At 35.2% G+C, this 230,686-nt stretch carries 199 protein-coding genes and 1 tRNA gene (2 of these 200 cut by a window edge); 116 read left to right on the top strand and 84 right to left on the bottom strand.

Translation table 11 applies throughout. The annotated features are described in order from the left end of the window. A protein-coding gene (locus tag JMA43_RS02535) for a C40 family peptidase (RefSeq protein WP_342154624.1) crosses the window boundary here: on the bottom strand, positions 1-1,082 show its 5' portion. It extends 112 nt beyond the left edge of the window; only the first 1,082 of its 1,194 coding nucleotides appear in the window; its start codon is at positions 1,080-1,082; the stop codon falls past the left edge of the window. A gap of 89 nt (positions 1,083-1,171) precedes the next feature. Further along, positions 1,172-3,586: an outer membrane beta-barrel family protein gene (locus JMA43_RS02530; RefSeq protein WP_342154622.1), complete on the bottom strand. Its 2,415-nt coding sequence runs from the start codon at positions 3,584-3,586 to the stop codon at positions 1,172-1,174. Between the two features lie 209 nt (positions 3,587-3,795). Between JMA43_RS02530 and lepA the strand changes: the two genes are divergently transcribed. After that, on the top strand, positions 3,796-5,592 hold the full coding sequence (gene lepA, locus JMA43_RS02525; RefSeq protein WP_342154620.1) for a translation elongation factor 4: 1,797 nt from the start codon (positions 3,796-3,798) through the stop codon (positions 5,590-5,592). 42 nt (positions 5,593-5,634) lie between these two features. Here lepA and JMA43_RS02520 read toward each other — a convergent pair whose 3' ends face one another. Both JMA43_RS02520 and JMA43_RS02515 read right to left on the bottom strand, forming a co-directional pair. Next, positions 5,635-6,180: a hypothetical protein gene (locus JMA43_RS02520; protein ID WP_342154618.1), complete on the bottom strand. Its 546-nt coding sequence runs from the start codon at positions 6,178-6,180 to the stop codon at positions 5,635-5,637. A 1-nt stretch (position 6,181) separates the two neighbouring features. Next, positions 6,182-8,062 carry a cation:proton antiporter gene (locus JMA43_RS02515; protein WP_342154617.1) on the bottom strand — a complete coding sequence of 627 codons (1,881 nt, stop codon included), beginning with the start codon at positions 8,060-8,062 and terminating at the stop codon, positions 6,182-6,184. Between the two features lie 136 nt (positions 8,063-8,198). Here JMA43_RS02515 and JMA43_RS02510 point away from each other — a divergent pair, with 136 nt between their 5' ends. The 3 genes from JMA43_RS02510 to JMA43_RS02500 all read left to right on the top strand — a co-directional run bounded on the left by JMA43_RS02510 (position 8,199) and on the right by JMA43_RS02500 (position 12,898). Beyond that, on the top strand, positions 8,199-9,059 hold the full coding sequence (locus tag JMA43_RS02510; protein WP_342154615.1) for an MBL fold metallo-hydrolase: 861 nt from the start codon (positions 8,199-8,201) through the stop codon (positions 9,057-9,059). A 10-nt stretch (positions 9,060-9,069) separates the two neighbouring features. Beyond that, on the top strand, positions 9,070-10,701 hold the full coding sequence (locus JMA43_RS02505; protein WP_342154613.1) for a S8 family serine peptidase: 1,632 nt from the start codon (positions 9,070-9,072) through the stop codon (positions 10,699-10,701). 313 nt (positions 10,702-11,014) lie between these two features. Continuing rightward, positions 11,015-12,898, top strand: coding sequence for a M1 family metallopeptidase (locus JMA43_RS02500; RefSeq protein ID WP_342154611.1), 1,884 nt, complete (start codon positions 11,015-11,017; stop codon positions 12,896-12,898). Between the two features lie 167 nt (positions 12,899-13,065). On the opposite strand, the gene JMA43_RS02495 is transcribed toward JMA43_RS02500, so the two are convergent. After that, positions 13,066-13,716, bottom strand: a complete 651-nt coding sequence (locus tag JMA43_RS02495) for an ATP-binding cassette domain-containing protein (protein WP_342154609.1) — start codon at positions 13,714-13,716, stop codon at positions 13,066-13,068. Between the two features lie 407 nt (positions 13,717-14,123). Between JMA43_RS02495 and prfA the strand changes: the two genes are divergently transcribed. The 3 genes from prfA (at position 14,124) to JMA43_RS02480 (ending at position 16,987) form a co-directional block, all read left to right on the top strand. Then, on the top strand, positions 14,124-15,200 hold the full coding sequence (gene prfA / locus JMA43_RS02490; protein WP_342155097.1) for a peptide chain release factor 1: 1,077 nt from the start codon (positions 14,124-14,126) through the stop codon (positions 15,198-15,200). Positions 15,201-15,382: 182 nt separating this feature from the next. Further along, complete coding sequence (pyrF, locus tag JMA43_RS02485; protein WP_342154607.1) at positions 15,383-16,192, top strand: orotidine-5'-phosphate decarboxylase; 810 nt, start codon at positions 15,383-15,385, stop codon at positions 16,190-16,192. 3 nt (positions 16,193-16,195) lie between these two features. Further along, a complete protein-coding gene (locus tag JMA43_RS02480; RefSeq protein ID WP_342154605.1) occupies positions 16,196-16,987 on the top strand; it encodes an ABC transporter substrate-binding protein in 792 nt (263 codons plus the stop codon). Between the two features lie 189 nt (positions 16,988-17,176). Here the strand turns inward: JMA43_RS02480 and purU are convergent, their stop codons facing one another. After that, positions 17,177-18,031, bottom strand: a complete 855-nt coding sequence (purU, locus tag JMA43_RS02475) for a formyltetrahydrofolate deformylase (protein WP_342155096.1) — start codon at positions 18,029-18,031, stop codon at positions 17,177-17,179. A gap of 256 nt (positions 18,032-18,287) precedes the next feature. On the opposite strand from purU, the gene JMA43_RS02470 reads away from it, so the two are divergent. The 5 genes from JMA43_RS02470 to tyrS all read left to right on the top strand — a co-directional run bounded on the left by JMA43_RS02470 (position 18,288) and on the right by tyrS (position 24,933). Beyond that, a complete protein-coding gene (locus JMA43_RS02470) occupies positions 18,288-21,752 on the top strand; it encodes a methylmalonyl-CoA mutase family protein (protein ID WP_342154603.1) in 3,465 nt (1,154 codons plus the stop codon). 221 nt (positions 21,753-21,973) lie between these two features. Then, the gene (locus JMA43_RS02465) at positions 21,974-22,453 is read left to right on the top strand and encodes a MarR family winged helix-turn-helix transcriptional regulator (protein ID WP_342154601.1); all 480 of its coding nucleotides are present in this window, start codon (positions 21,974-21,976) and stop codon (positions 22,451-22,453) included. 38 nt (positions 22,454-22,491) lie between these two features. Then, positions 22,492-22,734, top strand: coding sequence for a YgjV family protein (locus JMA43_RS02460; RefSeq protein ID WP_342154599.1), 243 nt, complete (start codon positions 22,492-22,494; stop codon positions 22,732-22,734). Continuing rightward, positions 22,731-23,531 carry a 4-hydroxy-tetrahydrodipicolinate reductase gene (gene dapB / locus JMA43_RS02455; protein ID WP_342154597.1) on the top strand — a complete coding sequence of 267 codons (801 nt, stop codon included), beginning with the start codon at positions 22,731-22,733 and terminating at the stop codon, positions 23,529-23,531. Before JMA43_RS02460 ends, dapB begins: the two co-directional genes overlap by 4 nt. 88 nt (positions 23,532-23,619) lie before the next feature. Next, a complete protein-coding gene (gene tyrS, locus JMA43_RS02450) occupies positions 23,620-24,933 on the top strand; it encodes a tyrosine--tRNA ligase (protein WP_342154595.1) in 1,314 nt (437 codons plus the stop codon). Positions 24,934-25,170: 237 nt separating this feature from the next. Here the strand turns inward: tyrS and JMA43_RS02445 are convergent, their stop codons facing one another. Then, entirely contained in the window at positions 25,171-26,271 is a 1,101-nt protein-coding gene (locus tag JMA43_RS02445) for an esterase-like activity of phytase family protein (RefSeq protein WP_342154593.1), read from the bottom strand. Between the two features lie 97 nt (positions 26,272-26,368). After that, complete coding sequence (locus JMA43_RS02440; RefSeq protein WP_342154591.1) at positions 26,369-27,739, bottom strand: saccharopine dehydrogenase family protein; 1,371 nt, start codon at positions 27,737-27,739, stop codon at positions 26,369-26,371. A gap of 72 nt (positions 27,740-27,811) precedes the next feature. Between JMA43_RS02440 and JMA43_RS02435 the strand changes: the two genes are divergently transcribed. Next, the gene (locus JMA43_RS02435; protein WP_342154589.1) at positions 27,812-28,201 is read left to right on the top strand and encodes a DUF423 domain-containing protein; all 390 of its coding nucleotides are present in this window, start codon (positions 27,812-27,814) and stop codon (positions 28,199-28,201) included. A gap of 124 nt (positions 28,202-28,325) precedes the next feature. Further along, the gene (pckA, locus tag JMA43_RS02430; RefSeq protein WP_342154587.1) at positions 28,326-29,939 is read left to right on the top strand and encodes a phosphoenolpyruvate carboxykinase (ATP); all 1,614 of its coding nucleotides are present in this window, start codon (positions 28,326-28,328) and stop codon (positions 29,937-29,939) included. Between the two features lie 131 nt (positions 29,940-30,070). Here pckA and JMA43_RS02425 read toward each other — a convergent pair whose 3' ends face one another. Genes JMA43_RS02425 through JMA43_RS02415 form a run of 3 tightly spaced genes read right to left on the bottom strand, consistent with a single transcriptional unit; the run spans position 30,071 to position 33,120 of the window. After that, on the bottom strand, positions 30,071-30,817 hold the full coding sequence (locus JMA43_RS02425; RefSeq protein WP_342154585.1) for a uroporphyrinogen-III synthase: 747 nt from the start codon (positions 30,815-30,817) through the stop codon (positions 30,071-30,073). A gap of 9 nt (positions 30,818-30,826) precedes the next feature. After that, positions 30,827-31,489, bottom strand: a complete 663-nt coding sequence (locus tag JMA43_RS02420; protein ID WP_342154581.1) for a DUF4271 domain-containing protein — start codon at positions 31,487-31,489, stop codon at positions 30,827-30,829. Further along, positions 31,489-33,120: an ArnT family glycosyltransferase gene (locus JMA43_RS02415; RefSeq protein ID WP_342154579.1), complete on the bottom strand. Its 1,632-nt coding sequence runs from the start codon at positions 33,118-33,120 to the stop codon at positions 31,489-31,491. Before JMA43_RS02415 ends, JMA43_RS02420 begins: the two co-directional genes overlap by 1 nt. Before the next feature lie 187 nt (positions 33,121-33,307). On the opposite strand from JMA43_RS02415, the gene JMA43_RS02410 reads away from it, so the two are divergent. Genes JMA43_RS02410 through JMA43_RS02400 form a run of 3 tightly spaced genes read left to right on the top strand, consistent with a single transcriptional unit; the run spans position 33,308 to position 35,837 of the window. After that, positions 33,308-34,039: a polyprenol monophosphomannose synthase gene (locus JMA43_RS02410; RefSeq protein WP_342154577.1), complete on the top strand. Its 732-nt coding sequence runs from the start codon at positions 33,308-33,310 to the stop codon at positions 34,037-34,039. A gap of 28 nt (positions 34,040-34,067) precedes the next feature. Further along, a complete protein-coding gene (locus JMA43_RS02405; RefSeq protein ID WP_342154574.1) occupies positions 34,068-35,405 on the top strand; it encodes a dihydroorotase in 1,338 nt (445 codons plus the stop codon). Positions 35,406-35,414: 9 nt separating this feature from the next. Beyond that, entirely contained in the window at positions 35,415-35,837 is a 423-nt protein-coding gene (locus JMA43_RS02400) for a DUF4296 domain-containing protein (protein WP_342154573.1), read from the top strand. Between the two features lie 5 nt (positions 35,838-35,842). Here the strand turns inward: JMA43_RS02400 and JMA43_RS02395 are convergent, their stop codons facing one another. The 6 genes from JMA43_RS02395 to JMA43_RS02370 all read right to left on the bottom strand — a co-directional run bounded on the left by JMA43_RS02395 (position 35,843) and on the right by JMA43_RS02370 (position 41,044). Then, a complete protein-coding gene (locus JMA43_RS02395) occupies positions 35,843-36,844 on the bottom strand; it encodes an NAD-dependent epimerase/dehydratase family protein (protein ID WP_342154571.1) in 1,002 nt (333 codons plus the stop codon). A 237-nt stretch (positions 36,845-37,081) separates the two neighbouring features. After that, positions 37,082-37,585: a DinB family protein gene (locus tag JMA43_RS02390; RefSeq protein WP_342154569.1), complete on the bottom strand. Its 504-nt coding sequence runs from the start codon at positions 37,583-37,585 to the stop codon at positions 37,082-37,084. Positions 37,586-37,748: 163 nt separating this feature from the next. Beyond that, positions 37,749-38,114, bottom strand: coding sequence for a DUF6567 family protein (locus tag JMA43_RS02385; RefSeq protein WP_342154567.1), 366 nt, complete (start codon positions 38,112-38,114; stop codon positions 37,749-37,751). 102 nt (positions 38,115-38,216) lie between these two features. Beyond that, positions 38,217-38,882 carry a response regulator gene (locus tag JMA43_RS02380; protein ID WP_342154565.1) on the bottom strand — a complete coding sequence of 222 codons (666 nt, stop codon included), beginning with the start codon at positions 38,880-38,882 and terminating at the stop codon, positions 38,217-38,219. Between the two features lie 3 nt (positions 38,883-38,885). Next, the gene (locus JMA43_RS02375; protein ID WP_342154563.1) at positions 38,886-40,838 is read right to left on the bottom strand and encodes a tetratricopeptide repeat-containing sensor histidine kinase; all 1,953 of its coding nucleotides are present in this window, start codon (positions 40,836-40,838) and stop codon (positions 38,886-38,888) included. Between the two features lie 26 nt (positions 40,839-40,864). After that, positions 40,865-41,044 carry a hypothetical protein gene (locus tag JMA43_RS02370; protein ID WP_342154562.1) on the bottom strand — a complete coding sequence of 60 codons (180 nt, stop codon included), beginning with the start codon at positions 41,042-41,044 and terminating at the stop codon, positions 40,865-40,867. 349 nt (positions 41,045-41,393) lie between these two features. On the opposite strand from JMA43_RS02370, the gene JMA43_RS02365 reads away from it, so the two are divergent. From JMA43_RS02365 to JMA43_RS02355, 3 genes are all read left to right on the top strand, one after another. Further along, complete coding sequence (locus tag JMA43_RS02365) at positions 41,394-42,083, top strand: hypothetical protein (RefSeq protein WP_342154560.1); 690 nt, start codon at positions 41,394-41,396, stop codon at positions 42,081-42,083. Positions 42,084-42,536: 453 nt separating this feature from the next. Further along, entirely contained in the window at positions 42,537-43,745 is a 1,209-nt protein-coding gene (locus JMA43_RS02360) for a site-specific integrase (protein ID WP_342154557.1), read from the top strand. Positions 43,746-43,805: 60 nt separating this feature from the next. Beyond that, entirely contained in the window at positions 43,806-43,988 is a 183-nt protein-coding gene (locus JMA43_RS02355; protein WP_342154556.1) for a DNA repair protein, read from the top strand. A 318-nt stretch (positions 43,989-44,306) separates the two neighbouring features. Here the strand turns inward: JMA43_RS02355 and JMA43_RS02350 are convergent, their stop codons facing one another. The 9 genes from JMA43_RS02350 to JMA43_RS02310 form a co-directional block, all read right to left on the bottom strand. Further along, the gene (locus JMA43_RS02350; protein ID WP_342154554.1) at positions 44,307-47,447 is read right to left on the bottom strand and encodes a type I restriction endonuclease subunit R; all 3,141 of its coding nucleotides are present in this window, start codon (positions 47,445-47,447) and stop codon (positions 44,307-44,309) included. Further along, positions 47,444-48,793, bottom strand: a complete 1,350-nt coding sequence (locus JMA43_RS02345) for an RNA-binding domain-containing protein (RefSeq protein WP_342154552.1) — start codon at positions 48,791-48,793, stop codon at positions 47,444-47,446. The genes JMA43_RS02350 and JMA43_RS02345 overlap by 4 nt, the downstream gene beginning before the upstream one ends. Before the next feature lie 6 nt (positions 48,794-48,799). Beyond that, positions 48,800-49,324: a toll/interleukin-1 receptor domain-containing protein gene (locus JMA43_RS02340; RefSeq protein ID WP_342154550.1), complete on the bottom strand. Its 525-nt coding sequence runs from the start codon at positions 49,322-49,324 to the stop codon at positions 48,800-48,802. Between the two features lie 63 nt (positions 49,325-49,387). Continuing rightward, positions 49,388-50,074 carry a TIR domain-containing protein gene (locus JMA43_RS02335; protein WP_342154547.1) on the bottom strand — a complete coding sequence of 229 codons (687 nt, stop codon included), beginning with the start codon at positions 50,072-50,074 and terminating at the stop codon, positions 49,388-49,390. Between the two features lie 4 nt (positions 50,075-50,078). Then, the gene (locus JMA43_RS02330; protein ID WP_342154545.1) at positions 50,079-50,678 is read right to left on the bottom strand and encodes an SLOG domain-containing protein; all 600 of its coding nucleotides are present in this window, start codon (positions 50,676-50,678) and stop codon (positions 50,079-50,081) included. Further along, positions 50,660-51,835: a toll/interleukin-1 receptor domain-containing protein gene (locus tag JMA43_RS02325; protein ID WP_342154543.1), complete on the bottom strand. Its 1,176-nt coding sequence runs from the start codon at positions 51,833-51,835 to the stop codon at positions 50,660-50,662. The genes JMA43_RS02330 and JMA43_RS02325 overlap by 19 nt, the downstream gene beginning before the upstream one ends. Further along, the gene (locus tag JMA43_RS02320; RefSeq protein ID WP_342154540.1) at positions 51,825-53,096 is read right to left on the bottom strand and encodes a restriction endonuclease subunit S; all 1,272 of its coding nucleotides are present in this window, start codon (positions 53,094-53,096) and stop codon (positions 51,825-51,827) included. The genes JMA43_RS02325 and JMA43_RS02320 overlap by 11 nt, the downstream gene beginning before the upstream one ends. Beyond that, on the bottom strand, positions 53,080-54,645 hold the full coding sequence (locus tag JMA43_RS02315) for a type I restriction-modification system subunit M (RefSeq protein WP_342154538.1): 1,566 nt from the start codon (positions 54,643-54,645) through the stop codon (positions 53,080-53,082). Before JMA43_RS02315 ends, JMA43_RS02320 begins: the two co-directional genes overlap by 17 nt. 189 nt (positions 54,646-54,834) lie before the next feature. Then, complete coding sequence (locus tag JMA43_RS02310; protein ID WP_342154536.1) at positions 54,835-55,587, bottom strand: metallophosphoesterase; 753 nt, start codon at positions 55,585-55,587, stop codon at positions 54,835-54,837. 271 nt (positions 55,588-55,858) lie between these two features. Here JMA43_RS02310 and JMA43_RS02305 point away from each other — a divergent pair, with 271 nt between their 5' ends. From JMA43_RS02305 to JMA43_RS02295, 3 genes are read left to right on the top strand one after another with little or no spacing between them, the layout of a single operon-like run. Then, entirely contained in the window at positions 55,859-57,112 is a 1,254-nt protein-coding gene (locus JMA43_RS02305; RefSeq protein WP_342154535.1) for a Y-family DNA polymerase, read from the top strand. Further along, the gene (locus JMA43_RS02300) at positions 57,109-57,558 is read left to right on the top strand and encodes a LexA family protein (protein WP_342154533.1); all 450 of its coding nucleotides are present in this window, start codon (positions 57,109-57,111) and stop codon (positions 57,556-57,558) included. The genes JMA43_RS02305 and JMA43_RS02300 overlap by 4 nt, the downstream gene beginning before the upstream one ends. Beyond that, the gene (locus JMA43_RS02295; protein ID WP_342154531.1) at positions 57,558-58,157 is read left to right on the top strand and encodes an SOS response-associated peptidase; all 600 of its coding nucleotides are present in this window, start codon (positions 57,558-57,560) and stop codon (positions 58,155-58,157) included. Before JMA43_RS02300 ends, JMA43_RS02295 begins: the two co-directional genes overlap by 1 nt. 19 nt (positions 58,158-58,176) lie before the next feature. Here the strand turns inward: JMA43_RS02295 and JMA43_RS02290 are convergent, their stop codons facing one another. The 10 genes from JMA43_RS02290 to mce form a co-directional block, all read right to left on the bottom strand. Further along, the gene (locus tag JMA43_RS02290; RefSeq protein ID WP_342154529.1) at positions 58,177-59,154 is read right to left on the bottom strand and encodes a hypothetical protein; all 978 of its coding nucleotides are present in this window, start codon (positions 59,152-59,154) and stop codon (positions 58,177-58,179) included. Beyond that, positions 59,126-59,575: a DUF6730 family protein gene (locus JMA43_RS02285; RefSeq protein WP_342154527.1), complete on the bottom strand. Its 450-nt coding sequence runs from the start codon at positions 59,573-59,575 to the stop codon at positions 59,126-59,128. The genes JMA43_RS02290 and JMA43_RS02285 overlap by 29 nt, the downstream gene beginning before the upstream one ends. Before the next feature lie 2 nt (positions 59,576-59,577). Beyond that, on the bottom strand, positions 59,578-60,438 hold the full coding sequence (locus JMA43_RS02280) for a relaxase/mobilization nuclease domain-containing protein (RefSeq protein ID WP_342154524.1): 861 nt from the start codon (positions 60,436-60,438) through the stop codon (positions 59,578-59,580). Then, positions 60,435-60,731, bottom strand: coding sequence for a mobilization protein MbpA (gene mbpA / locus JMA43_RS02275; RefSeq protein WP_342154522.1), 297 nt, complete (start codon positions 60,729-60,731; stop codon positions 60,435-60,437). Before mbpA ends, JMA43_RS02280 begins: the two co-directional genes overlap by 4 nt. An 82-nt stretch (positions 60,732-60,813) precedes the next feature. Beyond that, positions 60,814-61,671: a toprim domain-containing protein gene (locus JMA43_RS02270; RefSeq protein ID WP_342154520.1), complete on the bottom strand. Its 858-nt coding sequence runs from the start codon at positions 61,669-61,671 to the stop codon at positions 60,814-60,816. Positions 61,672-61,877: 206 nt separating this feature from the next. Then, a complete protein-coding gene (locus tag JMA43_RS02265; protein WP_342154518.1) occupies positions 61,878-63,080 on the bottom strand; it encodes a VapE domain-containing protein in 1,203 nt (400 codons plus the stop codon). A gap of 94 nt (positions 63,081-63,174) precedes the next feature. After that, positions 63,175-63,471 carry a helix-turn-helix transcriptional regulator gene (locus JMA43_RS02260; protein ID WP_342154516.1) on the bottom strand — a complete coding sequence of 99 codons (297 nt, stop codon included), beginning with the start codon at positions 63,469-63,471 and terminating at the stop codon, positions 63,175-63,177. A 122-nt stretch (positions 63,472-63,593) separates the two neighbouring features. Further along, on the bottom strand, positions 63,594-64,289 hold the full coding sequence (locus tag JMA43_RS02255) for a hypothetical protein (protein ID WP_342154514.1): 696 nt from the start codon (positions 64,287-64,289) through the stop codon (positions 63,594-63,596). A gap of 133 nt (positions 64,290-64,422) precedes the next feature. Then, positions 64,423-64,496 (bottom strand) — tRNA-Ile (locus JMA43_RS02250). Between the two features lie 91 nt (positions 64,497-64,587). Further along, positions 64,588-64,998, bottom strand: coding sequence for a methylmalonyl-CoA epimerase (gene mce, locus JMA43_RS02245; protein WP_342154512.1), 411 nt, complete (start codon positions 64,996-64,998; stop codon positions 64,588-64,590). A gap of 89 nt (positions 64,999-65,087) precedes the next feature. Here mce and rbfA point away from each other — a divergent pair, with 89 nt between their 5' ends. The 6 genes from rbfA (at position 65,088) to sufD (ending at position 71,271) form a co-directional block, all read left to right on the top strand. Next, positions 65,088-65,480: a 30S ribosome-binding factor RbfA gene (rbfA, locus tag JMA43_RS02240; protein WP_342154510.1), complete on the top strand. Its 393-nt coding sequence runs from the start codon at positions 65,088-65,090 to the stop codon at positions 65,478-65,480. A gap of 4 nt (positions 65,481-65,484) precedes the next feature. Then, positions 65,485-66,702 carry an ABC transporter permease gene (locus JMA43_RS02235; RefSeq protein ID WP_342154508.1) on the top strand — a complete coding sequence of 406 codons (1,218 nt, stop codon included), beginning with the start codon at positions 65,485-65,487 and terminating at the stop codon, positions 66,700-66,702. 155 nt (positions 66,703-66,857) lie between these two features. Then, positions 66,858-67,187, top strand: a complete 330-nt coding sequence (locus tag JMA43_RS02230) for a HesB/IscA family protein (protein WP_342154506.1) — start codon at positions 66,858-66,860, stop codon at positions 67,185-67,187. A gap of 121 nt (positions 67,188-67,308) precedes the next feature. Continuing rightward, positions 67,309-68,754 (top strand): Fe-S cluster assembly protein SufB, encoded by a 1,446-nt coding sequence (gene sufB / locus JMA43_RS02225; RefSeq protein ID WP_342154504.1) that lies wholly within the window; start codon positions 67,309-67,311, stop codon positions 68,752-68,754. A gap of 222 nt (positions 68,755-68,976) precedes the next feature. Then, positions 68,977-69,729: a Fe-S cluster assembly ATPase SufC gene (sufC, locus tag JMA43_RS02220; protein WP_342154502.1), complete on the top strand. Its 753-nt coding sequence runs from the start codon at positions 68,977-68,979 to the stop codon at positions 69,727-69,729. Between the two features lie 225 nt (positions 69,730-69,954). Beyond that, positions 69,955-71,271, top strand: coding sequence for a Fe-S cluster assembly protein SufD (sufD, locus tag JMA43_RS02215; RefSeq protein WP_342154500.1), 1,317 nt, complete (start codon positions 69,955-69,957; stop codon positions 71,269-71,271). A 60-nt stretch (positions 71,272-71,331) separates the two neighbouring features. Here sufD and JMA43_RS02210 read toward each other — a convergent pair whose 3' ends face one another. Beyond that, entirely contained in the window at positions 71,332-72,186 is an 855-nt protein-coding gene (locus JMA43_RS02210) for an RluA family pseudouridine synthase (RefSeq protein WP_342154498.1), read from the bottom strand. A 9-nt stretch (positions 72,187-72,195) separates the two neighbouring features. Further along, positions 72,196-73,548, bottom strand: a complete 1,353-nt coding sequence (locus tag JMA43_RS02205; RefSeq protein ID WP_342154496.1) for a serine hydrolase domain-containing protein — start codon at positions 73,546-73,548, stop codon at positions 72,196-72,198. A 264-nt stretch (positions 73,549-73,812) separates the two neighbouring features. On the opposite strand from JMA43_RS02205, the gene JMA43_RS02200 reads away from it, so the two are divergent. From JMA43_RS02200 to JMA43_RS02180, 5 genes are all read left to right on the top strand, one after another. Beyond that, positions 73,813-75,027 (top strand): aminotransferase class V-fold PLP-dependent enzyme, encoded by a 1,215-nt coding sequence (locus JMA43_RS02200; RefSeq protein WP_342154493.1) that lies wholly within the window; start codon positions 73,813-73,815, stop codon positions 75,025-75,027. A gap of 370 nt (positions 75,028-75,397) precedes the next feature. Next, positions 75,398-75,820: a SufE family protein gene (locus JMA43_RS02195; protein ID WP_342154491.1), complete on the top strand. Its 423-nt coding sequence runs from the start codon at positions 75,398-75,400 to the stop codon at positions 75,818-75,820. Positions 75,821-75,826: 6 nt separating this feature from the next. Next, a complete protein-coding gene (locus JMA43_RS02190; protein ID WP_342154489.1) occupies positions 75,827-76,150 on the top strand; it encodes an SUF system Fe-S cluster assembly protein in 324 nt (107 codons plus the stop codon). A 48-nt stretch (positions 76,151-76,198) separates the two neighbouring features. After that, the gene (locus tag JMA43_RS02185) at positions 76,199-76,702 is read left to right on the top strand and encodes a DUF2480 family protein (protein WP_342154487.1); all 504 of its coding nucleotides are present in this window, start codon (positions 76,199-76,201) and stop codon (positions 76,700-76,702) included. A gap of 82 nt (positions 76,703-76,784) precedes the next feature. Continuing rightward, on the top strand, positions 76,785-77,699 hold the full coding sequence (locus JMA43_RS02180) for a DUF3078 domain-containing protein (RefSeq protein ID WP_342154485.1): 915 nt from the start codon (positions 76,785-76,787) through the stop codon (positions 77,697-77,699). Between the two features lie 322 nt (positions 77,700-78,021). On the opposite strand, the gene hflX is transcribed toward JMA43_RS02180, so the two are convergent. Further along, positions 78,022-79,236 carry a GTPase HflX gene (gene hflX / locus JMA43_RS02175; RefSeq protein WP_342154482.1) on the bottom strand — a complete coding sequence of 405 codons (1,215 nt, stop codon included), beginning with the start codon at positions 79,234-79,236 and terminating at the stop codon, positions 78,022-78,024. Between the two features lie 53 nt (positions 79,237-79,289). Between hflX and JMA43_RS02170 the strand changes: the two genes are divergently transcribed. The 3 genes from JMA43_RS02170 to thiL all read left to right on the top strand — a co-directional run bounded on the left by JMA43_RS02170 (position 79,290) and on the right by thiL (position 84,693). Next, complete coding sequence (locus JMA43_RS02170; RefSeq protein ID WP_342154481.1) at positions 79,290-80,240, top strand: endonuclease/exonuclease/phosphatase family protein; 951 nt, start codon at positions 79,290-79,292, stop codon at positions 80,238-80,240. A 264-nt stretch (positions 80,241-80,504) separates the two neighbouring features. Further along, positions 80,505-83,492, top strand: a complete 2,988-nt coding sequence (locus JMA43_RS02165) for a S8 family serine peptidase (protein ID WP_342154479.1) — start codon at positions 80,505-80,507, stop codon at positions 83,490-83,492. A 142-nt stretch (positions 83,493-83,634) separates the two neighbouring features. Next, positions 83,635-84,693 carry a thiamine-phosphate kinase gene (thiL, locus tag JMA43_RS02160; protein ID WP_342154477.1) on the top strand — a complete coding sequence of 353 codons (1,059 nt, stop codon included), beginning with the start codon at positions 83,635-83,637 and terminating at the stop codon, positions 84,691-84,693. Here thiL and JMA43_RS02155 read toward each other — a convergent pair whose 3' ends face one another. The 3 genes from JMA43_RS02155 to JMA43_RS02145 all read right to left on the bottom strand — a co-directional run bounded on the left by JMA43_RS02155 (position 84,694) and on the right by JMA43_RS02145 (position 87,125). Further along, positions 84,694-84,930: a hypothetical protein gene (locus JMA43_RS02155; RefSeq protein WP_342154475.1), complete on the bottom strand. Its 237-nt coding sequence runs from the start codon at positions 84,928-84,930 to the stop codon at positions 84,694-84,696. A gap of 51 nt (positions 84,931-84,981) precedes the next feature. Continuing rightward, positions 84,982-85,761: an alpha/beta fold hydrolase gene (locus JMA43_RS02150; protein WP_342154473.1), complete on the bottom strand. Its 780-nt coding sequence runs from the start codon at positions 85,759-85,761 to the stop codon at positions 84,982-84,984. Between the two features lie 71 nt (positions 85,762-85,832). Further along, positions 85,833-87,125, bottom strand: coding sequence for an aminopeptidase P family protein (locus tag JMA43_RS02145; RefSeq protein WP_342154470.1), 1,293 nt, complete (start codon positions 87,123-87,125; stop codon positions 85,833-85,835). Positions 87,126-87,270: 145 nt separating this feature from the next. Here JMA43_RS02145 and JMA43_RS02140 point away from each other — a divergent pair, with 145 nt between their 5' ends. The 4 genes from JMA43_RS02140 (at position 87,271) to JMA43_RS02125 (ending at position 91,793) form a co-directional block, all read left to right on the top strand. Next, a complete protein-coding gene (locus tag JMA43_RS02140) occupies positions 87,271-88,137 on the top strand; it encodes a hypothetical protein (RefSeq protein ID WP_342154469.1) in 867 nt (288 codons plus the stop codon). A 160-nt stretch (positions 88,138-88,297) separates the two neighbouring features. After that, the gene (locus JMA43_RS02135) at positions 88,298-88,957 is read left to right on the top strand and encodes a succinate dehydrogenase cytochrome b subunit (RefSeq protein ID WP_342154467.1); all 660 of its coding nucleotides are present in this window, start codon (positions 88,298-88,300) and stop codon (positions 88,955-88,957) included. Positions 88,958-88,969: 12 nt separating this feature from the next. Next, entirely contained in the window at positions 88,970-90,973 is a 2,004-nt protein-coding gene (locus tag JMA43_RS02130) for a fumarate reductase/succinate dehydrogenase flavoprotein subunit (protein WP_342154465.1), read from the top strand. Positions 90,974-91,046: 73 nt separating this feature from the next. Further along, positions 91,047-91,793: a succinate dehydrogenase/fumarate reductase iron-sulfur subunit gene (locus JMA43_RS02125; protein ID WP_342154463.1), complete on the top strand. Its 747-nt coding sequence runs from the start codon at positions 91,047-91,049 to the stop codon at positions 91,791-91,793. A 171-nt stretch (positions 91,794-91,964) separates the two neighbouring features. Here JMA43_RS02125 and JMA43_RS02120 read toward each other — a convergent pair whose 3' ends face one another. The 8 genes from JMA43_RS02120 to trhO form a co-directional block, all read right to left on the bottom strand. Beyond that, positions 91,965-92,102 carry a hypothetical protein gene (locus tag JMA43_RS02120; RefSeq protein ID WP_342154460.1) on the bottom strand — a complete coding sequence of 46 codons (138 nt, stop codon included), beginning with the start codon at positions 92,100-92,102 and terminating at the stop codon, positions 91,965-91,967. Between the two features lie 347 nt (positions 92,103-92,449). Then, positions 92,450-93,106, bottom strand: coding sequence for a CoA transferase subunit B (locus tag JMA43_RS02115; RefSeq protein ID WP_342154458.1), 657 nt, complete (start codon positions 93,104-93,106; stop codon positions 92,450-92,452). A gap of 54 nt (positions 93,107-93,160) precedes the next feature. Beyond that, the gene (locus tag JMA43_RS02110; RefSeq protein WP_342154456.1) at positions 93,161-93,862 is read right to left on the bottom strand and encodes a CoA transferase subunit A; all 702 of its coding nucleotides are present in this window, start codon (positions 93,860-93,862) and stop codon (positions 93,161-93,163) included. A gap of 142 nt (positions 93,863-94,004) precedes the next feature. After that, positions 94,005-94,544, bottom strand: coding sequence for a nicotinamidase (locus JMA43_RS02105; RefSeq protein ID WP_342154454.1), 540 nt, complete (start codon positions 94,542-94,544; stop codon positions 94,005-94,007). A 200-nt stretch (positions 94,545-94,744) separates the two neighbouring features. Beyond that, positions 94,745-97,090, bottom strand: coding sequence for a penicillin-binding protein 1A (locus JMA43_RS02100; protein WP_342154452.1), 2,346 nt, complete (start codon positions 97,088-97,090; stop codon positions 94,745-94,747). Between the two features lies 1 nt (position 97,091). Further along, positions 97,092-97,583: a gliding motility lipoprotein GldH gene (locus JMA43_RS02095; RefSeq protein WP_342154450.1), complete on the bottom strand. Its 492-nt coding sequence runs from the start codon at positions 97,581-97,583 to the stop codon at positions 97,092-97,094. Continuing rightward, complete coding sequence (locus tag JMA43_RS02090; RefSeq protein WP_342154448.1) at positions 97,576-98,745, bottom strand: PSP1 domain-containing protein; 1,170 nt, start codon at positions 98,743-98,745, stop codon at positions 97,576-97,578. The genes JMA43_RS02095 and JMA43_RS02090 overlap by 8 nt, the downstream gene beginning before the upstream one ends. 470 nt (positions 98,746-99,215) lie before the next feature. Next, a complete protein-coding gene (gene trhO / locus JMA43_RS02085) occupies positions 99,216-100,247 on the bottom strand; it encodes an oxygen-dependent tRNA uridine(34) hydroxylase TrhO (RefSeq protein WP_342154446.1) in 1,032 nt (343 codons plus the stop codon). A gap of 276 nt (positions 100,248-100,523) precedes the next feature. Between trhO and JMA43_RS02080 the strand changes: the two genes are divergently transcribed. From JMA43_RS02080 to JMA43_RS02040, 9 genes are all read left to right on the top strand, one after another. After that, complete coding sequence (locus tag JMA43_RS02080) at positions 100,524-100,886, top strand: MmcQ/YjbR family DNA-binding protein (RefSeq protein ID WP_342154445.1); 363 nt, start codon at positions 100,524-100,526, stop codon at positions 100,884-100,886. 140 nt (positions 100,887-101,026) lie between these two features. Continuing rightward, positions 101,027-101,956: a dihydrodipicolinate synthase family protein gene (locus JMA43_RS02075; RefSeq protein ID WP_342154443.1), complete on the top strand. Its 930-nt coding sequence runs from the start codon at positions 101,027-101,029 to the stop codon at positions 101,954-101,956. Between the two features lie 174 nt (positions 101,957-102,130). After that, the gene (locus JMA43_RS02070; RefSeq protein ID WP_342154441.1) at positions 102,131-103,714 is read left to right on the top strand and encodes an aldehyde dehydrogenase (NADP(+)); all 1,584 of its coding nucleotides are present in this window, start codon (positions 102,131-102,133) and stop codon (positions 103,712-103,714) included. Positions 103,715-103,717: 3 nt separating this feature from the next. Then, entirely contained in the window at positions 103,718-105,460 is a 1,743-nt protein-coding gene (locus JMA43_RS02065; protein WP_342154439.1) for a DUF885 domain-containing protein, read from the top strand. A gap of 385 nt (positions 105,461-105,845) precedes the next feature. Then, the gene (locus JMA43_RS02060; RefSeq protein ID WP_342154437.1) at positions 105,846-106,853 is read left to right on the top strand and encodes a 4-hydroxyproline epimerase; all 1,008 of its coding nucleotides are present in this window, start codon (positions 105,846-105,848) and stop codon (positions 106,851-106,853) included. A gap of 30 nt (positions 106,854-106,883) precedes the next feature. Further along, positions 106,884-108,134 (top strand): NAD(P)/FAD-dependent oxidoreductase, encoded by a 1,251-nt coding sequence (locus tag JMA43_RS02055; protein WP_342154435.1) that lies wholly within the window; start codon positions 106,884-106,886, stop codon positions 108,132-108,134. Between the two features lie 170 nt (positions 108,135-108,304). Continuing rightward, positions 108,305-108,499 (top strand): 30S ribosomal protein S21, encoded by a 195-nt coding sequence (gene rpsU / locus JMA43_RS02050; protein ID WP_342154433.1) that lies wholly within the window; start codon positions 108,305-108,307, stop codon positions 108,497-108,499. A gap of 77 nt (positions 108,500-108,576) precedes the next feature. Further along, entirely contained in the window at positions 108,577-110,346 is a 1,770-nt protein-coding gene (locus tag JMA43_RS02045; RefSeq protein ID WP_342154431.1) for a MutS-related protein, read from the top strand. A 283-nt stretch (positions 110,347-110,629) separates the two neighbouring features. Further along, on the top strand, positions 110,630-111,079 hold the full coding sequence (locus JMA43_RS02040) for a YybH family protein (protein ID WP_342154428.1): 450 nt from the start codon (positions 110,630-110,632) through the stop codon (positions 111,077-111,079). A 2-nt stretch (positions 111,080-111,081) separates the two neighbouring features. On the opposite strand, the gene JMA43_RS02035 is transcribed toward JMA43_RS02040, so the two are convergent. Continuing rightward, positions 111,082-111,906 carry a ZIP family metal transporter gene (locus JMA43_RS02035; protein WP_342154426.1) on the bottom strand — a complete coding sequence of 275 codons (825 nt, stop codon included), beginning with the start codon at positions 111,904-111,906 and terminating at the stop codon, positions 111,082-111,084. Positions 111,907-111,908: 2 nt separating this feature from the next. After that, the gene (locus JMA43_RS02030) at positions 111,909-112,562 is read right to left on the bottom strand and encodes a metal-dependent transcriptional regulator (RefSeq protein ID WP_342154424.1); all 654 of its coding nucleotides are present in this window, start codon (positions 112,560-112,562) and stop codon (positions 111,909-111,911) included. 84 nt (positions 112,563-112,646) lie between these two features. On the opposite strand from JMA43_RS02030, the gene JMA43_RS02025 reads away from it, so the two are divergent. After that, positions 112,647-114,914: a TonB-dependent receptor gene (locus tag JMA43_RS02025; RefSeq protein WP_342154421.1), complete on the top strand. Its 2,268-nt coding sequence runs from the start codon at positions 112,647-112,649 to the stop codon at positions 114,912-114,914. Here the strand turns inward: JMA43_RS02025 and JMA43_RS02020 are convergent. Next, positions 114,911-115,885, bottom strand: coding sequence for a polyprenyl synthetase family protein (locus JMA43_RS02020; protein WP_342154419.1), 975 nt, complete (start codon positions 115,883-115,885; stop codon positions 114,911-114,913). The two genes, JMA43_RS02025 and JMA43_RS02020, sit on opposite strands and share 4 nt — an antisense overlap. Before the next feature lie 128 nt (positions 115,886-116,013). Here JMA43_RS02020 and JMA43_RS02015 point away from each other — a divergent pair, with 128 nt between their 5' ends. The 4 genes from JMA43_RS02015 to JMA43_RS02000 are packed head-to-tail and all read left to right on the top strand — an operon-like array spanning position 116,014 to position 122,701. Next, positions 116,014-116,619: a TetR/AcrR family transcriptional regulator gene (locus tag JMA43_RS02015; RefSeq protein WP_342154417.1), complete on the top strand. Its 606-nt coding sequence runs from the start codon at positions 116,014-116,016 to the stop codon at positions 116,617-116,619. Between the two features lie 3 nt (positions 116,620-116,622). Then, positions 116,623-117,990 carry a TolC family protein gene (locus tag JMA43_RS02010; RefSeq protein WP_342154414.1) on the top strand — a complete coding sequence of 456 codons (1,368 nt, stop codon included), beginning with the start codon at positions 116,623-116,625 and terminating at the stop codon, positions 117,988-117,990. 43 nt (positions 117,991-118,033) lie between these two features. Continuing rightward, positions 118,034-119,194 (top strand): efflux RND transporter periplasmic adaptor subunit, encoded by a 1,161-nt coding sequence (locus JMA43_RS02005; protein ID WP_342154412.1) that lies wholly within the window; start codon positions 118,034-118,036, stop codon positions 119,192-119,194. A 6-nt stretch (positions 119,195-119,200) separates the two neighbouring features. Beyond that, positions 119,201-122,701, top strand: coding sequence for an efflux RND transporter permease subunit (locus JMA43_RS02000; RefSeq protein ID WP_342154410.1), 3,501 nt, complete (start codon positions 119,201-119,203; stop codon positions 122,699-122,701). A gap of 89 nt (positions 122,702-122,790) precedes the next feature. Here the strand turns inward: JMA43_RS02000 and JMA43_RS01995 are convergent, their stop codons facing one another. The 4 genes from JMA43_RS01995 to JMA43_RS01980 all read right to left on the bottom strand — a co-directional run bounded on the left by JMA43_RS01995 (position 122,791) and on the right by JMA43_RS01980 (position 129,358). After that, positions 122,791-124,002 carry a Ca2+-dependent phosphoinositide-specific phospholipase C gene (locus tag JMA43_RS01995; RefSeq protein ID WP_342154408.1) on the bottom strand — a complete coding sequence of 404 codons (1,212 nt, stop codon included), beginning with the start codon at positions 124,000-124,002 and terminating at the stop codon, positions 122,791-122,793. A gap of 79 nt (positions 124,003-124,081) precedes the next feature. Next, positions 124,082-126,889, bottom strand: a complete 2,808-nt coding sequence (locus tag JMA43_RS01990) for a TonB-dependent receptor (protein ID WP_342154406.1) — start codon at positions 126,887-126,889, stop codon at positions 124,082-124,084. A gap of 217 nt (positions 126,890-127,106) precedes the next feature. Further along, positions 127,107-127,535 carry a helix-turn-helix domain-containing protein gene (locus JMA43_RS01985; RefSeq protein WP_342154405.1) on the bottom strand — a complete coding sequence of 143 codons (429 nt, stop codon included), beginning with the start codon at positions 127,533-127,535 and terminating at the stop codon, positions 127,107-127,109. 725 nt (positions 127,536-128,260) lie between these two features. Further along, the gene (locus JMA43_RS01980; protein ID WP_342154403.1) at positions 128,261-129,358 is read right to left on the bottom strand and encodes a PA0069 family radical SAM protein; all 1,098 of its coding nucleotides are present in this window, start codon (positions 129,356-129,358) and stop codon (positions 128,261-128,263) included. Between the two features lie 113 nt (positions 129,359-129,471). Between JMA43_RS01980 and JMA43_RS01975 the strand changes: the two genes are divergently transcribed. Continuing rightward, the gene (locus JMA43_RS01975; protein WP_342154401.1) at positions 129,472-130,899 is read left to right on the top strand and encodes a Gfo/Idh/MocA family protein; all 1,428 of its coding nucleotides are present in this window, start codon (positions 129,472-129,474) and stop codon (positions 130,897-130,899) included. Between the two features lie 549 nt (positions 130,900-131,448). On the opposite strand, the gene JMA43_RS01970 is transcribed toward JMA43_RS01975, so the two are convergent. Genes JMA43_RS01970 through purN form a run of 5 tightly spaced genes read right to left on the bottom strand, consistent with a single transcriptional unit; the run spans position 131,449 to position 135,993 of the window. Further along, positions 131,449-133,347 carry an amidophosphoribosyltransferase gene (locus JMA43_RS01970; protein WP_342154400.1) on the bottom strand — a complete coding sequence of 633 codons (1,899 nt, stop codon included), beginning with the start codon at positions 133,345-133,347 and terminating at the stop codon, positions 131,449-131,451. Positions 133,348-133,394: 47 nt separating this feature from the next. Then, positions 133,395-134,321, bottom strand: a complete 927-nt coding sequence (locus JMA43_RS01965) for a PfkB family carbohydrate kinase (protein ID WP_342154398.1) — start codon at positions 134,319-134,321, stop codon at positions 133,395-133,397. 27 nt (positions 134,322-134,348) lie between these two features. Beyond that, complete coding sequence (locus JMA43_RS01960; RefSeq protein WP_342154397.1) at positions 134,349-134,945, bottom strand: START domain-containing protein; 597 nt, start codon at positions 134,943-134,945, stop codon at positions 134,349-134,351. Positions 134,946-134,963: 18 nt separating this feature from the next. Then, positions 134,964-135,437 (bottom strand): ribonuclease HI, encoded by a 474-nt coding sequence (gene rnhA / locus JMA43_RS01955; RefSeq protein ID WP_342154395.1) that lies wholly within the window; start codon positions 135,435-135,437, stop codon positions 134,964-134,966. Continuing rightward, complete coding sequence (gene purN / locus JMA43_RS01950) at positions 135,430-135,993, bottom strand: phosphoribosylglycinamide formyltransferase (protein WP_342154393.1); 564 nt, start codon at positions 135,991-135,993, stop codon at positions 135,430-135,432. Before purN ends, rnhA begins: the two co-directional genes overlap by 8 nt. 179 nt (positions 135,994-136,172) lie before the next feature. Here purN and JMA43_RS01945 point away from each other — a divergent pair, with 179 nt between their 5' ends. The 5 genes from JMA43_RS01945 (at position 136,173) to pyk (ending at position 140,503) form a co-directional block, all read left to right on the top strand. Next, positions 136,173-136,406, top strand: coding sequence for an acyl carrier protein (locus JMA43_RS01945; protein ID WP_008611177.1), 234 nt, complete (start codon positions 136,173-136,175; stop codon positions 136,404-136,406). Between the two features lie 101 nt (positions 136,407-136,507). Continuing rightward, positions 136,508-137,758: a beta-ketoacyl-ACP synthase II gene (gene fabF, locus JMA43_RS01940; RefSeq protein ID WP_342154388.1), complete on the top strand. Its 1,251-nt coding sequence runs from the start codon at positions 136,508-136,510 to the stop codon at positions 137,756-137,758. A gap of 13 nt (positions 137,759-137,771) precedes the next feature. Further along, entirely contained in the window at positions 137,772-138,506 is a 735-nt protein-coding gene (gene rnc / locus JMA43_RS01935) for a ribonuclease III (RefSeq protein WP_342154386.1), read from the top strand. 109 nt (positions 138,507-138,615) lie between these two features. Further along, a complete protein-coding gene (locus JMA43_RS01930; RefSeq protein ID WP_342154384.1) occupies positions 138,616-139,083 on the top strand; it encodes an IPExxxVDY family protein in 468 nt (155 codons plus the stop codon). Further along, the gene (pyk, locus tag JMA43_RS01925) at positions 139,076-140,503 is read left to right on the top strand and encodes a pyruvate kinase (RefSeq protein WP_342154382.1); all 1,428 of its coding nucleotides are present in this window, start codon (positions 139,076-139,078) and stop codon (positions 140,501-140,503) included. Before JMA43_RS01930 ends, pyk begins: the two co-directional genes overlap by 8 nt. Before the next feature lie 52 nt (positions 140,504-140,555). On the opposite strand, the gene JMA43_RS01920 is transcribed toward pyk, so the two are convergent. From JMA43_RS01920 to JMA43_RS01910, 3 genes are all read right to left on the bottom strand, one after another. Next, positions 140,556-141,287 (bottom strand): metallophosphoesterase family protein, encoded by a 732-nt coding sequence (locus JMA43_RS01920; protein WP_342154380.1) that lies wholly within the window; start codon positions 141,285-141,287, stop codon positions 140,556-140,558. 77 nt (positions 141,288-141,364) lie between these two features. Then, the gene (locus JMA43_RS01915; RefSeq protein ID WP_342154379.1) at positions 141,365-142,501 is read right to left on the bottom strand and encodes an ATP-binding protein; all 1,137 of its coding nucleotides are present in this window, start codon (positions 142,499-142,501) and stop codon (positions 141,365-141,367) included. A 131-nt stretch (positions 142,502-142,632) separates the two neighbouring features. Beyond that, complete coding sequence (locus JMA43_RS01910) at positions 142,633-143,391, bottom strand: SDR family NAD(P)-dependent oxidoreductase (RefSeq protein ID WP_342154377.1); 759 nt, start codon at positions 143,389-143,391, stop codon at positions 142,633-142,635. A 270-nt stretch (positions 143,392-143,661) separates the two neighbouring features. Here JMA43_RS01910 and JMA43_RS01905 point away from each other — a divergent pair, with 270 nt between their 5' ends. The 11 genes from JMA43_RS01905 to JMA43_RS01855 all read left to right on the top strand — a co-directional run bounded on the left by JMA43_RS01905 (position 143,662) and on the right by JMA43_RS01855 (position 155,732). After that, positions 143,662-144,663, top strand: a complete 1,002-nt coding sequence (locus JMA43_RS01905; RefSeq protein ID WP_342154375.1) for an AAA family ATPase — start codon at positions 143,662-143,664, stop codon at positions 144,661-144,663. Positions 144,664-144,776: 113 nt separating this feature from the next. After that, entirely contained in the window at positions 144,777-145,643 is an 867-nt protein-coding gene (locus tag JMA43_RS01900) for a DUF58 domain-containing protein (protein WP_342155095.1), read from the top strand. A 45-nt stretch (positions 145,644-145,688) separates the two neighbouring features. Beyond that, positions 145,689-147,350, top strand: a complete 1,662-nt coding sequence (locus JMA43_RS01895) for a BatD family protein (protein ID WP_446719393.1) — start codon at positions 145,689-145,691, stop codon at positions 147,348-147,350. Between the two features lie 2 nt (positions 147,351-147,352). Further along, positions 147,353-148,354, top strand: a complete 1,002-nt coding sequence (locus JMA43_RS01890) for a vWA domain-containing protein (protein ID WP_342154371.1) — start codon at positions 147,353-147,355, stop codon at positions 148,352-148,354. A 6-nt stretch (positions 148,355-148,360) separates the two neighbouring features. Beyond that, positions 148,361-149,407 carry a VWA domain-containing protein gene (locus tag JMA43_RS01885; protein ID WP_342154369.1) on the top strand — a complete coding sequence of 349 codons (1,047 nt, stop codon included), beginning with the start codon at positions 148,361-148,363 and terminating at the stop codon, positions 149,405-149,407. Then, on the top strand, positions 149,397-150,341 hold the full coding sequence (locus tag JMA43_RS01880) for a tetratricopeptide repeat protein (RefSeq protein WP_342155094.1): 945 nt from the start codon (positions 149,397-149,399) through the stop codon (positions 150,339-150,341). Before JMA43_RS01885 ends, JMA43_RS01880 begins: the two co-directional genes overlap by 11 nt. Before the next feature lie 3 nt (positions 150,342-150,344). After that, positions 150,345-152,132 (top strand): BatD family protein, encoded by a 1,788-nt coding sequence (locus tag JMA43_RS01875; RefSeq protein ID WP_342154367.1) that lies wholly within the window; start codon positions 150,345-150,347, stop codon positions 152,130-152,132. Beyond that, on the top strand, positions 152,129-152,908 hold the full coding sequence (locus JMA43_RS01870) for an SH3 domain-containing protein (RefSeq protein ID WP_342154366.1): 780 nt from the start codon (positions 152,129-152,131) through the stop codon (positions 152,906-152,908). The genes JMA43_RS01875 and JMA43_RS01870 overlap by 4 nt, the downstream gene beginning before the upstream one ends. Before the next feature lie 215 nt (positions 152,909-153,123). Beyond that, positions 153,124-153,372, top strand: a complete 249-nt coding sequence (locus JMA43_RS01865; protein WP_342154364.1) for a hypothetical protein — start codon at positions 153,124-153,126, stop codon at positions 153,370-153,372. Between the two features lie 119 nt (positions 153,373-153,491). Next, positions 153,492-155,072, top strand: coding sequence for a SulP family inorganic anion transporter (locus tag JMA43_RS01860; protein ID WP_342154362.1), 1,581 nt, complete (start codon positions 153,492-153,494; stop codon positions 155,070-155,072). A gap of 33 nt (positions 155,073-155,105) precedes the next feature. After that, on the top strand, positions 155,106-155,732 hold the full coding sequence (locus JMA43_RS01855) for a carbonic anhydrase (protein WP_342154360.1): 627 nt from the start codon (positions 155,106-155,108) through the stop codon (positions 155,730-155,732). 88 nt (positions 155,733-155,820) lie between these two features. Here JMA43_RS01855 and JMA43_RS01850 read toward each other — a convergent pair whose 3' ends face one another. Beyond that, positions 155,821-156,315 (bottom strand): CvpA family protein, encoded by a 495-nt coding sequence (locus tag JMA43_RS01850; protein WP_342154358.1) that lies wholly within the window; start codon positions 156,313-156,315, stop codon positions 155,821-155,823. A gap of 632 nt (positions 156,316-156,947) precedes the next feature. Between JMA43_RS01850 and JMA43_RS01845 the strand changes: the two genes are divergently transcribed. The 3 genes from JMA43_RS01845 (at position 156,948) to JMA43_RS01835 (ending at position 158,934) form a co-directional block, all read left to right on the top strand. After that, complete coding sequence (locus JMA43_RS01845) at positions 156,948-157,304, top strand: hypothetical protein (protein ID WP_342154356.1); 357 nt, start codon at positions 156,948-156,950, stop codon at positions 157,302-157,304. 207 nt (positions 157,305-157,511) lie between these two features. Continuing rightward, on the top strand, positions 157,512-158,531 hold the full coding sequence (gene pheS, locus JMA43_RS01840; RefSeq protein WP_342154354.1) for a phenylalanine--tRNA ligase subunit alpha: 1,020 nt from the start codon (positions 157,512-157,514) through the stop codon (positions 158,529-158,531). Between the two features lie 7 nt (positions 158,532-158,538). Then, positions 158,539-158,934: a hypothetical protein gene (locus JMA43_RS01835; protein ID WP_342154352.1), complete on the top strand. Its 396-nt coding sequence runs from the start codon at positions 158,539-158,541 to the stop codon at positions 158,932-158,934. Between the two features lie 5 nt (positions 158,935-158,939). On the opposite strand, the gene JMA43_RS01830 is transcribed toward JMA43_RS01835, so the two are convergent. After that, a complete protein-coding gene (locus JMA43_RS01830; protein ID WP_342154351.1) occupies positions 158,940-159,749 on the bottom strand; it encodes a helix-turn-helix domain-containing protein in 810 nt (269 codons plus the stop codon). A gap of 133 nt (positions 159,750-159,882) precedes the next feature. Here JMA43_RS01830 and JMA43_RS01825 point away from each other — a divergent pair, with 133 nt between their 5' ends. From JMA43_RS01825 to JMA43_RS01785, 9 genes are all read left to right on the top strand, one after another. Then, entirely contained in the window at positions 159,883-161,094 is a 1,212-nt protein-coding gene (locus JMA43_RS01825) for an aldo/keto reductase (RefSeq protein ID WP_342154348.1), read from the top strand. A gap of 4 nt (positions 161,095-161,098) precedes the next feature. Continuing rightward, positions 161,099-162,148 (top strand): hypothetical protein, encoded by a 1,050-nt coding sequence (locus JMA43_RS01820; RefSeq protein WP_342154347.1) that lies wholly within the window; start codon positions 161,099-161,101, stop codon positions 162,146-162,148. Positions 162,149-162,154: 6 nt separating this feature from the next. Further along, positions 162,155-163,276: an aldo/keto reductase gene (locus tag JMA43_RS01815; protein WP_342154345.1), complete on the top strand. Its 1,122-nt coding sequence runs from the start codon at positions 162,155-162,157 to the stop codon at positions 163,274-163,276. A gap of 89 nt (positions 163,277-163,365) precedes the next feature. Beyond that, positions 163,366-163,830 (top strand): nuclear transport factor 2 family protein, encoded by a 465-nt coding sequence (locus JMA43_RS01810; RefSeq protein ID WP_342154343.1) that lies wholly within the window; start codon positions 163,366-163,368, stop codon positions 163,828-163,830. A 353-nt stretch (positions 163,831-164,183) separates the two neighbouring features. Next, entirely contained in the window at positions 164,184-164,696 is a 513-nt protein-coding gene (locus JMA43_RS01805) for a GbsR/MarR family transcriptional regulator (protein ID WP_342154341.1), read from the top strand. Next, a complete protein-coding gene (locus JMA43_RS01800) occupies positions 164,696-165,820 on the top strand; it encodes an efflux RND transporter periplasmic adaptor subunit (protein WP_342154339.1) in 1,125 nt (374 codons plus the stop codon). Before JMA43_RS01805 ends, JMA43_RS01800 begins: the two co-directional genes overlap by 1 nt. Positions 165,821-165,840: 20 nt before the next feature. After that, positions 165,841-168,990, top strand: a complete 3,150-nt coding sequence (locus tag JMA43_RS01795) for an efflux RND transporter permease subunit (RefSeq protein WP_342154337.1) — start codon at positions 165,841-165,843, stop codon at positions 168,988-168,990. 1 nt (position 168,991) lies between these two features. Continuing rightward, positions 168,992-170,392 carry a TolC family protein gene (locus tag JMA43_RS01790; RefSeq protein ID WP_342154335.1) on the top strand — a complete coding sequence of 467 codons (1,401 nt, stop codon included), beginning with the start codon at positions 168,992-168,994 and terminating at the stop codon, positions 170,390-170,392. A 212-nt stretch (positions 170,393-170,604) separates the two neighbouring features. After that, the gene (locus tag JMA43_RS01785; RefSeq protein ID WP_342154333.1) at positions 170,605-171,300 is read left to right on the top strand and encodes a Bax inhibitor-1/YccA family protein; all 696 of its coding nucleotides are present in this window, start codon (positions 170,605-170,607) and stop codon (positions 171,298-171,300) included. Between the two features lies 1 nt (position 171,301). On the opposite strand, the gene JMA43_RS01780 is transcribed toward JMA43_RS01785, so the two are convergent. From JMA43_RS01780 to JMA43_RS01770, 3 genes are all read right to left on the bottom strand, one after another. Further along, entirely contained in the window at positions 171,302-172,198 is an 897-nt protein-coding gene (locus JMA43_RS01780; RefSeq protein WP_342154331.1) for a 3-keto-disaccharide hydrolase, read from the bottom strand. Between the two features lie 12 nt (positions 172,199-172,210). Then, positions 172,211-172,726, bottom strand: a complete 516-nt coding sequence (gene azu / locus JMA43_RS01775; protein WP_342154329.1) for an azurin — start codon at positions 172,724-172,726, stop codon at positions 172,211-172,213. A gap of 88 nt (positions 172,727-172,814) precedes the next feature. Continuing rightward, entirely contained in the window at positions 172,815-173,777 is a 963-nt protein-coding gene (locus tag JMA43_RS01770; RefSeq protein WP_342154327.1) for a YheT family hydrolase, read from the bottom strand. Between the two features lie 120 nt (positions 173,778-173,897). On the opposite strand from JMA43_RS01770, the gene JMA43_RS01765 reads away from it, so the two are divergent. After that, positions 173,898-174,380 (top strand): acyl-CoA thioesterase, encoded by a 483-nt coding sequence (locus JMA43_RS01765; protein WP_342154325.1) that lies wholly within the window; start codon positions 173,898-173,900, stop codon positions 174,378-174,380. 117 nt (positions 174,381-174,497) lie between these two features. On the opposite strand, the gene JMA43_RS01760 is transcribed toward JMA43_RS01765, so the two are convergent. Together JMA43_RS01760 and JMA43_RS01755 are read right to left on the bottom strand one after the other, a co-directional pair. Next, positions 174,498-175,406 (bottom strand): DMT family transporter, encoded by a 909-nt coding sequence (locus JMA43_RS01760; RefSeq protein WP_342154323.1) that lies wholly within the window; start codon positions 175,404-175,406, stop codon positions 174,498-174,500. Then, the gene (locus JMA43_RS01755; protein ID WP_342154321.1) at positions 175,399-175,752 is read right to left on the bottom strand and encodes an arsenate reductase family protein; all 354 of its coding nucleotides are present in this window, start codon (positions 175,750-175,752) and stop codon (positions 175,399-175,401) included. Before JMA43_RS01755 ends, JMA43_RS01760 begins: the two co-directional genes overlap by 8 nt. 145 nt (positions 175,753-175,897) lie before the next feature. Between JMA43_RS01755 and JMA43_RS01750 the strand changes: the two genes are divergently transcribed. After that, positions 175,898-176,365, top strand: a complete 468-nt coding sequence (locus JMA43_RS01750; RefSeq protein ID WP_342154319.1) for a DinB family protein — start codon at positions 175,898-175,900, stop codon at positions 176,363-176,365. On the opposite strand, the gene JMA43_RS01745 is transcribed toward JMA43_RS01750, so the two are convergent. Beyond that, the gene (locus tag JMA43_RS01745) at positions 176,331-177,089 is read right to left on the bottom strand and encodes a DUF3298 and DUF4163 domain-containing protein (RefSeq protein WP_342154317.1); all 759 of its coding nucleotides are present in this window, start codon (positions 177,087-177,089) and stop codon (positions 176,331-176,333) included. The genes JMA43_RS01750 and JMA43_RS01745 overlap by 35 nt on opposite strands. Positions 177,090-177,178: 89 nt before the next feature. Between JMA43_RS01745 and JMA43_RS01740 the strand changes: the two genes are divergently transcribed. The 7 genes from JMA43_RS01740 to JMA43_RS01710 all read left to right on the top strand — a co-directional run bounded on the left by JMA43_RS01740 (position 177,179) and on the right by JMA43_RS01710 (position 187,352). Beyond that, entirely contained in the window at positions 177,179-178,333 is a 1,155-nt protein-coding gene (locus JMA43_RS01740) for a cystathionine gamma-synthase (protein WP_342154316.1), read from the top strand. 114 nt (positions 178,334-178,447) lie between these two features. Next, on the top strand, positions 178,448-179,791 hold the full coding sequence (gene gdhA, locus JMA43_RS01735) for an NADP-specific glutamate dehydrogenase (RefSeq protein ID WP_342154314.1): 1,344 nt from the start codon (positions 178,448-178,450) through the stop codon (positions 179,789-179,791). Between the two features lie 409 nt (positions 179,792-180,200). Next, positions 180,201-180,917 carry a DNA repair protein RecO gene (recO, locus tag JMA43_RS01730; RefSeq protein WP_342154312.1) on the top strand — a complete coding sequence of 239 codons (717 nt, stop codon included), beginning with the start codon at positions 180,201-180,203 and terminating at the stop codon, positions 180,915-180,917. Between the two features lie 852 nt (positions 180,918-181,769). Next, complete coding sequence (gene ileS, locus JMA43_RS01725; protein WP_342154310.1) at positions 181,770-185,168, top strand: isoleucine--tRNA ligase; 3,399 nt, start codon at positions 181,770-181,772, stop codon at positions 185,166-185,168. Positions 185,169-185,172: 4 nt separating this feature from the next. Continuing rightward, complete coding sequence (locus JMA43_RS01720) at positions 185,173-185,556, top strand: TraR/DksA family transcriptional regulator (protein ID WP_342154308.1); 384 nt, start codon at positions 185,173-185,175, stop codon at positions 185,554-185,556. 439 nt (positions 185,557-185,995) lie between these two features. Further along, positions 185,996-186,634: a hypothetical protein gene (locus JMA43_RS01715; RefSeq protein ID WP_342154306.1), complete on the top strand. Its 639-nt coding sequence runs from the start codon at positions 185,996-185,998 to the stop codon at positions 186,632-186,634. 88 nt (positions 186,635-186,722) lie between these two features. Continuing rightward, entirely contained in the window at positions 186,723-187,352 is a 630-nt protein-coding gene (locus JMA43_RS01710) for a lipoprotein signal peptidase (protein WP_342154304.1), read from the top strand. 2 nt (positions 187,353-187,354) lie between these two features. Here the strand turns inward: JMA43_RS01710 and JMA43_RS01705 are convergent, their stop codons facing one another. Beyond that, positions 187,355-187,918: a 5-formyltetrahydrofolate cyclo-ligase gene (locus JMA43_RS01705; RefSeq protein ID WP_342154302.1), complete on the bottom strand. Its 564-nt coding sequence runs from the start codon at positions 187,916-187,918 to the stop codon at positions 187,355-187,357. 2 nt (positions 187,919-187,920) lie between these two features. Continuing rightward, a complete protein-coding gene (locus JMA43_RS01700) occupies positions 187,921-188,328 on the bottom strand; it encodes a response regulator (protein WP_342154300.1) in 408 nt (135 codons plus the stop codon). A gap of 220 nt (positions 188,329-188,548) precedes the next feature. On the opposite strand from JMA43_RS01700, the gene uvrC reads away from it, so the two are divergent. The 10 genes from uvrC (at position 188,549) to JMA43_RS01650 (ending at position 203,696) form a co-directional block, all read left to right on the top strand. After that, positions 188,549-190,345 (top strand): excinuclease ABC subunit UvrC, encoded by a 1,797-nt coding sequence (uvrC, locus tag JMA43_RS01695; RefSeq protein ID WP_342154298.1) that lies wholly within the window; start codon positions 188,549-188,551, stop codon positions 190,343-190,345. A 3-nt stretch (positions 190,346-190,348) separates the two neighbouring features. Next, positions 190,349-192,577 carry a patatin-like phospholipase family protein gene (locus tag JMA43_RS01690; protein ID WP_342154296.1) on the top strand — a complete coding sequence of 743 codons (2,229 nt, stop codon included), beginning with the start codon at positions 190,349-190,351 and terminating at the stop codon, positions 192,575-192,577. A gap of 63 nt (positions 192,578-192,640) precedes the next feature. Then, positions 192,641-193,801, top strand: a complete 1,161-nt coding sequence (locus tag JMA43_RS01685) for a homogentisate 1,2-dioxygenase (protein ID WP_342154294.1) — start codon at positions 192,641-192,643, stop codon at positions 193,799-193,801. 365 nt (positions 193,802-194,166) lie between these two features. Next, a complete protein-coding gene (gene hppD / locus JMA43_RS01680; RefSeq protein ID WP_342154292.1) occupies positions 194,167-195,306 on the top strand; it encodes a 4-hydroxyphenylpyruvate dioxygenase in 1,140 nt (379 codons plus the stop codon). A 332-nt stretch (positions 195,307-195,638) separates the two neighbouring features. Further along, entirely contained in the window at positions 195,639-196,427 is a 789-nt protein-coding gene (locus JMA43_RS01675; protein ID WP_342154290.1) for a DUF3108 domain-containing protein, read from the top strand. After that, a complete protein-coding gene (locus tag JMA43_RS01670) occupies positions 196,427-197,395 on the top strand; it encodes a tryptophan 2,3-dioxygenase family protein (RefSeq protein WP_342154288.1) in 969 nt (322 codons plus the stop codon). The genes JMA43_RS01675 and JMA43_RS01670 overlap by 1 nt, the downstream gene beginning before the upstream one ends. Before the next feature lie 4 nt (positions 197,396-197,399). Beyond that, positions 197,400-198,722 (top strand): peptidoglycan DD-metalloendopeptidase family protein, encoded by a 1,323-nt coding sequence (locus tag JMA43_RS01665; RefSeq protein ID WP_342154286.1) that lies wholly within the window; start codon positions 197,400-197,402, stop codon positions 198,720-198,722. Then, on the top strand, positions 198,694-200,334 hold the full coding sequence (gene pgi, locus JMA43_RS01660; protein WP_342154284.1) for a glucose-6-phosphate isomerase: 1,641 nt from the start codon (positions 198,694-198,696) through the stop codon (positions 200,332-200,334). Before JMA43_RS01665 ends, pgi begins: the two co-directional genes overlap by 29 nt. Positions 200,335-200,499: 165 nt before the next feature. Beyond that, positions 200,500-203,145 carry a TonB-dependent receptor gene (locus JMA43_RS01655; RefSeq protein WP_342154282.1) on the top strand — a complete coding sequence of 882 codons (2,646 nt, stop codon included), beginning with the start codon at positions 200,500-200,502 and terminating at the stop codon, positions 203,143-203,145. Between the two features lie 116 nt (positions 203,146-203,261). Further along, positions 203,262-203,696, top strand: coding sequence for a hypothetical protein (locus JMA43_RS01650; RefSeq protein WP_342154280.1), 435 nt, complete (start codon positions 203,262-203,264; stop codon positions 203,694-203,696). A gap of 426 nt (positions 203,697-204,122) precedes the next feature. Here JMA43_RS01650 and JMA43_RS01645 read toward each other — a convergent pair whose 3' ends face one another. Continuing rightward, positions 204,123-205,151 carry an endonuclease/exonuclease/phosphatase family protein gene (locus tag JMA43_RS01645; protein WP_342154278.1) on the bottom strand — a complete coding sequence of 343 codons (1,029 nt, stop codon included), beginning with the start codon at positions 205,149-205,151 and terminating at the stop codon, positions 204,123-204,125. 138 nt (positions 205,152-205,289) lie between these two features. Here JMA43_RS01645 and JMA43_RS01640 point away from each other — a divergent pair, with 138 nt between their 5' ends. The 4 genes from JMA43_RS01640 to JMA43_RS01625 are packed head-to-tail and all read left to right on the top strand — an operon-like array spanning position 205,290 to position 211,977. After that, on the top strand, positions 205,290-208,016 hold the full coding sequence (locus JMA43_RS01640) for a carboxypeptidase-like regulatory domain-containing protein (RefSeq protein WP_342154277.1): 2,727 nt from the start codon (positions 205,290-205,292) through the stop codon (positions 208,014-208,016). Then, positions 208,017-210,698 (top strand): DUF5689 domain-containing protein, encoded by a 2,682-nt coding sequence (locus JMA43_RS01635; RefSeq protein ID WP_342154275.1) that lies wholly within the window; start codon positions 208,017-208,019, stop codon positions 210,696-210,698. A 38-nt stretch (positions 210,699-210,736) separates the two neighbouring features. After that, complete coding sequence (locus JMA43_RS01630; RefSeq protein WP_342154273.1) at positions 210,737-211,192, top strand: hypothetical protein; 456 nt, start codon at positions 210,737-210,739, stop codon at positions 211,190-211,192. A gap of 11 nt (positions 211,193-211,203) precedes the next feature. Next, positions 211,204-211,977 (top strand): amidohydrolase, encoded by a 774-nt coding sequence (locus JMA43_RS01625; RefSeq protein WP_342154271.1) that lies wholly within the window; start codon positions 211,204-211,206, stop codon positions 211,975-211,977. On the opposite strand, the gene JMA43_RS01620 is transcribed toward JMA43_RS01625, so the two are convergent. Both JMA43_RS01620 and JMA43_RS01615 read right to left on the bottom strand, forming a co-directional pair. Further along, positions 211,964-213,571: an Ig-like domain-containing protein gene (locus JMA43_RS01620; protein ID WP_342154269.1), complete on the bottom strand. Its 1,608-nt coding sequence runs from the start codon at positions 213,569-213,571 to the stop codon at positions 211,964-211,966. The genes JMA43_RS01625 and JMA43_RS01620 overlap by 14 nt on opposite strands. Positions 213,572-213,621: 50 nt before the next feature. Then, entirely contained in the window at positions 213,622-214,320 is a 699-nt protein-coding gene (locus JMA43_RS01615) for a ComF family protein (protein WP_342154268.1), read from the bottom strand. A gap of 40 nt (positions 214,321-214,360) precedes the next feature. Between JMA43_RS01615 and JMA43_RS01610 the strand changes: the two genes are divergently transcribed. The 5 genes from JMA43_RS01610 (at position 214,361) to JMA43_RS01590 (ending at position 220,324) form a co-directional block, all read left to right on the top strand. Further along, positions 214,361-215,281, top strand: a complete 921-nt coding sequence (locus JMA43_RS01610; RefSeq protein WP_342154267.1) for a hypothetical protein — start codon at positions 214,361-214,363, stop codon at positions 215,279-215,281. A 35-nt stretch (positions 215,282-215,316) separates the two neighbouring features. Next, positions 215,317-216,861 carry a glycine--tRNA ligase gene (locus JMA43_RS01605; protein WP_342154265.1) on the top strand — a complete coding sequence of 515 codons (1,545 nt, stop codon included), beginning with the start codon at positions 215,317-215,319 and terminating at the stop codon, positions 216,859-216,861. A gap of 409 nt (positions 216,862-217,270) precedes the next feature. Then, complete coding sequence (locus tag JMA43_RS01600) at positions 217,271-218,035, top strand: exodeoxyribonuclease III (protein ID WP_342154263.1); 765 nt, start codon at positions 217,271-217,273, stop codon at positions 218,033-218,035. Between the two features lie 24 nt (positions 218,036-218,059). Further along, positions 218,060-219,019: an OmpA/MotB family protein gene (locus JMA43_RS01595; RefSeq protein WP_342154261.1), complete on the top strand. Its 960-nt coding sequence runs from the start codon at positions 218,060-218,062 to the stop codon at positions 219,017-219,019. Positions 219,020-219,283: 264 nt separating this feature from the next. Continuing rightward, positions 219,284-220,324 (top strand): NADP(H)-dependent aldo-keto reductase, encoded by a 1,041-nt coding sequence (locus tag JMA43_RS01590; RefSeq protein ID WP_342154259.1) that lies wholly within the window; start codon positions 219,284-219,286, stop codon positions 220,322-220,324. Between the two features lie 75 nt (positions 220,325-220,399). On the opposite strand, the gene JMA43_RS01585 is transcribed toward JMA43_RS01590, so the two are convergent. Further along, complete coding sequence (locus JMA43_RS01585; RefSeq protein WP_342154257.1) at positions 220,400-221,089, bottom strand: META domain-containing protein; 690 nt, start codon at positions 221,087-221,089, stop codon at positions 220,400-220,402. Between the two features lie 111 nt (positions 221,090-221,200). Then, a complete protein-coding gene (gene radA / locus JMA43_RS01580) occupies positions 221,201-222,562 on the bottom strand; it encodes a DNA repair protein RadA (RefSeq protein ID WP_342154255.1) in 1,362 nt (453 codons plus the stop codon). 217 nt (positions 222,563-222,779) lie between these two features. On the opposite strand from radA, the gene JMA43_RS01575 reads away from it, so the two are divergent. Then, positions 222,780-224,213, top strand: coding sequence for a glycosyltransferase (locus tag JMA43_RS01575; RefSeq protein WP_342154253.1), 1,434 nt, complete (start codon positions 222,780-222,782; stop codon positions 224,211-224,213). An 88-nt stretch (positions 224,214-224,301) separates the two neighbouring features. Here the strand turns inward: JMA43_RS01575 and JMA43_RS01570 are convergent, their stop codons facing one another. From JMA43_RS01570 to panC, 4 genes are read right to left on the bottom strand one after another with little or no spacing between them, the layout of a single operon-like run. Next, complete coding sequence (locus JMA43_RS01570; RefSeq protein ID WP_342154251.1) at positions 224,302-225,447, bottom strand: alpha/beta hydrolase; 1,146 nt, start codon at positions 225,445-225,447, stop codon at positions 224,302-224,304. A 33-nt stretch (positions 225,448-225,480) separates the two neighbouring features. Then, positions 225,481-226,446 carry a lysylphosphatidylglycerol synthase transmembrane domain-containing protein gene (locus JMA43_RS01565; RefSeq protein WP_342154248.1) on the bottom strand — a complete coding sequence of 322 codons (966 nt, stop codon included), beginning with the start codon at positions 226,444-226,446 and terminating at the stop codon, positions 225,481-225,483. Between the two features lie 3 nt (positions 226,447-226,449). Next, positions 226,450-226,800 carry an aspartate 1-decarboxylase gene (gene panD, locus JMA43_RS01560; RefSeq protein WP_342154246.1) on the bottom strand — a complete coding sequence of 117 codons (351 nt, stop codon included), beginning with the start codon at positions 226,798-226,800 and terminating at the stop codon, positions 226,450-226,452. A 12-nt stretch (positions 226,801-226,812) separates the two neighbouring features. Further along, the gene (panC, locus tag JMA43_RS01555; RefSeq protein WP_342154245.1) at positions 226,813-227,661 is read right to left on the bottom strand and encodes a pantoate--beta-alanine ligase; all 849 of its coding nucleotides are present in this window, start codon (positions 227,659-227,661) and stop codon (positions 226,813-226,815) included. A 108-nt stretch (positions 227,662-227,769) separates the two neighbouring features. Here panC and JMA43_RS01550 point away from each other — a divergent pair, with 108 nt between their 5' ends. The 3 genes in view from JMA43_RS01550 to glmS are tightly spaced (at most 18 nt apart) and all read left to right on the top strand, a layout consistent with a single transcriptional unit that may run on beyond the window. After that, a complete protein-coding gene (locus JMA43_RS01550; protein ID WP_342154243.1) occupies positions 227,770-228,579 on the top strand; it encodes a glycogen/starch synthase in 810 nt (269 codons plus the stop codon). Between the two features lie 16 nt (positions 228,580-228,595). Beyond that, positions 228,596-230,233, top strand: a complete 1,638-nt coding sequence (locus JMA43_RS01545; protein WP_342154241.1) for a DUF4270 domain-containing protein — start codon at positions 228,596-228,598, stop codon at positions 230,231-230,233. An 18-nt stretch (positions 230,234-230,251) separates the two neighbouring features. After that, positions 230,252-230,686, top strand: the 5' end (the start) of a protein-coding gene (glmS, locus tag JMA43_RS01540) for a glutamine--fructose-6-phosphate transaminase (isomerizing) (protein WP_342154239.1). Its footprint extends 1,413 nt past the window's final position; 435 of the gene's 1,848 nt are visible here — the first part of the coding sequence; its start codon is at positions 230,252-230,254; its stop codon lies beyond the right edge, outside the window.

The raw sequence follows: 230,686 nt of genomic DNA, 5'->3' as shown, positions 1-230,686 counted from the left end.
TTATCCATACTACTGATGTGCACACTTCCTGCGGAATGAATAAACTCGTTGTTGCCAATCCACATACCCACATGAATAACACGTTCTTTGCTAGTATCGGTTGCTTTTTTTCCGAAGAAAAGTAAATCTCCAGGAATAAGTTTGCTAAAGTCTTTGGTATCGTCTACCAAAATACCTTCATGAATTTGTTGTGAGGCATCACGCGGAATAACCATTCCGTTTAAAAAGTAAATAGTTTTGGTAAAACCACTACAATCTACTCCTTTTGGCGATGTTCCTCCCCACAAATACGGCAATCCCATAAGTGTTTTAGACGTTTGCACAAGCTCTTCTTTTGATAGAGATAAAGTTTCGAGCCAGCTTTTATAAGGTTTAGCTTCTTCTTTTTTAAGATATGCAATGCGTCCGTCGGGATACTTTACTTGGTAAAAATCACCTTCTTCAGCAGTTAAGATTAAAATATTCCCTGCAACTACATCCGAAACCACTTGGCTATCGGAGTTGGCATTGCTATACGAACTTCCTGCTGTTGCGGTATAAATTACTTTTTCTGAAGTTTTCCACGCCTCAAAATCTTTATTTTCCATAGGAATTACACCGCCACCGTCAACCCAAGAAATGTATTTGTCGGGTGTTTGAATAAGGTACCAACCGTTTTCTTCTTTAAAAATATTTACAGGCATCCCAAGTGTTCCTTGCGTTACCAATTCGGCTGAATGTTTTGGGGCGCCACGCAAATTTGCTGCAGAAATGGCAATAATTCCGTGTGTTTTTCCTTCTAATTCTTCAGACGGTAGCAGTTCGATACTATCGATAAACTTGATGTTTTGCGCTGTTAGTTTTTCCTGAAAACTAGTTACCGCATCTGGTAAGTTTGAGCTTCCTTTGAGCACATATCCGTTGGGTGTTTCTGTCGCTTCAACATCAAAAAGAGCAACACGTTTGTCGGGTGCAAAATGCTGTTTAACTTCAGTGATAATAGGTGTAACTTTATTATTTTCAGCAGAAGTAGATTTTTCACACGAAGTGAAAATAGTAGCAATTCCAAAAAGAAAAATAAAGTAAGCGCGTATATGAGTCATAAAAAAGTGGTTCTAGAATGTTTGTTCAGGTTTCCTTCAGCAAAAAACCTTTAACACTACAAAGTAACAAAGTTTTTAAAACTGAACTGTTAAAATTCGGCTTCTTCTTTTAATCGTTCTTCCTCTTTTAGGTCGATACTTCGTTTGTTGTCTGCCAATCTAAAGTTTCCAAATTTATAGATAAAACCAACTGTAAACGTACGTTTTTCGGGTTTTGCCGTGTATCCGTTATCTTGGTTTAAATAGCGGGAAGTAAAGGGCACATTAAAGGTATTGAACACATCGTTTAGTGTAACGTTTAGACTTGCTCTACCGTCCCAAAGTTTTTTTCGGAGTCCGATGTTGGTTTTAAAACGGTCTTTTAACACGTAATTTCCATTTAAAAATCGCGATACATATTCGAGATACACATCGGCCGCCAACGATTTTTCTTTTGAAATGGTGAAAGAATTGTACAGCTGACCAAAATATCCAAAGGTGTTTTGTGTTTGTAAAACATCGTTGCTTTCGTAGGCAGTGAAGGAAAGTTCGTAAAAATAAGCCGACATATACGTGCTTAAAAACCACCATTTTGTAACGGGTCTGTAATGCACAAAATCTAAGCTGTACTGAAACGATTCTTCGATGTTGAAAATAGCATTGTACATAAATTGCTCTTCATTTTGCTGAAAAGTTAAATTGCTTAAATCGTTGTTTTCATGCTGATAATACAACTCAAAAATATAGTTTCCGTTGTAGGTATAATCTAAAGAAATTTTGTTTTCAATTGAAGGTTGCAAATATGGATTTCCTGCTACAAAATTGTTTTCATTTAAATAATAACGAAACGGATTTAAACTTTGGTAACGCGGGCGTTCTATGGCACGTTTGTAACTCACGCCAACTTCGTGTTTTTCTGCAAGTTGATGATGCAAACTAAAGGTTGGAAAAAGCTCAAAATAGCTTTGTTTGTTGATGTCGCCAAGCGTTACAGAATTTCCTAAAGCATCTGTGTACTCACCGCGGAGACCAGCTTCCAACGACCACTTTTCCCATTCTCTCGATAAGTTTCCGTAGAAAGCCCAGATAGATTCGTCGTAATCAAAAACATCGTTTTGCGAATAGTCTGGCGTGTAATCGCCAGTAAACACAACTTTACTATTGCTTTGAATACCCGAATATTTTGCGCCAAACTCAAGCAAGCTTTCTTGCCAAGGAGTTTCGAAATCTATTTGCCCAGTAAAAATGTTGTTTTTTTGATGAGCGTCGGTGTCAAAAGCATTGGTGTATTGGTAGTTGTTATTTTCATCAAAATAATCGGTGTCGAGCATTTGCAATTGCGAATCCTTATAATACACATAATTAGTTTGAATGCTTAAATTACTTCCGTTTTCGCCAATACTTCTGTCGTAAGTAGCATTTAAAATAAGGTTGGTGTTGTCGTTATCGATGTGGCTGTTCGAATCAAAACTTCCCAAGTCTGTATTTTCAGCAGAAAAAATATCGGTATCAACTGTATTGTCTATTGTTTTATCTGGATTAAAAGTAAGGTTTGAAGTAAAACTCAGGGTGCTTTTTTCGTCCAGCGTAAAATCTAAAATAGCATTGATGTTGTGCGCCTTAGAACGCGTTGTTTTGTACAATGCAGTTTCCCATTGGTCGCTCGGCAAATCGTTGTCGAAAAAATTAATATAACTGTCGCTTCGTTTATAATCTTTACGCGGACTAAAAGAATATCCAGCATACAAATCGAGGAAATTGTTTTTGTAATAATGACTCGTTCCTATGTTGTATTTCGGAAAAATAGCTTCTTCCCATTTTCCGTTGATATCTCCTTTGTAGCCTATCGAAATATTTTTTGAAGTAACAATGTTTAAAACTGCACCGCCTTCGGCATCGTATTTTGCTGAAGGATTTGTAATCACTTCAATAGAGCCGATATTATTTCCGGAGAAATTTTCTAGTAAATCTTTTAATTCGGCATCGTCAAGGTACACTCGTTTGTCGTTAATATAAACCGTTGTGTTTAAATTTTTTACTGAAATTTTATCGTTCATCGAAATAACTCCAGGCGTACGCTGAAGAATCTCGTAAGTAGTTAAAGATGAAAGCGTAGAATTTTCTACTTTGAAAACAAGACGACCGCCGTGTTTTTCCAATCGAGGTTGTTGGTGCGTAAGGGTTATTTCCTCTAAATTTTGTACATTTTGTTGTAATGTAATATTGTTTAGTGAAATATTAGAATTTACTTCAACATTTTGATAATGATATTGATGCCCAATATAGGATGTTTTAAGGATGTAATTTCCTGGCTGAATTTTTTTAAAATGAAAAGTTCCATCGTCTTCCGTAGCAGTCCCAGCAACCGATGTAGAGTCGGAAGCTTCGAGCAACATTATATTTACAAATGATAAAACTTGTTGATTAGCATCGGTAACTTTTCCAGTTATTTCATACGCTTGGGCGAGCGCAAAATTGCTGGATGCAAGTAAGAAAATTAATGACAATAATCGGTGGTTAGGCATAAAATAGGTTAATTTAGGGCTATAAATATAGAGTTTTTTTTAAAAATTGCTATTTTTATTTTAACACTTTCGATTTGCTCGATAATCGAGATTGAAATCCTCCAAGGTAGTTTGCTAAAATATATTCTTTCCAATTATATATAATAACTTATCCGAACGTGTTAAAATAGTGTATATTTGCTGATTGAAAATTTGCATTGACAACGGCTATGAAGCACATTAGAAATTTTTGTATTATCGCGCATATCGACCACGGGAAAAGTACTTTGGCAGATAGATTGTTAGACTTTACAGGGTCGGTTACAGAGCGTGAAAAACAAGATCAACTTTTAGATAATATGGATTTGGAGCGTGAGCGTGGTATCACCATTAAAAGTCACGCTATCCAAATGGAATATACATACAAAGGCGAACAATATATTTTAAACCTAATTGATACTCCTGGACACGTAGATTTTTCATACGAAGTTTCCCGTTCCATTGCTGCTTGTGAAGGTGCTTTGTTGGTTGTAGATGCCGCGCAGAGTATTCAAGCACAAACAATTTCTAACCTTTATTTAGCGTTGGAAAACGATTTGGAAATTATCCCTGTACTTAATAAGGTAGATTTACCAAGTGCAAATCCAGAAGAAGTTACTGATGATATTGTAGATTTATTAGGTTGCGATGCTGAAGATGTAATTCCTGCAAGTGCAAAAACAGGTATCGGGATTGAAGAAATATTGGAAGCTATTATTGAGCGTGTACCTGCGCCAAAAGGAGATCCAGACGACTCGCTGCAAGCATTAATTTTTGACTCTGTTTACAACCCATTTAGAGGGGTAGAAACTTATTTTAGAGTTATTAATGGAGAGATTAAAAAAGGACAAAAAATAAAGTTCTTAGCAACAGGAAAAACCTATGATGCCGACGAAGTTGGTACGCTTAAATTGGTGCAACATCCAAAAAGTGTAATTAAAACTGGAGATGTAGGATATTTAATTACAGGAATAAAAGATGCACGTGAGGTAAAAGTTGGAGATACCATTACAGATGCTGCCAATCCAACAAAAAACATGATTGAAGGTTTTGAAAATGTAAAACCGATGGTTTTTGCTGGGATTTACCCTGTAGATACCGAAGATTATGAAGAATTACGCGGTGCTATGGAAAAGCTTCAATTGAATGATGCTTCTTTGGTATTTGCGCCAGAAAGTTCGGCAGCCTTAGGATTTGGTTTCCGTTGTGGATTTTTAGGGATGCTTCACCTCGAAATTATTCAGGAGCGTTTAGAGCGTGAGTTTGATATGACGGTAATTACTACGGTTCCAAACGTAAGTTACCATGCCTATACCAAGAAAAATCCAGACGAACAGATTATTGTAAATAACCCTTCCGACCTTCCAGATCCGTCAAGTATGGACCGTGTTGAGGAACCATTTATAAAAGCATCGATTATTACAAAAGCCGATTTTGTTGGACCAGTAATGTCGCTTTGTATTGAAAAAAGAGGTGTTATTACCAATCAAACATACTTAACGCCAGAACGTGTAGAGTTGTCGTTTGATATGCCTTTGGCAGAAATTGTATTCGATTTTTACGACAGGTTAAAAACAGTTTCAAAAGGGTATGCGTCTTTTGACTATTCGCCTATCGGAATGCGAGCTTCAAAATTGGTAAGAGTAGATGTTTTGATCAACGCCAATTCTGTAGATGCACTTTCTGCATTAATTCATGCAGATAATGCGTATACCATTGGTAAAAAAATGGTAGAAAAGTTAAAAGAATTAATCCCGAGACAGCAATTTGATATTCCAATTCAGGCGGCTATCGGAGCAAAAATTATCGCTAGAGAAACTGTAAAAGCACTTCGAAAAGATGTAACTGCAAAATGTTACGGAGGAGATATTTCTCGTAAGCGAAAACTACTTGAAAAGCAGAAAAAAGGTAAAAAACGTATGCGCCAAGTTGGTAACGTAGAAATACCACAACAAGCGTTTATGGCTGTTTTAAAGCTGAACGATTAAATATAGAAAAGTCTGAAAAGTGTAAATTTTTCAGACTTTTTTTTATACTTTCTTAATATAATAATCTCCAATTTTATCAACGATAAATTCGTAATCCAAATATTTTTCTTCGGAAGGATTATGGAAACTTACCGAAAAAACAATTTGATTTTCAGTGGAAGCTACTTCGTTTAATTGAAACGCTTGCATATAAGATGCGGCTAATGCAGTATTGTCTTCCGTAGGGAAAGAATCTTTTTCAATTCGTTGTTTAAAAATAAGTTTGTCCTCAAAATACACAAACACATCGGAGTGGAAATCTTTGTAAACCGTTTTATGAATAGCTCCCGCATTTGGTTTTTCGACTTTTAAAATTGTTTCATCAACTGAATGAAACTTGGTGCTCACCATAAATTTATTGCTAAGCGTAGAATCGGTTTTAATCTCTGCATAACCTTCAGGAATTACTTCCGTAGAAAACTCCGTTGACACACTGTATTTGTTGATATTGAACTGCTTTTTGTTTTTGTTAAACAGTGTAAAACCAGTATCGGTTACTCCAATAACAAAGGCAATTGCTATGCATAATTTTACTAAGAGTTTTTTCATCTTAATTTGTTTCTGCTGAGGTAGCTTTTTCTTCCTCTTTATCTGTTTTAACATCCATTACATCCATTGGTTTTCCGAGGTAAACAAGTTTGTCGTCCTCTTTAATTTCCATGTTATTGGTGTACGATGCGATGATGTGAAGCTCTCCGTTGCCATCTTTGATGAAAATCGGAATAGCATCTTTTTCGTTATTGAGTTTTTGAATTTCTTCTAAAAAGTGTTGTTTCGATTGTAATTTAATCTCGTTGATTTTCGGATAATCACGCGCTACTTCACTTAAATTAATATAATCGTCTTTTTTAGAAAAGAGCAGTTCTACCATTTCTAAATTAGGACTTTTCATTTCTTCAGGAGTAATTAATCTAAAGGCACCGTTTTCTCCCAATTGGTCTTTAAAACGTTCGATGGCGTGTTTGTTAACTTCTTCACTTGCCGTTAAAGCCATTAAATATCCAATGTCGTTTAACTCGATATTGTTGGTTAAATCGTCTGAGAAAATATTAGCTTCTTCAGCATCCAAATCCATACCGCGCGCTCTTTCAACATTTTCTTTGTTACTATCGATAAGCACTACATGGCGCCCATTTTTCTGTAAATATTTGGCAATAATTCTAGAAACTTGCGACGCACCAACTATTAAAATTCCTGTAGATTCTTTCAAGAAAACTCCCGAAATTTTTGCAAACATTCTTGCGGTTGTTGCGTTTAAAAGTACTGTTCCTAACACAATCATAAACACCAGTGGCGTAATGTATTCGGCTCCTGGTTCTCCTTCTAAAACAAGGCGCCCACCAAAAAGCGAAGCAATACCTGCGGCTACAATACCACGAGGGCCAACCCAACTAATAAAGGCTTTTTCGTTGGTTTGCAATCCAGAATTTATCGTACTCAACATAACGCCAAGTGGCCTTATCAAGAAAACAACACATCCAAAAAGTATAAGCGTATTCCAGTTGTATAATAAATACAAGTCTTGCATATTGATGTTTGCCGAAAGTAAAATAAAGAGGATGGAGATGAGTAACACACTCAACGACTCTTTAAAGTAGAGCAATTCTTTTAAGTTTGGTAGGTCGATATTTCCTAAAACCATCCCCATAACTACTACAGAAAGTAAGCCCGACTCGTGTGCAAACTGTTCTGAAAGTACATAAACTCCGATAACAAAAGATAGCGAAACCACATTCATTAAAAAGTGAGGAATGGCGTTTTTCTTGATGGCAAAATACAATGCGTAGGCAAACGAAAATCCGATTGAAAACCCAACCACAACTGTTTTTCCAAACTCGATTAATGCCTGCTGTGTATACTCGGTTCCTTTTCCGATAGAAATAAATTCAAAAACTAATACTGCTGCTACTGCACCGATAGGGTCGATTAAAATTCCTTCCCATTTTAAAACGGCAGAAATATCTTTTTTAAGTGGAATATTCCTCAAAATAGGAGTAATTACCGTAGGTCCCGTAACAATAATTAATGCTGAAAATAAAAACGAAATTGGCCAGCTTAAATTGAATAAAAAATGTGCTGCCAAACCTGCTCCCATAAAGGTAACTACGGTTCCAATGGTTATCAGTTTAAAGATAACAGGCCCCACATTTAAAACCTCGTTTCTTTTTAAAGTTAATCCACCTTCAAAAAGAATAACACTAATTGCCAACGACACAAAATGGAAGAGTCCTTCTCCTGGAAAAAGACCTTTTTCTAGTTCTGGGTTCCATATTGGTTCTATGAGTTTTGTACCGTCTTCGGTAAACATAGTCGATATAGGCCCTACAAACATTCCTATCAAGATAAGGGGTAAAATAGCAGGAATTTTAAACCTCCATGCTACCCATTGTGCAATAATCCCCAATATTACAATTCCAGCAAGCTCTATCATATATTTTTGATTGTTCAGCGAATATAACTTCAATAATAGTAAAAAAATGTTAAAAAACATTTAATAAAACAGTGGTTTATCTCGAATGTTATTCCCTTTTCTTAATTTGCGGCTTGTTATTCTTATAACATATTTCATGAAGTTGTATACCGTTGAAACAGGGAATTTTAAGTTAGATGGAGGAGCTATGTTTGGTGTAGTGCCAAAATCTTTGTGGAACAAAACAAACCCTGCCGATAAAAATAATATGATTGATATTGCTGCGCGCTCTTTGTTGATAGAAGATGGCGATCGGCTGATATTAATAGATACTGGTTTAGGCAACAAACAGTCGGATAAATTTTTTGGGTATTATTATTTATGGGGAAACGACAACCTAGACAATTCGTTGCAACAACACGGTTTCCATAGAGACGATATCACCGATGTTTTTTTAACACATCTTCATTTTGATCACTGCGGAGGCTGCATTCAATGGAATAATAACAAAACGGGCTATGAACCTGCTTTTAAAAACGCTCGATTTTGGACCAACAAAAACCATTGGGAATGGGCAACCAAACCTAACGCTCGCGAAAAAGCTTCTTTTTTATCCGAAAATATTCTTCCGATTCAGGAAAGCGGACAATTAAACTTTCTGCCTGTTCCTGAAAACGATTTTTTAGCAAATGCCGAACTTGGTTTTGATGTGCTTTTTGTAAACGGACATACAGATAAACAAATGATTCCGCATATAAAATACCAAGATAAAACATTGGTTTTTATGGCCGATTTACTTCCAACCGTGGGGCATATTCCGCTTCCATACGTAATGGGGTACGATACAAGGCCTTTGCTAACTTTAACCGAAAAAGAAAAATTTTTAAATATTGCTGCTGAAAATAATTATCACTTATTGCTGCAGCACGATGCACACAACCAAGTGTGTACCCTACAAAAAACAGAAAAAGGTGTTCGACTCAAAGAAACCTTTTTATTTAACGAATTATTTATTTAAATACTTAACAATGACTATTAAAAAATCCGTTGCATATTGTGCCATCGCAACATCATTACTTGTAGGATGTGGATCTCCTGCTATTGTTTTAACTCCAGAAGAAAATATCGATTCGGTAGTTCTAAAAGTGGACCCACTTACCGATACGCAGTTAAAAGATTGGGGACATAAAGATTTGCTTACCGATACAATCCCTGGGATGAGTGTAGACAAAGCATACGCCGATATTTTTAATAAAGTGAAAGATTTAAATCCGACTACTGTTATTGTTGGAGTGTTAGATTCTGGTGTTGATATCGAGCACCCAGACCTTAAAAATGTAATTTGGACGAATGAAGATGAAATAGCTGGAAATGGTATCGACGACGATAATAATGGTTTTGTAGATGATATTCACGGATGGAATTTCTTAGGAGAAGCAAACAACGAGCAATTGGAGTTTGTGCGTATTCTAGCCAAAGGAGACGACGGTTCTGAGCTTTATAAAAAAGCAGCAGCAGAATACGATAAAAAATACAACGAAGCACTTCAGAATAAAACACGTTACGAGCAAATTCTTACTTCTGTAAATGAAGCCGATGCGTTTATTCAGAAAGAAATAGGAAAAGAAGTTTACACAAAAGAAGATTTAGAAGCTTACAAAGCAGCAACGCCACAAGCACAAGCTGGAAAAGCAATGATGTTACAAATGTTTGAATTTGAAGATTCTGTAGCAGATGTAAAAAAAGAGTTAGGTGAAGGGATTGAGTACTTTACAGACCAATTAAATTACAACCTAAACAAAGATTTCGACGGAAGAAGTATCGTTGGAGATAATCCAGAAGATATTACCGATGTTGACTACGGAAACAACGATGTTATTGGTGATAAAGAGCATGCAAAACACGGTACACACGTTGCGGGAATTATTGCTGCAGAACGCAACAATAAAGTTGGAATGAACGGGGTTGCAGACCACGTAAAAATTATGGCAGTTCGTACTGTTCCAAACGGAGATGAGTACGATAAAGACGTTGCTTTGGCAATTCGTTATGCTGTAGATAATGGAGCAAAAGTTATCAACGGTAGTTTTGGTAAATACTACTCTCCACACAAAGAGTGGGTTTGGGATGCTATTAAATATGCAGCTTCAAAAGATGTTTTAATTATCAAAGCAGCAGGAAACGAGTCGTTAGATTTGGATGAAAACAACGTATATCCAAACGATAATGAAAACAATACTGCAGAAATTGCAGACAACTTTTTAACTGTTGGAGCTTTAAATTACAAATACGGACCAGAAATGGTGGCTACTTTTTCTAACTTCGGAAAAGACAATGTGGATGTATTTGCACCTGGAACAAAAATTTGGGCAACTACGCCAAACAATGGTTACGAATATTTACAAGGAACTTCAATGGCAGCACCAGCAGTAGCAGGAGTTGCAGCTTTAATTAGAGCTTATTACCCTTCATTAAAAGCAGCAGAAGTAAAACAAATTATAATGCAATCTGGACTTACTTCAACAGCAAATGTAATTTTAGGAGGAAATCCTAACTACAAAAAGCCTTTTAAAGAAGCTTCAAAATCTGGAAAAATGGTGAATTTATACAACGCTATGATTCTTGCAGATAAAGTTTCAAAAGGGCAGGTAAAGTTGTAATTCAGCATAAAAAATAGCTTTTTTAAAACTGATGTAAAACTTCAGTATAAAACTTAAAAAGGCCAAAAACATAAAGTCGAAAGGTATAATTCCTCAAAAAGTTATATTTTTCGACTTTGTTTTAAACAAACTAAAACTCAAAATACTAACAGATGAAACCGACTTGAAACTGTATAAAAAGTATTTAAAACCGTCATTTTATTTCAGAAATTATGAGAAACTGAGTCAAGCTCAGTTTGACGTAAAACAACTCTTTTTAGACAGCTTCAACAAAGGTTCCATGTGACCAATGTAAAACATTAAAAACGAACACATGAAACGAACATTTATTACAGCAATAGGTTTAAGTGTTGCAATGCTCACACAAACTTTTGCAACCCCTACACCAACAAAAAACAATTCGCAAGCTGTAGAACAACCAAATTCTACTACGTATTGGCAACAACATGTTGATTACACCATGGATGTAAATATGGATGTAAAAACATATCAATATACAGGAACTCAAAAATTAAAATACACTAATAATTCGCCAGACACGTTACAAACGGTTTTTTACCATTTGTTTTTTAATGCTTTTCAGCCAGGAAGCGAAATGGACGTGAGAAGTCGTACCATTCAAGACCCAGACAAAAGAGTTGGCGATAGAATTAGCAAATTGTCTCCTTCAGAAATAGGGTATTTAAGAGTTAGTAGTTTAAAACAAGACGGAACAAATATTGAGTACAACGAAGAAGGAACTATTCTTGAAGTTACACTGAACAAGCCTATTTTACCTGGGCAGACTGTTACTTTCGATATGGATTTTAATGGGCAAGTGCCACAGCAAATCCGAAGAAGTGGAAGAAATAATGCTGAAGGTGTTGCGCTTTCTATGACGCAGTGGTATCCTAAATTGGCAGAATACGATTTTGAAGGATGGCATCCAGACCCATACATTGGACGCGAGTTTCAAGGTGTTTGGGGTGATTTTGATGTGAAATTAACACTAGACAAAGACTATGTTGTTGGTGGAACAGGATATTTGCAAAACCCAGAGGAAGTAGGTCACGGATATCTTAAAGAAGGACAAACTCAGAAAAAAGTAAAAGGAAAAACTCTTACTTGGCATTTTGTAGCGCCAATGGTTCACGATTTTGCTTGGGGTGCCGATCCAGAATTTATTCACGATACTTTAGAAACTCCTAGCGGAACTACACTTCATTTTTTCTACAAAGACAATGAAGCTATCAAAGAAAACTGGAAAAACTTACAGCCTAAAACTGCTGAGATGCTTGCGTTTTACAACAAAAATGTAGGTAAATATCCATACAAACAATACTCAGTTATTCAAGGTGGTGACGGCGGAATGGAGTATGCAATGTGTACTTTAATTACAGGTGAGCGTAAATTTGGAAGCCTTGTAGGTGTTACGGCGCACGAGTTCGCACATTCTTGGTTTCAGCATTTATTAGCTTCAAATGAATCGAAGCACGAGTGGATGGACGAAGGTTTTACTTCATTTATTTCTGATTTATGTATGAATGAAATCATGGATGAAAACAAAGCGAATCCGTTTGAAGGAGCTTACAAAGGGTATCTTTATTTAGCAAATTCTGGACAAGAGCAACCGCAAACAACTCATGCGGATAGATATCACTACAACAGATCTTACAGTATTTCGGCATATAGCAAAGGAGAAGTTTTCTTAGCGCAATTAGGATATGTTATTGGTCAAGAAAATGTAATGAAAACACTTCAGAAGTATTACAACGACTTTAAATTTAAGCATCCAACGCCAAACGATATTAAGCGTAGTGCAGAGAAAGTTTCTGGAATGCAGTTAGATTGGTATTTAACCGACTGGACAAAAACTACAAATAAAATTGACTACGCTATTAAAAATGTTTCAGAAGAAAAAGGAAAAACAACCGTAGAGATGGAGCGCAAAGGAATGATGCCAATGCCGATAGATGTAATGGTACTTTTTAATGACGGTTCGTCTAAATATTACTACGCGCCTTTACAAATGATGCACGGAGAAAAAGAAAACCCATATCAAGGTGTAGAAAGAGTTTTATTACCAGATTGGGCTTGGGCATATCCAACGTATACGTTTACAATTGATGCGCCACAAAGTAGCATTAAGGGAATTGTTATCGATCCTTCTGGGCTTATGGCCGATGTTGATCGTTCGAACAACACTTACCAAAAGTAAACAACTCGTAACTCGAGAAGCATATTCGTTAAACAAAAGTTTGCTAAAGTAGTTTTAACCAACTATCAATATAGCTTTGGCAAACTTAGTTTAACATTTTCTTGTTGAAGCTTAACGAGAATAAATCAAAAGCCAAGGTGTTAAAGCCTTGGCTTTTGATTTTATTTCTAACTCACCAAATAATGTTCATTTACCAAGTCTTGACGTGTGGTGACAATCTTTGTATGTCCGTTTTTTAACAAATACAAATCGTCGCATAAATTAATGACATGTTCGTAAAGATGATCGGTAATTATGATTCCTTTTCGCGACTTTTCGAAGTTTATAATGTCCATTATTTTTTCAATATACAAAGGAGCGATATGCGAAAAAGGTTCGTCTAGCAAAACAAACTTAGCTTCTGTTTTTAAGGTAAGATAGGTTTCTATAACACGTAACTCACCGCCAGAAACTTCTTTAGGTTTTGACTTTTTATAGTTTTCAAATTTTGGAAAAATCTTTATAAAATCGCTCCAACTTACAGTCGATAAGAAAAAGGCATCTTCAATTTTTAAATTATCAGGTAAGAGCTGGTGTTGTGGTAAATAACTAACCAATCCGGTTTTGTAAAATGCTTTGAGAACGGGTTTTTCATCCAAACGAAGAAGCTTGTATTTTGGTTGTAAGCTTCCGAAGATAATTTTCAGCAAACTACTTTTTCCACATCCATTTCGTCCTAAAACCCCTGTGATTTTTCCTATTTCATTTTTAAAATAAATTCCTGCTAATATTTTTTTATCAGCATAAGAAAGCTCAATATTATCGATTTCTAATTTCAAAAGAAGGGAATTAAAGTGGTGTATAAAACATAGCTGATAATGAAATCGAAAACTAAAACGCCAACAAAAAGTTGGGTTACAGAAACCGATAAATTTTGATAGTAAACAAACTTGTTATGATTGCCAATTTTAAGCGAACTGAAAAATACACCTCCAAACAGCAACACTTTTGTAAGTAAAATACCCAAGAGCGGAAAGTTGATAAATAGTAAAACTAACTCGATGCAAACCGAAATTAGCAGGTAGCTTTTGTAAAAATTGAAAATTAAAAACAAGCGTCTCATCTTTATAAATGTATTGTTTTTTATGGTGGTTTGATAAAATCCTATCAAATTTTAACTCAATATTATCAAACTATAAAATCATGAAAAATAATCGTAAATTTGCAATTCGAATTAGAGAAGATTATGTTAGATAAACTGAATATTGTAAAACAACGTTTTGATGAGGTTTCGGATTTGATTATTCAGCCCGATGTAATTGCCGATCAGAAACGTTATGTGCAATTAAATAAAGAGTATAAAGACCTTAACGAGCTTGTAAAAAAGCGCGAAGAATATGTTGAGGTAACTGGAAATATAGAAGAGGCTGAAGAAATTATTGCCGACGGAAGCGATGCTGAAATGGTGGAAATGGCAAAAATGCAATTGGAAGAAGCCAAAGAAAAATTAGGTCCTCTTGAAGAAGAAATTAAATTTTTACTGATTCCAAAAGATCCTGAAGACGCTAAAAACGTAATGATGGAAATTAGAGCTGGTACTGGTGGAGATGAAGCGAGTATTTTTGCGGGCGATTTACAACGTATGTACACCAAATATTGTGAAAGCAAAGGATGGAAAGTAAACGTAGTAGATTTTAACGAAGGAACTTCTGGGGGATACAAAGAGATTATCTTTGAGGTAAACGGTGAAAATGTTTACGGTACGCTTAAATTCGAATCTGGGGTGCACCGTGTGCAACGTGTGCCGCAAACCGAAACGCAAGGGCGTGTACACACATCGGCGGCAACAGTTATGGTACTTCCAGAAGCTGAAGAGTTTGATGTAGAATTGGATATGAGTGATGTAAAAATCATCAGAACCACCTCAACAGGTCCTGGTGGACAGTCGGTAAACACCACGTATTCGGCAATTCAATTACAACATATTCCTACAGGAATTGAGGTGCGTTGTCAAGATGAAAAGTCGCAACATAAAAACTTAGAGAAAGCTATTAAGGTACTTCGTTCTCGTTTGTATGAACGTGAATTAGCCAAAAAGCAAGAAGAAGATTCTGCAAGGCGTAAAAGTATGGTTTCTAGTGGTGATAGAAGTGCAAAAATTAGAACTTACAACTACCCGCAAGGGCGTGTTACCGACCATAGAATTGGACTCACTTTATACGATTTGTCGAATATTGTAAATGGAGATATTGACAAAATAATTGAAGAACTTAAGTTAGCTGAAAATACCGAAAAACTTAAAGAAGCTAGCGAAACAATGTAGTTTACGGTTGTAAATAGGTATTGGGTGTTGGGTTTTGGATGTTGTCCTGAACGTCACTTCGAGCATAGTCGAGAAGTCGTTAAGAGAAAAATTATACTTTGAACAAATGCTTGAATTTCAAAACCTAACACCCAAAAACCCATCACCATTTACCCAATACCCAACACCCATATTCAAAACAAATGCAAACAGAACAACTCATATCCCAAATCAGAAGTAAAAAATCATTTTTATGTATTGGTTTGGATGTCGATATAGATAAAATTCCGAGTCATTTACTCGAAACAACCGATCCTATTTTTGAATTTAATAAAGCAATTATCGATGCGACACACCTATTGGCAGTGGCATATAAACCAAATATTGCTTTTTATGAAGCCTATGGAATTAAAGGTTGGGAATCGTTGAAAAAAACTATAACGTACATTAATGATAATTACCCAGAGTTGTTCACCATTGCCGATGCTAAACGTGGTGATATCGGGAATACATCCACGATGTACGCAAAAGCATTTTTCGAAGATATGGCATTCGACTCGGTTACGATAGCGCCTTATATGGGGAAAGATTCTGTGGAGCCATTTTTGGCGTTTAAAGACAAACACACCATATTGTTGGCATTAACTTCAAACGAAGGAGCTTTTGATTTTCAAACGCTAAATGTTGGTGAAAAGCCACTCTATCAGCAAGTGTTAGAAACATCTAAAACGTATAAAAATGCTGAAAACTTAATGTATGTAGTGGGTGCAACCAAGGCTGAATATTTAAAAGTAATTAGACAAATTGTTCCTGAAAGCTTTTTATTGGTGCCTGGTGTTGGAGCGCAAGGCGGAAGTTTAGAAGACGTTTGTAAATACGGAATGACCGACAACATTGGTTTGTTGATTAATTCTTCTAGAGGAATTATTTATGCCTCCAACGGAAAAGACTTTGCCGAGAAAGCAAAAGAAAAAGCAATGCAACTTCAACAACAAATGGCAACATTTTTATAGTTTTTGAAAGATCAGTTAGGGAGACATATAAACCTTAAAAACACACCACAAAGAATAATTTCGTTAGTGCCATCGCAAACCGAGTTGCTATTCGATTTAGGTTTAGAAAAGAGCATTGTTGGTGTTACGAAGTTTTGTGTACACCCATCAGAAGCTCTTAAAACAAAAACAATTGTTGGCGGTACAAAAGATGTAAAATACGACCGAATTAAAGCATTACAACCCGATATAATTTTGTGTAATAAAGAAGAAAACACAAAAGAAATTGTCGAAACATTATCTGAAATAGCACCTGTACATGTTTCTGATATTTTCGATTTACAAGATGCTTTGGAACTGATACAACAGTACGGAAGTATCTTTTCAGTGGAAGAAAAAGCAACTGTTTTAGTAAATGAAATTCTAGTAGCTCGAGACAATTTTCAAGCTTCAGTAAAAAATAAAACAGGTAAAAAAGTAGCTTATTTTATTTGGCGTAAACCTTGGATGGTGGCAGGAAAAAATACATTTATAGATTTTTTGCTGAAAGAAAATAAGTTTGAAAACGTAATTGAAAATAAGCGTTATCCTGTTATAACACTTTCAGATTTACAGAAAATTCCCGATTTAGATTTTATCTTTTTGTCGTCAGAACCTTATCCTTTTCAGCAAAAACATATCGAAGAAATTCAATCGGAATTACCTTCAGTAAAAATTATTTTGGTAGATGGCGAATACTTTTCTTGGTATGGCTCGCGACTAAAATATGCCTATACGTACTTCACAGAGTTACAGTTAGAAAATGGTTTAAAATAAAAAAACCGATTCGGTAAAATCGGCTTTTCTAAACTAACTAACTGCTAACTCAAACTATTCAGTATGAAACTTATCTGGTGCAAATCTCTTAATACTATTTGTAAGTTGTGTTAACTCTAAATTACCAAAGTATTAAGTTGACGGAAACTTGTTTTTGTTTGAGCGTTTTTTAAAATATTAATTTAGAAATCAGCTAAAAATGATAGTTTTATTATTAAAAACCATTGTTTTTCTATCAATATGAAGCTTTATACCTCTCGCTAAAACAATCTTTTCTAAATCACGACCTTTCATTACCATATCGTCTATCGAGTGCGCATGTGTTACGCGAGCTACATCTTGTTCGATAATCGGACCCGCATCCAATTCTTCAGTAACATAATGACTGGTGGCTCCAATAATTTTCACACCGCGTTTGTAGGCAGAATGGTAAGGTTTTGCTCCAACAAAAGCAGGTAAAAACGAATGATGAATATTGATGATTTTATTTTGATATTTCGCAATGAGCTTGTCTGATATAATTTGCATATATCGCGCCAACACAATAAAATCGACACCGTGTTCTTCTAGTAATTTTAATTGTTGTTGCTCGGCGGTTTCCTTAGTTGTTTTGGAAACTGGAATATGGTAAAACGGAATTTTAAAACTATCGGCAATGTGTTTTAAATCGGCGTGATTACTAATGATAAATGGAATTTTCACGTTGAGTTCTCCAGCGTTATACCGACCTAAAATATCGTACAAGCAGTGGTCGTATTTCGATACAAAAATTGCCATCTTTGGTTGGTAATCATCCGTGTAAGCTTGCCACTCCATTTCATATTTTTCAGCAATAAGATCATCAAAAGCCGACTTGAAATTTTCGTAATGAAATGTTCTTGGGTTGAATTCACTTTCGCATCGCATAAAAAAAGTAGTGTTTTGCCTATCAACATGCTGGTCGATATACACTATATTCCCATGGTTTTTATGGATGAAATTGGTCACTGAAGCTATAATTCCAGAAGTGTCTTTACAGTGAATGAGGAGTGTTATTTTTGCCATATTAAACAGCTGTTTTGGTTGTAAGGTGTTGATTATCTTCATTCAAAAATAATAGCTTTTGTTGTAATTATCGAGGTGTTCGGTAAGTTTTATGCTTTCAAATTCTTTAAAAATGTTATAAAAGTTTGCTCATACTTTTATGATATTTTTTATAAACTGATTTCAGAACAAAAACCCATTAACTTATTCTTAAAATATCTCCCTTTTTTATGCAAATTCTGTAAATTGCACACGTATAAAATACATCTTATTAAAAATGAAGCAATCAAACTCATATACACCAAAAAATAAAATACGAATTGTTACTGCTGCCTCACTTTTTGACGGTCACGATGCTACCATCAATATTATGCGAAGAATTATTCAAGCTACAGGCGTTGAGGTAATCCATTTGGGGCACGACAGAAGTGTTGAAGAAGTTGTAAATACGGCAATTCAAGAAGATGCCAATGCCATTGCACTAACTTCTTACCAAGGCGGACACACAGAGTATTTTAAGTATATGTACGATTTGCTTCAAGAACGTGGCGCTACCAATATTAAAATTTTTGGTGGCGGTGGCGGTGTAATTCTTCCAGAAGAAATAGAAGAATTGATGGCCTACGGAATTACAAAAATATACTCGCCAGACGATGGAAGAGCTTTCGGACTACAAGGAATGATAGATCATTTGGTTGAAAATTCTGATTATGCAATCCCATCTTTAACACTTCCAGAAGGTCAAAATATTACGGAAGCTTTACAAGAAAAAAATGTAAATGTAATAGCGCGTTTAATTTCTTTAGCTGAAAATAATCACGACGTTTTTGTAAAAGAATTTGAAAAGGTGGATAATTCCTCCCCTTCGGGGAGGTCAGGAGGGGCTGTACCCGTTTTAGGGATTACAGGTACAGGCGGTGCTGGAAAAAGTAGTTTGGTAGATGAAGTTGTACGTCGTTTTTTAAACGATTTTGAAGATAAAACAATCGGAATTATTTCTGTGGATCCATCCAAAAGAAAAACAGGAGGCGCTTTATTGGGCGACCGTATTCGGATGAATGCCATTAACAATCCGCGTGTGTATATGCGTAGTTTGGCAACGCGTCAGTCTAACTTGGCTTTGTCAAAACACGTAGCCGAAGCAGTTGAGGTTTTAAAAGCTGCGCAATACGATTTGATTATTTTAGAAACTTCAGGAATTGGGCAAAGCGATACCGAAATTTTAGAACATTCAGATGTTTCTTTATACGTAATGACGCCCGAATTTGGTGCAGCAACACAGCTGGAAAAAATCGATATGCTTGATTTTGCCGATTTGGTAGCCATCAATAAATTTGATAAAAGAGGTGCTCTTGATGCGCTTCGGGATGTAAAAAAACAATATCAACGTAATCACGGAATGTGGGAAGCAAAAGCAGAAGATATTCCTGTTTTCGGAACCATCGCTGCGCAGTTTAACGACCCAGGGATGAATACGTTGTACAAAGAAATTATGCATAAAATTGAAGAAAAAACGAAATCCGATTTAAAATCGAGTTTTGAAATTTCTTCTGAAATGAGTGAGAAAGTTTTTGTAATTCCACCAAATAGAACTCGTTATTTAGCTGAAATTGCAGAAAATAACAGAGCTTACGATAAAAAGGTAAATGAACAGGTTGAAGTTGCTCAAAAACTTTATGGAATATACCAAACGCTTTGTAGTGTTACCAATTCAAAACTAGATGTATCAAAACACGGAGTCGAAGTTTCTTTGGAAAATAATGAGTTTGTAAAACTTTTGGTTGCTGAATTTGACCGTGTGAAATTAAATTTAGATCCGCATCATTGGGAAACTATTTTGCAATGGGATGAAAAAGTAGCAAAATACAAAGCACCATTATACACTTTTAAAGTACGAAATAAAGAAATTAGTATGCAAACGCATACAGAGTCGCTTTCGCATACGCAAATTCCGAAAGTTGCTCTGCCAAAATACCAAGCATGGGGCGATGTTTTACGATGGATTTTACAAGAAAATGTACCAGGCGAGTTTCCTTACACTTCAGGTTTGTACCCGTTTAAACGCACAGGAGAAGATCCAACCAGAATGTTTGCTGGCGAAGGTGGTCCCGAACGTACCAACAGACGTTTTCATTATGTGAGTTTAGGGATGCCTGCCAAACGTTTGTCTACTGCATTCGATTCGGTTACCCTCTACGGAAACGACCCAGATTACCGTCCAGATATTTACGGAAAAATTGGAAATGCAGGGGTTTCTATTTGCTGTTTAGACGACGCCAAAAAATTGTACTCTGGTTTCAATTTGGCCGATCCTATGACATCGGTTAGTATGACAATTAATGGCCCTGCACCAATGTTACTTGGGTTTTTCATGAATGCAGCCATCGATCAGCAGTGTGAAATTTACATCAAAGAAAACGGTTTAGAGGACGAGGTAAAAGCAAAAATCAAAGCTATTTATCAGCAAAAAAATAGTGAACCACCAACATATCAAAGTTTCTCTAGAGATGAAAGCGAGGCCAATGAAACTTTGCCAGAAGGCAACGACGGACTAGGGTTGATGCTGCTTGGAGTTACTGGAGATATGGTACTTCCAAATGAAGTGTATCAAGAAATAAAAGCCAAAACAATTGCGCAAGTTCGTGGAACTGTACAGGCAGATATTTTAAAAGAAGACCAAGCACAGAATACGTGTATTTTTTCAACTGAATTCGCATTGCGTTTAATGGGCGATGTACAAGAGTATTTTATTGAAAATACTGTGCGAAACTTCTACTCGGTTTCTATTTCTGGATACCATATTGCAGAAGCTGGCGCCAACCCAATTACGCAATTGGCATTTACATTGGCAAACGGATTTACCTATGTGGAGTATTACTTGAGTCGCGGAATGGACATTAATAAATTCGGGCCTAATTTATCTTTCTTTTTCTCTAACGGAGTTGATCCAGAATACGCTGTTATTGGTCGTGTTGCTCGTAAAATATGGGCGAAAGCTTTAAAAGAAAAATACGGCGCCGATGCACGTTCGCAAATGTTGAAGTATCACATTCAGACTTCAGGAAGGTCGTTGCATGCACAAGAAATCGATTTTAACGATATCCGTACAACGCTTCAAGCTTTATACGCCATCTACGACAATTGTAATTCGTTGCACACCAATGCGTACGACGAGGCAATTACTACGCCTACCGAAGATTCGGTGCGTCGTGCAATGGCAATTCAGCTAATAATCAATAAAGAGTTAGGCTTAGCTAAAAATGAAAATCCTATTCAAGGAAGTTTTATTATTGAAGAATTAACCGACTTGGTGGAAGAAGCTGTTTTACAAGAATTCGACCGAATTACAGAGCGCGGAGGAGTATTGGGAGCTATGGAAACGATGTATCAGCGTTCTAAAATTCAAGAAGAAAGTTTGTATTACGAAACTTTAAAACACACAGGAGAATATCCAATTATTGGGGTGAATACTTTTTTAAGCAGTAAAGGTTCACCTACGGTTATTCCTTCGGAAGTAATTCGTGCTACGGAAACTGAAAAGCAACTGCAAATTGCAACTTTAGAAAAACTTCATAGTGTTTATAAAGAAGAATCAGCTGAAGCTATTACAAAAGTTCAAGAAGCGGCAATTCAGAATAAAAACATTTTCGAAACTCTAATGGAGGCCACCAAGGTTTGTTCGTTAGGGCAAATTACACAAGCCCTTTTTGAAGTTGGCGGACAGTACCGTAGAAATATGTAGTTTAAAGTTGAATTTGGAATTACGAAGTATAAATATAAAGCCAAGGTGTTAAAGCCTTGGCTTTATATTTTATGCCCAAAGTCGGGACTTTGCCTTAAGATTAGGTTTATTTTCAGCTTAAAATTACACGCCATTTCAAAAAAATCATATAAAAAATAAATTTACGTAACCAGTTACGGTAATATTTTATACATTTGCGTAACTAGTTACGAATAATAAGTATGGATTTTTTATCAGAAATAGGACTTGCGGGTTTAAACAGTAGAATAAAAAGATTAAGTGATGAGCTGCTATACAGCACCAGAGAATATTATAAAACTGTGGGGCTAGATATAGAACCAAATTGGCATTTAATCTTTTTACTACTCGAAAAACATCAATCAATGACAATTACCGATATCTCTCAAGAGCTTCGAATGTCGCATCCTGCATGTGTGAAAATCGTCAATAAAATGAAAAAAAAGGGGTATATCGATAGTACAACAGATCCAGAGGATTCAAGAAAGCAACTGTTGGAATTGTCAGAAAAATCAAAAGAAAAACTCCCCGACTTTCATAAACATTGGGATGCATGTATTAAAACCACGCAAAATTTTCTAGACAAGAGTCCGAGGTTTATTGAAGAATTAAATACACTTGAGACATTAGTAGCCGAAAAAAGCTATATGGAACGAACACTTGAACATTTTACTAACAACTAATAATTAAAAAATCTACATGAGAGATTGAACACTTAAAAATGAATTGGATTGCTGAAATTTTAGGGTATTTGGCAATTGCAACAGGCTTTTTTGCAATTACCAAAAAAGAAATGGGAGCCTTTAGGTTATGGCACTTAATTTCTAGTTTTTTCTACATTATCTACGGGCTATTTTTAAAATCAAGTCCGTTAATTATTGCAGGAATTATCTTCTGTATAATTCATATTTATCATTTAAGAAAACTTAAAAAGAATCAAAACAACAAAACACAATTGTCATGATTAAAGTATTTATAACAGGCGGTACAGGTTGGGCAGGTTCAGCATTAGGAAAAGGAGTTTTTAACCATCCAAACATGCAGCTTGTTGGAGCGTTATCGCGTACACATAAAGGCAAAGATTTAGCCACTTTTCTTGATATTGAAGCTGAAGAAATCCCGATTTTTCAAACTATCGAAACAGCTTTAGATACAGTCGATTTTGATGTTTTAGTTGAATATACAAAGCCAAACATTGCGAAAAAGAATGTTATTTCGGCACTTAAAAAAGGAAAGAAAGTTGTTAACGGAACCTCAGGATTAACAAATGATGATTATTCAGAAATAGAAAAAATCGCTACTGAAAATAACACATCTGTGCTGGCGGTTGGAAATTTTGCAATTACGGTGGTATTACTTCAAAAATTTTCTGAAATGGCAGCAAAGTACATTCCAAACTTTGAAATAATCGATTATACTCATGAAGATAAAATAGATGCTCCAAGCGGAACAGCAAGGGAGTTGGCATATCGATTATCGAAAATTCAGAAACCAAATAAATTTGTAACTGAAGATGAATTGCTTGGAGAAAAGTCAAGTAGAGGAGCAAGTTTAAACGATGTTCAAGTGCATTCTGTAAGACTTCCAGGACACGTGATTTCTATAGAATCTATCTTCGGATTAAAAGACGAAAAACTATCCATTCGTCACGACTCTGGTGCGAGTGCAGCGCCGTATGTGCAAGGCGGACTCTTAGCAATCGAAAAGGTGTCGACTTTTAAAGGATTGCGACGAGGATTAGACAGTGTTATGGATTTTTAAGGCTTATCGTTTTACATCTTAATATTTTATTTGACTCGATAAATAAATCTATTATCTTATCTTTGCACCTGTCTAAAAAACAAGAAAAATGACTACAAATTTAGTAGAAGAATTACGATGGAGAGGCATGGTGCACGACATGATGCCAGGAACTGAAGAACAACTCAATAAAGAAATGACAACGGCATATATTGGTTTCGACCCAACGTCCGATTCGCTTCATATCGGGAGTTTGGTACCTATTATCTTGTTGGTTCATTTGTATAAAGCGGGGCATAGACCTATCGCTTTAGTAGGTGGTGCAACCGGAATGATTGGTGATCCTTCAGGAAAATCAGACGAGCGTAACCTACTAGACGAAGCTACACTTGCAAAAAATGTGGCGGGAATTAAAGGAGTGCTTTCTAGATTTTTAGATTTCGATGCTACAACCGAAAACGCACCAAAACTAGTTAACAATTACGATTGGATGAAAGATTTTTCATTCATCGAGTTTGCTAGAGATGTAGGAAAACGCATCACTGTAAATTATATGATGTCGAAAGATTCTGTAAAGAAACGTTTGAGCGCCGATTCTGGTGTTGGAATGTCTTTTACTGAATTTACATACCAACTTATTCAAGGCTACGATTTTTACCATTTACACAAAGCAGAAGGCTGTATGTTGCAAATGGGTGGAAGCGACCAGTGGGGTAATATTACTACCGGAACCGAATTGGTGCGCCGTATGAATGTTGATGCTGAAGGAAACGAACCTGCAAAAGCATTTGCACTTACTTGTCCGCTTATCACCAAAGCCGATGGTTCTAAATTCGGAAAATCTGAAGGAGGAAACGTTTGGCTTGATGCCGAAAAAACATCACCTTATAAATTTTACCAATTTTGGTTGAATACTTCGGATGAAGATGCCGAAAAATATATCAAAATCTTTACTTTTTTAGATAAAGCTACTATTGATAATTTAATTGCTGAACATCAAGAAGCGCCACATATGCGTTTATTACAAAAGCGTTTAGCTGAAGAAGTAACCACATTTGTGCACTCAAAAGAAGAATATGAAAATGCTGTAAAGGCTTCAAATATTTTATTTGGTGGTGGGGCTGAAGATTTAAAGCAACTCAACGAGAAAACGTTTTTAGATGTTTTTGAAGGTGTTCCGCAAGCTGAGGTAAACAGTAGTGATATCGAAGCTGGATTGGATATTATTGCTGCTCTAGCTGCAAATACAGGATTTTTAAAATCGAATGGAGAGGCTAGACGTGCACTTAAAGAAAATTCTATTTCGGTAAACAAAGAAAAGGTAAAAGAAGATTACCAAATCACCTCTACCGATTTGATAAATAACAAATTTGTACTCTTACAACGCGGAAAGAAAAACTACTTTTTAATTCGTGTAGTTTAAGACTTTAGAGTTTATTTTGAACGAAGTTGAGGAATTTTTTATAGAATTTCTCAACTTCGTTTTAATTTATACAGTTTTAGAGGGACAAAGGTTCAAAGTAAAAACATTGACCCATAACTAGTTCACTTATTAACTCTGAATTCAACAATTACTCGATTTAAATGTTGAATTGAAGTTAAAAAGATAAAAACGTTCAAATCCAAGGTTTTGAAAACCTTGGATTTGATTCTTAAACAACTAAAAATCTACAATTTCAAAAAGTAAAAACTGATTGATTTGCGGACTCATTACATTAAAATTATTATCAGAAATTAAAATCAATGTTTTATTTCCGTTTGGCAATGTTGGTCCGTAGCAAATTCCTTCGATATTATCAATGGTTTGTAGTTGCAGTTTTTTACGGATAGTTTCTAAATCGAATGCTAGTTTTTTACTAACAGGTTTTAATTTTTTTTCAGCTAAATTATGTGTGTCCAAAGTATTTTCAGTAGCTGTAGCTTCCACTTCATAAATCTTTAATCCGTTGGCTTCTTTTCCCCAACCAGACGAATAGGAGCGCTCTAACACTAAGAATTTCTTTTCGCCTACGGCAAATAAATCAGAAAGTCCATTTACAGCAAAATCTTCTTTCGGAGCTTTTTCAATTTTATCAAGCGGATAAATAAACTGATCACTTGGAGTTTCGTTTTCCCAATTGTAATACGTTATTCTCACTGGCGAGTAACTTTCTGTAGTTGTTGGTTCTTCGCCATCTGTTACTAGCGGAAGCTCTGTTCCAACCCAAAAACCACTGTCGTTATAACTACGTGTAAGTCCTTCAAAAAGTCCGTTATGACGTGGTTTGTATTCACTTTCAGCATAAAAATAAGAAGGGATTTCGTAGCTATTTACAAAATCTCCCGAAGGGGAAATATTAAAAATTGAAGGATCTCTTTTGTTGTTGATGCTTCCTTCACTCGAAACTAAAATTTGTTGTTTTGTTGGTCGGTACAAAATAGATTCTAGATCGAGAAAAGTGTTTTCTAAAAACGGATCTTCTAAAGAAAAGAAAATTACATCTTTAAAAATAACGGTGTCTATCTTGCTGTTTTCAACATTGATTTCCGCTGTGTAAATTCGCGGATTTTTAGAATCGTCGCAAACAATAATATAGCCGTCATTATAATTGTCTATCCCCGATAAACCTCCAATTTCGGTGTCTTGTAATTTCCATTGAGAAGGAAAAATATATTCGTCTAAAAATTTAAGTTTTGTGTCGGCCGTAGGTTTGTTTTTCACAGCAGAACAACTACTTAAAACCACTGCGAAACTAACGAGGATTAAGTTTTTAATTTTCATCTTTTTCTAAATTGCTTTTGCGATGCAAGTTAATAGAATTTCGTTAGATGGCGGTTAACTTTTTGTTTTCTAACGTACTTCCAAAATAAAACCTAGCCTATCCAGCTACATTATTTGGGTTGTAACCGTTGTAGGGCACTTCTTTTTCAGTAAAAATAATTCCATAATTTTCTAAAGCCGACAAAACAGGTTCGTAAATTTCTTTTAAAATAGGAATTACAACCCCCGAAACTTTAAATTCGTTATTTAAAATTTTTAATGCTGAAATTCCTAACGGAAGCCCAACTGTTTTAGACATTGCCGTATACGTTTTGTCTTGTCCAAGCGTAACCATACTCGCGTCTATTTGATAGTTTTTACCCTGAAGCGTATACCCAAATTTATGATACATCACAATCATATCTTTATCGGTTTCATCAAGTAGCCAATGATCTTCCAAAATAGTCTGAAGCGCTTGCGCAGGTGTAGCATTTTTAATGCCTATTTTTTTTGAATTATCGAACAAATCGAGCTCTACGAGTTTGTCCCACATAATATCATCTTGATCGATTTTTAAGTAATGGCGCAGTTTTAGCTCTACAGAATCGGTTGGCGAATACGGTAAAAAAGCATTTACAAATTCGCGATACGTCATGTTTTCAGAATCTTCTAAAGTAAAAGTATCGTCGGTCATTCCAAGTTGTACAAACATATTCCAAGCCTTCGAAAAACCAACCCTCCGCATTGTACCACGATATAACGTAAGCACATCGTCGAGCCCGTAAGCACTGCGGTACTTTAAAGAATCTCGGTTGGCGTAGGCTTCAAACTTTCCGTAACCATCTATTTCTAAAAATTCGGTTCTTCTAAAAAGTTTATGATACGGAATGTATTTGTAATTTCCTTCCTGAATAAATTTGGCAACCCCGCCTTGCCCAGCTACAACCACATTTCTAGGATTCCACGTAAATTTATAGTTCCACAAATTTGTATCGCTTTCGGGAGCTACAAGTCCGCCAGTAAACGACTCAAACAAAATCATTTTTCCGCCTTTGTTTCTAATCGCATCAATCACTTTCATGGCGCTCATGTGGTCTATACCTGGATCTACTCCTATTTCATTTAAAAAAATAAGTCCTTTTGCTTTTACCTCAGCATCTAGCGCTTCCATTTCTGGACTTACGTAGGAGGCAGTGACTAAGTTTTTTCCGAAGAAAAGACAATCTTTTGCCACTTCAATATGAAAACGAGCAGGTAACATCGAAATTACTAAATCTGCTTTTTTAATAGCATTTTTACGTGCTTCTTCCTCAAAAATATCTAATTTTATAGCGGTGCAATTTGGTCGTTGCTGAAGTAATTTTTGAGCATTTTCAAGCTGAATATCTCCAACAATCACATGAAGTTGTTCGCTTTCTGCCTTGTCTAACAAAAACTTGAGTAAGTGCGAAGTAGATTTTCCAGCACCAATTAATAAAATAGTACGCATTAGAGTTGTGTTTGGTTATGTAACACTAATGTATTAAAATGTTATAAATACAACAATTAAATTGAAGAAATTATGCATAAAGGAATATTAATTACAGGCGCTGTTTTAGGTTGTTTAGCAGTTATTTTTGGTGCTTTTGGAGCACATGCGCTAAAAAACGCATTGGATGCAGAAGCAATAAAAACTTTTGAAACAGGTGTAAAATACCAAATGTACCATGCGCTCTTATTACTTTTTGTAGGAAGTTCTTCCGTACTAACTACCGGAACAAAAAATACAATTATGTATTTGGTAATTGCTGGTGTGATTTTATTTTCGGGTTCTATTTACGGACTTTCAACCAATGCACTTACCGCATTCGACTTCAAAAAAATAGGATTTGTAACTCCAATTGGCGGAACACTTCTTATCGTTTCATGGGGAATTTTGATTTTTAAATTCATCAGTATCAAATCAAATTAAACATTTGTAAAAGTTCATTTTAACACATAAAACTCACTTTTTGTGTAAAAAAATCGAAGCGCAAACGTTGTAGTTCGATATTTTTCATACATTTGCTTCGCTACTAACAACAACAATATTAAAAATGACGGTGGACAAAACACTAGTTACGCAAACGATTTCGTTAAAAAAATACGGAATTGTAAATGCAACGGTTAATTATCAATTAAGTCCTGAAGAATTACACCAAATTACTTTAGAAAAAGGAATGGGAAAAGAAGCTTCATCTGGAGCTTTAGCCGTAAACACAGGTACATTTACAGGACGCTCTCCAAAAGATAGATTTATTGTAAAAGATGAAATTACTGCCAACAAAGTTTGGTGGGGAGACATTAACTTACCTTTTGATACAGCAAAATTTGATGCGCTCGAGAAAAAGGTTTTAAATTATTTAGATGAAAAAGAACTGTACGTACGCGATTGCTTTGCGTGTGCAGACAAAGATTATCGTTTAAACATACGTGTAATAAACGAATATCCGTGGAGCAACTTATTTGCTTACAATATGTTTATCAATCCAACTGAAGAAGAATTAGAAAATTTTGAAGAAGAGTGGGTTGTAATTAACGCGCCAGGTTTTAAGGCAAACCCAGAAACCGACGGAACGCGCCAAGAAAATTTTGCAATACTAAACTTTACTAAAAAAACAGTTCTAATTGGAGGAACTGGATACACCGGAGAAATTAAAAAAAGTATTTTCTCAGCATTAAATTTCTTATTACCAGTATACCAAAACACTTTACCAATGCACTGTAGTGCAAATGTTGGAGAAAAGGGGGACACTTCTATTTTCTTCGGCTTATCGGGAACAGGAAAAACAACACTTTCTGCCGATCCTAGTCGTAAACTTATTGGAGACGACGAACATGGGTGGACCAACCAAAACAGTGTTTTTAACTTTGAAGGTGGATGTTACGCCAAGGTTATTAACCTTTCCGAAGAAAACGAACCCGATATTTTTGGTGCTATTAAAAAAGGAGCACTATTAGAAAATGTTATTATGGATACCAATGGTGTGGTAGATTTTACCGACACCTCAATTACACAAAACACCCGTGTAAGTTATCCTATAGAACACATTAAAAACATCCAAAAACCTTCTATTGGGAAAAACCCAAAGAATATATTTTTCTTAACTGCCGATGCTTTTGGAGTGTTGCCTCCAATTTCAAAATTAACACCAGGACAGGCTGCTTATCACTTTATTTCGGGATATACAGCTAAAGTTGCAGGAACCGAAGCAGGAGTTGACGAACCAGTACCTTCGTTCTCTGCGTGCTTTGGAGCGCCTTTTATGCCTTTACACCCTACGGAATATGCAGAAATGCTTAGCAAGAAAATGAAGGAAGCTAACGTAAATGTATGGCTTGTAAACACAGGATGGACAGGTGGTCCTTACGGTGTTGGTAAACGTATGGCTTTAAAATACACAAGAGCTATGATTACCGCAGCCACGAACGACGAGTTAGGAAAAGAGATTACAAAAGAAGATTATCATATCCATTCTGTATTCGGACTGGCACAACCAAGAAAATGCCCGAACGTACCAGATGATATTTTAAGTTCTAGAAAAACATGGAATAACGATGAGGGGTATTACAAAAAAGCTCATCAACTAGCAGAAGCATTTAAAAATAACTTCGAGAAGTTTGCTTCGTATGCTAATAACGAAACAAAGGACGGCGGTCCTTTGGTCTGATTTTAATTTTTAGGGAGAGGCACTACTCTTCCAAGCTTGCCAAATAGTTAGTAGAAAAGCCTCTGGAAATCCAGAGGCTTTTTGTTATTTGTAAGTTGATTAATCACAAGGAATATCAACAAATAGTATGCTTACTTTTTATTTACCTGAGCAATATACTTCTCAAGTGCCATTGTCATAGAAGGTGTTTCTGGTGTTGGTGCTTCGATATCGATGCGCAACCCTGCCTCTGTAGCAGCTTTCACAGTAGTGTTTCCGAAAACGGCAATTCTAGTATCGTTTTGTTGAAAGTCTGGGAAATTCTTCAATAACGACTCAATTCCAGAAGGACTAAAGAATACCAAAATATCGTAATAAACATCTCTTAAATCTGAAAGGTCGCTAATAACGGTTTTGTATAAAATAGCTCGTTTCCAATCGATTTTTAATTCGTTTAGCGTTTCAGGAATTAAAGGCTTTAATACATCCGAAGAAGGTAATAAAAACTTCTCGTCTTTGTATTTTTTAATAAGCGGTGCTAATTCTGGGAAGGTACGTTTACCAACATAAATTTTACGCTTTCTGTACACAACATACTTTTGCAAATAGTAAGCTACAGCTTCTGATTGACAAAAATACTTCATGCTGTCTGGAACTTTAAATCGCATTTCTTCGGCGATTCTGAAGAAGTGATCTACAGCGTTTCTACTTGTTAAAATAATTGCTGTAAACTGGGTTAAGTCAATTTTTTGCTGTCTTACATCTCTCGCATTAACTCCTTCTACATGTATAAAGGGTCTAAAATCTACCTTTATTTTTTGCTTTTCCACCAACCTTAAATATGGAGAATTTTCCACTTTTGGCTCAGGTTGTGAAACTAAGATTGTCTTAACTTTCATAAATATCCATTAGTTTGAAGCCTTATCAATAAAATAAAATTTTATTAGTATCAAATAAGGGGCTATTTCTAGCGCGCAAAGATACAAAATAAAATAAAATAAATATTTTCCTATTAATTTTTGATGATTTCTTAATGTAAGTACCATTGAAATAACATTAAAAGAAATAAACACTAGTAATATTACATAAAACACAATGTTACTTTGTAAATTACTGTAAATGAATAAACTAATTAACGGCAACAAAAGTAATGCAGTGAGGTTTCGATAGGTAACTTTATGAAAATGGAAGCTTTCTACGAACGGAATTATATCAAAAATTGTAGCTATTATTTTCTCTAAATAGAACTTAAAAAGGATAAATAAGAACAAAAATGGGAGAATTAAGTAAGGATTTAAACTTACAGAAAGACTCATATTTTCTGTAAGAAGCCAGACAATTAGTGAAAAACAAACTAACTGAGGAACAAATAAAAAGAAGTTAAACAAACTCGTAGTTTGGTTAGGCTCTTTACTGTAAATTTTTAAATATTTATAATTTACAAACAAAGCAATAAAAGCATGAAACTTTTGCTCGTTTACATACTTTGCAAGCGCCAAACTGAGTAAGGCAACAAACAACAAAATTGTTTCTGTTGTATGGTAATTGGTATGTCTTAAAATTTCATTCACTAGTTGGAAAGCTTAATCATTTCTCCTTGAAAACCTGGATAAACCCCGTTATTTACAATTCCCATTCTAAAATAAGACACTTCTGGAATCTGTACTGTATCTGGAATTTTTACTTGTAATTGTATGGTTTCACTATTTTTAATAGTACGCGATGCTGTTTCAACAATCAACGGAAATACTTTTATATCCCTTTTATGCTGATTGAAAAACATCCCCGCATAATGCAAAGAATCGGTTTGAATAGTTTCTGGGTAAGGGTTGTAAAGAGAAGCTTCAAATGTTAATGGAATGCTGTTGCTAGAAAAATCTTCCGCAGCAACATCTAACTTCATCTTCTTATATGTTTTAAATTTATTGATAAATGTTCCTCTAATTTTATGATTCTTAAACTCCCTAATTACAGAAATTGTAGAATCTATCAAATAGTTGTGATTTCCTGTGAGGTAAGCAACTTTTTGATTTCTCACTTTAAATTCAGAATCATCCAAATCAAATTGGTTTTCTCTGGCATCCAAGTCGTTTGAAGAAAAAACCAAATCAGTATCAGCATAAAAACCATACATACCAGCATCTCTATACGAGTTATGAAAAACAACAGGAGCACCGTTTACTTTTTCTTTAAGTTCTGTAACCCATTTTTTATTTCCGTAGGCTTCATAACTTATAGGTGAAATAGGTTGATATATAAGCGCCACTCTTAAATATAAAATTAATACCACCGAAAAAACACTTATTCTGAATAACCATGTTCTGTATTTTTCAAACTGATAGGCGTATCGTACACTGAAAATAATTAAAGGTATAACCATCAATATTACCCATTGCGCTTGTGTTTTCCTTGAAAAACTTGAAAATAAGAAGAATATAAAAACACCGTAGCCCAAAAATTTCAACGCCTTATCAAATTTATTTTCAGCAGAAAATTTATAAAACGCCCAATACGTTAAAGGAAAACAAAGTCCGATAATAGCGATGCAGTTTACCAAATAATCTAAGGTGAATTTAATTCTGTATGCGCTGTTAGCACGATCGAACAAATGGTACTTTAAAGGAGCATAATCTACCGTTTGCAACCAAACTAAATGCGGAGCATAAAGCAATAAAGAAACCACAACTGCTACCCAAAATTTCCCTTTTCGTAAAAGCTGTAAATTAGAGAGTAATACAAAAACAATAAGTAAAACCCCATGGTATTTACTGTACATTACCAACGCCATGCTTATACCTAAAAGCACTACCGAGAAACTGTTATTTTGGGTAATAAAGCGTTTGTAAGCCCACATAAAAAGCAAGCTACTCGTTAAAAGAGCTGTGTCGGGTAAAATCATAAATCCGTAGGCAACCATTAACCCAATGCTACTTATAAACGCAACAAACAACCAAGTATATTGGTGTTTATTTTTATCGTCTATTAAAGCCCATAAGAGTAAAATATTGGCAGCGTATAAAAATGGCGACAACAAGCGTACGCCCAATTCGCCATCAAATAAATGGTTTCCTATATACACCAAAAGTGCAACCATTGGCGGATGATCGAAATATCCCCAGCTTAAATTTTGAGCAAAATACCAATAGTACGCTTCGTCAAAAATAAGTCCTGTAAAAGCACTTTGTATTAGATTTATAACCACCGTTATACAAACAAATAGCAGAATTATTTTAGTAGACTTTTTAGCGTCGATCATAATTATTTTCTAAATCGTTAGTTAATTCTCTTCTCTATAGCGGTGCAAAATTCCTTAAAATCAACTTAAAAAACTAAAAGATAGTAAAATTACTTTTTATAAATGCTATTTTTGTGGCTTCAAGAAAGATCACATGCAATCAGATAGTCTCGTTATTATCCCTACATACAACGAAATAGAAAATGTAGAGGCCATAATTAATGCTGTTTTTGAGCTGAAAAAATCTTTTCACGTGCTAATTGTGGACGACAATTCTCCAGATGGCACTGCCCAAAAAGTAACTGCTTTACAAGAAAAGTTTCCGCAAAGATTACATTTGGAAGTTCGAAAAGAAAAATCAGGTTTAGGAACTGCCTATATTCACGGTTTTAAATGGGCCTTGCAACACCATTACGAATATATTTTTGAAATGGATGCCGATTTTTCGCATAATCCTCGAGACCTCATCCGTATTTACAACGCATGTGTACAAGAAAACGCAAGTGTAGCCGTAGGTTCGCGCTATGTAAACGGTGTAAATGTAGTAAACTGGCCCTTGCGCCGTATTTTACTTTCCTACGGAGCTTCCGTGTATGTAAAACTTATTACAGGCATGAAAATTCACGATCCAACAGCTGGATTTATGTGCTATAAAAGAGAAGTTATAGAGCGTATCGACCTTGATAATATTAAATTTATAGGCTATGCTTTTCAGATAGAAATGAAATTTAAAGCACATCTCCATCAGTTTAAAATTATAGAAGTGCCTATTATTTTTAAAGATCGAGAACTTGGAAAATCTAAAATGAGCGGAAAAATTATCAACGAAGCCGTATTTGGAGTACTTTCTTTAAAATGGAACAGTTTGTTTAAAAAATCAGCTTAAATAACCCTTTGAAATAGAATCAGAAGCAATGAAAAAAACACTTATAAAAAACGCAACTATTGTAAACGAATTCAAAACTTTTGAAGGCGATGTGCTTATCGAAGGAGAATTTATTAAAAAAATAGGAACCGACATTTCTGATGATACTGCAACAGTTATTGATGCAAAAGGGAAACTTTTAATGCCTGGAGTTATAGACGACCAAGTGCATTTTAGAGAGCCTGGACTTACACATAAAGGAAATATTGCTTCGGAAAGTAGAGCCGCCATTGCAGGGGGAGTTACTACTTTTGTTGAGCAACCCAACACCAATCCGCAAACGGTTACCATCGAAAAGCTAGAAGAAAAAATGGAAATTGGTAAGCAAACTTCTTTTGCCAATTACTCGTTTATGTTTGGCGGTACCAACGATAATTTAGAAGAATTAAAACGCCTCGACAAAAACGCTTGTGCGGGAGTTAAACTCTTTTTAGGGTCTTCAACAGGAAATATGTTGGTAGACAATGAAGAAGTTATCGAAAAGATTTTTTCGAATACCGAAATGGTTATTTCGGCGCATTGCGAAGATGAAACCACTATTAAAAACAATCTCGAAAAGTACAAAGCTGAGTTTGGCGATGATATTCCGATTAAGTATCACCCAATTATCAGAAGTGAAGAAGCTTGTTATTTATCTTCTTCAAGAGCTATCGAACTCGCTAAAAAAACCAATGCACGACTGCACGTTTTCCATGTTTCAACAGCCAAGGAAACAAATCTTTTCAGAAATGATATTCCGTTAGAAGAAAAAAGAATTACTGCGGAAGTTTGTACACATCATCTTTGGTTTTCGGATGCCGATTATGCACAAAAAGGAACTTTTATAAAATGGAATCCTGCTGTAAAAACTGCTGAAGATAGAGCTGGACTTTGGGAAGCCTTACTCGATGATCGAATTGATGTTTTGGCAACAGACCACGCACCACACACGCTCGAAGAAAAACAAAATATTTACACCAGTGCACCATCGGGTGGACCGTTGGTACAACACACCTTGGCTGCGCTTTTGGCTAAGGTAAAAGAAGGGAAAATTTCTTTGGAAAAACTTATCCAAAAAATGTGTCACAACCCAGCAATTTTATTTAATATCGAAAAAAGAGGCTTTATAAGAGAAGGTTATTTTGCTGATTTGGTTTTGGTAGACACACAACAAAATTGGACAGTCGATAAAAGTAATATTTTGTACAAATGTGGTTGGTCTCCTTTTGAAGGAACCACGTTTAACTCCAAAGTAACTCACACATTTGTAAACGGAAATTTAGCCTTTGAAAACGGAAACTTTTCTAAAGAAAGAAACGTAAAAAGACTTACTTTTAACAGAGATTAATTTGATAAAATGAAGCAAGTAGTATTTCTTTTTTTTGTTTTTATACTGATTGTAGGATGTAAAGAAACAATAGTTGATAAGCCAGAAAACATTTTGGACAAAGACGTTATGACCAATATTTATTATGATATTGCTGTTTTAAATGCTGCAAAATCGACTGCTGCGAAAAATTTAGAAACGTACAATTTCGACCCTGAAGAATACATCTACAGAAAATACAATATCGATAGTGCACAATTATCTCAAAACAGTATTTACTACACTTCAAACCCAAATTTACAGTCGGAAATGTTTACCGAAGTTGAAAAAAGATTGCAAAAATTAAAAGATACGGTAGACAGTAAACTTGAAAAACAACAAACTGAAAAAGTTAAGAAAGCTCCTGCTAAAAAGGCGCCAGCCAAAAAAGCACCAGTGAAAAAGACAAAGTAATACTTTTACACTTCTCTACGGTATGAAGCCGAAATTCGATGAATTGTTTTTTGAATTGGCGTGAAGTCAATTTCTAATTTATCTTTAATTTTTTGATTGCTGTAACGCGTTGTCGTAATTAAAGAATGTGCAGTGTTTTTGGTAAGTTTTCTGCTTCTCCACGGGAACAAAGCCAAAAACCAATCAAGGCGCCATAACATATTTAAATGCCATGGCTTTAAAGCTTTTTTTGGAGCAGGCATATCCAATGTTTCAGCAATTGTATTTAAAACTTCTCGATAACTTGCATTGGTTCCTACGGCAATAAATCGTTCGTTTTGAATAGTTGTTTTCATTCCTTTTATCAATGCTGAAACAACATCTTTTACATCAACAAAAGCAGTTCCTCCAGGAGGATAATATGAAAGTCCGTTTTGAATCAGTTTAAAAAATTTATTACTCGGAGCATCTTTAAAACCTTCACCTAAAACAACTCCAGGATTTAGAATTACCACAGGAAGCCCTTCTTGCGTAGCGCGCCAAACTTCCATTTCTGCACCATATTTTGTAATTGCATACACATTGTTTGCAGCCTCTGGATTCCAATACGTGGTTTCGTCAATTGGCGTTTCTGTAATTTTAGTTCCCAACGTTGCTATGGAGCTTATGTAGCACAACTTTTGAACCGCATTTGCAATACATAAATTTACGATGTTGGCCGTGCCTTCGATATTTGTTTTACGGAGTTGTTGATATTCAGAAGGGTTAAACGAAATTAAACCTGCGCAGTGGTACACTTGAGTTACATCTCTAAACGCTGCTTCTAATGCTGGAACATCTGTAATATCCGCCTGAATCCATTCTATTTTTAAAAAGAAATCTTTAGCTCCTTCCGAAGTAAAAAAAGCTTCCACAGCGCTTATTTTAGCTTTGGTTCGATAAATCGCACGGATATGCGCTTCCTGTTTTGAAAGCTCTAAAAGCAAATGTGCTCCAATAAGTCCAGTTCCTCCAGTAACTAATACCATACCGCTAAAATACAATTCTTGTTTGAGAAGTAATGTTTTTACATCTATCTTATTCTTTTATCTTTCGTCCAACACTGCTTCCTTGATTTTTAATACTTTCTAAATAGGTCAATTTTATCAAATATTCATCATTCTTGTGTCGAACTCACGTTATATAATGTGCCAAATTAAGATTAAAAAGTCAGTTCGAGCCTGCCTTTGTCGGCAGACAGGCGTATTGGAGATCCTATTTAAAACTTACCAACCTACATATTTAGGTGGTTTAATAGCGTTGAGGTTTAGGTATACAATTAATTGTCCGCGGTGGTGGGTAACATGGTCTTGAAGAAGGTTGAGTATTTGCAACTTTGTTTTTTCACCAGCAAAGAAATCTACTTTGTTTTTTAAGTTTTCTTCTGAAGTATTTTGGACAGCAGTGTTAACTGCATCGAAAGAATTTGAAATCGACGCTAATAATTCTTCTTTGCTGAGAGGTTTTGTTGTTTCAGTATTGATTTCAGCATTAAAATATGTTTTTCCGAGCCAGTTTATATTCTGTTGGATATGTAATAATTGTTCTTTAAAACTCATTTCGCGTTCGGTAGGACGAAAGTCGTAATTTTCTTCGGGCATCAATTGGGCAATGTTTAGCAAATAAGTCTTTGAGTTTTCCCATTTTTCAGTAAAAGCTGTAATAGGGGTTTCTTGTGCTTTTATACTGAAAGAAATCAGCAAACAAAGAGCGAAGAATAGTTTTTTCATGAGATAAAATAATATGAGAATTTAAAGATGACAACTAATTATCAAAAATAAACTATTTGTTTTATAATTTATTGGTGTAAAAAAAGCCTTAAAAACTAAGTGTTGATAAGGCTTTTGAATGTTGTTAGCTATTTATGTTACTATCAATACAATAACAAATAGATTAATTTTCTGTAAACTCAATTACTTGTCCAGAAGCATAAACGTGATACATTCTGATAAATGGAAATGCCGAGTGCTTTATTTCAACAGTTTGGTTGATAATTGCTTTAGAAGCACCTTCAAGCTTAGCTTTTCTAAACATTTCTGCTTTCGCTTCATTTACCATTCCTTTTTTAGAAATTCCACCAATTCCTAATACATACATTGCTTCTGCATCTCCAGTTACAGTGCCTAGTACTTTGTAATTACTTTTTGAAAGAATTACACTGGTATCGGTGTTGTTAACGTTTGTAGTTAATCCGTTGTGAACAGAACAACTTGTTAAAAATAGTGAGCAAATTAGGGCTGTTACTCCAATTTTTTTCATACTAATAGGTTTTAAATTTTGAGTTGGCGAAACTAAGATTACAAAATGAATCAGCCTTACGGATATCCGTAAGGCTGATTGTTTTTTTATTTCCAGAAAAATCTATATCACTCCCAAATCTTTGGCGATTGAGATTAAATGGGTGGTGTTTTTTGCTTTAAAAGTGTTACGTAAATTATTGATACGCTTTTCGATGGTGCTTAAGCTACACGGACTAACACCTTCTGATTTGAATTTTGTTTTGATTTCGTTTTGTGAATTCCCTTGCGAAAGTGCTTCAAGTAGTAAAACGTCGTAATTTTCAATCTCGATATTTCTAGTTTCGCGAAGCCCAAATTTTAAATGCTCAGGAATGTATGTGTTGGTATTGTAAACTTGCTTTACAGCTGTAACCATTTCTTTTGCGCTGTTTCTGCCTTTGCACACATAACCGTTTATACCAATATTATCGAAAAACGATTTAATTACATGCGGTCTGTCTTCAATAGAATATATAATTACGGCAATATTAGGTTGTTCCAATTTTACTTTTCCTGCAAGTTTATCACCCGAAGCAATGTTGCATTTTCGGTGGTCTTGCTTAAACGATAAATCGGTAATTAATAAATCATACGGGGTGTTTTTTTGGATAGCACTTTTGATTTTTAAATATGCATCATCGCAATATTTTGCATGATCAATTTCTACATTGTAAGCTTCTTTAAGCGTATTTACAAGTCCGATGTTGATACTATCGATGTCTTCTGCAATTAATATTTTTTTAAACATGATTTATGCGGGTATTACAATGGAGGCTTTAAAGCCCTTTAATGGTGTAGAGTCAAAAGTAAAACTTCCACCAATGCTTTCAATACGGTTTTCCACATTCAGAAGGCCGTTGGTCTTAAATCTTCTCGTAATTTCTACACCACGTCCGTTGTCGGAATACGAAATAGTAATTTTTTTCTTTTCTGAAGTAAAACGAAGTACCACAATAGTTGCTTCGCTGTGTTTTTTCATATTTACCAAAAGCTCTTGTAAGGTTCGGTACATGGCGCGTTGGTTTTCCTCAGGAATATGTAACTCTGCTAATTGGGCTAATCCTTGACAAATAATGTTTACTTGTTCATTTTGATATCCATTGATGAGCGCTTGTAGGTTGTCTGTAATTGGAATTGAAAAATCGATTTTTCCGTTGGATCTAGAAATATCTCTAGCCTTTGTATATACACTTTCGAGCTCGGTTAAAAGTTGCTTTTTTGAAACATCTTCTATGGTGGTATTTTCAGTAAACGAAATAATATTGAAAATATCGTTGGCAAGTTCGTCGTGTATTTTTTTAGAAATTTTCATCTCCGTTTGGTACGCTTCATTGGCTTTTTCTCGTTGGTATTTGGCTTTGTTGTATCGCGTTAATAAATACCAAAATAAAATGATGATAAGTAGAATTATGGTTAACAATATGTTTCTACTTCGTTGCTTGTCGAGTTGAAGTTGTTTAATTTTTGTTTCGTTGGAGAGTTTTATGTTTTCGGCTCTAGTTTTCTCGCTGTCATATTTAATTTTTGCAAACGCATTTTTTAAGCGGTCTTGTGTAGTTTGGATACTATCGGTAAGGTGTAAGTATGTTTGTGCATATTTTTTTGGGTTGGAGGTATTATTAATTAAAAGAGCCAATGCTTCTAAAATATCATCGGTGCTATTGCTTTCTTTTGCGAGTGCCAGTGCTTGTGTAGCCATTTGCTGTGCTGTATATGCCTGCCGATTGTTAGAATAGTAGGTTGCTAAATGCAAATAGCTAGTGGTTTGTCCGCTTTCGTCTTTAAGTTCTTTTTTTAAATTTAGCGCTTGTAAAAGTTCTTTTTCTGCATCGGGGAGGCCTAAATAACTAGCGGAAAATGCTTTGTTGTCGAGATTTCTTGCAAACAATTCTTGGTCGTTTTGTATTTGCGAGTTTTTTTGCAAACTGTCTAACAAAGTGTAAGCTGTTAGGTAATCGCCTTGGTGTAAATAAGTCACAGCAATGTTACTACTTATTTTAATTTTTGAAAGACTATCGGATGCTCTAAGCAATGCTTTTTGGTACCAATGCAAAGCTTCTGGATATATTTTTTGTTGTTTGGATGCAATTGCTAAAGCGTTGTATGCCCCTGCGATGTATTTATTTTGAGACGAATTTTCGAGATATTGCAATGCTTTTACACCTGTTTGTTCCGCCTCATTATAGTTTCCTATGGCATTAAATATGTTGGACAAATTCACGAGTTTTTTTCCGGCTTCTATAGTGTCTTTTATTGCTTCGAAAGTTTTAACGCTTTGGTAATAATTATAAATTGACTCTTCAATATTTTGATACGATCGATGGTAAAAACCGAGTCTGAAAAATGCATCTGCTATGCCAACACTGTCTTTTTTTTCTTGCTGAAGCGACAAAAACTTATCAGCATAAAAAAGGGTGCTATCCTCTAAATCTTTATAATAAGATAAGGTTATTTTTTGTTTTAAAATTTCTGCTTGTATAGTGTCTGCATACAAGTGGTATGTGTTTATGAGCTTCTGATTTAAAAGAAGTGCGCTGTCTAGGTTTGACTTCCGTAGGGTGTTAATTATTTTCAGTTGATTTTCTACTGAATTTGGAGCGGTATTAATAGTTGTAGTCTTGCTTTTTTCAGCAGAAAAATTACAGGCATAAAGGCATATCAAAACACCCAAAAAATAGGGGAATGGTAGTAGTAGTTTTTTCATTCCCCTAAAATAAAAATTATTTAAACTTAATCATTGTTTTTTGTGGTTTCTGGTTCGTCGGGTTCGTGTGGAACTTCATTTATTTCTTCATCTTCAGAAGCTTGTAAGTCGTATAAAGTATCTGTACTTGCTACACTTTCTTTGGTGCACGATTGTAAAGCTGCATTTAATGAGATAACCGTAAGTGCTAAAAATATTTTTTTCATAATAATATGTTTTAAAAATTAGACAATGGTGTTGCTGCCCGTATGAAACAGGACGTTTTTACAACTAAATTGGTAAGGAGATGATCCTTATTGTTGGGAAGTGGAGACCTAAATACGATACTTAATAGCAGCTTCCCATATGCTATTGTTCTCGTATTTTAGATTTCCGTAGGAAAAGTTGTTGCGCTTTGGAAGTGTTAGCTTTACACGACCTCAACCCTTCTTGCCGACAAAGAAAGGGAGGCATTGCATAAAAATTCTAGACAAACTATGGAAAAGAATGTCCGACATTTATGTCTGACTTTTGTCTAAATATTTTTACTTTTAAAGTCCTGAATTTATTACTACTATGAATTATTTACATAAGAAATTGGTAAAACGTGTTTTTGAAGAAGCTCAAGTAAAAAGCGGCAAAAATTCTAAAAGCGGGCAAGCCGAATACCTATCGAATCAATTTGAGGAATTGGGCCACCAAATTACAAGCAGAACCTTTACCAGTATTTACAATAAATACGTTTTGGGTAATGAAGCTCGTGCCGTAACTTTAAAACCCGAACTGTTAGAGTTTATGGCAAAATACATTGGTTACGATAGCTATGAAGATTTTGTTACAAACAATACTACGCCATCAGAGAAACAGCAAAACCCTGTTAAAACTAAATCGAAGTACTTTAACCTAGAGCGCATTGTGTTGTACTCGTTGTTAGCTGTTATTTTAGGTGGTTTGTGTTATTCTTTTTTTCTGAAGAAAGAGCCTAAATGTATGACATGGAATGGAGAGAAATATGAAGTAGTTTCGTGTGATATTTCTGAAGTAGAGGTACCAAATGATATTATTATTTATGATGCTACAATTTATAAAAAGCAGCACAAGCTTTCTTTATCAGAAGTAAAGGTGGGAATGTCTTATTATTGTAAAATGAATAAAGGAGCTATTGAGTTTTATGCTTATTTTGGGAAACACCCAGTAACGAAAGAGCATTTAAAACCTGTTACTCCATATATGTTTAACAAATATGTAAAACCAAATTTAGAATAAAAAAGCCGTTCTGAATAATTTCAAAACGGCTGTGTTGGTTAATGAGTCATCATTGCTTAATGATTGAATGCTAGTATTGAGCGTAAAATTATATTTTGTTGATTTGGTTTCCTTACGGTTTTCCTTAAGGCGAATGTTAAAATTTGGAAAATAATGGCTTATAGTTTATTAGAAGTGTAAAGTAAAATAGATTATTTAGCCCCCTAATCAGCCCCTAGAAAAGAAAAAGCCTCTTAAACATTAATGTTTAAGAGGCTTTTATGTGGTCCCACATGGGCTCGAACCATGGACCCCCTGATTATGAGTCAGTGAAAATTATTTTCTTTTAATTTCTTTTAGTTTCTAAATCTAAGAAAATCAATTAGTTGTAAAATATTATTTTTCCTAAAGTTTCTTTTGATTACATTTATCTCATCAAATGTTGTACATATGTTGTACTGATAATAAAAGAATATGGCTAGTATAAAAACTGTATTAAGAAAAACGCAACTGTCTGATGGTAAATATCCTATCTGTTTAAGGGTTACTAAAGATAGAAAATCTAAATTTTTTAAAACAATTTATAATGCTAGTACAAAGGAATGGAATAAAAATGAAGGTAGATTTAATTCAAAGAAAAAAGATTATCTGAAGCACAATGAATTTTTAAGTGGTTTTGAAAATAGAGCTGCAAAAATATTAGGTGATTTGGATCTTAACAAAGAGAATTACACGCTTGATGATTTTGAAAAGGAGTTAAGGGTTAATACAAATCCTTTAAATAAAAATATTTTCAAATTATGGGATGAATTAATTAATGAAATGGAACTTGCAGGTAGAATGGGAAATGCTCGGGCTTATAAAGACACCTATAATTCAGTTATGTTATTTAATAATAAATCTAAAAATTTATCTTTTGATGATGTTACACCTGCTTTTCTTTCTAAGTATGAAGCTTTTCTTAGGTCTAGAGGAGGTACCGATGGGGGGATAGGAGTTAAGATGAGAGAGATTCGAGCACTATATAATAAAGCTATTGAAAGAGGAATAGAAAAGAAAGAGAACTATCCTTTTAGTAAGTATAAAATATCTCGTTTAAAGGGGAAGGGAATAAAACGAGCATTGGGATTAAAAGAGGTACAAAAAATAATTAATATAGACCTCTCTAATCATCCCCACTTAGTAAATAGTAGAAATTACTTTGTTTTTAGTTTTTATACTAGAGGTATGAATTTTGCAGATATGATGAAGCTACGATTTGAAGATATATCAGAAGATCGAATATATTATGTGCGCTCCAAGACTAATGGTAATTTCATTGTAAAAATATTACCTCCAGTTAAAGAGATTATTTCATATTACCAGAAAAGAAGAATAAATAAATATCTTTTTCCTATCCTTTTAAAAGAGAATTTAACACCACAACAGCTAGAAAATAGAAAGAAAAAAGCATTAAAAAAGTATAATAAAGACTTGAAAGAAATAGCTAAACTTTGTAAAATCCAAAAGTCGATTACAAGCTATGTAGCAAGACATAGTTACGCCAATTGCTTAAAAGAAAAGGGTGTTGCTACAGATATTATTAGTGAATCAATGGGACATCAAGATTTAGCAACAACAAAGGCTTATCTAAAAGAACTTGATAGTTCTTTGTTAGATCAGGCAAGTGAATTGTTGTTATGATGTTTTATAATCATACATCAGCTTCTGGTTTTAATTAATTCAAATTTTACAAATTATAATATGGGTAATAAATTAAAATATAATGGGTTTATTGGTAGTGTAGAATACAGTGAGGAAGATGAAGTTTATTATGGAAAACTTGAAGGGATTTCAGATTTAGTTTTATTCGAAGGTAAGACAAAAGAATTACTCAAAAAAAATTTTGAATTAGCTGTTAAGAATTATACTAATTTGCCGTATTAATTCACGGTATTAGCTTGTAAAGTTAGATGTTTAATTTCAAAAACTAAAGTAGTTTTTGTTTCCGTAAAGTGGTTTTTTCTTCCGCAAAGTGGTTTTTGTTTCCGCAAAGTGGTTTTTGTATTGTTTCAACCCTGTTTGTTAAATAGAATACTATGGAAGTGGTTCAGCAGGGGTAAAATAAAAACCCTTTGACGGGTCTTTATAGGGTTTGTTTTATAAGGAGCAGGTGTATAGGATATTTCATTTATTAAGATAAATATTCTTTAACTAATTATAAATCAATAATTTTTTTATTACTATTATCTCATACATTAGCTTTTAAGGATTATACTTCTTATAATTCTCAGCCTGCTCAAAGATTTCTTTATACACTTCATCACGTTCTACTGGTGGGTAGCCGTGTTCGTCTAAAAGTAAAATTAAGCCAACTTTTAATGCTGATTTAATATCATCCCTTTTGTTCCAATCTGGAAACTTAGCTTGACCATCAACCAAACCTTTTACAGCACGAGCTAGTTCGATTAATTTATCTTCAGGGTATGAGAAATCATATTTTACGCAAAGCTCTTTTAAAATATCGTAAAATGCTTTTTCTTCAAAATCAATTCCCAAATTATCCCCTGCTTTGAATTCTTTATAAACATCCCAAATTAAGTCCGTTAATTGATCTGCCATTTCTTCGTACACCTCACTTCTGAGGACGTCATTTTCATCACGTTGATTGTATTTTTGAACTAAGGATTCCATTTTTCTACTAAAGTCAACCCCCTTAACTTTATTGACTTTTTTCATTTCACCAATAGCCTTCGCTAATAATTGTTGTAATAGCTTAATCTTTGTGTTAGGTAGTTTTATTTTATCAATTTTGGATAAATAATCTTCATCAAATATGTCTTGTTCTTTTTCAGAACCATCCCCCATTTTAAATATTTCATCTATACCATCACTCTGTAGCGCATTTTTAATCATTTCCCTTACCTTAGCATTCATTTGTGCTGTATCAGGCGCATCGCCTTTGGTTAGTTTAAATACAATTGAGCGTACTGCTAGGTAGAAATGTGTGTAATCTCTTTCTTCTTGCGTCAATTCTTCACTTCCTGCACATATATCATACGCAGCTTTTAAGCGTTTTACCAAGCCCATATATCGGGTTTCTAACTCCTTAGTCAGCTGAACATACTCTGCTGCCATATTCAGTGTATTCAATTGATCTAGTGCGCTACCATTGAAATATTTTGAGTTATCAAATTTGTGTAATAGTTTAGCCAGTAAGTCTAAATGATTTCGAACAACAACTAGCGACTGTTGAATATCTTCAAAATTATCATTTTCGTTTTCAGAATACTTTTTAAGCGCAAGGTTCATTTGTTTTTTAATGCCAATATAATCGACAACTAAACCTTTATTTTTTCCTTTAAACTTACGGTTAACACGAGAAATTGTTTGTATTAAATTATGTTGCTGTATGGGTTTGTCTATGTAAATTGTATCTAGAAAAGGAACGTCAAAACCAGTCAACCACATATCTACAACGATGGCAATTTTAAAATTGGATTTTTCGTTTTTAAATTGCCTATCCAATTCTTTACGGTATTCTTTGGTACCCAATAAATCGTAGAGCTCTTTTGGGTCGTCTTTTCCACGCGTCATTATCATTTTGATGCGCTCCATGGGTTTTATTTCTTTCTTATCCTTATCCGTTAAAACAGCGCCATCTTCTGCGATTTTCACTTCATTCCATTCTGGTCTTAGTTCAATAACGTTTTTATAAAATTCATAGGCAATGTTACGAGAACTGCTTACAAACATTGCTTTTCCTTTTACTGATGCTCCTTCTGAAACTCTATTTTCGTAATGTTCTATGAAGTCAGCAGCCAATTCTTTTAATCTATTTGGATCGCCAAGTATGGCATTCATGTTTGCAGATTGCTTTTTGCTTTCTTCTATTTGGTATTCATTTGCGCCAGCTTCAGCAGCTTCTTCATAATACTTTTCAATTTTTTCTAATTCCGTATTTTGTAAGGCAATTTTAGCAGCTCTACCTTCATAAACAATACGTACCGTAATTTCATCTATTACAGATTCCGTCATGGTGTAAGCATCAACTACATTTCCAAACACATCTAAAGTAGCATCTACAGGCGTACCTGTAAAACCAACATAAGTAGCATTTGGTAAAGAGTCGTGTAAATACTTGGCAAAACCATACGATTTTTTTACCCCTGCTTCGGTTATGCGTACTTTTTGGTCTAGGTTGGTTTGACTTCGGTGCGCTTCATCTGAAATACAAATTACATTGGTACGCTCAGACAACAGCTCAACATCTTCTGTAAACTTATGAATGGTAGTTAAAAATACTCCTCCACTGGCACGACCTTGTAAAAGGGATCTTAATTCTGCTCTGCATTCAACACTTGTAATAGTATTATCGCCAATAAATGTTTTTGCATTGGTAAACTGTCCTGAAAGTTGATCATCTAAATCGGTTCGATCTGTAATTAGAATAATGGTAGGGCTTTCAAAAGCTTTACTCTTCATCAATACTCTTGTTAGGTATAGCATTGTATAGCTTTTACCACTTCCAGTTGCGCCAAAGTAGGTTCCACCTTTACCATCTCCATTAGGCTTTTGTGCTTTTTTAATGTTTTCATATAAAGCATTTACGGCGTAGTATTGCGGATAACGACACACTATTTTTTCGTCTTTTTTGGACGTGTCTGGGATATAAATAAAGTTTTGAATTATATCGTTCAATCTATCTTGATTAAACATTCCTTGGATAAGGGTGTACATGCTATCTATACCATCTACATCTTTAGCAGTTCCAGAAATTCTTCGCCAGGCATAGAAAAATTCGTAAGGAGCAAAAAACGATCCTGCTTTATTGTTCACGCCATCACTAATTACACAAAAAGCATTGTATTTAAATAGTGCAGGAATATCTCTTTTGTATCGAGTAGTTAATTGAACATACGCATCATTAATGGTACAGTTTTCTTGAATGGATGTTTTAAATTCAAATACAACAACGGGAATTCCATTAATGTAAATTATTCCATCTGGGATACGTTTTTCTGTACCTATTATTTCAAGTTGGTTAACAAACTTATACGTGTTATTTTCTTTGTTTGTATAGTCGATTAAATAAATCCAGATATCTTTTTGGTTTCTATCATCTCGTTTAAAGCTAAAACCATCGGATAGCCATTGGATTATTTTTTTGTTGGTTTCATAAAGGTCAGAAGCAGGTAGGTTTTTAAGTTGCAATACAATAGATTTTGCTTCCGTAAGGGTAAGCCCTTCCTTTTTGTATTGTGTTAATAGAAAATCGATTAAATCGTCCTCTATAAGTACATCTTCAGGAGCACGATTTATACTATTACCCAAACAATGCGGATAACCCTCATTACCTAATAACTGTGTAAATACTTCTTCTAATTTGGCTTCTGTAAATTTCATTCCTTGGTAATTATTTTCCAATACCCTGTACGGTCACTTCCTACACGCTCTATTATATCTTTCTCTTTTAGGGTTTTAATGTTATTGTCTATTGCAGTGGTACTTATACCAATACTTTCTGCCATTTCCCTTTTACTAATTTTAGGGTTATTCAGTATTAATTGGATAATTTTTTGTTGACTTTCTGCCAACCCATCTACCAACCTATCTACCAACCTATCTGCCAACCCTTCCTTGGTAGATTCTTTATCTTCTTCTTTATTGACTGGTTCTGCCGATGGAAAGACCATACGCAGGAAATTAGCAGAGAACTGAAAGCATTCTTTACCATAGGTTTCCAGTATTCTTGGTATGCCTGAACCTAATTGTTCTACTAAATCCACATCCTTAAAAACCCGCATTAATTCTTTGTTTCTGGGAACGGAATAACCTTCAAAAAACTCAGATTCGCTCAAGCCTTCAGGTAAAGCACCAACCGAAGTAATTTCTATACGGTCCTGGAATATTTCAAACTTGGGAGCTATTTCTCGGGTATAGTCGTTATGCACAAAAGCATTGATAATAGCTTCACGTAAAGCAATACCATTCCAAAGCTGTTTTTCTAAACGCTCCTTACTGGTAATTTGGGTAAGGGTACGGTTTTCCAGTTCTATTTTATTGAGTACGCTTTTGGTAGCTTTAATCAGTGAACCATAACCGTATTCATTGCTTTCGGCTAAGTCTGCACGGGTAGTGCCTTTATATTTGGCTACTTTTACCGATACGTTATTTTCATCTGCCAACAAATACCCTGCATAATTAATATCTCCCTGTGGGGTAAGCAGCTCTAAATTCTTTTTGAATTGTTGGTTGAGTGGTTTGCGTTTTTCTTCGTAATAAATACGCAGTTGCGCAAAACTAAGGTCTTGTCTGTTAGCCTTTATTTTACCGATAGAATTACGGGTACGAGAAGCAAACAATTCCTCAATCATTTTTTGAGGCATAGGCTCTGCCGCTGTGCCAATACGTAAGTAACAGCCTTTTTCGGTCATTCCGTATTTTTTCTTGAAATAGGGTTTTTCGCTACCGCTGGCCACAATGATTTTAATGATAGGCTGACCTTCTTTTTCTTCTGCCACCACATCAAATAAGCCCATAGCCGAAGGAGCAATGTTGTTTTTAATGCGGTCTTTTATTTTAAGCATATCGGCATCCAGGTCTGCTACACCAAGTGTGTTGCCGTTTTTATCGATACCGATATATACCAAACCGCCCTCGTGGTAGTTTAAAAAGGCTACCACTTCTTTTTCCAAATCTAAATCTTTGGTGAGTTGTGCTTTGTATTCTATGCGGTTGGTTTCTGTCATAACTGCTTAATTTTTATTATTCAACCATTCACTAATAGGCACAACTTTATCATTGCCATTAATCGATGGAAATACAACGTATGTTCCTTCTGTCCTATAATTTCCTTTGAAATATTGATAATAATCAACGTTGTAGATGTAAGGATATATTTCTAAATACTCACTACCCGAAAAATCTGAATAATCTTTTTTAATTGGTAAAATTGCAATGTGGTTAATATACTTTGCTGCATCTCCTAAACCTAACTCCCAATTACACCATTTAGAGCTTATTGCCCCCTCCGTTGCTAAAAGAATAAATTTATGATTATCCTTAATTTTTTGTTTTATTCTATCTGCGGTCCTTCTTGATGTTGTTTTAGGCATTCCATCATCTAACCAATCAACATAAACGTCTACACCATAAGATTTTAAAAATGAAATAGCCCCTTCCAAATACTCTCTTTCATCGTGTTTATGAGAAAGGAAAATTTTAGTTTTAAAAAGACTACTTTCTCCTTTAAAACTGTTTAGGCTTTCATTTAAGGTCATATAGTAGGATTTTGATGACCTTCTTTGGTTTCTAAGTTCGGATTCGGTTATAAAACTCATAGATTATTTAATAGTTTTTACAATGTTAAAATCATCCTTCTTATCGCGTAACTCTATTGCCTTGTCAATATATTTTGTAGGATTTGCTATAAAATCAGACCACTTAACAGATTGAATATAGGAGCTGTCTCCAGAGTAAACCCAACTATTATTGCAAACTCTTCTGTCGGGTTCTTTAACATTAAACATATTATCGCGTATTATTTGAAACAGAATAGGAGTGTTTAACGACCTGCAATTACATTCACCATCACGTGTTATATAGTATTCATAACTTCCGTTTTCATCTGGAAGTATAACAGCTATAACACCATTAGTACTACTTGACCTATCTGATCTTGTCTGCTTTTTTAAAGAATATGAAACTTCCCAAGGTATCCACTGGTCTCTCTCAGAGGTAAATGGTTCCTTCATCCCTTTAGAAATCAAAACTATAGTGACACTACTATCAAAAATCTTGTCTCCTAATCTTGAACTGATAGAAGAGTCTGCCAAATTCTCCATACTTTCATCATCATTTTCGCCTTTATAAATATGGTCATCACCTATCAAATGCTCTGAAATTTCATCTACATAATGTCTTGCAGTTGTAGTTATTTTTAATTTACCCAAAAAAGAATCTTGATATATACCTAAATCTTGTACTAATGAGTCAGAATATTTATATGAAACGAATACTTTTCTTGCCATACTTTTAAATTTTATCCATTAGAAATTTTTGAAACAAAGACATATACCCGTAATCCTTTTCGAATCTTAAGTTTTTAAGGTCTTCTGGGAATAAATTATCATATACTATTTTGGTTGCAGCACCTGTGCTAGCAATTGGAAGTAATATTGCAGCTGGGTGAAATTCTTTGAACATATTATACTCAATTTCAATCCCGTCCATTCCGCCGATAAAAACTGCTGCTGAAAACTCAAACTCACCTAACATTCTATTTCGCATATGAAGTAGCGATTTATCTCTGTCATTATCAATAATATCAGTTAATATTATATTGTTGAATCTGTTATTATCCTTAGGGAAAAACTTTTCAAAAAGTTTTGATTGATATATTGTTACATGTTCCTGGATGTTCATATCCATTTTTTGCATTACATAATAAATCAAAGGGGTTATCGAAGGATGACCACCCCATATTATTCTGTGATGTGGTAATACTAATGTTGCTAAAGCGATTACTGCATCACGAATTGCAATAATGTCTGCTGTGTCTATATACTTTGCATCTCTACTAGGCAGGGGAATACTAGCAGATAAGAATATATTCCTTATGCTTTCTGTAGCCATAACTCAAAATCTCGTTTTTTTAATGTTTTTATGTCCTTTTTAAAATTGTCATTTAACCAATCTAAATGATTCAACCATTTGTCACGTATTCTCAAATCATCATAGATTAAACGTATAGAGACATTATCATAACCCATTAATTCCTTTTTAATTTCCGCAGATTGACAGCTTGATGATTGAGGAATTCCAATAGTTGGAATGTATATAATGTGTTCACCATTTGGCAAGTCTTCAGTTAAAATCTTTTCAGGTTGAACTGTTACAGTTCGTTTATGTTTTTCAGCAATATTTCTGAATTCAGTAATTAAATTATCTTGTCTTGCTGCCAAATTTCTTGCACGTACAGCTTCAACCTCAGTAATAACTAGTTTTACCTTTGAATGAACTAATCGTTTTTTCTTGTCTAATAATTCTTTACTTGCAAAATCATCATCTTTTAATTGTATTGGATAACTGATATATGAAGATTTATCAATATCCTCAATTTGATGATTTGGCCAAACTAGCTGTACAATCCCAATTTGTTTTGCACTCGCTTCTGCAAACTCTTCTTTACACCAATGACTTTCTAAAAATCCTGGTGTATTCAGAAGTACAATAACATCGCAATCTGTCATACGATGCCACAATTCATCTTGAAAAGGTTCTCCTTTTTGAATTGAATGCGTATCGAGAAACACATCAAAATTATAACCTTCTAAAGCTTCATATAATTGTATGGCTACATCTGTAGATTCAGCTCTTCTATAACTTATAAACACCTTTCTTGTATCACGTAATAGTTCAAATGACTCTAAAACTACATTAGCTATTTTATGAACTTCACTATGACTATACTGTGTAGCGTTTTGATTTGATAGTATGCAGGGTATATCACTATTAAAGTTGTCATAATATATTGGTAATATCATCGTGCCATCTTTCAGGAGTTTTTGAGTAACACCTAAATCTTTAAAATCACCACTGGTGTCCCCAAAATAAAGCGCAAACGCAGGTTGATTACCTTTATATTCCGCTTCAAAACATGATGCTGGAATGACTTTGATAAACTCTTCAGGCAATTTAAGATTCCTTAATTCCGCTTTTACTTGGTCAATCACTATTTTCTTTTCAGGAACGTTTGACCCCAGTATTATGAGCTGATATTTATATTTCATTGTTTACTTCTTTTGGAGTTCTCTCTTTAACCTTACTCATCTTACTTAACAAAACGGATTGAAGTTTGGTGAGGGTTTTGCTTTCTATATTTCTTTCATTTAAAACTTTATCGATACTAATCACTTTATTTTCAAATTCATTAATAATTTCCGCTTTCGGTATGACAATGGGAAAGGATTCTAAATTATACATTGGTAATTTAGCCTGTACAGCACCAACATTTCTTATTTTTATCTCTTCCTTACCTTCTTTAGAGACTAAGTAATGATATAGGTATGAAGATGTAATTCTCTTTAGTTTAGTTATCTTCATACAATTTTCGGTTAAGTTTGCTCCATTTAGAGATTCACCTACAATTTTTACCACTCCAATTGTTCCCACAATAGAAATAACTACATCATCTTTGTGAGTGATATATCTAGATATTTTTGGAGCAACCTCAGAAGGAACATATTCAAAGGTATTATCAAGTTGAACATATTTTGATGTGCCTAAATCAGCTACTTTTATATAAACAGAATCAGTTTGTTCTTTGATTAATTTTGAGCCAGAAGGCATTCTTTTACCTCCTTTAATAGTTGAATAGTTGCCTAAATAGCTAAATTCCCACCCAACAGGAATCTCCTTATCCAGTTCTTCATTAAAGACCATTTCACCGCCAGACGATTTATAAGGTTTGCCTTCTTCATTAGGAAACTCAAAATCCACAAACCAATGCTTATACAAGGCTTGTGCTGTTTCTTCCAGTTTTTGGTTGAGTTGTTCGTTGAGCTTAATGCGGTTGGTAACAGTGTTGTATTCGTTTACAATTTCTTGTTGTTTTTCTATCGAGGGGATAGGGAGTTCTACTTCGCACATTTCATCCCAATCAAAGGTTTCTCTTGCAGAGCCGTGAGATTTAAAACGAGCATAACGGTCAAACTCGGGTCTGCGAAACCACATCATTAAATATTCTGGGTGTAATTTACTTATATCAATTACTTCAAAAACGGTATATGCTTGTGAAATGATTGCTTCATCAAACTCTTGCAGCAATGCAATAGAAATTTTATCTCCATTTCTTGATGTAACGGGACCGTAAGCAAACTGATTTTTTTTAATAACCTTATAGGTTTTCATATTCGTGCCCACAGTATTAGCTATAGAAGGCATTAAGATTTTTTGAATACTTACGCCCAGAAGCGTTTTCACTTGTAAATCTCTATTACGTTCATTTAAAGGCCGGATGTAATCACCAAGTTTTTTATAATTTGAGCTCATAACCTAATTCTTTAAACACCTTTAATAATTCGGTTTTGCTTTCGGCTTCTTGTTGTAGCAAGTCACTTAACTCAGTTTGAAGAGCAGTCATTTTCTCATCGAAATCGATGTTTTCATCACGGTTTATAAACTCGATATATTTACTTGGTACTAAAGAGAAGTCTTTTTTAGCAACTTCTTCTAAACTGGCACTGTAGCAATATTCTGGAACATCTTGATAATCGGTATTTTTTTGTTGCCATTGGTGGTAGGTACTGGCTATTTCTTGAATATGCTTTTCAGAAAATTGAGTGTACTTTTTCTCAAACGGTTCGCCTATTTGGCGTAAATCCATAAACAAAATTTCCTGCTCACGGTTTCGGTAATTACGGGTTATATCGGGTAATTCAACCTTCCTTTCCGTTTTATTTTTGTTCAATATCCAAAGCGTTACGCTGATATCCGTGGTATAAAACATATTACGCGGTAAAATTACAATTGCTTCTATCAAGTTGTTTTCTATCAGCTTTCTTCGAATTTTATATTCTTCTCCACCACCAGATAAAGCTCCATTTGCCAAAATGAAACCTGCCACACCATTTTCGGACAATTTACTTGTCATGTTTAAAATCCAACCATAGTTGGCATTACTCTTAGGCGGCACCTCATATCCCTTCCAACGAGGGTCGTCTATTAGTTCATCTGCACCTCTCCAGTCTTTTTGATTGAATGGAGGATTAGCCATAATAAAATCAGCTTTTAAATCTTTATGTTGGTCTTGTGCAAAAGTGTCGGCTGCTTTATCGCCTAGATTAGCTGCTATTCCACGAATAGCAAGATTCATTTTTGCCAATTTGTATGTTGTATTGGTGTATTCTTGTCCGTAAATAGAAACTTCTTTTTTATTTCCATGGTGGCTTTCAATAAACTTGATACTTTGAACAAACATACCACCAGAACCACATGCAGGGTCATAAATAATCCCTTTATAGGGTTCTATCATTTCTGCAATGAGGTTAACAATACTTTTTGGAGTGTAAAATTCACCTTTTCCTTTTCCTTCTTTTAAAGCAAAGTTTGCTAAGAAATATTCGTAAACTCTCCCTACAATATCTTGACCTTCATTTTGTAGTGTGTCTATCTCGTTTATTTTATCGAGAAGCGATGCTAATTTTGATTTGTCTAAACCAAGGCGTGAAAAGTAGTTATCGGGTAATGCGCCTTTTAATGAAGGGTTGTTTTTTTCAATGGTGTGTAATGCCGTATCAATTTTAATAGCAATATCGTCTTGCTTTGCATTTTTACTGATGTACGACCAACGTGAAACTTCTTCTAAAAAGAAGACGTTTTTCATATTGTAGAAATCTTTCATTTCTACATATTTTTCTTTGCCTTCAGCAATTAACTCTTCTTTGCGTTGTTTGAATTTATCGCTAGTAAACTTCAAGAAAATTAACCCTAATACTACGTGTTTATATTCTGAAGGCTCTACAGAACCTCGAAGTTTATCGCAGGCTTGCCAAAGGGTTTCTTCTATTGATTTTGTGTTTTCAATTTTGCTTTTGGACATTTATATTTTGCTATTTAATAGAATTTTGTAAAACTGATAAGTAAACAGTAAATATAAACAATAGCAACTAAATGCAAATAAGGAATTCCTCAATTATATACATCTATAGTTATATAAATGTGTAACCAAAACCATTAACCATGATCTACTTTTGAAGGTATTGTTGTAAAATAATAAAGAGGTATAAAGCTACAACTCAAAATACTTATCCCTTTTGAAGTTTGTATGTTCGTTGTAATACACATAACCAAGTTGGTTTGAAACAACTTTTGTACCGTTGACTTCAATTTCAGGTAACACTCTATGGTTATGTCCATAAATCCAGTAATCGATATTAGAATTAGCTATAAAGTCTGTTTTGTCAACACAAAAAGCATCATTGTATTTGCTGTCTTTATGTTCAGGAGCATTGCACAGCACACTAGGGAGGTGGTGTGTTACAACAACTTTTTTAATATCTTCTTCAACCTCTTTCTCTATAAATTCAAAGCATTTGTTGTGTAAATGATTATAGGCATCAATAGTAAATGGTTTCTCTTGGTATTTTATATATGCAAAGTCCCGAAGTCCCTTTTTTATTGCTTCTTTGTTGTTTTCTATTTTTGACCACATAGTTGAAAAAATGAATTTCACATCATTTTCATAAACTACGTCATTATGTATGAGCTTTACGTTACTAAGTAGATCTACATTTATTTTTCGTTCACTTACATAGGCATCATACGTTCCATAGTATTCATGGTTTCCAGGTACAATATATGTTTGGCGAAAATTATTTGATAATGTTTTAAATAAAGGGAGGTTTTTGTAATCTTCATTTAAATAAAAAACATCACCTGCTATAATCAAAATATCTCCAACAGGAATTAATGGATTATCCATCATCCATAAAGCATTATAAGTCATTTCATAATGTATGTCGGAACAATATTGAATTTTCATTTGTGCTCTTTTATTTTTCGGGGTCAATATAAATCGATTTTATTTATAATGAGTTATTTACTAATAAATTAGTTCGGGTGCAAAAGTGGAATATTGATGTTTTTGAGTTTAGAAGTGGAAAATATCGGGTGCAAAAGTGGAATATTGATGTTTTTGAGTGCAATAAAGCTAAAGTGCAACAATAGTTAAGAAACTTTATTTTGAGATTTTATTAAACAATCAAATTATTACACAGTATTACTTTAATTTTGTTACTCTATATTTTTAGTCCATGTATGCTTTAATTGATTGTAATAATTTTTACGCTTCCTGTGAGCGTGCATTTAATCCAACGTTAAACGGAAAGCCTATTGTAGTACTTTCTAATAACGATGGCTGTGTTATTGCAAGGAGTAATGAGGCAAAAGTTCATGTGCCAATGGGTGCAGTAGCCTTTAAATATAACGAGGTCTTTAAGCAATATAATATAGCAGTGTTTTCTTCCAACTATGCCTTATATGGTGATATGAGTCAGCGCGTCATGAACATTTTAAGTGGATACACGCCAGACATTGAAGTATATTCAATTGATGAAGCATTTCTACAGTTTAAAGGGTTTGATAATTGGGATTTACAGGCATATGGTTTACAAATAAAAAATAAAGTAAAGCAATTCACTCAAATTCCAATTAGTATTGGATTTGCACCTACAAAAGCATTATCTAAAATAGCCAATAAAATAGCTAAGAAGTTTTCAGATCGTACGAATGGAGTTTATAGTATTGATACTGAAGAGAAAAGAATTAAAGCTTTAAAATGGACTAAAATAGAGGATGTTTGGGGGATAGGCAGACGAATTTCTAAAAAGCTTCAAGCTATAGGAGTTTGCAATGCATACCAATATACACAATTACCAGATGATTATGTAAGAAAGCATTTTTCGGTTGTAGGTTTAAGATTAAAACACGAATTAGAAGGGAAGTGTGTATTACAGTTAGAGGAAGTTAAAAGTAAAAAGAACATTGCCACAACTCGAAGTTTTGCTAACAATATAAAAGAGCTCCCTACTTTAAAAGAACGTGTAAGCACCTTTGCGAGTAGTTGTGCAGAAAAGTTAAGAAAACAACAGTCTGCTTGTAATGCAATTATGGTGTTTATTCATACTAATGGGCATAAAAAGGAACAAGCACAGTACAGTAAAAATATTGTAGTTAAATTACCTTATGCAAGCAACTCTGATATTACGTTGAGTAGCTATGCAATTAAAGCATTAGAAGCGATCTACAAGCAAGGTTATGCTTTTAAAAAAGCAGGGGTAATTGTAATGGGGATTGTTCCAGAAAATACTATTCAGCAGAGTTTATTTTACCAAGAAAACCCGAAGCACAAAAGTTTAATGCAAACTATTGATCGGATAAATAGTAAATTAGACAGAAAGAAAGTTAAGTTAGCGAGTCAGAACATTTCCAAAACATGGGTAATGCGACAAGAAAATTTATCTAAAAAATACACCACCGACTGGAATGAATTATTAGAAGTACAATGAAGATAATTAATTTGCCAAAATTCAGTAAAGAGCTTATCAATCTTCCTTTCAGAATAGAAGATCAAAAAGTATATGTAAAGTATTACGAAGAAGGTGTTCAGGCTGGCTTTCCTAGTCCTGCGGAAGATTTTAAAGAAGTGCCTTTAAGTTTAGATGAAAAGTATTTACAAAATCCAGAAGCTACATATTTAATAAAAGTAGTAGGAAATTCAATGTTTCCAACACTTCAAATTGGAGATATATTAATTGTGAAATCCGACAAACCATTAATAGACGATAGTATTGCAATAGTTTCGGTCAACCATACAGATTTTACAGTGAAGAGGTTTGATAAAAATTCTAAAACATTGATTGCTGATAACGAAGAGTTTCAAAACATGCCGATTCAAGAAGATGATACACTGATATGTTTGGGGATTGTAAAACATTTAATTAGAGATTTGTAATGTGTTTTCATAGTAAACAAAGTAAAAAGGCGCAACAAGTAGAGAAAAGGTTTAAAGCTAAATTTAAAAATGAGCAAGAATTTTCTCCAACGCGACACTATAACGGGTTTAACTTTCCAAAAACTCCAATAATTACCCGACAAGATGTAGATACTATCGAGATGGTACAATGGGGTTTAGTGCCAGAATGGGCAAATAATGATTGGAATAAAACCTACACGTTAAATGCTAGGTTAGAAACCATTAATGAAAAGCCCGCCTTTAAAGATAGCCTTGAAAACAGATGTATTATTTTGGTTGATGGCTTTTATGAATGGCAACATAGAGGTAGTCAAAAAATAAAGTATGAAATTGGGTTTAATGATGAGTTATTTGCTTTTGCTGGATTGTATTCGGAGTTTGAAAATAATAAGTCATATACAATACTTACTACAGAAGCAATGGGTGTTATGAGAGAAATACATAACTCAAAACTTAGGATGCCCGTAGCGCTTAAAACAGATATCGAATTAAAGGATTGGTTGGAAAACAGCAAACTAAATCCTAGAGCAGATTTTTCTACCAATCCTTTAGACTTTATTCAGCCAACATTGTTTTAGATGTTGTTCTGATATACAATTAATTAAGAGGGTTTTTAAACATACTTTTTATAATTTCTTGAATGTGTCTAGGTTCATTTTCAATAGGTTCATTAGTTACTGTAACAATATCTTCAATTGGAGTAATAGAAATCCAAATATTACCATTTTCCTTAGGCCAAACACTATATACGTGTTTAGTATATGCCTTTAAAACAACATCTTCTTTGAAAGTAGCTATACCACTATATAAAGGGTCAAACTCATTAGTGCTATAGTTTTTTTTTAGCCTCATGCTAAGTCTATCCCATTCAAATCGTTTTTCATTTTCAACTGTAGGTTCATAATTTAAATGGTTGTTTTGTAAAATAGGAAGGAGTTCTTCAGAAAAGTGAAAATCTTTAACACTTTTGTCTCTTTTACGCTCAATATATACTAAGTTTAATTTTTCAAGAGAATTAGTAATTTGCCAGCCTCTATTGAAATCATCATTAAACACTTGGGAAAAAATTTTGTTACGATTATTAATCATACAAATTTTTAGAAGAAAATTAAACTGCTCATTATCCAAGAGTTTCCAAGACTCATTTATAATACCTTTTTCAAGCGTTTTATTGATTTCTTCTGTTAGAAGTTCTTTATGTTTTAATTCAGTTTCATAACGAAGTTTTTGTATTCTTTCTCTTCGAATTCTCTCGTTTACCTTAATTTCTTCTTCACACGATTTGCAATTATGTTTTTTTTTAATATTCCTTAAATACGCAACTTGTGATTTTACTTCAATTACGTCCTCATTATGGCAGCTCTTGCAATCGAAATATAATTTCATAATTGCATGCTTTGCAGCAATAGCAGGAATTTGGTATGTTTTAAAATTGAACTCCTTTGCAATTATAGATGGTTTGTTTACAAAAACTGTATTGTCTAGCTCCCAATATCTAGATATGATATCTCTTTCTTGGGTTGTACATTCATCTGATACACTAAACTCAGTGTTCTTGATCGATCCATTTTTCATATTCTTCTTTAATTTTAGGTTTATGGTTTATAAATTTTGAGAAATGTGTAATTACTTCGTTTCTCCCTTTTTCGTAGGCATTTTGTTGAATAGTAGGTGTTTGTTTGAAATAATATACAGCATGAGCAACAGTACTGATGCAAATAAGAATTGAAATACTGTAGAGCCAGATATAAGATTTTGGGATAATTTTATGTGCTTTCTGAGCGCTTTCTAGAGATGCAATTTTTTCATTTTGTACTTTAATATTTGATAATATATTATTGAATTGATTGTTCATGTAGCTATTTAAATGCGTGAAATCAACTTTCAATTTTGTACTTTTAGATATGTTATTGATTGATTCAAGTTTATCTACTGATTTCTTAAAATCAGCTATTTCTTCGATCAGTAATTCTGTAATTTGTTCTATTTTTTTCATAATTATAAATTGTTTTCAATTGTCTTTTTTAAAACTTTACTAGCGGAGTTGAGTATAATGCTTTGAATGATGTTGGGGTTTAATTGCAGAACTTTTCCAAGCAGTTGTATACTCTTTTCACCTTTCTTCAAAAAACTATTTGAATTATTAGAGATAGAGATTGCAATTTTCCCACCCGACATAGACCGATGAACTTCACTCCCTTTAAGGTTGATGTTTTTATAACTAAAACGGAAACCTTGAAGTTGATTTGATTTGTTAATACTTGGAATAACTTTAACTCCATAGTTTGCCATGCGGTTGATATACTGATCGAAAGATTTGGGTTTGTATTTAAAAATTACGTGTTCATGGATTTTTTTAATATCAGCTTGAATGTTTTTAAGCGGCTCAAGCTTTTCAAGTTGAATATCTTTCACAGTTTTAAACCCAAGTGTTTTAGCTGTATTTGCAGCTGCTAATTGACTTTTTTTTCCAATGAAATTATCTTTATAAGCCTTTCCTCTAAAATCAATTCGATTAACGTATAAATGAATATGAGTGTGGGCTTTATCTCTATGTACAAAAGCGATACCTTGTCTACTTTCTAACTTCATTTTTTTTATAAATTGCCTGGTAATTTCCCTTAATTGATTTGTAGAAATATTTGTTCCATCTTCAATAGTTGGACTTATTACAAAACTCAAAGTGTTTTTGTGGCATTTTTCATTTAGTTGTTGAATGAGTTTGAACTCTTTCGTTAATTCATTTGGATTTACTCCAACAAGGTGTTGTCTGTATACAATGTCAGCTCCTTTTTCTTCATTCCATCCATATAGCATTGAAGCTTGTGTATGTGCTATGGATTTTCCTTTACCAATCATTTTTTAAAGTTTGATAAATGTGATTTAATTTGATTAGCAAGTAGCTTAACTTCAGATGCTAATTTTGGATCCTTTTTATTAAACAAATTACTTATGGCGATAAAGTTGTTATGAAATTTTGTGAGTGTTTGATACATCGTAATTTGTTCATCTGTTAGACGTTCAATAATTTTCGCATTAGTTGCAGATTTTAATAAAAATTCACTGAGTGTTAAGCCTGCGCTTTTAGCTTTTATTTTGAGTATTTTCTTCTCATATAAAGAACATCTAAATTGTATAAATTCTTTTTTCATATTTTCTAAAACCTTTTGCGACCATGGGGAGAAAAAGCGAGATTGTCATGACAATGACACATCTCGAAATACCTACCCATTGTCATTTTTTAAATTTAGACATCCACCATTCATTTAGGTCATTATATCCGTTATATAGTAAAGACATATCAATACATTTAGAACTTAGATTTAATAGTGAATGAGTTGCTTTTTTTCCTGCTGAATCTCTATCTAAATACAATTCAATACAGTGGTAATTTTGAATGTATTTCTCTGCTTTTTCAATAAAAGAGATTGAGTTTAAAATCAATAAATCAGCATTTGAGATCGCGTTTTTTTTGTAACAATTGTATGTGAGTAAATCGAACATTCCTTCACAGATAACCAAGTTTTTATTTTGGTTTTTAATTAGCGTTATGTCTTTTGGTGAAGAGCTGTTTTTATAAATTTTGTTTCTAAGTTCATAACCACCGCTATTATTTTTCAATCCAATTGCGAAGTAATTTTTACTGTTAAATGAATAGTGAATTTGTTTACAGAATTCATTTGCAACGGATAATTTGATATTCCTATTCGATAAATATTGAATTAAAGCAGGATGCTGAATTCTTATTTCTTTTTCAATTACAATTTTGTTTTCAACCTTATTTGAAATAGTAGGCTGTTGAAAAGAAAAAGAAATATTTGTGTTACTTAAATGTGCTAAAGCTTCTCCGACTGTACATCGCTTTAATTTCACAATTAAATCAATTACATTTCCGCCAATTCCTGCTCCATGATCGTACCATCTATTTAGTTTCAAGTTTACTTTAAAAGATGCTTCTTTTTCTTCTCTAAAAGGACTTAAAAACCATACGTTATTTCCGATCTCTTTTTTAGGTGTGTAGCCAAGTGAATATAATGTTTCTAGACAGCTAATTGTTTTTGCAGTATGGCATGATATTATTTTTCTTTTCATGATTATTCTGTTTTTTGTGATTTTCACTTACCATCTTACCAAAGCCGCTCTATATAAGGGTTTGATGCTTCGGTAGGTTGAAAAATCATCTTACCCAAGTTACCCATTCTGGTAAGTAAGGTAAGATGAATCAAAATCATCTTACCATAAATTTTCTCAGTAATAGTAGGTGATTAGAGAGTTCTGGTAACTTGGGTAAGTTGTTTTTAATTAATTATGTTAGGTAATTCAATCTCCCATGGCGAATTTTTAAATTTTGGTTTAGCCAGGTATCCATAAACACCAGTTTTTGGATCTTTTACGCGTTGATAGTTATATCCAGATAATGCCTTGCCAATATTGACTTTATTAATTCGCATATTTAATGGAGATAGTTTAATTTCTACATCAGAAGCAGTCATAAAATCTACCATGTCATCCGACTTTGTAAAATACTTAGCGATTAGCTCTTGTTCTGTGGTAAGTGATGTATACTTTTTATTCCGTTCTTCATTTTCTTTAATGTCGTTTATAGTTAATTCAGGATTAAAGTTTGGACTATGATATGCTAAATAATAAGCTTGAGACCATACATTATCGATATTTATATCTTTTGAATATGAAAAATCGATAGTGTCAACGAGTTCAAAGCATAGCCATCTCACAGAGCCAGTTTCGTCATTTAAAAAAGTTGTCATATTAGTGGAGCCTATAAAAGAGCATATTCTAGGTAGATTAGTGTTCTTGCGGTCGTACGGAAGCCTCTCATTTATGAAAGTTTTCGAAAAGAAGGACTTTAAAGCATTTACTTCTTTTTTAGATAGCACAGCAAGTTCATCTAAATTATAAAGGAAGTTTTTGCAAAGTTGAATTCTGGCATCTTTGTCATTATTAATATCTTCTGCCATATACTCAGCAAGAATTGGTGGACAAATAAATCTGCACCATGTTGTTTTTCCAGAACTTTGTCCTTTATGACTAATAATAAAAGCTTGTTTATTAAAATAACTTGGCTCTAACGCGCATCTAACGGTTCTGACTAACCATTTTTTAAAATGATAGTAAAATATCTCATTTTCATATGTTGGAACATATGATGTAAGTTTATTGATATAATCTACACCATCCCATTTTGGTAACGAATTAAAGTAGTTCGCAATTGGGTTTTGCTTTGGAATCATGTTAGATTTCAAGAATATTTCTAATTTGTGTGAACTTATATCAATATCTGCCTTAGATAATTCAATTAGTAATGAGTTAATATTTAAGTATTGCCAGGTATTTTTGTGTTTAATAGAGATTTGAAAATCATGCGAAATCTCATTGTAATAAATGTCATATTTATTAAAGAGATACTTATAGGTTTTATCATATATCGTAGATTTAGTATCCGCATTGTTGACATACAGTTTTTGACTATTTTTCTCCATAACCAAATAGTATTTAGTGAGAAAACCGTATATTTGTAATACGATTTTCTCGGTTAGAAAATAAATGTTTAAAGTCTAAAAGGGTTGAGGTCTTTTAGGCTTTTTTGTTTTTTAAAAGTTGTAAATTGAGTTGGTTCTCCAAATCCTCATTATTCTCGGACTCTTCATATCCCATCAACCATTCTTCTATCACTTCGCGATCAAAGAATTTTTGTCGGATATCTTTATTGTTTCCTGTGGGAATCTTTTTGAGGTGAGTAAGATCATAGATTTTACTTTTTGATAGACCTGTGTAAGAAGCAAGGTCTTCTACATTAAATACCTTTTTGTTTAAGAATAGTAATCTCTTAATTTCTTTAAGTAGATTAACTACGTTTTCCGAATCATTCATACTTATAATTTTTAATGTTAATTATGAGTAGATGGCCACCTACTTTTGATTGAATTCGGAAACTAATGTAGCTAGAAGAAAGCTATTGGAGTACCTAGAAATGGACTGTCTACGTAAAAAAATTATTTGTCTACCATAAAAGGCGTGAAAATTGAATCAAGATTAGAATTAATTTCATTTATTTTTTTTTCCTTCGGCTTCTTCGCTTTTCTTAATGCACCATCTCTTAATTGCCCATTATTGCTATGAAAATGTGATGAGCTTTCAACAGAAATCAAAGTCAAACTCGGATTTAATTTTCTAAATCTTTCGATTACTAATTTTACACCTCTATTAGACAAATTAAAATAAATAATGGAATCATGCGAATTAAATGGTAATGTTAAAACATTAATAAAATCTTGAACAGAAGTTCTTTCTTCATCAATGTAATTGTGTTTACCAAATAATAAATAAAACCTTTCATAGATTAAATTACTATCTAAAAAGATACCTTTTGGCTTAGTTTTCTTTTCAGAGATTCGTTTAGCCTCATGTATTTTTTCTTTAGTATCAATATTTAAATGATGCCAAAAAAATACAGAGATAAATAAAAGGTATGTTAGTGCTATGAAAAATACTGTAAAGCCCATATTCTCTCTAAAGCTAATCAGAGTAAAAATTATTGGAATAGAAAAGGTAATGATAAATAATTTTGTGACTTTTAAAAACACATTTTCTCCTTTAGAGATATAATTTGATACTTTATTTTCTGATTTAGATTTTAAATTTTGAAAGTAAAGGTAACTTTGAGCTAAAAAAGTTGAAATTTTATCCATTGAAATTAAGTTTTATAGACTTAAATATATAAACAAATAAAACTAAAAGGAAATTGAATTGTTGTACATATGTTGTACTCATGGAAAATAAAAAAAGCCTCTCGATTTCTCGAAAGGCTTGATTTAACTAGTGTGGTCCCACCTGGGCTCGAACCAGGGACCCCCTGATTATGAGTCAGGTGCTCTAACCAGCTGAGCTATAGGACCCGCAAATTGCGGATGCAATATTACTACATATTTTTAAGCTCTGCAAGACTATTTGTGTGTTTTTGACTGTTTTGTGTAGCGATAATCTTTTTTATTCGTTTTTATCAATTTCTTGGCACAATTCCACCAAAACACCATTAGTAGTTTTTGGATGTAAAAAAACCACCCATTTATTGTCGGCTCCTCGCTTTGGAGTTTCATTCAAAATCGTAAAACCTTCATCTTTCAATCGCTCAACTTCTGCTTGTATATCGCCAACTTCAAAAGCAATATGATGAATTCCTTCGCCTTTTTTGTCTATAAATTTTGCAATGGTACTATCGTTTGTTGTGGCTTCTAAAAGTTCTATTTTACTTTCTCCAGTTTTAAAAAATGAGGTTTTAACACCTTCCGAAGCTACTTCTTCCGTTTTGTAGGGTGCAACACCGAGGAGTTTTTCAAACAATGTGTTTGATACCTCTAAGTTTTTTACTGCAATTCCCAAATGTTCTATTTTATTCATGCGGATATTTTTCAGTTAAAACACCTGCGATAGCGTTTCATCAAAAATAATACTTTAAATTGTATTTATTATTCTTGTATTTTTGCACTATGGAAACAAACAGACAGAAAAAGATTGGTGGCGTTATTCAACGCGATTTGGCAGAAATTTTACAAAGAGCAGCAAAAGAAGGAGGCATGTCTGGAACCCTTATAAGTGTTACCAAAGTTAATGTAACTACCGATTTGTCGATGGCAAAAGTTTACGTAAGTATTTTTCCTGTTGATAAATCTAAAGAACTTATCGAAGGCATTCGTTCTAACCAACCGCTTATCAAGCACGAGTTGGCACAGCGCACTAAAAATCAGTTGAGAAGAGTGCCAGAGTTGGAGTTTTTTATAGACGATTCTTTGGAGTATATCGACCGAATTGATAAATCGCTAAAAGGTAACGACAACCCTATTGCAAACCCAGATTTGTTAGCAAAAAGAAAGAAGTCTTAGTTTTTTGAATATTGCCCTATACATAGCAAAAAGGTATCTGGTTTCTAAAAGCAGTCAGAATGCGGTAAACATTATCAATTTTGTAACGTTTTTGGTAATTGTTATTGGAGCAGCTTCTTTATTTGTGGTGCTTTCGGCTTTTGCTGGACTAAAAACATTGAGCCTTTCCTTTTCAAATTCATTCGACCCCGATTTAAAAGCGGTTTCTGCGGAAGGGAAATATTTTGAATTTACCGAAAACGATCAACAAAACCTCGATAGTATTGTTGGAATTGAAGCTTTTTCAAAAGAAATAGAAGAGCGTGTTTTTCTCACTTTCAAACAAAAAAATCATATTGCATACATAAAGGCTGTCGATAGTAATTATACCCGTGTTACAGGTATCGATAGCATGATGTACTACGGAAGTTGGCTTGGGAAAGACCCCTACCAAGTGGTTACAGGAATGGGGATTGCCAATTTACTCGGACTCGGAATTAACGATTACCGTAATCCACTCGAAATTTTAGCACCAAAACCAGGGAAAGGAAGTTTAACAAGAGGGCTTTCGGGGACTCAAAAGCCTTATAACGAACTCTCTGCTACACTTTCGGGCGTGTACGCCATTAACGACGATTTGGATAAAAAGTATGTTTTTTCACGACTTTCAACAGTGCAACCGCTGTTAGAAAAAAAGGAAAATCAAATTACGGGCATCAACTTTAAAATTAAAAAAGGAGCATCCGTGGCTAGTGTCAGTGCTAGTATCGAGCAAGCCCTTCAGCATAAAGTGTCGCTTAAAACAAGAGCGCAGCTTAACGATTCGCTTTATAAAATGCTCAATACCGAAAATTTAGTATTGTACCTCATTTTTACACTCGTACTTATCATTGCACTTTTTAATGTAGTCGGCGCCATTATCATGATGATTCTCGATAAACGCCACAATGCCGCAACTCTTTACAGTATGGGGGTTTCGATTAAAGAGCTTAAAAAAATATTTTTCCTACAAGGATTACTCGTAACCGTTGTTGGAGGTGTGGTAGGTGTGCTCATTGCATCACTTTTGGTATGGTCGCAAATCCATTTTCGTTGGATTATGTTGAGTCCGTCACTAGCTTACCCAGTCGAATACCAACCCATCAACATTCTTATCGTATTGGCAACAATTTTTGTGCTAGGGTATATAGCTTCAAAAATAGCTGCTAGCCGAATCAACAAACAACTTATTCAGTTTAATTAGCACATTCAAGAAGTACTTCCAATCAAATTTGTAAGGAATCCGTAGAAATCATAACAAATCTCTATAATTGGATATAATATAATAATATGATTATGTATGGTAAATCGTGTTGAATATCTTATTTTTGTAAACTATTTTGAAAGAACGAATTAATTATGATAAAAGTTTCTGAAACAGCAAAAAAGAAAATTGCAGAGCTTATGTCGGACGATGGGTTTGATGTGGCTCAAGATTTTGTACGTGTAGGAGTTAAGAGTGGCGGTTGTAGCGGATTATCATATGAATTGAAATTTGATAAAAGCAAAGCAGATGAAGATAAAATGTTTGAAGACAACAATGTAAAAATTGTAGTTGATAAAAAAAGCTTTTTATACCTCGTCGGGACAACTTTAGAATACTCTGGCGGACTCAACGGAAAAGGATTTGTATTTAACAATCCAAACGCACAACGCACTTGCGGATGTGGTGAAAGTTTTTCGTTGTAGAAAAAAATAAAAGAGTTGAGAAATTGAAAATATTATAGAAGAGATTAAAGAATTAAAATTGAAAGTTTAATAGCGAGATGAAAATTTAAACTATAAACTTTCAACTTTTAAACAAGAGTATATGGCATACACCGAAGAAGAATTAAAAAAGGAACTCGAAACAAAAGAATACGAGTATGGGTTTTACACCGACATTGAGTCGGATACCCTACCTGTGGGATTAAATGAAGATATTGTTCGAGCGATTTCTAAAAAGAAGAATGAGCCAGAATGGATGACCGAGTGGCGCTTGGAAGCTTTTAGAGTATGGATAGAAATGGAAGAGCCAGAGTGGGCAAATGTTACGTATAAAAAGCCAGATTTTCAGGCAATTTCGTACTACTCGGCACCAATGAAAAAGCCAAAATACAACAGTTTGGATGAGGTTGACCCAGAGTTACTCGACACCTTTAAAAAATTAGGGATTTCTGTAGACGAACAGAAAAAACTAGCGGGTGTTGCTGTTGATATTGTGATGGACTCGGTTTCTGTTGCAACAACTTTTAAGAAAACACTAGCTGAAAAAGGAATTATTTTCTGTTCTATTTCTGAAGCTATTCAAGAGCACCCAGAATTGGTAAAAAAATATTTAGGAACTGTAGTTCCGCAGAAAGATAACTTCTATGCAGCTTTAAATTCTGCAGTATTTTCAGATGGTTCTTTCTGTTATATTCCAAAAGGCGTTCGTTGCCCAATGGAATTATCTACTTATTTCCGAATAAACCAAGCAGGAACGGGACAGTTTGAGCGTACTTTGGTTATTGCTGATGAAAGTAGCTACGTAAGTTATTTGGAAGGTTGTACCGCACCAATGCGCGACGAAAATCAGTTGCACGCTGCAGTGGTTGAGTTGATTGCGTTAGACGATGCCGAAATTAAATATTCAACAGTTCAAAACTGGTTCCCTGGAGATAAAGAAGGAAAAGGTGGGGTTTTTAACTTTGTGACCAAAAGAGGATTGTGCGAGAAAAACGCAAAAATAAGTTGGACACAGGTAGAAACAGGTTCTGCTGTTACATGGAAATACCCTTCATGTGTATTGAAAGGAGATAATTCGGTTGGGGAGTTTTACTCCATTGCAGTTACCAATAACTTCCAACAAGCCGATACAGGTACGAAAATGATTCACCTCGGAAAAAACACTAAGAGTACGATCATTTCAAAAGGAATTTCCGCAGGAAAATCGCAAAACAGTTACCGCGGATTGGTACAAGTTCAAGGACGTGCCGAAAATGCGCGTAACTTTTCGCAGTGCGATAGTTTATTGATGGGGAATGAATGTGGAGCACACACATTTCCGTACATCGAAACTAAAAATAAAACTGCACAGATAGAACACGAAGCAACTACAAGTAAAATAGGGGAAGACCAAATATTTTACTGTAACCAACGTGGTATCGATACCGAAAAAGCAATTGCGCTTATCGTAAACGGATTTAGTAAAGAGGTATTAAATAAGCTTCCTATGGAATTTGCTGTAGAGGCTCAAAAATTATTGGAAATTTCATTAGAAGGTTCCGTAGGATAAATAAAATTAATGATTGTTTATTTCAGAATAACATCATGAATTCATTTTTAGCTTTTTGTATTAAACCGAAAATGAAGTGAAATTAGCATAGATGAGGCACTTTTTGAAAGGCATAGCATCGCTACGGATAAGAAAAGTAACGAAATATAGGTTAATTTCAGTCATTTTTTAGGAAATAGAAAAAGTTGAAATGAATTCAATAACAATATAATTGAAAAGAGAATGTTAAAGATTGAAAATTTACACGCAAGCGTAGAAGATAAAGAAATTTTAAAAGGAATAAATCTGGAGGTAAAACCAGGAGAAGTACACGCTATTATGGGGCCAAATGGTTCTGGAAAAAGTACTTTGTCTTCGGTAATTGCAGGAAATGAAGATTTTGAAGTAACCGAAGGAAACATTACTTTTTTAGGAGAAGATATTGCTGAGTTAGCTCCAGAAGAGCGTTCGCATAAAGGTATTTTCTTATCGTTTCAATACCCAGTAGAAATTCCTGGAGTTACGGTAACCAATTTCATGAAAACAGCTATAAACGAAAGTCGTAGAGCACAAGGATTGGAAGAAATGCCAGCCAATGAAATGCTTAAGAAAATTCGTGAAAAGTCTGAATTGTTAGAAATCGACCGTAAGTTTTTATCGCGTTCTTTAAACGAAGGGTTTTCTGGAGGAGAGAAAAAGCGTAACGAAATTTTCCAAATGGCAATGCTAGAACCTAAACTTGCTATTTTGGATGAAACCGACTCTGGATTGGATATCGATGCACTTCGTATTGTTTCAAACGGAGTTAACAAATTAAAAACTAAAGACAATGCCGTGGTGGTTATTACACACTACCAACGTTTGTTAGAATACATCGTACCAGATTACGTACACGTTTTATTAAACGGAAAGATTGTAAAATCTGGAGGAAAAGAACTTGCGCTAGAGCTTGAAGAAAAAGGATACGATTGGATTAAGCAAGAAGTTGCAGTTTAGTCATTATTTGTTTGAGGTACCTCGATATTAACGATTAATTTTTGAGTTACTTTTTATAAAAATCTACTTGAGTCTTTATTTAAAGATTGTTGTTTCGTTTTAGAAATACAAAGTAGAATCATAAATATATAATTGAAATAGGAGTAGTTAAGTTTTTGATAAACCAGAAACAAGGAACTGGAAACAAGGAATCAAAAACTAAAAACTAGAAACCATCATAATAAAATGGAATTAAAAGATAAATTACTATCATCGTTTATGGCTTTTGAAAATCGTGTGGATGTAGAGCATCCTATTCACGATATTCGTACAGAGGCGATTAAAATCTTTGAAGAAAAAGGTTTTCCAACTAAGAAAGACGAGGCTTGGAAGTACACTTCTTTAAACGCATTATTGAAAAACGATTATAGTGTTTTTCCGAAAGAAGAAACTGCTATCGAATTTAAAGATGTAAAGAAGTATTTTATACACGATATCGATAGTTATAAAATTGTTTTTATAGACGGAATTTACAGCTCGCATCTTTCGCAAACTTCACACGAAGGATTAGATGCTTGCCTAATGAGTTCAGCTTTAACAAAGCCAAAATACCGTTTAATTATCGAAAACTATTTTAATAAAATAGCTAAAAAAGACGATAGTTTAACGTCCTTAAATACTGCTTTTTCACGTGAGGGAGCTTTTATCAATATCCCAAAAGGGAAGGTGGTAGACAAGCCAATTCAAATTATTCATTTAGCAACTGGTAAAGAGTCTTCTTTACTATTGCAACCTCGTAATTTGGTAGTTGTTGGCGAAAACGCACATGTGCAAATCATTGAGCGTCATCAAAGTTTAACTCAAAACCCTGTGCTTACAAATTCGGTTACCGAAATTTATACGCACAAACGTGGAATTGTAGATTACTACAAAATTCAAAACGATACGCAAGAGGCTTCGTTAGTCGATAATACGTACATTTCTCAGCAACAAAATAGTCATGCGTCTGTGCATACATTTTCGTTTGGAGGGAAACTTACAAGAAACAATTTACAGTTCATACACAAGGGAGAGTACATCAATTCTACTTTAAAAGGAATTACAATTACTGAAGACAAACAGCATGTAGACCACAGTACATTGGTGCACCACGCAACGCCAAATTGCGAAAGTCACCAAGACTATAAAGGTATTTATGCCGACAGTAGTACGGGTGTTTTTAATGGTCGAATTATTGTTGAAAAAGAAGCGCAGAAAACAAACGGATTTCAGCAGAATAACAACATCTTAATTGATGATAAAGCAACGGTAAATGCAAAACCACAGCTCGAAATTTTTGCTGATGATGTAAGATGTTCGCACGGTTGTACAATTGGACAACTAGATGAGGAGGCTTTGTTTTACCTTCAAGCACGTGGTATTCCTAAGAAAGAAGCACGAGCACTGCTTATGTATGCCTTTGCAAATAACGTGTTGGAAAGTGTTAAAATTCCAGAAGTAAAAGCAAGAATCAACAAATTAATTGCCATGAAATTGGGCGTTAATGTTGGATTTGATTTATAAGAAATCACGCTTACAAACAATATTTAAAAACTCGAATTGCATTACGCTTTTCGAGTTTTTTTATGGATTTATTATTTTCTGAAACCTTTTAGGAAGCTCGTCAGTTAAAAGTAATTTTTCATTCGTAAACGGATGGATAAACTCCAAAGAATACGCATGAAGATACAAGCCTTTTTTATGTAACACAAGACCTTCAATTCCGTAGTCTTTATCACCTAAAATCGGATTCCCAATATGAGCCATATGCTTCCGAAGTTGATGTTTCCTTCCTGTTTTTGGATGTAATTTTACCAAGTTTAAAACCTCGTATTTTTTGGATGCAACCGATTTGATTACCGTGAATTCAGAAACAGCATTCTTTCCATCTACAGGGGTTGTAATAACACCTTCCGAATTCATTTTCCCAATGGTAATGGCATAATAAGTTTTTATGAGTTGTTTGTCCTCGAAGAGTTTGTTGAGTTTTCGAATACTCTCATGTGTTTTTCCAGCGAGTAAAATTCCTGTAGTAGGATAATCAAGCCGATGTACAGGTTGTGGTTTTGCTACATCTGGAAGTTTACTTTTTTGTAAATTCTGCGGAAGTGCTTGCGCAATCGTTTTAAAATGATTCCCACTTACCAATATTCCTGCGGGTTTGTGCACAGCGCATAAATAATCATCTTCAAACAAAATCGTTAAAGGAAAGATCAGTTTTTTGTGTGCATTGTTTTCTTCCGAAGCAACTAACGAAATTGTTTCTCCACCGCGAATATAAGTTGCTGTTTTGCCAACTTTATTGTTTACCAAAACCTGTTCTTTTTTAATCGCTTTTTTTAATGCTGATTTGGTGGGGATGGTATTAAATATTCCAACGCCATAATCTTGTAATCTAACGGGGTTTGGCAACACAGGAACAATATGTTCTTCGAGCAATTCCAAAGCTTAATAAATAGCGTTGGTTATACCGCTTAAAAACCAATTAAAATCGAAAGCATCTCCAGAGGCCAGTCCCATACGAACAACTACAAGGTCTTTGCTCGGAACAATGTACACGCGTTGTCCTTGGAAACCATCGGCATAGTAGGTATCTAAAGGTGCGTCGGGTAATTTGGTTTTGGTATTTAACCAAAAGTGTGCCCCGTATAAATTGTCTGAATTTGGTGCAGGCGTGGTTACATAATCCACCCAGTTTTTGTCAAAAAGTTGGTCGCCATTCCAATTACCGTTGTGCAGGTATAGCAATCCAAATTTTGCCCAGTCGCGCGTGGTTGCCCATCCGTAGGAAGAACCAACAAAAGTTCCAGAAGCATCGGTTTCTATCAACATGCTTTTCATCCCGATGCGGTCAATAAGTTTTCGATACGGAAAGTTGAGGTATTCGGTTTCGTTATTAAATTCTTTCCGCAGTAATCCAGCAAGTAAATTACTTGTTCCAGAAGAATAATTCCACACAGTATTTGGGGAAGCGATGGCTTCTTTTTCAGCCTGAACACTACTCATGTCGTCGGTTAAAAAGAGCATTTTTGTAACATCCGAAATGGTGGCGTAATCTTCTTCCCAAGCTAAGCCACTATTCATGTGTAGTAAATCACTATACGTAATTTTTGCTCGTGCATCGTTTTGCCAAGAAGCTACTTTTGCAGGGGAATCTACAGAGAGTTTTCCTTCGTGTTGTAAAATTCCGTACAAAGTAGCCATCACACTTTTGGTCATGGACCAACCGAGGAGTTTAGAATCTTGCGTTAGCGAATCGGCATATTTTTCAGCAATAATTTGGTCTTTATAAACCACCAAAACCGAGCGTGTTTTTTGAATATCGTTGTTGTGAAAAGAGGCGCTTACAATCTCGTCTATCAATTCGTAATTTACATTTTCAAAAAGTGTGTCTTTTTGAGGAGCGTCTCCGTATGGGTAAGGTAGTAAATTCGCTTTCGTAGTACGCACAGGCGATGGCATTTTTTTCAATGTATTCACGTCCATATCCGTTGGAACAAGCACACATCCTAGTCCGCTTCTGTATACTGCAGTACGTGCTTTTAGTCCGTAAACCGTAGCTGTTGCAGTTTTGTTTTGGTTATTGATGTTGTTCTTAGCTAAGTTGACAGGAGCAAAGTTGTTATCTTGATTTTTGGTGAGCGCCTGACTCCTCCCGTCGTTAAAAACGCACGAACACATATTTTTTGCTGAAAATCCACTGATGATATTTAACTTCGGATAATTGGTTGTTACTGCTACACCAAATGCCAAACAAATAAGGATTACGGTAAACAGCGCGAAACGTTTAAAATTTTTCAAGACAACAATTTTTTGAATTGATGTTTTAAAGATAGTAAAAAGTTGGAAGCTTGAAATGTAGTATAACTAGATATCAATAACACCCCTATAATCCCCTCAAGGGGATAAAAATTCCCCTTCGAAGAGGGTTAGGGGGATGTGAAAAAAATTGGAAAACAAAATCTTAAACTTGAAACTTCAAGAAAAAAATAAATCGATAAACGAAAACTTTTTAGGCTTAGAACTTTGCTGTATTTTTGTAAGAACATTGCAGAAAGAGAACTTATGATTGAGCTACAAAAAATCCGTGAAGATTTTCCAATTCTTAAAAGAGAAGTAAACGGATGCCCGCTAGTATATTTTGATAATGCCGCAACTTCGCAAACCCCGCAGCAAGTGATTGATTGTATTGTAGATTATTACAGCAATTACAATGCAAACATTCATCGAGGGGTGCATACGTTATCTCAAGAAGCAACCGATAAGTACGAGCAGGCTCGAAAGAAAATCCAAACGCATTTCAACGCCAAAAAAACGCATGAAATCATTTTTACTTCTGGTACAACACACGGAATAAATTTGGTTGCCAATGGTTTTTCAACACTTTTACAAAAGGGAGATGAGTTGATTGTTTCTGCTTTAGAGCATCATTCAAATATTGTACCTTGGCAAATGCTTTGCGAGCGTACTGGAGCGGTTTTAAAGGTAATTCCGATGAATGAAAACGGCGAATTACAAATGGACGCTTACGAAGCATTACTTTCAGCCAAAACAAAATTGGTGTTTTGTAATCATATCTCAAATGCATTGGGTGTTATCAATCCTATTGAAGAAATTATCGAAAAAGCGCATCAAGTAGGAGCTGCGGTTTTGATAGACGGAGCGCAGGCTTGTCCGCATTTAAAACCCGATGTGCAAGCGTTGGATGTAGATTTCTATGTGGCTTCTGCTCATAAAATGTGCGGGCCAACAGGTGTGGGGATGCTGTACGGAAAAACAGAATGGCTTGAAAAATTACCACCTTACCAAGGGGGAGGTGAAATGATTGCTGAAGTAACTTTCGAAAAAACAACCTATGCCGATTTGCCTCATAAATTTGAAGCTGGAACGCCAAATATCTGTGGAGGTATTGCTTTTGGTGCTGCTATCGATTATATGAACGCCATTGGTTTTGACAATATTTTGGCTTACGAAAACGAATTACTTGCCTACGGAACCGAAAAATTAAGCGAGATAGAAGGACTCAAAATTTATGGGACTTCCGCTAAAAAAGCGTCTGTAATATCTTTTAATATTGAAGGAATTCACCCGTATGATATAGGAACTATTGTAGATAAATTAGGAATTGCTGTGAGAACAGGACACCACTGTGCGCAACCTGTTATGGATTATTTTAAAATCCCAGGAACCGTTCGTGCGAGTTTTGCATTTTACAACACCAAAGAAGAGGTCGATGCCTTGGTGTCGGCGGTCAAGAAAGCTAAAATGATGTTGTCTTAAAGACTTTGAGCGATGAGCCATAAGGGATAAGGGATAAGCAAAACGAACAACAAATTCCCCCTTTGAAGGGGGCTAGGGGGATGTAAAAAAAACCACAGGCAAAAATAAAAAATACTAAAATCGTCATTCTGAACTCGATTCAGAATCTCATCATGCTAGTGCGAACCTGAATCAAGTTCAGGTTGACGAAAAGTTGTTGGAGCGTAGCGAGTTCTTTTAATTTGGGAGGATGTTTCCGTAAATTTTCTTTACTGCTGAAATACCTTCGGAGGTTCAGTAAATATCAATCATCAAGAATCGTTATACAGCCATCTATAAAAACAGTTGAATAGCCCATTTTCTTGTTGTATTTTTGTTGAAAATTAAACCTATGACAATTCAAGAAATTCAAAATGAGATTGTTGAAGAATTTTCGATGTTCGACGATTGGATGCAACGTTACGAATACATGATTGAACTTGGAAAATCGTTACCTCTTATTGAAGATCAATATAAAACCGACGATAATATCATTAAAGGATGTCAAAGTAAAGTGTGGGTACATGCGGAGCTTAATGAGGACAAACTACTCTTTACTGCCGATAGCGATGCCATTATTACCAAAGGGATTATTGCTATTTTGGTGAGAGCCTTTTCAAACCAACATCCAAAAGATATTATTGAAGCCAATACCGATTTTATTGACGAAATTGGTTTAAAAGAGCATTTATCGCCTACCAGAGCCAACGGTTTAGTTAGCATGATAAAGCAATTAAAACTGTATGCCATTGCATACCAAACACAATTAAATTAAAACAACATGAGCGATACCATAGATACTACCGAATTAGGAGAAAAAATAGTACGTGTTTTAAAAACTATTTACGATCCAGAAATTCCTGTTGATATTTACGAACTCGGCCTTATTTACGATGTTTTTGTAAATGAAGATTCTGAAGTTAAAATATTAATGACGCTTACAACGCCAAACTGTCCTGTTGCAGAGACGCTTCCTGTGGAGGTTGAAGAAAAAATTAAAACTATCGACGACGTAAAAGATGCCGAAGTTGAAATAACCTTCGATCCGCCGTGGAGTCAAGATTTAATGAGTGAAGAGGCTAAGTTAGAGTTAGGATTGCTGTAGTAATTTCAGCAGAAATAAAATTCTAACACATAAAAAAGCTTAATTTTTATGGAAGAAATAGTAAACAGAGTTGCGCAGAGTAAGCTGGAAACTTTTAATTTAGAAGATTATTGTCCAGTTGGCGAGCGTGTACTTTTTGATATTAAAGATTGGCTTTTTGAAGGTTTTATTCTGAAAGAAAAAGATTTTCGAACATTTGCCAAAGACCATCAATGGGAACAATACAACAATAGTTATGTAGCATTAACTTGCTCGACAGATGCTATTGTTCCTGCTTGGGCGTATATGTTGTTAAGCACCTATTTACAGCCTTTTGCAAAGAAAGTTGTTGTAGGAACATTAGAAGATTTAGAAACTTCTATCTATCAAGAAATCATCCCAACAATCGATTTGTCAGCGTATACAGACAAGCCTGTTATTGTAAAAGGTTGCGCAAAAAAACCAGTCCCACAAAACGCATATATTTTCATTACAAACAGGTTGCTTAATATTGCCAAAAGTGTAATGTATGGCGAAGCTTGCTCTTCAGTTCCGCTATTCAAGAGAAAATAATTTGTATTTTTCCCTCCAATATCTACAATATGTATTAGTTTTGCACGAATTTTAAAAAACAAAAAACTTAAAATTGAAATCTATGAAAAAACTATTAGTAATAGGTGCTCTTTTATTGGGAGTAACATCTTTTGCACAGGAAGTTGATGCAGACGATGCTCCAAAACAAGGGTGGACCAAAGGAGGAACATTTACATTTTTATTAAATCAATCGGCTTTTAGTAACTGGGTAGCAGGAGGTGAAAACAACGTTTCTGGAACACTTGGTGTAAATTATAACTTTAATTACTTAAGTGGAGATTGGTCTTGGGATAACAAAGTATTAGCTTCTTACGGTCTTAACAGAATTAAAGGTGAAGACACTAAGAAAACCGACGACCGTTTTGAGTACAACTCATTAGTAGGTAAAAACGCTTTTGGAAACTGGAACTACTCATTCTTCTTAAACTTTAGAACTCAGTTTACCGATGGTTATGATTACGATAACGACGATAATGGAGATTTTAATACTTCAGGATTGTTTAGTCCAGCTTACTTAACTTTTGGTCCAGGTATGGAGTGGAAAAAGAGCGATAACTTTAAAGTGAATTTAGCACCTCTTACTTCTAAAATGACTTTTATTAGTGACGATTTATGGGTGTACGATGAAGATTCAGACACTTTTGTTGAGCATAGCGGACCAACAAACGTAAATAACTTACAAGCTTTTGGTATCGATCCAGGAGAAACGTTTCGTTACGAGCTAGGTTTTTATGCATCTGCATATTACAAATTTAATGTGATGGAAAATGTTTCTATGGAAAACACATTGAATTTATATTCAAACTATCTAGAAGATCCACAAAATGTAGATATCGATTATACCATGAATGTAGTAATGAAAATTAACAACTACTTATCTACAAACTTAACTTTACAAATGGTTTACGATGATAATGCTGTAAGTGCATTACAGTTACGTGAAGTATTTGGTGTAGGGTTAAACTTTGGTTTTTAATCTGAAACACATTTAGGTTACCATATACAAAAAGGGTTCTCAATGATGTTGAGAACCCTTTTTTGTTTTTGTATTTATCCTTTTTGAATTAGTCTTGACTTTCCTGCCTTCCGGTAGGCAGGTTTGTTTCGTTTTTGTGTCAAGACAAAAATGCAAGTATTTAAAATTCATTCTATAATGGCATTTATCTCGAACTGTGGTTAAAACGTCATTCTAGATTTAATTCAGAATCTCATTGTATTAGTTTGTCGTTAGGATGAGAAACTGAGTCAAGCTCAGTTTGACACGTATTATTAAACTTTTCAGAGTATTTCTTTCTCCTTTAAAGCCCTTCCTCGTAATCTTGATATAAAAAGCTGTTGTACGGAAAACGCGTTACATGTATTTCTCTAACCGAATCGTATACTTTTTTTCTGAATTCTTCTAAATTTTCTTTATTCAAAGCAGAGATAAAAAGTACATCTTTACTGTCTAATCTGTTCATCCAAGTTTGTTTCCACTCGTCGAGTGTAAAATGTTTGGTGGTTTTTTCGGTTACCAAATCGTCGTCTTCAATAGTTTCGTGCTCGTAATTATCAATTTTATTAAAAACCATAATTGTTGGTTTGTCGGCACTTTTAATTTCATCTAAAATCTGATTTACAGAAGCGATGTGCTCTTCAAAATTAGGATGCGAAATATCTACAACGTGCAATAATAAATCGGCTTCACGTACTTCATCGAGCGTACTTTTAAACGATTCTACCAATTGCGTAGGTAGTTTTCTTATAAACCCAACAGTGTCGCTCAATAAAAAAGGCAGGTTTCCAATTACTACTTTTCGTACGGTGGTATCGAGGGTTGCAAAGAGTTTGTTTTCAGCAAAAACATCACTTTTACTAATAACATTCATTAAAGTCGATTTTCCTACGTTGGTGTACCCAATAAGCGCAACGCGTACCAAAGCACCACGATTTCCGCGTTGGGTTTCCATCTGTTTGTCAATCTTTTCCAATTTCTTTTTCAGTAAAGCAATACGGTCTCTAACAATACGTCTATCGGTTTCGATTTCGGTTTCTCCAGGTCCACGCATTCCAATTCCACCTCGTTGACGCTCTAAGTGAGTCCAAAGTCCGGTAAGTCGAGGTAATAAATATTGGTATTGCGCCAGCTCTACTTGTGTTCGCGCATAGCTTGTTTGTGCACGTTGTGCAAAAATGTCGAGAATTAAACTCGTACGGTCTAAAATTTTAGATTTTAATATTTTCTCGATGTTTTTCTGTTGCGCAGGGGTTAATTCGTCATCAAAAATTACAGTTCCAATTTCGTTGTCAGACACATACGTTCTAATCTCTTCTATTTTTCCTGTTCCGATAAACGTTTTTGGGTTCGGGATATCCACTTTTTGTGTAAATCTAGCAGTAACCTCCCCGCCAGCAGTATACGCCAAAAACTCTAATTCATCTAAATATTCTTTAGACTTTTCTTCATCTTGCTCTTGGTTAATAATTCCAACGAGCACCACTTTCTCATAATCTAAGGTTTTCTTTTCCAGCATAAATAATAGTGTAAAGTACAAAGGTACACAATTGATTTTTTTATTTTTACACCATGAGCGAGAACAATTTATATACCGTAGCATTTTATAATTTAGAGAATCTTTTTGATACCGTAAACGACCCTAATATTTTAGATGAAGATTTTACAGAAGAAGGCCGATTGCATTGGGATGAAGACAGATATGAAAATAAAATTCACAAACTCGGAAAAGCCATTTCGTATATTGGAGAGAAAAGCCACAGCGCTCCACCAGTTTTATTGGGCGTAGCCGAAGTTGAGAACAAAAAAGTTTTAAACGATTTAATTGCTACGGAAGCCCTTGCGGATGCCAATTACAAATACATACACTACAACTCTCCAGACGAGCGAGGTATTGATACTGCACTTTTATATCAAGAGGATGCTTTTGAGGTGATACGAAGTAAAGCTATTCCGCTTTTGGTATACAATGAAGAGGGTATTCGCGATTACACACGAGATATTTTACATGTTTTTGGAAAACTTAATGATGAAGAAGTTCATGTATTTGTAAACCACTGGCCATCGCGTAGGCAAGGCGCTGGCGAAACCGATTACAAGCGTATTGCTGCTGCTAAAACATTGCATACGGTAATCGACCAGATTAAGGTTCAAGAAGCAAATCCTAAGTTTATTATTATGGGTGATTTTAACGACGACCCAAACTCTACTAGTATAAAAGAACATTTGGTTACAGCCGATTTCTATAACCCTATGGAAAAACTTTTAATTCCAGATGAACGTGGAACTTTGGTGCATAAATTCAGTTGGAATGTTTTCGACCAAATTATTATATCGACTAACTTTTTTGACGCCTACAGAAGTAAACTTACTTTTTTAAAAGCAGATATTTTAGACGAACATTTTCTTACTGAATGGAATGACAAGTACAAAGGCTTTCCATTTCGCACCTATGTAGGACGAAAATATTTGGGCGGTTACAGCGATCATTTCCCTGTTTTTATTCAGCTGAAAAAATCTTAGCCATATTTTTCCTTTGTAAACTAGTTTTTGTAATCATGTTTTTTAGCGTTTAAATATCATTTTATCTATTAAGTGTAAAAAACATCGATAAACTACACAATCATATACAGAAAAATATTACAATAAAAGTAAGTGTAAGTTTGCAATTATTGATGAATTTTGCATTTGGTCGAATATATTTGTGTATTTCATCGAATAAATCGAACACTTTATCGGATAGATTTTACATAACTCCTACTTTAGTTATGCCAAATCAAAAGAACTATGAAATCTATCCTACAAAATTCAGTTTTCGCAAAAGTATGTCTTATTTGCTTCGTGTTAATTTCTACCGTGTCGAATGCTCAGCAAACATTTCAGAAAGCAGCATCGGTTGAGGAAGCAGAAAAAACACAATTGTTTTCGATTTCTAAAAAATTAAGAGCGAAAGCAAATTTCCAAAAAGCAGAAGCTCGTAAAATGGCACTTAGCAAAGGTTGGAATTTAGAGCGTAAATTGCCAAATGGAGGTTTTATGGAACTTAAGCAATTGGGCCCAGATGGGAGTCCAATTTACTACACAACTTTTAACGACAATGTGGTGTATGCTTCAAGATCGAATTCTTTGTACCGCACCGGAAATTTACATTTAGATGTTGACGGTTTAGGAATGCAAGTAGGTGTTTGGGATAGTGGAAATGCATTGATGACGCATCAAGAATTTTCAGGTCGTATTCAATCTGGTGATAATTCAAAACGTACAAGTGGGCATGCAACACATGTTTTAGGAACTATTATGGCTTCTGGTGTAGACACAAAGGCTAAAGGTGTTGCTTTTAATGCTGAAGGAGTTACTTTTGATTGGACAAATGATGAAGCTGAAGTTGCTGAAGCTGCAGCAAACGGTTTGCTACTGTCAAACCATTCATACGGAATTAGCGGAAAAACCATTCCAGATTGGTATTTTGGGGCATATATTTACCAAGCGCAAGAGTGGGACGAAATTATGTTCAACGCTCCTTATTATTTAATGGTTACTGCCGCTGGAAATACACAACAATATCAATACAACGAAGCGCCAAATGTAGGAACCGCTGCCGATGCTAACGATTTATTACTTGGTTATGCTGTTGCAAAAAACGGACTAACAGTTGCTGCTGCAGATAATGTTGTATTAGATGAAAACGAAAACTTATTAAGTGCCGATATTGCATCATTTAGCAATTTTGGACCTACCGACGACGGACGAATCAAACCGGATATTACAGGAGAAGGCGTAGATGTTTATTCAGCATATAGCAGTGATAACACAAGTTATTTGAGTCAGTCTGGAACTTCAATGGCTGCACCTGGTGTTACGGGTTCGCTATTGTTACTTCAGCAATATTACAAAGAAACGCATGGTACTTTTATGCGTGCGGCAACTTTAAAAGGACTAGCACTTCATACAGCCGACGAAGCTGGAGCGCATCCTGGGCCAGATTATAGATTTGGATGGGGAATTATCAATACACGTAAAGCTGCGGAAACAATCTCGAAAGCAGGTTTTGAGTCGGAAATTATCGAGGAAAAATTAAGCAACAAACAAGTGTATACTTTTGAAGTTGAAGCTCAAAAAGGAGAAACTTTAATGGCTTCTATTTCTTGGACTGATCTTGCAAATCCAACTAAAAACGAAGGAAAATTAAACGATTCTACACCAGTTTTAGTAAACGATTTGGATGTAGTAGTTACCAAAAAAGAAGACGGAACTCCTTTTTATCCTTGGAAATTGTCACTTAGTACAGCACAAAGTGGAGCTGAAAAGGGAGTTAATAATGTAGATCCTTTTGAGAAAGTTGAAATCCCAAATGCTTCCGGAACTTATATAGTAACGGTAACGCACAAAGGAGAATTGGCAACTGCTTCTCAAAACTTCTCATTAATTCTTTCAGGAATAAAAAGTAGCGATTGTACTTTAGAAACTCCTCAGCAATTAACAACTTCAGCAATTACTGAAACTGGTGCAACTTTAAAATGGAATACAGTTCCAGATGCGATTTACGAAGTAGCTTACCGTGTAGTTTCAGAAAATAAAAACACCACTACAACTTGGAATACCGAGTTGGTTACTGAAAATGAATTGACCATTAGTTCATTATCGCAAAACACCAATTATGAATTTAAAGTAAGGACTTTGTGTTCGGAGTTAGCCGAGTCGGCATACAGCGATGCATTTGCTTTTACAACCAAATTTGTTGATGTAGATGCGCCAACAAAAGTTGAGAAATTGATATTCTCTGGTGTTACTCAAAACGGATTTGATGTTACTTGGAATCCAGCTACCGACAATGTTGAGGTGGAAGGTTATGTGGTTTTTTTAGACGGAATAAAAATAGCAGAAACGACTGCTACAAGTTTAAAAATATCCGATTTACAGGCTTCTACTACCTATGAGGTGACAGTAGTTGCAAAAGATGCATCTAACAATATTAGTGAAATGAGTGAAGCGCTTAATGTTACAACCTTAACTGACGAGGCACTTGCTGAAGAACTTGCATTTAATGATTTTGAAAACGGAATAGGGAATTGGTTTGCGTCGGGAACTTGGGGTGCTAGCAAAGGAAAATACAGCATCAATAAATCGGTTGCAGCAAGTAGCAGACAAACGGGAATTGCTACAATTATCACTCCAATGATGAACAGTTTACCTTTTGAAAAATTAGAAATCGGATTTAATGTGTTGGCAACGGCTACAAAAAATAATGATAAAGTTGTTGTGTCTATAAATAATGGAAACGGATGGAATGTTTTGGATACCTATAGTGTGCTTGAAGAGTTAGAAAACGGATATTTCTACCGTGCTACGTTGTTGGTCTCTAACAAAGAAATAAAGTTTTCTGAAAACACTCAAGTGAAAATTGAAACGCAAATTTACAATGAAACTACAAGTGTTTATATTGACGATGTTAAGGTAACTGGATACACAAAGAGTGAAGGAAAGAGTAGTGTTTTGGATAGATTGGCAGCCATGGAAGCAAGTGATTTGTTGGCTACACAAAATGACATTAGAAGAATTTCTGTGTACCCAAATCCAACAGTAAACAACATTAAAATTAACGGACTTACAAAAACAAACGATGCGTACCAAATATTTAATGCCTCTGGAAATATGGTGGCTTCTGGTAACGGATTTGATAAAATGATTGACGTTTCTAACTTTCCTTCTGGATTGTATGTGGTTGCAGTAGAAGAAAACGGAAAAGTAACAGGAACTAAGTTTTTGAAGAATTAGTTGTTGACTAAGTAAGAGCCGAAATAATAAACGCAAAAGCCAAGGTTTTTAAGAATCTTGGCTTTTTGCGTTTATTTAATCATCAAAAAACATCATCCATTCTTTCCCTTTAATTACATTCAACTTTAATTATCTTTGCAGTATGATAGAAGATAAAAATCCACAGCGCACATCCATTTCAGAATTGGGAGAATTTGGTTTGATAGAACACCTAACCAAGCATTTCGAAATTAAACACTCGTCAACCATAAAAGGGATTGGAGATGATGCTGCGGTTGTAGATTTTAAAAACAAAAAGGCTATTGTTACCACCGACTTATTGGTTGAAAATGTACATTTTGACCTAAGTTATATGCCACTAAAACATTTAGGATATAAGTCGGTTATGGTCAATCTATCCGATGTGTATGCCATGAATGCCAAGGCAACACAAATCACAGTATCGATTGCTGTTTCCAATCGTTTTCCTTTGGAAGCTTTGGAAGAATTGTATGCAGGAATTAAACATGCTTGCGACTTGTATGAAGTTGACTTGATAGGTGGAGATACTACTTCTTCAAACAAAGGACTACTCATTACAGTGACAGCTTTAGGCGAAGCTAATGAAGAAGATATTGTGTATAGAAATACAGCTAAAGACAACGATTTATTAGTTGTTTCTGGAGATTTAGGAGGGGCTTATTTAGGACTTCAAATACTCGAAAGAGAAAAAGAAGTTTTTAAAGTGAATCCTCAAAATCAACCAGATTTAGACCAATATTCGTATATCATAGAACGACAATTAAAACCTGAAGCTCGAAGAGATATCCCTGAGTTGCTTAAAAAATTAGAAGTTAAACCAACTTCGATGATTGATATTAGCGACGGACTTTCTTCGGAAATTATTCATATTTGCAAACAATCTAACGTTGGTTGTAATTTATATGAAGACAAAATTCCATTAGATCCTCAGGTTATTTCTACTTCTGAAGAATTCAACATTAGTAGCACCACAGTAGCTTTGAGCGGTGGTGAAGATTACGAATTGTTGTTTACAATTTCACAAGAAGATTTTCCGAAGATAAAAGGAAATCCACACCTTTCTATTATTGGGCATATGACGCAAGCTAGTGAAGGCATGCATTTAGTAACACGTGCCAACACAAAAATACCGCTACAAGCTAGAGGGTGGAATTCTTTTCAAGAAAACGAAACAGCATAATTAAGCTACTTGCTCAACGGCATGCCTTTTTTGGTAAAGTTGTGCAAGAGTTTCGTTGATTTCTTTCCATTCGGGGGTTAAAATATCCAGATGTCCAGTTTCGGTAGTTGTAAGTTCGCACTTACACGTTTTACATTGGTATTCAGTAATGTGAGAAGTGATTTTTTTCGACACAACAAAGCGGTGTCCTACAACAGCGCATACGGCTTTTTTTAGCATAAAATTTGGGGTTTTCATAGGCTATATAATATTTGGGCGCTATGAACTTATATAATTTTTTAAAAAAAATCAAACGTTTTTCAAAAAATTACTGATATTATCGATGAATTGCGATTTGTTTTCAATAAAACTCATGTGTCCGTCTGGAAATATCACTGTTTCTACCTCAGTATCTTGTATTTGCGTCAACAGATTTTCGTAATTTAACACTGGGTCTTTCTTCCCGATAATCATCATTTTTTTAAAGGGGGTGAAGTGAAGTAAAATTTCTCTGTCGTTTCTAATTTTCATCCCTTCCAAAGCGGCAACAATACCTTGAAGCGGAGTTTTTAAAGCTTCTTTTTTTAGGGATTTTATTTCTTCAGTAAAAATTTTACGGTTTTTAGGACGGAAAAGATTAGCAATCCCCATTCTAACAAAACTTTTATGATTGTGCTTTACCATGGCAATGGCACGAGTTCTGTTTTTTTGTTTTTCTTCGGAATCGGCACTGGCAGTAGAGTTTACAAGTACCAAACCTTTTACATCGTCTGGGTGTGCTTCGGCAAATGCAAGGGCAACATAACCTCCCATTGAATGTCCTACCAAAGAAATACGTCTTAATTTTAAATGATCGAGTACAAATTTTACGGCTTCGGCCATCATTTCCATACTGTGTACATAGCCAATACAACCTGTTTTTCCGTGACCTAACAAATCGATTGAAATTACACGATGGCGTTTACTGAGTTCTTCTTCTAAAGGTTTCCAAATGGTTGAATTTTCTAAAAAACCATGAAGTAACACCACGGCAGAACCCTTCCCTGTGTCTTCATAAAAAATATCGGCTCCTTTAAAATTAAGTGTCATATTTCAGCAAAAAAAAGTGATAAACTAAAAAGGACGAAATCGCTATTCAGTTTATCACTTAAGTTTTAGATTTATTTGTTCATCCAGTCTTCAATTTCTTCAATTTCCAACGGAATGTTTTTCATTAAATTTAATGGTTCTCCAGCTTCTTGAATGACTACATCGTCTTCCAAACGGATTCCGAAACCTTCCGCAGGAATATAAATCCCTGGCTCTACGGTGAACACCATATTTGCTTGCATTGGCTTTTTAAGCGGGCCATAATCATGTGTGTCTAACCCCATATGGTGACTTGTACCGTGCATGAAGTATTTTTTGTATGCTGGCCAATCTGGATTTTCGTTTTGTACATCTGCCTTGTCAAGAAGTCCAAGCCCGAGTAATTCGCTTGTCATTAATTTTCCAACTTCTTCGTGGTATGCTTTCCACATGGTTCCTGGTACCAACATTTTGGTAGCTTCCTTTTTTACGCGAAGCACCGTATTGTAAACTTCTTTTTGACGAGCCGTGAATTTTCCGTTTACAGGAATAGTACGCGTCATATCACTTGCATAATTTGCATATTCTGCACCTGCATCTATCAGTAATAAATCGCCGTCTTTACATTGCATTTTGTTTTCGATATAATGAAGTACGTTGGCGTTATTTCCTGAAGCAATAATTGGAGTGTAGGCAAAGCCACGAGAGCGATTACGAGTAAATTCGTGGATAAACTCAGCCTCTACTTCGTATTCCCAAACACCAGGTTTTGTAAATTGTAATACACGCTTAAATGCTTTTTCGGTAATGTTACAAGCCTGTTGGATAAGTGCAATTTCTTGTGGCTCTTTTACGCCACGTAGCTCTTGCAAAATTTGGTTGCTTTTTTCCCATTTGTGTGCTGGGTATTTCTTTTTGCACCATTCAATAAAACGATCTTCGCGCGTTTGTGTTTCTACAGATTGACGGTAGTGTTCGTTGGTGTTAAAGTATACCGTATCGGCTTCGGTCATGATGTCGTAAAAAACCTTATCAAAATCGGTTAACCAATACGTAGTTTTAATTCCAGAAACTTCTAGCGCTTTTTCTTTGGTAAGTTTTTCACCTTCCCAAACTGCAATGTGCTCGTTGGTTTCTCTTACAAATAAAATTTCTCTATGTTTTGCTTCGTGCGCATCAGGAAAAAGCACTAAAATACTTTCTTCTTGGTCTACTCCACTTAAATAGAAAATATCTCTTGCCTGCTGAAAAGGCATTGTGCTATCGGAACCTATCGGATAAATATCATTAGAATTAAAAACCGCAATGCTATTTGGCTTCATTTGAGCCATAAATTTCTGACGGTTTTTTATGAAAAGATTATTGTCAATTAAATCGTACTTCATTTCTATTGTTTTTGAATTTCGTCAAAATTAATAAGAATAACTGCCTTTCGTGTTAAACTGAGTATAAAAGTTTTCGGGATTAAAAATTAACACGTATAAAAACTATTTTACTACATTTAGCCACGTATAACCCAAATTTTACATCATGAAAAAATTAGCCCTTATTTTTAGTGCTAGTCTATTGTTGTGGTCTTGTGCCGACGACGATATCGACGATACACTGATTACCAAAAACAACTTAATTGTAAAGATTAAATTTGACGAAAATCAAGAGCGTTTAGATAATTTAGGTAATCCTTCTGTTGTTGCTGAAGGAAATGCGACTCAAACACCAACAGTAAATACTTTTAGTGCGCATTACCTCGAATTGGCACCATCGGCAACTACACTTTTGGGAGACGGAAGTATTGTTTACAAAGGAGAAGAAACTAACAAAGGCGGAGAAACTGCTATCGATTTTTCAAAAGCTAAATTGGTTTCAAACAACGAAGTATTTCTTGAAATTCCACTTAGAGATATTCAAAAAGGGACTTACGAATGGGTGCGTATTTCTGCATCGTACCAAAACGGAACCGTAACTATTTTAAACAATCAGCAAGAATATCCTGCAACCATTGCGAGTTTTATTGGCTATAACAATTACATAGAAACTTTCGATTTAAACGGAAATATCATCGAAGTGAATCAAAATAAACTTCAAGGATTTTGGGGTTTTGAAGCTGAAGGATACACACTTACGGGACAAGCTCCAGAAGGTGCCGTAACAGTGCCAAACCCAATATTTGAAACTTCTCCAATTCCGCAGGGATCGTGTGTGCTTACTGGTAAGTTTGATAAAACACTGCAAATTACAGGAGAAGAAACTTCGGATATCACAATTACACTTTCCTTTTCAATTAACAATAGTTTTGAATGGACAGAAGTAAATTTTGACGGAAAATACGAACCTGCCGTTGACGAACAATTAACCGATATGGGACTTCGAGGTTTGAAGGTTGTAAACGGACAATGATAATTTAAAAAACACTGAAATATAACGTTTGCGATTTAATTTAAATCGATTTGCAACAATTACTTTAAATTCATTCTAAATTGGCACTAAAAGCGAATTGAAAGTTTGTTAATAACTTATCGGTACTGTATTTTTGTGCGTATTAAATAAATATTTACTAATGAGCGGAATGTTAAATTCATCAGTAGCGAGGAAAGTTGCCATGGCACTTTCGGCTATATTCTTATTAATTTTCCTTTTACAGCATTTTATTATCAACTTCACTTCTGTAATTAGCGAAAGTACTTTTAACGAACTATCACACTTTATGGGAACCAACTTTTTGGTTCAGTTTTTAATGCAACCAATTTTAATTTTTGCGGTTGTTTTTCATTTTGTGATGGGTTTTATTTTAGAAATCAGAAACAAAAAAGCAAGAAACATTAGCTACAAAAGCTACAATGCAGGTGCCAACAGTTCTTGGATGTCGAGAAACATGATTTATAGCGGTTTGGTTATTTTGGCTTTTATTGTATTGCATTTCATCGATTTTTGGTTTCCAGAAATCAACCATAAGTATATCGAGGTTGCTCCTGAAGATCCAACAAGATATTACCACGAGTTGGTAGAGAAGTTTCATAATCCGCTTCGTGTAGGGGCTTATGTTGTAGCATTTGTGCTATTGGCTTTGCACTTACTTCATGGGTTTCAATCGGCATTTCAATCGGTTGGATTTAACAACAAATTCACTCCAGCGCTTAAAACTTTTGGAAAGTATTTTGCGATCCTTATTCCGTTAGGATTTATTTTCATCGCGCTTTTCCATTTTTTTAACCAGTAAGATTTAAGTATTATGGCAATATTAGATTCAAGAATTCCACAAGGCGATTTAGCAGATAAGTGGACCAATCATAAAAATAAAATTAATCTTGTGAACCCAGCCAACAAGCGTAATATAGACGTTATTGTTGTTGGAACTGGACTTGCAGGAGGTTCTGCTGCAGCTACTTTAGCAGAATTAGGATATAACGTAAAAACTTTTTGCTACCAAGATTCACCACGTCGTGCGCACTCAATTGCGGCACAAGGGGGTATCAATGCAGCAAAAAATTATCAAGGTGATGGTGACTCTAACTACCGTTTGTTTTACGATACAGTAAAAGGAGGAGATTACCGCTCGCGTGAAGCCAATGTATATCGTTTGGCAGAAGTTTCAGCAAACATTATCGACCAATGTGTTGCGCAAGGAGTACCGTTTGCAAGAGAGTACGGCGGATTGCTTGACAACCGTTCGTTTGGAGGGGTGTTGGTTTCTAGAACTTTTTACGCAAAAGGGCAAACAGGACAACAGCTTTTATTAGGAGCTTATGCTGCTATGAACCGTCAAATTAATCGTGGAAAAATACAATCGTATAACCGCCACGAAATGTTAGACATTGTTATTGTAGACGGAAAAGCTCGTGGAATTATTGCTAGAAACTTAGTTACTGGAGAAATTGAGCGTCATTCTGCTCATGCGGTGGTGATTGCTTCTGGAGGATACGGAAACGTATTTTTCCTTTCGACAAATGCGATGGGAAGTAACGTTACTGCTTCATGGAAAATCCATAAAAAAGGAGCGTATTTTGCGAATCCTTGTTATACACAAATTCACCCAACTTGTATTCCAGTTTCGGGAGATCATCAGTCTAAATTAACATTGATGTCTGAGTCTTTACGTAATGATGGTAGAATTTGGGTTCCGAAGAAAAAAGAAGACGCAGAAGCTATTCGCCAAGGAAAATTAAAACCTACCGAATTAGCTGAAGAAGATAGAGATTATTACTTAGAAAGAAGATACCCATCGTTTGGTAACTTAGTACCACGTGACGTTGCATCGAGAGCTGCAAAAGAGCGTTGCGATGCTGGTTTTGGAGTAAATAAAACAGGAGAAGCTGTATTCTTAGATTTTGCCTCTGCTATTGAGCGCTACGGAAAAGAGCAAGCAGTTATCCACGGAAATCATAACCCAAGTAAAGAAGAGATTCGTGAGTTAGGAGAAAAGGTTGTTGAGAATAAATACGGAAACCTTTTCCAAATGTATGAGAAGATTGTAGATGAAAACCCATACAAAACTCCAATGAAAATTTATCCTGCGGTACACTATACCATGGGTGGAATTTGGGTTGATTATAACTTGATGACAACTATTCCTGGTTGTTACGCTGCAGGAGAAGCTAACTTCTCTGATCACGGAGCAAACAGACTTGGAGCTTCTGCATTGATGCAAGGGTTGGCAGATGGTTATTTTGTACTTCCGTACACCATTGGAGATTATTTAGCTAATGATATTAGAACTGGAAAAATCCCAACAGATTCTCCAGAGTTTGACGAGGCTGAGAAAAATGTAAAAGATCAGATTTCAAAACTGATAAACAATAACGGAAAACATTCTGTAGACCACTACCATAAGAAATTAGGTAAAATTATGTGGAACAAATGCGGAATGGCTCGTAACGCAAAAGGATTGGAAGAAGCAATTACCGAAATCCGTGAATTACGAGAAGATTTCCATAAAAATGTTTTAGTACCAGGAAGCGCTGAAACTAAAAACAGTGAGCTTGAAAAAGCATTGAGAGTAGCAGATTTCCTTGAATTAGGAGAATTGTTTGCCAAAGATGCTTTACACCGTAACGAATCTTGTGGAGGACACTTTAGAGAGGAATACCAAACTGAAGAAGGAGAAGCACAAAGAGACGACGAGAACTTTAAATATGTTGCAGCATGGGAGTACAAAGGAGCTCCTAGCGATGCCGTATTACATAAAGAAGAATTGGAATATAAAAACATTGAGCTTAAAACACGCTCGTATAAATAGATGCAAGTATTGAGATCCGAGATGTTAGATAAAACGCTCAATACTCAATACTCAATACTAAATTCTAAATAAGATGAATTTAAAACTAAAAATATGGCGTCAACAAGATGCCAACACCAAAGGAAAGATGGTAGATTATCCAATCTCTGGAGTAGATTCGGATATGTCTTTCTTAGAAATGCTAGATGTTTTAAATGAAGAACTTGTAGCAAAAGGAGAAGAACCAGTTGAATTTGATCACGATTGTCGTGAGGGTATTTGTGGAGCTTGTTCGTTACAAATTAACGGAGAGCCACACGGACCAGATAGAGGTGTTACTACATGTCAGTTACACATGCGTATGTTTAAAGATGGTGATACAATTACAATTGAGCCGTTTAGAGCATCTGCTTTTCCTGTAATTAAAGATTTAATTGTAGACCGTTCTTCTTTTGATAGAATTCAGCAAGCAGGTGGTTTTATCTCTGTAAACACATCTGGAAATACAATTGACGCCAATGCAATTCCAGTAAATAAAGATAATGCAGACGATTCATTCAACGCAGCAACTTGTATTGGTTGTGGTGCTTGTGTTGCAGCTTGTAAAAACGCAAGTGCAATGCTTTTCACTTCAGCAAAAGTATCGCAATTTGCATTGCTTCCTCAAGGTAGAGTAGAAGCTACAGATCGTGTTTTAAACATGGTTAGACAAATGGATGAAGAAGGTTTTGGTAACTGCTCAAACACTGGAGCTTGTGAGATTGAATGTCCGAAAGGAATTTCTCTTGAAAACATTGCTCGTATGAATAGAGAATATCTTTCAGCAAACTTGAAGAAATAATATTTTTCAATATATAAAAGTAAAGGGTTAGGCAGTTAATGTTTAGCCCTTTTTTTATGATTAAAACTTCAAAATATCATAATAAAATCAAACAAAAAAGGTGAGTTCAAACGGACTCACCTTTTTTAATCTTAGCAAAAACTAATGGGGGAAATGTTCTTTATTGGGGCATTAGAACATTAAAAGTTTTTTGGCTATCAACATTAAATTTTTAATTAATGTAATTGTTCCTCTTACATTGCTTCCAACTACATTAAGAATTGATTGGCTTGATTGGTTGTCTTCATAGGTTAAAGCATGGTCTTGCATAATCTTAATGGTTAAGTAGGTTAGTAATATTTTTTAAACTTTGGAACATGAAACTATAACACTTTCTTTAAAAAATCACATTTATGTTGTGAATTCTTTAAAACTTGTTGTCAAATTAAATTTATACGATGTTTCGTACAAATGTTAATTTTTAACGATTGCAAATCTAAAATAAAAAACGAATTATCGGTTAAAAGCAATATTAAAATCGATGAAATACACATATTTTTTAAAATTGCTTTTTTCATAAATAGCAGGCTTTCCGAAGCAATTATGTTAAAGTAGAAATGAGTTTATTGTAATAATCTTTAAATGAGTGTGATATGTTTTTTGATGCTGAAAAAATATTAAAAAACCATCTCTGGAACATCACCATTGATGATAAGTGTTCCTTCCGTAGCATTTTTAATTTCATCAACTGAAACACCCGGAGCTCTTTCAAGAAGTAAAAATCCGTTTGGAGTTACCTCTAAAACAGCCAAATTGGTAACGATTTTTTTAACACATTGTACTCCCGTAAGTGGTAAAGTACATTTTTGTAGTAGTTTCGATTCGCCGGCTCTGTTGGTGTGCATCATAGCTACAATGATATTTTCTGCGGAAGCCACCAAATCCATAGCGCCTCCCATACCTTTTACCATTTTCCCTGGAATCTTCCAATTTGCAATATCTCCATTTTGAGCAACTTCCATAGCGCCAAGAATAGTTAAATCTACATGTTGCCCACGAATCATTCCGAAGCTTAAAGCAGAATCAAAAAAAGAAGCACCTTTTAAAGTAGTAATGGTCTGTTTTCCTGCGTTGATAATATCGGCATCTTCTTCGCCTTCGTAAGGAAACGGTCCCATGCCTAGTACGCCGTTCTCGCTTTGAAATTCAACCGAAATATCGTCACGTACAAAGTTGGCTACCAGCGTAGGAATTCCTATCCCTAAGTTAACGTAATACCCGTCTTTTACTTCTTTTGCTATACGTTGTGCTATTTGTTCTTTTGATAAACTCATAATTGATTTGTTAATTCGTGAATTGTACTGTTGCTTTGTGTTTTCAAGTAGCGCTTACGGTTTAGTTCTTACCGTACGTTGCTCAATACGTTTTTCGTACTTTTCCCCTTGAAAAATGCGTTGTACAAAAATCCCAGGAATATGAATTTCATTTGGGTCTAAACTCCCAGCGGGTAACAATTCTTCGACTTCGGCAACTGTTATTTTGGCAGCGCCACACATAGCCGAATTAAAATTTCGGGCGGTACCTTTAAAAATTAAGTTTCCTGCTTCATCGCCTTTCCAAGCTTTCACAAAAGCAAAATCAGCTTCAAAAGCATGCTCTAAAATATGTGGCTTCCCATTAAATATTCTACTTTCTTTGCCTTCGCCAACTTCTGTACCATAACCTGCAGGTGTGTAGAAAGCAGGAATTCCAGCTTGTGCAGTACGACAACGTTCAGCTAAAGTACCTTGTGGAATAAGCTCCACATCGAGTTCGCCGCTCAACATTTGGCGTTCAAACTCTTCATTTTCGCCCACATAAGACGATATCATCTTTTTTATTTGATGTTTTTGTAAAAGAAGTCCCAAACCAAAATCGTCTACGCCTGCATTGTTTGAAATACAGGTGAGCTCTTTTATGTTGAGTTTTACAAGTTGTGCAATGCTATTTTCAGGAATACCACAAAGTCCAAAACCACCCAACATAAAAGTCATGCCGTTTTGAACACCTTCAAGTGCTTTTTCTACAGATGCAACCGTCTTATTAATCATTTCTCAAAATTTTAGCTGAAAATTACGAATATTTCAAGAAATTCAACAGTGATTTTATAGAATTGTTGATGTGATAATTTGAAAAAGTTCTCTGGGTAAAGAATTTATACTGAAGAACAAAAAGTCTGATGAAATAAATGCACTAAACCTCTTCCGAAGTAACCAATATACAACCAGCTTTTTCCATTTGTAGTAATGCTTTTTCAGCGTCGTTTGGTTCGAGGTTTACACCTCTAATAGCATCCGTAAGTACAAAAGTTTTAAATCCTGCTTTTAAGGCATCTAGTGCAGTTGAAAGCACACAATAATCTGTTGCAATGCCACTTACGTAGACTTCGGAAATTTGGTGTTCTTTTAACTTTTCAGCTAAATCAAAATTTGTAGCTTCAAAAGCCGAGTAGCCATCGTCTATGGTACCAGTGCCTTTGTATGCTATGTCATTTATAATTTCTGCATTTAAAGCGTTATGAAAGTCGGCACCATGCGTATCTTGAACACAATGCGGTGGCCACTTGTCAAAATGTTTTGTTTTTGGCGGGTGCCAGTCTTTTGAAGCAATTACATAGTTAAATTTTGAAGCGATTTTATTGATAACAGGCGCAACTTCTTCGCCACCTTTGGCAGCCAAGACTCCTCCTGTACAAAAATCGTTTTGAACATCTACTATTAAAAGTGCTTTCATCTGTTTGAAGTATTATGGAATGAAAAAATTAAAAATTTGAACACCCGTAATGTATCATACCAAGATTAAAATGTCAGGTCGATCCTGCCTTTGTCGGCAGACAGGCGTAGTCGAAACCCTATTTAAAGCTTGTTAAGTTAAATGACCTCTCGACTACGCTCGAGGTGACAGTATATTATGATAGATTGTGGACAATCATATTAAAAATCAATATCAATTCCTTCGTTATAATCGGTATCGGTAGCTTCTGGGTCTTGTTCTTCTGGTGTGCTACAATCCACACGAATACTTAAATCGCTAGGTACTTCGAAAGCGGCAGTAGAAACATCCAAATCTTCATCGGCATAACATTTTTTCATGTATACTCCCCAAATAGGTAATGCCATACTTGCACCTTGTCCGTATCTAGTACTTGCAAAGTGAGTCGCACGATCTTCTCCACCAACCCATACACCGGTTACTAAGTTGGGAACCATTCCCATAAACCAACCGTCACTATTGTTTTGTGTAGTTCCTGTTTTTCCAGCTATAGGGTTTTTAAAATCGTAAGGATATCCTGTAATAATTTCTTTATACATGGTCTGATTTTTTGCCCAAGTACCTCTTAAACGAGCTCCAGAACCAGATTGCGTAACTCCTTCCATTAATTTAACCGTTGTATAGGCAACTTCTCTACTTAATACATCGCGAGTTTCTGGTACCGATTCGTACAGAACGGTTCCGTTTTTGTCTTCTATACGGGTAATCATCACGGGTTTTACATAAACTCCTTGATTGGCAAAAGTACCAAAGGCACCAACCATTTCGTATACCGAGATATCTGGCGTTCCAAGTGCAATTGATGGTAGCGCAGGAATTTCTGATTCTACACCCATCCTTTTAATAAGATTTACCACTGGCTGCGGACCAACCTTGTCCATTAATCGAGCTGTAATGGTATTTACAGAATTTGCCAAGGCATGCTTAAGCGTGTACATATCTCCTGAATAACCTCCGTTTGAGTTTTTAGGACACCACGGCTGAATATTTCCGTACTTATTTGCTTCGATACACGTATAAATATCTGGAAACTCATCGCAAGGCGATAAATGCAATTGGTCTATTGCAGTAGCGTACACAAAAGGCTTAAATGTTGAACCTGCTTGACGCTTTCCTTGTTTTACTTGGTCGTATTGGAAGTGTTTGTAATTGATTCCTCCAACCCAAGCTTTTACATGCCCCGATTGTGGTTCCATAGACATCATTCCGGTACGTAAGAAGTATTTGTAATATTTTAAAGAATCGAGTGGCGACATGATGGTGTCAATTTCTCCGTTCCAAGAAAATACCTCCATTGGTATTTTCTTTTTAAAAGAAGCAACAATTTCGTCGTCCGATTTTTTTAGGTCGTATTTCATGTGTCTCCAACGTTCCGACTGACGCATTGAACGGTCGTATACTTTCTCGATTTCTTCAGGAGTTAAATCTAAAAATGGAGCTGTTGGATTGCGCTCGTCTGTATTTTGTACAAAAAACTCAGCTTGCAAACGCTTCATGTGTTCGCTAACAGCTTCCTCAGCATAAGCTTGCATACGAGAGTCTATCGTGGTAAATATTTTTAATCCGTCGAGGTAAATATTGTATTTTTCGCCATCTGGACGGTAATTATCTTCGTCTGATGTCCATTGCTTCAACCACTCTCTTAAATATTCTCTGAAATAGGTAGCAATTCCTTCACGATGCGATTCTGGGTGGTAATCTATTTCTAACGGAATTGCAGTTAGCGAATCGCGTTCTTGTTCATTTAAAAAATCGTTTTTATACATTTGGTTGAGCACCACATTACGTCGGTTTGAAACACCAACAGGGTTTCTACGTGGGTTGTAAAGCGATGAGTTTTTGAACATTCCTACCAACATAGCCGATTGTTCAACGTTGAGGTTTGAAGGTTCTTCACCAAAATAAATTCGTGCTGCAGAGCGGATTCCGTCAGCATTATTACCAAAATCGTAAATATTAAAATACATGGCAATAATTTCTTCTTTGGTGTATTGGCGTTCGAGCTGAATTGCAATAATCCACTCTTTTATTTTTTGTAAAATACGCTGTACAATATTGGTAGAAGCCACACCAGTAAACAGCTGTTTTGCGAGCTGTTGCGAAATGGTACTCGCTCCACCTTTGGTTCCCATGTAAGCAACTGCACGAAGTGTCCCCCAGGCATCAATACCAGAATGGTCGTAGTAGCGTTCGTCTTCCGTAGCAATTAAAGCATTTACCAAGTGGTCTGGAAGTTCTTCAAAAGCAACAGGTGTTCTGTTGTCGTTTAAGTAATATTTTCCAAGTGTTTTTCCGTCAGAAGAAATAATTTCTGAAGCTAAATTGGTTTGCGGATTCTCTAGAATTTCAAAAGAAGGTAGCGCTCCAAAAACACCCCAAGATGCTAGTAAAAAAATAAGAAATACAAAGATAACTCCGGCTGCGAAAAGTCGCCAAAACCACACGATATACTTTCTAAAACCGGTAGTGTTTCCTTTAGTTTTTTTGTTTGATACTTTTTTTGCCATTTTATTTTTCAGCTGATTTTTCTATACTTATACCTACGTCTGTAATACCCTCTAAGGACTTTACGCCTGTTACAGAACCATTTTTACGCATTGCGTGCGCCACTGTAATACGGTAGTTTCCCATGCTCGGAAAAATTACATTTTCTTTGTAAAAAAGTTTATTCTCTTTTAAAGAAGAAAATCCTTTTCCTAGCCATTCTCCATTGGGTTTTGCCATTTCGTATTCCAAGGTGTCTGCTATTGTTTTCCCGTTAGGAAAATCCATATTTACGATTAAAAATAAATTGCTAAACTTATAATCGTTGTCGTTTCTAATATTGATAAATAGGTTATACGCTTGCAATGTGTCTTTTGGTTGAAACTCAAAAGTTACTTCGGCATCTTTGGCCCAATTTTTATGTATTGCCGTATACTCGTTATATACACTTTTACTATCTGTACAAGCTACAAATAGGGTTGTAAAAAGACATAAAAAAACAAGTTGTTTATGCATTATTGGATTTTTTCCTTCTGTTATTGTTATGACGTCTTTTTTTGTTTTTATTACGAGATTTCGACGCTTTTGGTTTGTCAAAACGTGTTAAACTATCTTGACCTACAACGTTCTCAAACTCGGTTTTAGTATCGGCAGTTAAGTCGAGTGCATATTCCTCTAAACTAACTACGGGTTGTTTTTTCTTATTTAAACTGATAATTTCTTTTACTTGCTCGGTGGTAAGCACAAACCAATTTGCCCATTCGCCATCGTAGCAGTACCACATAAGTTGCTTGAAAATGTCTATTTTCTGACAAACAGCGTCTCCTTTTTGCGTTTTTAAGCGTTGGTCTTGACTTGGGAATTCTGTCAAAGCATCGAGGTAAGCGTCGAGCTCGTAGTTTAGACAGCATTTTAATTTTCCGCACTGTCCAGCCAGTTTTTGTGGATTGAGCGAAAGTTGTTGGTAGCGTGCCGATGCAGTGTTAACCGACCTAAAATCAGTAAGCCATGTAGAACAACAAAGTTCTCTTCCGCAGGAACCAATACCTCCCAATCGAGCCGCTTCTTGTCGGTAACCAATTTGGCGCATTTCGATACGGGTGCTAAATGCACGTGCCATATCTTTTATAAGCTGACGGAAATCTACACGGTCTTCAGCAGTATAATAAAAAGTAGCTTTAGAGCCATCGCCTTGAAATTCTACATCAGAAATTTTCATCTGAAGCTTTAAACTAATTGCAAGCTCACGCGATTTTTTCTGAACTTCGGCTTCTCTATCTCTAGCTTCTTGCCAAATATCGATATCTTTTTGTGAAGCTTTTCGGTATACTTTCGGCAGATTTTCATCGTTAAAGTCTACCTTTTTCTTCTTCATTTGTACTTTAACCAATTCTCCCACAAGGGTAACTACACCAACATCATGACCAGGGGAAGCCTCTGTGGCTACCACATCTCCAATAGAAAGGGTTAAATTTTCTGAATTTCTAAAAAATTCTTTTCTACTATTTTTGAATCTAACTTCTACACAATCAAAAGGCTTTTGCCCGTTTGGTAGCGACATATTAGAAAGCCAATCAAAAACAGTAAGTTTATTACAACCATCGGTTCCGCAAGTACCGTTATTCTTACACCCACGTGGTTGCCCATCCTTACCGGTTGAACAACTGCTACATCCCATAATTTTATATATTGAAGAGCATACTTAAAAAAATATTTTTCTCGATACGCTCGTATGGTTCATAAATATTTTCCTCACTTGGTGAGTTGAAACACTTCAACAAAAACTTTAAAGTGTTTTATTTTCTTCTGAAGCCTTATTTTTTAATGTAAAGCAACATATTTTCATCTAGCTTAAACTACATGAATACGTAAAGATACTATTTTTAGTCTTTTTAAAATTTCTTCTACTTAAAAATTGTAAACAGACCTTCTAGCAATTCTTTTTATACTGAAAAAGGAGCGTTAGTTTTTGAATATCCGTAATGTATCATGCCAAGATTAAAATGTCAGGTCGAGCCTGCCTTTGTCGGCAGACAGGCGTAGTCGAGACCCTATTTAAAGCTGTTAAGCCAAATAACCTCTCGACTACGCTCGAGGTGACAGTATATTTTAACAGATTACAGACAATCATTTTACAAACAATCATAATTAGTTTTTATACTTTAAAGCTTCCGACCTTCCTTTTTTAAAGATTAAATTACTTACCCCTTTACCCTTGCGTAAAGCTTTTTGCTCTTCATACGGAAGGGCAACAATATCCATACACTCGTTAGAGCAACATTGATTCATTTTTTCGGCACATTCTTCACACTGAATAAAAAGTAGGTGGCAAGCTTCATTGGCACAGTTTACATGTGTATCGCACGGCTTTCCACATTGATGACAATGAGAAATAATATCTTCACTAATTCTTTCTGAACGGCGCTCGTCGAATACAAAGTTCTTCCCAATAAATTTGTTTTCAAGTGCGTTTTCTTCAACTTGACGTACGTAATTTATAATACCGCCCTCGAGCTGAAAAACATTTTTAAACCCTTTGTGTTTGTAGTATGCACTTGCTTTTTCACAACGAATTCCGCCAGTACAATACATTACCAAGTTTTTATCTTCTTTGTGCTCTTTTAAATCTTCTTCAATAATTGGTAAAGAATCTCTAAAAGTATCAACATCTGGTGTGATGGCGTTTTTAAAATGCCCAATTTCGCTTTCGTAATGGTTACGCATATCTACCAAAATAGTATTTGGGTCGTCTATAAGCTCATTAAATTTTTGAGCATCTACATGTTCTCCTTTGTTGGTAACATCGAAAGTATCATCGTTTAGTCCGTCTGCTAAAATTTTAGAACGCACTTTTATTTTCAGTTTTAAAAAGGCAAAATTATCGTGTTCTAAAGCGATATTTAAACGAACGTTTTCTAAAAATGTAATCGAATCAAGGTGTGCCTTAAAAGCATTAAACATATCGGCAGGTACCGATAGTTGTGCGTTTATACCTTCGTGAGCCACGTAAATACGCCCGAGTACATCGAGTTCGTTCCACGCTATAAATAAGTGGTTTCTAAAAACTTCTGGATTTCCAATTTTTGCGTACTTGTAGAAAGATATAGTAAGGCGCTCTTTTCCAGCTTCTTCTATGAGTTTTGCTCTTTCTTCGGCGCTTAAGTTATTGTACAGTTGCATGCTATACTATATTTAAGTTAAAGAATATTTTTTGCAAAAGTACGGATTTTTTATTGCTTTGGAATTATTGTGTTAGAAGTAAGAATGTATGTTGATTGAATAAAAGTTAATGAGTAAAAAAATAGAACCAGTTAAGGTTTCTAAAACCTTAGCTGGTTTTTCTTTTCGACTTTGCTCGGTTTCATAGTATTCTAAATAAAATGAATGTCAAGTTAGAAACCCCAAGGTTTTTAAAAACTTCCTTACCTTTAGTTGCAATCCGATTATAAAAACGCAATGAACATTGAAGAACTCTACAACTATTGTCTTTCCAAAAAGGAAGTTACCGAAGACTTTCCGTTTGACAAACACACGCTAGTTTTTAAAGTCTGTGGAAAGATGTTTGCGCTCTGCGGACTCGAAAAATGGGAAGCTGGCGAGAGAAGCATCAATTTAAAATGCAATCCCGAATGGGCGTTAGAACTTCGTACTTCGTATGAAAGTATTCAACCAGGCTATCATATGAGCAAAAAACATTGGAATACAGTTTTTTTAAATTCTTCAGAAATAACAACTTCATTTTTAAAAGAACTAATCGACCACTCTTACGAAATGGTTGTAAAAGGACTTCCGAAGAAAGTGAGAGATCAATTAATCTAGTTTTATTTATCAGTGTAAATTCACTTTAAAATTCATTTAAAATAATAAAAGGGATAATATTTGCATAATTGTGGGTAACATCCTTGAAACAAACTTTTACATATTGCCATAGCTTTGTAGTAAACATAAATTATAAAGCAATGCAGGTACAATGGGAAGGCGTAATGCCAGCAGTTACAACAAAATTTAATGAGAATGATACTTTAGACTTACAAATGTTTGAAGTAAATATTAAAGCACAACTTGAAGCGGGTGTAAACGGAATTATTCTTGGAGGTACACTTGGAGAAGCAAGTACTTTAACCGATGAAGAAAAAGTGACTTTAATTAGAGAGACGGTAAGAATTGTTGATAATAAAATTCCTGTTATCATTAATGTAGCAGAACAAACTACCAAAGGCGCAATTAAAGCTGCTGCAATTGCAAAAGAAAATGGAGCAAGTGGATTGATGATGCTTCCGCCGATGCGTTACAAAGCAAACGATTTTGAAACTGTTACGTATTTTAAAGAAGTAGCCAACAGCACCGATTTGCCAATTATGGTTTACAACAACCCAGTTGATTACGGAATTGAAGTTACACTCGATATGTTTGAAGAATTGTTGGAATGCGAAAACATTCAAGCAGTAAAAGAGTCAACACGCGATATTTCGAATGTTACACGTATAAAAAACAGATTTGGAGACCGTTTAAAAGTCTTAACAGGTGTTGATACACTTGGTTTAGAAAGTATCTTTATGGGTGCCGACGGTTGGGTTGCAGGTTTAGTTTGTGCTTTTCCAGCAGAAACAGTTGCAATTTATGAATTGGCAAAAGCAGGAAAAAATCAAGAAGCACTTGCTATTTACCGCTGGTTTTTACCATTATTGGAGTTAGATATCAATCCGCAATTGGTACAAAATATTAAATTAGCAGAAGTAGCAACAGGTATCGGTACAGAAACTGTAAGAGCACCAAGATTACCATTGCAAGGAAAAGAGCGTGAGCGTGTTTTAAAAGTTATTGAAAACGGAATGAAAAACCGCCCAACTTTACCAGATTACAAAGCATTGAGAGTTGCTACTGTATAGCTTTCAAGATAAATTTGATTATTAGTTAACAGCATAACATAAAAATATTTCGACTTTAGTGTTGAGGTATTCTAAAGCTCACTTTGTGAGTAAAGTCATTATTCCAAAAGTGAATTTCAACTTTTGGAGTAATGGCTATTCATATTTTAAATGATAAATAAAAAAGGTTTTAAAATGATTACAGGAAAAAATTATATTGGCGAAAAACTAACTGCAACAGGTACTAAAACCTATAAAACATTCAATCCGAAAGAGAATAAAGAAACCGAATGGACTTTTCATGAAGCTACAGCCGACGAAATAGACACTGCTGTTTCTTTAGCTTCGGAAGCTTTTCAGGAGTATAAAAACTTTTCAGGAGCAAAAAAGGCAAGTTTTTTAAATGCTATTGCTGATGAAATTGAAGCGCTAGGCGATGAACTTATCCATGCGTACATGGCAGAATCTGGATTGCCTGAAGGAAGAGCACGCGGAGAACGCGGTCGTACAATGGGGCAATTACGTGCTTTTGCCACTTTATTAGAAGAAGGTTCGTGGGTAGAAGCTACCATCGACACAGCACAACCAGATAGAGAACCGCTACCAAAACCAGACATTCGAAAAATGCTTTTTCCAATTGGTCCCGTAGTAGTTTTTGGAGCGAGTAACTTTCCGTTAGCATTTTCAACAGCTGGAGGCGATACAGCAAGTGCGCTAGCAGCAGGGTGCCCAGTAATTGTAAAAAGTCACCCAATGCACGCAGCAACAGGCGAGCTTGTAGCATCGGCAATAATAAAAGCTGCTCAAAAAACAAATATGCCAAATGGTGTTTTTTCGAACGTAAACAGTAGCGGAATTGAAGTTGGGCAACAACTTGTAAAACATCCAAAAGTAAAAGCTGTTGGTTTTACAGGAAGTATAAAAGGAGGAACAGCACTTTACAAATTGGCAAACGAACGCACAGAGCCAATCCCTGTTTATGCTGAAATGGGAAGTATTAATCCAGTGGTTATTTTGCCATCGGCACTCGAAGAAAAAGGGAGCTTTTGGGCAAAACAATATGCGGGGTCAATTACCGTAGGTGCAGGACAATTTTGTACCAACCCAGGTTTGTTATTGGCAGTTAAGAGTAATGCTCTAGATAGTTTTATTGCTGAATTAGGAAATGAAATTGCACAAATTGAACCAACCGCTATGTTGCATCCTAATATTTGCAAAGCCTACCAAAACGGAATCGAAACTGCCGCTGCACAAAGCAATACCAATGTTGTTGCAAGTTTTGATAATGAAGCTTCGCCTAACTTCGGAAAACAAAAAGTGCTTACTGTAACGGGAAGTGAATTTTTGAAAAACCCAGTGTTACATCAAGAAGTTTTTGGTCCGTATTCCATCGTTGTACAATGTGAAAATGATAGCGAATTACAACAAATTTTAGAAGCTTTAGAAGGGCAACTCACAGGAACGGTTTTAGGAAATAGCGACGAACTTGTAAGTAAATCAGTAATTATAGAGGCTTTAAAAGAGCGTGTTGGACGCCTTATTTTAAATAGTGTTCCAACAGGAGTAGAGGTTTGTCCGTCTATGCATCACGGAGGGCCTTTTCCTGCAACTACTAATGGTAAATACACTTCGGTTGGTGTGAGTGCAATTACGCGTTGGGTACGTCCAGTTGCATACCAAAACTGGCCATTGGAACTGTTGCCAGAAGCTTTAAAAAATGACAATCCGTTGCAAATTATGCGATTGGTAGATAGTGAATATTCTAAAAAATCAATTTAAAATATGTTTAAAAACAGCATCAGTATATTAAATCTGGCACTTATTTTAAGCATCTTCTTGGTTTCGTGTAAAAGCAAAACGGAAGATGCTTCTGTGCAATTATCTAACATAATCGAGGAAGTCGATAATTTTAAAATTGAAGGACAAGAAAAACATCCTTTAGGAAATTACGACAGAGAGTTGTACAAAAAAGAAGCTGATTTTGCGCAACTGCAATTACAGAAGCTAGAAAATATTGATGCTGAATTACTCACAGAAACCGAAAGAATTTCTTCAGAATTATTAAAATTTAAACTGAAAGATCAAGTAGATTTCTATACGTATGAAATGTTTTTAAACCCCATTCAAGCAGATCAAGGCTTTCATCTTAACTTGAATTATCGTGTAAAACCGATTATGAGTTATAAAGATGCAAAACATTATTTAGATGTTCTTAACGATATTCCTCATTTTGTAGATCAAAATATTGCGTTAATAACAGAGGGACTTGAAAAAGGGGTTTCTCAGCCTAAAGTTATTTTTAACGGTTACGAGTCATCATACAACAAACATATTGTAGATAGTTATACCGACAGCTATTTCTATTCGCCTTTTCAAAAGCTTCCAAAAACGTTTACGCAGCACCAAAAGGATTCTGTTTTAAAAGAAGCTGAAATTGCAATTACCAAAAATGTAATTCCTTCATTTAAAAAGATAAAAACTTTTTTTGAAGAAGAATATATCCCAAAAACTCGTGAAGCTATTGGTGTTTCAGAAACTCCTGGCGGAAAAGAATTTTATCAGAATCGAATAAACTTTTACACCACGACAACGGCATACACTGCAGATGATATTCATGAAATTGGATTGCAAGAGGTGGCTAGAATTAAAACTGAAATGCAAAAAATTATTGCTGAAGTTGGCTTTGAAGGAAGCTTCCAAGAGTTCTTGACATTTTTACGTACTGATGAGCAATTTTATGTAACCACAGGAGATGATTTGTTGAAAGAAGCCAGAGATATTGCAAAGCGTATTGATGCTGAATTGCCTAAGTTTTTTAAAACACTTCCTAGAAAACCATACGGAGTTATAAAAGTTCCAGATGCTATTGCACCAAAATACACTGCAGGACGTTATTCTGGCAGTCAATCGGAGACCGAGCCTGGGCATTATTTGGTAAACACGTATAAACTTGAAAGTCGTTCGTTGTACAATTTACCTGCTTTAACAGCTCACGAGGCAGTGCCAGGGCATCATTTACAAATATCGCTTAATAAAGAGTTGGGAGACAGTATTCCTAGGTTTAGAAGAAATTTCTATCTATCGGCTTATGGCGAAGGATGGGCTTTGTACACCGAGTTTTTAGCGCAAGAAATGAGTGTTTATACAACTCCATACGAAGAGTTTGGTAAGCTTACCTATGAAATGTGGCGCGCATGTAGATTGGTAGTCGATACAGGAATTCACGCAAAGGGATGGACAAGAGATGAGGTTGTTACATATATGAAAAATAATACGGCTCTTTCGGAACACGAAATTAATACAGAAACTGATAGATATATTGGTTGGCCTGCACAAGCAATTTCGTATAAAATGGGAGAGTTAAAGATTAGAGAACTAAGAACGAAAGCTGAAAAAGAACTGGGAGCCGATTTTAATATTAGAGCATTCCATGAAGTTATTTTACAACAAGGTACAGTTACACTCCCAATTTTGGAAGAATTGGTGAATAGTTATATAGAAAAAACTAAAAAAACTCAGGGGTAAAAACTGAAGTTAATAAGTTAAGGTGTGCTTTTAGATTAAACTTTGTAACTGTCATGTCGAGCGGAGTCGAGACATCACATAATGTTAAAGTGTTGAATCGGTTAATTGTTTAAATGATAGTTAATAAGTAAAGAAGTTAAAAGAGTTAAGGTTTTTTTAGATTAAACTTTGCGCCTTTGCTACTTTGAATCTTTGCAATTGTCTGTCATGTCGAGCCTGCCTTTGTCGGCAGACAGGCGTAGTCGAGACATCACATATTGATTTTTATAAATAAACCCAAACGAAACCTGCTAGCCCCGATAGAGCCAACTACCGTGTAGTGGCGAAAGCGGGTAACAGCAATAAAAAGAAAGCGCTTTGAAAGTGCTTCTAAATAATAAAATATATGGCAAGAAAAACATTTTTTTGTGTAGATGCGCATACCTGCGGAAATCCGGTGCGTGTGATTGCTGGTGGTGGTCCGAACCTTGTAGGAAAGGACATGAGCGAGAAAAGACAGCATTTTTTAAGAGAATACGATTGGATTCGAAAAGGATTGATGTTTGAACCTCGCGGCCACGATATGATGAGTGGAAGTTTATTGTATCCGCCTATAAACCCTGAAAACGACTTCGGGATTATTTTTGTTGAAACTAGCGGTTGCCTTCCAATGTGCGGACATGGAACTATTGGGACTATTACCATTGCTATTGAAGAAGGTTTGATTACGCCAAAAGTTCCTGGGAAAATTAGGATGGAAGCGCCAGCCGGACTTATTGAAATTGAATACCAACAAACGGGAATTAAAGTAGATTGGGTAAAGCTTACCAACGTAAAATCGTATTTGGCGGCCACCGAACTTACCATTGATTGCGAAGAGTTGGGCGAGTTGGTTTTTGATGTTTCTTACGGAGGAAACTTTTACGCGATTGTAGATCCGCAGAGAAACTTTTCGGGAATACATAATTTTTCGGCAAGTAAGCTTATCAATTTTAGTCAGGAAGTACGCCAAAAAATTAACGTTAAGTACAAAGATATGTTTGTGCATCCAGAGAACGAAACGATTAATGGAGTGAGTCATATGCTGTGGACGGGAAATCCTATCAACCCGAAATCGACTGCTAGAAATGCTGTTTTTTATGGCGATAAAGCAATCGACCGTTCACCTTGCGGAACAGGAACTTCGGCGCGTATGGCGCAATGGCACGCAAAAGGGTTGCTAAAACCTGGAGATGAGTTTATACATGAAAGTTTTATAGGTTCGCAATTTATTGGTCGTATTGAAGAAGAAACTACATTGGCAGGGAAAACCGCCATTGTACCGAGTATTCAAGGTTGGGCAAAGGTGTATGGATACAACAATATTATTATTGACGATGACGACCCATACGCACACGGATTTCAGGTGATTTAAAGAGATATAAATTAGCTTTATTACAAAGACATGCAAAAAGACGTTGTTATAATTGGAGGTGGAATTATTGGGCTTTCTACCGCATATTACTTACAAAAATCGGGACATAAAGTTACAGTAATCGATAAAGGAAGTATTTCTGAAGGGGCTTCTTTTGTAAATGCAGGATACATTACGCCGAGTCATATTATTCCCCTGGCAACTCCGGGAATGATTGCCAAAGGAATCAAGTGGATGTTTAATTCGTCGAGTCCTTTCTATATGAAACCCCGTTTGGATATCAACTTTTTAAAGTGGTCGTGGTATTTTCATAAATCGTCTACCGATGAAAAAGTAGCTAAGGCGATTCCGGTAATTAAAGAAATTAATGTCCTTAGTAGAGAATTGTATAAAGATATTTTGAATTCTGATGACTTCGGAAGTTTTCATTTTCAGCATAACGGATTATTGATGTTGTATAAAACAGATGAAGCTGGTGCAGAAGAATTTGAAGTAGCTCGAAAAGCACAATTTGAAGGACTTGATGTACGTCATCTAGATAAAAAAGAATTAAACGAAATAGAGCCCGATGTTCAAATAGATGCCAAAGGTGCTATTTATTACGAGTGCGATGCTCACAGTACGCCAACCGAAATTATGCCTAAAATGTTGGCATATTTAAAAGCAAATGGGGTTGTAGTAAAAACTGATGAAACTGTACAAGATTTACAACTTACAAGCGGAAAAGTAACAAAGGTTATTACTGATAAAGCTACGTATCAACCCGATGAGGTTATTGTTGCAAGTGGTTCGTGGAGTGAAGAAATTGCCAATAAAATAGGTGCTAAAATTCCGCTTCAAGCAGGAAAAGGCTACCGAATAGATTTGCACAGAACTACCAATATTAAACTTCCTGCAATTTTAATGGAAGCCAAAGTAGCAATGACACCCATGAACGGTTTTACGCGTTTTGCAGGTACGATGGAATTTTCAGGAATTAATAATACCATCCGTAAAGAACGTGTAGAGGCTATTGCTCGTGCTTCAAAAGCATTTTATCCAGAAATCGAGGTTTCTTCCGAAGAAAAAGAACTCGCGCAAAGCGGTTTGCGTCCTGTTTCTCCAGACGGATTGCCGTATATTGGAAGAACTCAACACTGTAAAAATGTAATTTTTGCTACTGGTCACGCCATGATGGGTTGGAGTTTAGGTCCCGCAACAGGAAAATTGGTTACCGAAATTATCAACGAAGAAAAATTGTCGATGCCTATCGATGCTTTTCATCCCGATAGGAAGTTCTAAAATCAAGCTGTTTTTAGTTTTTTCGTTTTAAAAATTTAATTTCTGTACTTGTTTGTTTCCCAGACTATAGTGGGTTTCAAACTCAGTGTATTTAAATTTTATTGCTTTTTTAACAGCGTTTCTCGTTTATTTTGTTATAATGTAGATAGTACGAACATTAAAAACGACATATGTTAAAAACTGTAGTAAAAGAAGGAGAGAGTATTGAAAGAGCGTTAAAACGTTACAAGCGTAAATTTAGAAACACGAAAGTGCTTCAAGAGTTGCGTGACAGACAGCAATACACAAAACCTTCAGAAACAAAAAGACAAACAAAACAAAAAGCGGCATACAAGCAACAATATTTACGAAGCCTAGAAGAATAAACATTTTTTGGCTTACAGTTTAGAATATTTGGTTAGTTTTGGTAGGTGCACAAATCTGCTATGCAAAAATATTTTAAATGAAAAGTCCGCAAACGTATTATACTGAAGAGCTTAAGCTTTTTCAACAACAATTAAAAGCAGTCAAAAAAACACTTACCACACTTAGTGTTTTTAGGCTGCTTGTTTTTTTGGCATTATTGGCAATTCTTTATTTTTTCTGGGGAAATACAACGGTTATAATTCCTGTGTTACTGGTTGGAATTGTGCTGTTTATCTTTTTAGTTTCTAGGTATAGCGATGTAAAATATCAGAAGAATAAAATTTTAAAACGAATTGAAATCAATGAAACCGAACTGAAAGTTTTGCAAAAAGATTTTCAGTTTTTAGAAAATGGCAAACAATACGCCAATTACGAACACGATTTTAGTCATGACATCGACCTCTTCGGGAGAGGGAGTTTTTTTCAGTATAGCAATAGAACCGAAACCTTGGCTGGCGAACAATTTCTTGTTAAACTTTATACTGAAAATAGCACGGAGAACATCTCAGAAAAGCAAAAAGCCATTGAAGAATTGGCTAGTAAACCCGAGTGGCGACAAGACTTTAGTGCCACGGCATCACAGGTAAAAACCGAAGTTAGTGCAGCAACTGTTGTGCAATGGCTACAAACACATAAACCCATTATCCGAAAAAGTTGGTCGTGGTTACCGTATGTTTTTTCGGTATGTTCGTTCGTTGTTTTTGCATTGGCATACGCAAATGTTATTCCGAGTTCGATGGTGGTTTATTGGTTTATCTTCGGAATTATAGTAGCCGGAAGCAAGGTAAAAGAGGTCAATACTTTGTCGGAATACGCTTCTAAAACTCAAGAAACATTTCAGCAATATTACCAGTTAATTTCAAAACTAGAAGAAGCTACTTTTACAAGCGATTTGTTAAAAGAAAAGCAACAAATAGTGTTGAATGAAAGTGCTACAACTTCAAAAACCATTAAGCAATTTTCAAAAATGTTGGATGCCTTGGAGCAGCGAGCCAATTTGTTGATTTCGGTGCCAGGAAATGCATTTTTTCAGATGGATAGATACAATACACACCGCATTGAAAAGTGGATTGAAAAGCATAAAAATGAAGTGGAAAATTGGTTTGAGGTTATTGCTTTTTTTGATGCGTATAATTCGCTCGGAAACTTTGTCTTTAACCACCCTAAATTCGTTTTCCCGACAATCAACAACGATGCTACAACAATAAAAGCGACGCAGTTAGGACATCCATTAATTACTGAAAACAAATTGGTTTATAACGATTTAAAGATTGATAGAGAACACTTTTTTGTGATTACTGGAGCTAATATGGCTGGAAAAAGCACCTTTTTACGAACCGTTTCGCTACATATTGTTATGGCAAATTGTGGTTTGCCCGTTTGTGCTTCTGCTAGTGAATATACGCCGATTAAACTTATTACAAGTATGCGTACAGCCGATTCACTTACCGATGATGCTTCTTATTTTTATGCTGAATTAAAACGCTTGAAACTCATTGTAGAAAAGATTAAAACCGACACCTATTTTGTGGTTTTAGATGAGATTTTAAAAGGAACCAATAGTAAAGACAAAGCTATTGGGTCTCGTAAGTTTGTCGAGAAACTTTCCGCTTCGCATTCTACAGGAATTATTGCCACACACGATTTGAGTTTGTGTGAAGTAGCGAAAGAAAATAAGAAAGTCGAGAATTATTTTTTCGAAGCTTTTATCAACGATAAAGAACTAACTTTTGACTATAAATTTAAAAATGGAATTTGCGAAAACATGAATGCTTCCTTCCTTTTAGAAAATATGGGAATTGTTTAGGATATGGGAATTGCAAACCTCATTTTAATTTAAACACTTTAAAAATCAATGGACAAACAAATATGTGATTCTAAATTAAAATTTATGATTGTCTGCTATTTGTCATGATGCACTGTCACCTCGAGCGTAGTCGAGAGGTTATTTGGTTTAACAAGCTTTAAATAGGGTCTCGACTACGCCTGTCTGCCGACAAAGGCAGGCTCGACCTGATATTTTAATCTTGGTATGATACATTACGGATATTCAATTAAAATTCATATTTTGTTCTTTTAAATTTCAAACAATGAAAAAAATCTTTCTTGCTATAGTGTTGAGTTGTATTTCATTTATAAGTATTACAGCTCAAGAAAAACTTTCAGACATTAATAAGTCTGAAATTATGGATGTTTTTACAAAACAAGAAAATGCTTGGAATCGTGGTGATATTTCTGCTTTTATGGAAGGTTATTGGAAGTCAGATGATTTAGCTTTTGTGGGTAGTTCTGGTCCTATTTTTGGTTGGGAAGCAACCAAAGCACGGTATTTAAAAAGCTACCCAAACACAACAGCTATGGGAAAACTAACATTTGAGGTTATTAAATTGCAACAAGTAAAAGAGGATGTTGCTCAAATGATAGGTTCTTTTCATTTAAGTAGAACTGTAGGCGATTTAAGCGGTTATTTCACCTTGGTTTGGCGTAAGTTTGATGGCCAATGGCTCATTATTAGCGACCATACTTCTTCAGCAAAATAAAATTACCCTAAAGCTACGTCCAACGTCATCATCACAATAAAACCTCCAATAAATCCAAGTGTGGAAATATCGGTGTGGTTTGCTTGTTGCGACTCTGGAACCACTTCTTCTACAACTACAAATATCATTGCACCAGCGGCAAAACAAAGTGCGTATGGTAAAATGGGTTGAAAAGTAAGTACAGCCCAAGCACCTAGTACAGCTGCTACTGGCTCAACAATAGCTGATAATTGTCCGTAGTTAAAACTTTTCCATCTGCTTAATCCTAACCCGCGCAGTGGCATAGCAACAGCAAAACCTTCAGGGAAGTTTTGAATTCCAATTCCTAAAGCCAAGATAACAGCGCCTTCGATGGATGCTTCTGGAATACCTGCTGCAACGCCGCCAAACAAAACACCAATAGCCAAGCCTTCAGGGATGTTGTGCATGGTAATTGCCAATGTTAGTAAAACCGATTTATGCCAAGGAGTTTTAATTCCTTCTTTTTCACTCATTTTAAAGTTTACATGCAAGTGCGGCAAAACTTTATCCAAAGCAAAAATAAAAAGTGCACCCAAGGCAAACCCTGTAACTGCCGGGATAGTTTTTGCAAAACCTTCGCCAGAGCTCATTTCTATTCCTGGAGCTAGCAAACTCCAAAAACTTGCAGCAACCATTACACCCCCAGTAAAACCTAGTAAACCGTCAAAAAGACGACGATTCATTTTTTTAAAGAAAAACACTAAGGCAGCACCAAGTGCGGTCATTCCCCAAGTAAATAAAGTGGCGTAAAGTGCGGCTAAAGTTGGATCTATGTTTTTGAAATATTCTATAAGATTATCAAACATAATTACTTCGTTTTAAGGTAAATATTGTTGGCGGTTAATGCCGAAATGTTCAGTTCGGTAGTGTTTAATAAAATGGTCATGGAGTTGTCGAAAGGCTCTTTGCTTACTACCGTAATCTGTTCTCCAAGCGATATGTTGAGTTTGTTGAGGTATTTTAAAAATTCTGATGAAGAATCTTTTACACCCACTACAATACCTGTTTCTCCTTTTTTTACTGAAGAAAGTAAACTCTTTTCTAATTTTTTAATATGTCCGTTTTTATCTGGAATCGGGTCTCCGTGTGGGTCAACTCTTGGGAAATCTAAAAAAGCATCCAGTTTTTCGATAAGCTTTTCACTTTTAATGTGCTCTAATTCTTCAGCAATATCATGCACTTCATCCCACGAAAAGTTAAGCTTTTCAACCAAAAAGAATTCCCATAGTCGATGCTTCCTGATGATTTTTGCGGCATATACCTTTCCTTTATCCGTCAATCGAGCTCCTTGATATTTTTTATAATGAAGGATTTCTTTTTCTGCCAACTTTTTAATCATATCGGTTACAGACGATGCTTTTGTTTCCATTTGTGCTGCAATGGCATTGGTAGAAACCCCTTTTTGATCGTCTTTAGATAAATGATAAATCGCTTTTATATAATCTTCTTCTGAAAGTGTCATCTTACTATTTATACTTATGCAAAAATACATTTTTATTTTCAAAAACAAATTTTTAGTTTTGTCTAAAAATTATTTTAAACTAAAATGAAAATATTTCTAACTAGCTTATTATTCATGTTTTTTGTGGTTGATGAAGTAAAATCGCAGCAAATTTCTGGAACAGTATCCAATAATGGCGAACCGCTTCCGTATGCCAATATTGTAATAAAAGGAACTTCAAAAGGAACAATTACCGATGAAAATGGGAATTTTAAATTGGAGGGACTTCAGCAAAAAAAACATGTAGTTGTAGCTTCGTATACTGGTTTTGTTTCAGCAGTAAAAAATATAGAGTTAAAAAATGAAAACGTACAGATTCATTTTGATTTAAAAGAAAACTCATCACTCGATGAGGTGGTAGTTACAGGAACTTTAAAAGCTGTAAGTAGGATGGAAACACCTGTGCCAGTTGAAGTTTATAAACCTGCTTTTTTTAAAAAAAATCCTACTGCCAATGTGTTTGAAGCGCTTCAAAATATTAACGGCGTAAGGCCGCAACTCAATTGTAATATTTGTAATACGGGCGATATTCATATAAATGGATTGGAGGGACCTTATACAATGGTTTTGATAGATGGGATGCCAATTGTGAGCGGACTTTCAACGGTGTATGGACTTTCTGGAATTCCGAATTCGTTAATAGAGCGTATGGAAGTTGTAAAAGGACCTGCTTCTTCTTTGTACGGGAGTGAAGCTGTTGGCGGACTTATAAATATCATTACAAAAACGCCTTTGTATGCGCCAAAACTTTCTGTTGATGCCTTTGCAACATCTTGGGGAGAATACAATTTAGACCTTGGATACAAAGCACTTTTGAGCGATAAAGTTTCTTATTTATTGGGTGCTAATTATTTTAATTTTAACCAAACGATTGATAAAAATGAGGATAATTTTACGGATGTTGCATTGCAAAATAGAATATCAGTTTTTCAAAAATTAGATGTACAAAGGCCAGAAAACCGACTTTTTTCGGTTGCGATGCGATATTATTATGAAGACAGATGGGGTGGCGAAATGCAATGGACGCCAGCATACCGAGGAGGCGATGAGATTTATGGCGAAAGTATTTACACCTCGCGTTGGGAAGTGCTTGGGAAATATCAATTGCCAATAGATGCTCCTGTGGTTTTTACATTTTCTTATACCAATCATCATCAAAATTCGGTGTATGGCGACACTCCATTTTTGGCCGATCAGCAGATAGCTTTTGGACAGTTTACTTGGAATAAAACACTTTCCAACCATGATTTGCTTTTCGGAACCGCGCTTCGATACAATTATTACGACGATAATACGCCTGTAACAGCTTCCGAAGAAAATAACCGCCCAGATGAAGTGGCTATTCCAAGTGTTTTTGTGCAAGACGAAATTACTTTTAACAAAGCACACACATTGTTGCTTGGCGCTCGTTACGATTATGATAAACGACACGGTTCTATTTTTACGCCGAGAGTTGCTTATAAGTGGAGTTTTACTGAAAATGATATTTTTAGATTGAATGCAGGAACAGGTTTTAGAGTGGTAAATTTATTTACTGAAGATCATGCAGCGCTAACAGGAGCAAGAGATGTGGTAATTACAGAATCGCTAGAACCTGAGCAGTCTTATAATGTAAATCTTAACTATTTGAAGAAAATTTATACGGAAAATAATACGTTTATTGGAATAGATTTTTCTGCTTGGTACACCTATTTTTCGAACATGATTTTACCTGATTATGATACGAATCCCAACCAAATAATTTATGACAATTTGGAAGGGTATGCTGTTAGTAAAGGAATAAGCGTAAATGGCGATGTAGTTTTTAGTAATGGTATAAAAGTAAATGTTGGAGCCACTTTGATGGATGTTTCTCAAACTGAAAACGGACAAACAACTCGCCAGATACTTACCGAACAATTTTCTGGAACTTGGGGAGTGTCGTATAAAATTTTACTATGGAATTTAAATATCGATTACACCGGAAATGTATATGGACCGATGCGATTACCACTGTTAAGCGATTTAGATCCAAGACCTGAATATTCTCCATTTTGGAGTATTCAAAACATACAATTAACATACTCAAAACTGAAAAATTTTGAGATTTATGGAGGCGTGAAGAATTTATTAAACTGGACACCAAATAAGGGAGCTCCGTTTATAATTGCACGTGCCGATGATCCATTTGACAAAAATGTAGTTTTCGACGCTCAAGGAAATGCAGTATCCACTCCCGACAATCCGTACGCATTAACGTTTGACCCTTCGTATGTGTATGGTCCTAATCAAGGAATTAGAGGGTTTTTGGGATTAAGGTATGTATTGGATTAAACCTCCCGCCCCATTAACATATGTGCGAACGATTTTAAAATTTCTTTTTTAGAGGTTTCTAAAGACAAATCGTCAAGGATGTTTAAGGCTTTGTTGGTGTAGTTTTCAATGGCTTGTAGCGTAGCTTCGGCTGCTTTGCTTTGTACCATGAGCTCTTTTACCGCCTGTATTTTACTTGAAGTATCTGTTGGATTGATAGCGTAAAGATGCATTAATTGCGTGGCTTCTTCCGTAGAGAGTTGCTCCAAAGTTTTTAAATACAAATAGGTTTTTTTGTTTTCAATAATGTCGCCGCCAATTTGTTTTCCAAAGGTAGCTTCATCTCCAAATGCGTCTAAATAATCGTCTTTTAATTGAAAAGCAATTCCTAAATTCAGTCCGAAGTCATAAATAGCTTGGGCTTCTTTTTCGGGAGTTTTGCCAATTATAGCTCCCATTTTCATAGCAGCGCCCACCAAAACCGCAGTTTTGTATGTAATCATTTTTAGGTACTCTTTAATGGTAACATCGTCTCTAGTTTCAAAATCAACATCGTATTGCTGCCCCTCACAAACTTCGATGGCTGTTTTACTGAAAAGTTTTGCTAATTGCTGAAAAGTTTCAGCATCGTAATTTTCAAAAAATTGATACGCTACAATCAGCATAGCATCTCCAGAAAGTATCCCTGTGTTGATGTCCCATTTTTCATGAACGGTTGTTTTTCCTCTGCGTAGCGGCGCATCATCCATAATGTCGTCGTGTACTAACGAGAAGTTGTGAAACATCTCGATGGCCATAGCGGCATGCATTGCTTCTTTGTAGTTGCTTCCGAAAATATCTGCCGTCATTAACGTTAAAACCGGACGCAAACGTTTCCCTCCTAAATTTAAAATATAGTGGATGGGTTGGTATAAGTTTTTAGGTTCTTTAACAAGCGTCTCCTTTTCTAAATGCGCTAAAAATGCATCTCTGTAAGCGTCAATCGAAAGCATAAAGTCAATTTTTGGCTAAAATACCATATTTAAAAAATTTGTCAATTGCATTTTCATGTTAAATAATTGAAAATACTCTGGAAACTTTTATTGTTTTTAAAGTTTCCTACACTATATTTGCACCCGATATGAAAGAAAAAATACTTGATAAAGCAACAGAAATGTTTTTGAGCCTTGGGTTTAAAAGCGTTACGATGGATGATATTGCTGACGAGTTAGGGATGTCGAAAAAAACTATTTATCAGCATTTTAAAACCAAAACAGTTTTAGTTGAAGAAACAGCATTTTACATTTTTGAATCGATTTGTAGCGGGATAGAGTTTATTTGTGAAGCAGCGCATAATCCTATTGAAGAGTTGTTTCATATTAAAAAATTTGCCAGCGACTACATGAAAGATAAAAAATCGTCGGCGCAATTTCAACTAAAAAAATATTATCCAAGAATTTATGATAGGCTCATAGGGAAGCAATTTGAAGTGATGCGAGAAAGTGTTTCAGTAAATATTGGAAAAGGTATCGAAATGGGACTTTTCCGAGAAGAATTGGACATCGATTTTATCGCTCGAATTTATTTTAGCGGGATGGTTGGAATAAAAGACACCGAAATTTTCCCTAGCGAATTGTACAATCCCGACGATTTGGCAACAAAGTTTTTAGAATATCATATCCGCGGAATAGCCACCGATGAAGGGCTAAAAATTTTAAATGAATTTATTAACGAAAACAAAAACTAACCGATGAGAAAATTAGCAATCATCGCTATTTTATTAATCACAACCTTTGGGTTTTCTCAAGACAAAACATATAGTTTTTCGCTTGATGAGGCTATAAATTTTGCACTCGATAGTAGTTACACAGCTATTAATTCTAGGCGCGAAATTGCAAAATCGATTAAGAAAAAATGGGAAACTACAGCTGCAGGATTACCGCAAATTAACGGTGCTGTTGATTATCAAAATCAGCTAAAGCAGCCCGTAACATTACTTCCGGCCGAAATTGCTGGTGGGGAGCCAGGTACATTTACACCTGTTACTTTTGGTACTAAGCAAAGCATGACATTAACTGGAACTTTATCGCAACTTATTTTTGACGGTTCGTATTTGGTGGGCTTAAAAGCTGCGAAAGTTTTTGTTGATTACAATGAAAATGCCAACGAAAAAACACTTTTAGAAGTGCGTCGTGGTGTGATAAATGCCTACGGAAGTGTATTGTTAACGCAAGAGAGTATTTCAATTTTAGAGAAAAACTTAACAACGTTAAACGATAATTTAAATGAAGCAAAAGCGATGTACGAAAATGGTTTTGCTGAAGAAGAAGATGTTGAGCAATTGCAAATTACAACGGCTCAAATTCAAAATGAATTGAGCAATTCAAAACGTATGGAATCTATCGCAAAGCAAATGCTAAATTTAGCTTTGGGGATTCCAGTAGATGCTTCGGTAACACTTGAAGATAGTTTGGAATCTTTAACGATGGAGAGTGTTAGCGTTGCATTGACAGATAGCGAGTTTAGTTTTGAGAACAATGTAGATTATAGAATTGCTAAAAATTTAACCGAGCAAAGAGATTTAGAGTTGAAACTCGAAAAGAGTAAGGCGCTACCTTCTTTAAACGGATTTATAAATTACGGTACTGCTGCCTACGATAACGAGTTTATATTTTTTGATAGCGAGACTTCTTGGTTCCAATCTTCTATTTTTGGAGTGAGTATGAATGTGCCTATTTTTAGTTCGTTACAAAGAAGTGCTCGTACGCAACAAGCAAAAATCGCGTTGGAACAAGCTAAAACCGATTTTGTACAGACTACAGAACAAATAAATCTCGATTTACAAAGAGCAAAAAGTAACTATACGTTTGCAATTGAAAATTATCATACAGCAGACAGCAACTTGAAATTGGCCGAGCGTATCGAGAGTAAAAACTTAATTAAATACAGAGAAGGTATTACTACCAGCTTCGATTTGCGTCAGGCGCAAACGCAGTTGTACACCGCTCAGCAAGAATATATCAATTCGATGTTGGACGTAATCGATACCAAAGCAACACTCGAAACTGTGTTGAACACACCAAATCTTTCAAACAGAAATAATTCAGAAAATAACTAAAACAACTTCGGTTCCAGACCATTAAAAAACAATAAAAAGAGACATGAAAAACACATATTTATTAACAATACTAGCAGCCATTTTAGTTTCATGTGGTGGAGGTAATTCTTCTGTTGAAGATGTTATTGCGAGCGGAGATTTAGAAAAAATTAAAGCAAAACGCGAAGAGATAAATGCTGTGCACGACGAACTTGGTGCAGAGTTAAAAGCATTAAACGAAGCGGTTAAAAAGCTCGATACAGCAAAAAATTATGCTTTGGTAACTGCGTTAAAAGTTAAGGACACGTTGTTTAATCATTACATAGAATTGCGTGGAAATGTAAGCACCAAAGAAAACATTATTATTAATGCTGAATATTCTGGAGCGGTACAACAACTTTTAGTAAAAGAAGGACAAAGCGTTAAAAAAGGACAAGTATTGGCACGTATTGACGATGGAGGTTTGTCGGCACAAATAGCACAGTTAAAGGCGCAAGCAAACTTATCGGAAACTACTTTCGAACGTCAAAAGCGTTTATGGGACCAAAACATAGGTTCAGAAATACAATACTTACAAGCAAAAACACAATACGAGTCTAATAAAAGTGCTGTTGCGCAGTTGGAAAAACAATTGGCAAAAGCAACCGTAGTAGCACCATTTTCTGGAACGATTGAAGAAATTATGTCGGAGCAAGGAAGCAATGTTGCTATGGGAACGCCATTAATGCGAATTGTAAGTTTAAACAATATGTATATCGAGTCGGAAGTACCAGAGAAGTACTTGGCAAGTATTGATAAAGGAACACGTGTGATTGCAGATTTTCCTGTGATAAATAAAAAGATTGAAACTGAAGTTAGACAAGTAAGTAACTATATCAATCCGAGTAACCGTTCTTTTAAAATTGAAGTTGGAGTGCCAAACGAAAACGGATTGGTAAAACCAAATTTAACTGCCAAAGTTATTATTAACGACTATACAAGTGAGAATGCATTTTTAATTCCGCAGAGTGTAATTTCTGAAAATTCCGAAGGAAATCAATATGTGTACATCGCTACAAACATAAAAGATAGCGGAGAAGCAGAAGTGCATCAATCGGTTATTAAAACTGGAAAAACACAAGGAGATTTAGTAGAGGTTTTAGAAGGAGTTAAAACTGGAGATTTCATCATTAAAGAAGGAGCACGTAGCGTTCAAGAAGGGCAAAACGTTCAAATATTAAAGTAATAGTCCATGAGTAAAATAAATAAAAACGCCGATAAAGAATTTGGACTATCGTCCTGGGCTATCGAAAACAAAACAACCATCTATGTAATGATTGCGATTGTTTTGGTGTTAGGAGTCTCTGCCTATTTCGGGATGCCGCGAGAGTCTTTTCCGGAGGTAAAAGAAACAAAAATATACATCAGTACACCATATCCAGGAAATACTGCTGAAGATATTGAGCGACTTATCGTAGACCCGCTCGAAGACGAACTTAAAAATGTAAGTAACGTAGTGGAGATTCTTTCTACTTCGCAAGAGGACTACGGAATTATTACTGTTGAGTTTGACGAAGGAATTACGGTTGAAGCCGCTAAACAAAAAGTAAAAGACGAAGTAGATGCCGAAAAAGCAGGTGAAGATTGGCCTGTTTTTAACGGAGCAAAGGTGGAGCCAAATGTTTTTGACTTGAATCTTTCAGAAGAAATGCCAATTCTAAACATCAATATTCAAGGAGATTATCCTGTTGATAAATTAAAAGAATATGGTGAGTATCTCGAAGATAAAATTGAAGAACTCCCTGCAATTAAGCAAGTAGACATCCGCGGAGCACAAGAAAAAGAAGTGGAAGTTGCTGTAGATGTGTACAAAATGATGGCCGCACAAATTAGTTTTGACGATGTGTTGAACACCATTAGAAACGGAAACGTAACCATGTCGGCAGGAAACATGATTACAAGCGGACAAAGACGTACCATTAGGATTTTAGGAGAAGTTGAAGACCCAAAAGAGCTCGACAATTTTGTGGTAAAATCGCAAAACGGAGTGGTGTATTTAAGAGATATTGCGCAAGTAACTTTTAAAGAAGAAGATAAAACCACTTTTGCGAGAGAAAACGGAAAGAACGTGGTGATGCTCGATGTGAAAAAACGAGCAGGTAAAAACATGATTGAAGCTTCTGAGCATATTCAAGAAATTATTAAAACTGCAGAGAGAGAATATTTACCGCCAGATTTATCTATTTCGGTAGCCAACGACCAATCGTCGCAAACGCTTAATCAAGTAAATGATTTGGTGAACAATATCATCTTCGGAATTATATTGGTAGTAGGTGTTTTAATGTTCTTTTTAGGATTTAGAAATGCCTTGTTTGTTGGGTTTGCCATTCCTATGTCTATGTTTATGTCGTTCATGATATTGCAAACTTTAGGATATACGCTAAACACCATGATTCTCTTCGGACTTATTATGGGACTCGGGATGTTGGTGGACAACGGAATTGTGGTAGTAGAAAACGTTTATCGTTTGATGGACGAAGAAAAAATGTCGCGTATTGAAGCTGCTAAAAAAGGAATTGGAGAAATTGCGTTTCCAATTATCATTTCTACAGCAACTACAGTTGCGGCGTTTATTCCGCTAGGAATGTGGCCTGGAGTGATGGGAGAATTTATGAAGTTTTTCCCGATAACACTTTCAGTTGTATTAGGTTCGTCGTTGGTGGTAGCTATTTTCATGAACTCGATGTTAGTGTCAGAATTTATGGATACAGCCGAGAAAAGACTAACGCGTAAACAACTTATCAGACTGAGTATAATTTTGGGAGTTCCAGGACTTTTAATTTTGATATTTGGTGGTGCAATTCGCGGTATCGGAACCCTTATGATTTTTACAGCGATAATGTTTTGGGTATACCGTTATTGGTTAAAACGCGCAGCAGATTATTTCCAGACGCATATTTTAACGTGGATGGAAGACAAATACCAAAATGCACTTAAAGGTTCTTTAAAAGGATGGCGACCTGCTTTTTATGTTGGAGGAACTTTTGCTTTGTTAGTTGTAGTGTTTATGTTGTTTGGAGCATCGCTGGGAAGCGGACGTACTAATGTGGAGTTTTTCCCAGACAATAAGCCAAACCAAATTATTGTATATATCGAATATCCTCAAGGAACCGATATCGACAAAACCAATACCATTACAAAAGAAATAGAAAAGCGCGTGTATGCTGTTTTATATGCTGATGAATATATGGATGGCGATTATAACTTTATGGTAGAATCGGCAGTTTCTCAAGTTGGAGAAGGAGCTGGAAATCCGCAAACCGATGGTGGTTCTAGTGCCGAAATGCCTCATAAAGGAAAGATTACCGCTACCATGCGCGAGTATAAATTCCGTAGAGGAAAAGACAGTGAAGAGCTACGTAAAAAAGTTCAGGAAGCATTAAAAGGAATTTTCCCTGGAGTTGCTATTTCTGTTGAAAAAGATGCGGTTGGACCACCTGCTGGATATCCTATTAATATTGAATTGAGCGGAGAAGATTACGATGAGCTTATTGCAACTGCCGAAAAAATGAGAGATTATATCAATACTCGAAATGTTGCAGGAGTTGAAGAGTTAAAAATTGATGTAAACAAAGGAAAGCCTGCAATGGTAGTTGAGGTTGATCGTCAAAAAGCTGGAGAGCTTGGCGTAGCCGTAGGGCAAGTTGGAAACCAATTACGTCGTTCTATTTTTGGTGAGAAAGCAGGGATTTACAAAGAAGATGGAGACGATTATGATATTTATGTACGTTTCAACGAAGACTTAAGGTACAATCCAAGTGCGTTGTTCGATCAGAATATTATTTTTAGAGATCAAGCTTCTGGGCAAATCAAAGAAATTCCAGTTTCTGCAGTTGCAAAACAAAAAAATACATCTTCGTTTAGTGCGATTAAGCATCGCGATTTAAAACGCGTGGTAACTGTTTATTCTGGTTTAGCTCCAGGATATACCGATGCTGGTGCAATTGTTGGGAAAATTCAGAAGGAAATGAGCAATTTCGAGGTGCCACAATCAATTCATATCGATTATACGGGGCAGTTAGAAGAACAGCAAAAACAAATGAGTTTCTTAATGGGAGCTTTCTTCTCTGGATTAGGACTTATTATGCTGATTCTTATCTTCCAGTTTAGTTCAATTTCTAAACCAACTATCATTATGTTGGCAATTTTCTTAAGCTTTATTGGAGTTTTCGGAGGATTGATGGTTACAGGATGGTCGTTTGTTATTATGATGACGATGATGGGAATTATCTCTCTTGCGGGAATTGTGGTAAACAACGGAGTGGTACTACTCGATTATGCGCAAATTCTGATTGATAGAAGAAAATTAAAACTTGGACTTACGGAAGATAACGACATGCTTTCAAAAGAAGATATGAAAGAAGTTTTGGTAATGTCGGGTAGAGCAAGGTTACGTCCTGTATTACTTACGGCAATTACCACGATCTTAGGGTTAATTCCGTTGGCAATTGGATTAAACATTGACTTCTTCTCGCTGTTTACCAATTTCGATCCAGATATTTATATGGGTGGAGATAACGTAATTTTCTGGGGGCCATTAGCTTGGACTGTAATTTTCGGATTGATAATTGCAACCTTCCTTACGTTAATTATTGTACCATTGTTATTTTACATTGTGTACTTAATTAAAGTGAAATTTAGAAGTAAAAAAGAAGAAGTTGTAGAGCAATTGGAAGAGGTTTCTCCAGTGTAAACTGTAACTCAAACTTAAATATAAAACGGCTTTATGAAATTTCATAAAGCCGTTTTTTTTGGAATTAAATCAAGCAACAAACAGTTACATTATTTTTCACACTTATCGATTGCGTTTATAGGATTGCATCGGGCAACATCACCACCTGGGAGTTGAACATAATAAGGGGTTTTATATGGATTTCCTGGTTTGTAGAAGTCAGTAGAAATTACTTGAGCTCCACTTGAAAATGCAGCATTTGCACGTGTATAATCGTTTATTTTAGCTTCATAAGTTTCAATGTCAGATCGAGTTCTAACCATGTAGCCCAATTTTACATATTTCTTGATATCCTCTTGTCTTTTAATAGCATTATCTAATAGAAAGAAAGCAGCAAAATCATCTTCTTCGGTAGAACGCATAAACATTAATCTGCCTTCTAAGTTTGGACGGTTATTTGTATACGGAGAAGTTCTGTCTATACCTCCAGCAGAAGGTAATAATAGAAAGATGAATTTTCCTCTAGCTTCGTCTACAGTAGGCCAATTTTTATTTAGGACAGCTTCTTTAAGTGTATTGTAATTTCCTTTAATATCATCAGGAGTAATAACTTTATCTCTTCCTAAAACGTCGACAAATTCTTTATCTAACGCATCAAATGCTTCTTCTGTAAATGGTAATACTTCTGTTGCGTTTGGAAATAACGGCATACCACTGTCTTTTGCTTCTACTTGGATAAAAATAGGGATATGGTTTGGGTGAGAATCAGACCATTTTTTTAAATCTTCTAACCCTTGTTTTAGCGTTGGGTAGTGAGTTCTAAAATCCATATCGGCAATATGCATCATTTTAAAACCAGGTTTTTTTAGGTCTTCACTATTAAAAGGTAGTAAATCGGTAATACCTTGCTTTTTAAAAAACTCGTATGCTGCAGGTTGTGTGAATCTTCCACCTTCAGGGTCATAAAAAACGTCAATTTCTAAGTTTCTTAATCCTGCATCTAGTTGTTCAGGAAATGGAGGATGTTCGTAATTTAAACCATCAGCAAAAGAAATATCATTAGGGTGATTTTCTTTAAAACTTTCCATTTTTTCAGCTGGCATGTTCGCCATGAATTTTGGCATCATTTTGTCAATTGCTGCGCCTGCATATGAAAGTACTCGCGGATCTATTGGTTTTGAATAACTATTATGTGTGCCTAAAACTTGAATTTCGTTTATTTTTAAATCTTTAGGGATGTTACTAAATTCTTTTTCTTGAGCCTGTGTGCTTACCAATCCTGAAAATAGGAAAGTAGCTATAATGATGTTATTAATTTTCATTTTTATTGATTTATTATAATATTAAGGAGAGAATCAATCCTCCTTTTTTGAAGGATTGATTAAAATTTGTAATTCTATTTTAGAAGATGCTATACGTTAACCCAATTTGTCCTCTAAATGAAAAGTAAGACTCTTGCTCTACTCTACTAGAAACTCCGTGATAATATCTATTTGGTGCATTTGTAATGTTGTTTAGCTCTAGATATAATCTAAATTTATCAGATATGGCGTAAGAGGATGAAAAATCTACAGTGAAATTTTCGTCAAAATAGGCATAATGCTCTGGACCTGCACTCGACCTAATTTCGTTTAAGTATTTCCCTTTGTAATTTCCAGCAATTCGAGCCATAAATTTATTGCTTTCATAAAACAGTATAGCGTTAAAAATATGTTTAGCTTGCTTTGGAAGTGTAGTTTCAATCATAGTAACCTCTTCTCCTTGAAAGAAAGGAACATCAACTTTTGAGTCGATATAAGTATAATTACCTTCAATACCAAAGTGACTTAAGAAACCAGGCAGTTTGGTAAAACGTTTACTAATTCCGGTTTCAAATCCAAATAAAGTAGCCGATTCAAGATTTTCTGGACGAGACGATAAATAGTTTTCTCCGTTTAGTACTACTACATTTTGATCGTCATAGATAACATTGCTTAAATCTTTATAAAACACACCACCAGTTAAAATACCTACGTCACCAAAATAATGTTCAAACATTAAGTCGAAGTTGTTTGAAAATGTTGGTTTAAGATCTGTGTTTCCTTGTGTAATTTGTTGAGAGATTTCGTTTATAAATGTTCCAGGATTAAGGTCTCCAAAATCAGGACGAGCAAAAGATCTGGTATAGGCACCTCTTAGGATTGTATTTTCAGAAGGGCTAAACTTGAAATGAGCCATTGGTAAGAAGGCGTTGTAATTATTGTTTTGCGTAATATCTTGTACTTCTTGCCCATTTTCTGTATTTACAACTTCTTTACCGCTAAACGAAATTGCATTGTACTCATTTCTAAAACCTGCAACAAATTGCCATTTGTTATTTAATTTGTATGTTCCCATGAGGTATGAAGCATATACATTTTCAGTACCGCTATAAGAGCTAGTTAGATTTGAACTTGCATCGGGACCTTGTACTTGTAAAAGACTAGCATTTTGTTGAAACTCTGGAGTAAACATCTGGTCGATTTGATTGTCTGTAATTTGGTTTATAATTACATCATTGTATGGCTCATCTACCTCTGTTAGAAATCCTCCGTTGTATGGAAACTCTTCAGTTTCTAAATCATTAATTGTAGTTATAGGACTATTTGGAATTCCCAGTGCAGCTGTTGGCATCCAAACCAATACTTTTCTATCAACTTTTTTATATTTATTTACATACTTGAAGCCTCCTTTTAATGTTAAGCTACTACTAATTGTATTTGTAATATCAAACTGACCTCTATAATCTCTTTCTTCGTTATTATTTTGCGATAAGATAATTTGATTTAAATTCATCATTGATGGATCTAAAGCTGTTGTAACATGCGGTAATATCACATCTCCCGTATCTCCTATACCATCTGGAGCATCTGTGGCAAAATATTTTAACCCATCAGAAGATAAGTTTCCGTACTGCATTGGTTGTTTGAAATTTACAATTGGGTATCCTCTATCAGCATCATCTAAATTGTCTGGCGAATTAAATTTAAACGATGATTTATCGGTACTAACAGACCAATCAATTGTAAAAGCATCGTTTAGAATTGATTTTCCTCCGAGTTGTAAAGAGTATAAATCTGTTAAATAATCTGCATGCCTAGCCTGAGTTGTAACCGAATTTTGATTAAAAGTAAAATAGGTTTCTCTAACAGATTGTTGATCTAGATATTGACTATATAAGCCTTTAAAATAAACTTTATTGTTTTTGTTTATTTGATAATCAAGACCTAAGTTAAAACCGAGGGTACGGCGTTTGGCTAGATAATCTCTTAACTGTAATTCGTTTATCGAGAAAGATTGAATAGGGTCTGGGTTGTTGTAATCATATAAACCTCTAAACTGATCTAAACCTGTGGAACGATCCCAAATTACTGCAGAACTTATAAAGCTAAGTTTGTCTGTGATTTTATTTCCATATACAATTGATGCATTATAGGTAGGGTCTTCAGATTGGTCTACATATCCTCCCGCAATATTTGCAGTAAGGGTTTCAGAGTGTGGTGCAGATTTTGTTATAAAATCTACAGACCCACCAATAGCATCTCCATCCATATCTGGTGTGATAGCCTTAGAGAGTTTTACATACTGAATTAATTCTGAAGGGAAGATGTCCATTTGTACACCTCTGTTTTCATAATCTCCACTTGCGCTAGGCATCCTGTTTCCGTTTAATGTTGAAGAACTCCATTGAATAGGAGTACCTCTTACAGATACAAAACGTCCTTCACCCATATCTCTTTCAATAGAAACACCTTGAAGTCGTTGTACGGCTTCTGCAGCATTTCTATCTGGAAGCTTTCCAATTGCATCTGCAGCGAGAACTTCAGCAATTGCTAAAGAAGCTTTTTTAATATTTAAAGCTCTTGCTTGAGATGGTCTATAAGCACTCTTAACAACAACTTCATCTAGTAATTCTCCTTCAGAAAGAATTATATCTCCTAAATTTACATCACTGCTGTTTTCAATATTAAAACTTTTTTCTGCTGAAGTGTATCCTATATACGAAATTACAATAGTATAGCTTCCGTCATCTAAATTTGAGATTGTAAAATCTCCGTCAAAAGAAGTTGCAGTACCAATACTTTGACCTTTTACCGAAACGCTTGCTCCAGGTAGGGGGGTGTCTCCATCAAGAACTTTTCCTTTTACTTGACCCTGTCCGTAGCCAAGTGTAGATATTAAAACTGACATAAAAAATGCGAGTCTTAAAAGTAGATTCATTTTCATTTCTATTGATTATTAGTTTAAATTTTCGGCAAATGTATTCGGGAATGCTATTGAAGAAGTTTAAACAGTGCAGATTGAACTTTTTTGAAATGAAATAAGATGTAATTAGCTTTAAATCAAATACTTACACGTGGTTATTTAATTGTTATGCAAAAGTATCAAAAATGTTAAGTGTGATTTTTTAACTTGTTAATGAATCTTTAAATGCTTTTGGACTCATATTTTGATACTTTTTGAAGTATTTATAAAAGGTAGCTTTCGATTTAAATCCACTTTCATAAAACACATCTGTAATATTTTGATTGGGACTCTTTTTTAATATTTCGATAAAAGTATTTATGCGGTATTTGTTTACTAAGTCATAAAAATTTGTTTGAAGACCAATCGATATAGCTTCGGTTACTTGATGTCGAGAATAATTAATTTTAGAAGAAAAATCTCCTAAAGTTAAATTTTCATTTTGATGAAGTTTTTGAACTACAAATCCATTTTGAATGTCGTTACAAATTTTTTGAATCTCTTCTTCTGTAGTATTTGTAGAACTGTATTTTTCTTTTTTTGTTGAATTGTTTTCAGCAGAAACAAACTGTTGCGATTTTAAATGAATCATTACTATCAAAGCAAATTGTACTAAAAATAATGAAGAGTAGATTTGTCTAATAGTTTCTATATGTTTTTGGGTGAATGATGTATTTGTATAATATAAAATCATCATCGCAGTAACCGTCGAGAATATAAAATACAATAAGTATTTTGTGTACTCGATGTTTATTTTTTTTGAAAAGGAACCTTGTTTATTTATTTTGTAAATGCAAAAAATCAAGTAAGCTATCCAATAAAAAGGGTATATTATAAATAGTATTTTGTAAAACTCATAAAGTCTACTTAGCTCCATGTCAATTACAATTGAAATAAGTATACAAATGTTGAGAGTAAATGCAAAAATGAATGGAAGTGAGTGAAGGACTATTTTATTTTTAGATGTTTTTTTTGAAATGAAAAAGAAAAGTAACGGGCCTTTAATGTATCTAAAGCTACTAGGAATATCTGAAAGTATAGTGATATCACTATAATATTGATATAACAGAAATTCATGTACAAAATCTACCGTTATAACCAATAAATAAAGGTAGAGGTATTTTAATTGATGTTCTTTATTCTTGAAATTATAAATTAAGAAAATTGATAAAATACACTGAATAATTATAGTTATAAAAACGCTAGTCATTGTAATAGCCCAGAATTGATTTAAAGAGCAAAACTAACTATTAAATGACTTTTGATTTTTATTGAAACAAAACGTAACGTTAATTTAACTTGTATAGAGAGAGTCTGCTAAAACAAACTTGTTTGTCCGTTTGCGCTGTACTTCATTTTATGCCGTTGCATTTCAAATAAGCTATGATTGAGTGGTGGTAGTTGACTGTCTTTAAAATATTTTTGTCGCGCAACTTTTATTAAATTATGTATTTGTTCGGCAATTTTTCCTTCTCCAATTTTTCGAACGCCATACCTACTATCGTTTAAACTTCCTCCGTGGCATTCTGCTATTTGATGAAGTACTTTATCAGCTTTATCGGGTAAGGTTTTCTGTATCCAATCTGTGAAAATTTCTCCAATGGCGCCGTTTAGTCGCACAACTGTAAAAGCAATCGATTTAGCTCCGTTTTCTCTAGCCACTTTTGCAAGGTTTAAAATTTCATGACTGTTTATCCCTGGAATAATTGGCGCTATCATTACATTTACAGGAATGTTGTTTTCGGTGAGGATTTTAACCGTTTCTAGCCTTTTTTTAATACTTGCGGTACGCGGTTCTAACACGCTTCGAGTTTCTTCACTTAATGAAGTTATTGATATGTTTACGGCTATAAGTCCTTCAGAAGTTAAATTTTTTAAAATATCTAAATCGTTCTTTATAGATGCGTTTTTAGTAATAATGGCAACAGGATGTTTGTATTTTAAAAATACTTCTAAGCACTTTCTAGTGATTCTAAATTTTTGTTCTGCAGGTTGGTAGCAATCTGTATTTCCGGCTAGTACTATAGTTTTAGCTTTCCAATTTCTGCTTAAAAGTTTTTCTTCTAAAAGCTGAGCAGCGTTTCTTTTTACTAAAATCTTACGTTCAAAATCGAGTCCGGCGCTATATCCCCAATACTCGTGCGAGTTTCTTGCATAGCAATAAATACAGCCGTGTTCGCACCCTTGATACGGATTCATGGAATATGTCATTCCAACATCTGGACTACTTACTTTATTGACTATAGTTTTTGGAAATACTTCTAAGTAGCTAGTTTTATTTTTATCGGCTAGTTCGCCTTCGAGTCTGCAAAATTCTAGAAAATCACTGCGCATTTCATGAGATAACTCATCAAACTTGTTTGGAGCATTAATTTGAGCGCCTCGCCCTTTGAGATATTTTCTTTCGATGGTCATATTCCAAAATTATGGAAAAATTCCAATAAAATAAATTCTTATGGGAAACAATTTTTTACGTACCTTTTTTGATAAATTCTTATTAACTAACCTTAAAAAATATCAATATTAAAATGAAACGTAGAGATTTTGTTAAAAACACAATTGCGACTAGTACTGCTTTTTATATTGTACCATCGCATGTAATGGGCGGAATTCATACACCGCCAAGTGATACATTATACATGGCTGGTTTTGGTGTAGGAGGGCGTGGAGAGCAAGTGCTAAAAGAGCTCTATAATACTGGAAAAGTAAAATATGTAGCACTTTGTGATGTAGATGATAAAAGAGCCAAGAGTACCTTTGACACCTATCCTAACGCTAAAAAGTATAGCGACTTTAGAAAGGTATACGGCAAGCACTTAAAAGATATTGATGCAATAATGGTTGCAACTCCAGACCATAACCATGCAACGATTGCAGTACCATTTATGCGTGCTAAGAAGCATGCATATGTAGAAAAGCCATTAACCCATACAATTGAAGAAGCTCGTTTAATGACAAAAATTAGCAAAGAGCAAGGAATTGTTACCCAAATGGGAAATCAAGGAAGCTCGTCTGATGGTGTGCGTATAGCACAAGAATGGATAGAAGCTGGTGTGATAGGGAAAATCACTAAAGTTGACTGTTGGACAAATCGTCCTGTTTGGCCTCAAGGATTTAAAAGTAGCCCTGAGGGAGAGCCTATTCCAGATACTTTAGACTGGGATCAATGGCTTGGACCTGCTGTGTACCGTCCTTATAATTCGGCTTACCTGCCTTTTAAATGGCGAGGTTGGTGGGATTTTGGTACTGGAGCCCTAGGTGATATGGGATGTCATATTTTAGAAACACCTTTTAAAACTCTGAAATTAGGATATCCAACAGAAGCAGAAGCCAGTTGTACTACCGTTTGGTCTGGCGATTTTGTGGAAGCTAATTACAGTGAAGCATGTCCGCCTTCTTCAATTGTTCGATTGAAATTTGATACTGAAGCACATGGGGAAATAAATTTAAATTGGTACGATGGTGGGGTAATGCCAAAAATTCCTACCGAATTACAAGAAGGTGAAACGATCGGTGATTCTGGAGGAGGTTCTATATTTTATGGAGAAAAAGGTATTATAGTTACTGATACTTATTCTGAAAATCCACGTATATTAAATTACTTTAAAGATAAAGTAGGAGAATTGCCACGACCTTATTTAAAAAGAGTTAAAGGTGCTATTGGTGGTCATTATAGTAATTTTGTTGACGGTTGTTTGAATGGAGCAGAAACTACGTCCCCATTTTCGTATGCAGGACCGTTAACAGAAGCTGTTTTAATGGGGAATCTCGCTATTAAAGCTTATCAACATAAAGTTTTAAAGTCAGGAAAAAAAGTAGGTGATTGGGATCCGTATAATTATCCAGGAAGAAAGAAAATTAAGTGGGATGGTGAAAATATGGTGGTTACGAATTATCCTGAAGCTAATGAATGGGTGAAAAGTATTTATCGGAAAGGATGGGAACTAGGACTATAATAAAATAAAAAAGGTGGAAATAAATCCACCTTTTTTGCCCCAAATCTTACCATGAACTTAACCTACTTATGCTATGGTCCTACAAATGTAAGTTGAAACATCTGTTTGTAGGAAAAATATTAGGTGTAATACAGCTTTTTCGGATAAAGTGATTTTGCTTACGGAAGTAAGTAACTGCTTGTTTTAAAGTGAGTTGTGGTGTTGTTTTTTTTTGAAACCTTGTTGTTTCTACGTTTGTTTAATTCTAATTGATGAAATAACACGTTAAGAATGATGTAAGAATAGAATTTAATGTTTTCTGTAATTTATCAGTTGAAGCTTGAGTATTTTAGTTGAAATTTTAGATTCTTATCAAAAAGAAGAATGCTGTTGAGACGAATTTATAGAAAATAAAAAAGGTGGAAAGAATCCACCTTTTTTGCCCCAAATCTTACCATGAACTTAACCTACTTATGCTATGGTATTGTCAAAGATATGACATCTAAGCTATTTTTGAGTTAAGAATCAGTTAAATTGCACATTTTTACGTTAAAATGCACAGTTGGTTTTTTAATATGCTCTCCCTTGTACACCTTCGTAAAAGTTCATAAAAGAGCGGTTAACTACTCTGTTTCCGCCTGCTGTAGGGTAATTTCCTGTGAAATACCAGTCTCCTAAATTCTTTGGACAAGCTTCGTGTAAACTTTCTACAGTTTGGTAAATTATTTGAACTTCAGCTTTAATTCCTTCAGGAGATAAAAGCTCAGAAATTTTAGCAGAGATTTCTTCATCTGTAAATGGTTCGTAAAATGCTTGTACGGCATTTTTAACTTCAGCATCAGGTAAATCTACTTGGCTTTTACAGTTGGCATATATTTCTTCTACTATATTACTTGTGCCTCTATCTTCATGTAACGAAAGTGCTGCTTTAAAAGCAATAAGGTCTTCCATACGCGCCATGTCAATTCCGTAGCAATCTGGATAACGAATTTGCGGAGCCGATGATACAACCACTATTTTTTTAGGGTGTAAACGGTCTAAAATTCTAAGAATACTTTTCTTGAGCGTAGTTCCTCTTACAATACTATCGTCAATAATAACAAGGTTGTCGGTAGGTTTTACAGAACCATATGTTACATCATAAACGTGTTTTACCAAATCATCTCTACTACTGTCTTCAGTAATAAAAGTTCGCAATTTTGCGTCTTTAATGGCAACCTTTTCAATGCGCGGTCTTTTGTTTAAAATTTCATGAAGTCGCTCGGCAGTTAAGTTAGCTCCTTCTTTTAAAATTTCTTCTTCCTTTCTTTTATTCAGAAAATCTTGCGCTTCTTTTACCATTCCGTAAAACGAAGTTTCTGCAGTATTTGGAATATACGAAAACACAGTATTTTCCATATCTTCATCAATAGACTTTAAAATTTTAGGAAGTAGTAAACGACCTAATTTTTTTCTTTCTTGATAAATTTCGGCATCACTTCCTCTAGAAAAATAAATACGTTCAAAAGAACATGCTTTTCTTTCTAGTGGCGTTAATATTTTTTTGGTATTTGTAGTGCCGTCTTTTTTAATGATGATGGCTTTTCCAGGAGCTAACTCTTTTACGTCGTCAAAATCAACATTAAAAACAGTTTGAATTACAGGTCTTTCGGATGCTACTACAACTACTTCGTCGTCTTTGTAGTAATATGCTGGACGAATTCCTGCCGGGTCTCTTAAAACAAAAGCATCTCCATGTCCAATAAGTCCTGCCATTGCATAACCTCCGTCAAAGTTTTTTGCTGCTTTTTTTAAGATTTTTGCTACGTTTAAACGATCGGCAATAAGCGGAGAAGCTTCCATTTTAGAATAGCCTTCCTTTTTTACTTCTTTATAAAGTTTAGAAACTGCATCATCTAAAAAATGTCCAATTTTTTCCATTACTGTAATGGTATCGGCTTTTTCTTTTGGATGTTGCCCAATGCGAATTAAGTTTGCAAAAAGCTCGTTAACATTGGTCATGTTAAAGTTTCCTGCAACAATAAGGTTTCGGTGCATCCAGTTGTTTTGACGTAAAAACGGATGTACACTTTCGATGCTGTTTTTTCCGAAGGTACCGTAACGAACGTGCCCTAACATGAGTTCTCCTAAATATGGAATTTCACGCTTTTGCTCCTCAATACTTTCGTTGAGTGTTGGGTTTGCTTTTAACTCGTCGTTGATACGAGTGTTTATTTGGTTGAAAATATCTTGGATAGGTTGCGCTTGGTTTGAACGCACGCGACTCATATAGCGTTCTCCAGGTTGCATATTTAATTTAATGCTCGCAAATCCTGCTCCATCTTGCCCTCTGTTATGTTGCTTCTCCATCATTAAATACATTTTATTGATACCATAAAATGCAGTTCCATACTTTTCTTTGTAGTATTCTAATGGTTTTAGCAGTCTAACTAATGCAATTCCACATTCGTGTTTAATAGCGTCACTCATTGTAATCGAATAAAAAACCCCGAAATTATTTCAGGGTAGTGGTTTATTTATGTAAGTTTTATATCAAATTGTGTTAGACTCTTAAATTGTTTGAGTCTGTTATAAACTTCTTCGCTTGTTAATTTCTGAAGCCTTTCGGTTCCAAATTTTTCAACATTAAAGGAAGCTAAGTTTGAAGCATGAATTACAGCGTTTTTCATGTTTTCAAAAGAATAATCGTCGGTTTTAGCAATATATCCTGTAAATCCTCCAGCAAAAGTATCGCCAGCACCTGTTGGGTCAAACACTTCTTCTAGCGGTAAAGCTGGTGCAAAAAATACATCTCCGTTATGGAAAAGTAAAGCGCCGTGCTCTCCTTTTTTAATCACAATATATTTTGGTCCCATTGCATGTATTTTTGCTGCTGCTCTTACCAATGAGTATTCGCCAGACAGTTGTCGAGCCTCTTCATCGTTAATTGTAATGACATCTACTTTGGCAATAACTTGCATCAATTCTTCTAAAGCAATATCCATCCAGAAGTTCATGGTGTCTAAAACAATAAGTTTAGGCTTAACTTCCATTTGGTTAATTACACTTAATTGGACGGAAGGATTTAAGTTTCCTAACATCAACACTTCAGCATCTTTAAAATTATCTGGAACGATTGGGTTAAAATCGGCCAACACATTTAGTTGTGTTTCTAAAGTGTCGCGCGAGTTTAAATCGTTGTGGTATTTTCCTTTCCAGAAGAAAGTCTTTCCGTCTTTTACAACTTCAATCCCACTGATGTCGATGTTTTTATTTGCCAAAAGGTCTAAGTATTCCTGCGGAAAATCATTTCCGACTACAGATACAATAGCGCTTTCAACATTAAATTGAGAGGCTGCCATCCCGATAAAAGGAGCAGCGCCACCAAGTATTTTGTCTGTTTTACCAAAAGGAGTTTCAATAGCATCAAAGGCTACACTTCCTACGATTAGTAATTTACCCATGCAATAAAATTTTTTGCAAATATAAGTTTAGTTTTCCAGTATTTCTTTCAGATTTTCAAAAGAATGGTAAGGAAATGTGGTTAAAATTGAATTGACTAACCAGTTAGGAACATGTCCTTTAGGGTCGCCGTACATTTGTTGCGTAACTTGTACGCTGTCTTTTCCGACAGATTTTATCAGCCAATGTCCTTTAAAGTTGTCCATTCTGATAACATTTTTATTTGCGTTTTGATAATAACTATCGGCAGGTTGAATGTCTATTTTATACGAATTTGTATCCGTTTTATTTACTTTGATGTGAGAAACATTGTCACGATCGCTTAACGGCCATGGCAGGTCGTTTTCCATCCAAAAGATAAATTCGTTGTCAGATATTTTTTTTACAATCTCGCTCTTAGGAGTTTTGTAATTCCATTTTTTCAGACTGTTGCCGTCGGTTAAAATTTTTAAAGCATCTTCTGCGGATGCTTTTGCTAAGAGCGTTACTTTGTATTCGTTTATTTTTGTAGAATCGAGAGAGCGAGTGTACACTTCTATATTATTCGAACTTTTTTTTAAGCTCCATTCTTGGGCAGAAGCAACGTAGCTCGTAAACAATAAGCAAAATAAAATGAGGGGTTTCATGGGGAGGTTATTGATGGTTTATGCTGTGTTTTCTTCAAATCCAATATCGGTTTGAAGTATCGGTTTTTTTGAAGCTTCTACGGCCAAAAAGTCGCAACGTTCGTTTTGAGGGTGGTTGTTATGACCTTTTATCCATTGGAAACTCACTTTTTGTTTTCGGTATTCTTTTAAAAATGCAATCCACAAATCTGGATTCTTCTTGTCTTTAAAGTTTTTCTTCTCCCAACCAAAAACCCAACCTTTTTCTACGGCATCTACTACATATTTAGAATCAGAAAAAACCTTCACTAAAATATTATTTTTTTTCAATTTCTTCAAAGCTTCTATCACAGCCATTAATTCCATGCGGTTATTGGTTGTTTTTTTAAAGCCTTCGGAAAATTCTTTTTTGTACGGTTTTCCTACCCATTCCATTACTATGCCATAGCCACCAGGACCAGGGTTTCCTCTCGAAGATCCGTCTGTATATATATGTACGTCGTGTTTAGTCATTCAATACCTTTTCGATGATTTTTGGAAAATGTTCGTATTCCAGTTGATGGATTTTTTGCGCAACATCTTCAGCAGTGTCGGTTGGAGTTACTGTTGTTTTTGCTTGAAAGATAATGTTTCCTTCGTCGTAATTTTCATTTACATAATGAATAGTAATCCCCGATTCGGTTTCTTTATTTGCAACAACAGCTTCGTGTACATGCATTCCGTACATTCCTTTTCCGCCATAATTTGGTAATAAAGCAGGGTGGATATTTATAATTTTATTAGGAAAAGCGGCGATTAAATCGGCCGGAATCTTCCAAAGAAATCCAGCCAAAACAATTAAATCTGGATTTAAAGTAGTGAGTAACTCGACGATATGCCCATTTGAAAAGGCTGTTTTGTTGAACGAAATAGCACTTTTTTTGTAATTATTTGCCCGATCGAGCACTTTTGCTTCTTTTTTATTGGAAAGCACCATAGTAACCGATGCTGTTGTAGAATTTTCAAAATATTTAATAATATTTTCAGCATTGGTTCCCGAGCCAGAGGCAAATATAACGATGCTTTTCATAGATTGTAATGATTTAATTTCTAGGCAAAAAAAAGAATAAAATTCTACAAATAGAAGGTAAAAATTAAATAGTTGAATGAAAAATTATTAACTTTAAAAGCACATTTTAGCCTCAAAACGTTTTTTTAAAGCAAAGTTTTTTATTTTTGCCAACAATTAAATTTTAAAACAAAAAAATTATGTCAGACATTGCATCAAGAGTAAAAGCGATTATCGTAGACAAATTAGGTGTAGATGAAAACGAGGTTGTAGCAGAAGCTAGCTTCACTAACGATCTAGGCGCAGACTCATTAGACACTGTAGAATTAATTATGGAATTCGAAAAAGAATTCGATATCCAAATTCCAGACGATCAAGCTGAAAACATTGCTACTGTTGGTCAAGCAGTTAAGTATATCGAAGAAGCAAAATAAACGTTTTTATAAAAAAATAGTCCAAAAAATTTATTCATGCTATATTGCGTGAATAAATTTTTTTGGTAATTTATCATTTATCAGAATAAAAAAATATTCAGATGAAATTAAAGCGAGTTGTAGTAACAGGATTAGGAGCATTAACCCCAATAGGTAACACTGTAAACGAATATTGGAATAGTCTAATAAATGGTGTAAGTGGAGCCGCTCCTGTAACCCATTTTGATGCATCCAAGTTTAAAACACAATTCGCCTGTGAAGTTAAAAACTTTGATCCTACAGATTTTATAGATAGAAAGGAAGCAAGACGAATGGATCGTTTTGCACAATATGCCATGGTAACGGCAGACGAAGCACTAAAAGATTCGGGCCTTGATATCGAAAAAGTAAACAAATATAGAGTTGGTGTTATTTGGGGAGCAGGTATTGGAGGATTAGAAACTTTTCAAGAAGAAGTTACTAATTATGCTTTAGGCGACGGAAGTCCGAGGTTTAATCCTTTCTTTATCCCTAAAATGATTGCCGATATAGCACCTGGACTTATTTCCATAAAACATGGTTTTATGGGGCCAAATTACACAACAGTTTCTGCTTGTGCTTCTTCTGCAAATGCTATTATCGATGCTTTAAATTCAATCCGTTTAGGAACTACCGATGTTGTAATAACTGGAGGTTCTGAAGCTGCTGTAACTGCAGCAGGAATGGGAGGATTTAATGCAATGCATGCAATGAGTACTCGAAATGACGATCCAAAATCGGCTTCGAGACCATTTGATGCAAATCGAGATGGTTTTGTATTAGGAGAAGGTTCTGGAGCATTAGTTTTGGAAGAATACGAACATGCAATAGCACGTGGCGCAAAAATTTACGCCGAAGTTGTTGGTGGAGGTTTATCTTCTGATGCTTACCACATGACAGCTCCTCATCCAGAAGGAATTGGAGTAGTGGCTGTAATGCAAAACTGTTTGGAAAATGCAGGCTTAAAACCATCAGACGTAGATGCTATTAATACGCACGGAACTTCTACACCTCTTGGAGATGTGGCAGAACTTAAAGCTATTAGTAAAGTATTTGGAGAAGATGCTTATAACATAAACATCAATTCTACCAAATCTATGACAGGGCATTTACTTGGTGCTGCTGGAGCAGTAGAAGCTATTGCATCTATTTTGGCAGTTGAGCACGGTATTGTTCCTCCTACCATTAACCATTCAACGGTTGATGAAAATATTGATCCTAAACTTAATCTTACGCTTAATAAGCCACAAGAGAGAGAGGTAAAAGTAGCCATGAGTAACACTTTTGGTTTTGGAGGTCATAACGCATGTGTGTTATTTAAAAAGCTAGACTAGAACCAGTAGTTGGATGAAGTTCATTCGAAAAATATTAAATTCCCGGTCACAAGATGACGGGGATTTTTTTTTAGAAATCTACAATATTCTAGGATTTAAGCCCAAAAACATAGCACTTTACCAAAAAGCATTTACACATCGATCTGTCAATTTAAAAGACGAAAAAGGGTTGCCTATTAACTACGAAAGACTCGAGTTTTTAGGAGATACCATGTTGGGTTCTATCATTTCTCATTATTTGTACAATGAAGTTCCAACAGGAGATGAAGGGTATCTAACCAAAATGCGTTCTAAAATTGTCAGTAGAGAGCATCTAAATGAGTTGGGGAAAGATCTCGACTTGATAAAATTTGTGAAGAGTAAAATTCCAAATGAGCATTTTGGTGATAATATCTACGGAAATGTATTTGAAGCTTTAGTAGGAGCCATCTTTTTGGATAGAGGCTATCATTATTGCGAGAAATTTATTCAGAATAGATTGATAAAACCTTATGTGGATATTGAAAGTCTTGAAGGTAAAATTATCAGTTATAAAAGTTTGATTATTGAGTGGTGTCAGAAAGAAAAGAAAGAATTTTTGTACGACACTTATGAAGATAACGGCAACGACGACTTAAAACATTTTGCGGTAAAACTCTATATTAACAAAGAGTTAATTTCTAAGGCGCGAGCTACTTCAAAGAAAAAAGCCGAAGAAAGCGCATCCAAAAGAGCTTATTACGCACTGCAACATAAAATAGACGAATAAATAGTGTTAAACTATAACGTTTTCGTTTTAAAATCGCGCTAATCAGTTATTTAAAAGTTGCTAAGTCACAGTTATAATTATATCTTTACAATTCCGTGTAAACACATTTATGGCTATCTATAAATTATCAGATGATTTTTATGAAGACTCATACACCTTAATCGCTATTCACGGTTCTTTAGACGGTTATAGGTTAGCTTACTTTTTAAATGCAACGTTTCAAATAAAATTACAAAGGTTGAAAGCTGATGTTAGCATTTCAGAAGGGGTAAGTATGCCAGCATATAAATGGTTTGATGAGCACAATGAAGTTTCATGGAGTTTAATAAAAAATAAGGTAACCATAAAACAAGCGCAAACAGGAACGAGTCTTTTTGAACATTCCCAACGCGTTTATTTTATTCCTGAATACAGTAAAGTAGATTATTTTGTTATGATTGAAGAAGAAGGAGGCTACAGAAAAGCACTTGAAGCCATCAACAAAATAAACAAATTACCAGGTGTGATTACCGCTTATAAAATTGAAGAAGAACAACTAAAATCTAAAAATAACCTAATTTTTCTAACGAATGCCTAATAGAAAAAAGACAAAAATCGTAGCAACGCTTGGTCCCGCCACAAGCACTAAGGAAGTCTTAAAAGACATGATTGAAGCTGGCGTAAACGTGTTTAGAATTAATTTTTCGCATGCAGATTATGATGATGTAAAGGCACGTATCGAAATGATTCGTTCTTTAAACAAAGAATACAATTACAATACTGCAATACTTGCCGATTTACAAGGGCCAAAGCTCAGAGTAGGAGTAATGAAGGAAGATGTTATCGTGAGCAAAGGAGACGAAATTACTTTTGTAACTGGGGAGCCTTTTGAAGGTACTGCAGAGCGCGTATACATGAATTACAAAGAGTTTCCTCGTGATGTAAAAACAGGAGAGCGTATTTTGTTGGACGACGGAAAATTAATGTTTGAAGTACTTGCTACTGATGGAAAGGCAGAGGTAAAGGCAAAAGTTATTCAAGGGGGACCACTTCGTTCTAAGAAAGGAGTAAACTTACCAAATACAAACATTTCGTTACCAGCACTTACTAAAAAAGATATCAAAGATGCCATTTTTGCAATTCAGCAAGATGTAGATTGGATGGCACTTTCTTTTGTTCGCCACAGTGAAGATTTAATGGATCTTCAAAAATTAATTGCTGAACATACAGATCATAAAATTCCGATTGTAGCTAAAATTGAAAAGCCAGAAGCCGTAGAAAACATCGATAAGATTGTTGCGCATTGTGACGGATTGATGGTTGCACGTGGAGATCTAGGAGTTGAAATTCCTGCGCAAGAAGTTCCTTTGGTACAAAAACAATTGGTGTTAAGGGCTAAAAAAGCTAGAATTCCTGTAATTATTGCTACACAAATGATGGAAACAATGATTACGAGTTTAACACCAACAAGAGCAGAGGTAAACGATGTTGCGAACTCTGTAATGGATGGAGCAGATGCTGTAATGCTTTCAGGAGAAACTTCTGTTGGAGCGTATCCGGTACAAGTAATTGAGCGTATGGCTAGCATTATTGAAAGTGTTGAGCATTCACCGCTTATTAAAGTTCCACAAGAACCGCCACACATCAGAACAAAAAGATATATTACAAAATCGGTATGTTACCACGCCGCAAGTATGGCAAATGATATCAATGCGAGTGTAATTTCTACTTTAACAAATAGTGGATATACTGCATTTCAAATATCAGCATGGAGACCAAAAGCACATATTTTAGTGTTTACTTCTAACAAACGAATTTTAACGCAGTTGAGTTTGTTGTGGGGAGTAAAAGCATTTTACTACGATAAGTTTGTTAGTACAGATCAAACAATCGAAGATGTTACTAAAATATCGCAAGAAAAAGGATTCCTTGAAAAAGGAGATATGATGATTAGTCTTGCTGCAATGCCAATCCAAGAAAAAGGAATGGTAAATACATTGAGAGTAACAGAAATATAGTTTTAATATTTCTCAGCAGATATAAAAAAAAGGATGGCAATTGCCATCCTTTTTAATTTCTTCCTATTTCATCGGGGTATAATTCGTTTACATTGTCGCTTTGCCAATAGTCTTTGGTGTCGATATCCATGATGGTAAGCGGACTTTTATAGGCGGCACCAGTGTCTATATTCCAAACATTAGCGGCATTTACAGGCGTAGTTTTGTCAATTCGAATTGTTGGAGTATGTCCGATATAGATTTCTTTATAGTGTTTTAAGCGTTTTGGATATAAAATATCATCTTCGTGTAGGTTTTTGTCGAGCGCCAAAGCCATCTCCCAAAGTGTTCTGTCCCAATACATCATTTCGGGGAAATACTCTTTTGTAACACCGTGTATATTGGTGAATCCCGCATGAACAAAAAGTCTGTTTTGGTCGTCTAAATAATAAGTTTCTAGTCCTTCAAAAAACTGTATATGAATGTTGATTTCGGTTTTAGATAACTGCTCATAGGCCTTTACTGTTGCTTCTCCTCCATGCTGATACCACAAATCATTATCTTCATGCGTGCGAAGCCAATCTAAGAATAGCGCATCGTGATTTCCTTTGATAAAAATACAATTATGACTACTTTTTAATTCGATAAGTTTATTGATAACTTGTGGAGATTCACTCCATCCATCTACGTAATCGCCTAAAAAAATTAGCGTATCGTTTTCGGTAACTTTAGCACGATTTAATACTTGTTCTAATGCGCGGAAACCTCCGTGAATATCGCCAACCACGAGCGTTCTGTACTTCATGAACTGTTTTTTGAATTGTAATTGTTTGTGAAATTACAATTTGTAATGCTGAATAAAAAAGTTTAGATGTTAATGTGTTACGAATATTGTACTTTTCGCAAAATTCGAAGCGCTTCTTTGAGGGAAGCATATACTTTTTTGTTGTAATCTTTTACATACCAGCGGTAATCTTGAAGCATTTGGCGGGCGCCCTCAAAACCATTTAGGTAACAAATAAGGTGTGTGGCTGGAATGTTTTTTAAATCTTTTTCATCCTGATTGTTCAGCGGAAGTCCTTTTTTCAGTTTCTCTAAAATAGTATTGTTGGTGTTAAAAATATGATACAACATCTTGCGGTCGTATTGTGGCGGTTTAAAAATAAGCGTGCTATCAATTTTATACGAACCGTTGTCGTTAAACTTAATTTCAACTTTTTCTAACGGATAGAATTTTTTGTGATTGTTGAGTCCGAGTTGCACATATTCGGTAATGTTGAAGGCGTTTTCATTGTACGAAATTTCCACTTCATCTAAAGCAGAATAAAAGAGTTTTACCTGCTCATTTATGAGTTCAATATCAACACGAGAATAGTAAACGGTATCGTCTACTTTTTTTATGGTACCAGCCCAACACACTACAAATTGTTCTTTAAAAACTTTGTAGTTTGCTTCCAAATCGCGGTGTTTGTTGTTGATAAAATCTATAACGCCATCAAGTGTGAGTTCGATGTTGTTTTTGGCGTGTTGCTCGATTTCATTTACAATGGTAGAATTAGTGTCTTTTATTTCGATATCAAACACCTTCGGCATGCTTATACTTCCGTCTCTAAAAAATACGGTACCTCCCCAGTATTTCCAGATGTTTTTTTTGAGTGCGGCCAGTTTTCCTGAAGAGCGAATGGTAACCAAACCTACAACTTTCCCTTCTTGAAGGTCTGGAAAATAAATGTTTTCGTAGGAAACTATCGGTGCGTTTTCAATGTAGGCATTTACTAAATTCTGAATTTTGCTATCGTCAAAAAAGTCGACTCCCACAATTTTGTTGTCTTCATCTTCAACCCCAACAACAATAAACGAATTGTTATTAGGGTTAGAGTTTGCAAGGGCGCAAATGTGTTTTATAAATTTAGCCTTTCCTTCTTTATCACTAATGTTTATAAATCGCTTTTTGTCATAAAAACTATTTTCGTCGTTATGCGCCAAAAGGTTTTTTACGAGCAAGCGTTTATTAATCATTTAAAAAAGTTGCTTAATTGTTTGACATTAAAGATATAAAGTAGAAATGTAAAGCAAAAAATATTTTTCTTTTTCTGCTGAATTTCTGAAGTATATTTTATATGTTTCAGTATAACTATGCTAGATTAAGCTCAATTGTTTTTATTTACAATAGTGCTCGATGCTTGGTCGGATGGCATTACAATTAAATCGGCGATATTAACATGTGCTGGGCGCGAAATAGCAAAATAGATAACATCGGCAATATCTTCGGGTTTTAAAGGTGTAAACCCTTTGTAAACAGCATCGGCTTTGGTTTTGTCTCCTTTAAATCGAACATTACTAAACTCAGTTTCTACAAGACCAGGGTTGATAGCGCCAACTTTAATTCCGTGTGCATGAAGGTCGATGCGCATCCCTTGATTGATGGCGTCTACAGCATGCTTACTAGCGCAATACACATTACCGTTTGGGTACACTTCTTTTCCGGCGGTAGAACCAATATTGATAATTCTTCCAGATTTGCGGTTTATCATTCCAGGGATTATGGCTTTCGAAACATATAAAAGTCCTTTTACATTGATGTCGAGCATAGCTTCCCAATCGGAAATTTCACCTTGGTCTATGGGTGCTAAACCGTGTGCATTTCCTGCGTTGTTTATTAAAATATCGATATTTTTAAAGTCTTCAGGTAGGCTTTCAATGGCTTTAAAAACTTTATCTTTATCTCGAACATCAAAAGTTAGTGTGTGTACATTTACTTTTTCCGAAAGTGTGGCTTGTAATTCGTTGAGCCGGTCGCTTCTTCTTCCGCAGATAATTAAATCAATTCCGTGTTCAGCAAAAAGTGTAGCTGTCGCTTTCCCAATTCCGCTAGTAGCGCCTGTTATAAATGCAATTTTATTTTTCATATATGTGTTATTTTTTTACTGATTGTACTTGGATTATTGCACATCATTTTTTGTTAAAAATTGAGTAGTGTTTTCTTCTGAGAATGCTCTAAATAAAACCCTAAAAGTACTGAGAATAGTTAAAAACTATAAAAATATATTAATAGATACCTAATCTTTTGTGTTCTTCCTATTTTTTAACCAATTGTTAACAGCCACAGTCTAAATAAATTTTCAATTTGCGTGAAATTATAGATGGTGTTATATTGATGCCTCAAAAAATTAACATAAATGGAGCAAAATACTACGTTGGACATTAACGCGATTAATGAAAAAATAGAAAAAGAAAGTGCTTTTATCGATGTATTAACCTTAGAGATGAACAAGGTTATTGTTGGACAAAAACACATGGTAGAACGATTGTTGATTGGGTTGCTCGGACAAGGGCATATTTTATTAGAAGGTGTTCCTGGGTTAGCAAAAACGCTTGCTATTAACACGCTTTCTAAAGCAGTTGATGGAAGCTTTAGCAGAATACAGTTTACACCAGATTTATTGCCAGCCGATGTAGTGGGAACCCTTATTTATAATATGAAAGACAATGATTTTTCTATTAAAAAAGGACCAATTTTTGCAAACTTTGTGCTTGCAGATGAGATTAACCGTGCACCTGCCAAAGTACAGTCGGCTTTACTGGAAGCCATGCAAGAAAAGCAAGTAACCATTGGCGATGAAACGTTTAAACTGGACAAGCCGTTTTTAGTAATGGCAACACAAAACCCAGTAGAGCAAGAAGGAACTTACCCATTACCAGAAGCTCAGGTTGACCGTTTTATGCTGAAAACAGTTATTAAATACCCAAAACTAGACGAAGAGCAGTTAATTATTAGAGTCAATTTAAAAGGCGAATTTAACAAGGTGAATCAAGTAGTTTCTATCGACCAAATTTTGCGTGCGCAGGCTTCTGTTAGAGAAGTTTACATGGACGAAAAGATAGAAAAATACATTCTAGATATCATCTTTGCTACTCGTTATCCAGAAAAATATAACCTGTCAGATTTAAAACCGCTTATTAGTTTTGGAGCTTCTCCAAGGGGAAGTATCAACCTTGCAACAGCAGCCAAATGTTATGCATTTATTAAGCGTAGAGGGTATGTAATTCCAGAAGATGTTAGAGCCGTAGTACACGATGTACTTCGTCATAGAATTGGGATTACGTACGAAGCGGAAGCGGAAAACATTACTTCAGAAGAAATTATCAATAAAATTGTAAACGAAATAGAAGTACCATAGCGCCTAACCCTAAATCTCTTCCCCAAGGGAAGGGACTTGTAAAGGCTAATTTATATTAAGTGTAATAGAAATAAATAATGCGCTCCTCCCCTTTGGGGAGGTCGGGAGGGGAAATGGATACGAAAGAGCTACTAAAAAAAGTACGAAAAATCGAGATAAAAACGCGTCGTTTAAGCGACCACATTTTTGGAGGCGAATATCATTCGACTTTCAAAGGACGTGGTATGACTTTTAGCGAAGTACGTAATTATCAATTTGGAGATGATGTACGAAATATCGATTGGAATGTTACGGCGCGCTACAACGAACCTTTTGTAAAAGTGTTTGAAGAAGAACGCGAACTTACCATGATGCTTATGGTAGATATTAGTGGTTCGGAGTTTTTTGGTACGACCGACAATTTCAAAAAAGACATTATTACCGAAATTTCAGCCACCTTGGCTTTTTCTGCTATGCAGAATAACGATAAAATCGGGTTGATATTATTTTCAGATGAAATAGAATTGTACATTCCGCCAAAAAAAGGAAGGTTTCACGTATTGCGAATCATTCGAGAATTGCTAGAATTCAAACCAAAAAGCAAGCAAACAGATATTAACGGTGCACTTAAATTTATGACCAGCGTAAGCAAGAAAAAAGTAATTGCTTTTGTCTTGTCAGATTTTATTGCTGATGATTACGAGCACGCGCTCAAAATTGCAGCCAATAAGCATGATATTACTGGAATTAGAGTGTACGACGAAAAAGAAGAAACCATCCCAAATATTGGTTTTGTACAAATGGAAGATGCCGAAACAGGCGAGTTGATGTTGGTAAACACCAAAGCAAAAAGTGTACGAAATCAATACGCACAATATTATACCGAAAGAGTGCAATATTACCAAACCGTATTTTCAAAAAGCGGTGCAGGAGTTATAAGCAGCCGTACCGACGAGAGTTATGTGAAAAAACTATTAGGATATTTTAAACGAAGAGGATAAAGTTGGAATGGATATTTGGCAAAAAGCCGAGAAATTTTTTAAAGAATGATTGATTTGATTTTCAAGAATAAGTTTTATAATTCGCGTAGCAAGAAATCGAGTATTTTGCTACTGGTTTTTTATTGTCTGTCTTGTATTGCATTTGCACAATCTACGCCAACGGTAAAATCGTCGGTCGATTCTACTTCTATCAAAATAGGTGAACAAATTCATTTTACTTTTGAAGTTGCTGCCGATACTACAGCGCAGGTTATTTTTCCAGACGGACAAACCTTTATGCCGTTGGAAGTGGTGGAAGCCTTGCCTACCGACACGCTTATCAATCAAGATAAATTCAACTTAATAAAAAAATACGCTTTAACACAGTTCGATTCGGGTACATATACCTTGCCACGCCAGCAGGTAATGATTAACAACAAACCGTATTTTACCGATTCGTTACAGATTGAAGTTCGTACTGTTGTGGTTGATACTACCAAACAAAAAATGTATGACATTAAAGGACTCGCACAAGTTGAAAAACCAATGGGCGATTGGTGGAAATGGCTGCTAATAGGACTTTTAATTGCTGCCATTGTAGGCGGACTTTTATATTGGTTTGTTTTCAGAAGTAAACCACTTACAGAAGACGAAAAAATAGCCCTGTTGCCGCCATACGACCGTGCACTAGCAGAGCTGAAAAAGTTAGACGAATCAAAATATATCATTCAGTCTGAATACAAAGAATATTATTCTGAATTAACCAATATTGTTCGTTCGTATTTAGAAGAAGATGTGCATATTTCGGCACTCGAAAGTACTACCGACGAGTTGATTACTAAAATGGAAATGCTTCGCGATGCGGGAAGTTTAAAAATTGATGAAGACACCATCAAACAATTTAAAAATGTTTTACAAACTGCCGATTTGGTAAAGTTTGCAAAATCTACTCCTGAAGAACCTATTATAGACCGCGACCGAAAAACCATTGAGCAAATAGTGGTAAAAACCAAAGAAGCTTTGCCAGAACCAACCGAAGAAGAGTTAATGGAGCAAGAGGAATATGTGGAGGCTTTCAAACAAAAAAAGAAAAAGCAACAAATAAAATATGCCATTGCAGCAGGAGTTGGAGTATTGCTTATAACTTTTGGAGTGTTTGTTTTTAAATACGGATTTTCAACAGTTAAAGATACCGTATTTGGACACGCAACAAAATCGTTGTTGGCACAAGAGTGGGTTGGAAGCGCCTACGGCTATCCAGCGATTTACCTAGAAACTCCAGCAGTTTTAAAACGCGATAACGAAATTCCAAATAGCGTAGAAGGAACAGGCACGAACACATACCAAGTGTTTAACTACGGAAATTTATGGAGTAACTTTTATATAGAAGCAAGTGTTTCTACTTATAAAAAGGAAGCCGATTTTGATGCTAAAAAAGCTATCGATGCGGCTTTGGAAAAAGTAGATGAAGCTGGCGGTAAAAATATGATTGTAAAGCAAGAAGAGCTTGTTACACCTACAGGAAAAAAAGGAAATAAAGTATTTGGAACCTTAGAAGTTGTAAACCCAGAAACCAATAAAACTAATGAGCGTGCGTATGTAATTTTAAGTTTTGTTCAAAACGGAGGTTTCCAACAGGTTATTATGGTGCATGATAAAGATGATGCCTACGCACAACAAATTGTAGAAAAGGTAACCAATTCTATAGATTTTAAAACCGGGAGTTAATTATGTTTGAAAATATACAATTTGCAAATCCACAATTTTTCTGGTTGTTTTTATTACTTCCAGTGGCTATTGTTTGGTATTTTTTTAAGCGTAAAAAAGAAACAGCTTCGTTAAAAATATCGAGTATTAAAGGGTTTAAAGCAGCTCCATCGCTGTTGGCAAAATTAAAACCTTTGCTATTTGTGTTGAGGTTGTTGGCTTTGTCGGCTTTAATAGTTGCAATGGCTCGTCCGCAAACGGAAGACATTTCAACAAGAACAAAAACTACACGAGGAATAGATATTGTAATGGCAATTGATGTTTCATCGAGTATGTTGGCGCGCGATTTAAAACCAAATCGATTGAGTGCCTTAAAAAAAGTTGCAGCCGACTTTATTAAAGAGCGTGTAAACGACCGTATCGGACTCGTAGTGTATTCTGGAGAGAGTTTTACAAAAACACCAATTACAAGCGATAAATCTATTGTGCTACGTTCGTTAAACGATATTACCTACGGACAATTAGAAGACGGAACCGCTATCGGGATGGGATTGGCAACTTCAGTAAACAGATTAAAAGACAGTAAAGCCAAAAGTAAAGTGATTATTTTATTGACTGATGGGGTTAATAATTCGGGGTTTATAGAACCGCAAACCGCAGCGAGTTTGGCTATTGAATACGGAATTAAAACCTATACCATCGGGCTTGGTAGTAACGGAATGGCGTTGTCGCCAATTGCATACAATCCCGACGGAAGTTTTAGATACGGAATGAGCAAAGTGGAAATCGATGAAGCGCTTTTAAAAGATATTGCTGAAAAAACAGGCGGTGTTTATTTTAGAGCGACCGACAACGAGAAGCTTTCCGAGATTTATGAAGAAATCAATAAATTAGAAAAAACAGATATCGAAGAGTTTAAATATTACAATTACGAAGAAGAATTTAGAGTGTTTGCGTTATTAGCTTGCGCTTTATTAGTTATTGAATATTTGTTAAGATATACTGTTTTTAGAAGTTTTGTGTAAAATATTATGTATCAATTAGACGAAAAAATATATTTCTATTTGCTGGGGTTAATCCCTTTATTGTTATTGCTTTTTCTCGGGTTTAAGTTTTGGCAAAGACAAACCCAAAAGAAATTTGCAAATGCAGCGGCATTAGAAAAGTTAAGTCCGAACAAATCAACGTTTAAATCGTTTTTAAAATTGTTGTTTTTGTTGTTGGTAATTGTGTGTTTGTCTGTGGCATTGGTAAATCCTAAAGTTGGTACAAAGCTAGAAACTGTAAAACGCGAAGGGGTAGATATTGTTTTTGCAATTGACGTTTCAAAAAGTATGGCTGCCGAAGATATTGCTCCCAACCGATTGGAAAAAGCAAAGCGAATTGTTTCTGAAATCATGAATAATTTAGCAAGCGACCGCATCGGGATTATTGCATACGCAGGGCAGGCTTATCCTCAGTTGCCAATTACAACAGACTATGCGGCAGGGAAAATGTTTTTACAAAGCATGAATACCGATATGATGTCGTCGCAAGGAACGGCCATCAACGAAGCTATCGATTTGGCAACCACTTATTACGACGACCAAGAGCAAACCAACCGCGTGTTGTTTTTAATTTCTGATGGAGAAGACCATTCAGATATGGCGTTAGAGTCGGTTGAAAAAGCAAAAGAAGCTGGCATAAAAATTTACACTATCGGAGTAGGAACACCAAAAGGAGGTCCAATTCCTATCAGAATAAATGGAATTATAGATTCGTATAAAAAAGACCAAGAAGGTGAAGTGGTTATTACGCAGTTGAATGAAAATATTTTAAGTGATATTGCTGCGGAAGGAAATGGCGAATACATTAACGGAACCAATACAGAAGCGGTTGTAGATTTTGTAACGGAAACGTTAACCAAAATGGATAAAACTGAGTTTGAATCGAAGCAATTTGCCGATTTTAAAGATCAGTTTCAATGGTTTATTGCAGGTGCGATTTTATTCTTGTTTCTAGATATTTTCCTTTTAGAAAGAAAAACAGTTTGGATTCAGAAGTTAAACTTGTTTAATGAGAAGAATGATGAAAAATAACACAAATAATATTCAGATTAAAAGAAAGACTATTTGTTGTCAAATGGTTTTTTTAGCTATTTTGTCGCTTTTTTCATTTTCAGAAGTAAAAGCACAAGACAGCGAAGCTATAGAAAAAGCGAAGCAAAAAGCGTTGTCGGAGTCGATTACGTACACCCATAACGGAAACGAAATTTTAGAAGAAAATAACGATGCTACTACTGCAGAGATGGAGTATCGAAAAGCGGTTGCCAAAAGCACAGAAAATGCCAAAGCAAAATACAATCTAGGAAATTTGTATTACAACAAAGAGAGTATGGGCGAGGCATTTATGCGCTATAAAGAAGCAGGCACAACGGCTAGTAGTAAAGAAGATAAACACAAAGCGTTTCATAATTTGGGTAATGTGTTTATGAAAAATAAAGAATACCAAAAAGCAGTAGAAGCGTATAAGGAAGCGTTGCGAAACAATCCTTCTGATGAGGAAACACGATATAATTTGGCTTTGGCAAAAGAAATGTTGAAACAACAGCAAGACCAAAATCAAGATAATCAAGATCAAAACAAAGACGATCAAAACCAAGATCAGGATAAGGAGAACCAAGACAACCAAGAAAATCAAGATAAGAAAGAAGGAGACGAAGGCGACGAGAAAAAAGACGACCAAGGGAAGGAAGACGACCAAAATAAAGAAGGAGATAACAAAGACGAGCAAGGCGATAATCCAGAAGATCAAAAACAAGACGAAGGAAAGAACGATAAGCAAGATCAGCAAAAAAATCCTGGAGATAAGCCTCAAGAGCAACAACAGCAACAACCTCGTCCAGATCAATTATCGCCACAGCAAGTAAAAAATATTTTGGAGGCGATGAATAACGAAGAGAAAAAAGTACAAGAAAAAATAAATGCCGAAAAAGTAAAAGGCGCACCAGTAAAATCTGAAAAAGATTGGTAACAAATGAAAATTAAACTATTAATACTTACTTTTTTTATCACCCTTTCGGGAAGTTTATTTTCTCAAGAGGAAGGCGTTCAGTTTGAAGCTAAAGTAAGCAAGCAAAAGCTAGGTGTTAACGAGCGTTTGCGTGTGGAATTTAGTATGAATAAAGACGGCGATAACTTTGTGCCTCCTTCGTTTGAAGGTTTTAGAGTAGTAATGGGGCCAAACCAATCGGTAAGTCATTCTTGGGTAAACGGAAAGCGTTCGTTTACAAAATCGTATTCGTATATTTTAACTCCTATTTCCAAAGGGAATTTTACAATTTCGCAGGCAAAAGTTGAAATTGAAGACGAAACTTATAAAACAACACCTATTCGAGTTGAGGTAACCGAAGCAGTAAGCGATCCAAATGCGCCACCATCTGCTGATGATATTGCAGACGAGAATCTTCATTTGGTTGCCGAAGTTTCAGATGCGAGTCCGTATTTAAACGAAGCGGTAAGTGTGGTTTATAAATTGTATGTGAGTCCTTCTATTAATGTGTCTAATTTTATTCCGAAGGCAAATCCAACGTATAATAATTTCTGGTCTCAAGATATAAAAGTAACTCGTTTTCAAGTAGAAAATGGTTTGTACCAAGGAAAGCAATATCGCTATGTTGTATTGAAACGCGTTGTATTGTATCCGCAAAAAACAGGGGCTTTAGAAATTGAGCCATTGGCGCTAGATGTTACGGTAGATGTGCCGACCAACCGAAGAGATGTATTTGGCGGAAGGCTGTTTACACAAACCCATAAAACGGTGACGGCAGGAAATCGTACCATCAATGTAAAACCTTTACCAGAAGCAGGAAAGCCTGCAGGTTTTACAGGGGCTGTTGGACAATTTGATTTTGATGTCATCACTTCGAAATCCGATTTAAAAGCAAACGAATCGTTAACGGCAAAAGTACAGGTGAGCGGAAAAGGAAACTTAAAACTTTTCAATCTTCCAAAGTTAACGTTGCCGAGTTCGTTGGAAGTTTACGAGCCAGAACACGATGAAAATGTGTCGACCAATATTGCTGGAATGAGCGGTAAAATCTCTGATAATTACACAATTGTTCCTCAGTTTAAAGGGAAGTATCCTATTCCAGAAGTAGCCTTTTCGTATTTCGATCCGAAGGAAGGAAAGTATAAAACAATAACCTCGCAACAAGCGTTGCTTAATGTGTACGAAGGCCCATCGAGTGCTTCTGCAAATAATCCTGTTGCAAGTAACGATACTGCGGTAAACAAACAGGCAGTTACAGCTATTGGCGATCAGTTTAGATTTATAAAACTCAATACCAATTTACAGCCAAAATCTACCCCAATATTTTTTGGTTCGTTATGGTATTATGTGTTGTTTTTAGCTCCGCTACTTTTAATTCCAATTGCAATTTTAATTGGTAAGAAAAGAGCAGCTATGGCGAGTGATGTTGTTGGAAATAGAGTTCGAAAAGCCAATAAGTTAGCCAAGAAATATCTTTCGGAAGCTAAAAAGAATTTAGGAAACAAAGAGGCTTTCTACGAATCTTTAGAGCGAGCATTACACAATTACTTGCGTGCAAAACTCAAATTGGTAACATCGGAGTTCAGCAAAGAAAAAATTAGTGAGTTATTGTTGGCTAAAAACGTTGAGCAAGAAGTTGTAAACGATTTTATAGCCTTGCTTAAAAACTGCGAATTGGCGCGATATTCGCCAAGTACAAATGCAGCAATGCAAAACGATTATGATAAAGCAGCGGAAGTAATTTCGTTAATCGATAAACAGTTTAAATCATGATGAAGAGTTCTAATTTACATAGCAGATTTTTATTCGTCATCGTAATGATATGTAGCTTTATTGGGTTTGCGCAACAGCAAGACCAATTTAAGCAAGCAAACGATTTGTATACAGCTAAGCAATATCAAGAAGCTATTGAGAAATATCTTGAAATTACAGAAAGCGGGCAGCATTCTGCAGCGTTATATTACAATTTGGCGAACAGTTATTACAAACTCAACCAAATAGCGCCAAGTATTTATTATTACGAAAAAGCTTTATTGTTGGCGCCCAACGATGCAGATATACAAAATAATTTACAGTATGCACAAAACATGACAGTCGATGCTATTGATGTTATGCCTAAAACGGGGTTTGATAAGTTAACTAGCAATATTGTTGAGAAACTTACATTTTCATCGTGGGGTGTTTTAGCAATCGTTTGTATGTTGGTATTTGTAATTGCTTTTTTACTGTATTATTTTGCCGATTATCACACCAAAAAGCGAGTTTATTTTACCATTAGTATGTTGTTTTTATTGGCTGCGGTAGCATGTTATGGTGTTGCTTATTATCAATATGGCGCTGAGGTTAAAAAGCGTCCTGCAATTATTTTTTCGCAAGAAGCAGCGGTGATGTCCGAACCAAATATGGGAAGCACAGAAGTGTTTCTGCTTCACGAGGGAACCAAAGTAAACGTCTTAGACACCTTAGGGTCTTGGCGAAAAATTAAGTTGGCTGACGGAAAAATAGGTTGGTTGCCAGATTCAGATTTAAAAGAAATCAAAGACTTTTAAAGAAAATATCTTCTTAGAATCTCGAAAAAAATAGTATCTTTAGCAGTAAAGCTGAAACTCTTGTAAGTTAAATTACAGTGGGTTAAAGTGTTTTGTAATTTAGTTTTTTATGCTGAATTATTTAAAATCTGACTAATTGGTAAAACTAAGTTGAATTGAATAAAAGTAAAAAAATACTCATTTGCTTTTTTCTGATGATATTCAGTAGTTTCTTGATGGCTCCAACAATTATAATAGTTATCGAGGAAAATACTGATGTGGCTTATTTTTATAATTTGGAAGAAGAAAAAAAAGAAACGAAACCTACAAGCGAACATAAAGAGCTTAAAGAACTTCCTTTTCCAAAAGAGATACACTTCAACATCTCTCAAATTTTAACAGATAAAGAGAACTTTCATTATTACAATAAATACCATTACAACCAAGTTATTGATGTTGTAATTCCTCCTCCAGAAGTAAGTTAAAACAAACTAAACTTTTTATAATTTTAATCAGTTTTAGTTTGTTGTTTACACCGTTTAATTTCAGATTTAAATAAAAACTTTAACCGACCTTTCACGAAAGTGAAACAAAATATATAATTATGTTTAAGCATTTAAAAAACGATATTCCTGCGAGTCTCGTAGTGTTTTTTGTAGCACTACCTTTATGTTTAGGAATTGCCTTGGCGAGTGGAGCACCTTTATTTTCTGGACTTATTGCCGGAATTGTAGGAGGTGTTGTTGTAGGAAGTATTAGTGGATCTTCAATTGGAGTAAGTGGACCAGCAGCAGGATTGGCAGTAATAGTACTGAGCGCTATTGGAAACCTTGGCTTTGAAAATTTTTTAGTGGCCGTAGTTATTGGAGGTGCCATTCAAATTGCACTTGGCGCTTTAAGAGCAGGTATTATTGGGTATTATTTCCCTTCATCTGTAATTAAAGGAATGTTGGCCGCTATTGGTATTATTATCTTTTTAAAACAAATACCGCACGCTTTTGGTTACGATAAAGATTATGAAGGCGACCTAAATTTTTTCCAACTTGATGGTGAAAATACCTTTTCGGCATTGGGTTCGATGTTCGATTTTATTTCTCCAGGAGCACTTTTAGTTACAACAGTTTCTTTGGCTATTTTGCTATTATGGGATAAAGTATTATCCAAAAAGCACGATATTTTTAAAATTGTACCAGGACCTCTAGTAGCCGTAGTTGTTGGTATTATTTATTACACATCGATAGATCCAAGTTCGTCTATTGCCATTGCAAACGATCACTTGGTAAAAGTACCAGTGCCAGAAAGCGCAGACGACTTTATTGGGCAGTTTACGTTGCCAAATTTTGGAGCCTTATCCAATCCGCAAGTATGGGTTACAGCTTTCACGATTGCAATTGTGGCTAGTTTAGAAACACTTTTATGTGTAGAAGCAACCGACAAATTAGACCCTGAAAAACGAACCACACCTACCAACCGAGAATTATTTGCACAAGGCGCAGGGAATATGGTGTCAGGATTAATTGGAGGGTTACCAATTACACAAGTTATTGTACGTAGTTCGGCAAACTTACAATCGGGAGGGAAAACAAAATTATCGGCAATTTTACATGGATTTTTTCTATTAGGATCCGTAATTTTGATCCCTAGATTACTTAATAAAATTCCGCTAGCAGTGTTAGCCGCAATTTTATTAATTGTAGGGTACAAACTGGCAAAACCAGCACTTTTTAAACAAATGTACAAGTTAGGAAAAGATCAATTTATTCCTTTTATTGTAACTGTTGCTGGAGTGGTGTTTACTGATTTGTTAATGGGAATTGGTTTAGGATTGGCTGTAGGAATTACTTCAATCTTAATTAAAAACTATCAAAATTCTCATTTTTTACACATTGAAAAGTCTGATGACGGTAGCCATGTAGTGAAAATGACATTGGCAGAAGAAGTTTCTTTTTTGAATAAAGGAGCTATTTTAAAAGAATTAAATGCGTTGCCAAACGATACCTTACTCGAATTAGATGTTCGAAAAACTATTCGTTTGAATTATGACATTCTTGAGATTTTAGATGATTTTGCAATCAAAGCGAAAGAAAAAAATATTGAAGTAAAGTTGATTTCTGAAAGAGGTACTGTTTACAATCCGAAGAATTTTACAAACTTTTTTAAATCGAAATCAAAAGAAGCCGCCTAAAAATATTAATTAATTGAATAAAACTAATTAACGATGAACTTAGAAAAAGTATTTGAAAATAATAAAAGCTGGATAAAGTCTAAACTCGATGGCGATGCCAACTATTTTGAAGAATTAGGAAAAGGACAAAGTCCGGAGTTACTTTATATTGGTTGCTCAGACAGTAGAGTTACTGCCGAAGATTTAATGGGTCTAGGCCCTGGAGATGTTTTTGTACACAGAAACATTGCCAATATGGTAGTTGGTACCGACCTAAACGCTATGTCGGTTTTAGATTATGCTGTAAACCATTTAAAAGTAAATCATGTTGTAGTTTGCGGGCATTATTCATGTGGTGGTGTAAAAGCCGCAATGCAGTCGGCAGATTTAGGGTTGTTAAACCCATGGTTAAGAAACATTAGAGACGTATATCGTTTACACAAAACAGAGTTAAATGCTATTGATGACGAAGACCAACGTTACGACAGATTGGTAGAGTTAAATGTACAAGAGCAGTGTGTAAACTTGATAAAAACAGCAACTGTGCAAAAAGCATTTAGAGATAGAGGATTAAAAGTTCATGGTTGGGTTTTCGATATTAAAACAGGAAAATTAATCGATTTAAAGATTGATTTTGATGGAATTTTGAAAAACATCATGGAAATTTACCATTTAGATTAAACATTTATTTTTTTAAAATGGTTAATGTTAAAAGCCTCCGATAGTACTATCGGAGGCTTTTTATGTTTTGTAATTTTTATACTGAAAATTAAAGACTGTTTCTTTCTCTTAACACCCAATCGAATACTGTGTTTCCTAGCTCTTTTACGGGGTTGTAAGTCACGGAATTTTCGATAGTTTCCGGACTGATAAAATCGAAAGTTTGGTTGCTTCTATCGATAAAAATTAAAATTGCACCAAGAATAACCGCCATTTTTAGTCCGCCGAAAAGTCCGCCAAACAGCCTGTTTAAAAGTCCGAGTGCGGCAAAATTTGCAACTTTGGTAAGGAGTTTCCCGATAAGAGAAACCGCCAAAATGATAATGATAAATGTGATAGCAAAAGCAGTAAGACTTACATATTGTTCATCCCAAGCAACGCGTTCTTTTAAAAAATCGCCCACAAAATATGAGAAGTGAATAGCGCCGTAAATTCCTAAAATTAAAGCAACCAAAGAGGCTACTTCAATAAAAAGGCCTTTCATAAAACCACGAATAACTCCAAACAATATGAGTCCGCCTAAAATAATGTCAATGTAATTCATTGTATGAATGATTTTAACAAATATACATTTTTACTCGATAATAGAGATTTAGATCTCAATTACTATTGTGAGAATGGTTTGCGTATTGGTGAAACAACGGATTTAAATTGAGTTTGAAATAATTATGATGAAAATATGATAAAATTGACCTATTTAAAAAGTATTGAAAATCAAGGAAGCGGTGTTGGACGAAAGATAAAAAGCTGTTTGAGCGTAGCGAGTTCTTTTTATCTGTGGCGGTTGTTTCCGTAGATTTTCTAATGCTTTTTTAATCAGTCTTGACTTTTTTGTTTCGTTTTTGTGTCAAGATAAAAATGAAAGCATTATTAAGTTGAATATCCGTAATGTGTTATATCAATAATAAAATGTCAGGTCGAGCGTAGTCGAGACCCTATTTAAAGCTTGTTAAGTCGAATAACCTCTCGACTACGCCTGTCTGCCGACAAAGGCAGGCTCGAGGTGACAGTGCATAATGACAGATTCTGGATAATCACATTAATAAATAGCGGAAATACAAGTAGCTAAAACTCCTCTATATTGAAGTTTATATAGAACTGAGGTTATTTAAAATTCTAAAATTTCAATTCGTGAATAGCCAAATTATCTTCTTACTTTTGCCTTAAAATTTAGACATGGCAAGAGACGAGGTTTTGAAAATGAAATGGGATTTGTTGGTTGAAAAACTATCCAACCAATTTGCAGATGGCGATGTATTAGAGCTCGACGCCATAATTTATTTAATTGGCGTACAAGAGTTAGGGCAACTTAACCGAAAGTTTAAAAAGGACGAAAAAGTAAATTTAATGCATATTGCTATTTGTCGACTTTTGGAGCCATACGGATATTATGAGTTTGATTTTTTTGACGACGATGGTTGGCCTCATTACCAAATAAAAGAGCAACTCCCAACACTAAAAGCTGGCGAACAGTCGGTTTTAATGAAGGAGGCAATTGTAAATTACTTTTCGGAAAACGGATATTTAAACTAGTGCAAATACACACTACATTATACTGCTAGCCCTGATTGAGCGTACTACCGTGTAGTAGTGAAAGCCTGCCTACCGTCAGGCAGGCAGGTAACAGCTTTAATAAATACACGCCAAATGAAGGGCTTCTTAAAAATATAATTAAGTGGTTGGAAACTATATTATATGTGTAGAAATCTTTAAATTTGCGCTTTCAAAGAAAAAATGGCTATGATTAATACGATTAAGGAGCATATTGAGAAGGTAAATGGCTTTTCGGCAACTACTTTGGATGCGGTGGAAGCTTTTAGAATTGAATATTTGGGAAAAAAGGGATTGTTGAATGACTTTTTTACTGAATTTAAAAATGTTCCTAACGAGCAAAAGAAAGAGTTTGGGCAAGTTATTAATCAGTTAAAAACGGCCGCTCAAGACAAAGTTAATACTTTGAAGGAAGCGCTAGAGAGTTCGCAAACTGCCGCCAATGTGTATGGCGATTTAACGCGTCCAGCAATGCCTTTAGAGCTTGGAGGGCGTCATCCTATTTCGATTGTTAAAAATCAAATTATAGATATTTTTTCGCGTATTGGATTTAATGTATCTGAAGGGCCAGAAATTGAAGACGACTGGCATAACTTTACCGCATTGAATTTACCAGAATACCATCCTGCACGCGATATGCAAGACACTTTTTTTGTGCAAACAAACCCAGATGTGTTATTGCGTACGCACACCTCTTCGGTGCAAGTGCGTTACATGGAAAACAATAAACCACCTATTCGAACAATCTCTCCAGGGAGAGTTTTTAGAAACGAAGCTATCTCGTCGCGTTCGCATTGTTTTTTCCACCAAGTAGAAGGTTTGTATATTGACAAAGGGGTTTCTTTTGCCGACTTAAAACAAACACTACAATATTTTACGACCGAAATGTTTGGGAAATCTAAAATACGTTTGCGTCCGTCGTACTTTCCGTTTACCGAGCCAAGTGCAGAGGTAGATGTGTATTGGGGACTAGAAACGGAAACCGATTATAGAATGACCAAAGGAACAGGTTGGTTGGAAATTATGGGTTGCGGAATGGTTGACCCTAATGTACTTGAGAACTGCGGAATTGACTCTAAAGAGTATTCTGGGTTTGCATTTGGGATGGGAATTGATAGAATTGCGCTATTGCTTCATCAAATCTCGGATATTAGAATGTTGAGTGAAAACGATATTCGTTTCTTAAAACAATTTAAATCGGTTTTATAAATTCAAGATGAAAAAAGATATCGAAATACCTATTGCTGAAAACGTATTTGTTGCTGCTGTAAATGAGTGGGATGAAAAACACCTCTCAAAAACATGGTATATCTATCTTATAAACAACAGAGAAACCGCTATTGAAGGTTCTATTTTGGTTTCTAAAGGCTATGGTGGTGGATTAAAAACTACTACCATGCGCCACGGTTTGGGCGATTTGCCAGCCAAAACTTTTAGAAAAGTAGAACTGTTGCAAGAAGATGTTTTTAAACTGAAAAATGAATATTTTTTGACGTTTTTTGCTGATAATAAATTGTACGAAAAGAAATTTATTTTTGACGAATATCAAGTTTCTGAAAACAACGAAACCAATGTGCCTGTAATGAATGTTGCAGGAGTTGTAGTAGGATAATTTTATTATTTTAATTTGGTTCTATACTCGGTTGGGTTTACGCCTAAAACTTTTTTTACATACCTGCTAAAAAAAGATTGACTCGAAAAATTCATTGAATCAGCAATTTCGGTAAACGTTAAGCTTTCATTACGAAGAAGTAATATAAGGCGTATTGTTGTGTAGTTTTGAATCCATTCTGAAGCATTTTTTCCACTACTCTTTTTACATATCTCAGAAAGATATTTTGGGGTGATAAATAATAAGTTTGCATAGAAGTCTACCTCTCTATGCTCCATACAATGTGCTTCAACTAATTGAAGGAATTTTTGAAAAATAGAACTTTTATCAAAACTATTTAATTTTTGTTCCATCTTGTCTGCCAAAATATTCCACATTTCTAAAACAAATAGCTGAAGCTGTAAGTTTATAATCTGTGTTTTGAATCTGTGTGAATTATCGTTAAACTTTTCACGAAGTAGAAAGAAATAATTACTGCATTTTTTTACGGTTTTAGCATCTATTGCAACAACTGGATTTTCTTTCGAAAACAAATACCCTTTAATACCCCAACCAATATCAGGGTTGTTTTTACTAATTAAATTGAATGATAAAAAAAGATAGACTGCTGAAAAATTATCTGAGAGAGTTAAATCTCTAATTTTTGAATTAGGCAACAGTATTACAATGTCGTTTTTTTGGATTGAATGTTTTACGTCGTTTAAATGAAAATGGCCTTCTCCATTTTTACATAAAATATGTGTGAAATGGGTTTCTGCAAAATCTTTTGAGATTTCATCACTATCTATATTCTCAACAACTACAAGGTCTTTCAACGGTTTTAGAATTATTGTGTTTTATAAAAATACAGAAATATATGAAAATGTTACGGTAAAATATGTCTTAATTCTAGTTCATGTTGATAGTATTTTTGACAAAAGGGAATGTTTGTTAGAAAATAAATAAACTATGAAAAAGAAGAATCAAAATGTAAATCGTCGTGATTTTTTTACAAAATCTGCAATGGCTACCGTAGGTATATCTTTGGTATACAGTAATCTGTGGGCATCTGGTAATTCGTTATTTAAAAGAAATGCAAAAGTATCCAAATTAGAATTTCCGTTAGGTAAACGAAAATTAGGCTCGCTGGAAGTATCAGAAATGGGATTTGGTTGTATGAATATTGCATGGGCATATGGAAACCCTCCTTCAAAAGAAGAATCTGTGAAATTAATTAAATCGGCTTATCATTCTGGTATTCGTTTTTTTGATACCGCCGAAATTTATGGTCCACATACTAGTGAAAAAATAACAGGAGAAGCATTAAAAGAAGTTCGGAATGATGTGGTAATTGCGTCTAAAATAGGTTTTGATATTGATTTTAATACTGGACAAATGAAAGGGGGATTAAACAGTCGACCTGAACACATTAAAGAAGCAGTAGATTATATGTTGAAAAGGTTGCAAACAGACCGTATCGACTTACTTTATCAACATCGTGTAGATCCAAACGTACCTATTGAAGAAGTAGCTGGGGCGTTTTCAGACTTAATAAAGGAAGGGAAAATTCTACATTATGGTCTATCTGAGGCAGGAGCCGCTACAATAAGAAGAGCGCATAAAGTCCATCCAATAACTGCAATTCAAAATGAATATTCTTTTTGGACTCGCGATCCAGAAATGGAAGTGATTCCTGTTTGTGAAGAATTAGGAATTGGATTTGTTCCTTGGAGTCCTCTTGGAATGGGGTATTTAACAGGGAATGTTACTCCAAATTATCAATTTGCAGAAGGAGACATCCGTAAAAATTTAAACTTCCCTCGGTTTACGAAAGAAGCTATTGAAAAAAACCAGCCAATAATAAAGTTATTAGATGAAGTGGCTGCTAATTATGATGCTACACCGGGGCAAATAGCACTAGCTTGGTTAATGACAAAAAAAACATTTATAGTTCCAATTCCTGGGACGCGAATTGATGCTCATATGAAAGAGAATTTAGGAGCGTATAAAGTAAAGTTAACTAGAGAAGATTTTAATTTTTTAGAAAATGGTTTTAATAAGCTTCATGTTTATGGGGATAGAGCACCAAAAAGATTAAAAGAATCTCATGACTATGGAACTAGTTTTGGAGCTTCATCCAAAGGTACAAATGGAAAAACTCCGCTACCAGTAAAAGATTAGTACGATGAAATTTATAAAATGGATGATAGTAATGTGTGTTGTTTTTTCAGCAAAAAGCAATGCACAAAACTTTAGTAATTTAAAGACTTATAATGAGCCGCTTGTTTTAGAATCTGTGGGTAGTTTTTATGTAGGTGGTAATTCTGAACAACAAACACGTGTACAAATTGGTGGTTTTTTTCCTGATGGAAATATTACTGTAAATCAGACTTATGTTAGTTATATGGTTCCGTATATGCGACAATCAAATTTATCTGTCGTGATGATTCATGGTATGAATTTAAGTGGAAAGACCTACGAAACAACCCCAAGTGGAACTATGGGGTGGAATGAATATTTTGTTAGAAAAGGATTCCCTGTTTACATTATTGATCAAGTAGGAGTGGGGCGTTCTGGATTTAATCAAAAAACTTATAATGATGTAAAAGGTAGAAATCAAAGTCCAGAAAATCAACCAAGTATTATTCGGATATCAGATGAAAATACATCGGTTAATTTCCGATTCACAACTTTCGATGGTAAGCAAGTGGAGAATGGTAAATTTCCATTAGTTTATTTTTCTGAATTTTCAAAGCAAAGTATACCCTTTATGTCTGGGGCAGTACCTAGACCTAATCCCACACATAAAAATTTAGCCGAATTGGCTAAAGAGTTAAAAAATACTGTTTTAATCAGTCATTCTCAATCGGGTTCATTTCCTTTAGATGCAGCTCTAATAGATATGTCTGGAATTAAAGCTATGGTTTTGTTAGAACCAGGAGGGACTGGAAATCAATATACAAAAGAACAACTGGAGAAAATCAAAAATATACCTCTACTTGTAGTTTATGGAGATCATTTAAAAAATGATACAGGTGTTTCTGGACATTCTTGGAACAACTATTATGAGGGTTGGAGGAATTTTGTTGGGAAGTTCAATGAGCTAGGAGGAAATGCAAAAATGATACATCTAAAAGATATTGGAATTAAAGGTAATAGCCACATGTTGATGATGGATGTAAATAACCAAGAAATTGCCAATTTAATAATTGATTGGGTTAACCAAATAAAATAAAGTAATATGAAAAAAAGTAATATCAACAGGAGAGATTTTATACAAAACAGCACACTTATGTCTGCTGGATTACTTCTTGGAAGTGCTAGTTTAATGTCTTTCTCATCAAAAGAGGATAGCCTTCATGGATTAAATGATATATCGTATTCAAATAAAAAGAATCGTAAAATTGGAACGTTAGAAGTTTCAGCAATTGGTTTAGGTTGTATGAGTATGGCAGGAGTTTATAATCCTCCGCAGGATAAATCAGAAATGATTAAAGTAATTCATAAAGCTGTAGATAGTGGAGTTAATTTTTTTGACACGGCTGAAGTTTACGGCCCATATTTTAGTGAAGAAATAGTAGGAGAAGCTTTAAAACCTTATCGAAATCAAGTAAGTATAGCTTCAAAGTTTGGATTTGATTTTAGTGGAAACGGACGTAATGGAAGAAATAGTCGCCCTGAGCATATTAGAACTGCCGTTGAGGGGATGTTAAAAAGATTGCAGACAGACACAATTGATTTACTCTATTTGCATCGTATGGATCCCGGTACGCCAATTGAAGACATAGCGGGTACAGTAAAAGATTTAATTAAGGAAGGAAAAGCTAGAAACTTTGGTTTGTCTGAAGTAAATCCAGAAACTATAAAAAGAGCCAATGCTATTCAAAAAGTAGCAGCAGTGCAGTCGGAATATTCCATGTTGGAACGCGTAATGGAACATTATATTTTACCTACTTGCGAAGCATTAGATATTGCATTTGTGCCATGGGGTCCTCTTTGTCGAGGAATGCTAACAGGAAGGTTTGGCTATGATTATATTCCAGAAGTAGGATTTCGAAGAGCAGGAGTACCGTATTATACTCCTGAGGCTCTAAAAGCCAATTTAAAAGTAACCGATTTGGCAAAAGAATGGGCAGAAAAGAAAGGTACAACACCTACTCAAATTGCTTTAGCATGGCTTTTGGCTCAGAAACCATACATTGTTCCAATACCTGGAACCACTAATCCAAATCATTTAATAGAAAATATTGGTTCTTTGGAAGTTAATTTTTCTAATGCAGAACTAAAAGAAATAAGAGTAGCCTTAGAGCAAATACCAACGATAGGTTTTAGATCGAAAGAAGCTACATTAGAAAATCAATAATTATTAATTTAATACTTAAAAAGTATATGCGAATAGGGAAGTTAATTTTAATGTTCTTACTATTTATAAATTTTATAAGTTGTGAAAAAATGAAAGAAACCAATATAAATGAGCAACGAATAGCATTAATAGAAGATAAAATGGCTATTAAAAATGTTGTTGATGTATTTTCGAACTTAGCAGATACAAAAGAAATTGATAAACAAGTTTTACTTTTTACAGAAGATGGAATTGTAGAATCTTATGCTGACGGAGAAATTTCATCAAGTTTAAAAGGTCGTCAACAATTAAAAGATGCTTTTTCAGGATTTTTATCCAACTTCCATACTGTCTATCATCAAAATGGACAACAAACAATTGATGAATTAACTAGTGATACAGCCAAAACTACTTCGTATTGTAGAGTAATTTTGGTAGGAACTCAAGAAGGAAAAGAAATTAAAACTACGTTATACACAATTTATAAAGATGAATTTGTTAAGCTCGATGGTGTTTGGCTTATAAAAAAACGACAGTCTAATTTTGTTCATCGAGAGGTAGGAGAGGTAAAGTAAAGTTTATTTTAAATATAGAAAATAATAGCAAGTTATTCAGTCGAATCGACTTGTTATTATTTCTTTTTCATAACTTTGCGACGTTGTTATTTTGAATTTACAATCGAAATAATCATTTTTTTGAGAAATTGGATGTTGTTTTTATAAGGTGTTTCCTGTGCTAAACGTATCCTTTATTTTACTATCTTAACAAAAAAATTCTTCCCCCTTTATTTTATAGTTCCCTCATAACGATTTGATACTTAAGTAAGAGCCTCTTTTGTGCGTTCAAAAGAAGTTTAACAAACTATTAACCATTAGTTGGTTCTGTACAAACCGAACTAATTGTAATTTTGCGCTCTTATTTGGTAATTATGGCAGATGAAACTGATTTAAAAAAGTTAAAACACGAGCTCGTTGAAGAGATGGGAGTGTATTTTGAGTGTCAAGATATGCTGTCTCCATTGGCTTCAAGGATTTTTGGTTATTTAGCTTTGGTGGGAGATGAAGGCGCCACTTTTGATGAAATTTTAGAGGAGTTGCAGGTGAGTAAAAGTTCGGTGTCAACAAATCTTCAATTATTACAATCGATGGGTAGAATAGGTTATTACACCAAACCTGGCGATCGAAGAAGGTATTTTAAAGCTTCATTTGACAATATGATTAATCGTTTGGAAGACAAGATAAACTCTTGGCGAAAAGAACGAGAATTGCATGTGAAGGTTAAAAATTACCGAGAAAAACTAATAGCAACAAACAAACAAGTATCAGTAGAAAATAAAAAAGACATTTCATTCAATTTGCATTACATAGATTTTGTAGATGCAATGATTGAAAATCTATGTAAACTAAAAAGTAATTTAATAACTATCAATCAAGTACAATAATGAATTCAAAATTATATTCTAAGCTACTTCTTATTGGTTTTGCCATAATTCTTGTAAGCTGCGGTGAAAAGCAGGAACAACAACAAGCTCCTCAGGCAATGCCTTATCCAACGGTAAAAGTGGAGAGTAAAAAAGTAACGGGCTACAAAGAGTACCCAGCAAGTATTGAGGGGGTCATTAACAGTGGTGTGCGTGCAAAAATATCTGGGTATATTAAAGATGTTTTAGTTGATGAAGGTCAGCAAGTACGTAAAGGGCAAGTGTTGTTTCGTTTAGAAACCGAGTCGCTTACTCAAGATGCTGGTGCAGCGCAAGCAAGCGTAAATGTAGCACAAGTAGAGGTAGATAAATTAAAACCTCTTGTAGAAAAAGGTATTATTAGCAATGTACAATTGGAAACTGCCAAAGCAAATTTAGCACAGGCAAAAAGCAATTACAGCGCTATCAATGCAAATATAGATTATGCTACAGTTAAAAGTCCGGTAGATGGTTATGTAGGCGCTATTCCTTTTAGAGAAGGAACTTTGGTGAGTCCTAACGACCAAACTCCTTTAACAACTGTTTCTGATATTGATGAAGTGTATGCTTACTTTTCAATGAACGAAGAAGATTATTTAGACTTTGTTGAAAATACAAAAGGAAATTCTCGTCAAGAAAAGTTAGATAATTTTCCAGCCATCAACTTGGTTTTAGCAAATGGCGAATTGTACAAGCACACAGGGAGAATTAAAACTGTTACAGGACAAATTAACCAAAATACAGGTACAGCAAGTTTTAGAGCAACGTTTCCAAATCCAGAAAGATTGTTAACAAACGGAAACAGCGGAACAATACAAATTCCTACTGAATATTCTGAATTGCCAGTAATTCCTCAAGAGTCTACTTTTGAGCGTCAAGGTCAAATTTTGGTGTATTTAGTTTCAGGAGAAAACACTGTAAAATCTCAAGTAATTACCATTGCCGATGAAGTTGATAACTTATATGTAGTAGAAGATGGAGTAAAACTAGGCGATGTAATTGTTGCAAAAGGAGTGAACAAGTTAAGAGAAGGCGCAGCTATTGCACCACAAGAAACTTCGTATGATAGTATTGTGAAGCCTATTAAAACATTGTTCAGAAACTAATCAGCTTAAAAAAATAAGTTATGTTAAAAACATTTATCGAGAGACCTGTACTTTCTACAGTAATCTCAATTATACTCGTAATATTAGGGGTGTTAGGAGTGTTAACATTACCAATAGAGCAGTATCCAGATATTGCTCCGCCAACAGTGCAGGTAAATGCTACATATCCTGGAGCGAGTGCCGAAACAATTTTGGAGAGTGTTATTATCCCAATTGAAGAGCAAGTGAATGGAGTTGAAGGGATGACTTACATTACTTCTACTGCAACCAATGCTGGTACTGCAAATATTACCGTATATTTTGATCAAGATACCGATCCAGATATTGCTGCGGTAAACGTACAAAATAGTGTAGCTAGAGCAAATGCTTTGCTTCCGCAGGAAGTTGTACAAACAGGGGTAATTACTAAAAAACAACAAACGAGTTCGTTGATGTTTATTTCGTTTTTCTCAACGAATGAAGATTACGATGCGACGTATGTTCAGAATTACTTAAAAATTAATGTTATTCCAGAGCTTCAACGTGTAAAAGGGGTAGGAGATGTAAACGTATTTTCTCGTCAGGATTATGCAATGCGAATTTGGTTAAAACCAGAAAAGCTTTCAGCATACAACTTAATTCCTACGGATGTTATGGCGGCTTTAAACGAGCAAAGTTTGGAGGCTGCAGCAGGAGCACTTGGAGAGAATAACGGAGAAGCTTTTTCGTATGTTATTAAATACAGCGGACGTTTTAAAACTGAAAAGCAGTATGAAGACATTATTATAAAAGCGCTTGGAGATGGTCAATATTTACGCTTAAAAGATGTTGCTGAAATAGAATTAAACGCACAATCGTATGCAAATAGTTCTATCACGAACGGATACCCAAGTGTAAACATGGCGATTTACCAAACAAAAGGGTCAAACGCACAGGAAATTATTGAAACAATTCGCGCGAAATTAGACGAATTAAAACCGACATTCCCTAAAGGAATTGACTTGTTTATTCCATACGATACCAACGACTTCTTAACAGCGTCTATTGATAAAGTAGTGCATACACTAGTAGAAGCATTTATATTGGTGTTCTTGGTAGTATTTATCTTCTTACAAGATGTTCGTTCTACCTTAATCCCAGCAATTGCAGTACCAGTAGCAATTATTGGTACGTTCTTCTTTTTAAATGTCTTCGGATATTCAATTAACTTATTAACCTTATTTGCATTAGTACTGGCAATTGGTATTGTGGTGGATGATGCGATTGTGGTTGTAGAGGCCGTCCACGCCAAAATTGAAGAAGGAAGCCAAGAATCAGCAAGATCGGCTACGATTAATGCGATGAGCGAAATTTCTGGAGCAATTATCTCGATTACGCTGGTAATGGCTGCGGTATTTATTCCGGTAACATTTATTCAAGGGCCAACAGGGGTGTTCTACGAACAATTTGGTATTACACTTATTGTTGCGATTATGATTTCGGCTGTAAACGCATTAACGTTGAGTCCGGCACTTTGTGCAATCTTCTTAAAAGTTCATTCCGAAGAAGAGAAAAAGAATACTACATTTTTACAACGTTTTTACGATAGCTTCAATAGAGGATTTAATGCCACTACTGAGCGCTACGGAAAATCGTTGAAATTTTTATACAAAAACAAATGGATTACATGGGTTGCTTTGGCAGCTTCTGTAGCAGGAATTATTTGGGTTTCTTCTACAACACCAACAGGTTTTGTACCGAATGAAGACCGTGGAATTATTTTTGCAAATATTGAATTACCAGCAGGTTCTTCAGTAGATAGAACAGGAGAAGTAAACCGTATGCTTTATGAAAAAGCAAAAAATTTACCAGGTGTAGAAGGGGTTTCTGTAATTAATGGTTTTAGTTTATTAGGAGGTCAAGGAAGTAACTACGGACTCGGATTTATTAAGCTGAAAGATTGGGAAGAAAGAGAAGACGATTCACTTTCGGTAGATGCACTAACCAAGCGTTTGTTTGGAATTGCAGCAGGAATTCCAGAAGCAAACATTATTTTCTTTGCGCCACCAAGTATTCCAGGGTTTGGTATTTCTTCAGGTTTTGAAGTGAATTTATTAGATAGATCTGGAGGTGAGTTTACAGACCTAGATCAGGCGAATAGAGATTTTATGATGGCTTTAATGGAGCATCCTGAAATTCAATATGCGCAATCTTCGTTTACTACAAAATATCCGCAGTATGAAATGGAAATCAATGTACCAGTAGCGAAAGAAAAAGGAGTGCCAATTAACTCAATTTTCTCTACATTACAAGGGTATATTGGAGGGATTTACGCAGCCGATTTTGCCCGCTTTGGTAAGCAGTATCGTGTGTATTTACAAACCTTACCAGAAGATAGAAACAACAAACAATCGCTTAACGAATTGTACGTAAGAACTGGCGAAGGAGAAATGGCGCCTATTACACAGTTTGTGAAATTAAAAAGAGTTTACGGGCCGCAATCGGTTACGCGTTTTAACTTATTTAACTCTTCTAAAATTACAGGAGCTTCAAATCCGGGTTATAGTACGGGAGATGCTATTGCTGTGGTTGAAGCCGAAGCAGCTAAATTACCATCAAATTATGGGGTTGCTTATTCTGGGTTAACACGAGAAGAGGTAAATGCAGGTAGCCAAACTATCATTATTTTCATCTTAAGTATTGTGTTTGTTTACTTTCTACTATCAGCACAATACGAAAGTTATTTATTACCATTTTCTGTAATTTTATCCTTGCCTCTTGGGGTATTCGGAGCGTATTTTACAACGAAATTGGTAGGTTTAGAAAACAATATTTTCTTCCAAATTGCTTTAATTATGTTAATTGGTCTCTTGGCGAAAAATGCAATTTTAATTGTGGAGTTTGCGCTCCAGCGTCGTCGACATGGAGAGAGTCTTTCAGAAGCTGCTATTCACGGTGCAAAAGCTCGTTTAAGACCAATTTTAATGACATCGTTTGCCTTTATTTTAGGGTTAATGCCTTTGGCTTTAGCTGGAGGAGTTGGAGCTGCTGGTAACCGTTCTATCGGTACAGGTGCAGCAGGAGGAATGTTGGTTGGTACCATCTTAGGAGTTTTTGTAATACCAATTCTATTTGTGATATTTCAGTGGTTACAAGAAAAAATTACTGGAGCACCAGAAACTGTTGTTCAATCTGAAGAAAACGTTAACTAACATGAGAAATTTAAAAGTATATAAAATTCTGGTAGCAGTAAGTATTCCTTTACTATTACAATCGTGTTTTGTAGCCAAAAACTACGAAAGACCGGAGGTAGAAACAGAGAACTTATTTAGAACAGATCAGATAACACAAGACAGTGCTTCTTTAGGAATGGTTTCTTGGAAAGAGCTTTTCAAAGATCCTATTCTTCAAAGACATATCGATACTGCGCTGGTAAACAACTTGGATATTCGAATTGCATTACAGCAAATTGCCGCTTCCGAAGCATATTTAAAACAAGGAAAAGCGGGTTATTATCCAACATTAGGAATTAATGGTTCGGTTACGCGTCAGGATAACTCAGAGAATAGTCAGTTTGGAAGTATTTTCAACCGACCAATTACGCAATACGAATTGTCTGCAAACCTATCATGGGAAGCAGATATTTGGGGGAAAATACGCAGCAACAAAAGAGCCTTCGAAGCTACTTATTTACAAACGCTAGAAGCGCACAAAGCTGTTAAAACCGAATTGATTGCTGCCGTAGCATCGTCGTATTACCAATTGTTGTCGTTAGACGAGCAGTTGAAAATTACGAACGAAACCATCGATAACCGCGAAGGAAGTTTAGAAACTACCCAAGCGCTAAAACAAGCAGGGATGGTTACCGAAGTAGCTGTAAAGCAAACCGAGGCGCAATTGTACACTGCCAAAGCAATTAAGGTAGATTTGGAAAACCAAATTAAGTTGTTAGAAAACGCATTCTCAATTTTATTGGCGCAACCACCGCACACTATCGAAAGAGGTTCGTTGGATACCCAAAGCTTTGATGCCGAATTAACAACTGGAGTTCCTTATCTATTGTTGCACAACAGACCAGATGTTGCAGGTGCTGAATACAATTTGGTTAATGCTTTTGAACTTACAAATGTTGCCCGAAGCAACTTTTACCCATCAATCACGTTGGGTGCAACGGGAGGTTTCCAAAGTGTAAATTTTGATAACTGGATCGATGCGAGTTCGCTATTTAATACGCTTGTGGCTGGTTTAGCGCAACCTGTATTAAACGGACGTAAAATTCGTACGCAATACGAAGTTTCGCAGGCGCAACAAGAGCAAGCTTTACTCAATTATAAAAAGACGCTTTTAACTGCTGGTCGCGAAGTATCAGACGCTTTGTATAGCTACCAAGCGGCAGTCGATAAAATCGATGCTCGAAGCAAAGAATACGAAGCATACAGCTTAGCAACACAATATTCAGAAGAATTATTAAATCAAGGTTTAGTAAACTATTTAGAGGTTTTAACCGCTCGTGAGAACTCTCTAAACTCAGAATTACTACTTGTTCAAAACAAATATTTTCGTTTAGACGCAGTCGTAACCCTTTACCAAGCACTTGGTGGCGGGTGGCAATAAGTTGTCTCTAAATGAATTTCATTCATGGTTAGCCCTTACGAAAGTGAGGGCTTTTGTTTTTTGGGTGTTGCGCTATCGCGCCGGGCTATCCGTTGCAAGTCCTCGCAAAAGCTCCGGGCTTTTCACTGCTATCCCTAACACAGAAATTGGAAGTAACTTTTCTATGTTTTTAAAAATAAAACTCGTTAATTAGTTTTTTTAAAATTGTAAAAATGCAAATAGACAGATTAACAAACGAGCAAGTAAAAGCAGAGCAAGCAAGGTTTATGACAAAAGTTTACGGATGGATGTCTGGAGCTTTAATAGTTACAGGTTTAATTGCTGCTTGGGTTGCAAATACCGATGCAATAATTAATATTATTTTTAGTAATAAACTTTACTTTTATGGATTGCTTATTGCAGAATTTGCTGCTGTTGCTTATTTGAGTGCTGCCATAAATAAAATTAAAGCTTCTACTGCAATAGCTTTGTTTGTTGGATATGCTATTTTAAACGGACTTACATTTTCAGTTATTTTCCTCGCCTTTACAGCGGAGTCAATCGCCACTACTTTCTATATTACATCGGGTACTTTTGGCGTTATGAGTATCTATGGCTACTACACCAAAACCGACCTTACTTCCGTAGGAAATATAGCTTTTATGGGACTTATAGGAATTATTATAGCATCCGTAGTTAATTTCTTTTTTCAAAATGAAATGCTTTATTGGATTGTTACCTATGCCGGAGTTTTGATTTTTGTAGCCTTAACTGCCTACGATACTCAAAAAATTAAACGAATGAATATAATCGGAAACGAGGGTACAGAGGAAGATACTAAAGAAGCCGTTATGGGCGCTTTAACCTTGTACTTGGATTTTATTAATTTGTTTTTGTTTCTACTTAGAATTTTCGGAAGAAGAAAATAACTTACATTTTCTCTTTTTCTTCTTTTAAAATAGCATCAATAGTAGCGTTAAGCTTTTGCTTGTCGTGGTAAATGGGGTCTAAATCTATAAGTTCTACCTTTCTAAATTGTATAGGGTGGCTTTCGCTTTGTATAGAAATATAACCTTCGGTAAGTGGTTTTCCTTCTTCTAATATAGCAGGGTTATACACACTTGCGCCATCACCTCCAAGTTGAGGTTTTATGTATTCCAAAACAGTTTCACCTTCAATAATGTGTTTTATAATTGAATCTTTCAACACCAAAAAGGTTCCTCTAACCCATTGGTCGCCTCGGTATGTTTTGGATAACGAATTGGTACAGTGCGGTGTAAAAATGGAGTCTTTATAAACAACATTGGTGCCAGGAGTGCATAAGTTTAAGGTTGGTCGTTCTTCGTCTGTATCTGGATTTCCACCCAAAAATTGCCCTTCAATACTTATTGGGAAATCTTGGTCTTTTAGCATAGTTTCTGGCGCTTGTCCGTGTAGCATCGCGCCACTATTTCGGTATGCCCAACCTTCACCATCGGCTATTTGGTTTCCTATAAATCGGTATTCGATAGCCAAAAAATAAGCCGAAAAAGGTTTGTTGTAAAATAGATGTCCGTATTGCTTGTTAAAAACATCGTTGTAACCGTCGTAGTTTACGGTAATATAGCTGTCTTTAACCGAGAAGGTATTTGCGTAGTTTTCGCCAACTTCATGATGACGAATTTTTGGAGTCCAGCCAGTGAGGTCTTTGCCATTAAAAAGCTGTTGCCACGCTAGCTGGACTTCAGTTTCAGTTTCTTCAATTGCGGTTTCGGGTTGTGTGTTTGTGTTTCTACAAGACACCAAAAAAACTAAAATTCCTATTGAAAAAAACTGATATAACTTCATCTAAAAAATAAATTATTCTACAATAAATTTACCTTGCATAGCTGCAAAGTGTCCAGGGAAACTACATAAAAAAGTGTATGTTCCAGCAGCTGGAGCATCAAAAGTAATAGTGTCGCTCTCACCACCACCAATAAGTTTTGTATGTGCAATTACAGCGTCAGTTCCTTCAGGGATGTACTCGTTGTTTACAGCGCTTGTTGCTGCTGTAGCAAAGTCAACTAAATCGGCATCAGCTTTTAAAATTACCAAGTTGTGTCCCATTACTTTTTTGTCAAGTTTTCCAACGTGTTTTAAAGTAATCGTTACTTTCTCTCCAGCTTTAACTTTAATTTCGTTTTTGCTGAATTTCATCATGTCATTTGCCGTAATTACCACATTGTTTTGCGATTCCTCAGCACCAGATGTTTTAGTAGAAGTTTGCTCTTGTTCGTATTGAAACTTCTCTTCTTTTTTCTCTTTTTTTCCGTCACCACAACTTATAATGGCTACCGAAAATAGGCATGCAGCTAGTTTACTGTATAATTTCATTTGTTAATATGTTTTATTTAACTGCTAAGATACGTATTTATCTAGCATTTAGAGCTTGCGATTTTTAATAAAAGGTGGAGAATTGACATTATTTTGTGACTTCCGTTGCGAACTGAAGCGCTCTTTTTTCGTTATAATAAACATTTTGAGTGTCGTAAAAACCAACATGTCCGCCGTATTCAGGAATTTCTAAATGCAAATGTGTGTTGTTTTTTGCAGCTTCGATAGGGAAACAACGTTCCGATAAGAACGAATCGTTTTTAGCATTGAGAATTAAGGTTGGAATTTTAATGTTTTCCAAAGTGTGCATGGCACTGCTTTTATCGTAATAATCCAAAGCATTTTTAAATCCGTGTGCTTGCGAAGTGTAAATATCATCAAAGTCTTTTAAAGTGATGATTTTTTTGATGGTTTGATCGGTAATTTTATCAGGAAAGAGTTGTTGCTTTTCTTTCAGCTTTGCTAATAATGATTTTTTAAATCGAAGTGCGTAGATAAAGTTTTTACGTTTATGGATTTCCAACATCGAGCCATACAAATCTACAGGTGCCGAAACGGCAATTGCTGCTTTTATTGCTGAAGGGATTTGGTGCTGTCCGAGGTATTTCAGTGTAAGATTTCCGCCTAAGCTAAACCCTTTTAAAACAATTTCGGAATAGGTGTAGTTGTTTAAAATATGTTGTACAATAAATTCTACTTCATCACTATCTCCTGAATGGTACGAACGGAAAAGTTTGTTAGGCGTGCCACTGCAACTACGGTAATTTACGCAAACAGCATCATAGCCGTTTTTATTGAAAATTTTGGCACTTCCTGTAACATACGGACGTTGAGCATTTCCTTCTAAACCGTGAAAAATAATTACAAGTTTGTTTGTTTTTTCTTCAGTAAAACTCCAATCCAAATCTATAAAATCGTTATCGTTGGTAACGAGTTGTTTACGTTGCTGTTTTACGCCGTTTACTTTTCTTAATTTCCCTGCATAAATGGTTGCAAAATGTCCGTTTTTAAAAAAATGTGGCGGATGGTAAGCAGAAGTAATTATTGGCATACTGATAGAAATACGTTAAATATTATGCGTGCATAATAATAGTTTGTAACTTTGTTTTTTCAAGCTTAAAATTAAGAAAATTTGGTTTGAAAGTACTACACTAACTTAAAGAGATAAACAATGTACACGAAAGAATTTGAAATTCGTTGGAACGATTTGGATGCTAACCGACATTTGGCCAACAAGGCTTATATTGAGTTTGCTGCCCACACACGAATGTCGTATTTAATTGAGAAAGGTTTTGATCAGCGTTTGCTCGGAAAGTTAAATATTGGTCCAGTTGTTTTTTACGAGCACATTTATTATTTCAAGGAAGTATTTTCAGGAAAACCCGTAACCGTTTCTTTAGAGTTAAAAGGAATGAGTGAAGACGGAATGTTTTTTGAATTTCATCACAACTACTACGATTACAAGGGCAGAAATGTTGCGCATTGCGAAATAATGGGTGCGTGGATTGATTTAGAATCTCGTAAACTTATTGGATTACCAGAAGAAGCAGCGCATTTGTTTGATAAAATGGAGCGTGCTAAAGACTTCAGATTTTTAACAAAAGAAGATACCCGCAAACATGCTAAAATGCCAGTAGATTTAAAACCAGAATAGGTTTGATTTTTGGTGTTGAATTTATAAAAGCAGTTTGCTTTACAATAAAATGTTGACACATATTTTTTTGTTTGCTCCCTTAAAAGTTAGCTTTTAAGGGAGCTTTTTTATGTAGTGTTACGAAGCTTCTTTGATGGTGGTTTCTCTTTTAGTTTTAGTAACCAAATAAACTCCAATAAATACCAAGATAGCTGCGATAATTCGAACGAAACTAATAGTGTCTGCACCCACCAAAACAGCAAAAAATATTCCTATTAGCGGTTGTAAATAAACAAAAGCGCCAATGGTAGAAGCTTTTAATTGCTTTAATGCGTAGATATTTAAAAGATAGGTGGAAAATGTAGTTCCGAGAACCACAAATGCCATTCGCCAAATAGCGTCAAAAGGCAAAGAGCTCCACTCGACCGCTCTAAATTCTGAAATTGTAAACGGGAAGTTTACAAAAATAGCGATTAAAAAGAGCCATTTCATAATGGTAAAAGCATGGTATTTTGCGGTAAGCGGTTTTACTAAAATTAAGTACGTTCCGTATGAAATTGCATTGGTAAGCAGCATCATATTCCCTAAAGCAATGTTTGGCGCGCCTTTTTGCATTTGTTCTCCAAATAAAATAAGTCCAAGAGCACCAGCAAGACCAAGTAAAACCCCAAAAGCTCTAATGGGAGTAATGCGTTCTTTTATAATTACAGCCGACAATACAAACACAAAAATTGGTGTAATGGTAGAAATAACCGCACTGTTTACGGGCGTAGAAAGGCTAAGCCCTTTAAAAAACATCAGCATATTTATTACCATACCAAAAACTGCACTTGCAATAAGTCGAGGCCAATCTTTGCGGTCTATTTTTTCTTTCGGACCAAAAAAACTAATCAACCAAAATAAGGCAGCAGCCCCTGTAACCCTCAAGAAAATAAACCCAAAAGGTTCGATGTATCTAGGCATTACATCTTTGGCAACGGTATGATTAATTCCATAAATTACACTAGCGCCAAAAGCTGCCAATAAAGCTAATATTCGTTTATCCATGAATGCTTTCCTTTGCCGATGCAATTGTTTTTTTACTGTTTCCTATAAAGATTTCCTCCTTATTAATAATTACAGGTCTCTTTAAAAAAGTGTAGTGTTCTAAAATTAACTCTTTATAGTCCTGCTCGGTAAGCGTTTTGTTTTTCAAATCACGCTCTTTGTACAATCGGGCGCGTTTGCTAAAAAGCGATTCGAAAGAACCAGCAAGCGCTTTCATTTCTTCCAATTGTGTTTCGGTAATCGCATCAGTTTTTATGTCTTGAAGTATAAAGTCTGATGGAACATCCAATTCATTTAAAATTTTCTTACACGTATCGCAAGTGCTTAGGTAATATATTTTTTTCATGAGCAAACTATATTTCACTACAAATTTAAAGCTATTAAGTCAGTTACACTTTCTTTTCTTCGGAATTATAACAAGAAGCTCTTAAAATGTTCAGCGTTTATTCAGAATAGAATATTTATTTTTACATTCTTATAAAAAACATACTATGATTGACTATCAATTTGAAATTTTAGAAAAAAGCAGAAAAGCAGTTTTAAAAGCTACTGAAAACCTTTCCGAAGAACAAATAAACCAAATCCCTACAGGGTTTAAGAACAATATTGCTTGGAATGTTATTCACTTATTGGTTACCCAACAATTACTTTGTTATAAACTGGCTGGACAGCCTATGTATGTTTCGGATGCCTTGGTGAATGATTACAGAAAAGGGACTGCTCCCAACCCAGAAAAACCTGTTTCTTTGGAAGATTTTAATGCTTACAAAGAAGAATTAATGCTGAATATTGAGCGCATAAAACAAGATTATAAAAGCATAACTTCATACAATAGTTACACCACAAGTGTTGGAATGACGTTGGCGAGTATTGAAGATGCGATTACTTTTAACAATTACCACGAAGGTTTGCACACTGGGTTTATCAATGCACTTCTGAGAGCCATTCAGGCTTCATAAATTGTTTGGCTGTTTCAAACGGAATTTCGATGGTGGTACGTCCGTCGGCATACGAAGCAATTTCGTACGGATTGTAAATTAACACAAGACCTTTTTCATTAAACCCAATACTGCTTGGAAGATGAAAAGCGTCGTTTTCAAACATAAATCCGGTGCTATTAATATTAGCATCGGGTTTTATTTTTTGTGCAGTTCTAAATTCTTTTTCAGCAATATCAATAAGTGTTTGTTTGTCTTTAAAAAGGTCGTTTGGCGTAAGATTTTTACCTGTTTTTGTGTCAAAATTTAAAAATGAAATGCTTCCGTAACCGTGCGCGCCTCCTGTAAAAATGTAACTTTCAATTGCTACGGAAGTAAAAAAGTTGTTTTCAAAAGAAACATTTCCTTTTATAGTAGCTTCCCATGGAATGATATCTTCTGGAAATCGTTCTTTTAACTTTTTATATTCAGTATTAAAAATTGCAACAGCTTCCAAAATGGAGTCGGTTGTTTTTTCTTCGGAATAGTTTAAAGTGCTTGTAACAAAAGTGTCGATTTCGCTATTGATGCGTTTAGAAATCTCATTTTCAGGTTGTGCCTGCGGAATATCAATGCTTATCTTCGGACAAGATTCACAAGTATTTGTAGCGATATTTTGATTGATAAAAGAAATAGAATTGTCCGTTTCGCATGATGAAAAAACAAGAAGAGCGAGGAGAATTCCGATGGCAAAAAAACGATTCATATAAATTGCTGTTAAATAAAGAATAAAGGTACATTGTTCTTTGCAATCCCCAAAAGTAAACGATATTTTTGTTAGACAATCTTCAAGTTATGAGTAAAGATACGTTACGCTTCAATTCGAAAACCATTCATGGTGGGCAAGCGCCCGACAAAGCTTATGGAGCAGTAATGCCGCCAATTTACCAAACATCTACCTATGCGCAAACAACTCCTGGAGGACATCAAGGATATGAATATTCCCGAAGTGCCAATCCAACACGTTCGGCATTAGAGCAAAGTTTAGCAAGTATCGAAGGCGGAAATTATGGTTTGGCCTTCGCAAGCGGACTATCGGCGATTGATGCGGTGATGAAACTTTTAAAACCAGGTGATGAGGTAGTATCGACCAACGATTTGTATGGCGGTAGCTACCGATTGTTTACAAAGATTTTTGAAGATTTTGGAATAAAATTCCACTTTGTAAACATGGAAAATCCTTCCGAAATAGAACCGTATATCAACTCGAATACGAAACTTATTTGGGTAGAAACGCCAACCAACCCAATGATGAATATTATAGATATTCAAGCGGTTGCAAACATTGCAAAAAAACACAAGGTTTTGTTGGGTGTAGATAATACTTTTGCAACGCCTTATTTACAACAACCGTTAAGTATGGGTGCAGATATTGTAATGCATTCGGCTACCAAATATTTGGGCGGGCACAGCGATGTGGTAATGGGTGCTTTAATTGTAAATGAAAAAGAACTTGCCAACAAATTGTATTTTATACAAAATGCAAGTGGCGCCGTGGCAGGACCAATGGATAGTTTTTTGGTGTTAAGAGGAATTAAAACGTTGCATGTACGTATGCAACGGCATTGTGAAAATGGCGAAGCGATTGCTCATTTTTTAGCGAAGCATCCAAAAATAGAAAAGGTTTACTGGCCAGGATTTGCTTCACACCCAAATCATGAAGTCGCTAAAAGCCAGATGAAAGGTTTCGGCGGAATGATTTCGTTTGTTGCCAAAGGAAATAATTATGATGAAGCTATCAGAATAGTAGAAAACTTAAAGGTGTTTACGTTGGCAGAATCCCTTGGCGGTGTAGAATCGTTGGCGGGGCATCCTGCAAGCATGACACACGCTTCTATACCTAAAGCAGAACGTGAAAAAGTAGGCGTAGTTGATGCGCTTATCCGACTAAGTGTAGGAATAGAGGATAAAGACGACCTAATTGAGGATTTAAGTCAAGCAATAGGTTAACGAAAACGTTTGAAATTATCAATTTTATAAAAAAGAGGCAATCATATTCAATAAAAAGTATAATTTTGCCTGCATATTACTAAATACTTAATTAATCCATTTTATATGAACGCAATGGACGAAAAAATTGAAGCATTCATGGACGAAGTGAAAGTCCGTAATGCCCATGAACCCGAATTTCTTCAGGCAGTACGTGAGGTAGCAGAAACTGTTTTACCTTACATCGCTCAGCATGAAATTTACAATGGTAAAAATATATTGTTACGTATGGTAGAACCAGAAAGAGCAATTATGTTTAGAGTACCATGGGTTGACGATAAAGGAGAAATCCAAGTAAATAGAGGATACAGAATTCAAATGAGTTCTGTAATAGGTCCATATAAAGGTGGACTTCGTTTTCATCCAACGGTAAACTTGAGTATTTTAAAATTCTTAGCTTTCGAGCAAGTGTTTAAAAACAGTTTAACTACTTTGCCAATGGGTGGAGGTAAAGGAGGTTCCGATTTCGATCCGAAAGGAAAGTCAGATAACGAAATTATGCGTTTTTGCCATAGTTTTATGACCGAACTTTTTAGACATATTGGTCCGAATACCGATGTTCCTGCTGGAGATATAGGTGTAGGTGCCAGAGAAATTGGTTTCTTATTCGGAATGTACCGTAAAATTAGAAACGAATTTACAGGAGTACTTACGGGAAAAGGACTTTCTTGGGGAGGTTCGCTTATTCGTCCGGAAGCTACAGGATACGGAAATGTGTACTTTGCACAAAATATGTTGGAGCGTAAAGGAGATAGCTTAGAAGGAAAAGTTATTACAGTTTCTGGTTCTGGAAATGTGGCGCAATATGCTACGGAAAAAGCAACGCAACTAGGCGCAAAAGTGGTTTCGCTTTCTGATTCTGGCGGAACTATTTATGATAAAGATGGTATCGACGAAGAAAAACTTGCGTACGTTATGGAAATTAAAAACGTAAAACGCGGTAGAATTTCTGAATATCTTGAGAAATATCCGAATGCTGAATATTACGCAGGAAAAACACCATGGCACATCCCTTGTGATATTGCAATGCCATGTGCAACACAAAACGAATTAGATAAAGAAGATGCGGAAGCATTGGTGAAAAACGGATGTGTTTGCGTTAGTGAAGGTGCAAATATGCCGTGTACGCCAGGTGCAGTTACAGTTTTCCATGAAGCTAAAATTTTATTTGCTCCAGGAAAAGCGTCAAATGCTGGTGGGGTTGCTACTTCTGGATTGGAAATGGCGCAAAACTCTTTGCGTTACAGTTGGACAAGAGAAGAAGTTGATGAGAAGCTAAAAGGAATTATGAAGAGTATTCACAATTCTTGTATCGAGCATGGAGAAGATGAAGACGGATACATTAACTATGTACGTGGAGCAAACATTGCTGGTTTCGTGAAAGTTGCCGATGCTGTTTTAGCGCAAGGTGTAGTTTAATCACTTTTTTATAATATTACTAAAGAGGCTTTTTTACGAAGCCTCTTTTTTTTGCTGAATTTTTTCAGAGTTTTAATCTGTATTATTGTTTGTGGTAATATGGAAATGATAATATAGTGTGAGTTCGATATATGAATTATGTGATAAAATTGACCTATTTAAAAAGTATTAAAAATCAAGGAAGCAGTATGGGGAAAAGATAAAAAGCTGTTTGAGCGTAGCGAGTTCTTTTTATCTGTGGAGGATGGTTCCGTAGATTTTCTTATACTTTTTTAATCCGTCTTGACTTTTTTGTTTCGTTTTTGTGTCAAGACAAAAATGAAAATATAATTAATATACAGTCTGTTAAAATTATTATGCATCGACATTTATATCAAACAGAGGTTAATATAATAATTATCTTTGCCGAATGATAGTCACTACCAAAGCCATTGTTATTTCTGCTATAAAATATGGCGATACTAGCTTAATTGTAAAACTTTTTACAGAAAGCGACGGAGTGAAATCGTATTTGCTAAAAGGTGTATTGGCTTCCAAAAAAGGGAAACTCAAAAAAGGATATTTTATACCGCTTACCCAACTCGAAATTGTTGCAACTCATAAAGGGAAAGGCACTTTAGAAAGTTTACGAGAAGTTAAATTGAGCACCACCTTTAAAACATTACAAACCGATGTTGTAAAGAGTTCCATTGCTTTGTTTCTATCGGAAATGTTGGTGGTTTCTTTACAAGAAGAAGAAGCGAACCCCGCTTTATTTAAGTATCTAGAAAAGGCTTTTATTTGGTTGGATAGTAATGGGGAGATTGCCAATTTTCATATTTCATTTTTAATTCAACTAACTGCTTTTTTAGGGTTTTATCCAGACGATTCAAATATTGAAGCTCCTTATTTTGATTTGGCAGAAGGAGAGTTTGTGCTTTCATTGTACAACGAAGTTATGGAAGGCGCTACTGTTGAGGTTTTCAAACAGTTTTTGAATACCAATTTTGATACGTCAAAGCAAATAAAGATAAGCAGAAACGTGCGTGCTCATTTGTTGCAACAGCTTATCAGGTATTATCAGCTTCATTTGTCGGATTTTAAAAAGCCCAAATCGCTCGATATTTTACAACAGGTTTTCGGTTAAAATAATCGGAGTAACAATTCTTCTTCAGAAAAAAAACGGGCAATGAACAATAAGCTCCCCCTTTGAAGGGGGCTAGGGGGATGTAGAGAAGGCAATAGGCGATAAGCCATAAGCAAAAAAGAAAAAATAGTAAAAACGTCATTCTGTACTCGATTCAGAATCTCATTATGCTAGTGCGAACCTGAATCGAGTTCAGGTTGACGAATAGCTATTTGAGTGAAGGTAGTTCTTTTTTATCCCCCTTGATTTTCCTGACTTCCGTAGGATTGTTTCGTTTTTGTGATTGTCCAGAATTTGTTATAATGCACTGTCACCTCGAGCCTGCCTTTGTCAGCAGACAGGCGTAGTCGAGAGGTTATTTTAGCTTAACAAGCTTTAAAGAGGGTCTCGACTACGCTCGACCTGACATTTTAATCTTGATATGATATATTGCGGATGTTCAATTCGTTTTTGTGTCAAGACAAAAATGATAAGTCGTTAATTAATTATATGTTTTGGAGTTGAATTTATTATTGAACTGAGGTAAATAGAAGTAGCTACATATCTCTTCTATCGAATTTAGCGTCAACTTAAACTTCATCTAAAAAAATACTTTTCTGTCTAAATATTTTAAAAATCAAAGGGTTGTATTTACTGGTTTTAGGGTGTGTCAATTCGTTGAAATTTAGTAATTTTGCCAACTTTAATACGACAAATAGTAACCAATTGTAGCTATTTAAAACAAACGTTAATGATTTTGAAAACTTTATGCTGAAAGGAAAAAGTTGAAATTGTTGACCAGAGAATAGTGAAAACACATAATTTCTCAGCTTTAAGATTTACAAATTGGGGAATGATTAAAATTTTGAACACGTGAAGTTTACAGAATATAAAGGACTGGATTTACCGAAAACAGCAGACGACGTACTGAAGTTTTGGGAAGCAGAAGCTATTTTTGAAAAAAGCATAACAAGTAGAGAAGGACAAAAACCATTTGTGTTTTTTGAAGGGCCACCGTCTGCAAACGGATTGCCAGGAATTCACCATGTTATGGCACGTGCTATTAAAGATATTTTTTGTCGTTATAAAACTCAAAAAGGTTACCAAGTAAAGCGTAAAGCTGGTTGGGATACTCATGGACTTCCGGTGGAACTTGGTGTGGAGAAAGAATTAGGAATTACCAAAGAAGATATCGGAACAAAAATATCGGTAGAAGAATACAACGAAGCTTGTAAAAAAGCGGTAATGCGCTATACGGATATTTGGAACGATATGACTCGAAAAATTGGTTATTGGGTAGATATGGAAGATCCGTACATTACCTACAAACCAAAATATATGGAGAGTGTTTGGTGGCTTTTAAAGCAAATCTATAACAAAGATTTGATGTACAAAGGATACACCATCCAACCGTATTCTCCAAAGGCAGGAACTGGATTGAGTTCGCACGAAATCAATCAGCCTGGAGCTTACCAAGATGTTACCGATACTACAATTGTAGCGCAATTTAAAGCGAAAGAAGAAACGTTACCATCGTTTTTACAAGGGTTCGGAACGGTACACTTTTTAGCTTGGACAACCACGCCGTGGACGCTTCCTTCGAATACAGCATTAACTGTTGGGCCAAAAATTGATTATGTTTTAGTGAAAACTTTCAATCAATATACGTTTGAGCCTATCAATGTTGTGGTGGCAAAACCATTGTTGAAAAAGCAGTTTTCTGGAAAATATGTGGAAGCTACTTCCGAAGAAGACTTTACAAATTACACTTCCGAAACAAAGAAAATACCTTTTAAAATTCTTGCTGAAGGAAAAGGAGCCGATATGGTGGGTACAGCGTATGAGCAATTGCTAAACTATGCCTTGCCGTATCAAAATCCTGAAAATGCATTTAGAGTAATTTCGGGAGATTTTGTAACGACTGAAGATGGTACAGGTATTGTACACACAGCGCCAACTTTTGGTGCCGATGATGCCAAGGTTGCAAAAGAAGCAACGCCAGAAGTGCCTCCAATGTTAGTGTTGGATGAAAACGATAATCCTGTTCCACTAGTAGATTTACAAGGGCGTTTTAGAGCTGAGCTTCCAGAAATTGGGGGCAAATATGTAAAGAACGAGTATTATAATGATGGAGAGGCGCCAGAAAAATCTGTAGATGTAGAAATTGCCATCAAACTAAAAGAAGAAAACAAAGCCTTTAAGGTTGAAAAATATGTGCATAGTTATCCGCATTGTTGGCGTACCGATAAACCTGTGTTGTACTACCCGTTAGACTCGTGGTTTATTAAAGTTACCGATGTAAAAGATAAAATGTACGATTTAAACAAAACGATAAACTGGAAGCCAAAAGCTACCGGTGAAGGTCGTTTTGGAAATTGGTTGCAAAACGCAAACGATTGGAATTTATCGCGTTCTCGTTTCTGGGGAATTCCGCTTCCGATTTGGCGTACTGATGATGGAAAAGAAGAAATTATAATTGGTTCTGTTGAAGAATTGAAAGCCGAAATGGCGAAAGCTGTCGAAGCAGGATTGATGGAAGCCGATATTTTTGCTGATTTTGAAGTGAATAATATGAGTGAAGAAAACTATGATAAAATAGATCTTCACAAAAATGTAGTTGATAAAATTACTCTGGTATCGCCTTCAGGAAAAGCAATGAAGCGCGAAGCAGATTTGATTGATGTTTGGTTTGATTCTGGTTCGATGCCATATGCACAATGGCATTATCCGTTTGAAAACAAAGAGAAGATTGATGGAAAAGATGCTTATCCAGCCGATTATATTGCTGAAGGAGTAGATCAAACACGTGGGTGGTTTTATACTTTACACGCCATCGGAACTATGGTTTTCGATTCTGTTGCCTACAAAAATGTAGTGTCTAACGGATTGGTGTTGGATAAAAACGGACAAAAAATGTCGAAGCGTTTAGGAAATGCAGTCGACCCGTTTGAAACCCTTAAAGAATACGGTCCAGATGCTACGCGTTGGTACATGATTTCGAACGCAAACCCTTGGGATAATTTAAAATTTGATATTGAAGGAATTGCGGAGGTTCGCAGAAAATTCTTCGGAACACTATACAATACGTATTCATTCTTCAGTTTGTATGCCAATATCGATGGTTTTACTTATGCTGAAAAAGACATTCCTTTAAATGAACGTCCAGAGATAGATCGTTGGATTCTTTCAGAATTAAACACCTTAATTCAAAAGGTAGATCAAGCGTATGAAGAGTACGAACCAACACGTGCAACGCGTGCAATTTCAGACTTTGTTCAGGAGAATTTAAGTAACTGGTATGTACGTTTATGCAGAAGACGTTTTTGGAAGGGAGAGTACGAACAAGATAAAATTTCGGCATACCAAACGCTTTATACTTGCTTGCTTACAGTGGCTAAGTTGGGAGCTCCAGTTGCACCTTTTTATATGGATCAATTATACAAAGACTTGGTAAGTACTACAAACAAAGAGAATTTTGAAAGTGTTCACCTTGCAGAATTCCCACAATTTGTAGAAAACTTTGTTGATAAATTGTTGGAGCGTAAAATGGAGAAGGCGCAAACCATTTCTTCATTGGTGCTTTCGTTGCGTAAAAAGGAAATGATAAAAGTACGTCAACCTCTGCAAAGAGTAATGATTCCAATACTTGACGAAGCACAGCGCGATGAAATTAAAGGTGTAGAAGAGCTGATAAAATCTGAAGTAAATGTAAAAGAAATAGAACTTATTGATGATGCTTCAGGGATTTTAGTAAAGCAAATTAAACCTAATTTTAAAGTTTTAGGCCCGCGTTTTGGTAAAGATATGAAGCTGATTGTCAGTGAGATAAATAAATTCGAGCAACCAGAAATTCAGGAAATTGAGCGCAATGGGGAAATCCTTATGGTAGTTAATGGAAAAAATGTTACTTTAGGAATCGATGAAGTTGAAATTTCATCACAAGATATCGAAGGGTGGTTAGTAGCTAGTTCAGGTACAATCACAGTAGCATTGGATGTAACTATTACAGAAGATTTGCGTAATGAAGGGGTAGCTAGAGAATTGGTAAACAGAATTCAAAACTTACGTAAAGACTCTGGATTTGAAGTGACAGATAAGATTGATGTGAAGTTGCAGAAAGATGAAATCATTGAAAAAGCTGTTCAGAATAACTTAGCTTACATAAAGGCAGAAACTTTAACAGCTCAGCTTGATCTTGAAGAACATCTTGATAATGGTACAGAAATTGCATTTGATGAAGTAAACACCAAATTAATCATTCAAAAACACTAGTACTATGGAAACAGATATAAAAGTAAGGTACTCAGATAAAGACTTAGCCGAGTTTAGAACGTTAATCGAAGCTAAAATGGATAAAGCCTATCAAGATTTGGAGCTTTTAAAAAGTTCTTATAAAAATGATGGGAATAATGGAACAGACGATACTTCGCCAACATTTAAGGCGTTTGAAGAAGGTTCTGAAACCATGAGTAGAGAAGCAAATACACAATTGGCATTGCGTCAAGAAAAGTTTATTCGCGATTTAAAAAATGCTTTAGTTCGCATCGAAAACAAAACCTACGGAATTTGTAGGGTTACAGGAAAACTCATCAATAAAGAACGTTTAAAGTTAGTGCCACATGCAACGCTTAGCATTGAGGCAAAAAATATGCAGTCCTAATTACTGTATAAGAATAGTAGTTTTGTTGTTGAGACAGATCTCAATTATCGAGTAAAAAATAGATTTATAAAACGCTCTTTTAAAGGGCGTTTTTTTATGCTTTAAAATGATAGCTTTGCATAGTAGCCTTAAACTGATTTTGATTTTAATGGTTATAGATATATGGAAGCGGACCTATTAAAAAAGTATAGAAAATCAAGGAAGCAGGAGGGATAAAAGATTAAAAGCTGTTTGAGCGGAGCGAGTTCTTTTAATCTGTGGTGGATCTTTCCGTAGATTTTTATTGCTTTTTTAATCAGTCTTGACTTTCCTGCCTGCCGGCTCTTAGGTTTGTTTCGTTTTTGTGTCAAGACAAAAATGAAAAACATTAATTATTTTAATACTAGTAAATTGTGTGCTTATTAAAATTGAATTTATAATTGAACTGAGGTTAATATTTATGAGCAATAAAAAAATTATAAAATGCTTTTCTGTGTTTTTTCTGCTGATTTCTTCTGTTTGTTTCTCGCAAAGAGCAGTCGAAAAAATATACACTTCAGAAGGAATCACACTTATAGATATTGATGCTGAACATGTGTTTCAAGTTAAGTTGTCGACGCATTCAGCAAAAAATGTGGAGGTAAAAACTATTTTTAATGGCGAATATCAAAACGAATTTGTAAACACTACCAAAGAAGACGGAACAACGCTTTTTATAGGCGTAGCGCAACAACCGCTTTTTACCAATCCGAACGATAAATTGAGTGCGCACAAAGTAGTTTCTGTGGCTTTAGAAATAATTGTACCTGCGTATAAAGATGTAAGAGTTTTGGGTGTTTATACTGAAATTTCTGCGGAAGGAAATTACACCAATTTAGAGACTTCAACAGCAAGTGGAATGTTGTTCTTTAATTCGATTAATGCTGATTTGGTAAAAGGGAAAACGCAAAGTGGCGATATTTTAATTGAAAATTCAGCAGGAAACTTTCAAGCAATATCAAAATACGGAACTGTTGAAGAAGGAAAACAAGTGTTTGGAAATACAAAGTTTGAGTTAAATTCTGTTAGCGGAGACATTTACATCAATAATATAGAATAATATTTTTATTTTTACCGTCATTGAAAAAATACAGGCTGTTTGAAGCGACACAACGCTAACATAAACAGTCAATAGAACACATACTTACATGTCATTAAAAAAAGCATCTTTCATTATAGTTTTGGTTTTGTTTATCGACCAACTTTCAAAAATATATATCAAAACAAACTTTGTATTAGGCGAATATGTTGAGGTTTTTAGTTGGTTTAAAATACTATTTATCGAAAACGAAGGTGCTGCGTGGGGAACAAAAATTAGCGATATTGTACCAGGAGTTTCCGATGAAACTGGGAAATTGTTTTTAACAGTTTTTAGGTTGTTTGCAATTTGTGGAATAGGGTATTGGCTTTACGATACCGTAAGAAAAAAAGGCACGCCAACACTTATTATTGCTATAGCACTTATTTTTGCAGGTGCGCTAGGTAATATTATTGACTCTGTTTTTTACGGAGTTATTTTTGATGATAGTTATGGGCATGTTGCAACCTTATTTGCAGAGAACCCATACGGATCTTTATTTCACGGAAAAGTAGTCGATATGCTTCATTTCCCTATGATAGATACGGTGCTTCCAGATTGGTTTCCTATTTGGGGCGGACAAAATTTTAGATTCTTTGAGCCAGTTTTCAATATCGCTGATTCTGCTATTAGTATAGGAGTTGCAGTGTTATTAATCTTCAATAAGAAAGCTTTTCCTGAGAAGGGGAAAGGAAATTAAGTTTAAAACTTATAAACCTCCTCTGGAGTAACACAATAATCAAGTGCAATATCTTCTGTACGGACGTTCGAGATTTGTTCTTCCGCAGAAAAAAAAGAAAGGCCTATTTTAATAACATCGGGTTTGCAATTTGCCAAAAAGGTGTCGTAAAAACCTTTTCCATACCCAACACGGTTTCCTTTTTTATCAAAAGCTAGTAGCGGTATAAAAACCACATCAATTTTTTGGTTTGGTACCTCAATACCATCTTCGGGTTCTGGAATTCCGTAGGGGTTTACTTTTATGCGCGTATTATCGGTTAGTAAAAAATTGGTTAAAGTCCCTGTTTTAAAATTGCTTTTAGAGAGTACAACCTCTTTGTCTTTTCCTTGTAGAATACTTAAAATATATGAAGTGTCAATTTCTTTTTGACTTTCGATACTTAAAAAAAGGTGGTAGTATGTTTTGTTCCAAATATCAATTTGAAGCAATTGGTTGGCAATGGCAATGCTTAATTCGTCAATTGTATTTTGGTCGAGCAATGCACGTTTGTTTTTGTAGTGAATGCGAAGCTCTTTTTTATCCATAGTTATACTTTTTCAAACATTTCTTCTAATTCGCCTAGCGAAATAGGTTTCACCCAATAGTCAGATACTTCTTCAAATTTTTTAGCTCTTTCAATATCTTCTGGGTTTATTGACGAACTTACAACATAAAGTGTAATGGGGTGTTCTAATTCGCATTTAATTTTTACAAATTCATCTAAAAACTGCCAACCATCCATTACAGGCATGTTTAAATCCAGTAAAATAACTTGTGGGATTTTCTCTTTTTCTGGCTGTTCAAAAACGTTTTTAAAATAAGAAAATGCTTCGCTTCCATTTTCAAAAACCAAAAATTCTTTGCAAAGCTTTTTAATGTCTAGCAATCGAGACAACATTTTAACATATAATTTGTCGTCGTCAATGATACAGGCCAAGTCAATTTTATGGTTCATTTCGAGTATTCTTTGGGGTGTGAATATATTGTAATAGCTGCTAAATATAGGTTTTTTTTAATAGTTCAAGCTATTTAAAAATAGCAGTGTTAAAAAAAATGCTGAAATTCTCATTTAACGTTAAAATACTGCATATTTTTCTTACAAGTTAAAAGAAAATATCCGTAGTAGTTATATTATTTTTGTTTGAATTATCTTTGAAGATAAATTGCAAGATTACATGAGCGAAACGCCTATAGATATTCAATTACAAACGCTCCCAGATAGCCCAGGAGTTTATCAATTTTTTAATAAAGATGGGAAAATTATATATGTAGGAAAAGCCAAGAATTTAAAAAAAAGAGTTTCGTCGTACTTCAATAAGCATCACGATAGCGGGAAAACCCGCGTGTTGGTTAAAAAAATAGTAACGATTAAACACATTGTAGTTTCAACCGAAACAGATGCGTTGTTGTTGGAAAACAACCTAATTAAAAAGTATCAACCTCGTTACAATGTTTTACTTAAAGACGATAAAACGTATCCGTGGATTTGCATTAAAAATGAGCGTTTTCCGAGAGTTTTTTCAACAAGAAATTTAATAAAAGACGGGTCGGAATATTTTGGGCCTTACACCAATATCAAAACTGTAAGAACACTTTTAGATTTGATAAAAGGCTTGTATGCAATTCGTACTTGTAACTACGATTTGTCAAGAGAAAAAATTGATGCAGGAAAGTATAAAGTGTGTTTGGAATACCATTTAGGAAACTGTAAAGGTCCATGCGAAGCATACCAAACCGAAGAAGAGTACAACAGGCAAATTAAAGATATTCGGGAGCTTATAAGAGGGAATTTCAAAGACTCTCTTTTGCAGTTTAAAGAGCAAATGAAACAGCTTGCTCAAGAGATGAAGTTTGAAGAGGCGCAACAAATAAAAGAAAAAATTGAGGTGCTCGAAAACTATCAATCAAAATCTACCGTTGTAAATCCTAAAATAAGTAACGTCGATGTTTTTTCGATTATTTCTGATGAAAGTTACGGCTATGTAAATTTCTTACAACTTTCGTACGGAGCAATTATAAGGGCACATACCATCGAGATAAAAAAGAAGCTTGAAGAAACCGACGAAGAGCTTTTAGAATTGGCGGTTACCGAACTTAGAACGCGTTTTAATTCGTTGTCAAGAGAAATTTATGTACCTTTTAAAATAAAAGTTTCTGAAGGAATTAAAGTAACCATACCAAAATTGGGCGATAAAAAGCGTATTTTAGAGCTGTCTGAAAGAAATGCAAAATACTATCGTCAAGAACGTTTTAAACAGATAAAAATTACAGATCCTGATAGGCATGTAAAGCGAATTATGGATCAGATGAGGCGCGATTTGCGTTTGTCGGTTGAGCCAAGACATATTGAGTGTTTTGATAACTCAAACATTCAAGGAACTAATCCTGTTGCGGCTTGCGTGGTTTTTAAAGATGGAAAACCTAGTAAAAAGGAGTATCGCCATTTTAATATAAAAACAGTAACAGGGCCAGACGATTTTGCATCGATGGAAGAAGTGGTTTTTAGACGTTACAAACGATTGCTAGAAGAAGGAGCGCCATTGCCACAACTTATTGTAATTGATGGTGGTAAAGGACAATTGTCTTCCGCGTTAAAAAGTTTGGATGTGTTGGGCTTGCGAGGAAAAATTGCTATCATAGGAATTGCAAAACGCTTGGAGGAAATTTATTACCCAGGCGATTCTATTCCGCTGTATTTAGATAAAAAGTCTGAAACGCTAAAGATTATTCAGCATTTAAGAAATGAAGCGCACCGATTCGGAATTACATTTCATCGTAACAAAAGAAGCAAGGCTGCTATCAATTCAGAATTAGAAAATATTGAAGGTATAGGCGAGAAAACCGCCAATGATTTATTGAAAAAATTTAAATCAGTAAAAAGAATAAAAGAAGCAACTTTAGCGCAGATTTCTGAAGTTGTAGGGTCGTCAAAAGCTCAAAAAATATATAAAGCATTTCATAACCAATCATAAACTATGAGAAAGATTTTTATTGTGTGTGCAGTTCTTTTCTCGACACTTGGTTTTGCCCAAGACGCCCCAAAGAAAGACCAAAAAGTAGGACTTGTTTTAAGTGGTGGTGGCGCCAAGGGTTTGGCGCATATTGGTGCGTTAAAAGCAATTGAAGAAGCGGGGATTCGTGTAGATTTTATAGGAGGTACCAGTATGGGTTCTATTGTTGGTGCGTTGTATGCCGCTGGCTATTCTCCGCATCAGTTGGATTCTATTTTTAAAGTAACCGATTTTGATGTGCTTTTGCAAGATAGAATTCCGCGTTCTGCCATGTCGTTTTACGAAAAAAGTAGTTTCGAAAAATATGCTGTGGCTTTGCCTTTTAATAAATTCAAATTGTCGTTCCCTAGTTCGTTGTCTAAAGGTCAAAACCTCTATAATTTACTTTCAAAGCTATTATTCAATGTAAACGATGTTGAAAATTTTAACGATTTATCCATTCCTTTTTTCTGTATTGCAACCGATGTAGAAACTGGCGAACAAGTTGTTTTAGATGAAGGGTATCTCCCTAGAGCACTTGCAGCAAGTTCAGCAATTCCTTCATTTTTCGAACCTGTTGTTTATGAAGACAGACTTTTGGTTGATGGTGGAGTTGTGAATAATTATCCTGTTGATGAGGTTAAAAAAATGGGTGCCGATATAATTATTGGAGTTGATGTGCAAGACGAATTGGCTACGCGAGATGAGTTAAAATCGGCAACCGATGTTTTGGTGCAAATAAACTATTACAACACAATTAATGCCATGGAGGAAAAGTTGAAAAAAACCGATCTTCATATCAAACCAAATATCAAGCCTTACAGTGTTTTGTCTTTTGGAAAAGGGAAAGAAATTATCGAAAGTGGTTATGAAGCCGCAAAAGCACAAATGAGTACTTTAGATAGTATAGAAACCCTTCAGCTAAAAAAACCAACAAGAAGATATCCTGGGCAAGAAGTTGATAGTTTTTTGATTAATAAACTTTCTTTTGAAGGAAATGAAAAATATACCCGTGCTTATTTAAAAGGAAAGCTTCGTTACCGCACCGAGGCATACACCACTTTTGATAAAATAGATCAAGGTATGAGTAACCTCGCGGCAACCGATAACTTTAACAGCGTTCGCTATGAGTTTCGTCCGAACAACGACGGTTATATACTTTCGGTACCAATTGTTGAAAAGCAAACGGATATGTTTTTGAAACTCGGAATTCATTACGACGATTTGTACAAAACCGCAGCGATAATTAATATCACTAAAAAGAACTTACTTTTTGCTGATGATAATATTTACCTCGATTTTATTGTAGGAGATTTTGTACGATACAATTTTGAATATTACCTCGATAAAGGATTTTATTGGAGCTTCGGATTTAAGTCGCGTTACAACACTTTTCAAAGAGGTGTGAGTTTCGATTTTATTGATGAAAATGTTACTGAAGAAGAAATTCCAGAGATTAATAAACTCGATGCCAAACTTTCCGATTTCACCAATCAATTGTATATGCAAACCGTTTGGAAGGAAGAGTTCACCTTTGGTTTGGGGCTCGAACATAAATATTTAAAAGTTGAAACAGAAACAGTTACAGGAGCTGACGGAAAAGAAATATTACTTGAAGATGACAACTATTTTAGTTCGTATGCGTTCTTAAAATTCGATTCTTTAAACGATATATATTTTCCTACTAAAGGGCTTTATTTTGATGGAGATTTTCATGTGTATTTACTGTCAACCAAACATTTTGATAACGATTTTAGTAGTTTTTCTATCGCCAAAGCCAAGATGGGATTTGCAACGCCAATTTATAAATCGCTTTCTTTTGATTTTTTTGCTGAAGGAGGATTTAAATTTGGAGATTCAGATGTGAAATCATTCGATTTTATCCTCGGAGGATGGGGGAATAATTTTATAAATAATATTACTCCATTTTTAGGTTACGATTATTTAAGTTTTGGAGCAGATAGTTTTGTAAAAGCAACCTTAAATTTAGATTGGGAGTTTGCAAAAAACAATCATTTAAATTTTACCACAAATATTGCAAACGCAGGCGATACTATTTTTGAAGACGGAAGTTGGTTTTCATGGCCAACTTACACAGGGTATGCGTTTGGGTATGGTTACGAATCGTTTATAGGTCCTATGCAAGCAAAGTTGGCATGGTCTCCAGAGCAAGACGATGCTATTTTTTCAATTAGTGTTGGTTTCTGGTTTTAAGAATTTCTTAATGGATTATTACACAAATTATTCGATATTTGTAATAATTCAAACGTTTTCGCTATGCCTTTTTATCATAAACTAGGAAAGATTCCGCACAAGCGCCACACCATTTTTAAAAAAGATGATGGGAGTTTGTATTACGAACAACTGTTCGGAACTATTGGGTTCGACGGGATGTCTTCAAACATATATCATACGCAGAGACCAACACAGGTTAAAGAAATTTCAGCAAAAACCAATGTTGCGCCAGAAATTGCAGTAGCAAACAATATTCAATCGTATCGATTGCACGGTTTTAAAGTAAAACCAACAAACGATTTTTTAGAAAGTAGAACGCCTGTTTTAACCAATTCTGATTGTACAATTGAGTTAGCTGCGCCCAAAAAATCAACAGAAGATTATTTTTATAAAAATGCCGATGCCGACGAACTTCTTTTTATCCATAAAGGTTCTGGGAAGTTACGTACACACCTTGGGAATTTAGATTTTTCGTATGGCGATTATTTAGTGATTCCGAGAGGAACAATTTATAAAATTGATTTTGATACCGAAGAAAACCGACTTTTTATAGTTGAGTCGCGTCGACCAATTTATACCCCGAAGCGTTACCGAAACTGGTTTGGACAGTTGTTGGAGCATTCGCCATTTTGTGAGCGAGATATTCGTCAGCCATACGAGTTGGAAACCAATGATGAGTTTGGCGATTTTCTTATCAAAATAAAAAAGCAAAACGAAATTTTCGACATGGTTTATGCTTCGCATCCGTTTGATGTTGTGGGCTACGATGGGTTCAACTATCCGTATGCATTGAGTATTCACGATTTCGAACCAATTACTGGGCGCATTCATCAGCCGCCACCAGTGCATCAAACTTTCGAAACCGATGCTTTTGTGGTGTGTAGTTTTGTACCGCGTTTGTACGATTATCATCCAGAAAGTATTCCAGCGCCATACAATCATAGCAATATAGATTCTGATGAGGTTTTGTATTATGTGGATGGCGATTTTATGAGTCGAAATGATATAGACCAAGGACATATTTCATTGCATCCAGCAGGGATTCCTCACGGGCCACATCCAGGAGCCGTGGAGCGCAGTATCGGAAAAACAAAAACTGATGAATTGGCGGTAATGGTAGATACTTTTAAACCGCTTCAGTTAACAAAACAAGCACTCGAAATTGCCGATGACGATTATTTTAAATCGTGGTTAGAACATTAATTTTTATATGCTAAATTATAGAGTAGATATAACGGCTCATTTAAGAGCTATGTGGTAGTTAAAGTTTTAGGAAGCTTTTGAGGATGTTCATTTAAAATGAAAAAAATCAAAGGCTATGTATCCGATAAACGTCGGAATGTAAACTTCATTTTTTTAGTGAATATTGAAATTAACCAAATTTGAACATCCGTAATGTGTCATATCAAGATTAAAATGTCAGGTCGAGCGTAGTCGAGACCCTATTTAAAGCTTGTTAAGCCAAATAACCTCTCGACTACGCCTGTCTGCCGACAAAGGCAGGCTCGAGGAGACAGTGAATTATGAAAGATTGCGGGCAATCATAAACTAAATTAAAAAAAACAAAAATGTCACAAGATACTACATCATTAAAATTAAATAAAGAAATAGAAGCGGCAGCAGATTTTTTACCGTTATTAGGAACCGATTTTGTTGAGTTATACGTTGGAAATGCCAAACAAGCAGCACATTATTATCAGTCGGCATGGGGTTTTCAGTCTGTTGCCTACGCTGGGTTAGAAACTGGAAGAAAAGATTCTGTTTCGTATGTACTTCAGCAAGATAAAATCCGAATTGTATTAACATCACCATTAAATGAAGGTGGCGATATCAATAGGCATATTGAAAAACATGGCGATGGTGTAAAAGTGGTTGCACTTTGGGTTGACGATGCTACGAAAAGTTATGAAGAAACTACAAAGCGAGGGGCCAAAAGTTATATGGAGCCTAAAACTATTGAAGACGAACACGGAAAAGTGGTACTTTCTGGGATACATACCTACGGAGAAACAGTTCATGTTTTTGTAGAGCGCTCAGCTTATAAAGGAGCTTTTATGCCAGGGTATAAAGCTTGGAATCCAGATTTTAAACCTGCTAGTGTTGGCCTGAAATACATAGACCATATGGTTGGAAATGTGGGTTGGAATGAAATGAAAAAATGGTGCGAATTCTATGCCAATGTAATGGGATTTGCGCAGTTGGTGTCTTTTGATGATAAAGATATTTCTACTGATTATACTGCGTTGATGAGTAAGGTGATGAGTAACGGAAATGGAAGAATTAAATTTCCGATAAACGAGCCTGCAGAAGGAAAGAAAAAATCGCAAATTGAAGAGTATATCGAGTTTTATAATGGAGCGGGCGTTCAGCACATTGCCTTGGCAACCGACAATATTATTGAAACTGTACAGCAATTAAAAAATAGAGGTGTTGAATTTTTAACGGTTCCTGAAACCTATTACGATACTGTTTTGGATAGAGTTGGAGAAATAGATGAAGAGTTAGAGCCTTTAAAGCAACTTGGGATTTTAATCGATAGAGATGACGAAGGTTATTTGTTGCAATTATTTACGAAGCCAATTTTGGACAGACCGACTATGTTTATCGAGATAATTCAGCGAAAAGGCGCAAAATCTTTCGGGAAAGGTAACTTTAAAGCGCTTTTTGAGGCTATAGAACGCGAGCAAGAAATGCGAGGAACGCTATAAAAACTCGTTTTTTTTGATAAAAACACAATAAGTAATCAAACAATTTGAATTCTAAATGTTAAAAAAGTTAAACTTATTTATTATGCTTGCATAACATATCTTTTGTATTAACTTTGCTCTCGCAAAAGGGGTGGTGCCCTTTGCAGACTTTAAGTAAAGTTTTCATAATTTAAAGTTTTGGTTGGTTAATGAAAAAAACTCGGCTTCGGTCGAGTTTTTTGCATTTATACCCTTTTCTACTTAAAAGAATATGGCCGCCAAATGTTAATAATAATCATAATTAAAATTGTAATGTAATTGATTTTATTATTTTTACAATAATTACCCAGATTATGAAGAAGATTATTTTAGCAATAACTATATTCTGGCTTTCAGCCTTTGTAAATCAGAACAATGCCACTGTAGATAATTCTTACCAAGCGGGCGAGTGGTTTAAATTCAGAATTCATTACGGAATTTTTAACGCAAGTTATGCTACTTTAGAAGTGAAGGATGAAAATTTAAATGGGAAAAGTGTTTTTCATGTAGTGGGACACGGAGAGACAACAGGTTTTGCAAGTTTGTTTTTTAAAGTAGATGATAATTACGAGAGTTATTTTGATAAAAAAACGGGGCAACCTTATAAATTCATCAGAAAAATAGATGAAGGTGGGCATACCAAAGATTTAGAAATAAATTTTGATTACAGTGCCAAAAAAGCAACCTTACTAGACCATAAGCACGACACGCAAAAAAAATTCGATATAAATAATAGCGTGCAAGATTTAATCTCGGCGTTTTACTATTTACGAAATAATATTGATAGAACTAAACTCTCTGAGGGTGATGAGTTTGTGTCGGATATGCTTTTTGATGATGACGGAATATTTAAATTTAAGCTGAAATTTTTAGGAAAAGAAACCCTCAGTACTAAATTTGGAAAGGTAAGATGTTTAAAGTTTCGTCCGTATGTGCAATCTGGGCGTATATTTAAAGAAGAAGAAAGTTTGACACTTTGGGTGTCCGACGACGATAATAAAATGCCGATGCGAGTAAAAGCCGATATTTTGGTGGGTTCTATTAAAGCCGATTTAGATGCTTACAAAGGCTTAAAACATCAGTTTAAAATTCAAATGGATTAATGGCGACAGGAATCAACCCCAAAATCGAAGCACAGTTAGCTTCTCTTGAAGAAAAATACAAAAATTCAGGCCAAGACCTTAGCGCCTACCTCGACGGTTTACTTTACGAAAAATACCTTACTTATTGGGATTATATCCATTTAGATACCTTGTTGAGCTTGCAAATGCCTCGTACACATTTTCCAGACGAGGAGATTTTCATCATGTATCATCAAATAACCGAGTTGTATTTTAAGCTCATTATTCACGAGCAAAAGCAAATCATCGATCATAAACTTCAAGATCCTAAATTTCTTGTTACTAAAATTGAACGCATTAATAATTATTACAAAATATTAATCAATTCTTTTAATGTAATGATTAACGGTATGGATCGCTCTCAGTTTTTAAAATACCGTATGGCGCTTTTGCCAGCAAGTGGTTTTCAGTCGGCGCAATTCCGAATGATTGAGATTTATTCAACTCCGTTGCAAAATTTATTGCATTCATCCGTAGCATATCAGCATTCAGAAAATAGCACTTTAGAAGATTTATACGAAAACATTTATTGGAAGCGAGGTGCTGTTGACAGTAAAACAAATGAGAAAACCCTCACACTAAAACAGTTCGAATATCGTTATACACCTAGATTTATGCGTATTGCAAATGAGGTAAAAGGTGTTACTATTTACGAAAAATACTTACATTTGCCAGAAGAGGTAAAGAGTAATGAGTTGTTAATCAACGCTATGAGGGAGTTAGATGTAAATGCAAATGTAAATTGGAACCTTATGCATATGGGGGCAGCTTACAAGCATTTAAGCAGAGAAGATAAAACCTTAGACGCCACTGGAGGCACCAATTGGAAAGAATATTTGCCGCCAAGTTTTCAGAAAATCATCTTTTTTCCGGAACTTTGGAGCAATGTAGAGAAAGCCGACTGGGGAAAACAGTGGGTGGAGCATATGTTAAACCCTCAAACAAATTAAATAAATGCCAAAAAATGTAGTAGCACTTTTACTCATGGCAATGATGGCCGTTGTATCGTGCAAAGAAGAAAAGAAAAATGTAGAAGAAGCAAGTACCGTAAAAGCTGCAGGACTTAAACCTGTAGAAGTCAAAGAATTTGGCTACAACCTTAACGAGTATTTGGTGGTAAGAGACACTATTAAGGCAGGGGATAGCTTCGGAGAAATACTACAACGCAACCATATTGGTTATCCAGAAATTTACAATATTGTGGAGGGCGTTAAAGATTCGTTTAACATAGCGAGCCTTCAAGTAGGAAAACCTTACACCCTACTTTGCACTCAAGAAGATTCCTTACAAATTCCAAAATGTTTTATTTATCAACCTAATAGTATTGACTATGTGGTGGTAGATTTTGCCGATTCTACTAAGGTGAAAAAGGGGAAGAAAAAGGTGAGAATTGTTGAAAAGCAAGCGGCAGGTGTTATCAATGGATCTTTGTATCAAACATTGCAAGATCAAGATATAAGTCCGATTGTAGCTTATAAGATGTCGGATGTTTATGCATGGACAATCGATTTCTTCAGAATACAAAAAGGAGATCGCTTTAAAGTTATTTATACTGAAAAATATATAGACGATACAATTTATGCAGGTGTCGATAAGGTAAAAGCCGCCTTTTTTGAACACAAAGGAGAACCTGTATATTCGTTCCGTTTTGAAGCCGATTCGACCAAAAACATTGTTGATTATTACGATGAAAATGCTAAAAATTTAAGAAGAGCTTTCTTGAAAGCACCAGTTCAATTCAGTAGAATTTCTTCAAGATTTAACCTAAACAGACGTATTGCTTACTACGGAAACAAAGTAAGGCCACACCGAGGAACCGATTTTGCAGCGCCTGTTGGAACACCAATTTTATCGACTGCCAATGGTACAGTCGTAGAATCTGCTAGAAGAGGAGGAAACGGAAATTATGTAAAAGTAAAGCATAACGGGACCTACTCTACACAATACCTGCACATGAGCAAACGAAAAGTAAAAGTAGGCGATTATGTAAGACAAGGAGATGTAATTGGATGGGTTGGAATGACAGGGAATACAAGTGGGCCGCATGTTTGTTACCGCTTCTGGAAAAACGGACAACAAGTAGATCCGTTTAAGCAAGATTTACCTAAGTCGGAGCCTATTGCCGATTCGCTAAAATCTGATTATTTAGCGTACATCCAGCCATATAAATCTCAGTTAGATGCAATGGCTTTTCCTACGGAAGAAACTATGAATGAAGAAGAATATATAACCGAATTAAACCAAGAAAATGCCTTTAGCGACCATAAATCCAACTAATACACAAGCTTGGAAAAAGTTAGAACAACACTACAAAGAATTTCATAATACAAGTATAAAAAGTCTTTTTAAGGAAGACCCAGCAAGAGCAGAAAAATTTACATTAAAATGGAATGATTTTTATGTAGATTTTTCAAAAAACAGAATTGACGATACAACACTAAGTTTGTTGTTAGATTTAGCCAAAGAAGTAAAACTACAAGAAGCTATTGATAAGTGTTTTTCTGGAGATTTAATAAATCAAACCGAAGGAAGAGCGGTACTTCATACAGCATTAAGAGCCAAAGAAAATGAGACCATTTTGGTGGATGGTGAAAATGTTGTGCCTGAAGTTTATGCGGTTAAACAGCAAATAAAAAACTTTACTGAAAAGATAATTTCAGGAGAGAAAAAGGGATATACTGGTAAAGCTTTTACCGATGTGGTAAATATTGGTATTGGAGGTTCCGATTTAGGGCCTGCAATGGTTACCGAAGCACTTGCGTATTATCAAAATCATTTAAATGTACATTTTGTTAGTAATGTAGATGGCGACCATGTACACGAAACTATCAAAAAGTTAGATCCAGAAACTACGTTGTTTGTAATTGTTTCAAAAACATTTACTACGCAAGAAACTTTGAGTAATGCAACTACTATTAAAAAGTGGTTTTTAGAATCGGCTACACAAAAAGATGTGGCGGCGCACTTTGTTGCGGTTTCAACAAATCTTGAAAAAATAGCTGAGTTCGGAATCGATTCTGAAAATGTTTTCCCGATGAAAGATTGGGTTGGAGGACGTTTTTCACTTTGGAGCGCAGTAGGTTTGTCTATTGCTTTGTCGGTAGGGTTTGATAATTTCGACAAGTTACTTGCAGGAGCACAAGCAATGGACGCTCATTTTAAAGAAACACCTTTTGATCGAAACATTCCTGTAATTTTAGCTTTGCTAAGTGTGTGGTACAATAACTTTTTTGGTGCTGAAAGTGAAGCTTTAATCCCGTATTCTCAATATTTACATAGGTTAGCAGCTTATTTGCAGCAAGGAACAATGGAAAGCAACGGGAAGAGTATAGACCGTGCAGGAAATGCAGTTAACTACCAAACAGGAACTATTATTTGGGGAGAACCAGGAACGAACTCGCAACATGCCTTTTTTCAATTAATTCATCAAGGAACAAAATTAATTCCAACAGACTTTATCGGATTTATAGAATCGCTTCACGGAGATAAAGATCATCATGATAAATTGATGGCCAATTATTTTGCACAAACAGAAGCGCTTTTAAACGGTAAAACCGAAACAGAAGTAAGAGCAGAGTTGGAAGCCAAAAATATGTCTGAAGAGGAGATACAATCCTTGTTGCCATTCAAACTTTTTGCAGGAAATAAACCTACAAACTCCATTCTTATCGATAAATTAACACCACAGGCTTTAGGTGAAATTATAGCCATGTACGAGCATAAAATATTCGTACAAGGTGTTATATGGAATATTTTTAGTTATGATCAATGGGGAGTGGAACTAGGGAAACAACTAGCATCAACGATACTTACCGATATAAATTCCGAAAAGATTAGTAATCACGATAGTTCGACGTTAAATCTTTTAAGATATTATAAAAATAATTAACATTTTTTGTTAAAATCTCAAAACGTAACATTGTAATCTATACAAGATTAATATGTTACGTTTTTTGTTTACTTTTGTCTCAGTGTTAAATTATTTAACATTGCCTTAATGTTAGAGTCTGTTTTATATAAGACTTTTGCCACGTTAAATTAAATCAAACAACAAATGAAGACAATTTACAATTGGATTTTAACAGCAGTAATTGCTTTAATTACTACAACTGCCTTTTCGCAAGGAACGATTAGCGGAAAAGTTGTAGATGGAAGCCAAGGTGGGCCACTACCTGGAGCTAATGTAATGGTGAAGGGTTCTACCTCTGGAACTTCAACCGACTTTGATGGTAACTTTACTTTAAATGTATCTGAAAACTCAGGAACTGTAACAGTTTCTTACATCGGATTTGTTGCAAAACAAGTTCCTTTTACCTTAAGTAATGGTTCTGCTAACATCGGAACAATTACTTTACAAGCAGACGCTGAAGAATTAGAAGGTGTCGTAGTAGTAGGGTCTGGACTTATTGACCTTGCAAGAGATAGACAAACGCCTATCGCTGTTGCTTCAGTAAGTGTTGAAGAAATTCAAACAAAAGCTGTTGGTAACGTTGAATTCCCAGAAATCTTAAAAAATACACCTTCAGTGTATGTTTCTAACCAATCTGGTGGATTTGGAGATTCTCAAATGTTTGTGAGAGGTTTCGACCAAACTAACGTTGCTTTCTTATTAAACGGACAACCAATTAACGGTATGGAAGATGGTAAAATGTACTGGTCAAACTGGGCTGGTATGTCTGATATCGCTAACGGAGTTCAAGTACAAAGAGGTCTAGGATCTTCTAAATTAGCTATTTCTTCTGTAGGGGGTACGGTAAATATCGTAACAAAAACTACAGATATGGAAGAAGGTGGTTTTGCTAGATTTATCGTTGGTAACGATAGCTACTTTAAAACTACTGCTTCTTACAACACAGGTTTAAGTGATAGCGGATGGGGATTCTCTTTCTTAGTAGATTACTGGCAAGCACACAGTAAGTATGCTTACGGTACAAAAGGACAAGGACAAAACTACTTTTTCTCTGTAGGGAAGAAAGCAGGAAACCACAACTTCAACTTCTTGATTACTGGTGCTCCACAATGGCACGATCAAAACTACTCTAAAAGCCAAGATCTTTACGATAGATACGGTATTAAATATAACAACAACTACGGATTTAACAATGGTGAGTACCTTTCTTTAAGAAGAAACTACTACCACAAACCAGTACTTAATCTTAACTGGGACTGGGATATCAACGAGAAATCTAACTTCTCTACTGTAGTTTACGCTTCTTTTGGTAGAGGTGGTGGAACTGGAGACTACGGAAACGGAGTTTCTTATGTAGATAATGGAGATGATACTTTCCGTGGAGCTTATTTAGCAAACAACGGTCAAATTGACTGGGATTATATCACTAATGTATACAACCCAAGTGTTGCTGGTAATGTTAGTGATGGTTACAATGGTACTATCTTAAGAGCATCTGTAAACAACCATGCTTGGTATGGTACTGTAATGAACTATGAGTACGATACGTTGAGAAATTTGAAATTTAATGTTGGAGCTGACTTCCGTTTCTACAAAGGAGATCACTTCCGTCAAATTACAGATTTATTAGGATTAGACGGTCGTGTTGAAGCTATTGGTGGACGTCCTGACGGATATGTTGTAACAGAAACTTATAATCCAGACCCATGGGCTGCATTATTCAACTATGCTGACGAAGATCAAAGAATCGATTACGATTATTCAGAAAACATGAATTATCAAGGTGCTTTCGGACAAGTAGAATGGGCTAATGATGAGTTCAGTGCTTACTTCCAAGGAGCAATTTCTAACCAATCTTACAAAAGAGAAGATAGAGGAAACTTTGATTTCGACAATCCAAAAGAATCTGAAACTGTTAAAAGAACAGGATATAACTTAAAAGGTGGTGCTGCTTGGAAATTTGCAGAAGGACACACAGTTTACTTTAACTCTGGAAACTACTCTAGACAACCTTTCTTAGATAACATTTTCCCATCGTATGATGATAACACAATGTTAGCTGATCCTAAAGTTGATAACGAAGAAATCTTAGGATTTGAAGCAGGATATAGAATTCAAAAAGGAAACTTTGTAGGTAGCATTAACGGTTACTACACTAAATGGGATAACAGATTCTTATCTTTCACTGGAGACTTAGGAGAAACTACAGATCCAGATTATCTTGCTAACGTACTTTACAGATTTACTAACGTAGGTCAGTTACACAAAGGTATCGAGATCGATGGTAAATATAGACCAACTGCTGGTTTCATGTTAAGAGGTTACTTTACAATTGGAGATTGGCAATATGATGGATCTTCACCAGTTAACGTAATTAACAATGATGACAATACAAATGTAGATAGTTTTGATGTTGATTTAACTGGAACTAAAGTTGGACAAGCGCCACAAACTACGTTTGGTTTAGGTACTTCTTACGGCATCATCATGGATAAATTAACTATCGATGCTGACTGGAATCACTATGCAAACCTTTATGGTTTTGTTGATGTAGAAGATGTAGCTCAAAGTTCTTTAGAAGGTGAAACTTACCAACCAGAAAAATTAGATGCTTATTCTTTAATTGATTTAGGTGCAACTTATAACTTTAACTTCGGAAGCAACAACATGACTATCCGTGGTAACGTTTATAACTTATTCGATAAAGAATATATCAGTCAAAAAGATAACTACGGTTATTTCTACGGAAATGGTTTAACATGGAACCTTGCTGTAAGATATAACTTCTAATAAGTAGTTAACTCTATAAATTAAGCCCCGCATCTTGCGGGGTTTTTTTATGCCTTTTCTGAAAATTTATCGGCATTAATGCGTATTTTTGAAAACGAACTAAACAAATCTCATTCATGTATTCAGCAGTAAACGTTTTACATTCATATTGGGCATACTTAACACTTTTGGTGTTGGTAATAGCTGTAATTAATGCCGTATCTGGGTATTTTACCAATAAAGATTTTAGCATGGCAAAAGACCTTAGAATAAGCCTTTTTGCATTAATCTTTACACATATTCAACTGTTAATTGGTTTGGTATTATATTTTGTTTCTCCACGTTTTGCATCTTGGCAAACAGGAGGCGTAATGGGCGATAGTCTACTAAGGTTAGTTTTGGTAGAACACCCTTTTATAAATATAATAGCCATTGCCCTTATTACCATTGGGTGGAGTAAACACAAAAAAGAAGAAACTTCTAAAAGAAAATTTGGAAAAATTGCTTTGTTTTATGGCTTAGGACTTTTCCTTATTCTTTTAAGAATACCTTATATGCTTTGGTTTGATTAACAAAAGAGGTAAGTGAAAATTTAAAGTTGAAAAGGATGTAGCATTATGTCTTTTTCAACTTTTTTTGTTTTTTAAAGTTAATAAGGAAAAAAGTAAAGATTCCTTCGGTTTTCAACTTTGAACCTTTGCAAGAGAAACAGTCATTCCGAACGAGGCACGAGGAGGAATCTCATCCTTTATTATGCGAATCTGAATCAAGTTAAGGTTGACGTTTTATGGAATAATAAACTTCAACATTGGGTCTTTTTCTGGTAGACAGCTGTAGTCGAGACATTTTTTGTATAACTGTTAAATCGGTTAATTGTTGAGTCGTACAAAATATGAGAAAACAATAAAATGAGTTATGGTATCTTCGGTTTCAACTTTGTTACTCAGCGACTTTGCCTCTTTGAACCTCTGCTTCTTTGAACTGTCACTTCTCTAAATCTACTTCTTCTTAATAAGATATAAATACACAGGGAAATGATCTGAAAATCCAGCTGTATAAGCACCGCCTGCATAGGTTCTTTTTGGGTAGCCTTTGTATTTTCCTTTTTCAGTTTTTAAATAAGAAGGCGCATAAATTCCTGCTTTCCAAAATTTAAACTGCGTATCCGATTCAAGTAAATTCGACGTAAAATAAAATTGGTCAAATAAGCTCCATTTGTCACGATATGCTAACGAACCAATCCCTGTTTTGTACAGCTTTTCCATAGGGTTGTAAAGGAACTCTTCTTCCAAGTTCGTTTTTTCTGCTGTTGTTCTAAGAATTTTTTTAAATGAATTATCAGTAGGATTGTCATTAAAGTCGCCCATACTGATAATTTTTATGTCTGGATAAACAAACCGTACCGAATCGATAATTTGTTTATTTAGGCGTGCTGCAGCTTCTCTAAACGGTCTGCTTCTAGCCTCGCCACCGCTTCTCGAAGGCCAGTGGTTTACAATAAAACAAAAGTGCTCGCCTTCCAAATACCCTTCAGCAACAAGCTGGTCTCGAGTGTAATCTCGATAACCTTCTTCATTGTAGATTATCAATCGTCTAAAATGTGTTTCGTGCGGAATAAATCGGTCTTTTTTATAAACAAGCGCTACATCAATTCCTCTCTCATCGGGAGAGTCTTCATGGATAATTCCGTAGTTACTATTTATCAAATCTGGATGATTTTTTAAATCGGTAAGAACTTTCAGGTTTTCAGCTTCACAAACTCCAATTAGTGTTGGTGTATTTTTATATGTCGAACTATTAATTTCTTTTAAAACGCTGGCAAGTTGTTCTATTTTAGTTTGATATCGAGTTTCGTTCCATTGATACTTTCCATTTGGTGTTCGTTCATCATCAAAAGTCAAACTATCATCTTTAATGTCGTATAAATTCTCCAAATTATAAAACACAATAGATTCAATAGTATAGTCTTTTTCTTGGCTATATATTGATGTATTAATTAAAATTAGTATGCTAATTAAAAGTTTCAATTAAATATATTTTCTACATAAATGATAGTAAATATACATTATATTTTGTAACTTGATTTTTCTAAGACTTTAGAAATGAGGTTTGTATAGTTGTTTTTAGCCACGAATCTTACTCCTTTTTGATTAAAAATTGAGTAGATGAAATATGTAATTTTCATATGGATTTGTGTGTACGTTAATTGTTGTTTTGGTCAACAAAGCATCAAAGGATACGTGCTCGATTTACGAAATAACCAACCTATTTATGCCGCTTCTATTACTGTTGAGAATTCTTTTCAGCATGTACAAACTACTACCGACGGTTTATTTTATTTAGATGATATTTCTAAAGGCGACCATATTTTAAAAATAAGTAAAGAAGGATATCAAACGCTTCGTTTGCCAGTTGTAGTTACGGGAGAAGAAAACATCGATTTAGGAGAAATTTTTTTGGAGGTTGATTTGGTCGAACTTCAACAAGAAAACAATATTACCCTTTCGGATACCGATTTTACAGATGATGTAGATACTGATTTTTCGAGCGGATCTTTGCAGGCTACCAGAGACATTTTTACAACCCGGGCAGCTTTCGATTTTAGTCAGTCGTTTTTTAAAATTAAAGGCTATGATGCTAAGTATGGCGATGTATTGATAAATGGTATTCGTATGAATCGGGTTTTTAATGGCAGACCACAATGGAGTAATTTTGGTGGGATTAACGATATACTTCGCAATCAAGAAGATTTTTACGGTCTGGAAGCAACACCTTATAATTTTGGCGGTGTTTTGGGGACTTCTTACATAAATACCGATCCTTCCAAATTTCGCCCTGGAATGAGAATTAGTGCTTCGAGCTCTAACAAATCGTATCGTGGGCGCTTCATGGCAACCTATAGTTCGGGGTTGAAAAATAGCGGACTTTCATATTCAATTTCTGCTTCTAGACGTTGGGGCAACGAAGGCTTTGTCGATGGTACTTTATACGATGCTTTTTCTGTTTTTGGTGCGGTTGGATATCAGCTGAAGAACAAACATAATTTTTACGTATCTGCTTTTTATACACCTAACCGACGTGGAAAATCGGCTGCAATTACTGAAGAGGTTTTTGAACTTGTTGGCCGTCATTACAATCCGTATTGGGGAATGCAGAATGGAGTGATTCGAAATTCTAGAATTCGAAAAATTGAGGAACCTATTTTTATGTTTAATTATGAGTTTTCAGGAATGAAATTACAGGCAAATCTTGCTGCTGCATATCAGTTTGGAAAGTACAGTAGCAGCCGACTTGGGTATTACAATGCGGCGAGTCCAAATCCAGATTACTATCGTTACTTACCGAGTTTTTACATCAATAATCCACTCGGTGCAAATTTTGAAAATGCCAATTTAGCAAGAGATGGTTTTGTGAACAATCCGCAGGTGCATTGGGGTAATTTATACAATGCCAATTCCGAAGAAAATAAAAGTGCCTCCTATCTATTATATGATGATACAACGGATGAACAAATTTTGTCTTTTAACGGAAATGCAAGCTATACTTTTACTGATTATTTTAAGCTAGATGGAGGATTTCAGTACGCAAATTCTGAAAGTCAAAATTACGGGCAGTTAACCGATTTATTAGGTGCTACTTTTCATGAAGATATCGATCCTTTTTCAGAAACAAAAAATGATGTAAACGGGAGTGTACATAAAATTGAGGGGGATAAAATTGGATATCATTATGATATGAATACAATTCGTTATGAAGGATTTTTACAAGTTAATTTTCAATGGGAAAGATTGGCGTTTTTCGGTTCAATTAGAAGTTCTAATACTTCGTATCAACGCAATGGCTTGTTTTTAAATGAACGCTTTCCAATAACCTCACTTGGAAAAAGCGAAAAACTATCTTTTTCAAACATTAGCTACAAAGGTGGAATTACATATACCTTAAACAACAGGCATCGATTTTCGGTGTTGGGTACGCGTACAAATATGGCACCAACCTTGCAAAATAGCTTTGTAAACGCTAGAGAAAATAACAAAGTTGTTGAGAGTTTAAAGTCAGAGGAAATTACATCGGCAACACTTTCTTATTACTTGAATTTACCACAAATTACCATGCGGTTAACGGGTTTTTATACAACTTTTTCTAACGGAACCGATATCAATTATTTTTATGTAGATGCAGGTGTAGGAAGCGATTTTGTCCAGGAGGTAGTAATCGATATCGAAAAGCGACATCTTGGTGGGGAACTCGGATTTACCTATCAAGCAACTACAGAAATTAAGCTTTCGGCGGTTGCTTCTTATGGCGATTATCGCTTTACAGATAACGCTGATGTGCAAATTAATTTTGATACCGTTGGTGCGGAAAATGAATTGATAAACCTAATCGGAACACTCGATTTGGGCGAAGCTACTTTAAAAGATTATAAGCTTTCGGTCGGACCTCAAAAAGCCTTTTCAGTGGGAGTAGATTATCGGAGTCAGCATTATTGGTGGGTGGGTGCGACAGCTAATTATTTAGCCGATAATTATGTAGATATCTCGGCAATTAAGCGCACGCAAAGTTTTTTACAAAACCCAGAAGGAGGCTCATTTCCTAATGCTACGCCTGAAGCTGTTGAAAAACTTTTAGTTCAAGAACGGTTAACACCTGTGTATTTGTTGAATTTAACAGGAGGGAAATCGTGGCTGATAGGGAAAAAGTATTTAAGTGTTTTTGCCAGTGTCAACAATTTATTCGATGTTTCATATCGCACTGGCGGTTATGAGCAAAGTAGAAATGCCAATTTCGAACAAGCATTTAACGATGTGCAAAGGGGAGCGCCACAGTTTGGAAATAAGTACTGGTATGGCTACGGACGAACCTATTTTTTAAATTTCGCAATAAGTTTTTAGATGAAAAAGGGGCGTAACATACAAAAAATGTTTATGGTACTTTGTTGTGTATTAGGATTCATGGTGGCCTGTGTTCACGACGATAATTATGCCACTCCCGATAATCTTTGTGCTACATCGAATATAGTGTCGAATACAACTTTTGAGGCTGTAAAGGCGCTTTACCAAGGTGAAATTCTTCAAATTCAAGATGATTTAATAATTGAAGGGTACGTAATTTCTTCGGATGAAGCTGGCAACTTTTTTGGGAGTATTCACTTTCAAAATCATCCTACCAATCCAACGCAAGGATTACAACTCGAAATCGATTTAAGGGAGTTGTATTTACTGTATCCAGTGGGGCAAAAAATATATCTGAATTTAAAAGGATTGTATCTCGATAATGATAAAGAAACTTATAAGTTGGGAGGTGCGTTTACTGCCTTCGGAAACATTACGGTTGGGCGACTTCCTGCGTCAAAATTAAACGAACATGTGGTTTTATCGTGTGAAAAACCAACAGTTATTTACGCAAATAAACATCAAATTTCGGCTCTCGATAGCACTGCTGTTAATACTTTGGTGACGTTGACCAATGTTGAAATAACTCCCGAAAGTTTGTGTGCCACTTTTGCGGAGGAAGAAGAAACAACCGACCATATTTTAACTGATTGCGATGGAGAAACTGTAGTGCTTAGAAACAGTGGTTTTGCCGATTTTCAGTCGGTTTTACTTCCGTTAGGAAATGGAGAAATTACAGGAGTTTTAACGCAAGAGCGAAATAATTATGTGCTGACTATTCGAGATTTGAATGATGTTTCAATGAATGAAAACCGATGTAATGATGTTACTTACTTCTGTGAAACTCCAGTGGCAAATACCAGTATTCTATCATTAAAAGAAAAGTTTCAAGAGGAAAGCACTACGTTTAAAGAAGTGTTGGTTATTGAAACATCTATTATTGCTAATGATAAAGAAGGGAATTTCTATAAAGAACTTTACGTACAAGACAGTACTGGCGGGATTAAAATCAGTATTGATGAAACAAATCTTTTTGAAGATTTCCCGATGTATCAAAAAATGAAAATTGCTGTAAACGGGATGACACTTCAGAAAATAAATGGCGAGTTGACACTAGGAGTTTTGAATAATGGAACTTTCTCAGGAATTGAAGAAGATGATTTTTATCGCTTTTTTTATATTGAAAATGAATCGGAAATTGTTGAGCCAAAAAGTATTCGAATAGATGAAATTTCGGAAGACGATATCGGACGATTAGTCGCTATCGATTCGGTTCAATTTGTTGAAAATTCCACTTTTGTTGTGAGTAATAAAAATACAAATCACACTTTTTCCGACTGTGAGGCGAATGAATTATCGATGCGAATTTCACGTAGGTTTGAAAATGCAAATGAACAAATTCCGCAAGGGAATGGTAAGATAATCGGTGTTTTACAATACGATGAAAATTATCAAATAGGAATTCGAAATGTAGATGATGTTTCGCAAATGGTTAACGAACCTTGTAATGTGTTAGAAAGTGCTACGGAAATAGCTTTGGAAATGCTCTTGCTACAGCACGGAAATTCTTCCGAAGCAATAACAGAAAATCTAAAAATTACCGCTACCGTTACTTCCGATTACGCAACAAGAAATATCGATAGTCAGAGAATGATTGTGCAAAATGGTAATATTGGGGTGGAGTTGCAACTAGAAACAGCTTTAGAAATCCCGATTTATTCTGAGGTGGAAATAGCTTTACGAGGGGTAAGCATTGAACAAACCGAGTTTGGATTTTCATTCAGTGGAATTACCGAAAACCATATTTTAAATGTGGTTGCAGGAGAAGAAATTTTACCTAAAACAATCAGTATTGACGAATTGTTTTCAGAAGAAAATCAGTATAAAGTTATCCAGTTAAACAATGTTCAGTTTGAAAATACGGCAAATACTTTTTCAGGAGAAAACATCCTAACGAATTGCGAAATGCAGTTCCCTTTATCGGTTTTGGAAACAGCCACTTTTGTAAATACAACGGTTGCTGAAGGCAATGGAACACTTGTTGGGATTCCGTATCAAAACAGATTGTATGTTCAAAATTTAAGTGCTTTCCAATTTACAAATACGTATGAAGATTGTTCGTTGCAATATACTAGTGATGCTATTTTTATTTCTGAAATTGCCGACCCCGATAACAATAGCACTGCTGTAAATATGCGGTTTATTGAAATCTATAATTCGAGTTCGGAGGCGGTAAATTTGGACGGTTGGGTGCTTAGAAGATACACCAATACCAATGTCGAATTTACCGAGCGCAGTGTGATTGATTTATCGGGTTATGAGATTTTACCGAATGCTACTTTTGTAATTGCTGCCGATGCTGTTTCGTTTGAAGCTACCTATGGTTTTACTCCACATTTGGATGGTGGAACTGGAGGAGCAGCCGACTCAAATGGGGATGATAATATAGAACTAGTCGATGGTAACGGAATGGTTGTAGATATATTTGGCGTTGTAGGGGAAGATGGCTCGGGTACAAACCATGAATTTGAAGATGGGCGTGCCGTACGAAAAACTTCCGTAGTGAAAAATAATAGTAGCTATACGTTTTCTGAATGGATAATTTATAACGATACTGGAGATTCAGGAACTTTTAAAGAGCCTAAAACTGCACCGCAAGATTATACCCCTGGAGTACGTTAATTTTATTATTTTTGGTTTTGTCGCATTCAATTTTAGCCATGAGTAAACAAACCCAATATTTCCTATTTTATCTCTTTTTGTTGTTACTTTCTTGTTATTTGTTTCTTTCGGGAGTTATCAATTTAAACAACACCTTTTTAGGATTACCAGTGCCTGTTGGTGGTTTTTTAGCGTGGAGTATTCTTATTTTTATTCCAATAGTAATTTTCTACGGAAATAAGAGTTTGTATCAGCCGAGTAAAAAATTTCATCTTTTTTATCGAAGAATTATTTTCTTGATTTTATGCTTCGCGGTTTTATGGTTGTTTATAGGCTATGTTTTTGCAGGGAATTGGCGTTTTAATTTTAAAGCACAAGAAGCTTTTAGAGGAAGTGAAAGCGCATCGATGTATTTTTTGTATTTTACATTAACATTGGTAATTGTTCCGGTGCTTATAGGAATAGCGCTTCGAATACACAATGTAGTTGCAGGAATTTTATCGCGAAAATCATAAAAATTGTAAGAATGTCGTTAACTCTTGAAATAGCAAGTGTGCAAACTTCTTTAGTTTGGGAAGACCCAGAAGCAAACAGAAAAATGCTTCAGCAGAAAATAAAAGAAGTGCAAAACACAGCAGATGTTATTCTTCTTCCGGAAATGTTTTCTTCCGGATTTACCATGAATGCAAAAGCAGTTGCCGAACCGATGGATGGAGAAACCGTACGCTGGATGCAACAACTTTCAGCAGAAAAAAATATTGCAATTGCTGGGAGTTTGGCTATTGTTGAAAACGATAATTTTTATAACCGATTTGTGTTTGTAACTCCCGATGGGACGGTACAGTTTTATGATAAAAGGCATACGTTTACATTGGCTGGAGAAGATAAAGTGTACACTGCTGGAAAAGAAAAACTAGTGTTTTTATACAAGGGTTGGCGTATTTGTCCACTTGTTTGTTACGACCTCCGTTTTCCTGTTTGGGCTCGAAATGTAGAAGATTACGACTTGCTTTTGTTTGTTGCTAATTGGCCTAAAAAGCGAATCCAAGCATGGGATGTTTTGTTGCAGGCGCGTGCAATTGAAAACATGAGTTACTGTGTTGGGGTAAACCGAGTTGGTTTGGATGGAAACGGACACGAATATGTAGGGCATTCGGCAGTTTACAATCCGCTTGGAGCGTTGTTGAGTTTTTCTGAAAAAGAAGAAATTATCTACACCAGACTTCTAAAGAATGAACTTGATGAAGCTCGAAATAAATTTAAGTTTTTAGACGACAGAGACCAGTTTACTGTAACGTAAAAGTCTGTTCGATTTCCCAATTGGCACGAAGCTCTACAGGGTCTGGATAATAGCTAATTTGTTCGGGTTGTGTTTTGGTCAAGAAGTTTCCTGTGTCCCATTTTCCATTTCCATTGTTGTCGTGGATTACACGGATTAAATAAGTTGCAGGGTCTATGTTTCTAAACTCGTAAGTTGGCTTTTTCTCTTTGATGAAAAGTTCGTGTTTTACCACACCGTTATTGTCGGTTAATTGTAAAATAACAGGGTATTTGGCAACGTTTCTTAGGTTTACACGTAAGCTTCCTAAATCGGCAATATTCTTAGTAGCAACATTGTAGTTTAAGGTGTCGTTTACATCTCCGTAAAAGTCGGTTATAGCGCCAGGAAGTAAATTTATTTTGTATTTCTGGCCAACATCAGAATTCCACTTCAGTTTAAAAATATTTTTCTTTTTATCTAAATCAGCAGTAAAATCAATCTTTGCAGAGTCTTTGTCTAAAACCGTAATCAGCTTGTCGTTGTAATTTTCGATAGGTGTTGAAGCGTGAATTTTAAGCGTGTCGTTTATTTTAAACCCTTTGTTTAATTGTGCTACAACGAGTGTGTCGGCATAGAGTTCTTTCATCCGAACCGTAAATGTATCGATGGTTTTTTTGTTACTTACCTGAAAGATAAGCGAATCGGCTTTAAAAGGTGTAAAAAAGTAGTTGATGGTATCTTTCTCAACATCAGGAAAAGTACGAAAATCGTAATCGGCAGGCTTCTCGGAAAGTAATTTAATTTCCATGCCTTCTGGATTTCCTTCGTATCCGAAGTACAGTTTATTTTTTGCAATAAGCGAAGGTCTTGACGCTTTAAACACAGGAACTTCATTAAACAGTCCTATTCCGTAGATAGAATCGTTCGGGATAGTAATAAAATGGTCTATAAAACCAATTTTATCTGTCTTTGGATCGAATTTATAATTGTTGGCTTTGTCTTTTAAAGCGATGAGTCTGTATGTTCCTTCTTTTAAATTTGTAAGTCTAAAGTTAGTCGAACTATCAAGGGTATTGGTAATATATGTTGGCGGTTTTTGATAAATTACAGAATCGGTATAAACCGAATCTACTTCGTAAAGCATTACCGAAATAAAGGTGTCTGGCTTTTTTTGTACCGCATCAAAAACAAATCCGTCGAGGGCTAAAGAATCGATATAAGACCCTGTTGAAAATACATAACTAAAAAACGAATATGGGTTTGCTTCATTATTATCTACCACACTTTGTCCGAAGTTAAAAACATACGTTGTATTTTCTTTTAAAGTATCTTGCAGTTCAATTTCAAGGTATTTACTAGCACCCGATTGCGGGTAAATATAAGGGGTGTTTTTAAGCGGAGGCGAAACAATAAGTTGCTTTTGTAAATCTTTTAATTTGATGTATTCATCAAAGTTGATTCGGATTTTTTCAGCATCAAAATTAATAGTGTGATTAGGCGGATAAGATGAAGTAATTGCTGGCGGATCCAAATCTTTTGGTCCTCCCTGTGGAGTACCTCTTCTGGCACAGTTTACTAAACTGATAAATAGTACAAAAAATAAAATGTAACTGAAAAGATTTTTAGTTTTCATCAAGCCCAATTAAAGCTGCAAATTAACGATTATTTTTAGTAACGTTGAAATTAAGATGTAATTGCAATCGTGATAATGCTAAATTTTAATTGCAAGGCCTTTGGGAAGGCGCGTACACAACTCTCTAACGTGGCGCCCGTAGTAATTACATCGTCTACCAATAAAATGTGCTTGTTTTCTATCGGGAAATCTTCATTGTACGCAAACCTATTTTGCGAACTCGTAGCGCGTTGCATTCGGTTTTTTAAAGCATGTGCACTGGTGTAAGTGGTGTTCAGCAAAAGCTTTTCCGTATAAATAGCATCTATTGCAGTTGCTATTTCTTTTCCAAAATTACTCACTTGGTTGTAGCCCCGTTGTTTTAATTTTTTTAGATGAAGTGGAACAGGAACAACATAGTCAATTCCTTTAAATCTGTCAGAATTTAAAATTTCATGTCCGATCCATTTTCCAAAAAAAGTTCCAACCTCTTGATGCCCTTTGTATTTAAGCTGATGGATAAGTTGTTGGCTTATTCCCTTTTTGTAATACTGAATAAAAGAAGCTGCATTTTCAACTTTTATGCGTCCGTATAAAATTTTTTCGGTAGGATTGTCGTTATAAGTAATAAATTGAGTGAGTGGTAATTGATGCCGACAAGAAACACAAAGCAAAGCATCGTTCGAACTTATAATTTCGGAACACCCTAAACAAGTGATCGGAAAAAATAAATTTTGAAGATCATTTAGTATCTTTACTGCCTTAATCAATTAAAAAGATTGAAGTTATACTCAAATCTAACGAATTTAAATGAGTGCTCAAAAAAAGCAACTTGGACAAAAAATAATTTTAGGAGTACTGCTGATGTGTATCGCTGCACTCACAGGGTTTTCATATTTTAATTATGTAGAAAGCGAAGAAAAGGTGTCTTTTTTAGAAAACGCTAAGGGCATGATTGTAGAAGATTTGGAGAGTATTGAAAACGATTTAAATACCCTCGCCAAAGAAAACGAAAGCCATATAAAAGAGATTGATTTTAGCCGAAGGCGAATAAGCATGCTAAAAGATTCTATCAAACTCCTAGAAGTCGATTATCAAATTTTGGGGCGTTACCGCCGAGAACTTGCCGAGATACGAAAAGAAAATAAATACCTTCATAAAGTTGCCGATTCTATCAAGCAACAGAACTTTTTACTTTCAAAAGAAATTGATAGTACAAAGCTTCGATACATCGAGTTAGAGCGTTACTCCAACGCACTTAAAAGTGCCAACGAAAACCTCACACAATTTACAGACTCATTAATTAACGAAAACATTCAGCTTTCAAAAAAGATAGATAAAGACCCTGCGTTAAAAGTGTCTGCACTTGTAGGAATTGCCTATAAAGCGCGTAGCAACGGAAAAGTTATAGAAACCAACCGCGCTGCAAAAGCCGAAAGACTTAGAGCCTGTTTTAACATTGCTCCAGGAACACTTTTACAGCCAGGAGAACATGTTTTTTACGTACAGTTTATCGATCCTAAAAATCAAATTATTGGAAATAGAGCTGCCGTTAATTTTGGAGATAAAAAACTAATTTACAGCAAAAAAATTGTAGTAGATTACGAAAATAAGCCCATGGGAATTTGCGACTACATTATTGTAAAAGACCTAGAAATGGAAGGCGATTATCGCGTAAATGTGTTTTACAAAGAAAATTTGCTGGCTTCTACAGTTTTTAAGCTGAAATAAAATTCTAATTCTTCTAAAAAGTATATTTTTGCGACATGGCAAATCAAGACGATCAATTTAAGAAAGTAATATCTCATGCGAAGGAATACGGATATATTTTCCCTTCAAGTGAAATATACGACGGTTTAAGCGCCGTATACGATTACGCACAAAACGGAGTAGAACTCAAAAAGAATATACGTGAGTACTGGTGGAAAGCCATGGTACAAATGCACGATAATATTGTAGGAATTGATGCTTCAATTTTAATGCATCCTACAACTTGGAAAGCTTCTGGACACGTAGATGCTTTTAACGACCCGTTAATCGATAATAAAGATTCAAAGAAAAGATATCGTGCCGATGTTTTGGTAGAAGATTATGTTGCCAAAATTGAAGCTAAAATAGATAAAGAAGTTGCTAAAGCTGAAAAGCGTTTTGGCGATGCTTTTGATAAAGACCAATTTGTTGCTACCAACCCAAGAGTGGTAAAATATACTGAAGAAGCTCAAGCGATTTTAAAGCGTTTAGGACAATCTTTAGAGAAAGAAGATTTGGCCGATGTAAAAGCACTTATTGAAGAGCTAGGTATTGCAGATCCAGATACAGGAAGTAAAAATTGGACAGAAGTTAAGCAGTTTAATCTTATGTTTGGTACAAAATTGGGAGCTTCTGCAGATTCTGCAATGGACTTGTATTTGCGTCCAGAAACGGCACAAGGTATTTTTGTAAACTTTCTAAATGTTCAAAAAACAAGTCGCTTGAAAGTTCCTTTTGGAATTGCACAAACAGGAAAAGCTTTCCGTAACGAAATTGTTGCGCGTCAGTTTATCTTCCGTATGCGTGAGTTTGAACAGATGGAAATGCAATTTTTCATCAAACCAGGAACGCAAAAAGAGTGGTATGAATACTGGAAAGAAACTCGTTTGAAGTGGCACAAATCGTTAGGAATGGGCGATGAAAACTATCGTTTTCACGACCACGAAAAGTTGGCGCATTATGCCGATGCAGCTTCCGATATTGAGTTTAAATTTCCATTTGGATTTAAAGAGTTGGAAGGAATTCATTCGCGTACCGATTTCGATTTATCGCAACACGAGCAATTCAGCAATAAAAAATTACAATATTTCGATTCAGAAGAAAACAAAAGCTACGTGCCATATGTGTTAGAAACTTCTATTGGTTTAGACAGAATGTTTTTGGCAGTATTTTCGAATTCTTTACAAGAAGAAGAATTGGAAAACGGAACAACACGTACAGTGTTAAAACTCCCTGCGGTATTAGCGCCAACAAAAGTGGCAATTTTACCGTTGGTTAAGAAAGATGGATTACCAGAATTGGCAAAGGAAATTTTTGAAGATTTGAAGTGGGACTTCAATGTTACTTATGATGAAAAAGATGCTGTAGGACGACGTTACAGACGTCAAGATGCTGCGGGAACTCCTTTCTGTGTAACTGTCGATCACGATTCGTTGGAAGACAATACAGTAACAATTAGACATCGTGATACTATGGAGCAAAAGCGTGTGAAGATTGAAGAGCTTCGCGACATTGTAAAACAAGAAGTTGATATAAAACACTGGCTTAAAAAAGCAAAATAGTGTTTTTCAGAATAAAAAATTTAAGGGAGTAGCTGTGTCAAAATAGCTACTCTTTTTTGTTTTATTCATAAGGAATGAATTGACCTATTTTAAAAGTGTTGAAAATCAAGGGAGTAGTGTGGGTGAGAGATAAAAAGCTGTTTGAGCGCAGCGAGTTCTTTTTATCTATGGAGGATGGTTCCGTAGATTTTTTGATACTTTTAAAATTAGGCTTGACTTTTTTGTTTCGTTTTTGTGTCAAGACAAAAATGAAATCTATTTAGGAAATTGAAAAAAAAAAATTGATTATACTTTAGCTGAAGTTAATCTTTGAATTCGGCTGAATTCAATCTACAACACCATCTTTTACAGTTCTTCATTTTAGCAAAACATCCGTATCTTAGCTTTTTAATTTTTAAAATTTCAATTCGTGAAAATTATCTCCTATAACGTAAACGGAATTCGTGCAGCAATCAACAAAGGTTTTTTAGAATGGTTACAATCGGCAAACCCAGATGTAATATGTTTACAAGAAATTAAAGCCAATAAAGAGCAGTTAGATTTATCGGTTTTTGAAAAAGCTGGCTACCCGTATCATTATTGGTTTAGTGCCCAAAAAAAAGGGTATAGCGGGGTTGCAATTTTGTCTAAAACGCAGCCAAATAACGTTACCTACGGAACAGGAATTGACTATATGGATTTTGAAGGAAGAAACATCCGTGCCGATTTTGACACTTGTTCGGTAATGAGTTTGTACTTGCCTTCAGGAACAAATATCGACAGACTTGAGCACAAACTTAAGTATATGGATGATTTTCAAACCTATGTAAATGCGCTTAAAAACGAAGTTCCAAACCTTGTTATTTGCGGAGATTATAACATTTGTCACGAAGCTATCGATATTCACGATCCTGTGAGAAATGCTAAGGTTTCAGGGTTTTTACCTGTAGAGCGCGAGTGGATTGGTAATTTTATCGATAGTGGATTTATCGATAGTTTCCGTCATTTTAATAAAGAACCAGACCATTACAGTTGGTGGAGTTACAGAGCAAATGCACGTGCTAACAACAAGGGTTGGCGTATCGATTACAATATGGTTGCCGAGCCTTTACAAGAAAAATTAAAAAGAGCCGTTATTTTACCAGAAGCTAAACATAGCGACCATTGTCCTATTTTAGTTGAATTAGAAGATTAATTTTTTAAAATCCCTCAGAAAATTATGCTAAACAAGGTATTAACAGGAGTTTTGTTTTTAATACTTGCAACGTCTTGTGTGTCGTCTAAAGTATACAACGATTTGCAAAGTAAATACGATGCGTTAAAAAATCAAAAAGACGATTTTGAAACTGAAAATCACGAATTAAAATCGGCAAACAATCAATTAGAAAATAATTTGAATACGCTTCAAAAGCAGTACGATGAAGTCTTAGCAGAGCGTAATCAGTTAAAGCAAGATTACGAAGCAGCCAAAAGTAATTTAGCAAATTTGGAAGCTTCTTACAATGCGTTAGAAAAAAATAGCAGTGCAGCAATTGCTGAAAATTCAGAAAAAAATAGAGCGCTTTTAAAACAGTTGGAAGAAAAAGAAAAAGCATTGGCTGCTGAAAGTGCAAGGCTAGAAACTTTAAAGCAACAATTGGAAGCTCGTTCCAAAAGAGTTGTAGAGTTAGAAAGCTTAATAGCGTCGAAAGATGCTGCTATGAAAGATTTAAAAGATGCAATTTCGAGAGCACTTTTAGATTTTGAAGGAAAAGGTTTAACGGTAGAACAACGCAACGGAAAGGTGTATGTTTCTATGGAAAACAAATTGTTGTTTCAAAGCGGAAGTTGGGCAGTGAATGCAAATGGACGTAAGGCTGTGCAACAACTAGGGAATGTATTGGCGCAAAACCCAGATATCGATGTGTTGATAGAAGGGCATACCGATAATGTGCCCTATGGAGGAAACGGCGCGCTAAAGGATAATTGGGATTTGTCGACCAAAAGAGCAACCGCTATTGTACAGATTTTACAAGAAAACAAACAAATCAATCCTGCAAATTTAACCGCAGCAGGGAAAGGCGAATTTCTTCCTGTGGCTAGTAATGACACTTCCGAAGGAAAAGCAAAAAACCGACGCATAGAAGTTGTTTTAACGCCAAAACTAGATGAGGTAACTAAGTTGTTAAACGATATTTAAGTTTATAATATCATTACTTATTTTGTTTTTTTCAATTGTATTGGTTCATCTTGCTTTCGACCTATCTAAAAAGTGTTGAAAATCAAGGGAGCAGTTTGGGAGAGAGATAAAAAGCTGCCTGAGCGAAGCGAGTTCTTTTTATCTGTGGATGTAGTTCCCGTAGATTTTTTTATACTTTTTAGATTAGTCTTGACTTTTTTGTTTCGTTTTTGTGTCAAGACAAAAATGAAATACTGACATTATTTTATTTTAAAAAATTGCGATATGAAATATAATAAACTTCCAAATTCAGCGCTCGAAGTAAGTCGTATTTGTTTGGGAACAATGACTTGGGGAAAGCAAAACACCGAAGCCGAAGGGCATGCACAAATGGACTATGCCTTTGCACAAGGAGTTAACTTTTTTGATACTGCTGAATTGTATGCCATTCCGAAGGAAAAAGAAACGCAAGGAAGCACGGAAACGATTATTGGAAACTGGTTTAAAAAATCGGGAAATCGAGAGGAAATTGTATTAGCAAGTAAAATTGCGGGGCCTTCTAAGTTTAACGAACACAGTATTCGAGAGGAAGGATTTACCAAAACTGCATTTGAAGATGCGCTTCACGGAAGTTTAAAACGACTACAAACCGACTATATTGATTTGTACCAATTGCATTGGCCAGACCGTACTACAAATTGTTTTGGACATCGTGACTATGTGCATAACGCAGATGAAAACTGGAAAGATAACATTCAAGAAATACTTCAAATTTTAGAAGGATTTATAAAACAAGGGAAGTTAAGGTATATCGGACTTTCGAATGAAGTTCCTTGGGGTGTAATGCGTTTTTTAGAGGAGAATAAATTTAACGGACTTCCGCGTATTTCTACGGTTCAAAACCCATATAATTTACTTAACAGAACTTATGAAATTGGTCTTGCTGAAATTTCTATGAGAGAAAATGTTGGCTTGTTGCCGTACTCTCCACTTGGTTTTGGCCGTTTAACAGATAAGTATATCGAAAAAAATGGGCTGGAAGATGCTAGGATAGTTTTGTTTCCAGAAATGTCGCGTTACAATGGGAAACAGTCTTTGGAGGCAACACAAAAATATTACGACTTGGCTAAGCAAAACAATATGTCGTTGGCAACGTTGGCACTTGCTTTTATAAATGCACAACCTTTTGTAACTAGCAATATTATTGGTGCAACCAAAATGGACCAATTAAAAGAAAATATAGAAAGTATTTCGGTGGAATTGTCAGAAGAAATCCTTTCAGAAATTAATGAAATTCATAATGCAATTCCGAATCCTGCGCCGTAAAATCGTCTGGAGTATTAAAAAATAAAAGAGGTTGTTAAAAATATAGTTTTTAACAACCTCTTTTTTCAACTATTATCAATCTACTTTTCTAAAAGTAAGTGTGTGCGCTTCCGAAGTAAGCGTTAAAATAAGGTTGTCGAAACTATACGAGAATTCCTTTCCATTTACAGCTTTCATAAAAGTACTTTCAAGGGTTGCATTTGGACAAGCCATTTTAGTACTTATCAAATCTCCAATCGAAATTGTTTTATTGTTTTTTACCGATAAGGCTCCGTTAATTCTGTTGCATCCGCTAAATCCGTATACTTTATTCTCGCGTAAGTTAAATTCTAAATTAGGTCGTTTCATGGATTTATCAACTTCTTTCCCGTCGATAGATACGAGTGCCCAAATATCGTTTAATCGGTAATCTCCTAAATATTTCCCACAGCCTTCAAAGGTTTTATAGTCGTCCATTTCATTTGTTTTGGCACGAACTCGAACTTTGTAACCGAAGGTTTTCCCAGTAGATGTGTTACAGTTATTTCTGAAAATAGTGACTTGTAAAGTTCCATTTTCTGTTGTTGCTGAATAATTTACGGCATTTACATCTTGAGGTTTTCGAGCTTCAGGAACAGGAAGAATAAGCTGTTTTGGTTCGTCTAAAGCAGAAAAACTAATTTGCTTATCAAAATCGATATGTACACTCCAAGACGGATTTTTACCAGTCGCCACAAAATCGGTTTCTAATGGGATTGTAGTTGTATTATCTACTGGTTTTTCCATTTTTAGTGTGTTTTCTTCCTTAGTTTTTGTTTCTTTTTTTGTGCTGTTACAAGCAATCAATAGTATCAAACTGCATGTAAGTAGTATTGTTTTTTTCATCATTTTTAAAATTTATCCGAACAAATAAGCGACGACATCTTCAATTTTAGCAACACGTTGAATGTTTATTTGTGTGTTTTTAAGTGATATTTTATTGAGTTTAGAAACGAAAATAGTTGAAAAACCGAGTTTCTCGGCTTCCAAAATACGTTGTTCTACTCTTTGTACAGGTCTTATTTCGCCTGCTAAACCAACTTCAGCAGCAAAACAAATAGTTCTATCGATAGCGATATCTTCATTGCTTGAAAGAATGGCCGCTACAACAGCTAGGTCAATGGCAGGTTCTTCAACCGAAATTCCGCCAGTTATATTTAAAAAAACATCTTTTGCGCCCAATCTAAACCCTGCTCTTTTTTCTAAAACTGCCAAAAGCATGTTGAGGCGTTTTACATTGTATCCTGTTGTGGTGCGTTGCGGAGTTCCGTAAACAGCGGTACTTACGAGCGCTTGGATTTCAATCATCAATGGTCGCATTCCTTCAAGCGTAGCTGCAATTGCGGTTCCGCTCAATTCTTCTTCGGTTTTAGAAATTAATATTTCCGAAGGATTGCTCACTTCTCTTAAACCTCTGCCAAGCATTTCGTAAATTCCTAATTCGGCAGTCGAGCCAAATCGGTTTTTAAGTGCTCTTAAAATTCGGTACACATGATTTCTGTCGCCTTCAAACTGAAGTACAGTATCCACCATATGTTCTAGAATTTTTGGACCTGCAATGTGGCCGTCTTTTGTAATATGCCCAATTAAAATTACGGGCGTATTGGTTTCTTTGGCAAATTTTATAAGCTCGGAAGTACATTCTCTAATTTGACTAATACTTCCTGCAGACGATTCGATAAAATCGGTGTGTAGCGTTTGTATCGAGTCGATAATGAGGATGTCTGGCTCTGTCGCTTCAATTTGTTTGAAGATGTTTTGCGTTTTTGTTTCTGTTAAAATATAACAATGTTGGCTGTCTGGATGAATACGCTCGGCGCGCATTTTTATTTGTTTCTGACTTTCTTCCCCCGAAACATAAAGTGTTTTAAACGGTAAATGAAGTGCAATTTGTAGCAAAAGTGTACTTTTCCCGATGCCTGGTTCTCCACCTAAAAGTGTTACCGATCCCGGTACAATTCCGCCTCCTAAAACTCTGTCGAACTCCATTCCGCCAGACGACATTCGCATTTCTTGAGAGCCATCAATTTCTTGAATTCGGAGTGGTTTTGCAGTTCTTTTAGAAGAAGTATCGGTTGTTTTCCATCCTTTTTTGTCCTCTTTCTGAACAATTTCTTCAACCAATGTATTCCACTCTTTACAAGAAGAGCATTGTCCTTGCCATTTTGCGTATTGTGTACCGCAATTCTGACAGAAAAATGTAGTCTTTACTTTTGCCATTCAGCTTTATTTTTTGAAGTTGAAAGGTACGAAGATTTTTAGTTTTTTAACGGCGGTACTATTGTATAATCTAGGTTTTTAAACTGTACTCAAGTATACAATTGTGAGTAATATTTATACAGTTTTTAAATCGTATTTTTTGTAATTAGCTGTTTTATAGGGGTTGTTCAGGTTGGTATTAATATTGAAATGTATTTAGCAAATTAAAATGAACCTTATGAGTCAATCAACAATTTCAAGTACGCTAGATACATCAATTCCAAGTAAACAAAATCGCTTGGAAACATATATTTCTAATTCATCTTCAACCTTTATTTTATTCGGAACATTTTTACTATTGCTCGGAGGAGTTTCTTTATTCTTTTTTTTACAACCCTATTTTGAGCAAATTCAAATGGAGCGAATGAACTCTACTTTTGGAATGGTAATTTTTGGAGTAGGACTTACTTTGTTATGCTTAAAAGTTAGTTTTATAGTTTACATTTTAACGTTGTATTTAAAGTACAGAGCTATAAAATCTGTTGCTGATGAAGATTTACCACTGTGTACCGTTATTGTGCCTGCATACAATGAGGGAGCGCTAGTTTACAAAACTTTAAAAAGTTTGGTAGATAGTGATTATCCTGAAGATAAACTGCAAATTATTTCTGTTGACGACGGAAGTAAAGACGATACTTGGATGTGGATGAAGAAGGCTCAAGAAGAATTTGGAAGCCGTATTTCGATATACCAACAACCAGAAAATAGAGGAAAGCGACATGCTTTGTACAGAGGATTTAAATTGGGTACAGGTGATGTGTTTATTACGGTTGATAGCGACTCGATAGTACTTAAAGATACATTGCGCGTTATGGCAAGTCCGTTTGTAGTGAACAAAAATTGTGGCGCCGTAGCTGGTAATGTGCGTGTTTTAAACAATAAAACTGCAATTATTCCTCGTATGTTAAATGTGAGCTTTGCGTTTAGTTTTGAGTTTATTCGTTCTGCGCAGAGTCATTTAGGTTCTGTTTTATGTACGCCAGGAGCGCTTTCAGCATATAGAAGAGAAGCTGTTTTTAACTGTTTAAATGAGTGGATTACTCAAACTTTTATGGGTGAAGTTTCTAAAATTGGAGAAGATCGCGCCATGACAAACATGATTTTAAAGCAAGGTTATAATGTGTTGTTTCAGCGTAAAGCCTATGTGTATACAAATGTGCCAGAGCGTTATAAAAACTTATACAAAATGTTTATCCGTTGGGAGCGTAGTAACGTGAGAGAAAATTTAGCGATGAGTAAATTTGCTTTTACCGACTTTAGAAAAGGACCGAAATCTGGAACTCGAATTTTACTTCTAAACCAATGGTTGAAAATGACAATGGCATATCCTGCAATAATTTTGATGCTGTACTTTGTGGTAACTTATCCAATTTTGTTTTTAAGTTCAACACTTGCAGGTATCATGGTTTTTTCGAGCATGCAGGCTATTTTTTACGCAAACAAACATAGTATAACAGAATCATTTTGGGCATATCCTTATAGTGTGTTTCATGCATTTACATTGTTTTGGATAACGCCTTACGCCATTGCAACTGCTGGAAAAGGAGGTTGGCTTACTAGAGATTTGAGTCAGAAAGAAACGAAAAAAGAAGTCGTTGCTATTCCATCTTAAAAATTCTTAATAGTCCATTATATATTGAAAAAGCGTTCATTTAAATTAATTTAAACGAACGCTTTTTTTATGTTTTAAGACTGAAGTGTTACCAGCCGAAATCTGCTTTTAGAGCATCGATTCGCTCTAGTGCAAGGTCTTTGGTAAGGAAATCTATTTCTTTCATTCCGAATGCTTTCTCGTAGGTGCGCATCGCTTTTTTAGGTTCCCCCATTTTTTCTAAATATTCAGCCTCAAAAAAGAACCCGAGCATTGTGTTTGGGTATTCTTTTTTGGCAATTTTGCTAAGCTCTTCTAACGATTCTAAGTCGTCTTTCTTTTTAATTCCTGCATAAATTGCCATCATATCGTTTAAACTTACTTGTTTTTTAAAACCGAATAAACTCTCAATAGTATTGTATTTATCAGTTAAATAACCCACAATTGGACCTTCGTATGCCAAAACTTCTTTTTTGTACTCATCAACACTGATGGGTTTGTACATTTTGAAAATCTTGTCCAGTGCTTTCGGGATTCCGTAGGAAGCAACTCCGTAGTGATTGGCGTTTTCAAACTTATCAAAATAATAATGAATGTTACTGTTAGAAACGCTTTTCATGTTGTTGTTAAACACTCCGATACGTTGTTGATTTTCACTTTCGTCATTTTCGCTAGTTGCCAAATAATAAAAAGTCATGGTATCGAGACTGCTCAATCTCTCTGGAACTTTATGTTCTAATGTAGGAGCAAAATTGGGCGACAAATTTATGTAGGCATTAAAAAGAAGGTTGTTTTTAAACAAATAATAATTGCTGAAGTTTGCCGAAGTGTCGTGCCCAACAATAGCTTTAAAGGGTGCTAAATTGTAATTTTTGGCAATCATAGGAATGAGCTCCATGCCAATAAATTCAAAAAACGCATTTCCTTTTTTATCCGGAAAACCATTTTCGTCGCTGTAAAAGCAATCTTCATAGCGACTGTTTTTTTGGTTGATTCCAACTACAATACTCTGTGGCATCTCATCTTTATAAGCGTAAAACTTAGTGTTTCCAACCACTGCGTCAAACAAATAATCGGCATCTAAAACAACGATGAGCGGATACGATTTTTCTGCGGAATAATCTTCAGGGACATACAGTTGAATATCTCTTTCTTCGGCTAGTTTAATCGACTCGATAGTCGAAGTAGTTTTTTGTGCAAATGAAGTTATTGCACACAGGCATAGTGCAATACATGCAATTGTAGTATTTTTCATAATAAACAGATTTGGAAGTGGAAAGATAAAAAATTATTTGTTTCGGTTGTATATTGGAAGTAAAAGAAAAGACAGCGCACCAAAAAATACAACCATAATTGTTTGAGCTGTCCACATAATCCATCCAAAGGCATCACCAGAAGCTTTTGAAATACCGTAAATGAGTAAAATTTTACTCACCGCAATTGGGTAAAGTCCGATACCTCCATTGGTAGCGCTCATGGCAAATGCTCCTGCTACAAACGAAGCCAAAATTGCATTTACAGGAAGTGAAGCAGTTTCTGGGATGCTAAATTTAATTACCCAAAACATAGCGATGTAAAGTATCCAAATGCACAAAGTATAAAATAGGAATAACCATTTTTTCTTCATTTTAAAGATGCTTAAAACACCTTCTAATAATTCAAAAACAAAGTTTTTAACTTTCAGAAGAAAACCGCTTTTAGCTTTTTTTATCAGTAATAAAAATACGAGTCCGCCTACAATTAAAACACTAGCAATTACTATAAGTTTAAGGTAGTTTATATTTTTCTCAGCAAAGTAATTGGCAATAATTTCGGTTTGTAAAATGGCGGTTATTAGTACTACCAACAATAACATTATTACATCGATAACACGCTCGGCAATAATGGTGCCGAAACTTTTTTGGAAAGGTACTTTTTCATAGGTTGTTAGGCTGCTTGCTCGTAAAACTTCCCCTGAGCGTGGAACTCCTAAATTTGCCAAATAGCCAACAAAAATGGCCATGATGTTATTGGTTATTTTGGGTTGGTAACCTAAAGGTTCTAAAAGTAAATTCCATCTAAAAGCTCTCGAAAGGTGACTTAAAAAACCAAGTAGTAACGAGATGAAAACCCAAAAGTAGTTTGCGTTTTGTACGGCGTTAAATATGCTAGTTCTTTCTTGTGGGGTGGTGTTTTGGTAGGAGTACCAAATTAAAAACACTCCGATGAGAAGTGGGAGTGTTTTTTTTAGAATATTTATAAGTTTTTTGTTCACCTTTTAGGTAAGAGAATTGTCTTTTTCATTAGGGAAAATTAATGAAGGTTTGAAGCTTTTTGCTTCTTCAAAGTCCATTATTCCGTAAGAAATGATAATGATAATATCGCCACGTTGCACTCTTCGTGCAGCAGGACCATTTAGCGTAATGTCTCCGCTATTTCGAGCTCCTTTAATGGCGTAAGTTTCTAGGCGTTCGCCGTTATTGATATTCACAATTTGCACTTTTTCACCTTCAATAATGTTGGAGGCTTCCATAAGGGCTTCGTCAATAGTGATACTTCCTATATAATTTAGGTCGGCACCCGTAACGGTAACTCTGTGAATTTTAGATTTTACTACTTCAATTTGCATCTTACAAAGGTATTAATTTAGCGCAATATTATCGATCAGTCTAATTTCATTTGCATAAACAGCAACAAAAAGCCTGTAGTCTTTATTTTTTTCTTTCATTTTAACAGGTTTTAACGTTTTTTCGTCAGCTATTTCTGCATATTCTAGCGAAAAATTAGGGTGTAAATCAAATTGCGACTTTATCCAGTTTACCGTATCTAATGCACTTTCTGTGCCAAACTTTTCTTTTGCTTCGGAAATGGTTTTGTAGATGAAAGCTGCTTCCTTACGGATTTCGTTATCAAGGCGTTCGTTTCGAGAACTCATCGCCAAACCACTTTCTTCTCTGCTAATTGGACAACCAATAATGGTTACAGGAAGCTTACTTTTTTCAACCATTTTGCGGATAATTTGCAACTGTTGAAAATCTTTTTCTCCGAAGTAGGCATTGTCTGGCTCAACAATGGTGAATAGTTTTTTTACAATTGTACCTACGCCGTCAAAATGTCCGGTTCTAAACTTTCCTTCCATTTCAAATTCCAAACCGTCAAAATCGAAGGTTTCAGAAGAAATATCGTCGTCGTAAATATTGGCTGCTGTAGGTGCAAAAACTATGATGTTTTCGCTAGCAGTTTTTAATGTTTCAACGTCTTTTTCGAAAGTTTTTGGGTACTTCTCTAGGTCGGTTTTATTGTCGAATTGAGTAGGGTTTACAAAGATGCTAACCACCACAATATCGTTGTTGTTAAGCGCTTTTTCAACTAAAGAGAGATGCCCTTTGTGCAAGGCGCCCATGGTGGGTACCAAACCAATGGTTTTATTCTCTTTTTTTTCCTTCTGAAGGAATTGAATTAATGCTTCTTTTTGATTAAAAATTTGCATTTGATAAAAAATTAACAGCGTGCAAAGCTATATAAAATTAACTAATTAGGCATATTTTTTGTATTTTTGCATTCTTTAAACAGTAGTCTAAAGAAACAAATTGATTTTATGACAGACAAAAGAGTATTATTTGTCGCTTCAGAAATGGTTCCTTACTTACCGGAAAACGAAGTGTCTTCAATGGCTTACGAGAGCCCACGAATGGTGAATGATAGAGGTGGACAAATACGAATCTTTATGCCTCGATTTGGAAATATTAATGAGAGAAGGCATCAACTACACGAGGTTATTCGTTTATCAGGAATGAACTTGGTAGTAAACGATATGGATATGCCGCTAATTATTAAAGTTGCTTCTATTCCAAAAGAAAGAATTCAGGTTTATTTTATCGATAACGAAGAGTATTTTAAACGCAAAGCTACGTTTACAGATGAAGATGGAAATTTATTTCCAGATAACGATGAGCGTGCTATTTTCTTTGCAAAAGGAGTTGTAGAAACTGTTAAAAAACTCAACTGGAATCCAGATATTATTCATGTACACGGATGGATGGCTTCATTGCTTCCGCTGTATTTAAAGAAATATTATGCAGACGAACCGTTGTTTGCAGAAAGCAAAATTGTTACTTCGGTATACAACAAAGGCTTCGAAGGAACGTTGGATAAAGAAATGATCAATAAAGTGAAATTTGACGGGATTGACGAGGCTGCAGTAAAAGCACTCGAAGAACCAACATATAGCAATATTTTAAAAGTTGCTGTAGATCATTCGGATGCTGTTGTAGTTGCTTCAGAAGAACTTCCAGAAGATTTGAAATCGCATATCGATGGACTTTCTGTTCCAGTGCAACCATTTGTGTCTCTTTACGAATTTGAAGAGGCTTACAATGCGTTCTACGAGTCAAAAGTATTAAGTTAATTAGCATTCAATGAAGATGAGTTTTAAAGGGGGAAATGTATTTGCAACACTGCTTGTAATTATAGGTAGTGTTCTTTTTTTTGCAGCTTGCGAGCGCGAATACAATACGATAGGGGTAGACTTAGTTGATAACGGACAAATACAAGCTAGTAAAAAGGTTTTCGATGTTTACGCATATAACAAAAAGCTAGAAAGCGTTCGTACTAACGGACTTGGTTCGTATAAATTGGGTTCGTACACGCATCCTGTGTATGGTGTTTCAAAAACTTCGTTTGCAGCGCAGCTATTGTTGCAAAGTGCGGGGCCTACTTTTGGAGCGAACACACAAGCTGAAGAAAATGCTTCTGCTGACGAGCAAGAAAATGAACGTGTTACAGCGGTATATTTAAACATTCCGTTTTTTAGTACAGCGCTAAGCGATACTTCCGATTTGGCAGAAAACGAGCCAAAACCCTACAGAGTAGATTCTATCATAGGAAATAGAGATGCGAATTTTACACTGAAAGTACAAGAGTTTACAAAGTATTTAAGAGATTTAGATCCGAATAGTAATTTTCAAGATGCACAGGAATATTTTTCAGATGAAGATGGAGAAGCATTTGCTACTACAATTTTGTTTGAAGACACCTATAAAATTGACGAATCTGAAATTGTAATTCCAGATCCAGATGCAGAAGACGATCCAGATACCGATGATGAAGATGAGTCGTTAATTCCGTTGGAACGTTTAACACCGAGAATTAGAGTACAATTAGATCCTCAATTCTTCCAAGAAAAAATATTGGATAACGAAGGGAATAGTGTTCTAGCAAGCAATAGTAACTTTAAAGAGTTTTTAAGAGGATTATATATTTCTGCTGAAATGCCTAATAACGATTTGGCAATGTTGCTTAATATTCAAGCTTCGTATGTTGAAATTCAATATGATTATGATACTGTTGTAGATGAAGAAGCAACTGTTGCAAGTGGAACTTTTCAGTTAGCAATGTCTGGAAATAAAGTAAATTACTTTACACAAGACGATTATTCATCAGAAATTACAGAACAATTTACAGCTGTAAATGCTGAAAAATTATATCCAAATGGAGGTGCTGGAAGTTATATTGAATTAGATATGTTGGCTGGTGGTACCGATATAACTACCGTTTTTCAAGAAGCAATAGAGCACGGATGGCTTATTAACGAAGCGAATTTAATTTTTTACGTAGACGAAGCTTCACTTTCTGAGCAAAACGATATGACATTGCCTTGGAGGTTGTATTTGTACGATCTTTCAAATTCAACGTATTTAACAGATTATAGTAATGATTTGGTTGGGAATACAGGAGTTGATTCAACTGCTTATTCAGTATATGATGGATTTTTAGATGAAGATAATGATGTGGGTCCGCGATATAGATTCAGACTTACAGAATATATAAATGATATTGTTCGAAATGATTCTACAAACGTAAAGTTGGCTTTAACTACTACTAATAATATTGCCAATGTAGCCACTGTGTCTGCGTTTAACGAATCCGAAGAAATAAAAATTCCCCAAGCTTCTATTACTAATTTTTATGGTACTGTATTGTATGGAAATAATGTTCCTGAAGGCGATAGCAAAAAAAAGCTTCAGCTTGAGATATACTATACAGAAACTAATCAAAATTAATTCAAACAGAAAAAACTTATGTGTGGTATTGTAGGTTATATAGGTCATAGAGAAGCCTATCCAATTGTATTAAAAGGTTTAGAGCGATTAGAATATAGAGGCTATGACAGTGCTGGAGTAGTATTGTTTAATGAAGGTGATACGCAACTTTGTAAAACCAAAGGTAAAGTAGCCGATTTAAGAGATAAAGCAGTTGCTGAAGGTGTTACTAAAGGGAACATCGGACTTGGGCATACACGATGGGCAACTCATGGAGTTCCAAACGATGTAAATGCGCATCCGCATTATTCTAACTCTGGAGATTTGGTAATTATCCATAACGGAATTATCGAAAATTATGGTTCTATTAAAAAAACCTTAGAAAAACGTGGGTACACATTTCAGTCTGATACAGATACTGAAGTATTGGTGAACTTAATAGAAGATATTAAGAAGAGTGAAAATGTTAAGCTA

Origin of the sequence: Joostella sp. CR20, assembly GCF_038433465.1 — a bacterium.
In the GTDB taxonomy this organism is placed as follows: Bacteria; Bacteroidota; Bacteroidia; order Flavobacteriales; family Flavobacteriaceae; genus Galbibacter.
Note: the sequence above shows the minus strand (reverse complement) of the source record. Positions and strands in the feature narration are given on the sequence as shown.

Bases quoted from the DNA above. Each gene is read 5' to 3' on its own strand.
- JMA43_RS02390 (WP_342154569.1), bottom strand. From the start codon at position 37,585: ATGAAAAAACTATTCTTCGCTCTTTGTTTGCTGATTTCTTTCAGTATA.
- JMA43_RS02265 (WP_342154518.1), bottom strand. From the start codon at position 63,080: ATGGAGAAAAATAGTCAAAAACTGTATGTCAACAATGCGGATACTAAA.
- rbfA (WP_342154510.1), top strand. From the start codon at position 65,088: ATGGAAACAAACAGACAGAAAAAGATTGGTGGCGTTATTCAACGCGAT.
- JMA43_RS01720 (WP_342154308.1), top strand. From the start codon at position 185,173: ATGGAAACAGATATAAAAGTAAGGTACTCAGATAAAGACTTAGCCGAG.
- JMA43_RS01855 (WP_342154360.1), top strand. From the start codon at position 155,106: ATGAACTTAGAAAAAGTATTTGAAAATAATAAAAGCTGGATAAAGTCT.
- JMA43_RS02025 (WP_342154421.1), top strand. From the start codon at position 112,647: ATGAAAATATTTCTAACTAGCTTATTATTCATGTTTTTTGTGGTTGAT.
- JMA43_RS02110 (WP_342154456.1), bottom strand. From the start codon at position 93,862: ATGATTAATAAGACGGTTGCATCTGTAGAAAAAGCACTTGAAGGTGTT.
- JMA43_RS02015 (WP_342154417.1), top strand. From the start codon at position 116,014: ATGAAAGAAAAAATACTTGATAAAGCAACAGAAATGTTTTTGAGCCTT.
- pckA (WP_342154587.1), top strand. From the start codon at position 28,326: ATGACGGTGGACAAAACACTAGTTACGCAAACGATTTCGTTAAAAAAA.
- JMA43_RS02460 (WP_342154599.1), top strand. From the start codon at position 22,492: ATGAATTGGATTGCTGAAATTTTAGGGTATTTGGCAATTGCAACAGGC.
- JMA43_RS01650 (WP_342154280.1), top strand. From the start codon at position 203,262: ATGTATTCAGCAGTAAACGTTTTACATTCATATTGGGCATACTTAACA.
- JMA43_RS01850 (WP_342154358.1), bottom strand. From the start codon at position 156,315: ATGAATTACATTGACATTATTTTAGGCGGACTCATATTGTTTGGAGTT.
- JMA43_RS01715 (WP_342154306.1), top strand. From the start codon at position 185,996: ATGAGCAATAAAAAAATTATAAAATGCTTTTCTGTGTTTTTTCTGCTG.
- JMA43_RS02310 (WP_342154536.1), bottom strand. From the start codon at position 55,587: ATGAAAATTCAATATTGTTCCGACATACATTATGAAATGACTTATAAT.
- mce (WP_342154512.1), bottom strand. From the start codon at position 64,998: ATGAATAAAATAGAACATTTGGGAATTGCAGTAAAAAACTTAGAGGTA.
- JMA43_RS02010 (WP_342154414.1), top strand. From the start codon at position 116,623: ATGAGAAAATTAGCAATCATCGCTATTTTATTAATCACAACCTTTGGG.
- purN (WP_342154393.1), bottom strand. From the start codon at position 135,993: ATGAAAAGCATCGTTATATTTGCCTCTGGCTCGGGAACCAATGCTGAA.
- JMA43_RS02165 (WP_342154479.1), top strand. From the start codon at position 80,505: ATGAAATCTATCCTACAAAATTCAGTTTTCGCAAAAGTATGTCTTATT.
- JMA43_RS01880 (WP_342155094.1), top strand. From the start codon at position 149,397: ATGAAAAATAACACAAATAATATTCAGATTAAAAGAAAGACTATTTGT.
- JMA43_RS02425 (WP_342154585.1), bottom strand. From the start codon at position 30,817: ATGAAAGTTAAGACAATCTTAGTTTCACAACCTGAGCCAAAAGTGGAA.
- JMA43_RS02440 (WP_342154591.1), bottom strand. From the start codon at position 27,739: ATGCGTACTATTTTATTAATTGGTGCTGGAAAATCTACTTCGCACTTA.
- JMA43_RS01800 (WP_342154339.1), top strand. From the start codon at position 164,696: ATGAATTCAAAATTATATTCTAAGCTACTTCTTATTGGTTTTGCCATA.
- rnhA (WP_342154395.1), bottom strand. From the start codon at position 135,437: ATGACTAAACACGACGTACATATATATACAGACGGATCTTCGAGAGGA.
- JMA43_RS01810 (WP_342154343.1), top strand. From the start codon at position 163,366: ATGAAAGAAACCAATATAAATGAGCAACGAATAGCATTAATAGAAGAT.
- JMA43_RS01975 (WP_342154401.1), top strand. From the start codon at position 129,472: ATGAAACGTAGAGATTTTGTTAAAAACACAATTGCGACTAGTACTGCT.
- JMA43_RS02345 (WP_342154552.1), bottom strand. From the start codon at position 48,793: ATGACAGAAACCAACCGCATAGAATACAAAGCACAACTCACCAAAGAT.
- JMA43_RS02505 (WP_342154613.1), top strand. From the start codon at position 9,070: ATGACTATTAAAAAATCCGTTGCATATTGTGCCATCGCAACATCATTA.
- JMA43_RS02120 (WP_342154460.1), bottom strand. From the start codon at position 92,102: ATGCAAGACCATGCTTTAACCTATGAAGACAACCAATCAAGCCAATCA.
- JMA43_RS01625 (WP_342154271.1), top strand. From the start codon at position 211,204: ATGTCGTTAACTCTTGAAATAGCAAGTGTGCAAACTTCTTTAGTTTGG.
- JMA43_RS02140 (WP_342154469.1), top strand. From the start codon at position 87,271: ATGAAAAAATTAGCCCTTATTTTTAGTGCTAGTCTATTGTTGTGGTCT.
- JMA43_RS02115 (WP_342154458.1), bottom strand. From the start codon at position 93,106: ATGAGTTTATCAAAAGAACAAATAGCACAACGTATAGCAAAAGAAGTA.
- JMA43_RS01665 (WP_342154286.1), top strand. From the start codon at position 197,400: ATGCCAAAAAATGTAGTAGCACTTTTACTCATGGCAATGATGGCCGTT.
- hflX (WP_342154482.1), bottom strand. From the start codon at position 79,236: ATGCTGGAAAAGAAAACCTTAGATTATGAGAAAGTGGTGCTCGTTGGA.
- JMA43_RS01570 (WP_342154251.1), bottom strand. From the start codon at position 225,447: ATGAAAAATACTACAATTGCATGTATTGCACTATGCCTGTGTGCAATA.
- thiL (WP_342154477.1), top strand. From the start codon at position 83,635: ATGATAGAAGATAAAAATCCACAGCGCACATCCATTTCAGAATTGGGA.
- JMA43_RS02470 (WP_342154603.1), top strand. From the start codon at position 18,288: ATGAAGCAATCAAACTCATATACACCAAAAAATAAAATACGAATTGTT.
- azu (WP_342154329.1), bottom strand. From the start codon at position 172,726: ATGAAATTATACAGTAAACTAGCTGCATGCCTATTTTCGGTAGCCATT.
- JMA43_RS02260 (WP_342154516.1), bottom strand. From the start codon at position 63,471: ATGAATGATTCGGAAAACGTAGTTAATCTACTTAAAGAAATTAAGAGA.
- JMA43_RS01750 (WP_342154319.1), top strand. From the start codon at position 175,898: ATGATTGACTATCAATTTGAAATTTTAGAAAAAAGCAGAAAAGCAGTT.
- JMA43_RS01905 (WP_342154375.1), top strand. From the start codon at position 143,662: ATGGAGCAAAATACTACGTTGGACATTAACGCGATTAATGAAAAAATA.
- JMA43_RS02435 (WP_342154589.1), top strand. From the start codon at position 27,812: ATGCATAAAGGAATATTAATTACAGGCGCTGTTTTAGGTTGTTTAGCA.
- pyk (WP_342154382.1), top strand. From the start codon at position 139,076: ATGCCTAATAGAAAAAAGACAAAAATCGTAGCAACGCTTGGTCCCGCC.
- JMA43_RS01895 (WP_446719393.1), top strand. From the start codon at position 145,689: ATGATTGATTTGATTTTCAAGAATAAGTTTTATAATTCGCGTAGCAAG.
- JMA43_RS02295 (WP_342154531.1), top strand. From the start codon at position 57,558: ATGTGTTTTCATAGTAAACAAAGTAAAAAGGCGCAACAAGTAGAGAAA.
- JMA43_RS02090 (WP_342154448.1), bottom strand. From the start codon at position 98,745: ATGGGATGTAGCAGTTGTTCAACCGGTAAGGATGGGCAACCACGTGGG.
- JMA43_RS02130 (WP_342154465.1), top strand. From the start codon at position 88,970: ATGGCAATATTAGATTCAAGAATTCCACAAGGCGATTTAGCAGATAAG.
- JMA43_RS02145 (WP_342154470.1), bottom strand. From the start codon at position 87,125: ATGAAGTACGATTTAATTGACAATAATCTTTTCATAAAAAACCGTCAG.
- JMA43_RS02055 (WP_342154435.1), top strand. From the start codon at position 106,884: ATGCAAAAAGACGTTGTTATAATTGGAGGTGGAATTATTGGGCTTTCT.
- JMA43_RS02100 (WP_342154452.1), bottom strand. From the start codon at position 97,090: ATGGCAAAAAAAGTATCAAACAAAAAAACTAAAGGAAACACTACCGGT.
- JMA43_RS02360 (WP_342154557.1), top strand. From the start codon at position 42,537: ATGGCTAGTATAAAAACTGTATTAAGAAAAACGCAACTGTCTGATGGT.
- JMA43_RS01790 (WP_342154335.1), top strand. From the start codon at position 168,992: ATGAGAAATTTAAAAGTATATAAAATTCTGGTAGCAGTAAGTATTCCT.
- JMA43_RS02035 (WP_342154426.1), bottom strand. From the start codon at position 111,906: ATGTTTGATAATCTTATAGAATATTTCAAAAACATAGATCCAACTTTA.
- JMA43_RS01930 (WP_342154384.1), top strand. From the start codon at position 138,616: ATGGCTATCTATAAATTATCAGATGATTTTTATGAAGACTCATACACC.
- JMA43_RS01980 (WP_342154403.1), bottom strand. From the start codon at position 129,358: ATGACCATCGAAAGAAAATATCTCAAAGGGCGAGGCGCTCAAATTAAT.
- JMA43_RS02285 (WP_342154527.1), bottom strand. From the start codon at position 59,575: ATGAAAAAAATAGAACAAATTACAGAATTACTGATCGAAGAAATAGCT.
- purU (WP_342155096.1), bottom strand. From the start codon at position 18,031: ATGGCAAAAATAACACTCCTCATTCACTGTAAAGACACTTCTGGAATT.
- trhO (WP_342154446.1), bottom strand. From the start codon at position 100,247: ATGCAACTGTACAATAACTTAAGCGCCGAAGAAAGAGCAAAACTCATA.
- JMA43_RS01945 (WP_008611177.1), top strand. From the start codon at position 136,173: ATGTCAGACATTGCATCAAGAGTAAAAGCGATTATCGTAGACAAATTA.
- JMA43_RS02080 (WP_342154445.1), top strand. From the start codon at position 100,524: ATGAACATTGAAGAACTCTACAACTATTGTCTTTCCAAAAAGGAAGTT.
- JMA43_RS02340 (WP_342154550.1), bottom strand. From the start codon at position 49,324: ATGACCTTAAATGAAAGCCTAAACAGTTTTAAAGGAGAAAGTAGTCTT.
- JMA43_RS01845 (WP_342154356.1), top strand. From the start codon at position 156,948: ATGGCAAGAGACGAGGTTTTGAAAATGAAATGGGATTTGTTGGTTGAA.
- panC (WP_342154245.1), bottom strand. From the start codon at position 227,661: ATGCAAATTTTTAATCAAAAAGAAGCATTAATTCAATTCCTTCAGAAG.
- JMA43_RS01820 (WP_342154347.1), top strand. From the start codon at position 161,099: ATGAAATTTATAAAATGGATGATAGTAATGTGTGTTGTTTTTTCAGCA.
- JMA43_RS02515 (WP_342154617.1), bottom strand. From the start codon at position 8,062: ATGATAGAGCTTGCTGGAATTGTAATATTGGGGATTATTGCACAATGG.
- JMA43_RS01785 (WP_342154333.1), top strand. From the start codon at position 170,605: ATGCAAATAGACAGATTAACAAACGAGCAAGTAAAAGCAGAGCAAGCA.
- JMA43_RS01740 (WP_342154316.1), top strand. From the start codon at position 177,179: ATGAGTAAAGATACGTTACGCTTCAATTCGAAAACCATTCATGGTGGG.
- JMA43_RS01605 (WP_342154265.1), top strand. From the start codon at position 215,317: ATGGCAAATCAAGACGATCAATTTAAGAAAGTAATATCTCATGCGAAG.
- JMA43_RS02410 (WP_342154577.1), top strand. From the start codon at position 33,308: ATGCAATCAGATAGTCTCGTTATTATCCCTACATACAACGAAATAGAA.
- JMA43_RS02395 (WP_342154571.1), bottom strand. From the start codon at position 36,844: ATGGTATTAGTTACTGGAGGAACTGGACTTATTGGAGCACATTTGCTT.
- JMA43_RS01620 (WP_342154269.1), bottom strand. From the start codon at position 213,571: ATGAAAACTAAAAATCTTTTCAGTTACATTTTATTTTTTGTACTATTT.
- JMA43_RS02170 (WP_342154481.1), top strand. From the start codon at position 79,290: ATGAGCGAGAACAATTTATATACCGTAGCATTTTATAATTTAGAGAAT.
- JMA43_RS02030 (WP_342154424.1), bottom strand. From the start codon at position 112,562: ATGACACTTTCAGAAGAAGATTATATAAAAGCGATTTATCATTTATCT.
- JMA43_RS02380 (WP_342154565.1), bottom strand. From the start codon at position 38,882: ATGTTTAAAAAAATATTAATTGCAGAAGACATCGATAGTATCAACATC.
- JMA43_RS02230 (WP_342154506.1), top strand. From the start codon at position 66,858: ATGATAAAAGTTTCTGAAACAGCAAAAAAGAAAATTGCAGAGCTTATG.
- pyrF (WP_342154607.1), top strand. From the start codon at position 15,383: ATGCAAACAGAACAACTCATATCCCAAATCAGAAGTAAAAAATCATTT.
- JMA43_RS02325 (WP_342154543.1), bottom strand. From the start codon at position 51,835: ATGAAATATAAATATCAGCTCATAATACTGGGGTCAAACGTTCCTGAA.
- JMA43_RS01985 (WP_342154405.1), bottom strand. From the start codon at position 127,535: ATGATTCATTTAAAATCGCAACAGTTTGTTTCTGCTGAAAACAATTCA.
- JMA43_RS02070 (WP_342154441.1), top strand. From the start codon at position 102,131: ATGATTACAGGAAAAAATTATATTGGCGAAAAACTAACTGCAACAGGT.
- JMA43_RS02200 (WP_342154493.1), top strand. From the start codon at position 73,813: ATGATTGAGCTACAAAAAATCCGTGAAGATTTTCCAATTCTTAAAAGA.
- lepA (WP_342154620.1), top strand. From the start codon at position 3,796: ATGAAGCACATTAGAAATTTTTGTATTATCGCGCATATCGACCACGGG.
- JMA43_RS02040 (WP_342154428.1), top strand. From the start codon at position 110,630: ATGAAAAAAATCTTTCTTGCTATAGTGTTGAGTTGTATTTCATTTATA.
- JMA43_RS01710 (WP_342154304.1), top strand. From the start codon at position 186,723: ATGTCATTAAAAAAAGCATCTTTCATTATAGTTTTGGTTTTGTTTATC.
- JMA43_RS01690 (WP_342154296.1), top strand. From the start codon at position 190,349: ATGAGAAAGATTTTTATTGTGTGTGCAGTTCTTTTCTCGACACTTGGT.
- JMA43_RS01550 (WP_342154243.1), top strand. From the start codon at position 227,770: ATGACAGACAAAAGAGTATTATTTGTCGCTTCAGAAATGGTTCCTTAC.
- gdhA (WP_342154314.1), top strand. From the start codon at position 178,448: ATGGACGAAAAAATTGAAGCATTCATGGACGAAGTGAAAGTCCGTAAT.
- rnc (WP_342154386.1), top strand. From the start codon at position 137,772: ATGAAGTTCATTCGAAAAATATTAAATTCCCGGTCACAAGATGACGGG.
- panD (WP_342154246.1), bottom strand. From the start codon at position 226,800: ATGCAAATTGAAGTAGTAAAATCTAAAATTCACAGAGTTACCGTTACG.
- JMA43_RS01760 (WP_342154323.1), bottom strand. From the start codon at position 175,406: ATGGATAAACGAATATTAGCTTTATTGGCAGCTTTTGGCGCTAGTGTA.
- mbpA (WP_342154522.1), bottom strand. From the start codon at position 60,731: ATGAAAAAAGAATTTATACAATTTAGATGTTCTTTATATGAGAAGAAA.
- JMA43_RS02150 (WP_342154473.1), bottom strand. From the start codon at position 85,761: ATGACACTTAATTTTAAAGGAGCCGATATTTTTTATGAAGACACAGGG.
- JMA43_RS01755 (WP_342154321.1), bottom strand. From the start codon at position 175,752: ATGAAAAAAATATATTACCTAAGCACTTGCGATACGTGTAAGAAAATT.
- JMA43_RS02105 (WP_342154454.1), bottom strand. From the start codon at position 94,544: ATGAAAGCACTTTTAATAGTAGATGTTCAAAACGATTTTTGTACAGGA.
- JMA43_RS01575 (WP_342154253.1), top strand. From the start codon at position 222,780: ATGAGTCAATCAACAATTTCAAGTACGCTAGATACATCAATTCCAAGT.
- JMA43_RS02190 (WP_342154489.1), top strand. From the start codon at position 75,827: ATGAGCGATACCATAGATACTACCGAATTAGGAGAAAAAATAGTACGT.
- JMA43_RS02400 (WP_342154573.1), top strand. From the start codon at position 35,415: ATGAAGCAAGTAGTATTTCTTTTTTTTGTTTTTATACTGATTGTAGGA.
- JMA43_RS01770 (WP_342154327.1), bottom strand. From the start codon at position 173,777: ATGCCAATAATTACTTCTGCTTACCATCCGCCACATTTTTTTAAAAAC.
- JMA43_RS01795 (WP_342154337.1), top strand. From the start codon at position 165,841: ATGTTAAAAACATTTATCGAGAGACCTGTACTTTCTACAGTAATCTCA.
- JMA43_RS01910 (WP_342154377.1), bottom strand. From the start codon at position 143,391: ATGAAAAATAAAATTGCATTTATAACAGGCGCTACTAGCGGAATTGGG.
- JMA43_RS02510 (WP_342154615.1), top strand. From the start codon at position 8,199: ATGAAGTTGTATACCGTTGAAACAGGGAATTTTAAGTTAGATGGAGGA.
- JMA43_RS01900 (WP_342155095.1), top strand. From the start codon at position 144,777: ATGGATACGAAAGAGCTACTAAAAAAAGTACGAAAAATCGAGATAAAA.
- JMA43_RS02330 (WP_342154545.1), bottom strand. From the start codon at position 50,678: ATGGCTACAGAAAGCATAAGGAATATATTCTTATCTGCTAGTATTCCC.
- JMA43_RS02305 (WP_342154535.1), top strand. From the start codon at position 55,859: ATGTATGCTTTAATTGATTGTAATAATTTTTACGCTTCCTGTGAGCGT.
- JMA43_RS02180 (WP_342154485.1), top strand. From the start codon at position 76,785: ATGAAAAAACTATTAGTAATAGGTGCTCTTTTATTGGGAGTAACATCT.
- JMA43_RS01920 (WP_342154380.1), bottom strand. From the start codon at position 141,287: ATGAAGTACAGAACGCTCGTGGTTGGCGATATTCACGGAGGTTTCCGC.
- JMA43_RS02185 (WP_342154487.1), top strand. From the start codon at position 76,199: ATGGAAGAAATAGTAAACAGAGTTGCGCAGAGTAAGCTGGAAACTTTT.
- JMA43_RS02290 (WP_342154529.1), bottom strand. From the start codon at position 59,154: ATGAAAAATGGATCGATCAAGAACACTGAGTTTAGTGTATCAGATGAA.
- JMA43_RS01705 (WP_342154302.1), bottom strand. From the start codon at position 187,918: ATGGATAAAAAAGAGCTTCGCATTCACTACAAAAACAAACGTGCATTG.
- JMA43_RS02315 (WP_342154538.1), bottom strand. From the start codon at position 54,645: ATGTCCAAAAGCAAAATTGAAAACACAAAATCAATAGAAGAAACCCTT.
- JMA43_RS01915 (WP_342154379.1), bottom strand. From the start codon at position 142,501: ATGATTAATAAACGCTTGCTCGTAAAAAACCTTTTGGCGCATAACGAC.
- uvrC (WP_342154298.1), top strand. From the start codon at position 188,549: ATGAGCGAAACGCCTATAGATATTCAATTACAAACGCTCCCAGATAGC.
- JMA43_RS01835 (WP_342154352.1), top strand. From the start codon at position 158,539: ATGAAAAAAGATATCGAAATACCTATTGCTGAAAACGTATTTGTTGCT.
- dapB (WP_342154597.1), top strand. From the start codon at position 22,731: ATGATTAAAGTATTTATAACAGGCGGTACAGGTTGGGCAGGTTCAGCA.
- JMA43_RS01640 (WP_342154277.1), top strand. From the start codon at position 205,290: ATGAAATATGTAATTTTCATATGGATTTGTGTGTACGTTAATTGTTGT.
- JMA43_RS01700 (WP_342154300.1), bottom strand. From the start codon at position 188,328: ATGAACCATAAAATTGACTTGGCCTGTATCATTGACGACGACAAATTA.
- JMA43_RS02195 (WP_342154491.1), top strand. From the start codon at position 75,398: ATGACAATTCAAGAAATTCAAAATGAGATTGTTGAAGAATTTTCGATG.
- JMA43_RS02045 (WP_342154431.1), top strand. From the start codon at position 108,577: ATGAAAAGTCCGCAAACGTATTATACTGAAGAGCTTAAGCTTTTTCAA.
- JMA43_RS02465 (WP_342154601.1), top strand. From the start codon at position 21,974: ATGGATTTTTTATCAGAAATAGGACTTGCGGGTTTAAACAGTAGAATA.
- JMA43_RS02445 (WP_342154593.1), bottom strand. From the start codon at position 26,271: ATGAAAATTAAAAACTTAATCCTCGTTAGTTTCGCAGTGGTTTTAAGT.
- JMA43_RS02075 (WP_342154443.1), top strand. From the start codon at position 101,027: ATGCAGGTACAATGGGAAGGCGTAATGCCAGCAGTTACAACAAAATTT.
- JMA43_RS01675 (WP_342154290.1), top strand. From the start codon at position 195,639: ATGAAGAAGATTATTTTAGCAATAACTATATTCTGGCTTTCAGCCTTT.
- JMA43_RS01815 (WP_342154345.1), top strand. From the start codon at position 162,155: ATGAAAAAAAGTAATATCAACAGGAGAGATTTTATACAAAACAGCACA.
- prfA (WP_342155097.1), top strand. From the start codon at position 14,124: ATGTTAGATAAACTGAATATTGTAAAACAACGTTTTGATGAGGTTTCG.
- JMA43_RS01990 (WP_342154406.1), bottom strand. From the start codon at position 126,889: ATGTCAGTTTTAATATCTACACTTGGCTACGGACAGGGTCAAGTAAAA.
- JMA43_RS01970 (WP_342154400.1), bottom strand. From the start codon at position 133,347: ATGAGTGACGCTATTAAACACGAATGTGGAATTGCATTAGTTAGACTG.
- JMA43_RS01635 (WP_342154275.1), top strand. From the start codon at position 208,017: ATGAAAAAGGGGCGTAACATACAAAAAATGTTTATGGTACTTTGTTGT.
- JMA43_RS02095 (WP_342154450.1), bottom strand. From the start codon at position 97,583: ATGCATAAACAACTTGTTTTTTTATGTCTTTTTACAACCCTATTTGTA.
- JMA43_RS01860 (WP_342154362.1), top strand. From the start codon at position 153,492: ATGTTTAAGCATTTAAAAAACGATATTCCTGCGAGTCTCGTAGTGTTT.
- JMA43_RS02000 (WP_342154410.1), top strand. From the start codon at position 119,201: ATGAGTAAAATAAATAAAAACGCCGATAAAGAATTTGGACTATCGTCC.
- JMA43_RS02530 (WP_342154622.1), bottom strand. From the start codon at position 3,586: ATGCCTAACCACCGATTATTGTCATTAATTTTCTTACTTGCATCCAGC.
- JMA43_RS02375 (WP_342154563.1), bottom strand. From the start codon at position 40,838: ATGAAAAAACTACTACTACCATTCCCCTATTTTTTGGGTGTTTTGATA.
- JMA43_RS01685 (WP_342154294.1), top strand. From the start codon at position 192,641: ATGCCTTTTTATCATAAACTAGGAAAGATTCCGCACAAGCGCCACACC.
- JMA43_RS02270 (WP_342154520.1), bottom strand. From the start codon at position 61,671: ATGAAAAGAAAAATAATATCATGCCATACTGCAAAAACAATTAGCTGT.
- JMA43_RS01595 (WP_342154261.1), top strand. From the start codon at position 218,060: ATGCTAAACAAGGTATTAACAGGAGTTTTGTTTTTAATACTTGCAACG.
- JMA43_RS01655 (WP_342154282.1), top strand. From the start codon at position 200,500: ATGAAGACAATTTACAATTGGATTTTAACAGCAGTAATTGCTTTAATT.
- JMA43_RS02155 (WP_342154475.1), bottom strand. From the start codon at position 84,930: ATGAAAACCCCAAATTTTATGCTAAAAAAAGCCGTATGCGCTGTTGTA.
- sufC (WP_342154502.1), top strand. From the start codon at position 68,977: ATGTTAAAGATTGAAAATTTACACGCAAGCGTAGAAGATAAAGAAATT.
- JMA43_RS01585 (WP_342154257.1), bottom strand. From the start codon at position 221,089: ATGGAAAAACCAGTAGATAATACAACTACAATCCCATTAGAAACCGAT.
- JMA43_RS01885 (WP_342154369.1), top strand. From the start codon at position 148,361: ATGTATCAATTAGACGAAAAAATATATTTCTATTTGCTGGGGTTAATC.
- JMA43_RS02125 (WP_342154463.1), top strand. From the start codon at position 91,047: ATGAATTTAAAACTAAAAATATGGCGTCAACAAGATGCCAACACCAAA.
- JMA43_RS01780 (WP_342154331.1), bottom strand. From the start codon at position 172,198: ATGAAGTTATATCAGTTTTTTTCAATAGGAATTTTAGTTTTTTTGGTG.
- JMA43_RS02255 (WP_342154514.1), bottom strand. From the start codon at position 64,289: ATGGATAAAATTTCAACTTTTTTAGCTCAAAGTTACCTTTACTTTCAA.
- JMA43_RS01610 (WP_342154267.1), top strand. From the start codon at position 214,361: ATGAGTGCTCAAAAAAAGCAACTTGGACAAAAAATAATTTTAGGAGTA.
- pheS (WP_342154354.1), top strand. From the start codon at position 157,512: ATGATTAATACGATTAAGGAGCATATTGAGAAGGTAAATGGCTTTTCG.
- JMA43_RS02365 (WP_342154560.1), top strand. From the start codon at position 41,394: ATGAATTATTTACATAAGAAATTGGTAAAACGTGTTTTTGAAGAAGCT.
- JMA43_RS01805 (WP_342154341.1), top strand. From the start codon at position 164,184: ATGGCAGATGAAACTGATTTAAAAAAGTTAAAACACGAGCTCGTTGAA.
- sufD (WP_342154500.1), top strand. From the start codon at position 69,955: ATGGAATTAAAAGATAAATTACTATCATCGTTTATGGCTTTTGAAAAT.
- JMA43_RS02500 (WP_342154611.1), top strand. From the start codon at position 11,015: ATGAAACGAACATTTATTACAGCAATAGGTTTAAGTGTTGCAATGCTC.
- JMA43_RS01890 (WP_342154371.1), top strand. From the start codon at position 147,353: ATGTTTGAAAATATACAATTTGCAAATCCACAATTTTTCTGGTTGTTT.
- JMA43_RS02065 (WP_342154439.1), top strand. From the start codon at position 103,718: ATGTTTAAAAACAGCATCAGTATATTAAATCTGGCACTTATTTTAAGC.
- JMA43_RS01765 (WP_342154325.1), top strand. From the start codon at position 173,898: ATGTACACGAAAGAATTTGAAATTCGTTGGAACGATTTGGATGCTAAC.
- hppD (WP_342154292.1), top strand. From the start codon at position 194,167: ATGTCACAAGATACTACATCATTAAAATTAAATAAAGAAATAGAAGCG.
- JMA43_RS01870 (WP_342154366.1), top strand. From the start codon at position 152,129: ATGATGAAGAGTTCTAATTTACATAGCAGATTTTTATTCGTCATCGTA.
- JMA43_RS01960 (WP_342154397.1), bottom strand. From the start codon at position 134,945: ATGAAACCCCTCATTTTATTTTGCTTATTGTTTACGAGCTACGTTGCT.
- recO (WP_342154312.1), top strand. From the start codon at position 180,201: ATGATAGTCACTACCAAAGCCATTGTTATTTCTGCTATAAAATATGGC.
- JMA43_RS01545 (WP_342154241.1), top strand. From the start codon at position 228,596: ATGAGTTTTAAAGGGGGAAATGTATTTGCAACACTGCTTGTAATTATA.
- JMA43_RS02135 (WP_342154467.1), top strand. From the start codon at position 88,298: ATGAGCGGAATGTTAAATTCATCAGTAGCGAGGAAAGTTGCCATGGCA.
- fabF (WP_342154388.1), top strand. From the start codon at position 136,508: ATGAAATTAAAGCGAGTTGTAGTAACAGGATTAGGAGCATTAACCCCA.
- JMA43_RS01745 (WP_342154317.1), bottom strand. From the start codon at position 177,089: ATGAATCGTTTTTTTGCCATCGGAATTCTCCTCGCTCTTCTTGTTTTT.
- JMA43_RS02005 (WP_342154412.1), top strand. From the start codon at position 118,034: ATGAAAAACACATATTTATTAACAATACTAGCAGCCATTTTAGTTTCA.
- JMA43_RS01875 (WP_342154367.1), top strand. From the start codon at position 150,345: ATGAAAATTAAACTATTAATACTTACTTTTTTTATCACCCTTTCGGGA.
- JMA43_RS02370 (WP_342154562.1), bottom strand. From the start codon at position 41,044: ATGAAAAAAATATTTTTAGCACTTACGGTTATCTCATTAAATGCAGCT.
- JMA43_RS02320 (WP_342154540.1), bottom strand. From the start codon at position 53,096: ATGAGCTCAAATTATAAAAAACTTGGTGATTACATCCGGCCTTTAAAT.
- JMA43_RS02355 (WP_342154556.1), top strand. From the start codon at position 43,806: ATGGGTAATAAATTAAAATATAATGGGTTTATTGGTAGTGTAGAATAC.
- JMA43_RS02280 (WP_342154524.1), bottom strand. From the start codon at position 60,438: ATGATTGGTAAAGGAAAATCCATAGCACATACACAAGCTTCAATGCTA.
- JMA43_RS01670 (WP_342154288.1), top strand. From the start codon at position 196,427: ATGGCGACAGGAATCAACCCCAAAATCGAAGCACAGTTAGCTTCTCTT.
- JMA43_RS02020 (WP_342154419.1), bottom strand. From the start codon at position 115,885: ATGCTTTCGATTGACGCTTACAGAGATGCATTTTTAGCGCATTTAGAA.
- JMA43_RS01965 (WP_342154398.1), bottom strand. From the start codon at position 134,321: ATGGGTAAATTACTAATCGTAGGAAGTGTAGCCTTTGATGCTATTGAA.
- JMA43_RS01630 (WP_342154273.1), top strand. From the start codon at position 210,737: ATGAGTAAACAAACCCAATATTTCCTATTTTATCTCTTTTTGTTGTTA.
- pgi (WP_342154284.1), top strand. From the start codon at position 198,694: ATGCCTTTAGCGACCATAAATCCAACTAATACACAAGCTTGGAAAAAG.
- JMA43_RS02335 (WP_342154547.1), bottom strand. From the start codon at position 50,074: ATGGCAAGAAAAGTATTCGTTTCATATAAATATTCTGACTCATTAGTA.
- rpsU (WP_342154433.1), top strand. From the start codon at position 108,305: ATGTTAAAAACTGTAGTAAAAGAAGGAGAGAGTATTGAAAGAGCGTTA.
- JMA43_RS02300 (WP_342154533.1), top strand. From the start codon at position 57,109: ATGAAGATAATTAATTTGCCAAAATTCAGTAAAGAGCTTATCAATCTT.
- tyrS (WP_342154595.1), top strand. From the start codon at position 23,620: ATGACTACAAATTTAGTAGAAGAATTACGATGGAGAGGCATGGTGCAC.
- radA (WP_342154255.1), bottom strand. From the start codon at position 222,562: ATGGCAAAAGTAAAGACTACATTTTTCTGTCAGAATTGCGGTACACAA.
- JMA43_RS01995 (WP_342154408.1), bottom strand. From the start codon at position 124,002: ATGAAAATTAATAACATCATTATAGCTACTTTCCTATTTTCAGGATTG.
- JMA43_RS02520 (WP_342154618.1), bottom strand. From the start codon at position 6,180: ATGAAAAAACTCTTAGTAAAATTATGCATAGCAATTGCCTTTGTTATT.
- sufB (WP_342154504.1), top strand. From the start codon at position 67,309: ATGGCATACACCGAAGAAGAATTAAAAAAGGAACTCGAAACAAAAGAA.
- JMA43_RS01825 (WP_342154348.1), top strand. From the start codon at position 159,883: ATGAAAAAGAAGAATCAAAATGTAAATCGTCGTGATTTTTTTACAAAA.
- JMA43_RS01865 (WP_342154364.1), top strand. From the start codon at position 153,124: ATGGCTCCAACAATTATAATAGTTATCGAGGAAAATACTGATGTGGCT.
- JMA43_RS02385 (WP_342154567.1), bottom strand. From the start codon at position 38,114: ATGAAAAAAATTGGAGTAACAGCCCTAATTTGCTCACTATTTTTAACA.
- JMA43_RS02350 (WP_342154554.1), bottom strand. From the start codon at position 47,447: ATGAAATTTACAGAAGCCAAATTAGAAGAAGTATTTACACAGTTATTA.
- JMA43_RS01590 (WP_342154259.1), top strand. From the start codon at position 219,284: ATGAAATATAATAAACTTCCAAATTCAGCGCTCGAAGTAAGTCGTATT.
- JMA43_RS02060 (WP_342154437.1), top strand. From the start codon at position 105,846: ATGGCAAGAAAAACATTTTTTTGTGTAGATGCGCATACCTGCGGAAAT.
- JMA43_RS02405 (WP_342154574.1), top strand. From the start codon at position 34,068: ATGAAAAAAACACTTATAAAAAACGCAACTATTGTAAACGAATTCAAA.